Annotated in this window: 234 protein-coding genes, 5 tRNA genes, 1 rRNA gene, 1 other RNA gene and 3 pseudogenes (1 of these 244 cut by a window edge); 73 read left to right on the top strand and 171 right to left on the bottom strand. The window is 50.7% G+C overall.

Annotated elements, in window-relative coordinates; translation table 11 throughout:
• From E1H14_RS01220 to E1H14_RS01200, 5 genes are all read right to left on the bottom strand, one after another.
• Window positions 1-668: the 5' portion of an NAD(P)/FAD-dependent oxidoreductase gene (locus tag E1H14_RS01220; RefSeq protein WP_149389625.1), read on the bottom strand. It extends 565 nt beyond the left edge of the window; 668 of the gene's 1,233 nt are visible here — the first part of the coding sequence; its start codon is at window positions 666-668; its stop codon lies off the left edge, out of view.
• 4 nt (window positions 669-672) lie between these two features.
• Window positions 673-1,500: an ABC transporter ATP-binding protein gene (locus E1H14_RS01215; protein WP_149389624.1), complete on the bottom strand. Its 828-nt coding sequence runs from the start codon at window positions 1,498-1,500 to the stop codon at window positions 673-675.
• A gap of 20 nt (window positions 1,501-1,520) precedes the next feature.
• On the bottom strand, window positions 1,521-2,435 hold the full coding sequence (gene ntrB, locus E1H14_RS01210) for a nitrate ABC transporter permease (RefSeq protein ID WP_235017353.1): 915 nt from the start codon (window positions 2,433-2,435) through the stop codon (window positions 1,521-1,523).
• An 11-nt stretch (window positions 2,436-2,446) separates the two neighbouring features.
• Window positions 2,447-3,700 (bottom strand): CmpA/NrtA family ABC transporter substrate-binding protein, encoded by a 1,254-nt coding sequence (locus E1H14_RS01205; protein WP_149389623.1) that lies wholly within the window; start codon window positions 3,698-3,700, stop codon window positions 2,447-2,449.
• A 410-nt stretch (window positions 3,701-4,110) separates the two neighbouring features.
• The gene (locus E1H14_RS01200; RefSeq protein WP_149389622.1) at window positions 4,111-5,373 is read right to left on the bottom strand and encodes a nitrate- and nitrite sensing domain-containing protein; all 1,263 of its coding nucleotides are present in this window, start codon (window positions 5,371-5,373) and stop codon (window positions 4,111-4,113) included.
• A 255-nt stretch (window positions 5,374-5,628) separates the two neighbouring features.
• Between E1H14_RS01200 and E1H14_RS01195 the strand changes: the two genes are divergently transcribed.
• The 4 genes from E1H14_RS01195 (at window position 5,629) to cobA (ending at window position 11,114) form a co-directional block, all read left to right on the top strand.
• Complete coding sequence (locus tag E1H14_RS01195) at window positions 5,629-6,555, top strand: methyl-accepting chemotaxis protein (RefSeq protein WP_149389621.1); 927 nt, start codon at window positions 5,629-5,631, stop codon at window positions 6,553-6,555.
• Complete coding sequence (locus E1H14_RS01190; RefSeq protein ID WP_149389620.1) at window positions 6,548-7,435, top strand: nitrate- and nitrite sensing domain-containing protein; 888 nt, start codon at window positions 6,548-6,550, stop codon at window positions 7,433-7,435. Before E1H14_RS01195 ends, E1H14_RS01190 begins: the two co-directional genes overlap by 8 nt.
• Window positions 7,436-7,606: 171 nt before the next feature.
• Complete coding sequence (locus E1H14_RS01185; RefSeq protein ID WP_149389619.1) at window positions 7,607-10,252, top strand: nitrate reductase; 2,646 nt, start codon at window positions 7,607-7,609, stop codon at window positions 10,250-10,252.
• Window positions 10,245-11,114, top strand: coding sequence for a uroporphyrinogen-III C-methyltransferase (gene cobA, locus E1H14_RS01180; RefSeq protein WP_149389618.1), 870 nt, complete (start codon window positions 10,245-10,247; stop codon window positions 11,112-11,114). Before E1H14_RS01185 ends, cobA begins: the two co-directional genes overlap by 8 nt.
• Here the strand turns inward: cobA and E1H14_RS01175 are convergent.
• Complete coding sequence (locus E1H14_RS01175) at window positions 11,111-12,403, bottom strand: OmpP1/FadL family transporter (protein WP_200833999.1); 1,293 nt, start codon at window positions 12,401-12,403, stop codon at window positions 11,111-11,113. The genes cobA and E1H14_RS01175 overlap by 4 nt on opposite strands.
• A 129-nt stretch (window positions 12,404-12,532) precedes the next feature.
• A complete protein-coding gene (locus E1H14_RS01170) occupies window positions 12,533-13,261 on the bottom strand; it encodes a hypothetical protein (RefSeq protein WP_149389617.1) in 729 nt (242 codons plus the stop codon).
• Here E1H14_RS01170 and E1H14_RS01165 point away from each other — a divergent pair.
• On the top strand, window positions 13,260-13,970 hold the full coding sequence (locus E1H14_RS01165) for a lytic transglycosylase domain-containing protein (RefSeq protein ID WP_149389616.1): 711 nt from the start codon (window positions 13,260-13,262) through the stop codon (window positions 13,968-13,970). The genes E1H14_RS01170 and E1H14_RS01165 overlap by 2 nt on opposite strands.
• 36 nt (window positions 13,971-14,006) lie before the next feature.
• On the opposite strand, the gene E1H14_RS01160 is transcribed toward E1H14_RS01165, so the two are convergent.
• The 3 genes from E1H14_RS01160 to E1H14_RS01150 all read right to left on the bottom strand — a co-directional run bounded on the left by E1H14_RS01160 (window position 14,007) and on the right by E1H14_RS01150 (window position 17,060).
• Window positions 14,007-16,187, bottom strand: coding sequence for an OsmC domain/YcaO domain-containing protein (locus E1H14_RS01160; RefSeq protein ID WP_149389615.1), 2,181 nt, complete (start codon window positions 16,185-16,187; stop codon window positions 14,007-14,009).
• 118 nt (window positions 16,188-16,305) lie between these two features.
• Window positions 16,306-16,551 (bottom strand): TIGR03643 family protein, encoded by a 246-nt coding sequence (locus E1H14_RS01155; RefSeq protein ID WP_149389614.1) that lies wholly within the window; start codon window positions 16,549-16,551, stop codon window positions 16,306-16,308.
• Window positions 16,552-16,631: 80 nt separating this feature from the next.
• Window positions 16,632-17,060: a GNAT family N-acetyltransferase gene (locus E1H14_RS01150; RefSeq protein WP_235017352.1), complete on the bottom strand. Its 429-nt coding sequence runs from the start codon at window positions 17,058-17,060 to the stop codon at window positions 16,632-16,634.
• A gap of 82 nt (window positions 17,061-17,142) precedes the next feature.
• Between E1H14_RS01150 and E1H14_RS01145 the strand changes: the two genes are divergently transcribed.
• Window positions 17,143-17,388 (top strand): type II toxin-antitoxin system CcdA family antitoxin, encoded by a 246-nt coding sequence (locus E1H14_RS01145; RefSeq protein WP_149389613.1) that lies wholly within the window; start codon window positions 17,143-17,145, stop codon window positions 17,386-17,388.
• On the top strand, window positions 17,388-17,705 hold the full coding sequence (locus tag E1H14_RS01140) for a CcdB family protein (RefSeq protein WP_149389612.1): 318 nt from the start codon (window positions 17,388-17,390) through the stop codon (window positions 17,703-17,705). The genes E1H14_RS01145 and E1H14_RS01140 overlap by 1 nt, the downstream gene beginning before the upstream one ends.
• A 135-nt stretch (window positions 17,706-17,840) precedes the next feature.
• On the opposite strand, the gene E1H14_RS01135 is transcribed toward E1H14_RS01140, so the two are convergent.
• The 8 genes and pseudogenes from E1H14_RS01135 to E1H14_RS01095 form a co-directional block, all read right to left on the bottom strand.
• Window positions 17,841-18,104 (bottom strand): Txe/YoeB family addiction module toxin, encoded by a 264-nt coding sequence (locus E1H14_RS01135; protein ID WP_149389611.1) that lies wholly within the window; start codon window positions 18,102-18,104, stop codon window positions 17,841-17,843.
• Complete coding sequence (locus tag E1H14_RS01130) at window positions 18,097-18,351, bottom strand: type II toxin-antitoxin system Phd/YefM family antitoxin (protein WP_149389610.1); 255 nt, start codon at window positions 18,349-18,351, stop codon at window positions 18,097-18,099. The genes E1H14_RS01135 and E1H14_RS01130 overlap by 8 nt, the downstream gene beginning before the upstream one ends.
• A gap of 332 nt (window positions 18,352-18,683) precedes the next feature.
• The gene (locus E1H14_RS01120; RefSeq protein WP_235017351.1) at window positions 18,684-18,980 is read right to left on the bottom strand and encodes a type II toxin-antitoxin system RelE/ParE family toxin; all 297 of its coding nucleotides are present in this window, start codon (window positions 18,978-18,980) and stop codon (window positions 18,684-18,686) included.
• Between the two features lie 2 nt (window positions 18,981-18,982).
• A complete protein-coding gene (locus tag E1H14_RS01115) occupies window positions 18,983-19,264 on the bottom strand; it encodes a type II toxin-antitoxin system Phd/YefM family antitoxin (protein ID WP_149389608.1) in 282 nt (93 codons plus the stop codon).
• A 164-nt stretch (window positions 19,265-19,428) separates the two neighbouring features.
• Window positions 19,429-20,608 (bottom strand): annotated as a pseudogene (locus tag E1H14_RS01110) (IS3 family transposase).
• Between the two features lie 67 nt (window positions 20,609-20,675).
• On the bottom strand, window positions 20,676-21,155 hold the full coding sequence (locus E1H14_RS01105) for a hypothetical protein (protein WP_149389607.1): 480 nt from the start codon (window positions 21,153-21,155) through the stop codon (window positions 20,676-20,678).
• Between the two features lie 106 nt (window positions 21,156-21,261).
• On the bottom strand, window positions 21,262-22,134 hold the full coding sequence (locus tag E1H14_RS01100; RefSeq protein ID WP_149389606.1) for a hypothetical protein: 873 nt from the start codon (window positions 22,132-22,134) through the stop codon (window positions 21,262-21,264).
• A 130-nt stretch (window positions 22,135-22,264) separates the two neighbouring features.
• The gene (locus tag E1H14_RS01095) at window positions 22,265-22,906 is read right to left on the bottom strand and encodes a hypothetical protein (protein WP_149389605.1); all 642 of its coding nucleotides are present in this window, start codon (window positions 22,904-22,906) and stop codon (window positions 22,265-22,267) included.
• Window positions 22,907-23,080: 174 nt separating this feature from the next.
• On the opposite strand from E1H14_RS01095, the pseudogene E1H14_RS01090 reads away from it, so the two are divergent.
• Window positions 23,081-24,193, top strand: a pseudogene (locus E1H14_RS01090) (IS110 family RNA-guided transposase).
• Between the two features lie 723 nt (window positions 24,194-24,916).
• On the opposite strand, the gene E1H14_RS13195 reads toward E1H14_RS01090, so the two are convergent.
• A complete protein-coding gene (locus tag E1H14_RS13195; RefSeq protein WP_235017367.1) occupies window positions 24,917-24,973 on the bottom strand; it encodes a hypothetical protein in 57 nt (18 codons plus the stop codon).
• 407 nt (window positions 24,974-25,380) lie between these two features.
• Window positions 25,381-26,268: a DMT family transporter gene (locus E1H14_RS01080; RefSeq protein ID WP_149389604.1), complete on the bottom strand. Its 888-nt coding sequence runs from the start codon at window positions 26,266-26,268 to the stop codon at window positions 25,381-25,383.
• Window positions 26,269-26,407: 139 nt separating this feature from the next.
• Here E1H14_RS01080 and E1H14_RS01075 point away from each other — a divergent pair, with 139 nt between their 5' ends.
• Both E1H14_RS01075 and E1H14_RS01070 read left to right on the top strand, forming a co-directional pair.
• Window positions 26,408-27,331, top strand: a complete 924-nt coding sequence (locus E1H14_RS01075) for a LysR family transcriptional regulator (protein ID WP_149389603.1) — start codon at window positions 26,408-26,410, stop codon at window positions 27,329-27,331.
• Between the two features lie 218 nt (window positions 27,332-27,549).
• Window positions 27,550-27,681, top strand: a pseudogene (locus tag E1H14_RS01070) (IS110 family transposase); the annotation flags it as partial.
• Window positions 27,682-28,152: 471 nt separating this feature from the next.
• Here E1H14_RS01070 and E1H14_RS01065 read toward each other — a convergent pair.
• The 7 genes from E1H14_RS01065 to E1H14_RS01030 all read right to left on the bottom strand — a co-directional run bounded on the left by E1H14_RS01065 (window position 28,153) and on the right by E1H14_RS01030 (window position 36,684).
• A complete protein-coding gene (locus E1H14_RS01065) occupies window positions 28,153-29,865 on the bottom strand; it encodes an ATP-binding protein (RefSeq protein WP_149389602.1) in 1,713 nt (570 codons plus the stop codon).
• 14 nt (window positions 29,866-29,879) lie between these two features.
• On the bottom strand, window positions 29,880-30,920 hold the full coding sequence (locus tag E1H14_RS01060) for an SIR2 family protein (protein ID WP_149389601.1): 1,041 nt from the start codon (window positions 30,918-30,920) through the stop codon (window positions 29,880-29,882).
• Between the two features lie 151 nt (window positions 30,921-31,071).
• Window positions 31,072-31,548: a hypothetical protein gene (locus E1H14_RS01055; RefSeq protein WP_149389600.1), complete on the bottom strand. Its 477-nt coding sequence runs from the start codon at window positions 31,546-31,548 to the stop codon at window positions 31,072-31,074.
• 387 nt (window positions 31,549-31,935) lie between these two features.
• The gene (locus tag E1H14_RS01050; RefSeq protein ID WP_149389599.1) at window positions 31,936-32,313 is read right to left on the bottom strand and encodes a GNAT family N-acetyltransferase; all 378 of its coding nucleotides are present in this window, start codon (window positions 32,311-32,313) and stop codon (window positions 31,936-31,938) included.
• Window positions 32,314-32,399: 86 nt separating this feature from the next.
• Window positions 32,400-33,794 (bottom strand): transglycosylase domain-containing protein, encoded by a 1,395-nt coding sequence (locus tag E1H14_RS01045; protein WP_160141998.1) that lies wholly within the window; start codon window positions 33,792-33,794, stop codon window positions 32,400-32,402.
• A gap of 134 nt (window positions 33,795-33,928) precedes the next feature.
• Complete coding sequence (locus E1H14_RS01040; protein ID WP_149389597.1) at window positions 33,929-34,807, bottom strand: hypothetical protein; 879 nt, start codon at window positions 34,805-34,807, stop codon at window positions 33,929-33,931.
• A gap of 110 nt (window positions 34,808-34,917) precedes the next feature.
• Entirely contained in the window at window positions 34,918-36,684 is a 1,767-nt protein-coding gene (locus E1H14_RS01030) for a hypothetical protein (protein ID WP_149389596.1), read from the bottom strand.
• A gap of 234 nt (window positions 36,685-36,918) precedes the next feature.
• On the opposite strand from E1H14_RS01030, the gene E1H14_RS01025 reads away from it, so the two are divergent.
• Complete coding sequence (locus E1H14_RS01025) at window positions 36,919-37,734, top strand: integron integrase (protein WP_149389595.1); 816 nt, start codon at window positions 36,919-36,921, stop codon at window positions 37,732-37,734.
• Between the two features lie 13 nt (window positions 37,735-37,747).
• Here the strand turns inward: E1H14_RS01025 and clpB are convergent, their stop codons facing one another.
• The 3 genes from clpB to rluD all read right to left on the bottom strand — a co-directional run bounded on the left by clpB (window position 37,748) and on the right by rluD (window position 42,187).
• Window positions 37,748-40,324: an ATP-dependent chaperone ClpB gene (gene clpB, locus E1H14_RS01020; RefSeq protein WP_149389594.1), complete on the bottom strand. Its 2,577-nt coding sequence runs from the start codon at window positions 40,322-40,324 to the stop codon at window positions 37,748-37,750.
• A 121-nt stretch (window positions 40,325-40,445) separates the two neighbouring features.
• On the bottom strand, window positions 40,446-41,189 hold the full coding sequence (pgeF, locus tag E1H14_RS01015) for a peptidoglycan editing factor PgeF (protein ID WP_149389593.1): 744 nt from the start codon (window positions 41,187-41,189) through the stop codon (window positions 40,446-40,448).
• A gap of 29 nt (window positions 41,190-41,218) precedes the next feature.
• On the bottom strand, window positions 41,219-42,187 hold the full coding sequence (gene rluD / locus E1H14_RS01010; protein WP_149389592.1) for a 23S rRNA pseudouridine(1911/1915/1917) synthase RluD: 969 nt from the start codon (window positions 42,185-42,187) through the stop codon (window positions 41,219-41,221).
• A 134-nt stretch (window positions 42,188-42,321) separates the two neighbouring features.
• On the opposite strand from rluD, the gene E1H14_RS01005 reads away from it, so the two are divergent.
• The 7 genes from E1H14_RS01005 (at window position 42,322) to E1H14_RS13085 (ending at window position 48,319) form a co-directional block, all read left to right on the top strand.
• A complete protein-coding gene (locus E1H14_RS01005; RefSeq protein ID WP_149389591.1) occupies window positions 42,322-43,293 on the top strand; it encodes an outer membrane protein assembly factor BamD in 972 nt (323 codons plus the stop codon).
• A gap of 105 nt (window positions 43,294-43,398) precedes the next feature.
• A complete protein-coding gene (locus tag E1H14_RS01000; protein ID WP_149389590.1) occupies window positions 43,399-44,034 on the top strand; it encodes a DUF2796 domain-containing protein in 636 nt (211 codons plus the stop codon).
• A 4-nt stretch (window positions 44,035-44,038) separates the two neighbouring features.
• Window positions 44,039-44,749 (top strand): ABC transporter ATP-binding protein, encoded by a 711-nt coding sequence (locus tag E1H14_RS00995; RefSeq protein ID WP_149389589.1) that lies wholly within the window; start codon window positions 44,039-44,041, stop codon window positions 44,747-44,749.
• Entirely contained in the window at window positions 44,749-46,008 is a 1,260-nt protein-coding gene (locus tag E1H14_RS00990; RefSeq protein WP_149389588.1) for an ABC transporter permease, read from the top strand. The genes E1H14_RS00995 and E1H14_RS00990 overlap by 1 nt, the downstream gene beginning before the upstream one ends.
• Window positions 46,009-46,018: 10 nt before the next feature.
• Window positions 46,019-46,594 (top strand): DUF3299 domain-containing protein, encoded by a 576-nt coding sequence (locus tag E1H14_RS00985; RefSeq protein ID WP_149389587.1) that lies wholly within the window; start codon window positions 46,019-46,021, stop codon window positions 46,592-46,594.
• A 321-nt stretch (window positions 46,595-46,915) separates the two neighbouring features.
• Window positions 46,916-48,019, top strand: a complete 1,104-nt coding sequence (gene fic, locus E1H14_RS00980; protein WP_149389586.1) for a protein adenylyltransferase Fic — start codon at window positions 46,916-46,918, stop codon at window positions 48,017-48,019.
• Window positions 48,020-48,154: 135 nt separating this feature from the next.
• The gene (locus E1H14_RS13085) at window positions 48,155-48,319 is read left to right on the top strand and encodes a hypothetical protein (protein ID WP_160141997.1); all 165 of its coding nucleotides are present in this window, start codon (window positions 48,155-48,157) and stop codon (window positions 48,317-48,319) included.
• Window positions 48,320-48,322: 3 nt separating this feature from the next.
• Here the strand turns inward: E1H14_RS13085 and E1H14_RS00975 are convergent, their stop codons facing one another.
• The 11 genes from E1H14_RS00975 to murJ all read right to left on the bottom strand — a co-directional run bounded on the left by E1H14_RS00975 (window position 48,323) and on the right by murJ (window position 59,378).
• Window positions 48,323-49,951 carry an NAD+ synthase gene (locus E1H14_RS00975; RefSeq protein WP_149389585.1) on the bottom strand — a complete coding sequence of 543 codons (1,629 nt, stop codon included), beginning with the start codon at window positions 49,949-49,951 and terminating at the stop codon, window positions 48,323-48,325.
• A gap of 17 nt (window positions 49,952-49,968) precedes the next feature.
• A complete protein-coding gene (thiO, locus tag E1H14_RS00970; RefSeq protein ID WP_149389584.1) occupies window positions 49,969-51,069 on the bottom strand; it encodes a glycine oxidase ThiO in 1,101 nt (366 codons plus the stop codon).
• An 81-nt stretch (window positions 51,070-51,150) separates the two neighbouring features.
• A complete protein-coding gene (locus tag E1H14_RS00965; RefSeq protein ID WP_149389908.1) occupies window positions 51,151-51,666 on the bottom strand; it encodes a GspH/FimT family pseudopilin in 516 nt (171 codons plus the stop codon).
• Window positions 51,656-52,045, bottom strand: a complete 390-nt coding sequence (locus E1H14_RS00960) for a hypothetical protein (protein ID WP_149389583.1) — start codon at window positions 52,043-52,045, stop codon at window positions 51,656-51,658. The genes E1H14_RS00965 and E1H14_RS00960 overlap by 11 nt, the downstream gene beginning before the upstream one ends.
• 30 nt (window positions 52,046-52,075) lie before the next feature.
• The gene (locus tag E1H14_RS00955; RefSeq protein ID WP_149389582.1) at window positions 52,076-52,624 is read right to left on the bottom strand and encodes a prepilin-type N-terminal cleavage/methylation domain-containing protein; all 549 of its coding nucleotides are present in this window, start codon (window positions 52,622-52,624) and stop codon (window positions 52,076-52,078) included.
• 9 nt (window positions 52,625-52,633) lie between these two features.
• A complete protein-coding gene (locus tag E1H14_RS00950) occupies window positions 52,634-52,915 on the bottom strand; it encodes a prepilin-type N-terminal cleavage/methylation domain-containing protein (RefSeq protein ID WP_149389581.1) in 282 nt (93 codons plus the stop codon).
• Window positions 52,916-52,997: 82 nt separating this feature from the next.
• Entirely contained in the window at window positions 52,998-53,441 is a 444-nt protein-coding gene (locus E1H14_RS00945) for an FKBP-type peptidyl-prolyl cis-trans isomerase (protein ID WP_149389580.1), read from the bottom strand.
• Window positions 53,438-53,965: a signal peptidase II gene (gene lspA / locus E1H14_RS00940; RefSeq protein WP_149389907.1), complete on the bottom strand. Its 528-nt coding sequence runs from the start codon at window positions 53,963-53,965 to the stop codon at window positions 53,438-53,440. Before lspA ends, E1H14_RS00945 begins: the two co-directional genes overlap by 4 nt.
• A complete protein-coding gene (ileS, locus tag E1H14_RS00935; protein ID WP_149389579.1) occupies window positions 53,965-56,784 on the bottom strand; it encodes an isoleucine--tRNA ligase in 2,820 nt (939 codons plus the stop codon). Before ileS ends, lspA begins: the two co-directional genes overlap by 1 nt.
• 2 nt (window positions 56,785-56,786) lie before the next feature.
• Window positions 56,787-57,740, bottom strand: coding sequence for a bifunctional riboflavin kinase/FAD synthetase (gene ribF, locus E1H14_RS00930; protein WP_149389578.1), 954 nt, complete (start codon window positions 57,738-57,740; stop codon window positions 56,787-56,789).
• A 75-nt stretch (window positions 57,741-57,815) separates the two neighbouring features.
• A complete protein-coding gene (gene murJ, locus E1H14_RS00925) occupies window positions 57,816-59,378 on the bottom strand; it encodes a murein biosynthesis integral membrane protein MurJ (RefSeq protein WP_149389906.1) in 1,563 nt (520 codons plus the stop codon).
• A 182-nt stretch (window positions 59,379-59,560) separates the two neighbouring features.
• On the opposite strand from murJ, the gene rpsT reads away from it, so the two are divergent.
• Window positions 59,561-59,824 carry a 30S ribosomal protein S20 gene (gene rpsT, locus E1H14_RS00920; protein WP_149389577.1) on the top strand — a complete coding sequence of 88 codons (264 nt, stop codon included), beginning with the start codon at window positions 59,561-59,563 and terminating at the stop codon, window positions 59,822-59,824.
• A 73-nt stretch (window positions 59,825-59,897) separates the two neighbouring features.
• On the opposite strand, the gene proB is transcribed toward rpsT, so the two are convergent.
• From proB to rplU, 4 genes are all read right to left on the bottom strand, one after another.
• Window positions 59,898-61,022 carry a glutamate 5-kinase gene (gene proB, locus E1H14_RS00915; RefSeq protein ID WP_149389576.1) on the bottom strand — a complete coding sequence of 375 codons (1,125 nt, stop codon included), beginning with the start codon at window positions 61,020-61,022 and terminating at the stop codon, window positions 59,898-59,900.
• A gap of 22 nt (window positions 61,023-61,044) precedes the next feature.
• A complete protein-coding gene (gene cgtA / locus E1H14_RS00910; protein ID WP_149389575.1) occupies window positions 61,045-62,238 on the bottom strand; it encodes an Obg family GTPase CgtA in 1,194 nt (397 codons plus the stop codon).
• 123 nt (window positions 62,239-62,361) lie between these two features.
• Entirely contained in the window at window positions 62,362-62,619 is a 258-nt protein-coding gene (gene rpmA / locus E1H14_RS00905) for a 50S ribosomal protein L27 (protein WP_149389574.1), read from the bottom strand.
• Between the two features lie 35 nt (window positions 62,620-62,654).
• Window positions 62,655-62,966 carry a 50S ribosomal protein L21 gene (gene rplU / locus E1H14_RS00900; RefSeq protein WP_149389573.1) on the bottom strand — a complete coding sequence of 104 codons (312 nt, stop codon included), beginning with the start codon at window positions 62,964-62,966 and terminating at the stop codon, window positions 62,655-62,657.
• A 237-nt stretch (window positions 62,967-63,203) separates the two neighbouring features.
• Between rplU and ispB the strand changes: the two genes are divergently transcribed.
• From ispB to E1H14_RS00870, 6 genes are all read left to right on the top strand, one after another.
• Window positions 63,204-64,172: an octaprenyl diphosphate synthase gene (gene ispB / locus E1H14_RS00895; protein ID WP_149389572.1), complete on the top strand. Its 969-nt coding sequence runs from the start codon at window positions 63,204-63,206 to the stop codon at window positions 64,170-64,172.
• A 133-nt stretch (window positions 64,173-64,305) separates the two neighbouring features.
• A complete protein-coding gene (fabA, locus tag E1H14_RS00890) occupies window positions 64,306-64,821 on the top strand; it encodes a 3-hydroxyacyl-[acyl-carrier-protein] dehydratase FabA (RefSeq protein ID WP_149389571.1) in 516 nt (171 codons plus the stop codon).
• A gap of 49 nt (window positions 64,822-64,870) precedes the next feature.
• Window positions 64,871-66,088 carry a beta-ketoacyl-ACP synthase I gene (fabB, locus tag E1H14_RS00885; protein ID WP_149389570.1) on the top strand — a complete coding sequence of 406 codons (1,218 nt, stop codon included), beginning with the start codon at window positions 64,871-64,873 and terminating at the stop codon, window positions 66,086-66,088.
• A gap of 15 nt (window positions 66,089-66,103) precedes the next feature.
• Complete coding sequence (locus tag E1H14_RS00880) at window positions 66,104-66,883, top strand: 5-oxoprolinase subunit PxpA (RefSeq protein ID WP_149389569.1); 780 nt, start codon at window positions 66,104-66,106, stop codon at window positions 66,881-66,883.
• On the top strand, window positions 66,852-67,628 hold the full coding sequence (gene pxpB, locus E1H14_RS00875) for a 5-oxoprolinase subunit PxpB (protein WP_149389568.1): 777 nt from the start codon (window positions 66,852-66,854) through the stop codon (window positions 67,626-67,628). The genes E1H14_RS00880 and pxpB overlap by 32 nt, the downstream gene beginning before the upstream one ends.
• Entirely contained in the window at window positions 67,621-68,583 is a 963-nt protein-coding gene (locus tag E1H14_RS00870) for a 5-oxoprolinase subunit C family protein (protein WP_149389567.1), read from the top strand. The genes pxpB and E1H14_RS00870 overlap by 8 nt, the downstream gene beginning before the upstream one ends.
• A gap of 17 nt (window positions 68,584-68,600) precedes the next feature.
• Here the strand turns inward: E1H14_RS00870 and E1H14_RS00865 are convergent, their stop codons facing one another.
• From E1H14_RS00865 to E1H14_RS00855, 3 genes are all read right to left on the bottom strand, one after another.
• Entirely contained in the window at window positions 68,601-69,314 is a 714-nt protein-coding gene (locus E1H14_RS00865) for a lysophospholipid acyltransferase family protein (protein ID WP_149389566.1), read from the bottom strand.
• Window positions 69,307-70,485, bottom strand: coding sequence for a 1-acyl-sn-glycerol-3-phosphate acyltransferase (locus tag E1H14_RS00860; RefSeq protein WP_149389565.1), 1,179 nt, complete (start codon window positions 70,483-70,485; stop codon window positions 69,307-69,309). Before E1H14_RS00860 ends, E1H14_RS00865 begins: the two co-directional genes overlap by 8 nt.
• Window positions 70,486-70,557: 72 nt before the next feature.
• On the bottom strand, window positions 70,558-72,597 hold the full coding sequence (locus tag E1H14_RS00855) for a methyl-accepting chemotaxis protein (RefSeq protein WP_160141996.1): 2,040 nt from the start codon (window positions 72,595-72,597) through the stop codon (window positions 70,558-70,560).
• A 315-nt stretch (window positions 72,598-72,912) separates the two neighbouring features.
• Here E1H14_RS00855 and E1H14_RS00850 point away from each other — a divergent pair, with 315 nt between their 5' ends.
• The gene (locus E1H14_RS00850) at window positions 72,913-74,388 is read left to right on the top strand and encodes a SulP family inorganic anion transporter (RefSeq protein ID WP_200833998.1); all 1,476 of its coding nucleotides are present in this window, start codon (window positions 72,913-72,915) and stop codon (window positions 74,386-74,388) included.
• Between the two features lie 12 nt (window positions 74,389-74,400).
• Window positions 74,401-75,255, top strand: coding sequence for a universal stress protein (locus tag E1H14_RS00845; RefSeq protein WP_149389563.1), 855 nt, complete (start codon window positions 74,401-74,403; stop codon window positions 75,253-75,255).
• Window positions 75,256-75,261: 6 nt separating this feature from the next.
• Here the strand turns inward: E1H14_RS00845 and E1H14_RS00840 are convergent, their stop codons facing one another.
• The 8 genes from E1H14_RS00840 to pomA form a co-directional block, all read right to left on the bottom strand.
• On the bottom strand, window positions 75,262-75,447 hold the full coding sequence (locus tag E1H14_RS00840) for an anti-sigma factor family protein (RefSeq protein WP_235017350.1): 186 nt from the start codon (window positions 75,445-75,447) through the stop codon (window positions 75,262-75,264).
• Complete coding sequence (locus E1H14_RS00835; protein WP_149389562.1) at window positions 75,444-76,058, bottom strand: sigma-70 family RNA polymerase sigma factor; 615 nt, start codon at window positions 76,056-76,058, stop codon at window positions 75,444-75,446. Before E1H14_RS00835 ends, E1H14_RS00840 begins: the two co-directional genes overlap by 4 nt.
• A complete protein-coding gene (locus E1H14_RS00830) occupies window positions 76,055-76,873 on the bottom strand; it encodes an HvfC family RiPP maturation protein (RefSeq protein WP_149389561.1) in 819 nt (272 codons plus the stop codon). Before E1H14_RS00830 ends, E1H14_RS00835 begins: the two co-directional genes overlap by 4 nt.
• A complete protein-coding gene (locus E1H14_RS00825; RefSeq protein WP_149389560.1) occupies window positions 76,873-77,709 on the bottom strand; it encodes an HvfB family MNIO-type RiPP peptide maturase in 837 nt (278 codons plus the stop codon). Before E1H14_RS00825 ends, E1H14_RS00830 begins: the two co-directional genes overlap by 1 nt.
• Before the next feature lie 109 nt (window positions 77,710-77,818).
• Window positions 77,819-78,109: an HvfA family oxazolone/thioamide-modified RiPP metallophore gene (locus E1H14_RS00820; protein ID WP_149389559.1), complete on the bottom strand. Its 291-nt coding sequence runs from the start codon at window positions 78,107-78,109 to the stop codon at window positions 77,819-77,821.
• Between the two features lie 182 nt (window positions 78,110-78,291).
• A complete protein-coding gene (locus tag E1H14_RS00815; protein ID WP_149389558.1) occupies window positions 78,292-79,605 on the bottom strand; it encodes an ABC1 kinase family protein in 1,314 nt (437 codons plus the stop codon).
• A gap of 121 nt (window positions 79,606-79,726) precedes the next feature.
• Window positions 79,727-80,656, bottom strand: coding sequence for a flagellar motor protein MotB (locus E1H14_RS00810; protein ID WP_149389557.1), 930 nt, complete (start codon window positions 80,654-80,656; stop codon window positions 79,727-79,729).
• Between the two features lie 6 nt (window positions 80,657-80,662).
• Entirely contained in the window at window positions 80,663-81,433 is a 771-nt protein-coding gene (pomA, locus tag E1H14_RS00805; protein WP_149389903.1) for a flagellar motor protein PomA, read from the bottom strand.
• A 168-nt stretch (window positions 81,434-81,601) separates the two neighbouring features.
• Between pomA and E1H14_RS00800 the strand changes: the two genes are divergently transcribed.
• The 3 genes from E1H14_RS00800 to E1H14_RS00790 are packed head-to-tail and all read left to right on the top strand — an operon-like array spanning window position 81,602 to window position 84,613.
• The gene (locus E1H14_RS00800; RefSeq protein ID WP_149389556.1) at window positions 81,602-81,844 is read left to right on the top strand and encodes an exodeoxyribonuclease VII small subunit; all 243 of its coding nucleotides are present in this window, start codon (window positions 81,602-81,604) and stop codon (window positions 81,842-81,844) included.
• Window positions 81,845-81,857: 13 nt separating this feature from the next.
• A complete protein-coding gene (locus tag E1H14_RS00795; RefSeq protein WP_149389555.1) occupies window positions 81,858-82,745 on the top strand; it encodes a polyprenyl synthetase family protein in 888 nt (295 codons plus the stop codon).
• The gene (locus E1H14_RS00790) at window positions 82,745-84,613 is read left to right on the top strand and encodes a 1-deoxy-D-xylulose-5-phosphate synthase (protein ID WP_149389554.1); all 1,869 of its coding nucleotides are present in this window, start codon (window positions 82,745-82,747) and stop codon (window positions 84,611-84,613) included. The genes E1H14_RS00795 and E1H14_RS00790 overlap by 1 nt, the downstream gene beginning before the upstream one ends.
• Before the next feature lie 28 nt (window positions 84,614-84,641).
• Here E1H14_RS00790 and ribA read toward each other — a convergent pair whose 3' ends face one another.
• From ribA to glyA, 10 genes are all read right to left on the bottom strand, one after another.
• Window positions 84,642-85,250, bottom strand: coding sequence for a GTP cyclohydrolase II (gene ribA, locus E1H14_RS00785; protein ID WP_149389553.1), 609 nt, complete (start codon window positions 85,248-85,250; stop codon window positions 84,642-84,644).
• A gap of 14 nt (window positions 85,251-85,264) precedes the next feature.
• The gene (locus E1H14_RS00780) at window positions 85,265-85,741 is read right to left on the bottom strand and encodes a phosphatidylglycerophosphatase A family protein (protein ID WP_149389552.1); all 477 of its coding nucleotides are present in this window, start codon (window positions 85,739-85,741) and stop codon (window positions 85,265-85,267) included.
• Entirely contained in the window at window positions 85,734-86,705 is a 972-nt protein-coding gene (gene thiL / locus E1H14_RS00775) for a thiamine-phosphate kinase (RefSeq protein ID WP_149389551.1), read from the bottom strand. Before thiL ends, E1H14_RS00780 begins: the two co-directional genes overlap by 8 nt.
• Window positions 86,705-87,181 carry a transcription antitermination factor NusB gene (gene nusB / locus E1H14_RS00770; protein ID WP_149389550.1) on the bottom strand — a complete coding sequence of 159 codons (477 nt, stop codon included), beginning with the start codon at window positions 87,179-87,181 and terminating at the stop codon, window positions 86,705-86,707. The genes thiL and nusB overlap by 1 nt, the downstream gene beginning before the upstream one ends.
• Before the next feature lie 5 nt (window positions 87,182-87,186).
• On the bottom strand, window positions 87,187-87,660 hold the full coding sequence (ribH, locus tag E1H14_RS00765; RefSeq protein ID WP_149389549.1) for a 6,7-dimethyl-8-ribityllumazine synthase: 474 nt from the start codon (window positions 87,658-87,660) through the stop codon (window positions 87,187-87,189).
• 12 nt (window positions 87,661-87,672) lie between these two features.
• Window positions 87,673-88,791 (bottom strand): bifunctional 3,4-dihydroxy-2-butanone-4-phosphate synthase/GTP cyclohydrolase II, encoded by a 1,119-nt coding sequence (gene ribBA / locus E1H14_RS00760; RefSeq protein WP_149389548.1) that lies wholly within the window; start codon window positions 88,789-88,791, stop codon window positions 87,673-87,675.
• An 18-nt stretch (window positions 88,792-88,809) separates the two neighbouring features.
• Complete coding sequence (locus E1H14_RS00755) at window positions 88,810-89,481, bottom strand: riboflavin synthase (protein WP_149389547.1); 672 nt, start codon at window positions 89,479-89,481, stop codon at window positions 88,810-88,812.
• Window positions 89,481-90,599: a bifunctional diaminohydroxyphosphoribosylaminopyrimidine deaminase/5-amino-6-(5-phosphoribosylamino)uracil reductase RibD gene (gene ribD / locus E1H14_RS00750; protein ID WP_235017349.1), complete on the bottom strand. Its 1,119-nt coding sequence runs from the start codon at window positions 90,597-90,599 to the stop codon at window positions 89,481-89,483. The genes E1H14_RS00755 and ribD overlap by 1 nt, the downstream gene beginning before the upstream one ends.
• Window positions 90,600-90,616: 17 nt before the next feature.
• On the bottom strand, window positions 90,617-91,123 hold the full coding sequence (gene nrdR, locus E1H14_RS00745) for a transcriptional regulator NrdR (protein WP_149389546.1): 507 nt from the start codon (window positions 91,121-91,123) through the stop codon (window positions 90,617-90,619).
• A gap of 79 nt (window positions 91,124-91,202) precedes the next feature.
• Complete coding sequence (gene glyA, locus E1H14_RS00740) at window positions 91,203-92,459, bottom strand: serine hydroxymethyltransferase (protein ID WP_149389545.1); 1,257 nt, start codon at window positions 92,457-92,459, stop codon at window positions 91,203-91,205.
• A gap of 313 nt (window positions 92,460-92,772) precedes the next feature.
• Between glyA and E1H14_RS00735 the strand changes: the two genes are divergently transcribed.
• Both E1H14_RS00735 and ettA read left to right on the top strand, forming a co-directional pair.
• On the top strand, window positions 92,773-93,078 hold the full coding sequence (locus E1H14_RS00735) for a PepSY domain-containing protein (protein WP_160141995.1): 306 nt from the start codon (window positions 92,773-92,775) through the stop codon (window positions 93,076-93,078).
• A 93-nt stretch (window positions 93,079-93,171) separates the two neighbouring features.
• A complete protein-coding gene (gene ettA, locus E1H14_RS00730) occupies window positions 93,172-94,830 on the top strand; it encodes an energy-dependent translational throttle protein EttA (protein ID WP_149389543.1) in 1,659 nt (552 codons plus the stop codon).
• Between the two features lie 55 nt (window positions 94,831-94,885).
• Here ettA and E1H14_RS00725 read toward each other — a convergent pair whose 3' ends face one another.
• A complete protein-coding gene (locus E1H14_RS00725; RefSeq protein WP_149389542.1) occupies window positions 94,886-95,101 on the bottom strand; it encodes a hypothetical protein in 216 nt (71 codons plus the stop codon).
• A 100-nt stretch (window positions 95,102-95,201) separates the two neighbouring features.
• Entirely contained in the window at window positions 95,202-96,290 is a 1,089-nt protein-coding gene (locus E1H14_RS00720) for a GGDEF domain-containing protein (RefSeq protein ID WP_149389541.1), read from the bottom strand.
• 170 nt (window positions 96,291-96,460) lie between these two features.
• Between E1H14_RS00720 and E1H14_RS00715 the strand changes: the two genes are divergently transcribed.
• Window positions 96,461-96,835: a PilZ domain-containing protein gene (locus tag E1H14_RS00715; RefSeq protein ID WP_149389540.1), complete on the top strand. Its 375-nt coding sequence runs from the start codon at window positions 96,461-96,463 to the stop codon at window positions 96,833-96,835.
• On the opposite strand, the gene radA is transcribed toward E1H14_RS00715, so the two are convergent.
• Window positions 96,826-98,205: a DNA repair protein RadA gene (gene radA, locus E1H14_RS00710; RefSeq protein WP_149389539.1), complete on the bottom strand. Its 1,380-nt coding sequence runs from the start codon at window positions 98,203-98,205 to the stop codon at window positions 96,826-96,828. The genes E1H14_RS00715 and radA overlap by 10 nt on opposite strands.
• A 42-nt stretch (window positions 98,206-98,247) precedes the next feature.
• Between radA and E1H14_RS00705 the strand changes: the two genes are divergently transcribed.
• The 9 genes from E1H14_RS00705 to E1H14_RS00665 all read left to right on the top strand — a co-directional run bounded on the left by E1H14_RS00705 (window position 98,248) and on the right by E1H14_RS00665 (window position 107,044).
• Window positions 98,248-98,646 (top strand): ribonuclease domain-containing protein, encoded by a 399-nt coding sequence (locus tag E1H14_RS00705; RefSeq protein ID WP_149389538.1) that lies wholly within the window; start codon window positions 98,248-98,250, stop codon window positions 98,644-98,646.
• Window positions 98,643-98,978, top strand: coding sequence for a barstar family protein (locus tag E1H14_RS00700; RefSeq protein WP_149389537.1), 336 nt, complete (start codon window positions 98,643-98,645; stop codon window positions 98,976-98,978). The genes E1H14_RS00705 and E1H14_RS00700 overlap by 4 nt, the downstream gene beginning before the upstream one ends.
• A 48-nt stretch (window positions 98,979-99,026) precedes the next feature.
• Entirely contained in the window at window positions 99,027-100,298 is a 1,272-nt protein-coding gene (locus tag E1H14_RS00695) for an O-acetylhomoserine aminocarboxypropyltransferase/cysteine synthase family protein (RefSeq protein ID WP_149389536.1), read from the top strand.
• Between the two features lie 264 nt (window positions 100,299-100,562).
• The gene (locus tag E1H14_RS00690; protein WP_149389535.1) at window positions 100,563-100,967 is read left to right on the top strand and encodes an SH3 domain-containing protein; all 405 of its coding nucleotides are present in this window, start codon (window positions 100,563-100,565) and stop codon (window positions 100,965-100,967) included.
• Window positions 100,968-100,983: 16 nt separating this feature from the next.
• Complete coding sequence (locus E1H14_RS00685) at window positions 100,984-101,889, top strand: M48 family metalloprotease (RefSeq protein WP_149389534.1); 906 nt, start codon at window positions 100,984-100,986, stop codon at window positions 101,887-101,889.
• A 2-nt stretch (window positions 101,890-101,891) separates the two neighbouring features.
• Complete coding sequence (locus E1H14_RS00680; protein WP_149389533.1) at window positions 101,892-103,907, top strand: adenylate/guanylate cyclase domain-containing protein; 2,016 nt, start codon at window positions 101,892-101,894, stop codon at window positions 103,905-103,907.
• 18 nt (window positions 103,908-103,925) lie between these two features.
• Window positions 103,926-105,539, top strand: a complete 1,614-nt coding sequence (locus E1H14_RS00675; protein WP_149389532.1) for an HD family phosphohydrolase — start codon at window positions 103,926-103,928, stop codon at window positions 105,537-105,539.
• Between the two features lie 37 nt (window positions 105,540-105,576).
• The gene (locus tag E1H14_RS00670; protein WP_149389531.1) at window positions 105,577-106,344 is read left to right on the top strand and encodes a 3',5'-cyclic-nucleotide phosphodiesterase; all 768 of its coding nucleotides are present in this window, start codon (window positions 105,577-105,579) and stop codon (window positions 106,342-106,344) included.
• A gap of 139 nt (window positions 106,345-106,483) precedes the next feature.
• Complete coding sequence (locus E1H14_RS00665; protein WP_235017348.1) at window positions 106,484-107,044, top strand: peptidoglycan-binding domain-containing protein; 561 nt, start codon at window positions 106,484-106,486, stop codon at window positions 107,042-107,044.
• 93 nt (window positions 107,045-107,137) lie between these two features.
• Here the strand turns inward: E1H14_RS00665 and can are convergent, their stop codons facing one another.
• Window positions 107,138-107,800: a carbonate dehydratase gene (gene can, locus E1H14_RS00660; protein ID WP_149389530.1), complete on the bottom strand. Its 663-nt coding sequence runs from the start codon at window positions 107,798-107,800 to the stop codon at window positions 107,138-107,140.
• A 21-nt stretch (window positions 107,801-107,821) separates the two neighbouring features.
• Window positions 107,822-108,892: a uroporphyrinogen decarboxylase gene (gene hemE, locus E1H14_RS00655; RefSeq protein WP_149389529.1), complete on the bottom strand. Its 1,071-nt coding sequence runs from the start codon at window positions 108,890-108,892 to the stop codon at window positions 107,822-107,824.
• Between the two features lie 145 nt (window positions 108,893-109,037).
• On the opposite strand from hemE, the gene E1H14_RS00650 reads away from it, so the two are divergent.
• Together E1H14_RS00650 and E1H14_RS00645 are read left to right on the top strand one after the other, a co-directional pair.
• Window positions 109,038-110,072: a sensor histidine kinase gene (locus E1H14_RS00650; protein WP_149389900.1), complete on the top strand. Its 1,035-nt coding sequence runs from the start codon at window positions 109,038-109,040 to the stop codon at window positions 110,070-110,072.
• Window positions 110,053-110,766, top strand: a complete 714-nt coding sequence (locus E1H14_RS00645) for a LytR/AlgR family response regulator transcription factor (RefSeq protein ID WP_149389528.1) — start codon at window positions 110,053-110,055, stop codon at window positions 110,764-110,766. Before E1H14_RS00650 ends, E1H14_RS00645 begins: the two co-directional genes overlap by 20 nt.
• Before the next feature lie 3 nt (window positions 110,767-110,769).
• Here E1H14_RS00645 and E1H14_RS00640 read toward each other — a convergent pair whose 3' ends face one another.
• The 17 genes from E1H14_RS00640 to pilM form a co-directional block, all read right to left on the bottom strand.
• Entirely contained in the window at window positions 110,770-112,065 is a 1,296-nt protein-coding gene (locus tag E1H14_RS00640; RefSeq protein WP_149389527.1) for a PilX N-terminal domain-containing pilus assembly protein, read from the bottom strand.
• An 18-nt stretch (window positions 112,066-112,083) separates the two neighbouring features.
• On the bottom strand, window positions 112,084-113,079 hold the full coding sequence (locus E1H14_RS00635; protein ID WP_149389526.1) for a PilW family protein: 996 nt from the start codon (window positions 113,077-113,079) through the stop codon (window positions 112,084-112,086).
• Between the two features lie 39 nt (window positions 113,080-113,118).
• Window positions 113,119-113,565, bottom strand: a complete 447-nt coding sequence (gene pilV, locus E1H14_RS00630; RefSeq protein WP_268814348.1) for a type IV pilus modification protein PilV — start codon at window positions 113,563-113,565, stop codon at window positions 113,119-113,121.
• Entirely contained in the window at window positions 113,565-114,092 is a 528-nt protein-coding gene (locus E1H14_RS00625) for a GspH/FimT family pseudopilin (RefSeq protein WP_149389899.1), read from the bottom strand. Before E1H14_RS00625 ends, pilV begins: the two co-directional genes overlap by 1 nt.
• Window positions 114,093-114,097: 5 nt before the next feature.
• Entirely contained in the window at window positions 114,098-114,475 is a 378-nt protein-coding gene (locus tag E1H14_RS00620) for a type IV pilin protein (RefSeq protein ID WP_149389524.1), read from the bottom strand.
• Window positions 114,476-114,647: 172 nt separating this feature from the next.
• Window positions 114,648-116,078, bottom strand: coding sequence for a sulfatase-like hydrolase/transferase (locus E1H14_RS00615; protein ID WP_160141992.1), 1,431 nt, complete (start codon window positions 116,076-116,078; stop codon window positions 114,648-114,650).
• 70 nt (window positions 116,079-116,148) lie between these two features.
• The gene (locus E1H14_RS13385; RefSeq protein WP_149389522.1) at window positions 116,149-116,520 is read right to left on the bottom strand and encodes a pilin; all 372 of its coding nucleotides are present in this window, start codon (window positions 116,518-116,520) and stop codon (window positions 116,149-116,151) included.
• Between the two features lie 437 nt (window positions 116,521-116,957).
• On the bottom strand, window positions 116,958-118,391 hold the full coding sequence (locus tag E1H14_RS00605; RefSeq protein ID WP_149389521.1) for an FAD-dependent oxidoreductase: 1,434 nt from the start codon (window positions 118,389-118,391) through the stop codon (window positions 116,958-116,960).
• A 96-nt stretch (window positions 118,392-118,487) separates the two neighbouring features.
• Window positions 118,488-122,945, bottom strand: coding sequence for a glutamate synthase large subunit (gene gltB / locus E1H14_RS00600; protein WP_149389520.1), 4,458 nt, complete (start codon window positions 122,943-122,945; stop codon window positions 118,488-118,490).
• Between the two features lie 203 nt (window positions 122,946-123,148).
• Entirely contained in the window at window positions 123,149-124,687 is a 1,539-nt protein-coding gene (locus tag E1H14_RS00595) for an SPOR domain-containing protein (RefSeq protein ID WP_149389519.1), read from the bottom strand.
• Window positions 124,688-124,713: 26 nt separating this feature from the next.
• The gene (gene aroB, locus E1H14_RS00590) at window positions 124,714-125,802 is read right to left on the bottom strand and encodes a 3-dehydroquinate synthase (protein WP_149389518.1); all 1,089 of its coding nucleotides are present in this window, start codon (window positions 125,800-125,802) and stop codon (window positions 124,714-124,716) included.
• A gap of 15 nt (window positions 125,803-125,817) precedes the next feature.
• Window positions 125,818-126,360 (bottom strand): shikimate kinase AroK, encoded by a 543-nt coding sequence (aroK, locus tag E1H14_RS00585; protein ID WP_268814347.1) that lies wholly within the window; start codon window positions 126,358-126,360, stop codon window positions 125,818-125,820.
• Window positions 126,361-126,369: 9 nt separating this feature from the next.
• Window positions 126,370-128,424, bottom strand: a complete 2,055-nt coding sequence (locus tag E1H14_RS00580; protein WP_235017346.1) for a type IV pilus secretin PilQ — start codon at window positions 128,422-128,424, stop codon at window positions 126,370-126,372.
• Between the two features lie 61 nt (window positions 128,425-128,485).
• Window positions 128,486-129,004: a pilus assembly protein PilP gene (locus tag E1H14_RS00575; protein WP_235017345.1), complete on the bottom strand. Its 519-nt coding sequence runs from the start codon at window positions 129,002-129,004 to the stop codon at window positions 128,486-128,488.
• Between the two features lie 37 nt (window positions 129,005-129,041).
• Window positions 129,042-129,641, bottom strand: coding sequence for a type IV pilus inner membrane component PilO (locus E1H14_RS00570; protein WP_149389516.1), 600 nt, complete (start codon window positions 129,639-129,641; stop codon window positions 129,042-129,044).
• Entirely contained in the window at window positions 129,638-130,192 is a 555-nt protein-coding gene (locus E1H14_RS00565; RefSeq protein ID WP_149389515.1) for a PilN domain-containing protein, read from the bottom strand. The genes E1H14_RS00570 and E1H14_RS00565 overlap by 4 nt, the downstream gene beginning before the upstream one ends.
• A 9-nt stretch (window positions 130,193-130,201) precedes the next feature.
• The gene (gene pilM / locus E1H14_RS00560) at window positions 130,202-131,242 is read right to left on the bottom strand and encodes a type IV pilus assembly protein PilM (protein ID WP_235017344.1); all 1,041 of its coding nucleotides are present in this window, start codon (window positions 131,240-131,242) and stop codon (window positions 130,202-130,204) included.
• A 175-nt stretch (window positions 131,243-131,417) separates the two neighbouring features.
• Between pilM and E1H14_RS00555 the strand changes: the two genes are divergently transcribed.
• On the top strand, window positions 131,418-133,784 hold the full coding sequence (locus E1H14_RS00555; RefSeq protein WP_149389513.1) for a penicillin-binding protein 1A: 2,367 nt from the start codon (window positions 131,418-131,420) through the stop codon (window positions 133,782-133,784).
• A gap of 113 nt (window positions 133,785-133,897) precedes the next feature.
• Here the strand turns inward: E1H14_RS00555 and rplQ are convergent, their stop codons facing one another.
• The 54 genes from rplQ to E1H14_RS00285 form a co-directional block, all read right to left on the bottom strand.
• Window positions 133,898-134,293 carry a 50S ribosomal protein L17 gene (gene rplQ, locus E1H14_RS00550; protein ID WP_149389512.1) on the bottom strand — a complete coding sequence of 132 codons (396 nt, stop codon included), beginning with the start codon at window positions 134,291-134,293 and terminating at the stop codon, window positions 133,898-133,900.
• Window positions 134,294-134,330: 37 nt separating this feature from the next.
• The gene (locus E1H14_RS00545; RefSeq protein ID WP_149389511.1) at window positions 134,331-135,335 is read right to left on the bottom strand and encodes a DNA-directed RNA polymerase subunit alpha; all 1,005 of its coding nucleotides are present in this window, start codon (window positions 135,333-135,335) and stop codon (window positions 134,331-134,333) included.
• Window positions 135,336-135,361: 26 nt separating this feature from the next.
• Complete coding sequence (gene rpsD, locus E1H14_RS00540; RefSeq protein WP_149389510.1) at window positions 135,362-135,982, bottom strand: 30S ribosomal protein S4; 621 nt, start codon at window positions 135,980-135,982, stop codon at window positions 135,362-135,364.
• 15 nt (window positions 135,983-135,997) lie between these two features.
• On the bottom strand, window positions 135,998-136,387 hold the full coding sequence (gene rpsK, locus E1H14_RS00535) for a 30S ribosomal protein S11 (RefSeq protein WP_149389509.1): 390 nt from the start codon (window positions 136,385-136,387) through the stop codon (window positions 135,998-136,000).
• Window positions 136,388-136,406: 19 nt separating this feature from the next.
• A complete protein-coding gene (gene rpsM, locus E1H14_RS00530; protein WP_149389508.1) occupies window positions 136,407-136,763 on the bottom strand; it encodes a 30S ribosomal protein S13 in 357 nt (118 codons plus the stop codon).
• Between the two features lie 133 nt (window positions 136,764-136,896).
• The gene (gene rpmJ / locus E1H14_RS00525) at window positions 136,897-137,013 is read right to left on the bottom strand and encodes a 50S ribosomal protein L36 (protein ID WP_007021200.1); all 117 of its coding nucleotides are present in this window, start codon (window positions 137,011-137,013) and stop codon (window positions 136,897-136,899) included.
• Between the two features lie 17 nt (window positions 137,014-137,030).
• On the bottom strand, window positions 137,031-138,356 hold the full coding sequence (gene secY, locus E1H14_RS00520) for a preprotein translocase subunit SecY (protein ID WP_149389507.1): 1,326 nt from the start codon (window positions 138,354-138,356) through the stop codon (window positions 137,031-137,033).
• A complete protein-coding gene (rplO, locus tag E1H14_RS00515) occupies window positions 138,357-138,791 on the bottom strand; it encodes a 50S ribosomal protein L15 (protein ID WP_149389506.1) in 435 nt (144 codons plus the stop codon).
• 13 nt (window positions 138,792-138,804) lie between these two features.
• Window positions 138,805-138,987 carry a 50S ribosomal protein L30 gene (rpmD, locus tag E1H14_RS00510; protein ID WP_149389505.1) on the bottom strand — a complete coding sequence of 61 codons (183 nt, stop codon included), beginning with the start codon at window positions 138,985-138,987 and terminating at the stop codon, window positions 138,805-138,807.
• Window positions 138,988-138,990: 3 nt separating this feature from the next.
• Window positions 138,991-139,494, bottom strand: a complete 504-nt coding sequence (gene rpsE, locus E1H14_RS00505; protein WP_149389504.1) for a 30S ribosomal protein S5 — start codon at window positions 139,492-139,494, stop codon at window positions 138,991-138,993.
• A gap of 11 nt (window positions 139,495-139,505) precedes the next feature.
• Complete coding sequence (gene rplR, locus E1H14_RS00500) at window positions 139,506-139,856, bottom strand: 50S ribosomal protein L18 (RefSeq protein ID WP_149389503.1); 351 nt, start codon at window positions 139,854-139,856, stop codon at window positions 139,506-139,508.
• Window positions 139,857-139,865: 9 nt separating this feature from the next.
• Entirely contained in the window at window positions 139,866-140,399 is a 534-nt protein-coding gene (gene rplF, locus E1H14_RS00495; protein WP_149389502.1) for a 50S ribosomal protein L6, read from the bottom strand.
• A gap of 11 nt (window positions 140,400-140,410) precedes the next feature.
• A complete protein-coding gene (gene rpsH, locus E1H14_RS00490; RefSeq protein WP_149389501.1) occupies window positions 140,411-140,803 on the bottom strand; it encodes a 30S ribosomal protein S8 in 393 nt (130 codons plus the stop codon).
• Between the two features lie 90 nt (window positions 140,804-140,893).
• Window positions 140,894-141,199, bottom strand: a complete 306-nt coding sequence (gene rpsN / locus E1H14_RS00485; RefSeq protein WP_149389500.1) for a 30S ribosomal protein S14 — start codon at window positions 141,197-141,199, stop codon at window positions 140,894-140,896.
• Between the two features lie 14 nt (window positions 141,200-141,213).
• A complete protein-coding gene (rplE, locus tag E1H14_RS00480) occupies window positions 141,214-141,753 on the bottom strand; it encodes a 50S ribosomal protein L5 (protein WP_149389499.1) in 540 nt (179 codons plus the stop codon).
• A 14-nt stretch (window positions 141,754-141,767) separates the two neighbouring features.
• On the bottom strand, window positions 141,768-142,091 hold the full coding sequence (rplX, locus tag E1H14_RS00475; RefSeq protein WP_149389498.1) for a 50S ribosomal protein L24: 324 nt from the start codon (window positions 142,089-142,091) through the stop codon (window positions 141,768-141,770).
• Window positions 142,092-142,190: 99 nt separating this feature from the next.
• Window positions 142,191-142,559, bottom strand: a complete 369-nt coding sequence (gene rplN / locus E1H14_RS00470; RefSeq protein WP_149389497.1) for a 50S ribosomal protein L14 — start codon at window positions 142,557-142,559, stop codon at window positions 142,191-142,193.
• Between the two features lie 78 nt (window positions 142,560-142,637).
• Window positions 142,638-142,901, bottom strand: coding sequence for a 30S ribosomal protein S17 (rpsQ, locus tag E1H14_RS00465; RefSeq protein WP_149389496.1), 264 nt, complete (start codon window positions 142,899-142,901; stop codon window positions 142,638-142,640).
• Window positions 142,902-143,093, bottom strand: a complete 192-nt coding sequence (gene rpmC / locus E1H14_RS00460) for a 50S ribosomal protein L29 (protein ID WP_149389495.1) — start codon at window positions 143,091-143,093, stop codon at window positions 142,902-142,904. It lies immediately after the preceding gene.
• Window positions 143,093-143,506: a 50S ribosomal protein L16 gene (gene rplP, locus E1H14_RS00455; protein ID WP_149389494.1), complete on the bottom strand. Its 414-nt coding sequence runs from the start codon at window positions 143,504-143,506 to the stop codon at window positions 143,093-143,095. The genes rpmC and rplP overlap by 1 nt, the downstream gene beginning before the upstream one ends.
• Before the next feature lie 11 nt (window positions 143,507-143,517).
• Window positions 143,518-144,201, bottom strand: a complete 684-nt coding sequence (rpsC, locus tag E1H14_RS00450; RefSeq protein ID WP_149389493.1) for a 30S ribosomal protein S3 — start codon at window positions 144,199-144,201, stop codon at window positions 143,518-143,520.
• 25 nt (window positions 144,202-144,226) lie between these two features.
• Window positions 144,227-144,559 carry a 50S ribosomal protein L22 gene (gene rplV, locus E1H14_RS00445; protein WP_456093773.1) on the bottom strand — a complete coding sequence of 111 codons (333 nt, stop codon included), beginning with the start codon at window positions 144,557-144,559 and terminating at the stop codon, window positions 144,227-144,229.
• A 10-nt stretch (window positions 144,560-144,569) separates the two neighbouring features.
• Complete coding sequence (gene rpsS, locus E1H14_RS00440) at window positions 144,570-144,848, bottom strand: 30S ribosomal protein S19 (RefSeq protein ID WP_036511974.1); 279 nt, start codon at window positions 144,846-144,848, stop codon at window positions 144,570-144,572.
• 12 nt (window positions 144,849-144,860) lie between these two features.
• Window positions 144,861-145,688 (bottom strand): 50S ribosomal protein L2, encoded by an 828-nt coding sequence (gene rplB / locus E1H14_RS00435; RefSeq protein ID WP_149389492.1) that lies wholly within the window; start codon window positions 145,686-145,688, stop codon window positions 144,861-144,863.
• A gap of 13 nt (window positions 145,689-145,701) precedes the next feature.
• Complete coding sequence (gene rplW / locus E1H14_RS00430; protein WP_149389491.1) at window positions 145,702-145,998, bottom strand: 50S ribosomal protein L23; 297 nt, start codon at window positions 145,996-145,998, stop codon at window positions 145,702-145,704.
• Window positions 145,995-146,600 carry a 50S ribosomal protein L4 gene (gene rplD / locus E1H14_RS00425; RefSeq protein ID WP_149389490.1) on the bottom strand — a complete coding sequence of 202 codons (606 nt, stop codon included), beginning with the start codon at window positions 146,598-146,600 and terminating at the stop codon, window positions 145,995-145,997. Before rplD ends, rplW begins: the two co-directional genes overlap by 4 nt.
• Before the next feature lie 10 nt (window positions 146,601-146,610).
• The gene (rplC, locus tag E1H14_RS00420; RefSeq protein WP_149389489.1) at window positions 146,611-147,249 is read right to left on the bottom strand and encodes a 50S ribosomal protein L3; all 639 of its coding nucleotides are present in this window, start codon (window positions 147,247-147,249) and stop codon (window positions 146,611-146,613) included.
• Window positions 147,250-147,360: 111 nt separating this feature from the next.
• Window positions 147,361-147,672, bottom strand: coding sequence for a 30S ribosomal protein S10 (gene rpsJ, locus E1H14_RS00415; RefSeq protein WP_036511965.1), 312 nt, complete (start codon window positions 147,670-147,672; stop codon window positions 147,361-147,363).
• Window positions 147,673-147,852: 180 nt separating this feature from the next.
• Window positions 147,853-149,046, bottom strand: coding sequence for an elongation factor Tu (tuf, locus tag E1H14_RS00410; RefSeq protein ID WP_149389477.1), 1,194 nt, complete (start codon window positions 149,044-149,046; stop codon window positions 147,853-147,855).
• A gap of 32 nt (window positions 149,047-149,078) precedes the next feature.
• Complete coding sequence (fusA, locus tag E1H14_RS00405; RefSeq protein WP_149389488.1) at window positions 149,079-151,172, bottom strand: elongation factor G; 2,094 nt, start codon at window positions 151,170-151,172, stop codon at window positions 149,079-149,081.
• A gap of 18 nt (window positions 151,173-151,190) precedes the next feature.
• Entirely contained in the window at window positions 151,191-151,661 is a 471-nt protein-coding gene (gene rpsG, locus E1H14_RS00400; RefSeq protein ID WP_149389487.1) for a 30S ribosomal protein S7, read from the bottom strand.
• Between the two features lie 145 nt (window positions 151,662-151,806).
• Complete coding sequence (gene rpsL / locus E1H14_RS00395; RefSeq protein WP_149389486.1) at window positions 151,807-152,181, bottom strand: 30S ribosomal protein S12; 375 nt, start codon at window positions 152,179-152,181, stop codon at window positions 151,807-151,809.
• A 116-nt stretch (window positions 152,182-152,297) separates the two neighbouring features.
• Entirely contained in the window at window positions 152,298-156,521 is a 4,224-nt protein-coding gene (gene rpoC, locus E1H14_RS00390) for a DNA-directed RNA polymerase subunit beta' (RefSeq protein ID WP_149389485.1), read from the bottom strand.
• 75 nt (window positions 156,522-156,596) lie between these two features.
• Complete coding sequence (rpoB, locus tag E1H14_RS00385; RefSeq protein WP_149389484.1) at window positions 156,597-160,697, bottom strand: DNA-directed RNA polymerase subunit beta; 4,101 nt, start codon at window positions 160,695-160,697, stop codon at window positions 156,597-156,599.
• A 175-nt stretch (window positions 160,698-160,872) separates the two neighbouring features.
• The gene (rplL, locus tag E1H14_RS00380; protein ID WP_149389483.1) at window positions 160,873-161,238 is read right to left on the bottom strand and encodes a 50S ribosomal protein L7/L12; all 366 of its coding nucleotides are present in this window, start codon (window positions 161,236-161,238) and stop codon (window positions 160,873-160,875) included.
• Window positions 161,239-161,310: 72 nt separating this feature from the next.
• On the bottom strand, window positions 161,311-161,802 hold the full coding sequence (rplJ, locus tag E1H14_RS00375) for a 50S ribosomal protein L10 (protein WP_149389482.1): 492 nt from the start codon (window positions 161,800-161,802) through the stop codon (window positions 161,311-161,313).
• Window positions 161,803-162,016: 214 nt separating this feature from the next.
• Window positions 162,017-162,712 (bottom strand): 50S ribosomal protein L1, encoded by a 696-nt coding sequence (gene rplA, locus E1H14_RS00370; RefSeq protein WP_149389481.1) that lies wholly within the window; start codon window positions 162,710-162,712, stop codon window positions 162,017-162,019.
• Window positions 162,712-163,146, bottom strand: a complete 435-nt coding sequence (gene rplK / locus E1H14_RS00365) for a 50S ribosomal protein L11 (RefSeq protein ID WP_149389480.1) — start codon at window positions 163,144-163,146, stop codon at window positions 162,712-162,714. The genes rplA and rplK overlap by 1 nt, the downstream gene beginning before the upstream one ends.
• 88 nt (window positions 163,147-163,234) lie before the next feature.
• Window positions 163,235-163,777 carry a transcription termination/antitermination protein NusG gene (gene nusG, locus E1H14_RS00360; RefSeq protein WP_149389479.1) on the bottom strand — a complete coding sequence of 181 codons (543 nt, stop codon included), beginning with the start codon at window positions 163,775-163,777 and terminating at the stop codon, window positions 163,235-163,237.
• Window positions 163,778-163,784: 7 nt separating this feature from the next.
• Window positions 163,785-164,153 (bottom strand): preprotein translocase subunit SecE, encoded by a 369-nt coding sequence (gene secE / locus E1H14_RS00355; RefSeq protein WP_149389478.1) that lies wholly within the window; start codon window positions 164,151-164,153, stop codon window positions 163,785-163,787.
• A 61-nt stretch (window positions 164,154-164,214) separates the two neighbouring features.
• Window positions 164,215-164,290, bottom strand: a tRNA-Trp gene (locus E1H14_RS00350).
• 65 nt (window positions 164,291-164,355) lie between these two features.
• Window positions 164,356-165,549, bottom strand: coding sequence for an elongation factor Tu (gene tuf, locus E1H14_RS00345; RefSeq protein WP_149389477.1), 1,194 nt, complete (start codon window positions 165,547-165,549; stop codon window positions 164,356-164,358).
• A gap of 87 nt (window positions 165,550-165,636) precedes the next feature.
• Window positions 165,637-165,711, bottom strand: a tRNA-Thr gene (locus tag E1H14_RS00340).
• A 10-nt stretch (window positions 165,712-165,721) separates the two neighbouring features.
• Window positions 165,722-165,796, bottom strand: a tRNA-Gly gene (locus tag E1H14_RS00335).
• Between the two features lie 21 nt (window positions 165,797-165,817).
• Window positions 165,818-165,901, bottom strand: a tRNA-Tyr gene (locus E1H14_RS00330).
• Between the two features lie 19 nt (window positions 165,902-165,920).
• Window positions 165,921-165,996 (bottom strand) — tRNA-Thr (locus tag E1H14_RS00325).
• A 214-nt stretch (window positions 165,997-166,210) separates the two neighbouring features.
• Window positions 166,211-166,927, bottom strand: coding sequence for a type III pantothenate kinase (locus E1H14_RS00320; protein ID WP_149389476.1), 717 nt, complete (start codon window positions 166,925-166,927; stop codon window positions 166,211-166,213).
• Window positions 166,924-167,886 (bottom strand): bifunctional biotin--[acetyl-CoA-carboxylase] ligase/biotin operon repressor BirA, encoded by a 963-nt coding sequence (birA, locus tag E1H14_RS00315; RefSeq protein ID WP_235017343.1) that lies wholly within the window; start codon window positions 167,884-167,886, stop codon window positions 166,924-166,926. The genes E1H14_RS00320 and birA overlap by 4 nt, the downstream gene beginning before the upstream one ends.
• Complete coding sequence (locus E1H14_RS00310) at window positions 167,879-168,439, bottom strand: dihydrofolate reductase (protein WP_149389474.1); 561 nt, start codon at window positions 168,437-168,439, stop codon at window positions 167,879-167,881. The genes birA and E1H14_RS00310 overlap by 8 nt, the downstream gene beginning before the upstream one ends.
• 56 nt (window positions 168,440-168,495) lie before the next feature.
• Entirely contained in the window at window positions 168,496-169,338 is an 843-nt protein-coding gene (locus E1H14_RS00305) for a thymidylate synthase (protein WP_149389473.1), read from the bottom strand.
• 101 nt (window positions 169,339-169,439) lie between these two features.
• Entirely contained in the window at window positions 169,440-170,222 is a 783-nt protein-coding gene (lgt, locus tag E1H14_RS00300; protein WP_149389472.1) for a prolipoprotein diacylglyceryl transferase, read from the bottom strand.
• Between the two features lie 10 nt (window positions 170,223-170,232).
• Entirely contained in the window at window positions 170,233-171,033 is an 801-nt protein-coding gene (locus tag E1H14_RS00295; RefSeq protein WP_149389471.1) for a sulfite exporter TauE/SafE family protein, read from the bottom strand.
• Window positions 171,034-171,085: 52 nt separating this feature from the next.
• On the bottom strand, window positions 171,086-173,380 hold the full coding sequence (gene ptsP / locus E1H14_RS00290; protein ID WP_235017342.1) for a phosphoenolpyruvate--protein phosphotransferase: 2,295 nt from the start codon (window positions 173,378-173,380) through the stop codon (window positions 171,086-171,088).
• Between the two features lie 18 nt (window positions 173,381-173,398).
• Entirely contained in the window at window positions 173,399-173,902 is a 504-nt protein-coding gene (locus tag E1H14_RS00285; protein WP_149389894.1) for an RNA pyrophosphohydrolase, read from the bottom strand.
• Window positions 173,903-174,035: 133 nt separating this feature from the next.
• Between E1H14_RS00285 and E1H14_RS00280 the strand changes: the two genes are divergently transcribed.
• Complete coding sequence (locus E1H14_RS00280) at window positions 174,036-174,698, top strand: histidinol-phosphatase (RefSeq protein WP_149389470.1); 663 nt, start codon at window positions 174,036-174,038, stop codon at window positions 174,696-174,698.
• Here E1H14_RS00280 and E1H14_RS00275 read toward each other — a convergent pair.
• The 7 genes from E1H14_RS00275 to E1H14_RS00245 all read right to left on the bottom strand — a co-directional run bounded on the left by E1H14_RS00275 (window position 174,695) and on the right by E1H14_RS00245 (window position 182,107).
• Window positions 174,695-175,891, bottom strand: a complete 1,197-nt coding sequence (locus E1H14_RS00275; RefSeq protein ID WP_149389469.1) for a class I SAM-dependent rRNA methyltransferase — start codon at window positions 175,889-175,891, stop codon at window positions 174,695-174,697. The genes E1H14_RS00280 and E1H14_RS00275 overlap by 4 nt on opposite strands.
• Window positions 175,892-175,973: 82 nt before the next feature.
• Window positions 175,974-176,366, bottom strand: a complete 393-nt coding sequence (gcvH, locus tag E1H14_RS00270; protein ID WP_149389468.1) for a glycine cleavage system protein GcvH — start codon at window positions 176,364-176,366, stop codon at window positions 175,974-175,976.
• 17 nt (window positions 176,367-176,383) lie between these two features.
• Window positions 176,384-177,487: a glycine cleavage system aminomethyltransferase GcvT gene (gene gcvT / locus E1H14_RS00265; protein ID WP_149389467.1), complete on the bottom strand. Its 1,104-nt coding sequence runs from the start codon at window positions 177,485-177,487 to the stop codon at window positions 176,384-176,386.
• A 135-nt stretch (window positions 177,488-177,622) separates the two neighbouring features.
• Window positions 177,623-178,900 (bottom strand): FAD-dependent monooxygenase, encoded by a 1,278-nt coding sequence (locus E1H14_RS00260; RefSeq protein WP_235017341.1) that lies wholly within the window; start codon window positions 178,898-178,900, stop codon window positions 177,623-177,625.
• 12 nt (window positions 178,901-178,912) lie between these two features.
• Window positions 178,913-180,166 (bottom strand): 2-octaprenyl-6-methoxyphenyl hydroxylase, encoded by a 1,254-nt coding sequence (gene ubiH, locus E1H14_RS00255; protein ID WP_200833996.1) that lies wholly within the window; start codon window positions 180,164-180,166, stop codon window positions 178,913-178,915.
• Window positions 180,150-181,493 carry a Xaa-Pro aminopeptidase gene (gene pepP, locus E1H14_RS00250; protein ID WP_149389466.1) on the bottom strand — a complete coding sequence of 448 codons (1,344 nt, stop codon included), beginning with the start codon at window positions 181,491-181,493 and terminating at the stop codon, window positions 180,150-180,152. Before pepP ends, ubiH begins: the two co-directional genes overlap by 17 nt.
• A gap of 20 nt (window positions 181,494-181,513) precedes the next feature.
• Window positions 181,514-182,107, bottom strand: coding sequence for a UPF0149 family protein (locus tag E1H14_RS00245; protein WP_149389465.1), 594 nt, complete (start codon window positions 182,105-182,107; stop codon window positions 181,514-181,516).
• A 229-nt stretch (window positions 182,108-182,336) separates the two neighbouring features.
• Between E1H14_RS00245 and E1H14_RS00240 the strand changes: the two genes are divergently transcribed.
• The 4 genes from E1H14_RS00240 (at window position 182,337) to E1H14_RS00225 (ending at window position 183,675) form a co-directional block, all read left to right on the top strand.
• Window positions 182,337-182,546, top strand: a complete 210-nt coding sequence (locus tag E1H14_RS00240; RefSeq protein WP_149389464.1) for a TIGR02449 family protein — start codon at window positions 182,337-182,339, stop codon at window positions 182,544-182,546.
• Window positions 182,543-182,842, top strand: coding sequence for a cell division protein ZapA (locus E1H14_RS00235; protein ID WP_149389463.1), 300 nt, complete (start codon window positions 182,543-182,545; stop codon window positions 182,840-182,842). The genes E1H14_RS00240 and E1H14_RS00235 overlap by 4 nt, the downstream gene beginning before the upstream one ends.
• Before the next feature lie 29 nt (window positions 182,843-182,871).
• Window positions 182,872-183,051, top strand: a non-coding RNA gene (ssrS, locus tag E1H14_RS00230) — 6S RNA.
• Between the two features lie 24 nt (window positions 183,052-183,075).
• Window positions 183,076-183,675: a 5-formyltetrahydrofolate cyclo-ligase gene (locus E1H14_RS00225; RefSeq protein WP_149389462.1), complete on the top strand. Its 600-nt coding sequence runs from the start codon at window positions 183,076-183,078 to the stop codon at window positions 183,673-183,675.
• Here the strand turns inward: E1H14_RS00225 and E1H14_RS13315 are convergent.
• Both E1H14_RS13315 and argH read right to left on the bottom strand, forming a co-directional pair.
• On the bottom strand, window positions 183,665-183,790 hold the full coding sequence (locus tag E1H14_RS13315; protein WP_268814346.1) for a hypothetical protein: 126 nt from the start codon (window positions 183,788-183,790) through the stop codon (window positions 183,665-183,667). The genes E1H14_RS00225 and E1H14_RS13315 overlap by 11 nt on opposite strands.
• 193 nt (window positions 183,791-183,983) lie before the next feature.
• Entirely contained in the window at window positions 183,984-185,381 is a 1,398-nt protein-coding gene (gene argH / locus E1H14_RS00220) for an argininosuccinate lyase (protein WP_149389461.1), read from the bottom strand.
• Window positions 185,382-185,529: 148 nt separating this feature from the next.
• Between argH and hemC the strand changes: the two genes are divergently transcribed.
• Genes hemC through E1H14_RS00200 form a run of 4 tightly spaced genes read left to right on the top strand, consistent with a single transcriptional unit; the run spans window position 185,530 to window position 189,743 of the window.
• On the top strand, window positions 185,530-186,468 hold the full coding sequence (gene hemC / locus E1H14_RS00215; RefSeq protein WP_149389460.1) for a hydroxymethylbilane synthase: 939 nt from the start codon (window positions 185,530-185,532) through the stop codon (window positions 186,466-186,468).
• Complete coding sequence (locus E1H14_RS00210; protein ID WP_235017340.1) at window positions 186,455-187,261, top strand: uroporphyrinogen-III synthase; 807 nt, start codon at window positions 186,455-186,457, stop codon at window positions 187,259-187,261. The genes hemC and E1H14_RS00210 overlap by 14 nt, the downstream gene beginning before the upstream one ends.
• Entirely contained in the window at window positions 187,258-188,493 is a 1,236-nt protein-coding gene (locus E1H14_RS00205) for a uroporphyrinogen-III C-methyltransferase (protein ID WP_149389458.1), read from the top strand. Before E1H14_RS00210 ends, E1H14_RS00205 begins: the two co-directional genes overlap by 4 nt.
• Entirely contained in the window at window positions 188,490-189,743 is a 1,254-nt protein-coding gene (locus E1H14_RS00200; RefSeq protein WP_149389457.1) for a heme biosynthesis HemY N-terminal domain-containing protein, read from the top strand. Before E1H14_RS00205 ends, E1H14_RS00200 begins: the two co-directional genes overlap by 4 nt.
• Window positions 189,744-189,808: 65 nt before the next feature.
• On the opposite strand, the gene E1H14_RS00195 is transcribed toward E1H14_RS00200, so the two are convergent.
• The 4 genes from E1H14_RS00195 to trxA form a co-directional block, all read right to left on the bottom strand.
• The gene (locus tag E1H14_RS00195; protein ID WP_149389456.1) at window positions 189,809-190,543 is read right to left on the bottom strand and encodes an NAD(P)H-flavin reductase; all 735 of its coding nucleotides are present in this window, start codon (window positions 190,541-190,543) and stop codon (window positions 189,809-189,811) included.
• Window positions 190,540-192,027, bottom strand: coding sequence for a 4-hydroxy-3-polyprenylbenzoate decarboxylase (ubiD, locus tag E1H14_RS00190; protein WP_149389455.1), 1,488 nt, complete (start codon window positions 192,025-192,027; stop codon window positions 190,540-190,542). The genes E1H14_RS00195 and ubiD overlap by 4 nt, the downstream gene beginning before the upstream one ends.
• Window positions 192,028-192,120: 93 nt before the next feature.
• Window positions 192,121-193,380, bottom strand: a complete 1,260-nt coding sequence (rho, locus tag E1H14_RS00185) for a transcription termination factor Rho (RefSeq protein WP_149389454.1) — start codon at window positions 193,378-193,380, stop codon at window positions 192,121-192,123.
• Window positions 193,381-193,624: 244 nt separating this feature from the next.
• Complete coding sequence (trxA, locus tag E1H14_RS00180; RefSeq protein ID WP_149389453.1) at window positions 193,625-193,951, bottom strand: thioredoxin TrxA; 327 nt, start codon at window positions 193,949-193,951, stop codon at window positions 193,625-193,627.
• A 187-nt stretch (window positions 193,952-194,138) separates the two neighbouring features.
• On the opposite strand from trxA, the gene ppx reads away from it, so the two are divergent.
• Window positions 194,139-195,659 carry an exopolyphosphatase gene (gene ppx / locus E1H14_RS00175; protein ID WP_149389452.1) on the top strand — a complete coding sequence of 507 codons (1,521 nt, stop codon included), beginning with the start codon at window positions 194,139-194,141 and terminating at the stop codon, window positions 195,657-195,659.
• Window positions 195,660-195,679: 20 nt separating this feature from the next.
• Complete coding sequence (gene elbB, locus E1H14_RS00170; protein WP_149389451.1) at window positions 195,680-196,336, top strand: isoprenoid biosynthesis glyoxalase ElbB; 657 nt, start codon at window positions 195,680-195,682, stop codon at window positions 196,334-196,336.
• A 114-nt stretch (window positions 196,337-196,450) separates the two neighbouring features.
• Here the strand turns inward: elbB and E1H14_RS00165 are convergent, their stop codons facing one another.
• Both E1H14_RS00165 and hslO read right to left on the bottom strand, forming a co-directional pair.
• Window positions 196,451-197,998, bottom strand: coding sequence for a phosphoenolpyruvate carboxykinase (locus E1H14_RS00165; RefSeq protein ID WP_149389450.1), 1,548 nt, complete (start codon window positions 197,996-197,998; stop codon window positions 196,451-196,453).
• A 260-nt stretch (window positions 197,999-198,258) separates the two neighbouring features.
• The gene (gene hslO, locus E1H14_RS00160; RefSeq protein ID WP_149389449.1) at window positions 198,259-199,134 is read right to left on the bottom strand and encodes an Hsp33 family molecular chaperone HslO; all 876 of its coding nucleotides are present in this window, start codon (window positions 199,132-199,134) and stop codon (window positions 198,259-198,261) included.
• 122 nt (window positions 199,135-199,256) lie between these two features.
• On the opposite strand from hslO, the gene E1H14_RS00155 reads away from it, so the two are divergent.
• The gene (locus E1H14_RS00155; protein ID WP_149389448.1) at window positions 199,257-200,048 is read left to right on the top strand and encodes a phosphatase PAP2 family protein; all 792 of its coding nucleotides are present in this window, start codon (window positions 199,257-199,259) and stop codon (window positions 200,046-200,048) included.
• Here the strand turns inward: E1H14_RS00155 and hslR are convergent.
• Window positions 200,045-200,443, bottom strand: coding sequence for a ribosome-associated heat shock protein Hsp15 (gene hslR / locus E1H14_RS00150; RefSeq protein WP_149389447.1), 399 nt, complete (start codon window positions 200,441-200,443; stop codon window positions 200,045-200,047). The genes E1H14_RS00155 and hslR overlap by 4 nt on opposite strands.
• Window positions 200,440-201,099, bottom strand: coding sequence for a GMP/IMP nucleotidase (gene yrfG, locus E1H14_RS00145; RefSeq protein ID WP_149389446.1), 660 nt, complete (start codon window positions 201,097-201,099; stop codon window positions 200,440-200,442). The genes hslR and yrfG overlap by 4 nt, the downstream gene beginning before the upstream one ends.
• Before the next feature lie 79 nt (window positions 201,100-201,178).
• Between yrfG and cysQ the strand changes: the two genes are divergently transcribed.
• The 3 genes from cysQ to trmB all read left to right on the top strand — a co-directional run bounded on the left by cysQ (window position 201,179) and on the right by trmB (window position 203,539).
• Window positions 201,179-202,003 carry a 3'(2'),5'-bisphosphate nucleotidase CysQ gene (gene cysQ, locus E1H14_RS00140; protein ID WP_149389445.1) on the top strand — a complete coding sequence of 275 codons (825 nt, stop codon included), beginning with the start codon at window positions 201,179-201,181 and terminating at the stop codon, window positions 202,001-202,003.
• 176 nt (window positions 202,004-202,179) lie between these two features.
• Complete coding sequence (gene sodB, locus E1H14_RS00135; protein WP_149389444.1) at window positions 202,180-202,764, top strand: superoxide dismutase [Fe]; 585 nt, start codon at window positions 202,180-202,182, stop codon at window positions 202,762-202,764.
• A 64-nt stretch (window positions 202,765-202,828) separates the two neighbouring features.
• Window positions 202,829-203,539 carry a tRNA (guanine(46)-N(7))-methyltransferase TrmB gene (gene trmB / locus E1H14_RS00130; protein ID WP_149389443.1) on the top strand — a complete coding sequence of 237 codons (711 nt, stop codon included), beginning with the start codon at window positions 202,829-202,831 and terminating at the stop codon, window positions 203,537-203,539.
• On the opposite strand, the gene E1H14_RS00125 is transcribed toward trmB, so the two are convergent.
• Together E1H14_RS00125 and E1H14_RS00120 are read right to left on the bottom strand one after the other, a co-directional pair.
• Window positions 203,472-203,978 carry a hypothetical protein gene (locus E1H14_RS00125; RefSeq protein WP_149389442.1) on the bottom strand — a complete coding sequence of 169 codons (507 nt, stop codon included), beginning with the start codon at window positions 203,976-203,978 and terminating at the stop codon, window positions 203,472-203,474. The genes trmB and E1H14_RS00125 overlap by 68 nt on opposite strands.
• A gap of 16 nt (window positions 203,979-203,994) precedes the next feature.
• Window positions 203,995-204,624 carry an arylesterase gene (locus E1H14_RS00120; RefSeq protein WP_149389441.1) on the bottom strand — a complete coding sequence of 210 codons (630 nt, stop codon included), beginning with the start codon at window positions 204,622-204,624 and terminating at the stop codon, window positions 203,995-203,997.
• Here E1H14_RS00120 and E1H14_RS00115 point away from each other — a divergent pair.
• Complete coding sequence (locus E1H14_RS00115) at window positions 204,623-205,318, top strand: ABC transporter ATP-binding protein (protein WP_149389440.1); 696 nt, start codon at window positions 204,623-204,625, stop codon at window positions 205,316-205,318. The two genes, E1H14_RS00120 and E1H14_RS00115, sit on opposite strands and share 2 nt — an antisense overlap.
• Entirely contained in the window at window positions 205,315-207,789 is a 2,475-nt protein-coding gene (locus E1H14_RS00110) for an ABC transporter permease (protein WP_149389439.1), read from the top strand. Before E1H14_RS00115 ends, E1H14_RS00110 begins: the two co-directional genes overlap by 4 nt.
• Before the next feature lie 31 nt (window positions 207,790-207,820).
• On the opposite strand, the gene rpiA is transcribed toward E1H14_RS00110, so the two are convergent.
• On the bottom strand, window positions 207,821-208,492 hold the full coding sequence (gene rpiA, locus E1H14_RS00105; RefSeq protein WP_149389438.1) for a ribose-5-phosphate isomerase RpiA: 672 nt from the start codon (window positions 208,490-208,492) through the stop codon (window positions 207,821-207,823).
• A gap of 132 nt (window positions 208,493-208,624) precedes the next feature.
• Between rpiA and ilvA the strand changes: the two genes are divergently transcribed.
• From ilvA to gshA, 5 genes are all read left to right on the top strand, one after another.
• Window positions 208,625-210,142, top strand: a complete 1,518-nt coding sequence (gene ilvA / locus E1H14_RS00100) for a threonine ammonia-lyase, biosynthetic (RefSeq protein WP_149389437.1) — start codon at window positions 208,625-208,627, stop codon at window positions 210,140-210,142.
• Between the two features lie 108 nt (window positions 210,143-210,250).
• Window positions 210,251-211,846, top strand: a complete 1,596-nt coding sequence (locus E1H14_RS00095) for a methyl-accepting chemotaxis protein (RefSeq protein ID WP_149389436.1) — start codon at window positions 210,251-210,253, stop codon at window positions 211,844-211,846.
• Window positions 211,847-211,933: 87 nt separating this feature from the next.
• The gene (gene pyk, locus E1H14_RS00090) at window positions 211,934-213,370 is read left to right on the top strand and encodes a pyruvate kinase (RefSeq protein ID WP_149389435.1); all 1,437 of its coding nucleotides are present in this window, start codon (window positions 211,934-211,936) and stop codon (window positions 213,368-213,370) included.
• Window positions 213,371-213,445: 75 nt separating this feature from the next.
• Window positions 213,446-215,575 (top strand): Tex family protein, encoded by a 2,130-nt coding sequence (locus E1H14_RS00085; RefSeq protein WP_149389434.1) that lies wholly within the window; start codon window positions 213,446-213,448, stop codon window positions 215,573-215,575.
• A gap of 125 nt (window positions 215,576-215,700) precedes the next feature.
• The gene (gene gshA, locus E1H14_RS00080) at window positions 215,701-217,269 is read left to right on the top strand and encodes a glutamate--cysteine ligase (RefSeq protein WP_149389433.1); all 1,569 of its coding nucleotides are present in this window, start codon (window positions 215,701-215,703) and stop codon (window positions 217,267-217,269) included.
• Window positions 217,270-217,351: 82 nt separating this feature from the next.
• On the opposite strand, the gene E1H14_RS00075 is transcribed toward gshA, so the two are convergent.
• Window positions 217,352-217,747 carry a flagellar basal body-associated FliL family protein gene (locus E1H14_RS00075; RefSeq protein WP_149389432.1) on the bottom strand — a complete coding sequence of 132 codons (396 nt, stop codon included), beginning with the start codon at window positions 217,745-217,747 and terminating at the stop codon, window positions 217,352-217,354.
• 187 nt (window positions 217,748-217,934) lie between these two features.
• Here E1H14_RS00075 and rsd point away from each other — a divergent pair, with 187 nt between their 5' ends.
• Together rsd and E1H14_RS00065 are read left to right on the top strand one after the other, a co-directional pair.
• Window positions 217,935-218,414, top strand: a complete 480-nt coding sequence (gene rsd / locus E1H14_RS00070; RefSeq protein ID WP_149389431.1) for a sigma D regulator — start codon at window positions 217,935-217,937, stop codon at window positions 218,412-218,414.
• Window positions 218,411-219,382: a WD40 repeat domain-containing protein gene (locus tag E1H14_RS00065; RefSeq protein ID WP_149389430.1), complete on the top strand. Its 972-nt coding sequence runs from the start codon at window positions 218,411-218,413 to the stop codon at window positions 219,380-219,382. The genes rsd and E1H14_RS00065 overlap by 4 nt, the downstream gene beginning before the upstream one ends.
• A gap of 22 nt (window positions 219,383-219,404) precedes the next feature.
• On the opposite strand, the gene E1H14_RS00060 is transcribed toward E1H14_RS00065, so the two are convergent.
• Window positions 219,405-220,106, bottom strand: coding sequence for an FKBP-type peptidyl-prolyl cis-trans isomerase (locus E1H14_RS00060; RefSeq protein WP_149389429.1), 702 nt, complete (start codon window positions 220,104-220,106; stop codon window positions 219,405-219,407).
• A 91-nt stretch (window positions 220,107-220,197) separates the two neighbouring features.
• A complete protein-coding gene (locus tag E1H14_RS00055; RefSeq protein ID WP_149389428.1) occupies window positions 220,198-220,692 on the bottom strand; it encodes a TIGR02444 family protein in 495 nt (164 codons plus the stop codon).
• 20 nt (window positions 220,693-220,712) lie between these two features.
• Here E1H14_RS00055 and E1H14_RS00050 point away from each other — a divergent pair, with 20 nt between their 5' ends.
• Complete coding sequence (locus tag E1H14_RS00050) at window positions 220,713-222,638, top strand: ATP-binding cassette domain-containing protein (protein ID WP_149389427.1); 1,926 nt, start codon at window positions 220,713-220,715, stop codon at window positions 222,636-222,638.
• 48 nt (window positions 222,639-222,686) lie between these two features.
• On the opposite strand, the gene E1H14_RS00045 is transcribed toward E1H14_RS00050, so the two are convergent.
• Complete coding sequence (locus E1H14_RS00045; RefSeq protein ID WP_160141991.1) at window positions 222,687-223,988, bottom strand: HDOD domain-containing protein; 1,302 nt, start codon at window positions 223,986-223,988, stop codon at window positions 222,687-222,689.
• A 97-nt stretch (window positions 223,989-224,085) separates the two neighbouring features.
• Between E1H14_RS00045 and E1H14_RS00040 the strand changes: the two genes are divergently transcribed.
• A complete protein-coding gene (locus E1H14_RS00040; RefSeq protein WP_149389425.1) occupies window positions 224,086-224,568 on the top strand; it encodes an asparaginase domain-containing protein in 483 nt (160 codons plus the stop codon).
• A gap of 24 nt (window positions 224,569-224,592) precedes the next feature.
• Here the strand turns inward: E1H14_RS00040 and E1H14_RS00035 are convergent, their stop codons facing one another.
• The 3 genes from E1H14_RS00035 to gmk form a co-directional block, all read right to left on the bottom strand.
• Window positions 224,593-226,719: a RelA/SpoT family protein gene (locus E1H14_RS00035; protein ID WP_149389424.1), complete on the bottom strand. Its 2,127-nt coding sequence runs from the start codon at window positions 226,717-226,719 to the stop codon at window positions 224,593-224,595.
• An 80-nt stretch (window positions 226,720-226,799) separates the two neighbouring features.
• Window positions 226,800-227,012 (bottom strand): DNA-directed RNA polymerase subunit omega, encoded by a 213-nt coding sequence (rpoZ, locus tag E1H14_RS00030; RefSeq protein WP_149389423.1) that lies wholly within the window; start codon window positions 227,010-227,012, stop codon window positions 226,800-226,802.
• Between the two features lie 54 nt (window positions 227,013-227,066).
• Window positions 227,067-227,687 (bottom strand): guanylate kinase, encoded by a 621-nt coding sequence (gmk, locus tag E1H14_RS00025; protein ID WP_149389422.1) that lies wholly within the window; start codon window positions 227,685-227,687, stop codon window positions 227,067-227,069.
• Between the two features lie 225 nt (window positions 227,688-227,912).
• On the opposite strand from gmk, the gene rph reads away from it, so the two are divergent.
• Complete coding sequence (gene rph, locus E1H14_RS00020; RefSeq protein ID WP_149389421.1) at window positions 227,913-228,683, top strand: ribonuclease PH; 771 nt, start codon at window positions 227,913-227,915, stop codon at window positions 228,681-228,683.
• A gap of 102 nt (window positions 228,684-228,785) precedes the next feature.
• Here rph and E1H14_RS00015 read toward each other — a convergent pair whose 3' ends face one another.
• Window positions 228,786-229,559: an exodeoxyribonuclease III gene (locus E1H14_RS00015; protein ID WP_149389420.1), complete on the bottom strand. Its 774-nt coding sequence runs from the start codon at window positions 229,557-229,559 to the stop codon at window positions 228,786-228,788.
• Between the two features lie 162 nt (window positions 229,560-229,721).
• Between E1H14_RS00015 and pyrE the strand changes: the two genes are divergently transcribed.
• Window positions 229,722-230,366, top strand: a complete 645-nt coding sequence (gene pyrE / locus E1H14_RS00010) for an orotate phosphoribosyltransferase (protein ID WP_149389419.1) — start codon at window positions 229,722-229,724, stop codon at window positions 230,364-230,366.
• Window positions 230,367-230,580: 214 nt separating this feature from the next.
• Here the strand turns inward: pyrE and rrf are convergent.
• A 5S ribosomal RNA gene (rrf, locus tag E1H14_RS00005) occupies window positions 230,581-230,686 on the bottom strand; the annotation flags it as partial.

The raw sequence follows: 230,686 nt of genomic DNA, 5'->3' as shown, positions 1-230,686 counted from the left end.
ACCCCACGTACCTGACCTTGTGCATCCGCACAGATTTCAGCCACCGAGCTATGAGTCAGGATATTCAAGCCACGCGCGCTCAGATTACTTTGCAGGAGTTGAGCCGCCGACTTGTCCAGCTGTCGATTCAACAAGCGATCACCACGCTGCAACAGGGTGACCTCCATACCCAGATGCCGCAGCCCTTCTGCAGCCTCCAGCCCGAGAAACCCGCCACCGATCACCACCGCGGCCTGCCCTTCCTGTGCCGCTTGGCGCAAGGAATGGAGGTCTGCCTGAGTGCGAAAACACAACACGCCTTTAAGGTTTTCGCCGACACAACCCGGCAAAACAGGCGAGGAGCCCGTCGCCAAGACTAAGCGACGGTAGAACCACTGCCGCCCATCCTCAGCGCTCACGCATTTCTGCTGCGGCTGCAACTGGGAAACTTTTACCGCCGTCAGCAGCTCAATCCCCTGCTCCTGATACCACTGTGCACTGGCCAATTCTGCCGCAGCATCCTCCACCTCATTCGCTAACATCGAAGAGAGCAGAACGCGGTTATAGGGTAGGCAGGGTTCTTCACCCAGCATCAAGATACGTTGCGGACGTTGCGGCTGCGCCACTAACTCCTGCACCAGACGATGCGCAGCCATGCCATTGCCGAGGATGATCAGGTCATACATCATGGTGTTAGCCCTGCACAGCCTGACGCTGACGGCGCTGACTGAGGTCCTCAACCTTACGCTGTTTCTCGTAGAGGAAACTCAGCACCGCCTGACGGCAATGGTTGTATTGCGGATCATCTGCAAGCGCGATGCGATCACGTGGCCGTGCCAGTGGCACTTCAAGAATTTCACCGATGGTCGCCGCCGGGCCATTGGTCATCATCACGATGCGATCCGACAGCAGCACCGCCTCATCCACATCGTGCGTCACCATCACCATGGTGGCACCGGTCGCGGCCAGAATGCGCATCAACTCATCCTGCAGGTTGGCTCGCGTGAGCGCATCCAGGGCACCGAAGGGTTCATCCATCAACAGAATTTGGGGTTCCATCGACAACGCACGGGCGATACCAACTCGCTGCTTCATGCCGCCGGAAATCTCATGCGGATATTTAGTTTCAGCATGCGACAGACCGACCAGATCCAATGCCGCCAGGGTGCGCTCACGCAGCTGTGGCTTTTTCTCACGTCGACCAAAGACCTTTTCCACCGCCAGATAGATGTTGTCAAAACAGGTCAACCAGGGCAGCAAAGAGTGGTTCTGGAACACTACGGCGCGTTCTGGACCCGGGCCCGCAATCTCACGGTCATTGCAGAGCAACACCCCTTGAGTCGGCAGCGTCAGCCCGGCGATCAAGTTCAGCAAGGTCGATTTCCCACAACCCGAGTGGCCGATCAGACTGATCGACTCACCCGGTGCCAGGTTCAGATTGACATCGCGCAGTGCGACAAAAGGGCCTTTCTGCGTTTGAAAGGTTTGTCCGGCATTTTCGATTTGAATCAACTTTTTCATGGCAAACTCCTTATTCCGACTCAGCTGCGCTGCTCATAAGAGAAACGACGCGCCAGCAACATCAGACACTGTTCTAGCAACAGACCCACAATGCCGATGACAAAGATCGCGATAATGATGTGTTCGACCTTGAGGTTGTTCCACTCATCCCACACCCAGAAACCGATTCCCACGCCGCCGGTGAGCATCTCCGCCGCGACAATGACCAACCAAGCCGTACCGATCGAAAGGCGAATACCTGTCAGCATGTAAGGCAACACAGCAGGGAACAGAATCTTGGTGAAAATTTTCCATTCCGAGAGTTGCAGGACACGCGCCACGTTCAGGTAATCCTGGGGAACACGTGTTACGCCCTGTGCGGTGTTCATAATCATCGGCCAGATGGAGCAGATAAAAATAGTCCAGACCGCTGCCGGATCAGCACGTTGAAACACCAACAATCCGATCGGCAACCAGGCCAAAGGACTGACTGGACGCAACAAACTGATGATGGGATTCAACATCTGCGACAGGAGCGCAAAGCGTCCGAGCATAAAGCCCGCCGGAATGCCAACCAACGCGGCGATACCAAAGCCTAAAGCGACACGCTCTAGGGAGGCCAGAACATTCCAGCCGATACCTTGATCATTCGGCCCGTCGATATAGAAGGGTTCTGAAAATAAGATAACGGCGGCCTCCCAGGTTTGGCCGGGAGTGGGAATGGAGCCACCATTAAACGTGGCCAGATGCCAGATCCCAATCAAAATCAACAAGCCCAACACGGGCGGCAAGGTATGACGCAACACCGGCGCGATCCAAGCATTCATGGAGTCTGGCCAAGGACGTACCTGTCCTGTGCGCAGACGGTGTAGCATTGAGTTTTGCGGTTTAGCCTGAGCTTTTGCCGGTGGCGGTGACTCAGGCACAGAGGTTTTTTTCATGGATAAACTACTCATCACTTCACTCCTTAGACTTTCACCGCAAAACCTGCTGCGTAGGCTGCTGGATCACTGCCATCCCACACCACACCATCCATCAGCACGGAGCGACGCATCAACTGTTCAGGGGCTTTGATATTCAGTGCTGAAGCCGCTTGCGTGTAGAGATCGGTGCGGTTGATTTTGGCTGCGATGCCTAAATAATCAGGATCGGTATCGATCAGACCCCAGCGTTTGTGCTGAGTCAGGAACCACATACCATCGGAGAGATAGGGGAAGTTGACTGCACCATCATCAAAGAACTTCATGCTGTGTGCATCTTTCCAACGCTTACCTAAGCCATTTTCATACTCACCCAACATGCGCCCTTCAATGACATCTACACTGGTGTTGATGTAGGAACGCGCCGCCACCACACGAGCCGTTTCACGGCGATTATCGTCACTCGCATCGATCCAGCGCGACGCTTCAAGAACTGCAGAAATCAACGCCCGAGCAGAATTCGGATGACGTGCGACCCAAGCATCGGTTGTACCCAGAATTTTTTCTGGATGATCCTGCCAGATCTCTTGTGTAGTGGCGGCTGTGAAACCAACCTTATCGGCAATCGCACGCTGCCCCCAAGGCTCACCGACACAGAAACCATGCATATTCCCAACTCGTGCATTGGCCACCATTTGTGGAGGCGGCACCACAATCGAACGTACATCTTCAAATGGATGAATATCGTGCGCCGCCAACCAGTAATACAACTCCATCGCATGGGTGCCGGTTGGGAAGGTTTGTGCGAAGGTATAGGTGCCCTTGGCGCTGGCATCCACGACCTTCTTCAAGGATTCACCATCGGTTGCCCCCAACTCTTTCATCTGTGTGGAAAGGCTGATTGCCTGACCGTTCTGGTTCAAAGTCATTAAGCAGGCCATGTCGGTTTTTGGGCCACCCACCCCCATCTGCAGGCCATAGACCAGGCCATAGAGTACATGGGCAGCATCCAACTCCCCTGACACCAGCTTGTCACGGACTGCCGCCCAGCTAGCTTCTTTACTTGGGATGATTTTGATGCCGTATTTCTCATCAAATTTCTTAACCGCCGCCATCACGACAGAAGAGCAATCCGTCAGTGGAATAAATCCCACTCGAATCTCTTTTTTCTCAGGGGCATCGGAACCCGCAGCCCAGATGGCAGAGGGCGCCAAGCTTGTGCACAGCGCCCCCCCGAAGGCCGCACTGCCCTGTAGAAAACGGCGACGCGACAAAGACGGTTGAGAGAGTTTGTTTTTCATGGGCTTCACCTCATAAATTGCTCAAAAAAAAACGGCGTCATCTCATGCAACCTGTTAATCCGACAGGGATGAGATGGACGCCGTTGTCCGTTGTGATTCTGTGCTACACGACTCGATTAGACCGAGCCACCTGGCACTGCCTAGATCGGCTAGCGAGCACGATCATGGCCTTTGATTTAGTTAGAGCAGAAACTGTGCCAAGTTTTAAAAACCCAATCATTTCTATGGAAAAGCCTTGGCCAAGGATCAAATCGGGGCAAAGCCCTGCGCAATATGAATCAAATTTGCACTTTTGCAGTGCACAATGATCCTAAAGCGAACAAAAAAAGCGCAACCCTTTCCTTTAAATCAAAAAAACCGTCTGAATAGGCTCTAAAACTTTTTGCTAAACGTAACGTTTATTTGGCCAATTAAACTTTTAATAGATCCAGCAAAGACACCACTGACTGTGCTACATCGGCCAAACGCCGATTTTGCTCCATCGCTGCTTTACGTAACTGGCGATAAGCTGCTTCTTCACTCAGATGTTGATGCTGCATCAACAAGCCTTTTGCCTTCTCAATCAACTTGCGTTCGCGTAAAGCTTCACGGGCTTCATTCAGCTCATCACTGATACTTTGTAAGCGTTGCGCTTGGCTGTGCAAAAGATCCATGATCGAACGCTCCATCTCACGACTCACCCCGGCACTAGGGGTCGGCGTTGCCAGGGCCAAGAGTGGATCCAATACAGGCTCTGCATAGTCCCCCAGCGCGTTGACACGCGCCAATACACGATGATGATTCTGCAGATCCTCCTGAGCGGCCTGAAGTTTTTCTTCACACACCTGCAGAAGTTCACAACTGAGTGACTCTTCAATTTCACGCAGGGCATCGATACGCTGCGTCGCCAGTTCGTACCAAACCTCACTGAATGCACTGGGCACAGGATCTTGCTCCTGAGCGCGGCTGACCACCTGGCGCAAACGCACAAACTCGGCCTGCACCTCGCTTTGCCATTGTGTTTGCCACAAGGCTTTTGCCTGGCTGGGTGCAAACTGCAGAAACACCTCAAAGCAACGCTCTTGCCCTTCAATTAAGTGTTGCAGGGTTTGTTGCTGTGTGAGTTCAAAATGCCCCGCCGCAAAACCACTGGCGGCCCAAGCACGCTCTTGCCCAGCCCACTCTTTACCCTGCATAAAATTAAAGAGCGCGACCAGCAAGCGAGTGATCTCGGGATCGGAAGCGGCATCGGCCGCCTCAAACACCACCGCTAACAAACCCGCTACCAAGCGGCTAAAGGCCTGAGTCGCTGCCGCTGGAGTGAGTTGCTGGGCACTAATGGCACAGCGCAAATCTGGCAAACCATCTAATGCCTGCAAGACACAGGCAATACGGGTATACAAACGCACGCCACCTGTCACCGGACACTCCACACGCTCGGGACAGAGCAAACGAGCACGTAAGCGCTGCTCTTCGGTCTGGCACACCTGTTGCTGCTGTTCTCGCTGTACCTGAAAGCGTGTCCCAGCCGAGGCCAAAAACACATTGCTGAGCCCGCGTTCACGTTGTAACTGATGCACCAACCGGCTAATCGCTTCGACCAGCGAACACGTCTCAGCCAGATGTTCAAGACTCACACGCTCGCAACGCTTAGCGGCTAACAAAAAGGCTTCAGCCGAACTGGATTTGGGCATCACAGGTCTCCTGTGCCAGATAAATGAACAATTCCTAGTCCTTCTCTAGCAAGGAGCATTCCATTCGGCCTGAAAAAAGGCCTTATTTAAAGAATTGGTATTCTTTTTGCTTTGACTTAAGACAATCTAGGCCCTTACTCAACGGATGCCTGGTACAGCTTAATTTTTCATACTCAGGCAAAGACGCCTGCTCCTTTACAGCCAAACCGCCTGTGAAGTGGCAGGCGTTTTTTTTGGCCAAGATGGAGGCTCTCGATGCATAGCATTTTTCAATCCTTAACTGGACGCCAGGCCAAGCAGCCACCACTTCCCCAAAAGCAGATGGAGGCCGAACGTCAAATTTTGCAATTGCAGCAGCAGTTACAGGAAATTTCACATTCGACCCAAGAATTGGATCAACAGGCCACACGAGTGTTGGAATCGGCTCAGATACAAACGCAAGCAGCGACTACCGCCGCCGCAGCCATTGAAGAGATGAGCGCGAGCATTACCGAAATCGCGGAATTAGCTGAAACATCGCGCGGAGCTTGCATCGAAGTCGATGATGCGGTGCATCAAGGACAGGCTCACCTCAACGCCCTGGTCGAGCATTTACACTGGATGAATCAACGCGCGTTAGACAGCCATCAAGAGATGGCACAACTGGATGCCAGCTCACAGATTATTACCCAGATGTCGGGTGTTATTCGCACCCTGGCCGATCAAACCAATTTACTGGCCTTAAATGCGGCGATTGAAGCCGCCCGTGCGGGGGAGGCAGGCCGAGGCTTTGCGGTGGTCGCGGATGAGGTGCGCTCCTTGGCGTTAAACAGTAATGCCTCGGCGATTGAGATCGCTGAAAAGATCGACTCGGTTCAGCGCGGCATACGGGGCAGCGCACAGGCCATGGCTGAACTCTCGGATCTTTCCAGCCAAAGTTTAAAAAGTGTCCAGGCCATCTCCGAGCGCTTGCAGCATATTAGTGATCGCAGCGCCGCCTTAAGCTTACAAGTGTCTCAAGTTGCGGTCAGCACCACCCAACAAACACAAGCGGCAGCCGATATCGCCCAGTTAGCCGACAGTGTCCAGCAGCATACACAGCATACGATGCAAGCTGCGGAAGAATCCCGTGCCATCTCGCAGCACCTTTCCGATCTCAGCGACGCCGCGCGTCGTGTCACCCGGAGTTCCGACCATGCCTGATCTACCTCTATGGCTGTACCTATGTTTGGCCTTGATTGCCTCGACTCTTTACGTCTTCATCTATTTGCGTGTTCAACGTCTGGAGCGTCAACAACACACGCGTCGCATTCATCTACTACACCGTTTACGACAACTTTTATCCTTGCTCCAAAAACATCGTGGTCTCAGTGCCGGCATTCTCAGTGGTGACAAGAGCCTCAGTGCCGATCGCGCGGTGATTCAGCAGGAGATTCAATCTCTACTGAAAGGCGCTCAAACCGAGCAAGTGTTACTGGCACCCTTTGAACGCTGGCACACACTGACAGAACACTGGGGACGATTACAGGCTAATCAGCAGCTCGATGTGCGCGCCTGTCTGCTGCAGCATCATCAATTGATTCGCACCCTACTTTTTTTGATTGAAGATCTGGCCGAAGCCTCACACTTGGCGGCATCACATCCCGAATTGGAATATCTGCCCTGGGTATGGAAAGGTCTATTACCCAGCGCAGAATGGGCAGGACAAGCACGCGCCCTCGGCACCGCGGTCAGTGCCAAGGGATGCAGCACTCCGGCTGAACGCATTCGCTTACGCTTCCTATGCCAGCAACTGCGGGAAGAATCCAGCCATACTTTACAAAGGCTCAAGGCTCAACCCGATCTGCAAAAATCGCTCTTGCCCGCTCAAGCCGCTTTACAGCAGTTTCTTTGGACACTGGAAACCCAAATTCTTCAGGAGAATGGCCCCCCACTGAATGCCAAGGAATTTTTTGCTCTGGCCACTCAGGCGATCGAATCCCTCTTAGCCATCGCCGATGATGCCCTGACGCATGCCTTGAGAGTGCACCAAGAAATCAATCCGCACCTTTTAGGTGCAACAACACTTGTATCAAGAGGCTAAGTGCCTTAAGTCACTCAAAACTCAGACTGGCATTTTTTTTGCTTTAACTATTGAGCGTCCTTGACGTTTAACAATTTAATTGACGGGGAACAGGCTCCCCCGGGCAATGCCGCCCACATCACTGAACTCGCAAGGGTTCGGGGATGTGGGCTTTTTTTATGGGTCAATGAAATGAAAACACTCACCAGTAGCTGCCCTTATTGTGGTGTCGGATGTGGCGTCCTGCCCCAAGTCGAAGCGGGACGCTTAATTGCGATTTCCGGCGATCCCCAGCACCCCGCCAATTTCGGCAAACTCTGCATTAAAGGCAGCAGTCTGCATGAAACCACTGGCCCAGAACTACGCCTGTTACAACCCAAGGTAGATGGCAAAACCAGCTCTTGGGATGAAGCGATGCAGAGTTTCAGTACCCGTTTAAAAGCGATTCGTGACGAGCATGGCCCCGGCAGCATCGCCATGTACCTTTCCGGCCAACTCCTCACCGAAGACTATTACGTCGCCAACAAGCTGATGAAAGGCTTCCTCGCCTCCAGTCATGTCGACACCAACTCTCGCCTCTGTATGGCCTCAGCCGTGGCAGGACATAAACGCGCCTTTGGTGCCGATGTGGTACCGGGTTGTTATGAAGATTTTGAATTGGCCGACCTCGTAGTCTTGGTCGGCTCAAATGCCGCCTGGAACCACCCTGTTCTATTTCAACGCCTACTCGCCGCCAAACACGCACGACCTAACATGCGTCTTGTGGTGATCGATCCCAGACGCACCGCCAGCTGTGAAGCGGCAGATCTGCATCTTCCGATCCGCCCGGGAACAGATGCGCAATTGTTTAATGGCTTGCTCTTGCAGTTGGTTGAGCGCGGCGCATTGGATCTTGAGTTTATTCAAAACCATTGTGAAGGCTTCGACAGCGCCTTTACCGCCGCCTTGCAAACTCCCAGTGATCTGCACCAACTCGCTTTTGAGCTGGACGTGAATCCCTCCAGCCTGACGCGATTTGTAGAATGGTTTACCGGCACAGAACGCACCCTGACGCTCTTTTCTCAAGGCGTGAATCAATCCAGCAGTGGCACAGATAAGGTGAATGCCATTCTTAATTGTCATCTCGCCACGGGCCGTCTTGGCAAACCGGGCAGCAGTGCGTTTTCTCTGACCGGCCAACCCAATGCCATGGGGGGACGCGAAGTGGGTGGGCTGGCCAATCAACTCGCGGCTCATATGGATTTTAATCGACCTGAAGATATCGACCGAGTCGCCCGCTTTTGGCAGGCACCGGCCATGAGTCAGAGTGAGGGTTATAAAGCGATCGAACTGTTTCGTGCGATTGATCGGGGTGAAATTAAAGCCCTGTGGATCATGGCAACCAATCCACTGGTCAGCATGCCCGATTGCGAGTTTGTGCGCAGAGCTTTGAGTAAATGTGAACTCCTGGTCGTATCCGAATCCATGGCACACACCGACACGCTTGAACTGGCACACATTCAACTCCCAGCCACGACTTGGGGTGAAAAGAATGGCACCGTGACCAATTCGGAAAGACGTATTTCGCGGCAACGTCCTTTCCTAGCGCCGCCGGGTGAAGCCCGACACGATTGGCAAATTATTTGCCATCTGGCACAAGCGCTGGGTTTTGACCAAGCTTTTTCTTATCAACACCCGCATGAGATTTTTCTTGAACATGCTCGATTGTCCGCCTTTGAAAATGATGGGCGTCGAGCGTTTGATCTGTCGGGCCTGTGCCACCTCGATCAGACGGCCTACGATGCCCTAGAACCGATTCAATGGCCAGTCAATGCCGCGCACCCGAAAGGGCGTGCACGCCTGTTTGCCGAGGGCGATTTTTTTACGCCCAACCGCCGCGCGCGTTTTATTCCCGTCACCCCACGGGCACCCCAACAAACACTCGACCCAGAACATCCTTGGCGTCTGAACACTGGACGGATTCGTGATCAGTGGCACACCATGACACGTACCGGACGCGCCGCGCGTCTGTTGCAACATCGCCCAGAGCCCTTTATCGAGATTCACCCCTTGGACGCGCAAGCTCAAGGCTTAGACAATGAAAGCCTCGCTCAACTGAGGAATCCACAGGGTGAATACATAGGCCGTGTACGTCTTAATGAAGGACAACGCCCTGGCGAATTGTTTGTACCCATGCACTGGACACGTCAGTTTAGTGCTCAAGCCTGTTGTGATGCGCTGATTCAACCAGTCTGTGATCCCATCTCCGGCCAGCCTGAATCCAAGCAAGGATGTGTCGCACTGCAACCCTTAGCGACCACTTGGCAAGCTCGCGTATTGATGCCCGCACACCAACAAAAACGCTGGTCGAGTCGCTACTGGTCATGCATTCCACTGGAACACTGTCAGAGCTGGATCTTGGCCGATCAACAAAGGGTCGAGAACTGGTCGGATTGGTGTTTAGAACATTTGGGCTGCGCACCGGATCTCTGGTACCAGGACCCCACTTCCGGCACCTACCGTGCGGCGGCCCTGGTCGATGGGGCGCTCATCTGGGTACTACTGGTCAGCCCAGAGGGCGACTTTCCCGATCTCAGCTGGCTAGCGCAAGCCTTTACGCGCCCGCTAAGCCCTGAAGATCGCCGCGCGCTGCTGTTTGCAGGTCCTGGACACAAACAGGATCTGGGGGCACTTATTTGCAGTTGCTTCCAGGTACGCGAAGCCTCGATCACCGCCGCTATTCAAGCCGGCCTCCACAGCCCTCAAGCCCTTGGACAAGCCCTCTCTTGCGGCACCAACTGCGGCTCCTGTCTTCCCGAAATTAACGCGCTGTTAGCGCAGGAGATCTGTCATGCTTAACCTACTGCGTCGTCCAGATGTGTACCGCGAGGGTTGGCCAAAATCTGCCTTCAACAGGCTGACCCAACTCCACACGCCACAGACAACAGACACCTCCACCAAGCCTGGCCAGGTCGCCCTCATCGGTGCCGGACCCGGTGATCCTGAACTGATTACACGTAAAGCCTGGCGACTCATTCAGAGTGCGGATGTCCTTCTTTATGATGCGTTGGTCAGTGAAGCCTTAATGCAGGAGATTCCACCGCACATACGTCGTATCTACGTCGGCAAGCAAAAAGGTGCACACTCGATGAGCCAGGAAGCGATCGGTAAAACACTCGTGGGACTAGCACAACAGGGCTTGCAGGTGGTGAGGTTAAAAGGGGGGGACGCTCTCATTTTCGGTCGCCTGGGAGAGGAGTTGGACGCTTTAAAAGCCGCAGGCATCCCTTATCAAATCGTACCCGGCATTACCGCCGCAGCCGGTTGTGCCGCCAGTGCCGGTTTTGCCTTAACAGAGCGCGGCCAAGCCAGCCGTTTACGTCTGATTACGGCTCACCATTGTGACGGTCGTAGCCTACCTTGGGCCGATCTGGCGCAGACCGATGAAACGCTGGTGTTTTATATGGGGCTGAGTCAGGCACATGAGATCAGCCGTGGTTTGCGCGAAGCCGGTTTGCCCGATGATTGGCCAGTCTTGCTGGTCGAACGCGGCACTCAAGCAAATGAGCGCCGTGTGAAAACCGACCTACTCGACTTACCCCAAGCGATTATTCGCCATCAACTGGAATCCCCAACCTTAATTTTTGTCGGTCAGGTCGTCCAACAGGTGGAAAGCGAGCAAGCACACGCTCTTGGCGTGCATAAACTCTGGCCCTTTTAGAAGCGATATTGCCAAGCCAGGCCGAGAATATCCTGGCTCATCGTTAAATCCGCTTCTCCACCCCCAAAGTTTGTGGGGATGGACTGGTTTCCTGAGCGTGTAGTTTTGAAGGCACGGGTATAAGCCAGGGTCAGTGCGTGTTGCTCGGTGGGTGACCAACTAGCGCCTAAGCTGAGATGCTCTTGAATCACGCCGGGCGCCAAAATGTTAAAAAAGGTCTCACTGGCTGGGATAGGTTGGTCGGCATAGCTATAACCGGCACGAAGCGTCCACTCTGGTGAAAGGGTGTGGATGACCCCAAGCTTATACACATTCACATCTTGCCAACCAAAGCCAGGGCTATTACTGGCTCCCAAAGGCGCTTGTACGGCCAAAGGATTGGCAATCGATTTAATTTGACTGTATTCAATAAACTGCCAATCGCCAGCCAAAATCCAGTTAGGTTGAAGTTGCCAAGCAAATCCTAAACCATAGGTTTGTGGAATATCAAAACCACCGGCTTGCGCGAAGAGTCCACGATACTCCTCAAAGTTATCCATTTTGATTTTCGATGACCAACTGGCAGCCAGCGTCAGCTGATCCGTCAACTGGCCTTGCCAACCGAGCTTGATCCCCCAGCCATCCGAGGAGTCATGGCCACGATTGGTTAACGCATCGGGAGCCGAAGAGATCCCAGCAAAACCAGCCAGGCCCGTGGCCTCAAACATCTGATAGCTATAGGTCACCCCTAAACCGAGGGCATGTGCTTCCGTCAGCTGATAGGCCACCGCACCGGTGACAAACAACTGCGCCAGATCCACACCCGCCTGACCACTGTTTCCGGAAGGATCAAACGGATTTTGTGTATAACCGGTATTCATCCCCCCATTCGCATGCATAACTAGACCGTAAGAGAGACGCTCATTGGCCTGGTAACTCAAACCCAGTTCAGGAATCCAGAAATAACGATCGCTGTTTGCATCAAACTCACCCGAAAGCATAGGATTGCCCCGAATCACAGCGGAGCGTTTAGGCTGGAACCAGGTCACCCCAAGATCCAGCTGGTCGCCGAGTTGCGTCAAGGCTGCCGGATTGGTTGCCGCGGCCAAGCTGTCTTGTGCCAAGGCATAGCCGACTCCCGCCATCCCCTGACTGCGCACACCCACGCCATGCGTAAAATAACCATTCGTCGCCTGCGCCGTCAGTGGCAGCAGTAGTGCGGCCAAGGTGCTGATATTCTTAAAAGCACTAGGAATTTTAAGCGCACTGATGTTCTTAAGAGCACCGAAATTCTTAAGATTTGAATTCACCTTCACACTCCGCTTTTTAATACAAAATGATATATATAAGCGGAATGATATATTTGTAAGCTATATAAGAGAAATAACCAAATCTAATTAAGATATAGTTAAATTAGTACAGCCTTAGATGTGCCCTGACTAAGTGCTAGGACAAGCCCAGTTGCGCACTTCAGGAAATAAGGCGCGTAATTTTTGCACTAAAGGATCGCGTGAATCGATACGCTCACGTGCATAGGTTTTTTCCTGCGGGAAATCACGCATCAGCAGTGCCAAGAGCAAAGGCGCTCGGACAAAGATCTGATCACAATCACTGATCTCATTGATACTGCCTTGCCAGATAAGCTCTTGATCGAGGGTACGCTCTAGCCGCAGCCAAAGCTCATGACGATACTGAGTACGCGTACGCAACTCTGGAAAGTCCTCCAGGAAGCTAGGCTCCCAAAAAAGACCCTGCCCGAACCCCTGGCGACTGCGCAGGCCCGAGTAGAAAAAAGGCGGCTGGCTTTCCAGACGCGTACCTGCCGCTTGCGTCGCAAAACCCAGATGCCAACTATACTCGGCCTCTTCTGGACTCAGCACCGGCTGCCAGCTTCGTAGCCTTAAGCTTTCCTCTAGCATACGGCTGATTTTTGCGGCCAAAGCGCCATCCACAGAGGCCGTATGAATCACAAAGCGCGCCGAAACCGGTACCTCGGCCTGGCGCTCTGTGTAACTCACCCCTTGAAGACTACTGCAAGCGCTGAGGAACACACCGCCGCAGAAGAGGAGGAAAGTTCGCAGAAAATTGGCTGGCAAACGCCGCCGACTCAGCACAAATGTTGTATATTTCAATTCAGAAGATAAAAAGCGCTTAAGAGACGGATTCATGTGTTTACTCCAGCCTAAATTCATTACAGGCCTGTTGCTGAGCTTAAGCATCATCACATCAGTACAGGCGGATAACGGCATCCGGCGCATTGTGCATCCGGATGGTCGTGTTGAATTTACCAACCTAGGCTCAGGGACTCCCCAACCCGTCACCCAACAAGTGCGACAAACTGTTTTCACCTACCGCACTGCCAGCGGCAATCTCGCCTTTAGTGATCAACGCCCTCCTGAAGGGGTGCGCTACGATGTGATGCGTTTTGACTGCTTTGCCTGTAAACCCAATTCTAGCGTTAATTGGCAAACTACGCGCTTGCATACACAATCTTATCGCCAAGAGATCGAGCAGATGGCCAAGCGTTATCAAGTAGATCCTGCGCTGATTCGGGCCGTGATTCATGCCGAATCCGCGTTTAACCCGAACGCCATTTCACCCAAGGGTGCACAGGGATTGATGCAACTCATGCCCCCCACCGCAGCCGATATGGGGGTGAGTAACGCGATGGATCACCGTGAAAATATCCGCGGAGGGGTACAGTATTTAGCCTGGTTGCTGAAGCAGTATAACGGCAATACGCGCCTCGCCACGGCCGCCTACAACGCAGGTCCCGGCGCCGTTCGCCAGTATGGGGGCGTGCCGCCTTTTGCCGAAACCCAAGCCTATGTTGAGCGTGTTGCCATCCTGCATGAGCGTTATCGACAGGCCCAATAACCCTCATGCAAGAGGCCGGTTACGCTCTCTGCTGAATTAAGCCTGAGCCGCGCGCGCAGCATGCAGCTTTTTATAACTTTCAATTAAGCGTAAATGGCGATCCAAACCTTCCAGACGCATGCTGGTTGGCTCCAGTCCATAAAAACGCACACGACCTTCGGCAGAACCCACAACCGCATCCATCACCTCAGCCCCAAACATCCGCTTCAGGTTGTGGATAAAGTCATCCAAGCGCAGTTCTTCATCCAACAGGATCTCTAATACGGCCTGTAGCGCACGGTAGAAAAGACCACGCTCAACGGTGTTGGTGTTAAATTGTAAAAACTGCTCCACTCGCTCCAACGCGGCGTCCTGTTGGCCTAGCGCCAGATGAATCAACAGCTTTAACTCCAAAATTGTCAGCTGTCCCCAGGGGGTGTTCTCATCAAATTCAATACCGATCAGGGTTCTGATATCGGTATAGTCATCTAACTGGCTGTCTTCCAAACGCTCCAGCAGGTCGGCCAGCGCGAGATTCCCCAAGCGCTGAAGATTCAGAATATCTTCACGGAAATCCAAGGCTTTATTGGTGTTATCCCAGATTAAATCCTCGATGGGATAGATCTCTGAATAACCCGGCACCAGAATACGGCACACCGGTGCGCCCAAATCTTCATGCACCGCCATGTACACCTCTTTCCCCATCTCTTCGAGAATGCCAAATAACTTGGCCGCTTCCTCCTCATTCGTACCGGAGAAATCCCACTCACAGAACTCATAATCGGCTTGCGCGCTAAAGAAACGCCAAGAGATCACCCCTGAAGAATCAATAAAGTGCTCAACAAAGTTATTCGGCTCAGTCACCGCCAGGGTGCTAAAAGTCGGTGGCTGGAAATCATTCAAGCCCTCAAAACTACGGCCTTGCAGCAACTCGGTCAGGCTGCGCTCTAAAGCCACATGCAAACTTGGATGCGCGCCAAAAGAGGCAAACACACCGCCATTACGTGGATTCATCAAGGTGACACAGGCAACCGGGAATTGACCACCTAAGGAAGCATCCTTGACCAACACCGGGAACCCCTGTGCCTCTAAAGCTTGAATGCCTTCGAGCAGCTCAGGGTATTTTGCTAACACCTGCGGCGGCACATCGGGTAAGGCGATCTCTTCCTCGATGATCTGCTTTTTGACCGCCCGTTCAAAAATCTCAGATAAGCATTGAACCTGAGCCTCGCACAGAGTGTTGCCCGCACTCATGCCATTACTCAGATAAAGATTCTCAATAAGATTAGAAGGGAAATAGACGACTTCTCCATCAGACTGACGCACAAAGGGTAAAGAACAGATACCACGATCCGCTCGGCCAGAGTTGGTATCTATCAGATTTGAGCCACAGAGCTCAGCATCTGGGTTATAGATTTCCAGACAATACGCATCCAGCAGCCCTTCTGGCAGCTCATCCCCTGCCCCCGGCAAAAACCATTTTTCATTCGGGTAATGTACAAACTCGCTGTTGGCAATCTCTTCACCAAAAAACTGGTCGTTATAGAAGAAATTACAACTCAAACGCTCAATAAATTCGCCCAGTGCTGAACACAGCGCACTCTCCTTCGTCGCCCCCTTGCCATTGGTAAAGCACATAGGTGAGGCCGCATCACGAATATGCAAAGACCAGACATGCGGCACCAGATTGCGCCAAGAAGCGATCTCGATCTTCATACCGAGCTTGGCCAGAATAGCGGTCATGTTCGCAATGGTGGTTTCGAGCGGAAGATCCTTACCTTCGATCCAGGTCTGAGCTTGAGCCGAAGCGGGTGCCATCAAGAGCGCCTGAGCATCGGCATCCAGATTTTCGACCACTTCGATCTGAAACTCCGGCCCCTCTTGCACCACCTTTTTCACGGTACAACGCTCGATCGAGCGCAGAATACCTAAGCGATCCTTGTCCGAAATATCCTCCGGCAATTCAACTTGAATCTTAAAGATCTGCTTATAACGGTTTTCGGGGTCGACAATATTATTTTGTGCCAAGCGGATATTATCCGTCGAAATATTGCGCGTATTGCAATACACCTTAACGAAATAAGCGGCACACAACGCCGAGGACGCCAGGAAATAGTCAAACGGGCCGGGTGCCGAGCCATCTCCTTTATAGCGGATTGGCTGGTCGGCAATAACGGTGAAATCATCAAACTTGGCTTCAAGTCGAAGATTATCGAGGTAGTTGACTTGGATTTCCATGAGCAGGTACCGAATAATGAATGCTGTGCGCGGGGGCAATTAGCCCCGTATTATCCGGTTTTTAAACGCAATAGTCAGTGCCAACACGGAAAAAGCCGCCAAGGATTCAATCGATCGATTAACGTGGCTTGTACTGTCTGGAGCAATAGGCCCGGCTGACATCAGGATGGCGCAATTTCAAGTGTTTGGTCTGTCGCCCCGACACGCGAGCGCGCCACAAGCGAAAACTACTCGGCTTCAACTGCCGACGCATCAAGCGAATCACCTGAGCTTCGGCTAAGCCATAAAGCTGCTCTATCGCCTCAAACGGTGTGCGATCCTCCCAGGCCATTTCAATAATTCGTGATTCATCCACCGGGTTCATAACCGTTTTGCACTCTCACTGGCTTGTTAATAGCCAGCATTACGTGAGAGCAACAAGAATGGTTTGATCAAAGAGGATGCCTAAGCCTCGGTGGGTGAAATCGATACTCCAGGTTCCAGCACCCAGCAACGTGGATTCGCGCTATATCCCAAGTGCCCATAATAGGATTGAGCGGCGGGCGCGGCGATCAAGATCAACTTGGCTCTTGGGCCCAACTGCGCTTGGGTGAGGCTCTGCAAATGTTTACCAATTCCTTGGCATTGGTAGGCTTGATCAACCGCCAAATCAGATAGATAACAAGCATAGTGAAAATCAGTCAGGCTGCGAGCCACCCCCACCAAGCGCTCGCCCTGCCAAGCCGTCACCAGCAAATTAGAGTGCGCCAACATACCTTCAATGCAGTCAAGATCCTGAATGGGGCGCCGCTCACCTAGGCTTGATCTTTTTAAAAGCTCGATAAACTCGGCACTGCTTATGGGATGATTGACCTTGTATTCGATATTTAGCACGTTAAAAGCCCCTCTAGATATGCCTTGCCTGACAGCCCGCATGCGCATAAGCTATACGCATAGCGCATATGGAGCAACCAAGATGAACTATACATACAATACTCAAGCCCCAAAAAAACCAGCTAATGTCAGCATAAACAGTGACCTACTTCAGAAAGCAAAAGATCTGAAAATAAACCTGTCTGCAACTTTGGAGCATGCCCTGGCTGAGCAACTGCGCAATGAACAGCGTGCCGCATGGTTACGCGAAAATGCCAGCGCGATTCAAGCTTACAATCAGTTTGTTGAAACACATGGCACATTCGGCGACAGCGTCAGGAAGTTTTGATGAGCCAATTTTATGCTTATAAAAATCCAAACCCTGCCACTCATGCCCAGTACCCTTACTTGCTAGACGTGCAAAGCGATTTACTAAGTGAGCTGCGTACAACTGTTGTTATTCCACTGACACCGTCCAACCTTGCTGCCTCAAGGAGTTTGACCCGGCTAAACCCTACTATCACTTTTGAAGGCAAAAGTTTTACGCTCATGACACAAGAGATAGCCGGCGTAGATCGCAACCAAATCGGCGCTCAAGCATATGATTTGTCGCCATATCGCTCAGAAATAGTCGCGGCTATCGATTTTGTACTCTCTGGCATATAACGAACCTGTCGGATTAGAAATACCCTTGGCGTCATGACGATAGCCTCAACGCTTTACTCAACGGACAATAATGAGCACCAGCGAGTTATTTTTCCGGTGCAGTAAGCTGTTAGCTGCGCTGTGTAAGGCCCTAACCTAATAGTGATAACGACAAGAAATGATCGTAATCGCATTATCATCCACTGCGTACACCAATCTATTCGTATCATCTATACGCCGGGACCAAAAACCAGCTAAGTTTTCCTTTAACGGCTCTGGCTTACCCATACCTTCAAACGCTGAGCGTCTAACGTCGTTAATAAGCTTGTTTATGCGTTTGAGCGTTTTTTTGTCCTGAGTTTGCCAGTAAAGGTAATCATTCCAGGATTCGTCAGTCCATAACAGTAAACGACTACTCATCAATCAAGTCTCTACAGGTTACCTTACCTGCTTTGAATTGTTCAATTGAGCGATTCAAGTGCTCAGCATTTGCGGGGGAGCGCAGTAAGTGCACCGTTTCCATCAGACTGTTGTAATAATCTAGCGACATAACAACAGCATCTTCCGAATCACGGCGAGTAATAATTGCGGTATCTGCGTCATTCACAACGGAATCTAAAACCGCTTTCAGACTATTTCTTGCTTCTGTAAAAGACACAATTTTCATACAATCTCCACATGTACGCTTTACAGGACAAGTATAGATCCAAACCCGAACATGTACAATGTTATGGACATGTTAGTTATGTCAGCTAAGGCTGCTTTCGGCTTGATCAAGGTTTGTAAGAATAAGCCTTAGCCGCTTGGTGTGTTTCGCCTGAACCCCAGAGGTTTAACCGGATTTGTAGAACCTCTCAAGACCTTTGTGTATGAAACTTATAATCATAGACTGATTGCAACCCTAAGGGTTACGTCTAGCAAGTGCTGATTTTTAAGCTTAACGGGCAAATGTAGCGTAACGGAATTTGCTCCGTTGCAGCTGATTGTTATGTGCTTTATTTAATAGAGCTCATCAGCCCGAATTAATTCGCTGCCACGCAGGACCGTAAGCACTGAAATTTTTTGTGCTTGAGTATCAACGCGATAAATAACACGATACGCACCATAAATGACTTCGCGAATTCGCTCGATGTTGACTTCAGGGACAATGCGACCGCTCATGGGGTCCAACTCCAAGCGCTCTACCGATTCGAACAATCCGTCTAGCCATGACTCTGCAACGGAGGGCTTATCCAGCGCGATATAGCCAGCAATTTCACCCGCTCTTTCCAATGCGAGCGGCGACCATTCAATCATCATCACTGGCGTAGCTGCCTCAGTAACTGATTTTTTGCCTCTACATGGGGAACGCCTTCTCCCGCTTCGATTTGCGCTTCTGCCCGATAGATGTCCTCAAGCAACTCCAGACGTTGCTGCATCTTTTGATATTCATGCACGCCAACCAGAACAGCAACGCCGCGGCCACGCTGAGTAAGGACCATGGGGCGATGAGTTTCGTTGATTTGCTTTATAAAGGATGCAATTCCCGCTCTGAAATCGGACAGAGGGCGAATATCTTCATCTACTCTTAACTTAGTCATAGCACTTCAACCGTACTTTTGAATGTACTGCTGAGTGTACGCCCAGATGGTTAGGTGCGCAACTGCGGAGAGACCAAGGGCACATAACGCCTGTATTTGCGGTTGGTTTGTAGCGCAGCGGAAAACCAGTGATCTTCCCCCGATAAATCGGACACCTACGCTGCTCATACCGTCACTGCTTCATATTCAACTGGACTTAGGTAATTTAAGCTTGAGTGCAGTCGAACTCGATTATAAAAGTGCTGGATGTATCCAACCAGCTTGTCCCTCAGATGCATCTCGCCATAAAAGACGTTTTCCTTGATCAGCTCACCTTTCAAGGTATGAAAGAAGGACTCCATTTCCGCATTGTCTGTACACATGCCTGGACGGTTGGCATTGGCTAGAATGCCGTGTTGCTTTAGAAGCGACTGGATCTCGTGGGCACGGTATTCAACCCCACGATCCGTATGAAAAATCAAACCAGAATCAGGTCGTCGGTTACGCAGCGCCATCTGTAGTGAGGCCTTCGTCAGTGATACCGTCTTCTGCTTACCCAAAGACCACCCCACAATACGACGGGAATATAGGTCGATTACCGCAGCCAGATACAGCCAGCGTTTACCAACACGGATATAGGTGAGGTCAGCGGCCCAATGCTGGTTGGGTGCTGTTGGTTTAGGCAGATCTTTAGCAAGTTCGGCGCACGCTGGTAGAAACGGTGTAACCCCGCAAGCTTGCGGTAAACGCGGCTGACACGGGCCTTCAAGCCCGCTTCTCTCATCAACCGTTCGACTCGTTTTCTACCCACATGGACTCCTTGTCGCTTCAGGGCCTGATGTACTCTTGGACTGCCGTATGTTTCTCGGCTTGCCTTAAAAATCCGAATGATGCGTTCGGTCAGCACAGTATCGCTGTGCTGACGCCGGCTCACTTTGCGTTTCAACCAAGCATAGAAGCCACTGGCTGATACGTTCAGAAACCTGCACAAGCGGCGCACACTGTACTGCTCACGATGCTGCGCTACGAACCGGAACCTTTCTTTCGTTCCTCCGCGAGAAACCGTTGCCACTTTTTTAGCAGGTCATTTTCCTCTTTCAAGTCAGCAACCTGTTTCTCAAGCTTGCGTATCCGCTCGTTCTCACTCAAAGCCTTCGGCTTCTTAGACACCATTTTACGTTTATCAGCCACGATCTTGCCTTCCCGGTACTCCTTGCGCCAGCGGGACAACATGAAGGGATGGATATCCAGCGCTTCCGCAACTCCCTTCACACTCGCCCCACTCAGATGGGTCAGCTTAACAGCTTTGGCCTTGAACTCGTTCGTGTACTGTCGTGTCTTTTTTTGGTTCTTGTACGCTGGCATTTCTCACCTCGTCTGAATTAGATCGAGGTGTCCACTGAACCGGGGGAACTACAGCGTCGGATTGCCTTTACTTGTTAGGTTTTTTATCATTGGGCTTTAGCAACCTATAGTCTTTTGACTTGAGATCACTTCTTTCTATAAGCTTATGGGATAGCGTGTCATTTCTTAAGGCTGCGACAAATTCCGCGAACAGATGCTCCTTCTGTGCTTTAATCTGCTCACTAGAGTCTGTATGAACCGAATCAATGAACGCGTATATTTTTTTGATTACGTCATCCGAGGCGTGTAGCCAACACAATTGTAGTTCATCCAGAAAGGCTAATTTCAACAATTCGGCATCTTCTTGCCCTTCACTGAAACCCTTACTGCTCTTTAACAAAATTCTATAGCTTTCCTCTTTCTTTTTCCGTTGTTCAAATATCCTTTTGTCCAACTCAGCCTGCCGTCTAGCCTTTTCATTCAAAAGCCAGCCCACCACAACAGTCAGCACTGGGGCCATAATTTTCCAAAATTCGATATCGCTGGCTATTTTACAAATTGATTCCATTTTATTTCCTCAAGAAGCACGTCGCGACCTCGATAAACCTAACGCCACCGCTCACAGGCAAAATTGCGAGCGCCAGCGAGTAATTTTGTCCTTGTGTAGCGGATTGTTAGCCTTGGTCATGTGGATGCACTAAAAATGCGACTCTTGAACCTACCTCAACAACATGAAATCCCTTTTCATCAACAAGCAGTTGGAAGTGCGGCTTGTTTTCTGGTTCCAGTCCGTGCTCTCTAATCTTTTCGATAAACATGTCTGTGTTTTCCTTTACGTGTTTTTCAATATCTCGCACCAGACGATGATAGCGATCAGCCAGCATTTGTGACTGAACCGAGGTGCCTGCCGTACTATAGCCGCCTCCAATCGGCCCATATACTACACCTTCATCAACCTGAACCATGGTTTGAACTCCTGCCTTACGAAGTTTGGCAATGTCTTCATTGGTTGGTTGATGCGCTAGCCCCAAAACACCATTAATACGATAGTTTGCAATTACTTCCGGCCACTCCTCATGAAGTGTACGTATAAGCTCTTGTTCACTCCAAGCGCCGTGTGCCTTCACGTCAATACAGTAGACGTCCGAATTGGCTACCAACGCAAACAATAGGGGGCCAGTTCGCCCTGCGAATCCATTACTTATATTTTCACCTAAATGAAAGTGATGTATCCCCCAGTCGTTTAAAAGATAATCCTCATAATTATCGCTCAGTATCGTTTTACTTAGGTGTGGGGTAACGTCCTCGCCATTGTTAAATTTAGATTTTAATGCTGCATAACCCGACTGATGTTCTTGCGGACATGAAATCCTGCTCGACTCGTGTACGGAGCGACGTAATGGATGGACTCTTCGCTTACGAATGTTAAAAAACTTATACGATAGATCGTCTGGCGAATCGGTTGCACCAACAGAATATCCTGCTGTGGTTATCTCGCTGCGAAGGTACTCGATCCAGTCGCCAGATAAATCAATTTCAATTTCCATCCGCGCTCCTTTGAAAGGCTAACGCCGCCATTTGAGGCACAAACTGGAGCTAGCTTTTGCAAATATAATTGCGCAGCAATTTGCAAAAGATGGCGGAAGTTTGTGTCCGTTCAACATGGCCTTGTTAGAATTAGACAAGTGCACCACCAGCAGCACCTAGAATACTAATTAAGCTAGCTTTCTCGCTAATTTCTTCACCGAGTTTATTCAGCTTCTGGCGGAAAGTTAGAGCGTTGTTAATAATGTTGTTTTGCTTATCTTGATCAGTAATTTGAGCTTGGATAATGTTTTCGAACTCTTGCTCTGGGTTTTCTAGATTTGATACCACAAGCTCAAACAAGGCAATTGGTGATATTTTCAGAAGCTCTTTGTTTAGGCCATACTCGATATTACGACCTACACTTTTTATTGCGTGTTCTAGCTCGCGTTGCTCAACCGGATTTTCTATGGTGATCGTAACTTTACCCCCTTCAAACTCCGGCTTAGCCATCTCATCCGTGACTCGTGTGACAATGTTCGCCAATACGGCCTTGTGATTTGCCTGCTTATATTTCAAAGCAGCATTAAGCCTCATTGACTTTACTTTTGATTCGCTAATCTGAAGTTTATTGGCAACGTGATAGTTTGACTTATCTTTGATTTCAGAGGACTCTGACAAAAGGTGGAATACCAGAATGTCAATTTCTGTCTTTGTCATTGCGCCAAAGCCGTGAGCCAAAAATCGTGCTACAAATTGCTCACCAAATTCTTTGTATTGATCTTCCGTCAGCATGATTTATCTGCTACTCCTTGAAATTCTTACGCTCGGCTCACGCGCCGGTTTGGAGCCGCGAAGCGGCGGAAAATCGGACGCTGTGCAGCTGATTGATACTCATTGAACCTTCTCCCTCAGCCTAGCCAGATTGGCTAAGCTGAAAGGCGCCGAAACCAAAAAGGAGAAGACCCAATGAGATTTTATACTACACAACATCCGTACTATTGTGGAATAGATTTACATGCACGGTCTTTATACGTGTGCATTCTGGATGAAACCGGTGAAACCATCCTGCACCGCGAAATAAAAGCACGACCAGAACCCTTACTGGATTTATTAACGCCCTATATCGGCAACATTGTTGTCGGTGTTGAATGCATGCACTGCTGGTACTGGGTTAGCGATTTCTGTACTCAACATGGCATCGACTTTATTCTGGGCCATGCGCTTTACATGACAAATTCTTCAGGAAAGAATTTGGACAGCTTTAGCTGGCCCGAAGGGAAAAGTACAGGACGTACTTTTCAATACTATCCATGGCGGCAAAGCCAAAAATGATCGCATCGATTCCTATAAAATCGCTCACCTTATTCGTGGTGGCAACTTTCCATTGGCCTATGTCTATCCACCTGAGATGCGTGCTGCTCGTGACTTACTCCGTCGTCGTACCCGTATCGTTCGTCATGGTGCTGATTAAAAGCACATGTAAAAAACACCACCAGCCGGTACAATTTACCACCGAATAACCTAGATCTAAAATACCCTTGCGCTCGGGAAGCGATGCGGAACTGTTTTGATGATGCGTTCGTGCAACGCAATATTGATCTGGACTTAAACATCATCGCGTTTTACCGTCATGAACTCAGCTCAATCGAGTGTTTTATTGAAAAGCATGCCAAGCATCACAACGGCCGAGATTACCACATACTCACCAGCTTCCCTGGTATTGGTCGCATTCTGGCACTGACGATTCTGTACGAAGTCGGTGATATTGGTCGTTTTAACACGGTACAGGATTTTGCTTCGTATAGCCGACTTATAAAGTGTAAAGCCGAATCAGCGGGTAAAAGCTACGGCACTCAGGGCAATAAAATCGGCAATGCGCATCTGAAGTGGGCCTTTGGCGAAATTGCTGTGCTGTACCTGCGTGGTAACGACAAGGCAAAAGCCTACTTGTTAAAACTACAAAAACGTATGAGTAAAGCCAAAGCGCTCTCGGCTCTAGCGCACAAAATTGGTCGCTGCGTGTACTACATGCTGAAAAATCAAAAGGTGTTCGATGAAAAACGTTTCCTGACCGGTTAAGTCGCGGGGCAAGGTGAGCTGAACGTCTAACTGGAACACCTTGGCTGATGCTCAAATGAAGATTGGGTTACCCTTAGCCATAGCTGAACCACCCATCTTCTAGCACAAGACCGTAGCCTGTACGACTTGATTAGACACCTTGCCGCCGCGCACTACCATCAGCAAGATGGTTTGCACCTGTACTGAGCCTGAAACTAACTGGCTTTGAGCCCGTCACTTTGAATAGTGCCAGCAACAGGTAACCGATGAATGTCTCGGCTTTGGCTTCCTGCGTCGCTCTATCGCCTACATCCTTGTAGGCGTGGTGCCCCTGCTATCAGAACGGAAGCTGAAATCAGCAGGCGCTCATTGAGCATGAGATAAGAGAGCCCCGATATGTGTTTGTTGCAGGCTATCGCCTGGCAACCATGATGACAGATGAAGCAGTCTATCTTGCTGATGGATAACAAACTGGCCGCTAACGCGGCCAGAAGAGCTGGTTTACCTATTGACGCCGGAGAGGTTCATATGTGTTATATACTTTTAAGCTTAATTGTCAGGTCCCGCTTGATTAACCTAAACGTCTGATTTTATTAAAACCATAGCAACCCACAGCTATATATCCAAGATTCGCGTGCCGTCTCCTTTTTCTATTTTAATAATACTGGGGATTGCTCTATGCATTGATCACACAACCAGCAACGTCAAGTCTTCATCGCCAAACGCCACCCTACCCGCTTTTTCCTACATCCCGTCAATCGGCTGCTCGTAGCTCCAGTCAATATCTTTATAGTCACCCAGCGAGAAATACGCCGAACTGCCTTTAAACGGGCAGTGGGTTGTCTTTCAGAAAGGGCAAGCAAATCCATGCTCACATCGTCACGTGGGAAGTAACGGCGAGGCGGGTTGTGGTTTTCGCGCAGTTCGAGGAATTAAGCAGCTTGCCATCCACATGCACGTGCACGCGCTGGTTAACGGGATGAAGCGTTATGCGAGGTGCCTGTGACATTCGGTTGTCCCCTGCGGCTTTTAGCTCTAGTAAAATTAGCCTAGCAGCAAAGTTCGTTGAATCCCACGCTTGCCTCATCAAAATTTAGGTTACGGATATGACTTAGGTCATATTTATGCCGCATCAATTTCACTGCGACCGACCCACCATTGCCTTTGACTGGCGTGATGGAGCACAGCGCGGGATTCGTTGTTGGCAATTAACTTTGCCTTACCCTCCAGCCTGCCTGGGTAGTGAGAAGCAGGCCGAATACAATCAACGCTGCCCCAATGAAATCCGCCATCCGCAACGACTCGCCTAGTATTAGATAAGCGAGTATTACGCCGAAGAACGGATTAAGAAGGTGATAGCTCGATGCCGTCGAGGCGCCGCTGATGCGGATCAACACAAGCCAGAGGCTCATTCCACCGATGGTGACGACAAGTACCAGATGCGTAATCGCTATTATCGTAGCGGTAGAAGGCGCGGTAAGAGGCTGTCCAAACGCGATTGCCATCGGTAGAAGGGCGATAGCGCCAGCAATGGATTGCCAGAAATTGGCCTGTAATACAGGTAGGCCTGCACCTTGACTCCGGAACAAAACAGTGCCACTAGCAAAGGCGAACATGCCACCGGTTGCCATCATTAAGCCCCAGATATCCACCGGCATGCCGCTAGTAACACCAGAGATGACTATCACCCCCACTAAACCCAGCGCGGCACCGAGCAGTTTCATTGGGGAATAGGGTTCTACACCCCACCATGCCGATAGCAAACTTGTGACCAGAGGTGCGCAGCTGACAATCACAATAACAATCTTGGGGGAAACCGTCTGCAAGGCGGCAAAACTCAGCCCCAAGTAAAATGCATTGTTAAGAATGCCTAGCACCAACCCGCGCTGGATTGCGATGCGGTCCTCACGGGCTGACCACCGAAATCCGCCACAGCTAATGCAAATGGGTAGCATCAGTAACGCACTCAACATGAACCGGAGTGTGAGCAGCGTAAAGGGATCAAAATCAGTCAGCGCTATGGCACCTGCGATAAACGCCGAACTCCAAACGATGCTGAAAATGACCACCAAACCAGTCAATACAAAATGATTCATCCCCCTCCCCCCTTAAAAGCGCTTACGTGCGTTTGCGCCATTACCTTGAAACTGATGGTACATGGGAGGTAAAAGCATTGGAAATTAATTATACATTAGCCATAATTAGATGAATTAATATGGAATATGGAGATAAAGAATGTTTGATTGCCAACCATCCCCTTTGGGAGATAGGCGTGTCACCCTTGAGCACCTGCGCGCTTTCGTGCTGTTGGCCGAAGGCAATGGTTTTCAGCAGGCAGGGCTTCAGCTATTTCGTAGCCAGTCTGCAGTCACGCAAAGCTTGAAGCGGCTGGAGGAAATACTGGGCTGTAAATTACTTGAACGTCGCCAAGGACATATACTTGGCTTGACAACAGATGGGGAACGCTTTCTTCCTGCTGTGAATGAGATTCTTGCACGTACGTCTGAGGCGGTTAGCGCCATGCAGCAACCTGAAATTGCCGGACGATTGCTGATTGGCGTACCCGATGATTTCAAGGTAGTGGATTTGCATGGTGCTATTTCCCGGTGCACAGAATTAAACCGCAATCTGCGCCTAGAAATCGTATCTACGCTCTCCTCGCAACTGCTCCACCAGCTCAACAACAACGGCCTTGATCTCGCTATCTTTAAATGTGTGGAAAACTTCACGCCAAGCGATCCACGCTGGCAGTGTCATCTGCTACGGCGAGAGCCTCTCCGTTGGGTGGCCGCGCAACGGCATGATTTTGACCGCATGTCTGATATACCGCTTGTTATCTTTCCTGATGGCTGTTGCTACCGTAGTGCGGCGCTCGCCGCATTGGATAAGCTCGGAAAGTGCGGCTACAACGCCTATGTCAGTGCCTCTTATGACAATATTCGTGCCGCTGTGTCGGCAGGCCTAGGGATTGGTGTGCTGCCCGCCAGTGCGCTTGCTGAAGATCACATTATTCTTGGCAACAAAGATGGGTTTCCAGAACTCCCAATGGTGGAACTCGTGATGGTACAGGCATCACAAAAGGGTGCCACCAAACAGCTGGCAGACTTCCTTACGCTTTCGTCGGCGATGAAGTCTCAACAGGTTAGCGAATATCGCTAACCTGGAACCTCAAACAAAGTGTAATTCCCCTCTGTCAGCCTATTTGTTCAATTGGCGAGATCCGCATTACCCTCGCCGTGCCGGTTCCGTGCACACCGGATAAATAATTACCACGAGTTGCATGCCAGACAAGCGACCCGGAAAAACACATCAACTGGGTGCTGCCATCTCGTCTGCACCAGGGAACGGTAGTTTTCAACCCCGGTGCCCAAAAGCTGTTGCAACGCTTCCAGAAACGTATGAGTAAGGCCAAGGCCTTGTCAGCGCTGGCCCACAAGCTAGGGCGTGCCGTCTACTTCATGTTAAAGAACGAAAAGGTGTTCGATGAACAACGCTTTTTAATGAGTTAGTCACGCAGCAGGATGATGATCAACGTCTAACTAGATCATTACGGAGTGTGCTGAAACCGGGTGTCTGCTGACTGGTCAATCAGGCCTGAAACCCGACTTCTACACCCAACTCGAAGCCCGTCGCTTTGATTATCCATCCTGCTGGCGTGCACCAATACCCTGAGCGAGTGGGCTTACGCCGGCGCTGAACCTGAAACTAACTGGGACTGTAAAGTAACCCGCTTTTTGAATAGGACAGATGCTGGTTAACCGATGAATGTCTAGTACCCCAGACCGACCTGCAAAGAGCAACCTGGTCTGGCAGTGGTGAACCATCACGTTAAGAGAGCCTCAATAGGTGTTTGCTGTAACCCACCAACAGCCAACGATGACAGATGAAGTAGGATCACTGGCTCAGGGACTTGATGTTGGCCGCTCACGCGGCCAATAAAAAACCCTGCGGCCTATTGACAGGTAGAAGGCTCATAGGTGTTATGCGCCTGTAACCGCTTGTCGTCGCCACGCATCAAGGACGCCAGCAACATCTATTTCCTCAGGATCTTCATTCCACGTAGCGTAGAACGAAGTATCCTCGCTGTGAGGAGTTGGGTTCGGAGGATCGATTCGTATCCTAGTCGGCATCATCACCGAGTCGCCGAGCAAGATTCCTTCTCCCCTTCTAAGAGTGGAAAACATGCTTGTGATTCCTCTCACCGAATCGGGCAAAAGGTTTCTCACATAACTTTGATCGTCTGGATTCGAAAGTCGCAGGCACAAGAACGAATTACATTGTGAAAGGATTGTTGCCGACACCTCGCGCGGCCTCTGACTTATGACTGTGAGGCTAATTCCATATTTCCGACCTTCCTTTGCGATACGTTCGGCTGACTCCCGCGACGATCTCGCGTCTGAGTCACTATCGTTAAGGTAGATGTGGGCCTCGTCCGCAAAGACTGCGATTGGGTATGAAGTCCCATTTACCCTCCGATACCAGTAAGCAAAATCGAAAAGGCACCTAAGAATTAGTGAGATTACTGAATTTCGAACATCGAAAGGCACTGGGCTCAAATCAATAATTACAACCTTTTTTCTCGCGGCAGAAGTTGCCCCAAGAAGTCGACGGAAAAGATCTTCCATGGATGCACTTGTCGCATAAGTCTGTGGGTGGAAAATTAGATCGTAACGTCGGTCATTTAATCTCGAATCGACTCGCATCAATAGGCGAGTGAACTGGCCGAAAAGCGGCCCTTGGCGCTCGCCGCGTTGTCCTGCAACCATTTGGGTGTCCAATCTACGGAACTCATTAAGGATTTTCGCAAAATCAAAATACACAGGCGTGTCGATCGTAATTCGATCAAGCCCGAGTGTCTGATTTTCTGGATGCCTGTCCTTCGCCCCTTGAAGTAGCTCCTTGAACTTCGCGATTTGGTTGGGAGCTGCTGATTCGCTACGATCAACCATCAACCCGAGGAGCTCCTCACTGTTCATCAGCCAATAAGGCAACTCAATATCAGCTCCAGAGATCACGTCTGCTTCGTCTCCGAATGCCGAGCCATATTCCCCATGCAAGTCGAACAGCACAACAGTAGATTGAGGGAATGCAGCGATCTTTTGCAGGAACGAAGCCACCGTCCAAGATTTACCACCACCAGTCTGCCCAAGTATCGCTCCGTGCCGTGACAAGAAAGCATCCAAGTTGATGTTGGCCTGTTGATCAGGGATCAGCGACAAATGGCCAAGGAAAAAATTCCCATCCGCGTATTGCCGATAAATACTGTCGATAGTCGCCGGTGGCACTGCGAATGCCGACGAATTCACTGTCGGCAACACATCGGCGCCTCGTTCGAAAGTCCCGGCTACATCAAGTGTTCCCACCGGTACGGCTGAGACCACCCTCTTTTGCTCTTCGATTATTGCATCCCCTTCGGCCTCAGCATTTCTGATCTCTGCTTGAAGTGGAGCGCTTTCCTTCATGTCGATTGTCGTGATCATCGCTAGGAGTCGACCCGATGGCAGACCGACAGAAACAAAAGTGCCGGGTTGACCAATTAGCAAAGGAGTTGGGCCTGTGTCACCTGGCAGATTTACGATCATGGTCGGAGGGACGCCCTCTTCAATGTCTCCCCCATCTGAGTGGTCCATGAGAGTAATGAAAATGCGCTCGCCGGAAACTCCGACGACTCGTCCAATTTTGTAATCATTCATATATTGCCTGCTCCTTACGGTTCCAACAATTGGGCTAGGGCGCTGAATTTCCAAAGGTCTGTCCCTGCTCCTGTGTCCTTTTGGTCGATGAAACAGTTAGTGGGAAAACCTGCGTGAAATGGTGGAAATCTTTTCAACTCCCCAATACAGTCCGGCTCTTCACCGCACAACGCAGTCAATCGAATCTTTCCAGCTCTAAGTTTCGGTAAGATCAGCTGATCGTTGATGTGCTTGTCGCCAAAGCTGAATCCGCACGCTACGACAAACTGACAATTCGAGCCGAGTGTCCGAGAAGCGCGAGTAAAAAGCTGATCGAATGGCTCTGAGAGAGTGTCCATAACCTTTCTTCGGCGCGGCAAAACAAGTGCTCTTTCTGGTGTAGCGCTTTGCAGGTCAAGACCGCTTTCAAAAACACGGTCTCCATCCTTCAACCAAGAAACCGAACCGTGAAGTTTGATTATGTTTACGTGGAGCTCGCTACGGTGTGTGAAACGCGTTTTATCAATGGTCCCCCTTGCCAGATCAAAGACAGCTGGGTCGAACTGCCTTTTCAAAGGGCCATCAAATCCTGTCTCAACGCGGACGCCAACCTCTCCAGCCGCTAATTCGAAGAGAACATCGTAGTTGGTTGTCAGGATCGTGACTGTTGAAGAGGTTCCATGTGCCCTTCGTTTCAGAGCTTCGAGAAAGCGAACGTGATGAGTGAGGTCTGGAGAGGTGACCGACAAAATCGCGTCAACAATTAATTTACGGATCTCCGACTCTAGGTCTCCATATTTTGACTCCTGAGTCGTAACGAAATACTCGGTGACCAAATCGGAAAGGATTTCGATATTGGGAGTGCCTGTTGCAGGGCTATAGGTAAGTGCCTTTGCAGCCAATATTTCATCGAGGGTTGTCTTTAGGGCTGGGCTAAGATTCGAAACGACTGTCTTTGTGAGGTCGCCCATCAAAGGGTAACCCGCTTCCTTAGAAGTCCCGGCACCAAAGAGAAATCCAATCCGGTTTAGACCAGTTTCGATTCCAGGGAATAGCTGCGAGAGGGTAAGACTCATGCGTTACGTATTCTTCTCATCGTCAGAGCCATTGGCCGTTCGTGAATTATTATCCTCAAGCACCACATCATATTTTCCTGCATAACGCTCGCATTTGCGGCTGGTTTGTAGCGCAGCGGAAACCCAGTCCGATAACATGCGCTTGTTAAGCCTACAACGCTGCATATGTCTCTTCCGAAACCTCGACGCCATCCGGATTAACCCATGAAAGCACAGCATTGTATGCCGTAGGGCTCCCGAAGTGGATCGCTGCAATCAAAGTAACTGTGCCTCCCGGCTGAAGTATTGGCACGGGAAATTTAGCCTCATAATCATTCGTTACGAGAGGGCTATCTTCGGGTTTCACCAACAGCCGTAGATCAACATTTTTCGCGGCAACATCGCTGATGTTTGTTATGCGAAAGCGGTAAGTCTTACCATCTTTAAGAATGTCGAAGGACAGTCGAGCAGCATTCTTTCCCCTCTCTTCCCTGAGCAGAATCTCCAACTGCTTTTTGGCAAGTTCCGATGTTGCACGCTGAAGATCATTGGCTTCTCTCTGAATTTTTCGCTGTCCACCCCAAACAACCAGGCTAACAATAGTCGCGATACAGGCTAAAATGACACTCAAAATTTCATACTGTGACATCTCGTCTGACTCACTTTGGGCTTAACGCTGATGCACTATTGCGAATACATCCGCAGAATGATATTGGTGCGAGGGAGAGGACTCGAACCTCTCTACGTTTCTCCTGGCCGGGCAAATATTCGGTAACTGATAATCTCTCGTCTGGATTGGAAGTGTCCCACCATGGCCTCGCAGAAACGCCACCCCGCACCATACGCATGATTTCACGAATGAATTTTCCATAAGAACCCCCTTAACAAATTGAAGTGTCACGAAGACCCAGATTTCCAATCCAAACAAGATACTCACAGTTACTTCTATATTTACCCCTACTGCCAAGCCTTTGATCCGCCTCTTGGCTCCTGCCGAAAGCGGCTTGTCCGCTGCAATGCATTGTTAGCCATCGACTTACAATTGAAAAACAGAGCCAACACGCTTACAGCCGAGCTTGCCATAATACAAATCTTCGTCAGAAAGTACGTAAACGTCCTGTTCGAGATGAGCCTGCCTTACTTTCCCGAGAAGCTCTTTTCCGTAGCCATTATTTCTGTATTGTGGGGCGACATAAAGCTCACTCACGTACACGCCGAATCCATCAACCAAAGCACGAACATACCCACAGATCGCGCCATGACTTTCACATATATATGATTCACTGTTTAACAGAGATTCCCTAAACTTTCCAATCGCGACATCACTGGTGAACGAGTTCCAGTCTGGCTCATTTTTCAGAAGTGCAAGCAACTCATCTTCATGCCTTTTTTCGTATCTCAAAATATTGCACATACTGACTCACTTACTTGGCTAACGCTTGAGTTCAGGGGCGTTTGAGACGGCGGCTTTTTTTGCAGCAGCAGAAAATGGGCAACGGATCAAACGTCCCCTGCAACGCTTTGTTGGGCGGCGAGCCACTCAATCTCCAGTTCTGGTAGATATTTGCTCTGATCATTTATTAAACCTTGATCAATCACCCTGCGATAGATAGCAACAGTATTAACTGCATCTTCCGCAGTTAGTACCCCATCGTAAACAGCCCGTCGTAGTGTTTGGGCAACCCTTGGCCCAAGTAGCAGCGACCTGACGTTCGATAGCCTCTCTATTAGGAAGAACGCCTCAGCAATCCCAATAGCGGACTCTCTTGGTCCCTTCAGAAAACGTGAGCATGCTGCTGCTATCCCCATTACACCATAATCGAAGCGAACGGACGCAAGGTACATTTCTAACACACGATCCTTTGAAATGACCTTTGAAAGCCAAAGTGCCAGAAGTATTTCAACCAGCTTACGCCGTATTAGTTTACTTTGATCAACGATAAAGAGTGTTCGCGCCAACTGCTGTGTGATGGTTGAACCTCCCGATCTTGGCCCAAGTCTCATGACTGAAAGAAGCAGCCTTGCAATACCCTTCCAACTTACACCACGATGTGAGAAAAATTCCTTGTCCTCAATCTGGACAGCCATTTTCTTTAGCGAAGTGAGGTCGATCCCTAGGCGATGAACTTCGTGTGTAGCAAGATTTGCTCGATAAATCAGGTACTCAGCACGATCATCGATCCTGACACCAAGAATATTCGCGATAGTCCGTGCCACCAAGAAGGAAGTGCGCTCATGAGTATCCAGCAGAGCCTTACGATAGAGCCAGCAGAGATATACGAACCAAGCCACTGATAGGAAGATTGCTAGAAAAAGAGGATGCAGGGACGCTGAAATATGGTTTGCGCCAAAAACCTTGGAAAGGATAGTGGCACCAACGAAGAAAACCACGACTGACGATATACCCGCGAGCGCATAGCAAGGATATGCGACATATGTGTTCCAACCCGGGAACAAGCGTAATGCGAAAGGTTCATCTGCGCCTTCGACACGCCAATTTGGAAGAACGAGTTGCAATCTTCCGTAGGACATTCCCAGCATGCGACGAAGTACGATTAGCTTTCTACCAGCAAAAACGATGGCCTTTTGACGGTCTGCAAAGTACCGCAAGAAGATGACTCCGGCCGCAACTGAAACCAATAGAACAACGAAAAGCGTCGCAAGCTCAGGAACGTACGGCGCAAGGGATGATGTAAGAGCATTGAGGTTTCCGAGAGCAAGCGAGCCGAATGCAGCACCTATTACGATGGATATATTTGCTGCATTTAGGAACACCCGTTCATCTGCTTCCAGGGTTTTTGCAGTTAGGCGATATTCCTCTAGCGCAACGTCCCGATCTTCAAAGTGGTAGGTCGGAAAATGTTGCCGCCAAGCTGGTTCGTCATCACTATACATAGACATTACGCTTTGGTTTACCCCTTAGCCACTTCAAGCCGCCCAACGCTCGCCATCAGTTGCGCGAGGCACGAGCGTCAACTGGATGGCTTGGTTATGTGGATTTACTGATTGCATCAGAATAACCCCTCCGTTCAATCCCACCCGGTTTCTGAGGTGTCGATACTACCTGTAAGATGCCTCTCAATAACCAGATCGACATCCTCTCGATTATTAGCTCTCATGAACTCATAGGGTTTTATCGCCGCAATCCGACGCGCTTTCCGCAAGCGGAGCCCGCCACTCAACAGGATCCGCCTTCTGATGTACGACGCCATTTCTGAGGGCTGCCTAAAGGTAGAGATTCGAAGAATCCTGTCGTATGCAGAATACAGCGCTATAAAATACATATACGGAATTACCATCGTGGCCAGAACTACCGGAAGGAACAACCCCTTAGCCGTGGCTATAGACGCTAAATTCGCGTAATCGTTGTACGCATTCATGCCGGCGAACAAGAGTATGACAAAGCCAATGAATGCCTGAACGCTTAAAAATAGATTCGCAATGGGCTCGCCTTTATGATGAAACTCTGTATAGGCGACAAGCATTGATATAAAAGCCACCACCGGCACTAAAACTATTTCTGCATACAATGAAAACGTGTATGAATTCACTATAAAGGCGAGAATGACAATAATAGAAGCCTGCTCTCTAAGCGTTCCCCGCCAATCCTCAATCGGCTTCGAAGAAGTAACCGCCTTCCCGAATAAGGCTAAACCAGACAGCACAAACCAATATATTGTCGCCTTTAGCATCTCAAACTGCCAAAAGCCAATTGCCGTTAAGAGCCCTACAACCAGAGCAAGGTGCCCAGCGAACACTGAGACCGAGAGAACTAGCCGTTTGTTGAGCGCTGCCGCAACAACGCGAAACAGACTCACCCTAAGCTCTTTTCTTGTCAAAGCCCATATCAGGAGGACCGATACCCATATGCCAATGGAGATCTCACGAGTGTTAAATAGCTCCTCCATATCTTGGCCCTCTCACCTACCCAACCACATAACGCCCGCAGCACGCGCGGCTTTGTAGTGAAGGCGAAGCCGCAACGAAAAAGACGTCGCCGTGCCTGCGATTGTTAGGGCTATGGCTTGCAGAGAATATGAGCTTGGACTCCGAAATCCTTGCATGAACTTATAAAGGTATTAATCAACCAAATCAACTGCACATAATGGGGCTTACACTTCTGCCCATTAGACAGCTTTTGCAACTCACCCCGCAGCTTTGCTTTCTTTAAGAAAGGAGTTGCCAGAACTATTTTCTTTATTGAATTAGGGTTCTGCTCAATAACATCTAGAGCTTGCTCTAGCTCTGACCAATTTTTGGCACCATTAACCCTCTTAATTTTGGTGCCCTCATAGTTTTTAGACCACTCATTGTCATATTTAATCTTATATAAACCCTTTTCGGCCTGAGTTCGCCCTATATTCTTTAACGCTTGTGCGACCACCTCATGGAACGCGCTTGCGCCATAAGTATCTTTTTTAGTAAATTTGGAGTGAACAAAGGTTATCGAGGGCGTAGTGCTAGACTTGTCAATAGCAATATGATCAGCCCACTCATCGTTCATATCGTCGCATATTATAATATCATGCCCATTACAATAGTTGTCCTCCACAGCTCTGAATAGAGATTTATCCGGGAATCTAGTTAAACTTGCATCGTGCGGTTTTTCTTTTTCACTTTCCACATTACTAAAGTCATAATTTTCGTCAAATACATTAAGAATAGATTGAATATTATCCAAAAGTTTTTTATCTTCGAAACATGATTTTGAGAAATAGGAATAATTTGGAGAATCGAACACTGCAGAGAAAGGTTTTTTCTTATTTATAAAAGACCCAACGGTGTAATCTGGCAGTCCACTTTCAATAACCGAAACCTGATCAAGAATTCTGTTTCTAACAGTAATTACATTTTTTGAATAGCTAATTTTTCCCGTCAAAGCTATACCTTTGGCTTTCAGAACTTCCCCATCCACCAACATCGGAGCCTTTAACTGGTTGAAAAATCTGTTAATCTCTTTCGCACTAAATTGTGTACCGTCATTTTTCTGCAAGACTGCAACGCCAGAAGCTACTTTGTCTTCAATCTCACTCAAATCAAATAGGATAGCTACAACTTTACACCCCCTACCCATAACATCCTTAAGTTGAACAGGCGAGGCAAAGTTACTTATAAACTCACTTGAATTTTTTGTCGATTTTATTTCCTCTTTTACCTCAAACGCCCAGTCAATCCACTCGTTAATCTTAGACTTTTTATCTCGATGACTAACTCTTGAAGTGCTCGGAGTCAAAGTATACGACTCTTGGCCAATATTCATTCTAAAATTACTAGGAATTGACCTGCTCGATGATGTAGAAGGCAGAATACCATTTAAACTTTTCGCTTCCAACGAACGGGACCTAATAACAGCATTGGATATGCTCATGTTTTTCATTGTTACCCGCTCGTATTCTGGGTTTTTATTGCCATGAAAATGACAAAATTTCTCATAGTCATATTCATCAATGAATCTAGAAAAATACTTCTCTGGTGAATCCACGTACTTTTTCAGGATTGCCAATGCGTCATCAAATTCAATTAACATCAAATACGCATACTTGTGTTCTTTTATGGATGTCCCATCCAAAAAGGAGGGTTCAGCCTCAATTTTATATGAGATCATAGAGTAAGTAGCTTTATTCCCGGAGTTTGTTATATGGCTTTCTTTTACCTCATTTATCAAATAATTTCCGATACGGTTTTTGGAAATGTCTTTAAATGCTTCAGCCACTGATTTTTTGCTTAACTGTTTTTTCAAACTATAAAACTGTGCATTTTTGCTTAAGCTCAAATTTCCTATCATTTTGAAAAAACCTTTTGTTGAGTGCGCTGATTGCCCTAACAGTCTGTTAATGAGGTCTTCGACCTCATAATAATTATTAGCGGGTATACCTTATAATTCTCGCTATCAATTTGTAACTTATTGAAGTACATAACGTCATCATAAAGACACACAGGCAATAAAGTACTTTTCTCGACTTCTCGTCACCCAGCAGGTATAAAGATGTGCATACATTTCACGGATGAGGTGTGGTACATGTCGAACTCTCCCTTTCTCAAGTCCGTTGAGGACTTTATGTGTGTCCAGCGGTACAGCCGACGGACAATCAAGACATATCTGTACTGGATCAAGTACTTCATACTGTACAGCGGTAAGCGTCATCCGAGCCAACTGCATGATGAAGACATAATCCGCTTTCTGACTTTTCTTGCTGTTCAGCGTAATGTTGCAGCCGGTACTCAGGCACTTGCCCTGAACGCTATCGTATTCTTGAAAACAAAGTTTCTGGGCCAAACTGTAGGTGATTTGTCGGGGTTCAGTCCTGCTCGAAAGCCGCGCAAGCTGCCTATCGTACTGACACCAAAAGAAGTCGCCGCACTTCTGAACCAACTGCACGGTGTTCAATATCTGATGGCTGCCATATTGTACGGCTCCGGATTGCGTCGTATCGAACTGGTACGACTGAGGGTCAAGGATATTGATTTTGACTACAAGCAGATTCGGGTGATTAACGGCAAGGGTGGAAAACATCGGCTGGTGACGCTTGCGGAGGAGCTTGTACCACTTCTCGACCAACAGGTAGAGCGCGTAGAAAACTATCTGAAACAGGACAGAATATGCCAAGGTTACGCGGGTGTTTGGCTGCCTGATGGGCTTGCTCGCAAGTATCCCAATGCTCCGTTTGAGTCTGGCTGGCATTTCCTCTTCCCTGCTTCTCGCCTCAGTATTGATCCTGCCAGCAACTTACTCCGCCGACATCATTATGATGAGAGTAACCTGAACAAGCTGATAAAAAAAGCTGCACTGAAACAGGGTGCCCAAGGCGTTCGAAGTCCTTTAAGCACCCTTTAGGAGGTTGAGTCTCTCAGCTGAAGCTGAACTCACCCTCCTGCACATCGACACGGATGTTGCTGCCCGGCAGGTATTCTCCGGCCAGAATTTTCTGTGCCAACGGGTTTTCGATCCACTGCTGAATGGCACGTTTAAGCGGGCGGGCGCCGTAGATGGGTTCAAAGCCAACATCGACCAGTTTTTCCATCGCACTCTGGCTGAGGCTGATTGTCAGTTCGCGCTCCGCTAGGCGTTTACGCAAACGCTCCAATTGGATATTCGCAATACCGGCCACCTGTTCTTTACGCAAGCTGTGGAAAACTACCACTTCATCAATACGGTTGATCACTTCAGGACGGAAGTGCAAACCCACCACCTCCATCACTGCTTTTTTCATTAAGACGTAGTCATCATCGTCTGTGTAACCTTGAATCAGGTCGGAACCTAGGTTGGAGGTCATCACCACGATGGTGTTGCGGAAGTCCACGGTGCGCCCCTGTCCATCGGTCAGGCGGCCATCCTCCAGTACCTGCAGCAGGATGTTAAATACATCGGGATGGGCTTTTTCCACCTCATCGAGCAGCAAAACAGAATAGGGCTTACGGCGCACAGCCTCGGTCAGGTAGCCACCTTCTTCATAGCCCACATAGCCCGGAGGTGCACCGATTAAGCGTGCTACGGAGTGCTTCTCCATAAACTCGGACATATCGATACGCACCATCGCTTCTTCAGTATCAAACAGGAAGCTCGCTAGGGCTTTACACAGCTCGGTTTTACCCACACCGGTGGGGCCTAAAAACAGGAAGCTACCGCTGGGGCGGGCAGGATCGGCGAGACCTGCTCGGGAACGGCGTACTGCATTTGACACTGCAATCACGGCTTCATCCTGGCCGACGACACGGCCATGTAGTGCAGCTTCCATGCGTAGAAGTTTTTCACGCTCACCTTCGAGCATTTTGTTTACTGGAATACCGGTCCAACGTGATACCACTTCCGCCACTTCTTCTTCCGTCACTTTATTGCGGAGAAGTTTGCTCTGCTGGCCACCCTGTTCGGCGGAGTCTGCGGCTTGCAGCTGCTTTTCCAACTCAGGAATGCGGCCATACTGCAGCTCGGCCATTTTGGTCAGATCTCCGGCACGGCGTGCTTGCTCCATTTCCACACGCGCTTGATCCAGCTGTTCTTTTACCTGAGCAGAGCCTTGCAGGGTGGCTTTTTCTGCTTTCCAGATCTCTTCCAGGTCAGAAAATTCTTTTTCCAGTTTGCTGATATTTTGCTGGAGTTCGTTTAAACGTTTTTGCGAAGCCTCATCCTTCTCTTTTTTCAGCGCTTCACGCTCCATTTTCAACTGGATTAAGCGTCGCTCTAAACGATCCATCTCTTCCGGTTTGGAGTCCATTTCCATACGAATACGGGATGCAGCTTCGTCGACCAGATCGATGGCTTTGTCCGGCAGCTGACGGTCGGTGATGTAGCGCTGGCTGAGCTTGGCGGCGGCGATGATGGCCGAGTCGGTGATATCCACACCATGATGCACTTCGTAGCGCTCTTTCAGGCCACGCAGTATGGCAATGGTGTCTTCTTCACTGGGTTCATCCACGATCACCTTCTGGAAACGGCGCTCTAAAGCCGCGTCTTTCTCCACATATTGGCGGTATTCATCCAGCGTGGTTGCCCCCACACAATGCAACTCGCCACGCGCTAAGGCCGGTTTTAGCATATTGCCCGCGTCCATAGCGCCTTCACCCTTACCGGCACCGACCATGGTGTGTAGCTCGTCGATAAACAGAATGATTTGACCTTCCTGTTTAGAAAGTTCATTCAAGACGGCTTTCAGACGCTCTTCAAATTCACCGCGGAATTTAGCCCCCGCAATCAGCGAGCCCATATCCAATGCCAAGACACGTTTATGCTTTAACCCTTCGGGGACCTCACCATTGACGATACGCTGCGCCAGCCCTTCAACGATGGCTGTTTTACCCACACCCGGTTCACCGATCAGGACTGGGTTGTTTTTGGTGCGGCGTTGCAACACCTGGATGGTGCGACGTATCTCTTCATCTCGACCGATCACCGGATCGAGCTTGCCATTTTCCGCGCGCTCGGTGAGGTCAACACAGTATTTATCCAAAGCTTGGCGTGCTTGTTCAACATTCGGATCGGTCACGGCAGCACCTCCACGCATATTGTTGATGGCTTCAACCAATTTCTCACGGGTGACACCTGCGTCTTTGAGTACCTTACCGGCATCGGTTTTATCTTCCAGCATCGCCAGCAGGATCAGCTCGCTCGCGATGTACTCATCCCCGCGCTGCTGCGCCAGTTTGTCGGTGAGGTTGAAAATGCGCGCCATATTCTGAGATAGGCGGATTTCCCCATCTGGATTTTGTACCTGAGGCAAACGCTCTAAGGCTTCTGAAATTTTGCGGCTCAACTGCGGCAGCTGAGCACCGGCTTGTGATAAAAGCGGACGAATCGAACCGTCGCGCTGTTCAATAAACGCGGCCAATAGGTGGATGGGTTCGATAAAATTGTGATCTTTGCCTATGGCTAGAGATTGTGCTTCAGCCAGAGCATCTTGGAGTTTTGAGGTAAATTTATCGGGTCGCATGCCCTGTCTCCTTTTAATTCAGCAGCGGCTTATCCTTAACTCAAGTATGGACAAGCCTTTCATTTGCTCAATTAAATGGGGCTAATATTGGGGCAATTCAAGTGGTCATTTTTTAATCAAGTCAATTTTCTGCGATCCAGATCAAACTGGCCATGCGTCCAGTCTGGGCGGCGCGTCGGTAGGAGTAGAAATGCGTCTGATCGGTGAAGGTGCAGTAATCCCCGCCATAGACCTGATCCACACCGGCACGGCTTAAGCGCAGACGTGCCAGTTGATAGAGATCCGCTAACCAGCGATGCGCATCGGTGGGTGAGGTACGAAAAGCGAGGATCGCTTCGGGCTGCTCATCGCAAAACGCTTGATACACTTCCGGCCCCACTTCAAAGGCTAAAGGCCCAATGGCAGGCCCCATCCAGACCAGAACATCATTGGGATCGGGAAAGACTGACAAGGTTTTTTCCAGCATCCCTGCCGCTAAACCACGCCAGCCTGCATGAGCCGCCGCCACACGCGAACCCTGGCGGTCGGTAAACAGAACCGGCAAGCAGTCGGCGGTCATCACCGCACAGACTTGGCCGGGGGTATCACTCCAGCAGGCATCGGCTTGCGGGCTGGGTTGACAAGGCGCGGCCTTTACCAGATCCGTACCGTGCACCTGCTCTAACCATTGGATAGGCTGTGTAATGCCCAGCATCTGCATCAAGGCTTGGCGGTTTTGCTCAACGGCGGCAGGCGCATCTCCGACGTGCAAGGCCAGATTCATTTCATCATAAGGCGCTTGGCTACATCCCCCTAAGCGCGTGGTCGTCAGGGCATGAATCTGCTTGGGGGCCGGCCAGTTGGCTCGGAGTAGGCTCACCGCCATCTTAAAAGCTCCTAAAGAATCAGGTCGCGTTACAGCTCATAATCAAAATGTTCGGCATCAGATTTGAGCACCGTCAGCAGCTGCTGCATATCCTGAGGCAAGTCGATCTCCCAGCTCATCTGCTGTCCGGTTTCGGGATGCCAGAGTTCCAGTTTTTTGGCATGCAGTGCCTGACGACGAAAGTTCCTCAACACCCGCTCCATCCGTTCACTACATCCTTTGGGCAAACGGAAACGCCCACCATAGAGAGGATCACCGACAAGGGGATAGTGAATATGTGCCATATGGACACGTATTTGATGAGTACGCCCCGTTTCTAGTTTTAGGCGGATATGGGTATGGGCACGAAACTTCTCTAATACACGATAGTGTGTCACCGCTTCTTTGCCTGCGCCCACCACCGCCATCTTTTGACGATGAACCGGATGACGACCCATCGGCTCTTCGACACAACCGCCGCCGGTCATCACACCATTGACGACCGCTTCGTATTCACGCCCCATGCTACGATCCTGCAGCTGTGCGACCAGATCCGTTTGCGCCAGAATGGTTTTGGCCACCACCATTAAACCGGTCGTTTCACGATCCAAACGGTGGACAATACCCGCACGGGGAACATGACCGATATCCGGGCAGTGGTGTAGGAGTGCGTTCAGGAGTGTGCCATCTGCATGACCGGCGGCCGGATGCACCACTAAGCCAGAGGGCTTGTTCAGTATGAGGATGTGCTCATCTTCATAGACGATATCCAGCGGTATAGATTGGGCGGCATGGCGTTCTTGTGATTCGATCTGGGTCTGAACCTGAATCTGCTCGCCACCCATCAACTTATCGCGTGGCCGTTTTGCTTCACCATCGACTGTCAGAACACCGTCTTTGATCCAGCCTTGTAAACGTGAACGAGAATATTCCGGAAACAGCTGCGCCACGGCCTGATCGAGGCGCATTCCGTACATTTCTACTGGGACTTGGGTATTCAATTCGACCTGTTCTGACATCAGATTCTATTCTTTGCATGAGGAGGTTTTAGGTTCTCTTCCGGTTGTGTTTTAATAGGCCGGAATTTTCATCTATCAGTATACCTGAAAGCGGCTACTTCGCCGAATCAGGATCTTTCTTCAGGATTCACGTTATGTCTTTTGTGAAAGTGATCTGCATGCTGCTGCTTCTCAGTCTGGTATCAGCCTGCTCCTGGTTTGGTGGCGATAAGTCCATCCCCGATATCCCCGAGCAGGTGATTTATGATGATGCCATGAGCGCCCTGGATTCTCAGAACTTTGCGCTGGCCATCGAGAAATTCCAACTGCTGGAAGCCCGCTATCCTTTTGGCCGTTTCTCCGAGCAGGCTCAGTTAGAACTGATCTACGCCTACTTCCGCAACAATGAACCGGCTGCGGCACGTGCCGCTGCGGATCGCTTCATTCGTTTGCATACGAATCATGACAACATCGATTACGCCTACTACCTCAAAGGACTCACCTCATTTGAGGAGGATCGCTCTTTCTTAGCTCGCTTCCTGCCCTTGGATGAAACCCAGCGTGATCCAGGCGCAGCACTGGATTCCTTTGAAAGCTTCTCGATCCTGCTGAACCGTTATCCGGACAGTGAGTATGCACCCGATGCTCAGCGTCGTATGCAGTATTTGAAAAACCGTTTAGCCATTTATGAGATCCATGTTGCCAGCTATTACATGAAGCGCGAGGCTTGGATTGCTGCCGCGAACCGCGGCCGTTATGTGGTCGAGAATCTGCAGGAAACCCCTGCGGTACCGGATGCGCTGGCGATTATGGCGGAAGCCTACTCTAAGATCGGCATGCATGATCTAGCGGAAAATGCTTTGGATGTTTTGCGTCTTAACTTCCCTGATTATGTGATTCGTCCTTTCTCACCACAGCGTTTTGATCTGCTCTACACCGCAACCTTTGGCTTGCTCGGCAACATTGAACCGGCCGTACCGGCACGCCCTGTGAGTCCCAATCGCACCACGCTCGATCAGCCACCAGCTGAAGAAGCGGCTCCGCGTCGTTCTTTGCTGAACCGCATGACATTTGGCACTCTCGGCAGTGATGGCCGTGAAGAGGCTGAAGCCCAACCGGCACAATAAACGAGCAAAGTCGCGAAGAAGCCACCTCAGGGTGGCTTTTTCATGGAACTTTTTTAAAGAGTTATGTTATAACAAAATTAAATTCGATGGCTTAAGGAGATTTTCATGCGCCTCTCACCTCTACCTTTAACTGCGGCACTTCTTCTCACCAGTACGCCTTTATTTGCACATAGCCAAGCACATCACTCACACTCTGATCACTCGCACTCTGCCCATGAACACGCATCACTCGATAGTCATGTGCACGGCTTAGCGCAAATGGATCTCGTGTTGCACGATCAACAACTATTGATCAGTCTTTTGGCACCTGCTGCAGATATTGTGGGCTTTGAACATGCCGCCCAGCAGGATGAAGACCAAGCACGTGTGCACCAAGCGGTTGCGATGCTAGAAAATCCGGAAAGCCTGTGGAATTGGCCGAATGCCGCTGCCTGCGAACTGAAACAGGTGTCGGTAGAACAATCGCTGCTCGGCTCAAAATCCGCTTCCAAGCCTGAGCACGATCATAAACACGATCACGATCACGATCACGATCACGATCACGATCACGGCCAGCATAGTGATTTTGCGGTAGAGTATGCGTTTCAGTGCCAAGCACCGGAACAATTAGGTGCGGTCGAGGTCAAGTTGTTTGAGCTTTTCCCTTCACTGACCGAAATTGAAGTGCAGTTGATTAACAGTCAGGGCCAAAATGCCATGACGCTCACACCAACCCATAACACGCTGAAACTGATACCCTGAGATCATGAGCCTAAGTCGACCAGTCATAGAGATAGAGCAACTGATTTTTGCCTGGCCGAAACATCCCCCGGTTCTGGATCTGCCAAACCTCAGTATCCAGGCCGGTGAGCAAGTATTTTTACGCGGTCCCTCTGGCATTGGCAAAAGCACTCTGCTCAATCTCTTAGGTGGATTAATCACTCCCCAGCAAGGGCAAATACGCTTGCTGGGGCAGCCTATTTCAACCTGGCGACAGAGTCGGCGCGACCGCTTTCGCGCCGACCATCTGGGCATTCTGTTTCAACAATTTAATCTTTTGCCCTATCTCAGCTTGCTGGAAAATACGCTGCTACCCTGTCAGTTTTCGGCGCTACGCAAACAGCGCGCGCTTAATGAGCACGCCAGTCTCGCCGCCAGCGCTCAAGCACTATTAGAGCCGCTACAACTAGGCGAACTGCTGCACACCACCCGCCCGGTAACGACCCTCTCGATTGGCCAACAACAACGTGTCGCCGCAGCACGTGCCCTGATCGGACAACCTGAAATTCTGCTGGCTGATGAGCCCACTTCGGCTCTAGATGCCGATACTCGTGATCTATTTATTGAGCTTCTTCTTTCTCTCTGTCGTTTACACCAAACTACCTTAGTTTTTGTGAGCCACGATCTCAGCCTCAGCACACACTTTGATCGTGTTCTGGATCTCAACCAAATGAATCGCTGTTCAGGAGTCACTTGATGTTTTTTCAACTGGCCTGGCGCAGCCTGCTGAATCGTCGCAGCAGTGCCCTCTTAACACTGATCACCATTGCCATCAGCGTGATGTTGTTATTGAGTGTGGATAAGTTACGTGAAGATACCCGCGCCAGCTTTTTTAACACCCTGTCTGGTACCGATCTGGTGGTTGGTGCACGCACAGGCTCTCTTCCTCTTCTGCTCTATTCTGTGTTTAACATCGGCCAGCCAACACGCAATCTGCGCTGGAGCAGTTATCAAGAGATCAGCCAGATGGAGGCTGTAGACTGGAGCATCCCCATCACGCTCGGTGACTCGCATCGTGGTTTTCGTGTGATCGGCACCGATCACAACTACTTTGCTCATTATCGTTTCGGGCGCAACAAACAACTCTTGAGCTTTCGCGCTGGACACGCATTTGAGGATCTTTACGATCTGGTCATAGGTGCCGAAGCTGCTCGTGCCCTGGGTTATGAGTTAGGGGATCCTGTAGTGGTCGCTCATGGGTTGGGACGAGGTAGTTTCACCCAACATAGCGATAAGCCTTTCCGTATCGTGGGTATCCTTCAGCCAACCGGCACACCGGTAGATCGTAGCCTCTTGATATCACTAGAAGCCTGGCAAGCCATCCATCTCGATTGGCGCGCCGGTACACGTTTGCCCGGCGTGAGTATCAGCGCGGATGAGGCGCGCAATTATGATTTAACCCCGCGTGAAATTACCGCATTTATGCTCGGTTTAAATAGCCCGCTCGCGACCTTCCACTTACAACGCAGTATCAATCAATATCGTGCCGAACCTTTACAGGCGATTCTACCCGGTGTCGCGCTGCAGGAACTTTGGCAAGTGCTTTCAGTCGCCGAAAAAACCCTGTTACTCATGTCTGCCTGTGTTGTCTTAGCCGGCTTAACCGGCATGCTCGCGGTCTTGCTCAGCAGTCTGAAAGAGCGGCGGCGTGAGCTGGCGGTTCTGCGTGCCGTCGGAGCCAGCCCCGGGCGCATTCTGCTTTGGGTGGTAGGAGAGGCGGCTTTGCTCACCTTGGGAGGTTTGCTGCTGGGCAGCCTGCTTTGGTATTTACTGCTCTGGAGTGTGCAAGACACCCTAGCTTTAGATTATGGTATTTTTCTGCAACTCGGTTGGCCTTCTGTGAACCAACTTCTGCTCCTTGCTGCGGTCCAAACCTCGGGAATTTTAGTCGGTCTGATACCCGCTCTGGGCGCGTATCGGTATACTCTGACCGATGGTTTGACTCCACGCATTTAGCAGGTATGGGATGACATCTTTATTCAGATCTATTTTCTTTGCACTGGTCTTTCTGAGCTTGACCCCCAGCGTGGGGGCCGCAGGCGCTTCTGCAAAGTTTGAAACGCTAGAGTGGGATGATCTGATGCCAGAGGATTACACTCTGACGCTTGAGGATCTATTCGGGGTGGGTATGGAGATCGATTTAATCGATGATTTCAGCCCTGAGGCCGAGCGTTATATGGAGAATATGCTGCGAGTACTTGCTTCAGCTCCGGTCCGTGAAGATATGGATCAGCGCATGATCCGCATACCCGGTTTTGTGGTGCCCTTAGAGGGCGAAGGGAATCGTATCTACCGCTTTTTCCTTGTGCCCTATTTCGGCGCCTGCATCCATGTACCACCGCCGCCCTCTAATCAGATTATTGATGTAAAATTTGAGCCGGGGACGCAGGTAGAAAGTCTCTATGATGCGGTCTGGATCAGCGGGCGCTTAACCACACAAACCTTTCAACACGATCTGGGCACTTCAGGCTATCATCTCGAAGCTTTCGTGATTGAACCCTATATATTTGAAGATGATGATTGGGATGAGTCGCTCTACTGAGCAGATCCAAAACATCGAATCGTTTTTTACCCACCTTAAGGCGGCGCCTGACAGACCAGAGGCCCGCCAGTCTGTCATCTACTGTTGCCAGTATTGCTAGTTGAACTGCGCCTTTATCCAGTTTTGGCTTGTTAGGAGTTTGCCGGTACTAGACGGACACAATCGTATGGATTGGGTCTTGATATGTCGACTGTATCGACACAGAAAAATGTCATGTCGAAAAAACAGCAAAAAATCGACACATGAAATTGATATGTCGATCGGATCGACATAAACTAATCCAATAGTTCATTTATGTCGATTTAGATTGGAAATTTAAACATGACCTGGCAAGCAGAGCAGCCTTACAACCAATTACCCGCATTGCCACCAAATCTAGATTCCATAGAAACTAGGGCTGTGCTGAAAGCCTGTATTTCTGCACGCGCCGCTGTAGCAGAGTTAAAAAAGGCTGGGGAACTTATACCTAACCAAAGCATGCTAATTAACTTACTGCCTTTGCTGGAAGCAAAAGATAGTTCAGAAATTGAAAATATTGTCACCACTACTGATAAGCTTTTCCAGTATGCTCTAGAAGATAAAGGCGCCGATCATGCAACAAAGGAAGCTTTACGTTACAGGACGGCGTTATACCAAGGCTATATACAGCTTGAAAAAAAGCCGCTTTGCACAGCGACTGCCATTGAGGTATGCAGTACGTTAAAGCACGCTGAAATGGAAATTCGTAAAGTGCCGGGAACTTTTATAGGCAACCAGACGACTGGAGAAATTATCTATACTCCGCCTGCTGGAGAACACGTTATCCGCGACTTGTTAACTAACTGGGAACGATTTCTTCATGATGAAGATGATTTAGATCCATTGATAAAGATGGCCGTTAGTCATTATCAATTTGAAGCCATACACCCATTTTATGACGGAAATGGTCGAACTGGTCGTATTTTAAACGTTTTGTACCTTATTGAATGCGGTCTTTTAACGCTACCTATTTTGTACTTAAGTCGTTTCATCGTGCATAACAAACAAGACTATTATCGCCTGTTGAACCAAGTAACCAAAGATCAGAATTGGGAAGAGTGGCTGTTATTTATGCTAAAAGGCGTCGAGCAAACTGCAATATGGACCTGTGAAAAAATCACAGCGATTAGAGCACTGATGGAAAGTACAACGGATTACATAAGGGCACAGCTACCCAAAATATATAGCTACGAGCTGGTTCAGCTTGTTTTTGAACAACCCTATTGCCGTATCAGTAATCTAGTTGAACGTGATATCGCAAAGCGCCAAACGGCTTCAACCTATTTAAAGCAGTTAGCGGATATTGGTGTGCTGAAAGAAATCGATTCCGGAAAGGAAAAAATATTTGTCCACCCACGATTGATGACGTTAATGACAAAAGACAGTAATAGTATCAATGCTTTTTGAGGTAAAAAATATTCCTACCGGTCCTCCAAAAAGTGGAGCAGATGACGAAAGGAGTAGGTATTAGTCAGGCTGAGTCTCTGATCAAGCCACCGCAAGTTCGTGCCTCATAACGCTGAGTACCAAGATCCATTTGTTATGAATGACGCTCGCTACCCGAACATTTCTGCTATTGATAACAAGCTAACTGAGCTTGAAAACGAAAAGCAGCAGCCTCTCGCATTAAGAGAGGCTTTACGTAGCGAGCGTTTAATTTGTCCAAGCCGCTACTCAATCAGCATTTTCCTCTTTGACCTCATCTAAGTTTTAATCGCCAGGCCGCCAGCCTGAAGTGATCGGATAGCGGCGATCACGACCAAAACCTCGCTCTGTAATACGTGGCCCGATGGCCGCCTGCCGACGCTTATATTCGTTGATATCCACTAGACGAATCACACGCTGCACATCCTCTTCCTGAAAACCTTCCGCGAGGATCGCCTTAGCGCTGAAATCGCGCTCGATATAAAGGGCGAGAATTTGATCGAGGATCTCATAATCGGGTAAGGAGTCTTGATCCTTCTGATCCGGCGCCAGCTCTGCAGAGGGGGGGCGCACGATGACACGCTCAGGGATTACCTCAGTGATCTCATTACGATAACGTGCCAAACGATACACACGCGTTTTTAAGACATCTTTTAAGACATCAAACCCTCCGGCCATATCACCATACAGCGTCGAATAACCCACCGCGACTTCGCTCTTATTGCCCGTCGTCAGCACTAGGGTACCTTGCTTATTGGATAAAGCCATCAACACGACTCCACGACAACGCGCCTGAATATTCTGCTCCGTGGTATCCACCGAGGTGCCTGCGAACAGATCGGCAAGTTGCTGCATAAAGGCATCATACATAGGTTCAATCGAGATAGAGTGATACTCCACACCCATACGTCGAGCCTGCTCCGCTGCATCTTCACAGCTGATATCGGCTGTATACCGGAACGGCATCATCACCAACTGCACCCGCTCAGGTCCGAGTGCGTCCACCGCGATAGCGGCAGTCACTGCAGAATCTATGCCTCCCGACAGCCCCAGCACGACGCCTTTAAACCCATTTTTGTTGACATAATCTCGTACCCCCAACACCAACGCCTGCCAGATGGAAGCATCTTCCTCGGGAAAGGCTGTGCTTGCGACCTGACTGACGAAACGCTTCTGAGCAGGATCAAATTCAAAAATCGATTGCACTTCAATAAAGTGCTCGGCACAGAAGTCATCCGCCGCATCGGGCATCACCGCTTGCGAACCGCCATCAAACACCAACTCATCTTGCCCACCCACCAGATTGACATAAAGGATCGGTGCCTGGATCTGCTGCGCACGCTGCTTTAATACGGCATGACGTTGACGAGATTTACCAACATGAAAAGGTGAGGCGTTGAGGCTCAGCACCAGATCCACTTCTGCGGCGGCTAGATCCGCCATCGGGGCGGTATGCCAAAGATCTTCACAAATCGCCAAACCCATGCGCACACCTAGGTGCTCAAATACACCAGGCTGCTCACCCGCGACAAAATAGCGCTTCTCATCAAACACCTGATAATTCGGCAAACAGCGTTTGGCGTATTCGGCCAGCCACTCACCATCACGAATGACACCGGCCATGTTATAAAGCACACCCTGGCGGTAGCGCGGATAACCCAACACTAAGGTGATATCACGAACTTCTGTCAGGAGTCGGTTCAGCCCTCGCGCCACACGTGTCTCCAGGCTCGGGCGCAATAAAAGATCTTCCGGCGGATAGCCGGTTAAGGCCAGCTCTGGAAAAACAATTATATCGGCCTGATCATCATCCCGAGCCTTCTGCGCGGCCGCTAGAATCAGCTCGGTATTACCGGGAATATCACCCACTAAAAAATTGAGTTGCGCCGCAACTATACGCAAGGGCTTAGACATCTTGAGTAGTTTTTCCTTTAAACAGCCAACAAACGCCCAGCAGGCGCATAAGGATCTGGATCAATAATAGGACGACGCTGTAAGAGCAGATCCGCATGCAATCGGGTCGAAGCCGGTGCCAGAACCAAGCCATTACGAAAGTGTCCGGTGTTTAACTCTAACCCAGCCCAGCCCGGCACCTGACCAATAAAGGGCAAGCCTGAAGGGGAACCTGGGCGCAAACCGGCCCAGTGGTGGACGACCGGATACTGACTTAACTCGGGCAGCATACTCAGAGCACTCGCATATAGACTGTCATAAGCGTCTTGCGTCGTCTGTTTATCAAAGCCGACATGCTCTAGCGTACTGCCAACTAAAATCTGGCCATCATTGCGTGGAATCAGATAACGCCCATTCAACATGACCACACGATCAATCAGCCCAGTGGGCGCAGCAAAGACCATCATCTGTCCTTTCACTGGTTCAACCGGCAAGGCCAGATCCAATTTTGCCAAGAGCTCACCACTCCAAGCACCGCCCGCAATTACCGTACGCTGTGCTTGCCAGTCACCCTGTGTGGTGCGCAAGCCCAAGACTTGCTGGCCTTGAGTCAGAAACCCGGTTACCTCACAGTCTTCCAGCACACGGATATTGGGTTGCGCCTGCACCCAAGCACGCAAGGATTGACCGAGGCGAGGGTTACGGATGCTGCCCACCTCTGGCATCCAGAGTGCCGTCTCAAAACCGGGTTGTAGATGGGGTTCCAACTGATAAATCTGACGCTGCGCAATCTGGGTGAGGGGGCGGTGATAACGCTCCGCCCAAGCCAAAGCCTCGTGCTCATCCTCTACCGCCAGAATCAGCATCCCTTTCTGCCGTAACTCGGGATCGATATCGGTTTGGCTCTGCAATTCTGCCGCCAGATGAACATAGCTGGATTGTGACCAGCTCGCCAAAGCGGTAATCGCGGGAGGGTAACGCCAAGGATAGAGAGGAGACACGATACCGCCGCCTGCCCAGGAGGACTCTTGAGCGCAGCGCCCGCGTTCAATGAGAGTGACTTGAGCCCCGCCCAGTGCTAGCTCACGCGCTAGCATCAAACCTATCACACCGCCGCCGGCAATCAGTAGATCTGTCATTGTCTATCACTTTGCTGATGAGAGGGCTTATTGTGCTACGTTTAAGGGCACAGAACCAGCATTGGCCTGCGCCGACAGTCGCTAAGGTAAGCTTTCGATACGAACACGTCCAGACAGGGCGATCACCAAACGGTGCTGCACCTGCCCTCGGACATCGGCTAAGGCGAGTGTGCCATTTGAGTTACCCGTGACTGTGCCATCGGGCTGATAGGTGATCCACCCCTGCCGGTTCCAACGCATCTGCACCAAGGGATGCAGGCTATGGACACGTAAGAGCAAATCGTCTTCTGGCTGAAAAACACGATCCTGATTGCGATCCAGAAACAGCAGCACACCTGGCCAAGGTGATGCGCCCTGCTCGGCCGCCACTAGGCAATTTTCCAATGTTTGCGAGGCACAGATCACCACATCCTGTTCACGCATCAAGGCTTCCGTACGCGCCAAGCTCAGCAAACCTTGCATACTGACTCTGTCCGTTCGTAACGCCTGGCGTTGTGCGGCTTCCTGGCCAGAGGGCAAGGCTAAACTGGCCAGCAGCGCCAACAGGGCTAAGACAAAAACCAGCTCTAAGAGCGTCACACCGGACTCATGGCGCATCGCGATCGCCTTCCTGCCAGTGCAGGATCCGAATCACACCCGAGAGCTCATCCGCTTCGATCGCAAGGTGTAAATTCGCCGCCATCGCCAGCTCCCTATCCTGCCCCTCATCAAAATCCCTGTTCAGATCAGTACCCGGTGCATCAAACGCTGTATGGCTTATCGAATAGCTTAATGAAGGACTCTGCAAATGGGTCTGCGCCATCCAGTTGAGGCTACGCTCTTCACTCTGAGCTAAGGCCTGTTGCTTTTGCAACACTAGGCTGGTCATGCGCAACTGCAGCAGTGTCTGGGTCACGCCCTCCATGGCTAATAAACTGATCAAACTCAGTGTGATCATCAGCATCAATAAAGTTTGGCCGCATTCAGATTTTGGCATCCTTGCCTCCTTAGAATGATTCTTTCCTTGCTAGAATTGGCTCCTGCGCAGACTGGCAATAAAGCGCTGGGGCTGCTCTGCCCGATCCATCCATTCAATGCTGACAGCTAACACCGGCAAACAGCAGGGTGCATCAGGTAACCACTCCGCATCACTCAGCTGGCCATCGGCATTCAGATCCACCCCATAATAAAATGCCAACGCGGAGATGCCGGCAATTAAGGGCTGGTTATTGCAGTAAAGCTGCTGCTGACGCAGCTCAAATACTTCTTGAAACTGACTCCCTGAACTTTGCAGCTGGCCTAGGCAGTTACGGCGAGCATGCAGCGCACTATGATTCAAGACCAAACGCTGAGCCTGACTGCTGGCATCCACCGCTTGTGCTTGGCGAATCCGGCTGCGCAGGAAGGGGACACTAAAACGCAGCACCTCCTGCTCTTGGTGCCATATCACCTGCTGCAACCATAGACGTTGAGAAGTCAGCAGCTGCAAACTCAGAGCCAGCATCAAAATACTGCTGATCGCCAAACCCACTAACAATTCCAGCAGTGTGTGCCCGGCTCGCTGTGAAGTGACCATCTGCACCACTCAACAGCTAATGACACGTTCAGCATCGTTTAGCAAACTCGAAGCCGAGACAAACTCACAGCGCTGCGCCCAACGCAGCTCTTGCGCATTCTGCGCCTGTAAATGCTGGTAGATTTCTTGGTAACTCTGAATGCTGGCGTGCAGGCTATTCAGCTGCAGCTGGGTCAAAGCTAAGCTTAGACTGCTGAAAATCAGCAAGCTGATCATAATTTCGATCAGATTAAAGCCTGCTTGCGCGTGTTGAAGGGGAAGGGTCGATAAGATGGGGGTATAAACTGACATGCTGTCCTCCTTGAAGCACTGACTGAGATGTCATCCATGACATCTGCTCACTCTCTGAGACTAGTCAGTGTCGAGACGCAGGTCAAGCCACCGCTTCTAAGGCGAGAATCTGTACTTCAAACAGCAGGGTTTTACCCGCGAGCGGATGGTTAAAATCCACTTTGACTTTTTCATCCGTGAACTCCGTAATCACCCCCGGAATTTCACCGCCTGGCTCCTGAAAAGAGACGACCAAGCCCGGCTCCAACTCCATCTGACTGAATTGACTGCGCGGCATGACTTGAATGTTACTAGGGTTGTGCATACCAAAACCACGCTCCGGCGCAATAGTCAGCTGCAGATGATCGCCCAGCTTTAAGCCGACTAAGGCTTGTTCAAATCCTTCGGGAAGATTGCCATCACCAAATTCAAACTCGGCGGCTTTGCCTGCAAAGGTAGAATCTACAATCTGACCGTCTTCCAACTTGATCGCAAAGTGCATACGCACACGGGTCCCTGGACCCAGAGTCAAAGACTGTTCAGTCATTTGCTATCCTCAATCGTTTTTTCAGATGCTGCGCGGCGCTCCGCGAAAAACAGCATGTCCAGTATCAAAATGGCGGCCCCAAGGGTAATAGCGGTGTCGGCCAAGTTAAAGGCTGGAAAATACCAACCGCCATAATGCAGGGAGATAAAATCCACAACATAACCGTGCATGATACGGTCATAGAGGTTGCCTAGAGCTCCTCCGAGTATCGAAGCCAAGGCCAAGGCCAGCCACCACTCCTGGCGCGGCGTGCGCTTTAGCCAAACCAATAGCACCGCGCTGACACCCAAGGCGATCAAGGCAAAAAACCAGCGCTGCCAGCCCCCGGCATCCGCTAAGAAACTGAAGGCCGCACCGTAGTTATACAAGAGCGTCAGATCAAAGATCGGCAAGATCGGCACCGGCTGCGCATACTGCAGATGCTCCAGCGCTAACCACTTGGTACCTAAATCTGCCAGGATAATCACCAGGCTCAACCACAACCAATGCAGTGAGCCCCAGGAGGTTTGGGCCTGAGTTTTCATCACGCGAACAAGCGCTCCTCACCTTCTCCTTCCACATTATCCACACAGCGGCCACACAGCTCAGGATGCGCTTCATGCTGCCCTACATCCTCACGATGATGCCAGCAACGCGAACATTTAGCTTGCGCAGATGAGGCCACCACGACTTTCAAGCCGTTGAGTTCGGTTGGACGTGCCGCTTCTGCGGCTTGCTCAAGCGGTAAAAGATCGGCACGCGATGTAATCAAAACAAAGCGTAACTCATCGCCTAGACGCTGAAGATCAGCACTGAGATCCGCATCGGCATACAGGGTAATCTCAGCTGCTAAAGACGCCTTCACCAGTTTTTCACTGCGTGCATCTTCCAAACACTTATTCACAGCATCCTTGACCGCCATAATCCGGCGCCAATAGGCATCACCAAAAGTATCCTCTTCCGCCAGGGTAAAGAGACCTTCATACCAGGTGCTTAGAAGTACACTTTCGCGACGCTCACCCGGTAGCACTTCATAGATCTCATCCGCCGTGAAACTCAGAATCGGCGCGATCCAGCGCGTTAAGGCTTCGGCAATATGGTAGAGGGCGGTCTGACAAGAGCGGCGTGGCAAGCTATCTGCTTGCGTGGTGTACTGGCGATCTTTGATGATATCCAGATAAAACCCGCCTAACTCCTGAACACAGAAGTTATGCACCTGCTGATAAACTTCCAGGAAACGATACTGCTCATAGGCCGCACACACCTTCTGCTGTAAACGCCAAGTGGCATCCACCGCCCAGCGATCCAAGGCCAGCATCTGCTCGGGATCCACCAGATCGGTGGCCGGATCAAAACCATTTAAGTTCGCCAACAAAAAGCGCGCTGTATTACGAATACGGCGATAGGAATCGGCTGTGCGCTGAAGAATCTGTTGTGACACCGCCATCTCACCCGAATAATCGGTTGATGCGACCCATAAACGTAAGATGTCTGCACCCAGCTTATCCGTCACCTCTTGCGGTGCAATGACGTTGCCCAGCGATTTCGACATCTTGTAGCCTTTTTCATCGACCACAAAACCGTGTGTCAGCACCTGCTTGTAAGGCGCAACCGCATTGATCGCAATCGAAGTTTTGAGTGAAGACTGGAACCAACCACGGTGCTGATCGGAGCCTTCCAGATAAAGATCTGCAGGGAACGCAAGACCTTCACGGTTACGCAATACCGCATCATGGGTCACACCTGAATCAAACCAAACGTCGAGTGTATCTGTGACCTTATCATACTCAGCAGCCTCAACACCCAGCAGCTCACTGGCCTCCAGTTCGAACCAGGCGTCGATCCCGTCTTGCTCAATACGCTGCGCAATCTGCTCGATGAGATCCAGGCTGCGCGGATGCAGTTCTCCCGTTTGCTTGTGGGTAAAGACCGTGATCGGCACCCCCCAAGTACGCTGACGCGACACACACCAGTCTGGGCTCTGTTCAACCATCGCTTCGATACGTGCCTGTCCCCAATCCGGGAACCACTGCACCTGCTTAATGGCATCCAACGCGGCGCGGCGCAGCCCCTTATCTTCCATCGAAATAAACCACTGTGGGGTGGCACGATAGATCAGAGGGGTTTTGGTACGCCAGCAGTGTGGATAACTGTGCTGGAATTTCTTCAGATGCACCAACTTGCTTTCGCGCACCAAGGCATCACAAACAGGCTCATCAGCTTTATACACATGCAACCCGGCAAACTCGCCAGCCGCGTCGGTATAGGTTCCATTGGCTTGGACAAGATTCAGCGTTCCCAGGCCATACACCTGTCCAACGATAAAGTCTTCCATACCATGATCCGGCGCCGTATGAACGGCACCAGTACCGGCATCCGTCGTCACATGATCACCCAGAATAACGGGCACCTGGCGAGCGAACAGGGGATGCTGCAAGAGTTGGCCTTCTAATGCCTGACCTGAGCAACGCCCCAAAACCTGATACTGTTGAATGCCCCAACGCGCCATGACGTCATCCACCATATCGGCGGCCAGCACAACGCGCTCAGCCCCTTGGTTGATCGCAGTTTGCACCAGAGCATAGTCGAGCTCAGCATTGAGGGAAACCGCCTGGTTAGCCGGAAGCGTCCAGGGCGTTGTGGTCCAGATCACCACGGAAACAGGGCCTTCTCCCGCCTCACTGGCAAAGAGGGCTAGGGCGGCACTTTGATCCACAAAACTAAAGCGCACATCTATGGCAGTAGAGGTTTTTTCCTGATACTCCACTTCCGCTTCCGCCAAAGCCGATTGCCCAACCACACTCCAATACACGGGCTTATAACCCTTAACCAGGTGTCCTTGTTGGATAATTTTACCCAGGGCACGCACGATATTGGCTTCGGTGGAAAAGTCCATGGTCAGATAAGGCTGCTCCCAGTCACCGAGCACCCCCAAACGAATAAAATCCGCCTTCTGTCCAGCCACCTGCTCAGCTGCATACTCACGACACTTCTCACGGAACTCACGGTAAGGCACGGCATCACCGGCACGCCCGATCAGCGTTTCAACCTTGTGCTCAATCGGCAAACCATGACAATCCCAACCCGGTACATAGGGCGCATCATAACCACTAAGGGTTTTTGATTTGATGATCATATCCTTGATCACCTTGTTGACCGCATGGCCGATATGAATGCTGCCGTTGGCATAAGGTGGGCCATCATGCAGCACAAAAGGTGTGCGGCCTTCACCCTCTTCACGCAGCTTGCGATACAGGTCCATCTCTGCCCAACGCGCTAAACGCGCAGGTTCACGCTCGGGTAGGTTTCCTCGCATGGGAAAAGCGGTATCCGGCAAGTTCAGAGTGTTCTTGTAATCGCTCATAATCAATTTCCAGAAATGGGTTGGGCTGGCTGGTTTTCACTAAACCAAGCACGAGCCAGTTCAATATCTTGATGGATCTGGCTTTTCAGTGCATCCAGATCGCTAAAACGTTTTTCCGGCCGCAAAAAATGCAGGAATTCAACCTGCATAAGGCGTCCATACAGGGACTGATTGACATCAAACAAATGGACTTCCAATACCGGCAAACGCCCATTAACAGTCGGGCGTATGCCTACATTACAGATAGAAGGTACCTGCTGACCGGCCACTCGCGCCCAAACACAATACACCCCCTGCAAGGGGCAACGAAAACGGTGCATACGGACATTGGCCGTCGGCACACCGAGCTGACGCCCTAACTTTTGTCCATGCAACACACGCCCAGTAACGGTGTAGGGACGTCCGAGCAAGCGCTCAGCCAGATCAAAATCACCCCGCATGAGCGTTTCACGCACCCAGGTGCTGCTCACACGCTGCTGATCGATCAGAAAGGTGTGTGTGTGCTCAACACTAAAGCCGTGCTGACGTCCGGCCAGCTCAAGCATGGTGTAATCCCCAGCACGATCACAACCAAAGCGAAAATCATCCCCGACCACAAAATGACGTACATGCAGGCCTTTAAGCAGTAATTCATCCACAAAGGCCTGTGCCGACATGCGGCGCAAACGTGCATTAAACGTCAGACAGAGAATACGGTCGATCCCCTGCTCACGCAGCAAACGGACTTTCTCATCAAACCGCGTCACTCTTGGCGGTGCTTCGCTACCGGCAAAAAACTCGCGTGGTTGGGGTTCAAAAATAATGACGGTTGAGGGCAAGCCCAACTCAAGGGCTTTGCGTTTCACCTGATCCAGCACCTTCTGATGCCCGCGATGCACACCATCAAAATTACCGATGGTGGCCACACAGCCACGGTGCTTGTCGCGCAGATTATGCAATCCCCGAATCAGTTCCATGCCAGCCCAAACAGCCTAGTGAGAAAAGGCGGCATTGTAGCGCATTTACCCTGCCGGATCAGCCCTTCTAGGGCCTTAAGCACGTAAATGGCGCAGGCGCAAACCACTGATCAGCAAGGTTAAGAGATACGCCCCAATGCCACCGAGCACCAGAAACAGCATCTGCCCCGAACGCTCCAGCACACTGGCCGTATACCAGGCCTCCGCAGACAAATTGGCCCAAACCAAGAAAAGCACCAGTGCCGCACAGGCTAAGCCCGTGCGCCCCAAGGATAGCCACCAGCCGGGCTGCCAGACCCAGACGCCTTGACGCAGCAACCCACGCAACAGCAAACCGGCATTCAAAAATGCTGAGAGGGACGTCGCCAAAGCCAAACCGGCATGCGCAAACGGCCAAACCAATATCAAGTTAAATACCATATTCGCCACCATCGCCCAGACCGCAATGCGCACAGGCGTTTTCATATCTTGGCGCGAGAAATAGCCCGTGGCCAATACTTTGATCAACATAAATGCGAGTAAGCCCAGCGCATAGGCACGCAAACTCCAGGCCGCCTGCTCCACATCAAAGGGTGTCATTTCTCCATAGAGAAACAAAGTGGCGATTAACCCCTCAGCCAACAAGGCTAGAGCCAGCGCAGCCGGCATGCCAATTAACAGAATCATCCGCACAGCCCAATCGAGTGTGCGCGCAAAAGCCGCAGAGGATTGGCTCGCATGATTACGTGACAACGCAGGCAAGATCACCGTAGCAATGGCAATACCAAATACACCAAGGGGCAATTCCACCAAACGATCAGAGTAATAGAGCCAGGACACACTTCCGGCTTGCAGGAATGAAGCCAGCACCGTATCCAGAAGAAGATTAATCTGCGCCACCGACACTCCAAACAGCGCAGGCAACATCAACTTAAGGATGCGTTGCACACCTTCATCTTTCCACGCGGGCGTCGGCCGCGGCAAGAGGCGCAAACGCGCCAGAAAAGGCAACTGAAACAGTAACTGCATCACCCCCGCTAAAAACACCCCCCAAGCCAAGGCAAGGACAGGCGGATCAAACAGCGGACTTAACCACAAAGCGGCACCGATCAAACACAGATTCAACAGCACTGGGGTAAAGGCTGGAATCGCAAAACGCTCGTAACTATTGAGTATTGCGCCGCAAAAAGCCGTAAGGGAGATGAGCATCAGATAGGGAAAGGTGATACGCAACATCTCTGCTGCTAAGGCAAAGCGCTCATCCCCGGCCAGGTAAAAACCGGGCGCGAACACCGCCGCTAACACAGGTGCCGCCATCACCGCCACCAGGGTTAACATAAACAGGGTGATGCCTAAGGTTCCCGCTACACGGTTAACTAAATACTGCACCGCCGTGTGATCACGCTGAGTACGATACTCCGACAACACAGGAACAAACGCCTGCGCAAAGGCACCTTCGGCAAACAGTCGGCGCAGAAAGTTGGGGATTTTAAAGGCCACAAAAAATGCATCGGCCTGGCCACCGGCACCAAAATAATTGGCCACCACCACATCCCGCACCAAACCCAACACACGAGACAGCAAGGTCATCAACCCCACCACCCCACTTGAACGCAAGAGTCCTTTTTTACCACTCACCGCTGTGCCGCCCTCTTGCATGCCCACTTCATCACCCCTGAATAAAAATGCTTGGCATTAAAATGCTATTTTCGCTTAAGCAAGGCGCGAAAGCCACTCAAGGCAGTTGACATCCTTAGCCAATACATGAATAATTTCGCGTCTGATTTTCGGCACTTTTCCGCCGTACTTTGATCAACCTAATGTTTTAAAGGAGCCAGACTGTGGCAAATTCCGCAGGATCCCGTAAACGTGCTCGCCAGGCGGAGAAGCGTCGTCAGCATAACGCTAGCCTGCGCTCCATGGCGCGTACTTACTTGAAAAAAGTCATCAAAGCTATCGAAGGCGGCGACAAAGCTGCAGCTGAAGAAGCATTTAAAACTGCTCAGCCTATCCTCGACAGCTCAGTTACTAAAGGCATCTTCCACGCCAATAAAATTGCGCGTAACAAGAGCCGCCTGTCTGCAAAAATCAAAGCAATGGCTTAATTGATGCAGAAAACAAAAAAACCGGCCTAGCCGGTTTTTTTGTGCCTAAAAGGCGCCCTAGGACGCCTCAGAATTAAGCCACCACCATATTATCGCGGTGCACCAACTCCGCCTCCCCAACAAAGCCTAACAGGCTTTCAATTTCACGTGTCGGACGCCCCAACAATTTCTGCGCATCCTCTAAACCATAATTCACCAGGCCCCGCGCAACAATACGCCCCGCCCGATCTGCGATGATCACCATCTCACCACGCGAAAAATCACCACTGACCGACAACACACCGGCAGGCAACAGACTCTTACCCATCGCGGTTAGCGCCTTGACCGCACCTTCATCAATGATCAGGGTACCGCGCGCCTGTAGATGCCCCGCAATCCACTGTTTACGCGCCGCCATTGGTTCGCGATCAGGCACCAAAACCGTTCCCACCCGATCACCACGATGTAGCTTCAATAATACATCCACCTCACGCCCACTGGCGATCGCTGTGACCGCACCGGAGCGCGCCGCCAAACGAGCTGCACGCACCTTAGTCGCCATACCTCCACGACCCAAGCGCCCACCATCACCGGCCACCTCTTGCAACCAATCATCCTCCGCTCGCGCATCTGAGATCAACTGCGCCTGTGGATTGCTACGCGGATCTGCATCATACAGACCCGACTGATCGGTCAGCAAAATCAAGGCATCTGCCTCTACCGCATTGGCCACCAAAGCACCCAGCGTATCGTTATCACCAAAACGAATTTCACTGGTAACAACCGTATCATTTTCATTCACCACCGCGACCACACCCAACTCAATCAGGGTGCGCAAGGTCGCACGCGCATTCAGGTAACGCTTACGATTCGATAGATCATCATGCGTCAGCAGCACCTGGGCAGTATGTATCGCATGGCGCTGAAACTGCGCCTCCCAGGCCTGCACCAAGCCCATCTGCCCAACGGCAGCAGCGGCTTGCAAACGATAGATCTCATCCGGCCGCTGCGTCCAACCCAGTCGAGTCATACCCTCAGCCACTGCGCCCGAGGAAACCAGAATAATTTCGACGCCGGATTGACGCAGAGCCACCAACTGATCCACCCAACGCCCTATCGCCGCCTCATCCAGACCACGACCATCATCGGTCAGTAAGGCGCTGCCGATTTTGACTACCCAACGACCTGCCTGCTGCAGCTGCTCACGCCCTGATGCCACTCTTCACGCTCCTCATACACCGTCAGCGCACATATTCCACTTCGACATCATAATCATCGTCATCGAAGTCATCATCCCAATCCGCCTCTTCGCGTTTTGCCCGCATCTCTGCACGCAGACGCGCCAGATTTTCACGCGCCTCATGATCAATAATGGCGCGCGTTTGTTTTTCCTGCTCAAGAATCTCTGGATCTTCTGCAATCGCAAGCAAACGCGCATCCAGATAATCCTGCAGATCACGTACTAAGGGCGTTAATCCGGTTTTATTCAAGGCCGAAACACGGTACACCGGTCCCTGCCAATCCAAGGCATCCAAGACCGACTGACAAGCCGCCTCTTGCTCATCTTCTGGCAAGAGATCCAACTTATTTAACACCAACCAACGCGGCTGCTGCGCCAAGGTCGCGCTAAACTTGGTTAACTCCTGCACAGCGGTTTGTGCCGCTTGCGCCGGGGTGGTTTCATCCCAAGGCGCCATATCCACCAGATGCAAAAGCACTCGGTTACGCGCCAGATGCTTAAGGAAACGTATCCCCAACCCCGCACCTTGCGCCGCACCTTCGATAATGCCGGGAATATCAGCGACCACAAAGCTTCGATGCGCTTCGGTTCTCACCACACCCAAATTCGGCACGAGCGTGGTAAAAGGGTAATCCGCGACCTTCGGACGTGCAGCCGAGATCGAACGAATCAGTGTGGATTTACCCGCATTTGGCAAACCCAACAACCCCACATCCGCCAACACCTTTAGCTCCAGGCGTAGATTACGCAACTCACCCGGTGAACCCTTGGTATGTTGACGCGGCGCACGGTTAACACTGCTTTTATAGCGCGTATTGCCCAAGCCATGAAAACCACCCTGAGCCACCTTTTCGATCTGCCCCACCCGAGTCAGATCTGCTAACACCTCATCCGTATCGATATCCACAACCGTTGTACCAACAGGCACTTTTAGAATCAGATCTTCGCCTTTAGCACCGGTGCAATTCGCACCTCGTCCAGGCTGGCCATTCTGGGCGTTGTAACGCCGCGTAAATCGATAATCGATTAAGGTGTTCAGGCTTTCATCCGCTTCAACAAAGATGGACCCCCCATCTCCGCCATCCCCTCCGTCCGGCCCTCCTTTAGGAATGAACTTCTCGCGCCTGAAACTCATACAGCCGTTTCCGCCTTTTCCTGCTTCTACGGTAATGACCGCTTCATCGACAAACTTCATTGCTTACTCTCCCAAAGGATTTGCCTTCCGTACTCGGAGGACTTATGCGCCCGCATTGTATACCGGCCCGATATAAAAAAAGCCCCGCTAAGCGGAGCTTTTTTTGATCGATCAGCAAGCCGCTTAGGCTGGCACAACAGTCACGTATTTACGCTTCTGTGGACCTTTAACAACAAACTGAACCACGCCATCTGCTGTTGCAAACAGAGTGTGATCCTTACCTAGGCCTACGTTTTCACCTGCGTGGAACTTAGTACCACGCTGACGAACTAGGATGTTGCCCGCCAGAACTGCCTGACCACCAAAACGCTTAACGCCTAGACGTTTCGCTTGTGAGTCGCGGCCGTTACGCGTGGAGCCACCCGCCTTCTTATGAGCCATTGTTTCTCTCCTATCCGGTTAGGGTACAGCGCCTTTTAGGCGTTGATACCGGTAATCTTAACTTCGGTGAACCACTGACGGTGGCCCTGACGCTTCATGTGGTGCTTACGACGACGGAATTTGATGATAGTCACCTTGTCACCGCGGCCATGGCCAACCACTTCAGCAGATACTTTAGCGCCTTCAACGACCGGAGCACCGACTTTAACGTCGTCACCGTTGCTGACCAGCAGCACACGATCAAATTCAACTTTTGCGCCCTGATCAACCGCCAGCTTTTCCAGCTTCAGCGTCTGACCTTCCTGCACACGGTACTGCTTACCGCCGCTAACAATCACTGCAAACATTATCTTTCTCCAGATTTAGACCTACCCGGCTACTAAAACGAAACCTACGTCTAAGGGCATAAAACCCTATAATAGGGAGCGGTTATTGGGCAGGCTCAGGGGGCGAGATTTTACAGATAAGCCGCCTTATACACAAGCGCTTTCACTGGGAAAAGCATGCAAAACCACCTACTTTCTTGACATCCCCGCCCCTTCTCCCTAGCATTCGGGCATCTCAATTTCTAGCCTGATGATCTCATGCAGCCACACCAACTGAATCCATTGATCGAGCCGCAATTTGATGCGGTGACTGACTACATCCTGAATCACTTGGGTTCAAATGTTCCCCTGGTGGAAAAGATGGGTCATTACATCGTGGAAAGCGGTGGCAAGCGCTTACGACCTTTATTAGTACTACTCAGCGCCAATGCCTGCGGGTATACAGGCGAGAAACATATTCCACTCGCTGCCGTCATTGAGTTCATCCATACCGCGACGCTCTTGCATGATGACGTCGTAGATAACTCTGATCTACGACGCGGCAAATCGACTGCCAATGCCAAATGGGGTAACGCCCCCAGCGTCCTGGTAGGAGATTTTTTATACTCCCGCGCTTTCCAGATCCTGGTCGAGATCGGTCGCATGGAGATCATGCAGGTGATTTCACACGCCACCACAGTGATTGCTGAAGGCGAAGTCCTCCAGCTTTTAAATCAGCGCAACCCTGACACCAGCGAAGAGTCTTACATGCAGGTGATTTTAGGGAAAACCGCCATGCTGTTTGAAGCCGCCACCGAAGCCGGTGCCATTCTGGCAAACACCAGCCCGGATGCGCGTCAAGCCATGCAAGCCTATGGCCGCCATCTTGGCATTGCCTTTCAACTGATTGATGATGTCATGGACTATCTCTCTAGCGCCGAAGAGATGGGCAAAAACGTGGGAGATGATCTGGCCGAAGGCAAAGCGACTCTCCCTCTGATCTACGCCATGCGTCAGGGAGATGAAACACAGCGACAATTGATTCGCCAAGCCATTCGCAAAGGCGGTTTGGAGGATCTTTCACCCATCCTGACCATTGTCCAAGAAACCGGCGCAATAGATTACGCGCACAGCAAAGCACAGGAGCAAGTGGATCTGGCTATCGCCGCACTCGAACACCTACCGGATACCAGCTTCCGCGATACTTTGCGCAGTCTGGCCCAGATGGCTGTGGCACGCAAAGCCTAAACAAACCACCCCAATCCGCCGACTTGACCTCAGAAAAACAAAATCTGAGCGACAAATCGTGCCTCAGCGCCTGCGAATCGGTATAATCCCGAGATTGTTTTGATTTTTTCGCCTTTGGACAGACTGAAACCTAATGACTAGACCTTCCTCTTTTGAACGCGACGATCTTCTGAAATGCGGCTACGGCGAGATGTTCGGCCCCGGCAATGCCCGCCTTCCTGTGGGTAACATGCTGATGATGGATCGCATCATCACCATTAACGATGACGGCGGTGAATTCGGCAAGGGAGAGATTATCGCTGAACTCGATATCCATCCGGATCTTTGGTTTTTTGAATGTCACTTCCCAACCGACCCTGTCATGCCCGGCTGCCTGGGCTTAGACGCCATGTGGCAGATCGTTGGCTTTTTCCTCGGCTGGAAGGGCAACAAGGGTCGTGGCCGTGCGCTCGGCGCAGGTGAAGTCAAGTTTACGGGCCAGGTTTTACCCACTGCCAAAAAAGTCACCTATCACGTGCAACTCAAGCGAGTGATTGAGCGCAAATTGGTGATGGGTATTGCAGATGCCACCATGTCAGTGGACGGACGTGTCATCTATACTGCTAAGGATCTGCGTGTTGGGCTCTTTACGTCCACCGACAGTTTCTAAGCTAGATTACAATAATATTCGTTAAGTCTTCAGCAGAGAGAGTCAACACATGCGACGCGTTGTGGTCACTGGTATGGGTATTGTGTCCTGTCTGGGCAATGATATCAAAACGGTTCTGGAATCCTTAAAAGAAGGTCGCTCCGGCATCCGTTTTCAGCCTGAATACGAAGCCCTCGGTTTTCGCAGCCAGGTAGCAGGGAGCTTGGACATCGATCTCGACAGCCTGATTGATCGCAAGCTGCGTCGCTTCATGGGCAACGCCTCGGCTTATGCGTACTTAGCGATGGATCAAGCGATTAAGGATTCCGGTCTGAGCGAAGATCAGGTCTCCAATGTTCGCACCGGTTTGATTGCGGGATCAGGTGGCGCTTCTTCTGCAGATATCGTGGAAACAGCCGATATCCTGCGTGACAAGGGCGTGCGCCGAGTGGGCCCCTACCGGGTGACCCGCACCATGGGCTCAACCGTCTCAGCATGTCTGGCCACACCCTTCAAAATCAAGGGCGTAAATTATTCGATCACTTCGGCTTGCGCAACCAGTGCACACTGTATTGGTAACGCGATGGAAATGATCCAACTCGGCAAACAAGATGTGGTGTTTGCCGGGGGCGGCGAAGAATTGCACTGGTCTTTAAGCGTAATGTTTGATGCCATGGGCGCGCTGTCCAGCAAATACAACGACACCCCCGAAAAAGCTTCTCGTGCTTATGATGCTCATCGTGATGGTTTTGTCATCAGTGGTGGTGCCGGGATGCTGGTACTGGAAGAGTTAGAGCATGCTCAAGCACGCGGTGCCAAAATCTATGCTGAACTGGTCGGTTATGGGGCCACCTCGGACGGTTACGACATGGTCGCACCTTCTGGCGAAGGCGCTGTACGCTGTATGCAGCAGGCCATGAGCACAGTGGATGGCAAGATCGACTACATCAACGCACACGGCACTTCGACACCGGCGGGTGACATCCAAGAACTCAAGGCAATGAAGGCGCTGTTTGGCGACCAGTTGCCACCGGTCAGTTCGACGAAATCTTTGTCTGGCCACTCCTTAGGTGCGACCGGCGTGCAGGAAGCGATCTACTGTCTGCTCATGCAAGAACACAACTTTATCTGCGCCTCCGCGAACATCGAAGAGCTGGATCCTGAAGCAGAAGGCCTCCCAATTGTGCGCCAGCGTATGGATAACGTTGACCTGGAGCGTGTCATGTCTAACAGCTTCGGCTTCGGCGGCACCAACGCTACCCTGGTGTTCCAGAAGTTCTCCGCTTAATCCTCTTCTCTCACCATGCTGCGTCTTAATGCAGATGTCGGAGAAAGCTTCGGTATCTGGTCCATGGGGCTGGATACCGAGCTAATTCCCTGGCTAGACCAAGCCAACATTGCCTGCGGTTTTCACGCGTCTGATCCGCTCATTATGCAAAAAACCGTGCAGCTGACGTTAACACATAGCGTCAGCATCGGTGCCCACCCCTCCTACCCAGATCTGCAGGGTTTTGGTCGTCGTTCACTCTCGATCACAAACGCTGAACTGATTGCACTGCTGCGCTATCAGATCGGTGCACTTCAGGCGATCGCCCAGGCGGAAGGGGCAAAAGTAGACTATGTGAAACCACATGGCGCGCTCTACAACGATATGATGAAAAACCCCGAATTACTTTTAGCGGTAATGCAGGCACTGGATGGCTTGAACCAACAGCAAGATTCGCCTCTAGCCCTGATGCTGCTCTGTCAAGCCGACAATCAGAGCGTAGCCACCTTAGCGGCACCTTACCAACTGCCACTCATCTTTGAAGCTTTTGCGGATCGACGCTATCTTGCGAATGGTCAACTGTCTCCGCGCAGTCAACCCGATGCGGTCTTTCACCAACCCGAACAGATTCTGCAACAAGGATTGAGTCTCGCGCAGTTTCAGCAGGTGGAGACGGCTGAAGGGCCTTTAACCCTGGCCGCAGATAGCCTTTGTGTACATGGCGACAATGCCAGCTCAGTGGCTGTCGTCGCTGAACTAAAACAGGCGCTATTGGCCCTGAAAGATGCAGCACCCAACGCCTCCCGTGTCCGCTGAAGCTAACTCGCCCATCTGGCAAATCGAATACGCCGGTTTAGATGCATTGCTGCTACGCTTTGCTGAAACCCCTAGCCACCTCCTCAGTCAACGTATTACAGCCGCCAGTCGCTATTGCTTACAACACCCTGCCATCACACAAGTCACACCCGCTTATGCCAGCTTACTGATCGAGTTTGATCTGCTGCAAACGCAAGCTGAAACCCTCTTGCAAGCGCTACGCCCAGCACTTGAACAGGTGTTCCAGGCGCCCACAGACCGACTCACGCAAGGCTCACTGCTGGAAATTCCCGTCAGTTATACGGGCGAAGATTTGGCCTGGGTCGCGCAGGCGTGCGGCCTTTCGGTCACAGACGTGATTGAATATCACAGCCAGACGACCTATCTAGTGTATGCATTGGGTTTTGCACCGGGTTTTGCGTATCTCGGTGAAGTGGATGCGCGCCTCTGCCTGCCACGACGTCGACATCCACGTACTCAAGTGCCTGCCGGCAGCCTCGCCTTAGCCGACCGGCAAACGGCGATTTATCCACAAACCTCACCTGGCGGTTGGCATCTGATTGGTCACACCCCAGTGAAGCTCTACGATCCCCAACGCCAAGCCCCCAGTCTGCTGCAACCCGGCGATCAAGTTCGTTTTCACGCTCTAGCCACGGATGCACTCCAACAAGCCTGTTTAGATTTACGCAACCGCTATCCCGAGCGCTTTGCACTACGCAGCACTGAGGCACAGGCCGATGCTTGAGTCAGGACAGTTTTTGCTTCTCAAGGGTGGCATTCTCAGCAGTGTGCAAGATGCAGGCCGCCAAGGTACGAGTCATTTGGGCTTAGCGCGCTCAGGCGCAATGGATCGCCACGCCTGGGCTTGGAACAATCGTCTTTTAAACAATCCTTGGGGTGAAGCCACACTGGAAATCTATATTGGCGGCTTAGAAGGTGTATTTTCTCAGGAGACCTCCGTGGTGATCACAGGGGCTGAGTTACCCATTTGGCTGAATGACCAACCACAAGCGCCCTGGACCGTGTTCCGCTGTCGTGCCGGTGATCGTTTACGCCTGGGTTATGCCCATGCAGGACAGATTGCTTACTTAGGTGTGAAAGGTGGCTGGCAACTGCCCCGAGAAATCGGTGAAAGCCGCAGCAGCGTGCTGCGCGAAGGCTTGGGCGGGCCCGGCAATCAAGGCCAACCCCTGGCCGCTGGAGAGCAGCTCAGCTATCGGATTGATGCAAGCCCCCTCTGGCATAGAACTCTGGCGACAAAGTTCCGACCGCAATACCACACTCCTGTATTGGACCTGGCGTTTCTTCCCGCACAGTATCTGAGTGATTGGGAAGTCCAACAACTCAAGCACCTCTTTGCAACAGGCTGGAGAGTGTCCAGCGCCAGCAACCGCATGGCTTGTCTGCTGGAGCCTGCCAGCCCCGAAACAAATCGATCCAATGCGGAACCGGCACCTACGCGCCTCTCTGAAGGATTGGCTTTAGGCAGCTTACAACTGCCTCCTTCAGGCCAACCCATGATTTTGATGAATGAACATCAAACCATTGGCGGTTATCCGATGCTTGGCTGGGTCTGTCGTCGCAGTCTAGATCGGCTCGCCCAGTGTCGTCCAGGCCAAGCTCTGGCTCTGGTTTTGGCGGATCGAGCGGAGCAGCTCAAAGCCGAAATAGAGTTTCAGGCCTTTTTCCGGCAAGGCTAAAGCCTGTTACGCTGGGATTAAGCCCCTAATGCCTGCATCTGCGCTTGCATCCAGGCCACCACTTCGGCCTGTACTTCATCCGCACTGCGCCCAGCCGTCGCGATCGGCGCACCGATACGCAGCTGAACCTTACCGGGATATTTGATGAAGGATTTACCCGGCCAAAAACGCCCGGCGTTGTGCACCATAGGAATAATTGGCACCCCAGAGGCCTGTGCCAACAGCGTACCCCCTTTATTAAAGCGCCCAGTTTCACCCGCTTTCACCCGCGTGCCCTGAGGGAAAATCAAAACCGGAATCCCCTGCTCCAACTTATCGCGTCCCTGCTCCAAGAGCTGGCGTAAGGCTTCACGTCGTTGTGAACGATCCAAGGCAATCGGCTCAAGCAAGCGTAATGCCCAACCAAAAAAGGGTATTTTTAACAACTCTTGCTTCAACACCACGGCTTGTGGACGAATCAATAATTGAAAATACAGGGTTTCCCATTCACTTTGGTGATTAGCCAGGACTACATAGGCGCCGGTCTGCGGCAGATGCTCACGTCCCTCGATCTCCACACCTAAACCACAGGTCCAGCGCAACCAAGCGATGTAAAAATAATTAATCGCCGTGAGAAAGCGAAAACGCGCTTTAAACGGCAAAAGAGGGCCGATCAACAAACAAGGAATGGCATACAGCAGCGTGGCCGGATAAAACCCCAATGCAAACAGAAAACCACGAAGTTTAAGCATCCTGAGACTCCTGTTCTGGAGCGCTCGGATCTTGCGTGCTTGAAACACGTGCCTGCTCCGCCTGGAAGGCTTTCTGATTTAATACCGGATTCGCATACATCTTGCGCAAAAAGCCCTGTGCCGATTCATCCAGGTTTTGCAGGCGCTGCTCAAAAGCCGCTAAATCGGCAGGTGCCACCTCTTCACCCGCCGCCGCGAGATTGGAAGGATGCAAGTGGTAGGTTTGTAGGATTTGACGATCGATCTCGGCCGCCAAGGCTTCAGGCGTATCAAATGCTCCACGAATCGGGCTGCCAAAAGAGACATGTACATGCCCCTTCTCACCCGTAATGCCTTTGACAATACTGTCGATATCTTCGTACTGGCCCTTTTCATAATGCCCGCTTGCGGCTTTCGCAGCTAACTCACGCGCCTTCATCGCATCACAAGGATCAAACTCATAGGAGATACACACCGGCACAATATTCAGACGCTCGACCATTTCACTGAAGCTGCGCTGTTTACGATGCGCCATGTAAAACATTTTCAACAAGGTTGGATCGGTACGATCGTTGCCATCTTTTGAGCGCCCTTCCCGCTGCGCAATCCAGACAGAATGACCGCTAACGATACTGTGGTCGATATACTCGGACAACTGCGTCATGGCCGCCATCATTTCACGAGGCGCCTTGATCGAACGCTTCACAATAAAACTCTTGTTCAAGCGCATCAAATCCGAGACATAGGGTTTACGCAGCAGGTTATCGCCAATCGCAATACGTACTGTTTGCATACCATATTGATAGAGCGACCAATTCACAAAAGCGGGGTCCATAGCAATATCACGATGATTCGACACAAACAGATAGGATTCATTCGGATCTAGCTGCTCAATACCACTGCAGGTCATACGCCGTGTGGTCCGCGAGATCATCTTACTCATATAACCGGCGATGATCTGTTGAAAGCTATCCACCGAATCGATATCACCAAAGCGTGCAGCTAAGGCAATACGCACAAAAGGGCGCAGCAAGCGCAACGCCCAGCGTGGTAAACGCGGAAACTGATAATGGCTGATGACATCAACAAACTCATTGTCCCTGAGCATGGTATTGAGGACATCTTGTACCTCGGTATCACGATAGGGACGGATTGCCTGAAATGGATCCGTCATCTGGGTGGTTTCACTCATAGCCTTGCTACCCTAAGTCGCAGCGAAAAGGCGTTATTTTATCCTGTTTAAGTGAATTTTGCAGAAGAATCCTTAATAACGAAAACGACTGACCCTCTGCCCCAACTCTTGTGCCAAGCCTTGCAAAGACTCACTGCCACGAGCCGTGGCTTCTGCACCCTGAGCGCTGGCTTCAGTAATTTGACTAATCGTCACCAAGTTGCGCGACAGTTCTTGTGTGGTTGCGGATTGCTCTTCAGTCGCCGACGCCACCTGGAGATTCATATTTTCGACGCGGCCTATCTGTAATTCGATCTGCTGCAACGCCTGCATCCCCGCTTCGGCCAGTTCCACACTGCGGATCGACTTATCTTTATTCTGGCTCATGGCACGCACCACTTCTGCAGTTAACTGCTGCAAACGATCAATGGTCTGGGCAATTTCTTCAGTCGCACTGTGCGTACGAGTCGCGAGGGTACGCACCTCATCCGCGACGACAGCAAACCCCCGTCCCTGCTCACCGGCACGTGCCGCTTCAATCGCAGCATTCAAGGCCAAAAGGTTGGTCTGCTCTGCAATGCCTTGAATCACCCCGATCACCTGACCGATCGCTTGGCTGCCTTCATCCAGTTCCGCAATCTGTACGGCTGTAGCCTCTGTATCCTGCGCTTGAGCACGAATATTGTTGACGATGGCATCAATCACACTGCAGCCACCCGCCACTTCTTGACTGCCTGCACGCGTCGCATCGGCGGCACGCTGAGCGTTATCCGCCACCTCATTCACCGAAGCGGTCAGCTCATCCATCGCGGCAGCCACCATCTCTATTTCAGCGCGCTGCTTTTCAATCCCATGTAGCGAAGTGGAGCTGAGATCACGCAGTTCCGCCGAGGCTGAGTTTAGGGTCGCACTATGGCCCGCTAGTTCACTGATCAGATGCCGAATCTGTTCCGCAAACGCATTAAAAGAACGACTGATTTCTGCCACTTCGTCTTTGCCCTTGACCGGCAAGCGGCGCGTTAAGTCGCCCTGACCCGATGCAATCGATTGCATCGCATCCACCACCGTTTGTAGTGGACGTGAAAGGGCACGACTCAAAATCAGAATCGTCAGAATCAAGAGCACCAAACCAGCAAGACCGGCGAAGAGCACTTTTTGCGTAAGCGCACCCACATCCTCGAGGACTGCGCTCATGGGCATAGCCAACAAGAGCGTCCAGTGTGTTTGCGTCTCTCCCAATTCGACCGGCTGGCTCACCAACAAAGCCTCGCCGCCACCAATTAAAGCCGTCGGCATCTGTATTTCGAAGGTCTGCCCCTGGCGTAGGGCTTGCTGGAAATTGGGCAAAGCCGCACCCAGATTTTGTGCTTCTGTGTCTTGCAACAAGCGCCCTAAACGTCCTTCATCTGGATGCGCAATAATCGTTCCTTCCGCACCAAATAAAGCGGCCACCCCGCCAAAAGGTTGGAGCGCCGCCATAGCGTTTTGCAGGCTCGACACCGACAGATCCACACCCACAACACCTTTAAAGACCCCTTCTTCAAGGATAGGAACCACGATGGAGGTTAACAACACCTCTTGATCACCCACGGGATACAAATACGGATCAAGAATGACGGGCTTTAGGTTTTGTTTGGCTAACAGGTAATAATCGCCCTCTCCCGGGACTTCATAATCCACCAGAGGGTCCATAGCGATCACCTGCCCATCACGATACCAATAAGGGATGTAACGACCGCTGGCATCGTGACCTGAGGTATTTTGATAGAGGCTGTCCAATCCATCAAAAGCATTCGCTTCCCAGAGCGTCCAGGCACCGAGCAGCGTAGGGCGATCCGATAAAAACTGCTGTAAGAATTGATTGCTGTAATCGCGACGCTCGATGTCCAAAATCGCATGCCGCGTCTTCATCACACTGGCCAGGGCTTCTACGCTATCGAGGTGTGTCAGCAACTGTGACGCCAATGCCTGGCCTTCCGCCTGTGCCAACTCCAAGCTACGTTCGCGCGCCTCTTGCGTCACCGTATCCGTGACCAGGCTGTAGACAAAGAACACCATACCCAGAGTAATCAGGATCACGATGGGAACCAGCGTGACCAGCCATTTTTGCGTCATGGTTAAACGATTTAACATGCCAGCATCCTCGTCAATTTTACAAACACTAGGCTGATCCCTATAATTCCAAGCTATTTTTTGCATGCGCAATGTCAGGACACCAGAATGCGGACACGAGTCACTCCACCCTAGCGTTTGATCCCTCCGAACGCCTTTAAGGTTTTCATTCACTTTAAAGCGTCGCGCCTGATTCTCAATGTCGATGGTCAAAGCAAATGCGCGTCGAAGCCTTGAGACACTTACTACTTTTATACTAAATCCTATTCACTAAGCAATTGCTTTTCCGATCTCTTTTGAGCGCGGACACCTTTGCCATTATCTCAGGATACTGAAATGATTTTATCCTCTACCCGCCAGGACTGGTTCGGGAATATTCGTGGTGATCTATTAGCCGGTTTGGTTGTGGCTTTAGCGCTGATCCCCGAAGCCATCGCCTTTTCGATTATTGCCGGTGTGGATCCGCGTGTGGGTCTCTATGCCTCTTTCTGTATCGCTGTGATTATTGCGATCGTCGGCGGTCGGCCCGGTATGATCTCGGCGGCAACCGGTGCTATGGCTCTGCTGATGGTCACACTTGTACGTGAGCATGGCTTAGAATATCTCCTTGCCGCCACGCTACTCACCGGTGTTCTGCAGATCGCAGCCGGTTATTTGAAACTGGGCAGCTTGATGCGTTTTGTTTCACGCTCGGTGGTCACCGGTTTTGTGAATGCCCTGGCGATTCTGATTTTTATGGCGCAACTGCCCGAACTCACCCAGGTGACTTGGCATGTTTATGCCATGACAGCAGGGGGACTCGCCATCATTTATCTGTTTCCTTACTTAAATAAAACGATCCCCTCTCCTCTCGTCTGTATTCTTGTCCTGACTGGCTTGGCGATCTGGCTGGATTTGGATATTCGCACCGTCAGTGATATGGGGGATCTACCTGATACTCTCCCTGTTTTTCTCTGGCCTGAGGTGCCCCTGACACTGGAAACTCTGTGGATCATTTTGCCTTACTCCGCCGCACTCGCTGTGGTCGGCATGCTGGAATCCTTGATGACCGCGACCATTGTCGATGATTTAACCGATACTTCCAGTGATAAGAATCGTGAATGCAAAGGCCAGGGGATTGCCAACATCGGTGCAGGTTTGATGGGAGGCATGGCCGGTTGTGCGATGATCGGACAATCCATTATCAATATTAAATCCGGTGGCCGTGGTCGTCTTTCCACCCTCACCGCAGGCATTTTACTTTTGATCATGGTTGTTTTTTTAAGTGATTGGATTGGTCAAATTCCTATGGCCGCTCTGGTTGCGGTGATGATCATGGTGTCGATTGGCACCTTCAGCTGGGACTCTATTCGGAATTTGAAGCATTACCCCCTATCCACCAATGTCGTTATGCTGGCCACGGTTGCCGTTGTGGTCGCTACACATAACCTAGCCTATGGTGTCTTTGTGGGTGTGTTGCTGGCTTCCCTATTCTTTGCTAACAAAGTGGGTCGTTTCTTACTGATCCAATCGGTTAAAGACGCTAAGACGCGTCACTACACCGTGGTAGGCCAGGTGTTTTTCAGCTCGGCAGATCAATTTATTAATTCCTTTGATTTTAAAGAAGATCTCGATAGGGTTATCATCGATTTGCAGCGTGCCCATTTCTGGGATATCACAGCGGTGGCCGCCTTAGATAAAGCCGTCATCAAGTTCCGCCGCGAGGGTGTTGAAGTCGACATTACAGGTCTAAACGAGGCCAGTGCCACCATTGTTGATCGCTTCGGCGTTCACGATAAACCTGATGCTGTTGAAAAGCTGATGGGTCACTAAAAGGAGCCGTTTATGAGCAAAGTCATCGCCTGTATTGATACCTTCAACCACATGGCCGAAACGGTGTGTGATTACGCCGCTTGGGCCAGCCAAAAAATGAAGGCCCCTCTGACACTCTTACATGCATTAGAAAAACCTAACACACTCCCTGCCACCAATTTAAGTGGCAGCATTGGCTTAGGTACACGTGAACACCTGCTGGAAGAGCTGGCTGAATTGGATCAACAACGCTCGCGTTTACTTCGGGAGCAAGGCCGCTTGATGCTGGAAGAGGCTCAACAGCGCGTGCTGCAGCAAGGTATCAGCGAGAGCGAAACCCTGCAGCGTCATGGCACACTGCAAGAATCCCTAACGACCCTGGAAGCGGAGATAGGCTTATTGGTGATGGGCCGCGAAGGCTGCCATGAACAACCGGGACAGCAGCATGTTGGCACGCACCTAGAAAGCGTGATACGCACACTGCATCACCCTATCCTAGTTACGGTCGGGGATTTTGTGCCACCCAAACGCTTTATGGTTGCTTATGACGCCAGCCAAACCTCTCGCAGCATTCTTGAGCGCATCGCAGCCAGCCCACTTCTCCGTGGCATTCCTTGCACCTTGCTGCTGATCGGTGCGAACACCGAGATCGAACAATCCTTGTTGGATGAAGCCGCCGCTCAACTGGCCGCTCAAGGCTTTGAAGTCAATTGTGAAATTCGTGCCGGTGAGGTGGCTCCTTGTATTCAGCAAGCCATCTCCGATTTGAGTGTGGATCTTTTGGTCATGGGGGCCTATGGCCACTCACGCATCCGCCAGTTTTTAGTCGGTAGCACCACCACTAAGCTCTTGCAGAAAAGTCAGATACCCCTGCTCATTTTACGTTGAGTCGCCTTAACTGCTGCGACGTCGTGTTTCACACGCTTTATGCAACTGCCGGAATTGGCGATAACAACGCCGACAGTTTGCGCACATCATCAAATGTGTGTAGAGCCAGAGCCATTCGCGCCAATTCAGACGCCCATCCAACTGTTTCGACATCAGGGCTGTCGCATGTTTACAGGAGTACATGGACTTCATGACGAACGCCCTCCTTCGGATAAGAACCAACTGCGCTCTAAGCACGCCCGCAACTTTAAACGTGCTCGGTGCAAGATGACCCAGCAATTATCTTCTGAAATTTCCAAACATTTACAGATCTCGTCGGTTTCCATGCCGATCAGCTCGCGCAAGGTGAAAACACGCGCTGTTTGATCGGGAAGGTGATAGACACAAATATCAAAGACCTGCCAAAAGTGATCTTTTTCCAGACTCTTCTCCGGCTCACTCCATTCTGCCGGTGCACTCACTTGCGTCCATTGCTCATTTTCTTTAAAGAGTTCGTCTGTTTCCGCAACCAACTCCTCTTGATAAATAAAAGGCGCAAGCGCCATACGCGCACGAATGGCGTCTAACAATTTATGGCGCAAAATACCAAACACCCAGGTTTCAAACCGCGACTCCCCGCGAAAGCTGTCTAACTTCTGCCAGGCCAAAGTGAGAGTCTCTTGCACCAGATCTTCAGCATCCTGTGCATGGGACAGCTGCATGCGTGCAAAAGCGAGAAGCCTTGGACGCAACGCCCAAAGCCGCTGCTGCTTTTCCTCTGTCGACGCCGCAAGATCAGCTGCAAAGCAGGGATCTAATGTCATACGTACAGCTCCTGCTTAGGCCGAGATCCCAGGACGATCCCCTCTTGCTGCCAACCGTGAATCAACTCCCAAGCCCCTTGCACAAAAGGGGTTTGCTTCCATTCATCGGCCTGATCTTCAGACAGCTCTCGACCCGGCGGCAAGTTCCCTGCTTCTTCTGCCAACGTCTGTAAAATACGGATTAAAGGCTCAGATGCAGAGGCAAGCGCCTGGAAAAGACGCGCGCTAAATAGATTTAAATGACTAAAACGCACCTTATCCTCAAGATTACGGTAAGCCAAAATCCAGGTCGGTTGTTCTGGAGGCTCTTGCGGTTGATATTCAGCACACAGCTGATGCACGGGAAACTGGTACGCCAAGAGCCAAGCCAGGGGTGAGATCTCCAACACTTCATCCCAGCCTATTGCATGCGCTTGCGGCGTGATATCCGCTGGATCGATAGAAAGCGCCAGCTCAATCCACTCATAATGCAAGAGTTCCAGCAGAAAAGGAGGATCATCGGCCGGCACTGGGCGCAAATCAGACTGCACATACGCAATATATTCCGCGGAGATGTCGTAAAACAGGGGTGATCTGCAGTGGTAATGCTGCATAAAACCACGCACCTCTTGCTGCCAACGTACGGCTGACAGAAGCTGTTTATAGATCGGAAAACACTGACTCAGAAAACGGCTGATATTATTAAAAAATAAACGCTGATACACACTCATCGCCGGCTTCGGCAAAGCATCGGGCAAAGGCCTTTGCGGATCACGGATCTGTGCTGAAAACTCTAGGAGTGTTTGGCGATACGCCTCGGGGACTGAGTGAGTCATCAACACGCCTCCGCTGACAGGGGGTGGGACTGCTGCAAATAATGACGAATGGTTTCAGTTTCTTGTAGCAATTGCGCAAGCGGCGGTAGATTAAAATCGCGCTCCAATAACGTGGGCAGGGGCCCATGGGTTCGATAGGTGTGTGCCAGCAAAGCCCAAACCGGCTCATCCACCTCAGCACCATGCGTATCCACAATCAAATGTTCGGTTTCACGATGATGCCCCGCTATATGAATATAACGCACCCGCTCAGTGGGCATCGCCTCAATAAACGCCTGTGCATCAAAACCATGGTTGATGCTGTTGACGTAAACATTGTTCACATCCAAGAGCAGATCGCAATCGGCTTCCGCAAGAACCGCACAGGTGAACTCGGCTTCACTCATCGTATGGCCGTGGGCGAGATAAGTAGAGACGTTCTCGATAGCAATCCGACGATCCAAACGCTCCATAGTTTCTCGGATTCGTCCTGCCACATAGAACACAGCCTCATCCGTAAAAGGAATCGGCATCAAATCATAGAGATGCCCTGCATCACTGCAGGCGCAAAGATGTTCAGAAAACCATTCAATCTGATGTAGATCGAGAAAGGCTTTAATCTGTTTTAAGAAATCTTGATCTAAAGGTGTAATGCCACCTAAGGAGAGAGATAAACCATGCGCAATAAATCGATGTGCTTCGGTGTAGGCTCGAAAAGCCTTACCTAGCCGCCCACCCAGCGTCATCCAGTTTTCCGGTGCCACCTCGAAAAAATCGACTTGCGGCAGCTGTCCTGGTTGGAACTGGTCTAGGTGCTCACGCCGAAAACCTAAACCGACCTGAGACGAAGTCTTCATCGACTCAACAGAAACCTTTACAGGATGCATTATTTACCTCATGTCTTAATCGGGCGGCCACTCAATCTAAAACACCACCCGCTCACGGCGAACGGGTGGTGGATTCAGCTTAGCCGCCGCACTTACCTTCGCCGCACTTCGCTTCTCCGGCTTTTTCTTCGCCACATTTGGCTTCACCGCATTTGGCTTCACCACACTTCGCTTCTTCACCTTTAGCTTCACCACACTTGGCTTCACCGCATTTCGCCTCACCATATTTGGCTTCTGCAAGCTGAGCATAGCCCTGTGGCAACATCTGAGCGGAGAAAGGGTTTTGTGTGCTGGTCGCATTCGCGGTCAGGCTTAAAGAGAGCATCAGGGCTGCGCCAGTTGCGGTCAGAGTTTTGTTTTTTGCGTTCATGCTAAGTGCCTCGTTTAATCACGCTGTAGGTGTCTAAGCTTAGATGCTGTTGCCTACGCAGTCGTGGATTTAAAGATTAAAATTCAGAGTTGAATCGGCGGGATTCCTTATAGAGTCGAAACATCTGCGTATTCCTTACAGCTCTTTTTTTATTTTTTTATCAAAAAAGTCTGCGCTGGCGATCAGTCTGCCAACCAAGGCTCTACGAGTGCTCGACAGGGTAAGCTAACCCCCAAGCGGGCAAACAGCAGATACAAACCTGCCAATTTTCGATGCAAAAATAGAGCATCTATTGGGGGTGAGTGCCAGTAGCCCTGGCGTAGGCTCAACTCCATACCCTGATCACGCAGACGTCTGGCTAGGTCGGTTGCGGCAAAATCATAGGTCTCGGCACGCAGCGGCTCCATCGCCAACTCGAACAAGCTCAGCACCTGCGTCTGCTGAGCAGACGTGATTTCACGTTTGAAATAACCGATCTGTGTCGCGGCCTCAAGTAGCGCGTCTCGATCCTGGGCAATACCGGCACGGAAGATGGCTCGATAGGCTTGCGTCCAGTGCGGGCTATACAGACGCGTGGCACCAAAATCCAGTAAGACCAAATCTCGACTCGCGGGGTCATACAGGAAGTTGGCAAAGTTCGGGTCGGTTTGCACGCGTCCAAACACAAACAACTCCTGCATAAGCAGCTCTAACAGCAGGGCGGCGATACGCTGACGTTCCGGCCTAGCTTGATAGATGAGTTGATCGAGCGCCGCGCCCGACTCATAACTCATACACAATAAGGTTTCGCCCGAAAGCGCCGGGTAAAACTGCGGTACACGAATCTCTTCACGATGATTAAGGTGCTGGTGATAGGCCTGCAGATGCTCAGCTTCCAAACGATAGTCTGCTTCGGCATGAAGTTGACGTTTTGCTTCTTCGATCAACTCTTGCAGAGGTAACTCAGGTGGTAATAAGCGTGAAAGCTTTAACAAACTGACCACATTATCAACATCAGAATCGATGCTCTGACGCACACCTGGATACTGAATTTTGAGTGCGAGCTGATTGCCCTGACGATCGATTGCCTGATGTACTTGACCGATCGAGGCGGCCGCTAGAGGGGAAAAAGAAAATTGTTGGAAGTGTGTTTGCCAATCTGAGCCAAGATTCTGTTCCATCACCGCAGCAAGCTGCAGCATCGGCATGGGTGTGGCCCCTGAGCGTAAGCCTGCCAGCAACTCGGCCAGCTCAACCGGCATGAGATCCCCAGCATCCATCGACAACAGCTGACCCAACTTCATCGCGGCACCGCGTAGATGAGCCAATTTATCGGCCACACGCCGCAGGTTGGCCGGTGTTAAGAGTAGATCCTTCGCTTCCGGGCGCTGCCCCTTAGCCAGCTGACGTACGCCCTCGGCCACCACACCTCCAGCCACCCGTGTCGCGAGACCTCCTAGATGCGCTAGACGTGAAAGACGATGGGCAGGCACCGAGCGGGCAGATTTATCGGTCATAACAGGCTCCCAGTTAAGCAAATGGACTTAACCTTTACGCAACGACCGCCCCGACAGCTCACCTTAACCAGCAGGCTGCAACAGGCATCGACCTACTCCGCCTCGGCAAGAAGCCTGCCGCCTAGAAAATTTCTCGTGGTGTTAAGGGTAAACCTTCGGTATCCCCATCTGGACGAGACTGAATGCGTTCCAGCAACTCCTCATCATCCCCCTTCTGCACGATGATCTCCACACGACGGTTACGGGCACGATTCGCGGGCGTGTCATTCGGCACTAAAGGCCGGCTGGCGGCATAACCGGACACCGTAAAGCGTGACTGATTCATGCGTGGATCGGCAAAGAGCTCATGTGCTACGGCCAAAGAGCGGGCCGCCGAAAGATCCCAGTTGGATTCAAAGCGGCGACCGGTATAGGGAATACTGTCAGTATGACCCTCCACCGCCACCTTACCCGTGACATTCAGCAACACATCACGAATCTTGGCAATCACGGGAATATACTCAGAACGCAGCTCAGCCGAGCCGGACTCAAACGAACCCTGCTCACGCACGCGAATGATAATCTTAGTGCCATCGGTTTCGACCTCCACGGCACCATCACCTATCTCTGCAGACAAGGCCATAGCAAACTGCACCGCTTCACGACGTGCTTGTTCCTCCTGCATCTCACGCAGCTCTTCCAGCGCCGCCTGCTGGTCACGAATCATGGACTCACCTTCCAGCGAGCGCACATCCAGTGTATGCAGCTCAACATCGGTGGTCATCTGCCGTACTTCGTTGAGCGGTGTCGGCTCTGGCCGCCCTGGACTAAACTCCTGAGCAATGATTGAAGTCCCTTTGGGGATATCTTCCACCTTGATCTGCGCTTGCACACCAAAAGCTTCACGCATCGAACCAGCCAGCTGCTTAAAGCGCAAGACATCCATTTCCGAGAAGGAAAGTAGGAGGACAAAGAAACACATCAGCAGTGACATCAAATCACCAAAGGTGGCCAGCCAAGCTGGCAACCCTTTCTTACAGGGAGGGCAGTCGCATTCGTCTTCGGCACTCATCCCTGCTTAACCTCCCGCCTCAGCTGCCTTAGCCAGACGTTTTTTCTCAGGTAAATAATTACGCAGCATCTGATCGATAACACGAGGGTTTTGCCCGGCCTGAATTGCCAGCAGACCATCGATGATCAGCGCATTATTCAGCGCCTCTTCATCACGACGCAGATTCAACTTATCGGCAACGGGCAAAGCAAACATATTCGCCAGCATCGCACCATAGAGCGTTGTCAGCAGTGCCACCGCCATCGCCGGGCCGATCGCTTTCGGGTCACTCATGTTGGACAGCATCTGTACCAGACCCACAAGGGTACCGATCATGCCCATAGCAGGGCCCACATCTCCTATCGCTGCAAAAATTTTCGAGCCAAAATCATGGCGCTGATAGGTCAAACGTGCCTCTTTATTCAACAGCGTGCGCACCACCTCTGGATCATGACCATCCACCAAGAGCTGGATACCACGCTGCATAAAGTCACTGGAAACCTGCTTATCTTCCAAAGACAGCAGCCCGCCTTTACGCGCTGCATCCGCCAACTCCACAGTCTCCGCTATGATGTCTTCAGGGTTCACCGACTTAAACATAAAGGCTTTAGCGGCCACCTTGCCTGCCGCTAAAAACTGACCCAGCGTGAACTTCATCAACACGACAAACAAAGACCCCCCGATCACGATTAACAGTGATGGTGGGTTAACAAATATCCCTAGATCACCTCCTAACACCATCGCCGCAATAATAATTGCGAAGGATCCTAAAAGGCCGACTAACGTTGCTATATCCACAGCAGCTCCCTCAAAACTTTCAACCGTGATACGGGCGTTTAAGGGTGAAATCATAACAGATTTACCTAGGGGTTCACCTGCTATATCGAGGGTTTCTCTGATAGATTTCGTTGACCCCTCCTCTGCTGTTGGGTAACGTGCAAAGCTTATTTTGAAAGGGCCAAAAAGATGAGTGAATCCCACCCAATCCAAGACTTTGAAAGCTCACTAACCCGCTTGGAAACCTTGGTTGAACAGATGGAACAAGGTGATCTCACCCTGGATGATGCGCTAAAAGCCTTTGAAGAGGGTGTACGCCTAACCCGACAGTGCCAGGAAGTTCTCAGCCAAGCCGAACAAAAAGTGCAGATCTTAGTGGAACAGCAAGGACAACTTCAACGCCAAGCCTTTACTGAGTCGGGCAGCGAATAAGGAGCGCAATAAGTTGGATCTAAAATCTCGGCTGCAACACTACATCCAGCGCACCGAAACGCTGCTCGCACAGAGTGTCACGGAGGCCCCAAGCCTGCACCCTCGTTTACAGGCGGCTATGCGTTATTCACTGCTCAACGGTGGCAAACGTATTCGACCGGCACTGGTGTATCTGGCCTGTGATTTTTGCGGCGGTTCCGAAGCCGCTGCGGATTGGCCGGCGGCGGCGATTGAAGCGCTGCACAGCTACTCCTTGGTGCACGACGACCTCCCGGCCATGGACAATGATGCGCTACGGCGTGGTGTACCGACCTGTCATATCGCGTTTGATGAAGCCACCGCGATTCTCGCTGGGGATGCGCTTTTGAATCTCGCCTTTGAGCTGTTGAGTGAAGCCCGCCCAGAGCTCTACACGCCTGCCCAGCAGTTACAATTACTGGCGACCCTGGCTCAGGCCAGCGGACATCGTGGCATGGTGGTTGGGCAAGCCTTTGATCTGGCGCATGTCGGCCAGGCCTTGACCCTTGAGCAGTTGGAACAGATGCATGCCCATAAAACCGGTGCGCTCATTCTCGCCGCCTTACAGCTCGGTGCTCAAGCGGCGGCGGCATCTGAGCAAGAGTTAGCGGCGTTAACTGCATTTGGTCGAGCCATAGGTCTGGCCTTCCAGGTCAAGGATGATCTCCTTGATATTGAAGGCTGCACAGAAGTTCTAGGTAAACCCAGCGGTTCTGATCTCGCGCAGAACAAACCGACCTATCCGGCACTGCTTGGCTTACAGGGCGCTAAGGAAAAACTGCAAACGCTGCATCAGCAAGCAAACGCAGCACTCAGCCCCTTTGGCAGCCGAGCGGAGCCTCTCCTCGCCTTGGCTCAGTATATCGTGGAGCGTGATCATTAATGAGTAACGAGTTGCGTGATCAGTTCTTAACGACCCCACCCGCGATTCCCTTACTGGAAACCCTAGACAGCCCAGAGGCTCTGCGCCAGCTCCTGCCCGCACAACTGCCTCAGGTGGCTGAGGAGATCCGGCAATGGTTGCTCTATTGCGTGCCCAAAACCGGCGGTCATTTTGGTGCTGGATTGGGCGTCGTCGAACTGACCATTGCACTTCATTATTTATTAAATACCCCAGACGATGCCATCGTTTGGGATGTAGGGCATCAATGTTATCCCCATAAGATTCTGACAGGCCGTCGCCAAGCGATGCTGAGTATGCGTCAGAAACAGGGTCTGGCGCCTTTCCCAAGTCGCAGCGAAAGCCCCTATGATGCCTTTGGGACTGGACACTCTAGCACCTCTATCAGTGCCGCACTCGGTATGGCTTTGGCCGCTGGATTACAGCAACAAGAGAAACGCTGCGTAGCGGTAATTGGGGATGGTGCCATGACCGCAGGCATGGCCTTTGAGGCTTTAAATCACGCTGGCCACACGCAAGCAAATCTGCTGGTGATTCTGAATGATAATGACATGTCCATCTCTCCAAATGAGGGAGGACTGGCGACCTATCTGGCGACAAATCACCGCGCCACAACCGAACCTCAGTTAGATGGTCGCACCACCGCCAGCCTGTTTGAAGCCTTGAACTTTACCTACACAGGGCCGATCGATGGACATGATTTTGCGCAACTTCTGCCTGCGCTGAAACAGGTGCTGAATCAACCTGGCCCACAATTTTTGCACCTGATCACACAAAAAGGGCGTGGCTTCGCACCGGCTGAAGCCGATCCCGTAGGCTTCCATGCGCTGAATAAATTGGAATCCCCCAGCCAAACAGACGCGAGCGTCTCGACTCAGGCCAGCACTCAAGCCAGTACTCAGCCCAGCGCTCGGCGTTTGCGCTTCTGTAATCACTTTGCACGTTGGGTGTGCCAACAGGCGCAGGAGGATCTGCGTCTCGTTGCGATCACACCGGCGATGCGTGAAGGCTCAGATCTGGTGGCCTTTTCACAAAAATTCCCAGAGCGCTATTTTGATGTCGCCATCGCTGAGCAGCACGCTGCCACGCTCGCGGCCGGTTTTGCCGTGGCCGGTTGCAAACCCGTGTTGGCGATCTATTCCACCTTTTTGCAACGCGCCTATGATCAATGGATTCATGATATCGCTCTGCAGAAGTTGGATGTATTGATCGCAGTGGATCGTGCCGGGCTCGTCGGTGAAGACGGTGCGACTCATGCCGGCTGTTATGATTTGGCTTTTTTACGCTGCCTACCGGAGATGCTGCTGCTGACACCTGCAGATGGACAAGAAACTGAGCGGATGCTCGCGTTTGCTTACCAGCATCCAGGGCCGGCAGCCGTACGCTATCCGCGCGGGACTGCTGGCGAACTGCCGCAACTCCAACAAGCACCACCTTTACCTCAAGCACATCTGTTGCGCCAGGGCAGTCAGGCGGCACTCCTTAACTTCGGCCCCCTGCTACCCCAAGCGCTCATTGTCGCGGAAGCGCTGGACTTAACCCTGGTCGATATGCGCCTAGTCAAACCGCTAGATCACTCGATGCTGAAAAGACTCCAAGCCCAACATTCTTTATGGATTAGCCTGGAAGATCATGCTCAGGTAGGAGGGGCAGGTTCCGCTTTAGCGGAATATCTGCAGCAAGAACATGCAGACAATGCACTGTTAATTTTGGGCATTCCGGATCGCTGGATAGAACATGCCAGCCGCGAAGAGCAGCTGGCCGAATGTGGGCTGGATGCCGCAGGGATCGAAGCACAGATTCGCGCTTGGTGGGCTTCATCCCCCTGTCAACACAAACGTGAAAAATGAAGTTAAGCCGAGATTAGATAAGCGCTGATTAGGTTTTCGGAAAATGGCTATCGGTCATCATATGGCCGAGCTTATCCATCTTCGTCTCTAAATACTGCTCATTATGACGATTCTTACCTACCTGCAAGGGCACACGCTCAACCACCTGTACACCTGCCGCTTCCAAAGCCTTAACCTTGCGCGGGTTGTTCGTCATCAAGCGCACCTGCTCGACACCCAGATATCTCAGCATAGGTAAGCATAGGCTGTAATCACGCATATCGGCGGCAAAACCCAAACGCTCATTGGCTTCCACTGTATCGGCACCCTCATCTTGCAGATGATAGGCACGAATTTTATTCAGCAGACCGATGCCACGCCCCTCTTGGCGCAGATACAAAAGTACCCCAGCCCCCTCTTCCGTAATACGCCGCAAAGCCTCCTGCAATTGAAACCCACAATCGCAACGCAAACTAAATAGGGCATCCCCGGTCAGGCACTCCGAATGCAAACGCGCCAACACAGGTTGACCATCGGCAATCTCACCATAGACCAAGGCCACATGCTCTTTACCCGTGGCAGTATCTTCAAATCCCACCATACGAAACACGCCCCAGGGCATAGGCAACTTAGATTCAGCAACAAATTGCACAGACACGCGTTGACTTCCTGCTAGTTAAAAAAGAACAACAACAGCTGCAAAATAACAGCGGCATACACCCCGGCAATCACATCATCGATCATGATGCCAAAGCCACCCCCGACACGAGCATCCAACTGACGAATCGGCCAGAGCTTCCAGATATCAAAAAGACGAAACAGCACAAAACCCAGCAACACCCAGTGCCACTGCATCGGCACCGCCATTAAGGTGATCCACAGGCCGACAAACTCATCCCAGACAATACCCCCATGATCATGCACGCCAATATCATCTGAGGTGCGCTGACACAACCAAACCCCGATGGCAAAACTCAAGAGCAATACCCAGGCATAAGCCCAAAGGGGCAAGCTGGCCAGGAAAAACCAAGGCAAGAGCGCAGCCAAAGTGCCAAAGGTACCGGGCGCTTTCGGGACAGCTCCACTGCCAAAACCAAACGCCACAAAATGAATGGGATTACGCCAGACTGAAGCGGGTGTTTTAGCCATCTTGCCTCCGAAAATGATCATAGCCCTGCTGCTCAGGTTGGAAGAGATGATCTCCCTGCCAGACCCGAATCCCCGGCTGTGCCGACACCTGGCCAATACACTGAACCTCAATCCCCTGTGCTTGCCACTGAGACTGCTGCTGCGACCAGAGTGCCGCTGGCAGTGTCAGACACAATTCAAAATCTTCGCCACCTGTTAAGGCCCATTGATAGCGTTGATGAGAATCAGATTGGTAAAGGCACAGCGCCGCAGAGACAGGCACCTGCTCCAGGTAGATCTCTGCACCGAGATGACCAGGTGCCAAGAGATGATTTAAATCGGCCAAGAGCCCATCTGAAATATCCAAACCCGCACTCACCCAAGGCGCAAGATGCTGTGCCCAGGCCAAGCGCGGTTCAGGTCGATAAAATTTCTGGCGTAGATAGGCAATCTCAGGGGTTTCCGCTGCCTGTTCCAGCAAGGTTTGCAAACCCGCTCGACTGTCGCCGAGTTGGCCGGTCACCAGGATCAGATCCCCAGGTTGGGCACCCTGACGACGAATCACCTGATTCGGTTTCACCCAGCCCATGACCTGAGCAGTCAGGCTGAGCGGGCCACGTGTCGTGTCACCGCCAATCAAATCAATCCCCAGCTCAGTCGCCCGCTGGGACAGGGACTGAGCAAAAGCCGCCAGCCAATCTGGATTCGCCTCAGGCAAGGTCAGCGCCAAGGTAAACCAGGCAGGGCGCGCGCCCATTGCCGCCAAATCACTCACCGCAGCTCCAAGCAAACGTGTCGCCAGATCAGCCGGTGCGATCTCCGGTAGAAAATGTGTCCCTTCCACCAGACTGTCCACAGAGACCACAAGCAGCTCAGCAGCCTCAGGCTGCAGCAGCGCCGCATCATCCCCTATGCCCAGCAGGACTGAGGTGTGCGTTGGAGTCTGCGTCGCAAAATAACGACGGATCAGCTCAAACTCGCCCATTAACGTCCGCGTTTTGCTATCACTTCAGCAGCACGCGCCGTCTGTGCCAGCTTATCTAAAATGCCATTGACATAACGATGGCTCTCGGTGGCACCAAAGATCTTCGCGAGTTCAACACTTTCGTTGATCGCTACACGGTAAGGCACTTCAAGACGATGCAGAAGCTCATAACTGCCAATACGCAGAACGGCCAGCTCCACTGGATCCAGATCTTCGACCGAGCGATCCAGGTAAAGAGAGTAAGCTTGATCGAGATCACGGCAATGCGCTGTCACGCCACGCAGCAACTGACTAAACAGGCTGACATCGGTATCGCCCATGTCATTATTGACACGGAACTGAGCTTCGATTTCATTGACCGGCTGTTTTGCCATTTGCCACTGATACAGCGCCTGCAGGGTGTACTGACGTGCATTACGACGTTTATCCGTCAAGGACACCTTGGTTTTTTTCGGGGTGTTTTCAGAATCGCTCATGCAAATCAGGCCTCAAGACGGCGCATCAGGCTGACCATTTCCAGAGCGGACATGGCGGCTTCTGCCCCCTTGTTACCGGCTTTGGTACCTGAACGCTCCACCGCCTGCTCAATCGAGTTCACGGTCAAGATACCGTTCGCGATGGGCAGATCAAAATCCATCATCACCTGCGCAATCCCTTTCGAGCTTTCCGCCGACACATACTCAAAATGAGGGGTGCCGCCACGGATCACCGCACCCAAAGCGATGATGGCATCATCACGCTTCTGTTGAGCGATTTTCTTTACCGCCAGAGGAATTTCAAAGGCACCCGGTACACGGATGATGCGGATCTGCTCATCACTCACACCATGGCGCTTCAGCGTATCCAACGCGCCCTGCAACAGACTTTCCACCACAAAAGCGTTAAAACGACCCACAACGATCGCATAACGACCTTCACCACTGACAAAATCCCCTTCAAACACTTCAACAGACATGGCTTAACCCCGTTAGTCTTCCTGGTAAGGAATATATTCTTCGATCTCTAGATTAAAACCAGAGATCGCATTAAATTTCATCGGTGCACTGAGTAGGCGCATTTTGCCCACACCCAGATCACGCAACATTTGTGACCCTGTCCCCACCGTCAAATAGGCGCCGGAAGCACTGACATTAACTTTTGAGGGGCTGCGGCTTTGTAAAATCTGATCCAAGGCACTCCCCAGATCAACACGATTACCGGTATCCAACAGCAGAACAACGCCTTTGCCTTCTGTCGCCACACGTTTAAGCGCACGTCGCATGGTCCACTTTTTTTCTTCCGCTGAACTGACACCGACCACATCACGCAAGACTTCAGAACGTGTATGCACACGTACCAAGGTCGCTTCCTCTGGATGAATATCCCCCAAAGTCAGAGCTAAATGCGTACAGTCTTTAATCTCATCACGGTAGGTGATGTAGTTAAAATCACCGTATTCGGTCGGTAAAATGCCCGAAGATTCGCGTGTAATGGTGTGTTCGTTCAAAGTACGGTAATGAATCAGATCGGCAATTGTGCCAATTTTCAAACCGTGTTTCGCTGCAAACTTTTCTAAATCAGGACGCCGTGCCATGGTGCCATCGTCGTTCATCACTTCAACGATCACAGAAGCTGGAGTGAGACCGGCTAAGCGCGCCAAATCACAACCGGCTTCGGTATGACCTGCCCGACTCAACACACCCCCTGGCTGTGCCATCAAAGGGAAGATGTGTCCGGGCTGCACGATATCTTCGGGGCGTGCATCCGCCTTCACCGCGGTGCGCACTGTGTGGGCACGATCCGCGGCAGAAATACCTGTGGTCACACCCGCAGCCGCTTCAATTGACAGCGTGAAGTTGGTCGAGAACTGGGCACCGTTGCTGCGCACCATCAACGGCAGCTGCAACTGCTCACAACGCTCTTGTGTCAGGGTGAGACAGATCAAACCGCGCGCGTGAATCGCCATAAAGTTGATATCTTCAGCACGCACTTTTTCAGCAGCCAGCACTAGATCCCCTTCGTTCTCACGATCCTCATCATCCATCAGGATGACCATTTTGCCCTGGCGTATATCTTCAATCAGTTCTTCTGGGCTATTCAGCTCCATAGTCTTTACTCCGACAGGTTAACGGCCTTGGGTAAACCCATTTTCAGCCAGGGTTTGCCAACTGAGCCCTGAATCCGCAGCAGGCTGTTCGGTTGTATGGGGTGTTTGGATCAAACGTTCAAGATAACGTGCGATCAAATCGACTTCCAGGTGCACCTGGCGACCACTTTGATACGAGTCGATAATGGTTTCCTGAGCCGTGTGCGGCACAATATTCAAACCAAAACAATCGCCTTCCACACTATTCACAGTCAGGCTGACACCATCCACCGTGATCGATCCTTTGGCGGCAATATAACGCTGCAAACTGGCCGGTGCACGGAGCGTAAAACGCACGGAACGCGCATCCTCCTCACGCTCGACCACCTCACCGACACCATCCACATGGCCACTGACCAGATGCCCACCTAAACGACTGGTAGGCATCAGGGCTTTTTCCAGATTCACCGCCTCACCAAGCTTCAAGGCTTCAAAGCGGGTATGCGCCAAAGTTTCACGCGAAACATCGGCAATAAAGCCATCACCGGGCAGCTCGACGGCGGTCAAACACACACCGTTCACGGCAATACTATCGCCCAGTTTAACATCACTCAGATCCAGCTTGCCGGTGCGCAGATACAAACGCATATCGCCATCACGCATCTGAATGTCGGCCACCTGACCTACGGCTTCAATGATTCCGGTAAACATCACTCTTTCCTCGTAATAGGCTGGTAGATCAAACGTATATCTTGATCAAAAAAACGTTGATCCAAAAGCTGTAAACGGCGTGCCTGAGCCATAGACTGCAAAGGCCATTGCAACAAAGGACGTGCTTCACTACCCAACAACACAGGCGCCAGGTAGACGATGAGTTCATCCACCTGCTCAGCGGCCATACAGGCGCCGGCCAATTCCGCCCCCGCCTCGACCAGCACTTCATTGACCTGATAAGCCTCGACCAAAAAAGACCAAAGCGCAGCAAGTTCAATCCGCCCGGCCTGTCCCGGTAAGACCTCTACACGCACCCCTAGGGCTTCCAACTGTGCACGCTTAACGGCATCAGCCTGCTGACACACCACTAAACGCTCACCCTGAGCATGTAACCAGAGCGCATCCAGGGGCACACGCAGGTTAGAATCCAGCAAGACCCGCAGCGGTTGAGGTAAGAAACCCTCTTCTGCTAGAGCGCTATCGCGCACGGTCATTTGTGGATTGTCTTGGAGCAGTGAGCCTATCCCTGTGATCACAGCAGAACTGCGGGCGCGCCAGCGTTGTACATCGGCACGCGCGGCGCTGCCAGTAATCCATTGTGACTCTCCGCTGTGCATCGCGGTTCGTCCATCCAGGCTCATCGCCAGCTTCACTCGTACATAGGGCTGTCCCGTTTCCATGCGGCGAATAAATCCAGGGTTGAGCGCACGTGCTTGCGCCTCCAACACCCCCACATCGACCTGCACCCCCTGAGCTTCCAGGCGTTGAATACCCCGCCCCGACACTAAAGGATTGGGATCACGCATCGCCACCACAACACGCTTAACGCCCGCTGCAACCAAGGCATCGGCACAGGGCGGCGTGCGCCCAAAATGACTGCAGGGCTCCAGCGTGACATAAGCGGTCGCCCCTTGGGCCGCTTGACCCGCCTGACGCAAAGCATAAACCTCTGCATGCGCCTCACCGGCGCGCAGATGAGCGCCTTCACCGACCACTTGACCCGCTTGCACCACCACACAGCCAACACGTGGATTGGGATGTGTCGTGTAGAGGCCGCGCTCTGCCAGCTGCAGTGCTCGGCTCATAAAACGCAGATCATCAGAGGTCAAGGTCACAAAGGCTCTCTTTTAATTTACGACTTGGAGACATTTTCCTGAGTTTCATCTGGGAAGCTCTCAGCACTCTCTTCCGGCTCGGCTAAACGATCAATTTCAGCGCGAAACTCATGGATATCTTGAAAACTGCGATACACCGATGCAAAACGCACATAGGCGACCTGATCCAATTTACGCAGCTCCGCCATCACCGCTTCACCTACCTCACGTGAAGGCAGCTCGCGCTCACCGGACGCACGTAGACGGTGTTTAATCCGTGTTAAGCAGGCTTCAAACTCTTCTACCCCAACCGGACGCTTTTCCAAAGCACGCTGAATGCCCGCACGCAGTTTATCTTCATCAAAGGGTTGGCGTGTGCCATCGGTTTTCACCACTTTCGGCATCAGCAATTCAGCGGCTTCAAAGGTGGTGAAACGTTCGTGACATTGCACACATTCGCGCCGACGACGAATCTGCTGCCCTTCCGCCACCAGACGCGAATCCACCACCTTGGTTTCATTAGCTCCACAGAAAGGACAGTACATTGCGCCACTCACTCATGCCGGATCAATATAAACACGAATGCCGGGACAAGCCCGGCACCGAAATATCAGAGGATCTTGCTCAGCGATAAACCGGGAAACGTGCACAGATCGCTTTGACCTGCTGCTTAACACGTGCAATGGTTTCCTCGTTGTTGATGTCATCGAGGATATCGCAGATCCAACCCGCCAACTCCGTCACTTCCGCTTCTTTGAAGCCACGACGTGTCACCGCAGGCGTACCGATACGCAGACCAGAGGTCACAAAAGGTGAACGTGGATCATTCGGTACAGAGTTTTTGTTCACGGTAATGTTGGCACGACCCAAGGCCGCATCAGCATCTTTACCCGTAATATCTTTCTTGATCAGATCCACTAAGAAGAGGTGGTCTTCTGTACCGCCAGAAACGATATCGATACCCCGCTCTAGGAATACCTTGACCATCGCCTGAGCATTTTTCACGACCTGGGCTTGATAAGCTTTCCACTCAGGCTCCATCGCTTCTTTGAAGCACACGGCCTTAGCGGCGATCACATGCATCAAAGGCCCACCCTGAGACTCAGGGAAGACCGCGAAGTTAAGCTTTTTCTGCAGCTCTTCATCTGCGCGTGCAGAAAGAATCAAACCACCACGTGGGCCACCCAGTGTTTTATGAGTGGTCGTAGTCACCACGTCTGCCAGCTGCACAGGTGAAGGATAAACCCCTGCTGCCACCAAGCCGGCGATATGTGCCATATCCACAAACAGATAAGCACCCACCTTGTCGGCGATATCACGGAAACGCTGCCAATCCACCACACGCGAGTAAGCCGAGAAGCCCGCGATAATCATGCGAGGCTTATGTTCCAGCGCCAGCGCTTCAACCTGATCGTAATCGATCTCGCCCGTCTGTTCATTCAAACCATACTGAACCGCTTTATAAATACGGCCTGAAAAAGATACCGCCGCACCATGCGTCAAATGCCCACCATGCGCCAAACTCATCCCCAGAATAGTATCGCCTGGCTGGCAAAGCGCCATGAAAACCGCCGCATTCGCCTGAGAACCGGAATGTGGCTGAACGTTAGCATAGGTTGCGCCAAAGAGTTCTTTTGCACGCTCAATGGCCAGAGTCTCCACCACATCAACATATTCGCAGCCACCGTAGTAGCGCTTGCCTGGGTAACCTTCAGCATACTTGTTGGTCAGCTCAGAGCCTTGTGCTTGCATCACACGTGGGCTGGTGTAGTTTTCAGATGCGATCAGTTCAATGTGCTCTTCTTGACGAGTCGCTTCAGACTGCATAGCAGCCCACAGATCGGGATCGAAGCTGGCGATGGACATCTCTTTGCTGAACATGGTTTTCCTCTGCATTGATCTGGGTGCATGAGAGTCGTTACACCCTTTGAAAGGCCAGTATTATAGTACAAGTTCTTTCTTTAGCGCACTTGAAAGCGCATCAAGCCCAAGTGAATTTCCCTCGCGATCGGAAAAGTCGTTGCGCCCGCCCGATGCAAGCTCCGAAGCGTGTCGATTCAAGCTTACAAAACCCGCTCTTGCACAACCTGTATTCACTTTTAAGGTACGGCAACTCAATTGATATTGATCATGTGTTTTCTGCGACCTGTTATACTCTGACGACCCCGCCCTGCTCAGTTGAGGAGAGATGATGATGTTAAAAAAATTAACCCTACCCGCGGCTTTTGTTCTATCCACGCTTGCCCTGACCTGGAGCAACGTCACGCTTGCCGACTATGAGGATACACGCGCCCTAGAGAAAGCCAAAATCAGTTTAGTCGAAGCCATACAGCTGGCTGAACGTGAAACCCAGGGACGTGCCTTCGAGGCTCAGATTGACCATGAACGCTTCGGCCCTGAATTTGAAGTCTCTGTCTTAGTCGAACAGACGATTTATGAAGTCAAAATCGATGCCCAAACCGGCGCCATTTTCTCTGTACGCGAAGATCACGATGACTAGAGCCGGGTAAAGGGTGAAAAGCCTGCGCTCATCCTCTAAAATCCCCAGCATTTATACTCGCGCTTCTTTTTAAACGTTGATACGGATCTCCAAATGGCTCAGTACGTTTACAGCATGAATCGCGTCGGCAAGGTCGTCCCGCCGAAGCGAGAAATACTCAAAGATATCTCTCTATCGTTTTTCCCAGGTGCCAAAATTGGCGTTCTGGGCCTCAACGGTGCCGGTAAATCCACGCTACTGCGCATCATGGCAGGCATAGATAAAGACTATATTGGTGAAGCCCGTCCTATGCCCGGCATCCAGGTTGGCTACCTGCCTCAGGAGCCACAACTGGATGAAAGCAAAACCGTTCGTGAGATCATCGAGGAAGCCGTTGCCGATGTGAAAGGCGCACTCGCAGAGCTGGATGCGGTCTATGCCGCCTATGCCGACCCGGATGCCGATTTTGATGCCTTGGCCAAAAAACAGGCCGAGCTGGAAAACCTGATCACCGCCAAAGATGGCCACAACCTGGATCAAGCTCTGGAACGCGCGGCCGATGCCATGCGCCTCCCACCCTGGGATGCTCAGGTGAAGAATCTCTCGGGGGGTGAGCGTCGCCGTGTCGCACTCTGCCGCTTACTGCTCGACAAGCCTGACATGTTGTTGTTGGACGAGCCCACCAACCATCTTGATGCCGAATCCATCGCCTGGATCGAGCGCTTCCTGCAGGAATATCCGGGTACTGTCGTCGCGATCACCCACGATCGTTACTTCCTCGACAACGCTGCCGGCTGGATTCTGGAGCTGGATCGTGGCCGTGGCATTCCTTATGAAGGCAACTACTCTTCCTGGTTGGAGCAAAAAGAAGCCCGCCTGGAGCAGGAAGCCAAATCCGAAGCCGCGCATCGCAAAGCCATGAAGGCGGAACTGGAGTGGGTGCGCCAGGGTGCAAAAGGCCGTCAGACTAAATCCAAAGCGCGTTTAAAAGCCTTTGAAGAGATGAACTCACGCGAATTCCAGCAGCGTAACGAAACTCAAGAGATCTACATTCCACCGGGACCTCGCCTAGGTGACAAGGTCATCGAGCTGCACAATGTCACCAAATCCTTTGGCGACAAGCTGCTGTTTGAGAACCTCAACCTCTCCATTCCACCGGGGGCGATTGTGGGCATCATCGGCCCGAACGGTGCCGGTAAATCCACGCTTTTCCGCATGATTACCGGAGAGGAGACACCGGATTCCGGTGAGATCGAATTAGGTGCAACGGTGAAACTGGCGTATGTGAACCAGTCACGCGAGCTCGACGGCAACAAAACTGTCTTCGCGGAGATTTCCGATGGTCAGGATATGATCACAGTTGGCACCTACCAGACACCTTCACGTGCTTATTGCGGCCGCTTTAACTTTAAAGGCTCAGATCAGCAGAAGTTTGTTAAAGATCTGTCCGGCGGTGAGCGCAACCGCCTGCACATGGCCAAACTCTTAAAAGAAGGCGGAAACGTTCTCCTCCTCGACGAGCCGACCAACGATCTGGATGTGGAAACTCTGCGTGCGTTGGAAGAAGCGCTGCTGGCCTTCCCAGGTTCCGCCGTGGTGATTTCGCACGACCGCTGGTTCCTGGATCGTGTGTGTACTCATATGATTGCTTATGAAGGCGACTCTAACGTGGTCTTCTTTGAAGGCAACTACAGCGAGTATGCTGAAGACTACCGCAAGCGTTACGGCAAAGACCATCAGCCCGAACGCATCAAGTACCGCCGCATCAACTGATCCGGCGCGACACAGGGAAGGGGCCACCCCTTCCCTTCTTCTTATACTTCATCCCTCATGCTTTGCCATCACGCTCATTCAGCATCGCATCAGCCCACTCATACGCACGTTTCGCCACCATTTCCGGCGTCATGCGCGAATGCAAACTGGCCGCTGCCAAGCCCTGCATCGCCTGAGCGGCGAAATAATCGCGCATGGTCATGCCGTGATAATATTTCTTGGTCAGTTCATAAGGAAAAGCCGAACCACCCGAATTCTTTCTTTCAACCATTTTTTCTATCCGTTTCAGACTGGGAGCAAACCACAACACTATTATTCAAGGCTTCCATGAAGATAGGCAGCATGCGTTTTTCTTTTCAGAGTATCAAGCCCTATTGCGCAACCACCCATCCATCCCTGCCTGCTGCTTTTGCAGCATAAAGCGCTTCATCCGCCCGACGAATCAGATCTGAACTGTTTTCCCCAAGGCGTAATCCGGCAATACCTATACTGGTCGTAAACGAGACCTGCAAATTGCCCGGTATCCAGACTAAAGAATCTCGACATGCCTGGCCTATCTGCTGCGCCATCTCGATTGCCGCTTGCTCATCCTGCCCCGGCAGGATCAACAAAAACTCCTCACCGCCAAAACGTCCGGGAAGATCAAGTTTCTTACGTGCTTGCTGCTTTAAGATCGCCGCAAACTCCTTTAAAACGATGTCACCGGCTGCATGGCCGTACTTATCGTTAAACCCTTTGAACTTATCCAAATCAAATAGCAGCACCGATAAAGGCTGCGACTCTTCACGACAGGACTGAATATCCGCATCGAGCTGCTCTAACACCAAACGACGGTTAGCCAATCCGGTCAGCGCATCACGTGTCGCCTGGCGGTATAAGCCCAACAACATATTCATCTGGTTGACTGCCGCCCAACCTGCGATCAAGGCTAAGACCCCCAACAACCATAAATTGTTGAGCGCCGTTAACTCTCCCCACTGGCCGCGTAACAACTGACTTCCCAGCTCAATCGTTAGCATCAATAAAGTGATCCCCGCCACTTCAAGCAGCGTCAGCGGGAAGATCGCCAGCATCGTGATGATCATGAAAGGGAAAAACTCATATCCTGCAACCGCTTGATCAACTTGATGCAGGATCAGAAAAGCCGTGCTGGTGGCATGAAAGCAGGAGAGAAACAGAAACAGCAGCAACAAGCGCAGCAGCGCCAGATCCGTGTTGTAAGGTCGCTGCGCCCAAAAGAATAAGCCTAAAAATGCGGCACTGCTGATCATGCGTGTTACCGCCACCGCCCACCAGACCTCCTCAGGTAGCAGCAGATGATCCACAAAAATCCAGGCTGTCTGCAATAACGCCAGAATCAGAGACAACAGGCGCACACGACGATAGATAAAATGGCTACGGGTTTGTTTGAAATAGCGACTATGACGCTGTGAGCTGATCAGCTCCAAGATGGGAAACATGCACGCCCCTTACGGATACTGCGTTGAAAGCAAGGCTTTGAACGGCGATTATTGTTTTTTAGCGAGCATACTGAATAACCATTCATTTCACCATGTTAATACCCCATCCCTTCCATAAAAAAGTCCCTCTGTACTAGAATGGAAAGCATCTAGTGAAAGGAACCCATGCCATGACCACAGTTGATGACCGCCGCCGCTTTACTCGCATCCATTTTGATGCCGAGTGTGAAGTGCGTACTGCCCGTGCCACCTGTATCATGCAATTAGAGGATGTCTCGATGCGGGGCGTTCTGCTACAGACCTCATCCGAGACCGGCCTAATCCTCGGCGATGAAGTGGAAATCAACATCTACCTAGCCAACGACGTTTTGATCCGCATTCGTGCAGAACTACGCCATATCGATGCGCAGCGCTATGGCTTTTTTGCACGAGAGATGGACCTGGAAAGCGCCAGCCATCTGCGCCGCTTACTGGAGCTGAATTTAGGCGAAGAAGCCCTGATTGAACGCGAACTTGAGCATCTGTTTGAGCCAGATCAGATTTGATCCAGCGCTTCCGACAAACGCGTGACCCCCACCACCTCTAAACCGGCAATCGGCTCTTTGGGTACATTGGCCTTCGGGACAATGGCTTTGCGAAAACCATGCTTGGCCGCTTCACGGATACGCTCCTGACCATTCTGCACCGGGCGGATCTCACCGGATAAACCCACTTCACCAAAGACCATTAACTCTTGTGATAAAGGTCGATCACGGAAGCTGGAAACGATCGCCAAGAGCACAGCCAGATCCGCACTCGTTTCCAAAACCTTCACGCCCCCGACAACATTCACGAACACATCCTGATCCCCCGTCATCAAACCACCATGGCGATTCAAAACGGCCAGGAGCATTGCCAAACGATTCTGCTCCAACCCCACCGTCACTCGGCGTGGATTCGAGAGGTGCGAAGTATCCACCAAGGCCTGCAACTCCACCAGTAAAGGTCGCGTGCCTTCCCACACCACCATCACCACACTGCCAGCGGCAGCTTCCTCACCTCGGCTTAGAAAAATCGAGCTGGGATTACGCACCTCTTTTAAGCCCGTTTCCAGCATGGCAAACACCCCCAGCTCATTCACCGCACCAAAACGATTCTTATGGCTGCGTAAGGTTCGAAAACGGCTGTCGGACGAACCTTCCAGCTGCAAAGAACAGTCGATCATATGCTCCAATACCTTGGGCCCTGCTAGCGTACCGTCTTTGGTGACATGCCCGACTAGAAACAATACGGTGCCGGTTTGTTTTGCAAAACGAGTTAGATAGGCCGCAGATTCACGCACCTGTGCCACGGAACCCGGTGCGGATTGCACATCCGCCACATGCATCACCTGAATGGAATCAATGACCAGAATACGCGGCTGCAGTTGCTGCGCTACATCCGTCACAGTTTCCACCGAGGTTTCCGACAACATCTTCAGCGCATCGGCCTTTAATCCCAAACGCGCCGCACGCATCGCCACCTGCTGCAAAGACTCCTCTCCGGTGACATAAAGTACCGGCAGTGTTTGTGCCAAATGACATAGGGTTTGCAGCAACAACGTGCTTTTGCCAGCACCCGGATGCCCACCAATCAACACCGCCGATCCAGGCACCAAGCCCCCCCCCAAGACGCGATCCAACTCACCGATAGAGGTCGAGATACGCGGCATCTCTTGCAGATCGACTTCACTCAAACTGACCACGCGCTTTTGCGCCGAACTGGCCACACCGGCATAACCATCAAAACGTGCGGTACGAGTCGCCGGCGCTGCGCTGGAAGTCATACGCACCTCACTCAGCGTATTCCACTCACCACAGGCCGTACACTGGCCCTGCCACTTGCTATAGTCAGCGCCACACCCATTGCACACATACGCGGTTTTGGCTTTAGCCATCGTTTTGTTATCCTGTTTAGTCCAGATGCGGAATCCAGTTTGATGAAAAAGATTCTACCGATTTTAGCCCTGCTCTTCGCCGTCTTTGCTCTGCAAAACGGCCATTTCAATCACTTTTTCAATTCAGAATCGAGTGTTCAGAGCGCCCAAACATCACTCTCGGCACAAGAGCAAGAGCTGCTCAAAACCCTAGAACGCATTCAACGTGGCGGGCCCTTTCCTTATGATCGTGACGGCATTACTTTCGAAAATCGTGAAAAACGCCTGCCACTCAAAGCGCCTTTTTACTATCGTGAATACACGGTGGATACACCAGGCTTATCGCACCGTGGGCCCAGGCGAGTGGTGACCGGCGGCAATCCACCCGAAGTGTTTTATTACACCGAAGATCATTATCGCAGTTTTACCCGCATTAACGGCCACACAGGACAACCCGAATGAATGCCGTCCAACACACCCAAGCACCCGCTCCTGAGCAGGCCATCGACCTCAGTCAGGCAGGCCGCGTGGATCGCCAAACAATTTTGCAGCAACTCAATCAGGCTTTTGCATTTCCCGAGTATTTTGGCGACAACTGGGATGCCGCCTACGATCTTCTGATGGACAAAATTGATCTGAGCCCCCCTCAGATCACTTGGCATTTTTATCTTCCCAACGCAAGTGACTTAAATCTCGAAGACTTACAGACTTTCCAACAACTCCTAGAAGACCTAGTGCGCTATGCCACGCAACGGCAGAAAAGGCTCAAGGTGTGGCTGCATACCCCAACCTGAACCCCCTCAAACCCTTGTTCTCATCACAAATAAAAAACAGGATAAAACATGAAACTGGAAACCCTCGCCCTTCACGCCGGTTACAGCCCCGATCCCACCACCAAAGCGGTGGCCGTACCCATTTACCAAACCACCTCCTACGCCTTTGACGATGCCCAGCACGGTGCCGATCTCTTTGATCTCAAGGTGGCGGGGAATATCTACACACGTATCATGAATCCCACCACCGATGTCCTCGAGAAACGTGTTGCAGCGATGGAAGGCGGCATCGCTGCTCTGGCCGTCGCCTCAGGTATGGCCGCGATTACCTACACGATCCAGACACTGGCCGAAGTCGGGGATAACATCGTCTCCACCAGCGAACTCTACGGCGGCACCTACAATTTATTTGCCCACACCCTGCCGCGCCAGGGCATTAACGTGCGCTTTGTACAGAAGCATGACCTGGCCGCCCTTGAGCAACAGATCGATGCCCGCACCAAACTGCTCTACTGTGAATCGGTCGGCAACCCCTCTGGCGGTATTGCCGATATTGAAAAACTGGCTGAAATTGCCCATCGCCACGGCATCCCTTTGGTGGTCGATAACACCGTCCCCAGCCCAGCGCTCTGGCGTCCTATCGAACAGGGAGCAGATATCATAGTTACCGCCGCCACCAAGTATATCGGCGGGCATGGCAACTCCATCGGCGGTCTGATTATTGATTCCGGCAACTTCCCCTGGGCTGAGCATGCCGAGCGCTTCCCACTGTTAAACACCCCCGATGTCTCTTATCACGGCGTGGTCTATACCGAAGCCTTTGGCTCAGCCGCCTTTATCGGTCGTGCCCGCGTCGTGCCTTTACGCAATATGGGGGCGGCACTCTCGCCCATGAATGCCTTTTTACTCCTGCAAGGATTGGAAACCCTGAGCCTGCGGATGGAGCGCATCTGCGCTAATACTCGCAAAATCGCCCACTTCTTGGAAAATCACGACAAGGTTTCTTGGGTAAAGTATGCCGGTTTACCCAGTCATCCCGATCATGCCTTGGCGCAAAAGTATATGCAGGGTGAAGCCTCCGGCATTCTCAGCTTTGGCTTAAAGAGTGGTCGTGAAGGCACGCGCCGTTTCTACGATGCGCTGCAGATCTTCTTACGCCTGGTGAATATTGGTGACTGCAAATCTCTAGCCTCGATTCCGGCTGAAACCACACATCGTCAGCTAAATGATGCCGAGCTGAAGTCTGCAGGCGTGCTGCCCGAGATGGTGCGTCTCTCCATCGGAATAGAGCATATTGATGATTTGATTGCAGATTTAGAACAGGCGTTAGCTCAGGCGTAATCCACTCTTCTCTCGCAGCGAGTCACCTCTGATTCAACAGGCTGCGAGAGATTCTTCTCGTCTCTAATATCACAAACTTCTTGACTACTAACACTTTTGTGTTAATTATCTTAGAAGCATTTGATAACTATAGCTTTTTAAACAATCGTTTAAAAAGTAACTCTAAAGAACACTGACTTCATAACATGCAGACCAGCTTAGGAAAAGTGCGAAAGGATGCTGCCATGTTCGTCAGGACTGCATTACAGGGAAAAGGAATCGATAGTGAAACCGGTCAGTATTAGTGTTAAATCTACTCAGCTTAGACGCGAACCCTCATTTCTCTCCCCCATCATACGTCACCTCGAATACGCTAATCTTTGCGATCTTCAAGAAACACGCGGAGATTGGGCACTTATTCGTTTTAGTAACCTTGAAGGCTGGGTACATCAATCTGCTTTAACCTCAGGGCAAATTGTCCTAAGTGCCGGTGCCAGCGATGTTCAGAGACTGGCCTCCAACAAGGAAATCGCACTGGCCGGGAAAGGATTCAACGCAGAGGTTGAGAAACGTTACCGCAGAATGCATAGAGGCACCAATTATGCTGCGGTTGATCTTATGCAACGCCGAAGTATCAGCATCCAAGCCTTAAGCCACTTCATTCAAAGCGGTGACTTGAACCGCGTCTAAGCAAGGAAGCAAGAAAATGGACAGAAGAAATTTCCTGAAATCGGGTGCTTACCTTGCACTCGCAGGCACAGCCACTCAGCTGTTATCAGGCTGCCAAACACTCGGTGAACTCGCTTCTATTGCTGACCCCTATCTCACCGATGATGGCCGTACAATTTTAAATATTTTGGTCAGCGCGGGAGATGCCTTCACGACATTAGATCCAGAGCAAGAGTATTATTTAGGGCGAAGTGTCGCGGCCAATCTATTTTCACAATACAAGCCCTGGAATAACGCAGCAGCCAACGAATACATCAATCTGGTCGGTAAATGTGTAGCCTCCGCATCCATACGTCCTGAGACTTTTGGCGGTTACCATTTCCAAATTCTCGACTCCAACGAGCTCAATGCTTTTTCAGCGCCGGGCGGGCTGATTCTCATCACACGCGGAATGCTGCGTTGTTGCAAAAATGAAGATGAAGTCGCCGCCGTCTTGGCACACGAAGTTGGCCACACCTCACATCAACACGGTGTGCGCTCCATCCAAAACTCGCGCATTACCTCTCTCGCCACTTTGATTGGAACCGAAGCGCTAAAAAGAGAAGGTAATGAGAATATTTTGAAGCTGGTAAACGTATTTGAAGACTCCTTACAAGATGTGACCAACACACTCGTCAGCAATGGTTACTCACGTTCTAATGAGAAAGAAGCAGACCTTGCTGCAAGTGAAATCCTGGTCAAAGTGGGTTATGACCCTCACGCTTTAATCTCTCTGTTGGAAACGATGGATACGCGCCTCAGGCCAGGTGCTAGCGACTTTGCTAAAACACACCCTTCACCGAGCTCACGCATTGAAGACTTAGCTTCCGTTATAACAACAAAAAGCACACACATCTCTGCTGCTCGACAAAGAAGGTTTAGTCAGGCAATGCGGTCTGTTTGAAGATGATCCTGGTACAGCGCACAAAATGGATGCGAGCTTGGATAATAGCCACGCTGGCTTTTTTGTTTGTCCTACTGAATTACTCAGCAAAAAACCTTGATGCACTGGAAAACTTCACCTGGGATCTGCGAGTTAAGCTTCTAGCGACAAATGATTTTGCTCAAAACGATATCGCTATTTTTATGATTGACCAGAGCAGTCTGGACTGGGCTCAAGAGGTTAATGGCCTTGGATGGCCTTGGCCGCGTGAGCTTTACTCAATCTTAAATGCTTTTGCGCAACGTGCTGGGGCTACCGCCATCGTCTATGATCTTCTCTTTCTAGAAGATTCAATATATGGCGTCAGTGATGATCAAAGATTTGCGCAATCTATGGGTGTCATACCGACCTATTTAGCTGCTTATCCAGAACACTTACCCATTCAGGCGCTTCGACAGGCAAGTAAAATGCTTGGAAATGTCGGGCATCAACCCGATCTTGATGGCATCTACAGACAAACCCAGCCCTATGTATTTAGAAACAATCAAGCCCTAGCAACTTTGGGTTTAACACCATGGTTGAATCAGGAAGACCCTCTAGAAATTTCTTCCAGCTCTCTATTCGCAGAGTTAAATGAAAACAGTTTAAAAATACCACTCAACAGCACTGGACATGCCATCTTAAACTTCCGCAGAAACATCGAGGCCTATCCAACCTTTAGTACGGCACAAATTATACAGTCGGAGTTAAGATTTCGTGATAACGAAAGTCATTCAAACCCGACACTGGATCCATCGATACTCAAAAATAAATTTATCTTCGTAGGCTCTGATGCACCTGGATTATTCGATCTGAGACCAACGCCTATCAGCAAAATTTATCCAGGTGTCGGCTTACATGCCACCTTTCTAGACAATCTGATCAATGAAAACTTTATTCGAAAACAATCCACATTCAGTATTCTTGTATTTACAGCTATCTTAACCATCACGAGCACTTTGGTTTTTACCTTTATCAGCTCAATCTTTAAATTTATCTTAACCCTAACACTTCTCGTCTCATCACTCATCCTCTTGAGTGCTTTAACATACCTGCAGGGCATATGGTGGAATCTCACAACACCAAGCACTGCAACACTACTCGCCATCTCAAGTGTGTTTCTGAGTAACTATCAACTTGAAGGTCGAGAAAAGCGCTTTATTAGAAATGCATTCCAACAATATCTAAGTCCTGAAGTGATTCAAGAGCTCGTCAAAAATCCTGATACGCTCCAGCTAGGCGGCCAAAGACAAGAAATCAGCATATTTTTCTCAGATCTTGAAGGCTTCAGTAAATTAGCTGAACAACTGGATCCTAAAGAGCTTTCAGACTTTTTAAATGATTACCTAAGCGAAATGAGTGATATCGTCTTAGAACTCGGTGGTACGATCGATAAATATGAAGGTGATGCCATAATTGCCTTTTGGAATGCCCCTGTTATTTATCACGACCACGCTGCACGTGCCATTCAGGCTGGGAAAGATTGCCTCGCCCGACTCGCACAACTTCAACCCAAATATCAGCAATGGCTAAACTGCCAAGTCAACATGCGGATTGGAATTCATACGGGTCTGGCAGTCGTAGGGAATATGGGATCAAGTAAGCGTTTTGATTACACCATGATTGGTGATGCGGTTAATTTAGCCTCTCGACTTGAAGGTGCGAATAAAGTGTTTTCTTCACATATCTTGGTTTCAGAAGAAACTTATCATCAAGCAGGCAAACCTGAGTACCTGTATAGAATTGGTCAGATCAGGGTCGTGGGGCGATCTGAGCCTGTAAAAGTATATACATTAAAGCCGAAAAGCTCTAATGATGAGCATCGAATTTTCGAAAAAGCCTTAGATTTATTTGAGCGTGGAAGCTTCCCTGAATCAAGGTCAATGTTTAGTGAAATCATGCATAAAAACTCCATTGCACAGAACTATGTGCATCTGATCAATGAACTAGGCCAAGTATCAGATGATTGGAATGGTGTTATTGAGCTAACAAAAAAATAGTTCAAAAAGGAGTTTAATATGGGCGAGCATTTGAATATCACCACACATTTAGAATATCTCAATAAAATTGGCATAGAGCTTTCAGCACAAACCGATATCAATCGGTTACTCGAAATGATCCTGCTGACTGCAAAAAAAATAACCAATGCCGATGGTGGAACTCTTTACCTAACGAATGATGATGCTAGATCTCTAAAATTTGTCATCGTGAGAACCGACTCCCTAGGCATCGCCTTTGGCGGCAGTCATGAAAATGAAATACCTTTTCAAGACTTGCAGTTGTTTAACCCAGATGGATCTGAAAACCACTCTATGGTCGTTGCACATGCCGCACATACAGGCCAAAGCATTAATATAGAGGATGCTTATCACGCTGAAGGCTTTGATTTTTCAGGCACACAGGCTTTCGATAAACAAACAGGCTACAGATCAAAATCGTTTCTGACTGTTCCCATGAAAAACCATGAAGGCGAATTGATCGGAGTCTTGCAACTACTCAATGCACTTGATCCCTTAACAGATCAAGTGATCGGCTTTCCTGAAACATCCGAACGCCTGGTGAACTCTCTAGCTTCACAAGCCGCTGTTGCATTAAGCAATAGACAACTCATCCAGCAGTTATCAGATCTATTCGAAGCCTTTATTAATTTAATCAACGTCGCCATAGATGAGAAATCACCTCATACAAGTGGTCACTGCCAACGCGTCCCTGAAATCACGATGATGATTGCAGATGCTTTACACGCCAGCAATGAGCCTGAATGGAATCATTTCTCACTTTCTGAAAAAGATCGACATGAACTTAGAATTGCTAGCCTGCTACATGACTGTGGAAAGATCACGACTCCAACGCATATCGTAGATAAATCCACACGATTAGAAACGATCTTTGACCGAATTCATCTACTCAATGCCCGTTTTGAAATTATTAAACGTGATTTAGAAATAACGTTTTTACGCCAGTGCTTAGAAGGCGGCCACAGATCTAATCTGGAAGCAGAATTCAATGCTAAAAAAAACCAGTTGGATAAAGATATACGATTTATTCAACACATCAATCAGGGCTCTACCTATTTGACAGATGAACACCTGTCAAATCTCGAAGAGATTCGACACCGATATGATTTTCAGATTGATGAGGTCACATATCCCATCTTAAATGAACATGAATATGAAAATTTAAGTGTTCGTGGCGGTACCCTCACCCAGGCCGAAAGAGAGATCATGAACCAGCATATTGTGACCACAATCAAAATGCTGGAAGCCCTACCCTGGCCAAAACGCTTAGCTCGAGTGCCAGAGTTTGCCGGTGGCCATCATGAACGTATGGATGGCAAAGGCTATCCGAAAGGCCTAAAAGGCCAAGATATGAGTGTACAAGCACGGGTCATGGCAATCGCGGATATATTTGAAGCGCTAACGGCCTCAGACCGGCCCTATAAAAAACCCAACACCGTTTCGGAATCCCTCTCTATACTTGTCGCCTTCGCCAACAATGGGCATATAGACCCCGATATTTTTAAAGTTTTTCTGACCTCCAAGGTATGGGGCAGCTATGCAGCAGATTACCTTATTCCTGAACAGCGCGATGATGTTGATATTAACGCTCTCTTATCTAAGCTGAACAGTTGATTACTTTAATGATCATCCACAATATGGGAATTAAAATGTGAAGATTGAAGTTCTTGGTTGTAGTGGCGGAATAGGGCCAACACACTATACAACCTGCTTGCGGATCAACGAGTCCATTTTGATTGATGCCGGTAGCGGCCTAAGCAATCTATTGCCCGAGCAATACACTTCAATTAAAAATATTTTTCTAACCCATTCACATCTAGATCATATTTGCTGTTTACCCATGTTTCTGGACGGTCTGCTTGACTACCATACCCCCCCCATTCAAATACATGGATTACCTGAAACACTAAACAGCCTGAAACAACACATATTTAACTGGCAAATCTGGCCGGATTTCAGTGTGATTCCTAGCCAACAGAAACCTCTGATGCGCTATCAAGCACTTCAATTGGGTGATCGTTATGAAATCGACAACCTCTTTATCACACCTGTTCTCGCTAAACATACTGTCGATGCTTGTGGATACCTGCTTGAAGAGAAGGGGAAAAGAGTCCTTTTTACTGGCGATACCCTTTATGATCAACACTATATTGACATGTTAAACAGCAACCTGCCGCTAGATCTTCTTATCATCGAGTGCGCCTTTCCAAACTCAATGGATGACATCGCCACTCAAGCGGGGCACTTAACCCCAAAAACACTGCATCAACTTATTGCCCAACTCAGTTTACCGCCTAAGGAAGTTAGAATTTCGCATATTAAACCCTCAGCTTCGAAAATCATTCTTTCAGAGCTTAAGGCTCAGAAACACGAATCTGAATTTAGAATTCTAGAAACACATGAGAAGATTTCCCTATAAGGAAAATAAAACATATCACTTTGACTAAAGGAGCTCTAAAAATAATTTTACATTTACAGACTCAAGAGTATAGCAGTTGCTATGCTTGATGAACTGGAGTTCATGGAACCATTAATATCAAGGAATAAGGAATAGGATTGTGAAATCAAAATTAATCAAAAAACATATTAAGCCCCTTATCATCACCGCTGCATCAGCTTTCGCCTTAGCCGGCTGTAATGCAGATGGTGTTTCTAGCGTATTAAATGCAGCTCAACAGATGCAAGCCGCTCAAGCCAATAATCTGGCCCCCAGTCAACAACAAATAGTGAATGCCAGCGCTATGCTTGATGGGATGGATGAGCGCAGCAAAACGCGTTTACTGCAAACACAAATGAACACGATGGGATATAGTGTTGGCACTGCTGATGGTGTGGCGGGTCCGGCAACGCGTCGCGCCCTGCAAAACTTCCAACGTGATTATGGTTTAAATGTCAGTGGTCGCTTTGATGCGGATACCATCGATGTTTTGATGCTGAACATGCTGGCAGATCAGCAAACTACCGCAGCCCCGACCACGACTCAGCAACCCTCTAATACGGCTCTTTTGCTGTTACAACAGCAATTACAGCAAAGAACCGGCGGCACAGTAAATAACCAGCCAGGTGTCAGCAATGAGGCGCAAACTCTTCTCAATCTGATGAATAGCTTGCCTAAGTAAATCCATCATCCTTGTGTTAAAACTGAGCACCTCCAGGGTCAAGCACACATGTGCTGCCTTGTAGGTGCTCAATTTAGCGCAATACCGATTCCATTAGTCAGTCTCGACCAAACGCTCCACACGCTGCAACGCCCGCTCATATTCCAGATCGGTTTCATCCGCTGAACTGGAGCAGAAACTCAGATCCGTCAACAAGCCATTATTCAGACTATAAATCCAAGCATGTACCGTCACATCCTGGCCACGCGCCCAGGCCTCACGCACAAAGGTGGTGTTGCAGACATTTTCCGCCTGCTCAATCACATTCAACTCGCATAAACGATCAAACTGCTGGGGCGTTTCCTGCCAATCCCCGAGTAGCTGCTTATGCTTGAAGTAGACATCACGAATATGGCCAAGCCAGTTGTCGATCAAGCCATGCGAGCGCGTATCCAGCGCCGCCTTCACCCCGCCACAACCATAATGACCGACGACCATGACATGCTTCACCTTCAACACCTGCACCGCATACTGCAGCACCGACAAGCAATTCATATCGGTATGCACCACCAGGTTAGAGACATTGCGATGAACAAACACCTCACCTGGCAGAAGATCGACGATCTCATTCGCGGGCACACGACTGTCTGAACAACCGATCCAGAGATACTCCGGGGCTTGCTGCGCCGCAAGGGTCGGAAAAAAATCCGGATTCATGCGGCGAATACGGTCTGACCATCCCTGGTTATTCTGAAAAAGTTGATTCAGTTTTTTCATTTTGATTCTCTTGAAACCGGCTTAAGACTGAGCATGATAAGGTGCGCTCAACTCATGCACCGCCTCAACAAAGACACCGGCATGCTCCGGCTTCACAAACTGATGAATACCATGGCCCAGGTTAAACACATGGCCGGGGCCGGTGCCAAAACGCTGCAGAATATCCGCTACTTCAGCACGAATCCGTGCCGGAGGCGCATAGAGTACCGACGGGTCCATATTACCCTGTAACGCCACACGATCACCGACACGACGCCGCGCCTCATCAATATTAGTCGTCCAATCCAAGCCCAAGGCATCGGCACCGGCTTCCGCCATCACCTCCAACCACTGGCCACCATTCTTGGTAAACATAATCACCGGCACGGCACGGCCTTCATGTTCACGGATCAAACCCGAGACAATCTTGCGCATATAAGCCAAGGAGAACTCTTGATACATCTGCGGATTCAACACACCGCCCCAGGTATCAAAAATCTGTACCGCCTGGGCACCACTTAAAATCTGTTGATTCAGATAATCCGTCACAGACTGCGCCAGCTTATCCAACAGCGCATGCAGCACCTCCGGGGTCGCATACATCATCTCTTTGATATGACGGAAATCTTTACTGGAGCCACCCTCGACCATATAGGTCGCCAGCGTCCAAGGGCTGCCGGAAAAACCGATCAAAGGCACACGGCCATTCAGCGCAGAACGGATGGTTTTCACCGCCCGCATCACATAATCCAGATCCGCTTCCGCTTTCGGCACCGGCAAAGCGGCCACATCGGCTTCACTACGGATGATCTTTTTAAAGCGTGGGCCTTCACCGGCTTCAAAATACAAGCCTAAGCCCATCGCATCCGGAATAGTGAGAATATCGGAGAAGAGAATCGCCGCATCCAGGTCATAACGCTCCAGCGGCTGCAGAGTCACCTCACAGGCCAGCTCCGCATTTTTACACAGGCTCATAAAATCCCCAGCCTGGGCACGCGTCGCCTTGTACTCAGGAAGATAACGCCCGGCCTGACGCATCATCCATACCGGAGTCACATCCACGGGCTGGCGCATCAGCGCCCTTAGAAAGCGATCATTTTTCAGCTCGGCCATAGCTAGGAAATCCTGTTATCTACATAATAGTTGGGCGCTATTGTAGCCCTAATCGATGGAAATTTCTGGCTTGATTTTATCTCTTAATCAAGCCTTTTTTGACTTGTGCTAAGCTAAAGACTCATTTGAAAGAAAATAAAACTTGATGGTCAAAGCCGGCTTGAAACCCAATACAACGACACCCCAGCTTTGCCAAAGCAAACTGGTTTTTCGCGCTCTTGTACTCGCACAGGCCGTCGCTATCCTGCTGGCTTTAGCGCCCGGTGTTCAGGAGGATCGCTGGTTACGTCTAGGCTTCACCACCCTGTTTGTTCAATGGGTCACTTTGCTGACACTTTTTTTGCTCTGCGGATTACAAAAAAAACTGCAACACCTATCACCGGCCTATTTCGCGAGCATCGCCTGTCTACTGCTACTCAGTTGCACCACTTTAGTCAGCCTAGTCGCCTATTTTATCCTGACCCAGAAAGGCTGGGAGGCGGGAACAAATCTAGAACTCTTTTTGATACACAATCTGTTGGTGGCGCTGATTCTTGGCATCATCGGTTTTCAGTTCTACCTCATGCATGAAGAACGTAATGCACTGATCAGCGCACAATCCCGCTCAGAACTCGATGCTCTGCAAGCACGTATTCGCCCCCACTTTTTATTTAACAGCTTAAACACAGCCGCTGAATTAACCCACTCCAACGCCCCAGCTGCGGAATCTCTCTTGCTTAATCTCGCCACGCTGTTTCGAGCAGCACTCAAGGCTGGTGAAGAGTCTACACTCAAGAGCGAAATCACGCTCGCTCAAGCCTATCTAGACCTGGAGCAATGGCGCCTCGGTGAAAGATTAAACATCGACTGGCAACAACCCGAACCGCTACTCGATATCCCCTTACCGACCCTAACCTTGCAACCTCTCCTCGAAAACGCCATCAATCATGGTATCGAACGCCTACCCAAAGGGGGTTATATCAAGATTCAAATCTTAAGCAGTCAAAAAAGCACGAGCATTGTGATCACCAACCCTCTCCCCAACTGCACAGACGATTCTCCTGGCAACGGAGTCGCACTGGATAACATACGCAAACGCCTTGAGCTAAACCTGGGTGCGCAGGCTAAACTCATTACAGGCCACAATGATCAAATTTATCGTGTCAAACTGGTGATCCCCCATGCGAACACTGATCGTTGATGATGAACCCCTAGCACGTTCGCGCTTAAAGCGATTGCTGCAAGCACATCGTCATTTCACTCTTATCGGGGAGGCTACAAACGGTGAAGAGGCGCTCACATTAACCGCAAAGCTGAAGCCGGATCTCATTCTTCTCGATATCGAAATGCCAGGAGAAAACGGCCTAGAGGTTGCAGCTAAAATCAATCAACTGCCCATCCCCCCTGCGATCATTTTTGTGACAGCACATGCTGAACATGCTCTAGATGCCTACCGCGTCAAACCTGAAGACTATCTACTCAAGCCAGTTGATGCCGCCAGGCTCGCCCAAGCCCTCAAGCAATTAGGCACACAAACACGCGCGCATCTTGAGAAAAAAGAAGAAGAAAACCCCTGGATCACTTATCAAATTGGCACGAGCCTAAGGCGCATTCGCTTCGATCAAGTTCAATATTTTATTGCAGAGGATAAACTTGTGAGAATGGTGTTTGATGGGGGAGAAGCCATTTTAGACAAAAGCTTAAAACAACTAGAAAAAGAACTCCAAGGGAAAGTCCTCAGAGTACATAGAAATACATTAATTAACAGATGCAGATTGGAACGCTTAACACTTCTACCTAATGGACAACATCTAGTTTCTATTCTTGGATGCACAAAAAAAATCGAAGCAAGCAGAAGGCTTGCCTCAATCATCAAACATACTCTATTCACTTAAACGCTAATTCAAAACTTCAGACCAAGTGACAACATCATAACGCCACTCTCCCGGTGTACCTGGATCCGTGATAATTGTTTCTGTTTCTGAGCCACCAGTACCACCACCTGATTGATTGTTTGAACAAGAGTCTGCATTGGCCCATAGAGTTCTTGCTGTTTCATTCAACAAACCTAATGCCTGATTAATTTGCTGACAATTATGATTAAAAAGAGCGGTGCCACCACCTTTACTATCAAAAGTCACCCCAGTTGAACGATAGCTCCATTCACCACTAGAAGGTGTATTCATATTCAAGACATACATGGAGCCTTCCAATCCACCATTACCACCACCACCTATGCTAAATGTACCCCCCAATACAATAACTAAACCATTCCATGAAGGAGTGCCTTTTGTGGTCAAATTTCCTTCGACTATTAGAATCCCTGAGCCGGTATCGTTGCCTTTAAATTCAATCGCAGCATCCCCTCTCACGACCGTAATTTTATGCTGCTGGCTTGCCGCATTATTTTTATTGACGACCGTATCATTTGGAACAGTATTCCCACATCGTGCACCCGAACTTGAACACACAGCATCAACAAAGCTTTTAACTTGGGCAGGATCACCCCATAAACCTGCGTTATAATCTATCTCTTGTACACCGCCTATATAGTTATGATCCCTGCCTTCCTTGATCAACTCAGCGAGAATATCATCTCGATCCCCCCCTCTACCTGTACCCAAGGCCGGTCCACCTTGACCGTTAACTTGGAAGGAATTAGAGTTGGGCACTTTAAACTCCGCAACATTACCCACTAGATTAATAGCACCTCCTGATCCACCCCCTGGAGTTCCGGTAGGAACCTCTTCTGTGGTTGGTGGCGTTCCTGGAATAAACTCCCTTCTTAAAGAAATTCGTAACTGTGTCAACGCGAGATTATCAATATCCTCACCTTCTCTGATGGCACCAAACACATTCATCTCGACTGTAATTGGCGACACATTAACCACATCTATCCAATACACTCCATTGCCATCAGGCACTGGAGTTGGGTTTATTCCGCTCGTTGCGATACCCATATCTTCAGCCCAGGTCGCTGCGTTAAAACCATTTTCTCGCAACTCAGCCAAAAAATGAGAAGCACCATATTCAGCCGCCATGGCTGATAAAGCCTTATTGTTTTGATTGGAGCTCATTCGCTCCTGCATACGACTCCCCTGCATCCCTAAGACTGTGACGAGAGTAGCGACCAACAAAAGAATCAAACTGATGACCAGAGCAACCCCTTTTTGTTGCTGTATATTCGTGTTCATTGCATACCTCCCAACGACTCAGCGACAAACTGTCATTTTAAAAGTAAATTCATTGTTATTTTTTAGACCTGCAGGTGCATTACTCGCACACATAGAAACCTGACACCCTGGATCTGATTTGTTTGTCACGATTGAATACTTATTTCCTAAATAACGACACGTACAATCCACCTCAACATTAGAGCAGGAACTACCACCATTACCACCGCCTAGAGTTGGCTCATCTGATTCATTTGATCCACCATTTTCGCCACCTTCCCCAGGATCATTAGGATTGACTTCCTCCTCCTCTTCGACAGGTGGATTTTCATTTCCAGTAGGTGGCGGCGCAGGAACTCCATTGGGATCTGGATGTACAATGATAAAATCTTCAGCGACCTTCGCACGCATGCTGGTTACAAACTGAATGGATAAATCACTGGATGTTGTGCTTTCCATAGAGAGCTGCACTAAAACGGTCCTTACATCTACAGCCCAATCATCTACTTCATTTGCTAAAACGTACTCATCATTACTCACACGTCCATCATCATCTGAATCCACCCCATACCATAGGTTTAAATCACTGACGCGTCGTACCAAGGTTACAGGTGCCCCTCCATCAACACTACACTGCAAGTTGCCACCAGAAACACTAAAACTATTTAACTGAGTGGTGCCCAAAGCAACTGGAGCACCCAAACAGTTCCTAACCCCATCCCCACCCGCAATATTCATAGCTAGCTCCGTATTCGATGAGGCACTATCGAAATTGGCAGCAGATTTAGTTAAGCGAGTAAGCGTATAGGACATATAGCGAAAAGCTTCTTGCGCGTTATCTAATTCAACTTTTGTACGATATGAAATTTGATTGGATTGAAAAACCGCCAAGGCCCCTCCAATCAAAAATACACCAATCACCAAAGCGACAAGGAGCTCAACCAGCGTAAAACCAGCCTGTGCACTTTTTACAACGTTAGTGGATGCCAATATCCGACTTGCAACTTTTGGGCTACTTTCTGACATGCTAAACATAAAACACCTCCATTGACTGGATAAACAATGCACACTCGGCTAATTACAATCCAGAACAGGTATTCGGGCTAAATATCGAAATGTCCGATTGCTATCCTCTTCATCTCCAGTAGCCAATCGATCAAGCCAGCTAATCGTGATTTCATACGTTGAGGTCGCTTCATCAAAATCCATTTCACCCGTCCAATTCGGCATCCAAGGATGCTCTTCGTGGGAGCCTCTCCAATCACCTAATACCTCATCACGCCTAACCTCATCATTTAACACACAGGCGTTGGCCCACAAGCGTTCAACTAAATCTGTAGCTTGCACTGCAGCGATAGATTGCTGGAAACTCGATTGACTAGACTGCATAGAACGCAATTGCAGCATAACAATTGAAGAGAAACCGATTGCAATAACAACCATAGCAATCAAGGACTCTAACAAAGTGATACCACGTTGCTTAAAACCTCTTCTATTCGCTCTAAATCGATCCCTACACATCATCCACACCCCCCAACTTGGGCTGCACCGCTAAGCGTTAACAGCACACAGCGTGACGACTCACCCGACACAACATTAATATTGGAAATGGGGCCGGTTATTTGGCCTGCCGAACCAAACTCAACTAAAATAGGCCCCGTTATAGTAACCGTCTCAACAACATTCCCAACTCGCATCAATTGAGCAGGCAATACATTCATCGGATCATCAGGGTCGGCAGGGATGCGCAACACTATCCAATTACCCCCTGTGGCCGGCCAATTTGCTGCACAAGTTACAGCATCACTTGACGGACAAAACTGCGCTGTGGAATTCGAGCGAACGGCCTCATTACGTGCATACTGCAATGCACCCAATATTTCATTGGCGGTAGCCGTGGTTCGATTGCGCTCCAATAGACTGATATAGTTCGGGATGCCAATGCTGAGAATTATCGCAAGCAATACTGTCACCACCATCAATTCAATCAAGGTGAAGCCGCTTTCGAGTGGCTTGGGAAGGATGATTGGACGCGATTGCCTATACATTTTAATCACCAACAATTTGCTCCCACCGCAATGCGATTTCCAGTATGAGTGAGTGTCATCACACCACAGGGATCATTCACCTGAGTACCGACTGGCGTAGCGGTTAAAGAAAAGGACTGAGCAGGATAACCAGAAGTAGGCGCAATCGTATAACGCTCTGGCTGCTGGACGTTAGGCGTACACTCAGCGTAACTATTGTTTAAGGTGTAACAGCGTTCTAATTGCTGCGCCACATCCATTAAAATCGTTTGAGCATCCACACGATGAGATCTCAAAACATATTGGGTATAGCTCGGATAGGCAATGGCCGCCAGAATACCGATGATGGCGACTACGATCATCAGCTCTATGAGGGTAAAGCCACGGACAATTGAAGCTTGCATAATAATTTTTCACCTTCAGCATTTACACTGCTTAGTTCTGATTTAATTTTAATGGAGCTTCACAAAAGCACCCAATCTATTAGGATAAACGGTTCCTACAGCAGGATAAGTGGATCCTCTTTAGGATCAAGCCAGATACCACCAGAACACCAAAAACCTGCATATATGAAATTTAATTTAGCATAGAAGTGTAAGCCCCTACCGTGGATGAGTCTTTCTTACTAATCCTGATCCAAGGAATAACATCTCTCTCAAAATAATTATCAAATTCCTCCCTATCAAAAATAATAGGGTGATGATCACTAACCACATAAACCTCAACTTCGTGCATATCTTCACGATCAAGCAGCTCTGAAAGGTTATCAAAAAACTGCTTATGCAACTTGAGATTTCGGCAAGTTTCAATACCACTAGGGATACCATACAAGACACAATCAAATGTATCGACATGCAAATCTCTTAAATCATAAATACTATGACTATTTAATGTAAGCCAATATAGAAACCCTTTATTATCAGAACGAAAAAAATCTTCGACGATAGGTAAAAAATCCCTATCACAAACCCCTGGCCAAGAATAACAGCGACGTGACCAAACTTGACTATTAAAAAATAAAGACGCATCAAACCCTACTCTTGGATACCAATGGCGTCGGTCATACATAGAACTCACTGCACCATGCAAACTCTTAGTTCTATAACCTAATTGATTTAATTTACTAGGGAGGCAATCATCTAGCCCTTCTTCAATTTTTTTAAAATTATAATGCAAAGGTTTTAATCCACAAAGCTCACGAAACTCCCCTGCAACTGTTGCGCTAGAAGCAAATCTAAAAGATCCCATCTCAACAGATCTTGACTGCAGCTGTTCAATCGAAGAAATTACATCTTTATTAATAAAAGGATTTTTTGTCGCCCCCCAAGACTCCGCAACAATAAACAAAATTTTGTCAGAAAGTACCCCTTCATCAATGGCTTGATACACCCTATCACTTAATGCATCATCTGTGTATTCATCAAATATCTGACCATCTCCCCTGACCATATCGAAAAATCTTGTAAACCTATAGCGGATAAAAAAATCTGCCTGACTATACAGATAAATATCACTATCCATCCTCCAATGCATAATTCTTTTCTCAGGGCTTGCCACAAGTAACACCGCATACAAATTCATAAATATCAAACAATTGGCAACCACAAGCACAAATAACTTATGAGACCTCTTACCAAAAAAAATTGACAAAAAAGCCAATATCAGAACCAATAAAGATCCTAAGAAAACAATTACCTTGTAAACAAAAGGGGCAGAAGGCAAAAAACTCATCCAGATAAAAATGTCTGAAATTCGAAAAAATACAAATACCTGACCGATGATTGCGAACAAATCAATCAAAAATACAGAGAAAAATAAAATAACCGATGTTTTACAGTATCCCAAAACCAGCAATATTGCGGGATATGCATAGTCAATATTCACATAAGGCCTTTGTACCGAAACATAGTCGGATACAGCCCAAGCGATGATATTTGGAATCAAGAAATATAGCGCTGAAAAAGTAACGTTACGAAGAGATACTGATTCATCCACTAACACTTTCATACCCACTTCTTGCAATATTCGCATTAAATATAAAAAAAGCCCTAAAAAGGGCTTTTTAAAGAAGAACTAATTAACTGCTAGTCCCAGGGGCACCGCCACCAAAAGTACAGGTAGATGATGCAGCTCGCGCATCACTCACTGTACATGTCCACTGATTTCCATTAACGTCAGGTGTCAAGGTTGCCGTTACATTACCAACAGTATTTGAGATTGTTCCATCTACACATGTCGAGGACGTTACACCGGCACATACGTCTGCGGCTCCTTCTTGGAGATTCAGAGATACTTGTAACTTATCAGCAGACATCTCAGCAACAGCACTAGCGCCTTCTGCTCTAAGAATATAATTCTGGTAGGCTGGAATAGCAATCGCCGCCAGGATACCGATGATCGCAACCACGATCATTAACTCAATCAGGGTAAAACCCGCTTGCTTTTTCATTTTGTTTCTCCTCAGGGAGTCTAAAAACAAATTAAGTAGATCATCACTAAACTTTGCTCTGCCACGCTTCCCTGCAGGGCAGGTGGATTCGCTAAGCAGAATCAAGCATAGCCTATGCCAACTCATCAACAAAGTATTAATCTGATTTAAATATTAAAAACCCTTTAGGAAAGAGAGAGTTAGATCAAAACCCTGCACTCTATCGGGTTTTTACTCACAAACACTCATCTAAAACACCGAGAAAGTGACCATTTATGTCAATTTCAGCAAATTAGGTCACTCAACAAACCTAAAGATTGAAAAAATACGAAAAAAATAGACTTAGCAGAAAAGCAGATCTACCGGCCTGAAAAGCAAAAAACCGGTGAGGCGTTTAACCCTCACCGGTTTCGTTGACTCAGAAGGCGCGAGCCTTTTTAAGGCTAGGGAGCGCGTTCTTAAACCTCTAAGAAGTCCAAAATTCCTTCAGCGGCTTTGCGCCCTTCATCGATCGCGGTTACGACCAGATCCGAGCCGCGCACCATATCACCGCCAGCAAACACCTTGGCATTAGTGGTTTGGAAGGCGAAGCGCCCTGCTGCTTTAGGTTGAGCGCTGGCATCAACACGACCATCCTGGTGTAAACCGATATTAAAATCGGCAAACCAAGGCGCGGGGCTGGGGCGGAAACCAAAGGCAATGAGTACGGCATCGGCAGGCAGGATCTCTTCCGACCCTTCAACCACTTCGGCACTTTGGCGGCCATTGGCATCCGGTGCACCCATGCGCGTAGTGACCACTTTTACGCCGGTGACCTTGCCCTGTTCACCGACCACTTCAACCGGTTGACGGTTAAAGACGAAGTTCACGCCCTCTTCACGCGCGTTAACCACTTCGTTTTTCGAGCCTGGCATATTGGCTTCATCACGGCGGTAAGCACAGGTCACGCTCGCGGCCCCCTGGCGGATGGAGGTACGGTTACAGTCCATAGCCGTGTCTCCGCCGCCGAGTACCACGACTTTTTTACCCTGCATGCTGATGAATTCAGACGGATCTTTTTCATAACCCAGGCAGTGGTTAACGTTGGAGATCAGGAAAGGCAAGGCATCATACACCCCTTCAAGCTCTTCGCCAGGGAAACCGCCTTTCATGTAGGTGTAAGTCCCCATACCTAAGAAGACCGCATCATAGTCATCCAACAACTGCTGGAAGGTGATGTCCTTGCCAATCTCGGTATTCAGGCGGAATTCAATGCCCATGCCTTCAAAAATCTGGCGACGACGTGTCATCACCGATTTTTCTAATTTAAATTCAGGAATCCCAAAGGTCAGCAGGCCGCCAATTTCTGGATAACGATCAAACACCACAGGCTTAACGCCGTTGCGGATCAGGATATCGGCACAGCCTAAGCCCGCAGGGCCAGCACCGATCACGGCTACGCGCTTGTCTGTCCAAACCACATTGGACATATCCGGCTTCCAGCCCATGGCAAAGGCGGTATCGGTGATGTATTTCTCAACCGAACCGATGGTCACCGCGCCAAATCCATCATTCAGCGTACACGCGCCCTCACATAAACGATCCTGTGGGCAGACACGGCCACACACTTCCGGCAGGGTATTGGTTTGGTGGCTGAGCTCCACCGCTTCCATGATGTTGCCTTCAGAAACCAGCTTCAGCCAGTTGGGGATAAAGTTATGTACTGGGCATTTCCACTCACAATAAGGGTTGCCACACTCCAGGCATCGATGTGCCTGAGTTGAGGCTTCCTTCGGACGGAAAGGCTCGTAGATCTCTGCAAACTGCTGTTTACGGACACCGGCTGCAATTTTTTCCGGGCCTTTGCGGCTGACTTCCATGAATTGGAAATCGTTACTTAGACGTTCACCCATTTTTCACCTCACTCGATGCCAGGGTAGCGACCCTGGCATCTGATTCTATCTCTACTTTTACCCGTAAGATTTCCCGATTGAATCTGCGCAGGGCGCTTATTCAGGGCGTTTGCGAATGCTGTTCAGCAGATCGTTGATGCCGGTGGCATAAGGCTTCACCAGCCAGAACTTGCCAATCAGATCATCGAAGTTGTCTAGGATCTCCTGACCCCAGGCACTGCGTGTTTCGCGGGTAAATTCGATAATGGTTGAGCGCAGGTGGTTCTTATGTGCCTCCATCTGCTCAGTTGCAATGCGGTGGATATCCACCAGTTCATGGTTGTACTTATCCACAAAGCTGTTGTCTAGATCGAGTACATAGGCAAAACCGCCGGTCATCCCCGCTCCGAAGTTGTAGCCCGTCTCACCCAGCACAGTCACCATGCCGCCCGTCATATACTCACAGCAGTGGTCACCGGCACCTTCGATCACGGCGTGGCAACCGGAGTTACGCACCGCAAAACGCTCACCGGCCTGACCAGCAGCGAACAATTTGCCGCCCGTCGCACCGTAGAGGCAGGTGTTGCCCATGATGGAAGCTTCGTTGGTTTTGTAATCCACTTCCTGGAAAGGACGCAGCACAATCTTACCGCCGGCCATCCCTTTACCGACATAGTCATTGGCATCGCCTTCCAGATACAGGTGCTGACCACCGGCATTCCAGACGCCGAAGGACTGGCCCGCATGGCCACGGAAGTTAAAGATTGCCGGCGCATCACACATGCCGAGGTTGCCGTGATGCTTGGCGATCAAACCGGAGGTGCGCGCACCGACCGAACGATCGCAGTTGGTGATCTTCAGCGCCCACTCGCCGCCGAGTTTATCGGCAATCGCCTGGCCAGCCATTTCAGCCATCTGACTGTTCAACGCACCGGAATCATAGGGTTCGTTGCGCGGCTGCTGGCAGGTTTGTGGATAGTGTGCCGGCACACCGGCATCACTGATGATGGGCGACAGATCGAGCTTGCTCTGCTTGTCGGTTTCACCTGCCAAGACTTCCAACAGATCGACACGACCGATCAGCTCTTCCAGAGTGCGTACACCCAATTGCGCCATCCACTGACGGGTTTCTTCTGCAACAAAACGGAAGAAGTTTTTCACCATCTCCACCGTGCCACGGAAATGATCTTCACGCAGATCAGCACGCTGAGTGGCCACACCGGTTGCACAGTTATTCAGATGGCAAATACGCAGGTATTTACAGCCTAAGGCCACCATCGGCATGGTGCCAAAACCGAAGCTTTCCGCACCCAGAATCGCGGCCTTCACCACATCCAGACCGGTTTTCAAACCACCGTCTGTCTGCAGGCGAATTTTGCCGCGCAGGTGGTTAGCACGCAGTGACTGATGCGCATCGGCCAGCCCCAACTCCCAAGGTGAACCGGCATAGTGGATCGACGTCAGCGGTGAGGCCGCTGTGCCGCCGTCATAACCGGAAATGGTGATGAGATCGGCATAGGCTTTGGCCACACCACAAGCAATCGTGCCAACACCTGGACGCGATACCAGTTTGACCGATACCAGACCTTCAGGATTGATCTGCTTGAGGTCGAAGATCAGCTGTGCCAAATCTTCGATCGAATAGATGTCATGGTGCGGCGGTGGTGAAATCAGGGTCACACCCGGCACGGAATAACGTAGACGTGCGATCAAGGCATTAACCTTACCGCCCGGCAACTGCCCCCCTTCACCCGGCTTAGCGCCCTGCGCGACTTTGATCTGCATCACGTCGGCGCTCATCAGATATTCGGGTGTCACACCAAAACGGCCTGAAGCGATCTGTTTGATTTTAGAGCGCTTCATGGTGCCATGACGCGCTGGATCTTCACCGCCCTCACCCGAGTTGGAACGACCGCCCAACTCATTCATCGCCACCGCTAAGGCTTCATGCGCTTCCGGTGACAAGGCTCCCAGCGACATAGCGGCGCTGTCAAAGCGTGGGAAGAGGGCCTCAACAGGTTCCACTTCAGACAGTGGGATAGGCTGAATATCTTTGCGTAGGCCTAAAAGGTCACGCAGTGTTGCTACACCACGCTGGTTCACCAGCTCGGCGTAACGCTGGTAATCACGCGGATCACCACTGGTCACGGCCTTGTGAATACTGGTCACAACATCCGGGTTGTAGGCGTGATATTCCGCGCCGTGTACATACTTGAGCAAACCACCCTGTTGCAGCGGTTTACGTGGGCTCCAAGCTTCCTTAGCCAATAAAGACTGTTCAAACTGGAAGTGCTCAAAACGCGCCCCTTCGATACGGCTGGCCACGCCTTTGAAGCAAAGTTTCACCACTTCGCTAGACAGCCCCACGGCTTCAAACAGCTGCGCACCACGATAGGAAGCAATGGTCGAAATCCCCATTTTTGAGAGGATTTTCAACAAACCTTTGTTGATCCCTTTACGATAGTTTTCGTGGGTTTGCAGAGGCTCAGCGGTGATTTCACCGGTGCGGCACAGATCATTCAGCACACGGTAGGCCAAATATGGATACACCGCCGTCGCACCAAAACCGAAGAGTACAGCAAAATGATGCGGATCACGCGCAGTGCCGGTTTCGATGACTAGGTTAGCGTTGGAGCGCAAACCCTTCTCAACCAGATAATGGTGAACTGCACCGGTCGCCATTGCCGCATGAATCGGCAATTTACCCTGCTTCAGGTAGGCATCACTCAACACCAGGATGACCTTACCATTACGCGCCGCTTGTTCCGCACGCTGGCAAAGATCGTGGATCGCAGCTTCCAGCGTCATCTCCGTCGGATCATATTGCAGATCCAGCGTTTCCGGCTCAAAGCCTTCGACCGTGTTATCACGCAGACGACGGAATTTGCTCGCAGACAGAATCGGAGTATTGAGAATAACACGGCGTGCATGCTCAGGCGTTTCTTCAAAGACGTTACGCTCTGTGCCGATGCAGGTTTCCAATGACATCACGATCGCTTCACGCAGGGGGTCGATCGGCGGGTTGGTTACCTGGGCGAACTGCTGACGGAAATAGTCGTAAACGGAACGAATGCGCTGCGACAGAACCGCCATCGGCTTGTCGTCACCCATCGATCCGACCGCTTCCATACCGGACTCACCCAGCGGACGCAGCACCTGATCACGCTCTTCAAACGTGACCTGGAACATCTTCATATGAATCTTGGTTTCTTCCGGTGACATATCACGGAAGGAGGTGGATTCCTCAACAAAACTCATGGTCTGCTCAAGGGGCAGAGAGTTCTCACGTAGCCATTTGCGGTAAGGCTGACGCGCTTTGAGTTTATTATCCACATCTTCGGTATGCAGCACTTCACCGGTGGCCGTGTCGATCACCAGCATCTGGCCTGGGCCGACACGCCCCTGGGCCTGGATCTGGGAAGGCTCATAATCAAACACCCCGATTTCAGAGGCGGTACAGAGCAAGCCATCTTTTAGCATGACCCAGCGTGAAGGACGCAGACCATTACGATCGAGCATACACACGGCGTAACGACCATCGGTCATCACCATACCCGCTGGGCCATCCCAAGGCTCCATATGCATGGAGTTGTATTCATAGAAGGCACGCAGATTGGAATCCATGGTTTCCACATTCTGCCAAGCCGGTGGCACGATCATGCGCACGGCACGGTAGATATCCATACCGCCGACCAGCAGGAATTCCAGCATGTTATCCATACTGGAGGAGTCGGAACCGGTGGTGTTCACGATCGGCTGCAGGGACTCAATATCCGGCAGCAGCGGCGTAGCAAACTTGCTGCTCCGTGCACGCGCCCAGTTACGGTTACCATCGATGGTATTGATTTCGCCGTTGTGCGCCAAAAAGCGGAAAGGCTGTGCCAGCGGCCAACGTGGCGCGGTATTGGTCGAGAAACGCTGGTGATAGGTACAGATGGCTGTTTCCAGGCGCGGATCACTCAGATCGCGATAGAAAACCGGCAGGTCCACCGGCATCATCAAGCCTTTATAGGAGATGACCTTGTCAGACAGGCTACAGATGTAGAAGTCTTTATCTTCAGTCAAAGCAATTTCAGCACGACGGCGTGCCACAAACAGCGCTGTCGCAAAGGAGGTTTCATCCTTGCCTTGCGGATTGACAAAAATCTGCTCGATCTGCGGCAGAGTGTCCTTGGCAATTGGGCCTAGGCAGCTGTCATCCGTTGGCACTACGCGCCAGCCGTATACACCTAACCCCTGAGCCTGAAGTTCAGTATTGAGGATTTCACGTGCCTGCTGTGCACGCTCTGTGTCCTGTGACAAAAAAACCATACCGACGGCATACTGGTCGGACAATTCGGTTTGCAATGTCTCTTTGGCGACTGCACGCATAAACGCGTCGGGCTTTTGCATTAACAGACCGCAACCGTCACCGGTTTTACCATCTGCTGCAATGCCTCCGCGGTGAGTCATGCAGGCAAGTGCCTGAATAGCTTTCTGCAGGAGAGCGTGACTCGCTTCTCCTTGCATCTGTGCCATCAGGCCAAAGCCACAGTTGTCTTTAAATTCACCTGGGCGATATAGACCATTGCTCATAAGCCAATCTCACTAAAAAATCTAATAAAACAAGAAATTACAAAAACTTCCTGACCAAACCCGCGTCGCAGAGACAAAAAAGGGGTGTCGATCCTACACCCCGCTCGGGTTTACAACAATTTTTTAGCAGTCGAGGGGCAACTGAAGTATTTTCAGTCAAAAAGGCCCTCATACTTAGTGAAGGCCTTAATTTTATTACCAGTTTACTGGTTTATTTTTTGTATGTCGGTTTTCACACCGGCGATCGATCTGGGCCAAGGGTTGCGATCTCGCAACTCTTTCGGCAGTTGATTCACCGCCGCCACCGCAGCCGACCTGCTATTATACTGCCCATAGACCACAACATGCCAGGGTTCATCGCGCAGCAGCGTTTTGAAGTAATAAAAACGCTGGGGTTGAGCTTGGGCTTGAATGAACCTAACGACATTTTCTTCGGAGCGCGCACCGAGTATTTGCAGGGTATAACCGGAATCCGGCCAGCCCATCAATTCATCCGCACGTAGATACGAACCTGAAGGCCCAGCCGATCTCTGCGCACTCGCTACAGGCGGAGCTGAAGGTGTAGCGGCCGGTGCCACACTGGGCGCAGGCGGTGCGGGCGGAGGTGCAACAGGCGTGGGTGCTGGCGCCGCGACGACTGGTGCAGGTGCAGATGCAGGTGCAGGTGCAGGAGTTTGTTCGACTTCAGCCACGGGCGCAACCGGCGCGGGCAGAGGTGCCTCGGGCTGGAGCTGGGGCTGCGGTTGCGGTGCAACCAGAGTTGGATCAGGCTGATCGAGCAGCGGGTCTTGCTCAAGACTCGGCTGTGCGGCTAGGAGCGCTTCTTGCTCCGCTAAACGACGCTCCAGCTCACTCATCACCTGAATCTCAACGACCTCCTCCTCAACCTGAGCAAAAGGCACTTGATCCAGTGGCAAAACAATTTGTGTGGTGGTTTCTTCAACAGTCTGGCTCGGCAGATAGTGCCAAACCGCAAAACTAGTGATCAGCAACAAGACTGCGCCAATGCCTGCCAAATGCGCAGGCGGAATCGGCATGGCTCCACTGCGTGAGGAGACCCGCCCTTCGCGCAGCAGATCAATGACGCCCAGTTTTAACGCAGAGAGATTGCCCTCTGCTTGCAACACCAAGCGCTTGACCTGATTCGGATCAGGATCGGCATCAGCGGGCAAGAGCGCCGCGATAAAGGCTTCAGATTCTTGAGCATCCAGCGGATTTAAGCGCTGAAGATGCACCTTACCCTCCAAACGACGATAAAGCCCTCGCTCTTCCGCGCGCATTTGAAACTCAGGTAAACCACTGAGCAACAAACGCGGGGTGGCCGCACCCAGTTGACGCAGCCCAATCAACAACTCCAGTGCGTTATCACTGAGCAGATCGGCATTATCAATGAGAATAACCAAAGCCATCCCCACTTCGGCCAGCCCTTTCGCCAGACGATGGATTTCCGTCAAACGTGCCCGATTATCTGCATCGGCAGGCAACTCCGCACCCAAGCCCACCACTAGATGCGTTAACAAGGCGGTCACATCCGTTGCCTGTTGCAAAGAGATGAGCGCCAGACGCTGGGAGTTCTCAGCCGATAGATTGGCGACCTGTTCCAGCATCCGTGTACGACCGCTACCCGATTCGCCGAGCAGCAAAATCAAATAATCCGAGTAACGAACAAGATGCTGCAGCTTGTCGACCAACTGACGGCGAGAGTTGGGCTCAATAAAATGATGATGCGCCGATTCGATCATACTCACCTCCTAACCCCACAGCCGCTTTATAGCTTACCTAAGGCCTGACCGGCCTCCAGGGTTTGCATCAACAACGCCTGAGGGAAGTCACTGGTTACCGTAGCTTCACCGATTTTTTTCAGCAAAACCAGGCGCAACTGACCATCTAACACTTTTTTGTCCACCGCCATTAGTTCCAGGAAACGCTGGGGAGGCATCTCTAAAGGTGGGCAGATTGGTAAACCTGCGCGCTGTAACAAGGTGCGAATACGCTCAACATCCTGCGCATTCAACCAACCTAATCGTGCGGACAAATCCGCCGCCATCATCGTACCGGCTCCCACCGCCTCACCGTGCAACCAAGCACCATACCCAGCATCGGTTTCAATCGCATGACCAAAGGTATGCCCCAGATTCAGCCAGGCACGAATTCCCGATTCCCGCTCATCCTGCGCGACAACTTCCGCTTTAATTTCACAGGAACGATAGATAGCTTGCGCCAACAAGGCACTATCACCCTGATACAGGCCATCCATATGCGCTTCCAGCCAAGCAAAGAAATCGGCATCGTAGATCAAGCCATACTTGATCACTTCCGCCAGGCCTGCGGAAAGCTCAGCTTTAGGCAGCGTTTTCAGCACCTGAGTATCGGCGATCACCGCACGCGGCTGATGAAACGCACCGATCATATTTTTTCCCAACGGATGATTAACGCCGGTTTTACCTCCAACGGAAGAATCCACCTGAGACAGGAGCGTCGTCGGCACCTGAATAAAATCAACGCCGCGCTGATAACACGCTGCGGCGAATCCGGTCATATCCCCAATAACACCGCCCCCTAAGGCGATCAGCGTAGTGGTACGGTTATGGCGAGCCTGTAATAGGGCATCAAAAATCTGATTCACCTGCGCCAGGGTTTTATAGGCTTCACCATCCGGCAAAATCACTTCACTGACCTGGAAATGGCTTAACTGGGCTTTGAGGCGCTGCAGATATAAAGGCGCAACTCTGTCGTTGGTGACAATCATCACCTGGCGGCCTGCGATATGCGGCTGAAAGTGTTCTGGTGTAAAAAGCTCTGAACCTATGTAAATCGGGTAACTACGCTCACCTAGGTCAACCGTTAACGTCTGCATGTGTATCTCGCGAGTTTAAAAATGAGAAGCATCAAGAAAATGAAGATCCGGGTGTTTTTGTTTGATCTGCTTCAGAATTTCTTGAACCACCGCACGCGGGTGGCGCTTGTCGGTACGAATAATCAGATCACAACAACTGCGATACAGAGGGTCACGCTGATTAAATAAGCGTTTGAGTACCGCTTCAGGATCGGCGGTTTGCAACAAAGGACGATTACGATCTTTTGAAGTTCGCTCTAACTGCTGCTCTATAGAGGTCAACAGGTAAATTACGATACCACGATTTTTGAGGTGCTGACGATTCTCTTCACGCAGAACCACACCGCCACCTGTGGCAAGGATAATGTCATTAAGCTGGGTCAACTCGTCGATCGCTGCCGTTTCACGATCCCGAAACCCCTCTTCACCTTCAACATCAAAGATCCAAGGAATATTTGCGCCTGAGCGTTCTTCGATGACCTTATCCGAGTCAATGAACTCTCGATCCAGCTCTTGAGAAAGAAGACGCCCTATGGTGCTTTTTCCAGCACCCATAGGGCCGATTAGAAATATGTTCAACCAGAAACCTTACTGCAATGTCAGCGATTCCCGAATCATAGTGGGTGTGATGAAGATCAGCAACTCACGTTTTTCTAAACGATTCACCGTTTTCTTGAACAGATTCCCAAGAACTGGCAGATCACCTAAGACTGGAGTTTTATCCACCGCACTTAAATCACGGTCGATGAACACGCCCCCTAAGACTACGGTTTCGCCGTTATTAACGGTGACAGTTGTTTCCACCACATTACGATCGATAATCAAATCACCGTTACGAGTTTCACCACCGATCGCGTCTTTATTGATCTGCAGCACCAGGCTTAAGCGATCACCCGGGTTGATTTGCGGCGTCACATCCAACCTCAAATCCACCTCTTCAAACTTGATGGTGGTCGTTCCATCCTCGACGACCTGATAAGGGATCTTCTGACCTGAGGCTATAACGGCCTTCTGTCCATTTGCTGTTACAACCTTGGGCTGGGATATAACATTTAAGCGCCCAACGCTTTCTAAAGCGGAAATCTCAGCCGCTAAGATTGCACTGCTGCCCACCACACCAAAGGTAAATGCATTTGGCACTCCCGCTACACCTAAGTCGATAGCGGGGGCTGTAAAAGGTATCCCGGTATTAGCTTCATTCTCAGAGGTCAAAAGCCCACCCGCCCCTAATACCACTGTACGTGAATCATTCGATCTTGAACCTAACCCCCAGCGCACTCCAAGCTCTTTCGCGTCATTCGCGGTGGTTTCAACAATACGCGCTTCTACCAGAATCTGTGACACCTCAACATCAAAACGACGCAGCGTTCTGCGGATATCCTCTAAGGCTCTGGCTGTTTCACGCACCATCAAAACATTTGTTTGATCATCGGCCACAACAAATCCACGCTCAGAAATCATTTGCGCGGCTTCTAAGCGCTCTTTCAAATCAGATGCACGACGGAAGTCAATTTGAATGAAGTCCGTCAAGAGCGGCGAAACGTCTTCTACCTGCTTGATGCTTTCCAGTTCTAGCATCTCCCGGTTTTTAATCTCTTCAATGGTGCCTACCATGATGACATTACCGGCTTCACGCTTATCTAAGTTTTTGTTTTTAAGAATAATATCCAAGGCTTGATCCCAAGGTACATTCTTTAGGCGCAGTGTGATGCCACCTTGGACATTATCGCTCACAACCAAATTCTTTTCGGCCACTTCCGCAATGATCTGCAAGACCGCTCGCACTTCCACATTTTGGAAGTTCAAATCAATCTTCTGGCCCGAGAAAGGAAAGCGATTAGCATCCAACTCTGCCTGTTCACGACGACTCAGAGGTTTAAAGTCAACCACCAACTGATTGCCCGTTTGATAAGCCATATAATCAAAAGGTTCAGCGGATGGCTTTAACAGAAGCGTTGTATTTTCACCCATCACCATCGTGTCGATGAACATCAAAGGGGTCGCAAAGTCTTGCACGTCTAGGCGACGCTCTAAACCATCCGATAAACCCGCACCGGTTAGGTTAACGATGACATTGCCTCCTTCCTGGAAAATATCCATACCGGCACGCTCATCTGTGAGTGTCACGGTGACTCGGCCCTGATTTCCTTCAATTCTTTGAAAATCAATTCCTTGAACCCGGGTCCGGCCATCATTCAAAACAGGCATTCGCGGCCCTGCTGAGACAGGTGCTGAGACAGGCGCGGAAGCCCCCTGAGCGGCATCTTCAAGGGTAATAAAAATACTGTTATTTTCCGTGACCACTTTATAGCCCGCAGGTGCATAGAGATTCGTGACTAAACGTAAGCGGCCATCGACCTGGGCAAAGCTCAGAGTATCCACGAGACCCGTCTTAACATCCAAACCCCTCTGACCGGTTTCATTACTCACACCCCAAAAGTCCATAACTAAACGCGGCGGATTTTCAATCATATAGCTATTGGGCACAGGTGGAGTCGAGTCAAAATCCAACTTAACCTCAACGCCTTGACCCGGCAATGCCACAAAGGCGCTACGCTTAAGCTGAACATCTTGAGCCAGCGCTAACGAGGCGGTACTCAGCAACAACAGGGTACACACCACTGAAACCATACGACCGAACATAGCGGACGACCCTTTTCTATAATTCTTCATATTTAAAGTATCCACGGTATACATCCCTTTCTTACTGTTCGGGAAGAATGATTGTACGAGGCCGCTTCATCCAGCCACCGCGTCCGTTTGAAATAATTTCCGACAGTTCCAGCCTGCGCTCATCCAAAGCCAGTACCTGGCCATGATCCAACCCCAGATAATCACCCACTGTGACGCGATGGATTTCTCCACGAGGATCCTTCACAAGCGCCCACAGCATTTCTGCTGAGCCAGGTGCGGTGATGGTTCCAACCATAGCCAGATTATCCAACGCAAAGGTTTCCAAATAATCCTTCAACCGCTCAAAATCGGGGGCGACATCTGAGATATCTTCCGCTAGAGGAGCCGCCTCAGCAACGATCGCCGTAAAAGGATTGCGTAGACTGGAGCCTTCATAGACAAAGGCTTCATAGGGTTTAAATTCAGGTAGAGGCGCGATTTGCCCAACCGGTCTAGAGGAGCGCTCAGCCACAAAAGCCCGCAGATCCTGAGTATCCTCGACCCAAATACAACCGGATAAGGCCAATACAACACCTAAGCCTACCAGCATCCTTGTTACGTACCAGGCACATGCTGCCTGCTGTGCTTTAATTCTCATCATAACGATAGGTCTTGGCATTAATGGTCATGGACAGCGCATCACTCGAAGGTCGAATCGTATAGTCATGCAGAGTCACGATACGCTCAATCGCGGATACACCACTGACAAACTCACCCATCTGATGATAGGTGCCTGTGACTTGTATGTTGATCGGCAGTTCGACATAAAACTGAGCCTTTACCTCAGGCTGCAGCGCAATTAACTCAATTTTCAAACCCGCCTGACGCCCGATATCGGAGATATCCTCTAACAGACCCGGCACTTCTTTATCTGTAGGCAGTTGTTTGAGAATTTCAGAAAAACGATCTTCAATATCTGCCATTTGACGGCGTAGTGCATCTAGATTGGCAACCTGAAAAGATTTCGACTCATACTGGCGCTTGAGGTCTGCTTCACGTGAAATTTCACGCTCAACCGCTTTATGCTTATCTGCGATCAGAAAATGAATTCCAGCACCTAGGGCTAATGCAAACACCAATAAATAGGTGATCAATTTAACGCCGACTGGCCAGTTACCCGCCGTATTCACATCTAGGTTATTGATATCAAAGCCTGAGAAGGCGTTGCGTAGCGTATCCTTGTTCATTGAACAGCCCCCTCTTGTTGATCAGGGCGCAACATCGGCACGGTCATGTTGTACTGGCGTCGACTGTCGACCGCACTCACTCGGGAAAGATTCGGCTCACCAAACCATATTGAGCGCTGCAGATTGCGCATCAATGCTGATACATGATGATTTTGCTCTGCCATCCCATCAATGGTGAGGTTGTTGTTGACGCGAACTAAGGAGGTGTAAAACACCTCTTCGGGCAAGACTCTTACCAGCTCGTCAAAGTTACGCACGATCAGCGGGCGAGTTCCTTGTAGATCTTCGATCGATTGCAATCGCTCCAGAATTTGATCCCGAATTCTGTTGAGTTCACGAATTTCTGCGATTTGCTGGTCTAATTTGACATTTTCCACTCGCAAAAATTCATTACGCGCTTTCTGACGATCCATTTGCATATCGTAGTAGTAACTGATCGCAAATAAAGCCAGGCCGGCAAGAATTGCCGTACCTACAAGATTAGAAATAAAACGCTTTTGTAGCGCTTGATTCCGCTCTTCCCGCCAGGGTCTTAAGTTTATTCTGGCCATATTCAGATCCTACTGATCAAAGCTACGAAGGGCGAGTCCACATGCCTTCGCTAATAAAGGGGCATCACGTAAAAGCCGCGCTTGGTTCAAACGTGGATTGACTCTCATCTGTACGAAGGGGTTAATCAGTAGTGTGTTGACCTCTGTCTCCAACCCCACTCTCTCAACAAGACCCGAGATCGAAGCCAAGCCTCCGCTTAGATAAAGCCGATCAAGTTGACCATGCACGCCCGATGAGTAGTAAAACTGTAAGGCGCGTGAAACCTGTTGAATGACGGTGTCCGCAAAAGGCTGAACAATGGTTTGATGAATATCTTGTGCTAAACCCTGTTCACGTAAAGCCAGCTCGACCTCATCAAGAGTCATGCCATACTGCTGCTGGATCGAGTAAGACAGCTCATTCCCTGTAAAAGCTTGTTCGCGGTTGTACACCACCTGACCCTGGTGAAAAACATTTAGGCTGAGTGTAGCCGATCCTACATCTGCAACAGCAACATAGCCTTTGTAATCCGGCTCAAGTAGATTGATTAGCCTTTCCATCGCATAGGTGTCTACATCGATCACACCACATTTGATACCTGAATCATTGACGGCCTCTTCGCGCGCTTCGGCACTTTCCTTACGACAGGCGACAAGCAGTATGTCATTCAGGTTACGATCACGTTCAGATGGTCCCAAGACCTCAAAATCCAGGGCAACTTCTTCTAAAGGATAGGGAATAAACTGATCTGCTTCGACTTTAACCTGATCTTCAAGATCAAGCCCCGTAAACAGATTGCTGATTTGTAGCCGTTTGGTGATGACCGCTGAGGAAGGAACGGCAACAATGGCATCGGAATATTTGCCGCCACAGATTTTTAATCCGCGCTCTATCGCCACGGCTACTTCTGAGACAACGGCAACAGAGCCGTCTACGACGGCTGTAGTGGGCAGAGGGACGATTGCGTAAGCGTCTACTTGCAACTCCCGACCCTGCCTGGACAAAGACAATAACTTGACGGAAGATGCGCCAATATCGATGCCTATCCAACCCGCCGATCTTCGATTCATCAAGCTGAGCACTGTTAATTCCTTTTCCGTGAGTAGTCGGAAGTCCTATGTGACGGAGAAGATCTATCATTTCTAGACCAACCCAATCACAATTAAAGCTGTAGTCAGATATACTGTAAAGACCTAGCGTCGATATAATCAATACTTTACGACTAAATATGTTATTCAGGTGATCATGCGCATTACTTTAGTTCTTTTAAAGCTCGTTTTAGGGCTTTTTTTGCTTGGCCTACTCACCGCCGTGGGTGCAGGGGCAGCCGCTTGGTTCTATTTCAGCCCCAAATTACCTAATGTACAGCAGTTAAAAGAGGTGCGCTTTCAAACCCCACTGCGCATCTATTCTGCCGATGGCAAGCTCATAGCTGAATACGGTGAGCAACGCCGCGTACCCATACGTTATGAAGAGATTCCAGAAGGCATGATACAAGCGATTTTGGCCGCTGAAGACAGTCGTTTCTATGAACATTTTGGTATTGATATTAAAGGTTTGTCACGCGCCGCCTTACAACTGGTTTCATCCGGCGAAATCCAAACCGGCGGTTCGACCATTACGATGCAGGTGGCTAAAAACTTTTTCTTAACCCGCGATCGAACCTTTGAGCGTAAATTTAATGAAATCCTGCTGTCTTTTATTATCGAGCGCGAACTCACTAAACAGGAGATCATGGAGCTCTATGTCAATAAGATTTACCTAGGGCAGCGCGCTTACGGCGTACAGGCTGCTGCGCAAGTCTATTATGGCAAAGATATCCATGAACTGAGCATCGCCCAGATGGCGATGATCGCAGGCCTACCGAAAGCCCCCTCAGCCTCGAACCCGGTTTCCAATCCCCGCCGTTCGCTGGAACGACGCAACTGGATCCTCGGCCGCATGCACAGCCTTGGCTATATAGATGAGAGCACCTATCAAAGTGCTTTAAATGAACCAGAGGTCGCACGCTACCACACCAGCGACATTGAGCTTTCAGCTTTTTATGTTGCCGAAATGGTACGCCAGGAGATGTTCCGACTTTATGGCGAAAATGCCTATATTGACGGTTATCGTGTGACTACCAGTATCGAAAGCCGCCACCAACAAGCCTCAGATGAAGCGTTGCGCGCGGCACTGATCGCGTACAACGAACGTCATGGTTATTATGGCCCCGAAGATCGCATCGAAGGTCAGGAGCACACGCTGGAAAGCTTGTTGGCCCAACTGAATCGTGTCCCAGTGTTTGCCAACATGCAACCGGCGGTGGTCACGCGTACAGATGAGCGGATAGCCAAAGCCTTACTGCGCTCAGGTGAAGAAATTGAAATCAGCTGGGAGAATATGCGCTGGGCACGACGCTTTATCAACGTTAACTCCATGGGCCCTGTTCCTAACCGCGCTGCTGAGATTATGAGCGCCGGTGACATCATTCGCGTTTATCCTACTGCCAATAACAACTGGCGCCTGGGCCAAATTCCGCGTGTACAAGGCGCCCTAGTCGCACTCGATCCGCACACTGGGGCAATTCAGGCTCTATCCGGTGGGTTTAGTTTTGCTCACAACAACTTCAACCGCGCCACCCAAGCCTATCGGCAACCCGGCTCAACACTCAAACCCTTCTTATATGCCGCCGCACTCGAGCAAGGCTATACCGCCGCGAGCATCGTGAATGACTCTCCCATTGTCATACACGATGTGAGCCTACAGGGCGAGTGGCGCCCAGAAAATCACAGCCGTGATTTTGAAGGCCCGATGCGCCTTCGTGAAGCTCTGTATAAATCGAAAAACTTAGTTTCCATTCGTTTATTACGTGATCTTGGTGTCCAACAAGGGCAGCAAGCGATTATCAATTTTGGTTTTGAACCTAATCGAACGCCCGCTAATCTTTCCCTAGCCTTGGGCGCGTCTGAAGCCACACCCTTACAACTGACCAGTGGATATGCTGTGTTTGCTAACGGCGGCTATCGAATCGATCCTTATTTCATCCTCAAAGTTGAAAATGATAACGAGGAAGTGACGCTTCCCGAAGAGGCAGGGCTGGCTTTTATTGAACAAAACCCAAGCGCGCTGATGCCTAAAGATGAAGCTCGGCGTGTGATTAGCACCGAAACGGCTTTTATCATCAACAGCATACTCGAAGATGTGATCAAGCGAGGCACTGGCCGTCGAGCGCTGGAGCTTAATCGCCAACATCTGGCTGGTAAGACCGGCACCACGAATGAACAAAAAGATGCCTGGTTCTCAGGCTATAGCCAACAAAGCGTTGCTACAGCTTGGATAGGCTACGATCAACCCGCGCCTTTGGGCCGTAGCGAATACGGCGGCACGGCCGCTTTACCCGCATGGATCACGCTGATGCGCAGTGGACTGGAAGGCCAAGAGGATCTGGCCTACCCCATGCCGGAATCGATCAAGACCGCTATGATTGATCCAGCTTCGGGGCAATTAGCCTACAACGGACAAGACAATGCGATTCGCGAGTTCTTCACCGCAGACACTCTGCCACAAACACAAGCCATCAGCCCAGAAGTCCGCCGCCAAGGTTCAGTGATTGACTCTCTGTTTGATTAAAGAAGCTATTCACTTCTCCTAAGCCGGAACCCAGTGGTTCGTCCTGATCGTTGTGATCGGTCAATTTTAAGGCAAAAAAACCCCGGTTTCCCGGGGTTTTCTGTTCCAGAAGATTAATCTTCTGAGGTATCTTCGGCTGCAACTGCATTGACCGGACGATCAATCAGCTCAACATAAGCCATAGGAGCGTTATCACCTTTGCGGAAGCCACATTTCAGAATGCGAACATATCCACCAGGACGATCAGCATAACGCTTGCCCAGCTCATCAAAGAGTTTACCGACAGCTGCATCGCTACGAGTGCGAGCGAAAGCCAGACGACGGTTAGCCACTGAATCAGTTTTTGCCAAAGTGATCAGAGGCTCAGCCACACGGCGCAGTTCTTTAGCTTTTGGCAGAGTCGTTTTGATCAGTTCGTGTTCGAACAGAGACACTGCCATATTTTTGAACATCGCCTTGCGGTGTGCACTTGTACGATTTAAGTGACGACCAGATTTACGATGACGCATTTTCTAAATCCTTAGTAACTTAGCGACACTAAGTCGGTTAGGAAGCAGCCTTGTCATCATTCTTGAGACTAGCAGGTGGCCAGTTCTCAAGACGCATGCCAAGGGACAGACCTTTAGATGCCAAAACATCTTTGATTTCTGTCAACGACTTCTTGCCCAAGTTAGGAGTCTTCAGCAGTTCTACTTCAGTGCGCTGAATCAGGTCACCGATGTAATAGATCTGCTCTGCTTTAAGACAGTTAGCCGAGCGCACTGTCAGTTCAAGATCATCAACCGGACGCAACAACACAGGATCAATTTCTGGATCATCTGCTTCTGCACGTGATTGCTGACCGGCATCTTCCAGATCAACAAATACGAGCAGCTGCTGTTGCAGAATGGTTGCAGCACGACGGATACACTCTTCAGGATCAATCGTACCGTTGGATTCAATGTCGATAATCAGTTTGTCCAGGTCAGTACGCTGTTCAACACGCGCACTTTCAACCTGATAAGACACACGAAGTACCGGACTATAGCTGGCATCTAGCAGCAATCTGCCGATTGTACGAGCTTCGTCCTCATCATGCATCCGAGTATCAGCTGGAACGTAACCGCGACCGCGCGTTACTTTCAACTGCATATTCAGGCTGTGCTTACCATTCAAATGCGCAATGACATGATCTGGATTCGCAATTTCAACATCCTGAGTCAGCTGAATATCCGCTGCGGTGACTACACCAGGCTCAGATTTGCTCAGAGTCAGGGTTGCTTCTTCTCCATGGAAAAGATTCACAGCAACACCTTTCAGGTTCAGGAGGATCTCAATGACATCTTCCTGAACACCCTCTATGCTGCTGTATTCATGCAACACACCGTCGATTTCCACTTCGGTGATTGCACAACCAGGCATAGAGGACAGCAAGATCCGGCGCAGCGCGTTACCCAGAGTATGACCAAAACCACGCTCAAGCGGCTCAAGAGTCACTTTTGCGCGAGTTTTGCTGATTTCCTGTACGTCGATATGACGTGGACTAAGAAACTCGTTTACTGAACGCTGCATAATTCCACCAGTCAAGAGTTCAAGAATTACTTCGAGTAAAGCTCGACAATCAGGTTTTCGTTGATGTCTGAAGCCAGATCGCTACGCTCTGGAAGTGCTTTAAACTCACCTTCCATCTTCGCAGAATCAACCACAATCCACTCAACAGGAGCACGCTGACCAGCCAATTCCAGTGCGTGTTTGATACGCAACTGATTTTTGGACTTTTCACGTACTGCGATCTTGTCACCGGCCTGCACCTGGTAGGATGGAATATTCACAACCTGACCATTTACAGTAATTTGACGGTGAGAAACCACCTGACGCGCTTCTGCGCGGGTAGAACCGAAGCCCATACGATAGACAACATTGTCCAGACGACCTTCGAGAAGCTGCAACAGGTTTTCACCGGTTGCACCTTTACGACGAGCAGCTTCTTTGTAGTAACCACGGAACTGACGTTCCAGCACGCCGTAGATACGACGAACTTTTTGTTTTTCACGTAACTGCAGACCGTACTCAGACAAACGGCCACGACGAGCGCCGTGTACGCCTGGTACGACTTCAGCTTTGCACTTGCTGTCTAACGCACGAACACCACTCTTCAAAAAGAGGTCGGTGCCTTCGCGACGAGACAGCTTGCACTTTGGTCCAAGATAACGAGCCATTATACCGTCTCCTGATTAAACGCGACGTTTCTTCGGCGGACGGCATCCGTTGTGCGGAATAGGCGTCACGTCAGTGATATTTGTAATTTTGTAGCCACAAGAGTTCAGAGCGCGAACCGCTGATTCGCGTCCTGGTCCAGGACCTTTTACAAACACGTCGAGGTTTTTAAGTCCATACTCCAGAGCCGCCTGACCCGCACGTTCTGCAGCTACCTGAGCAGCGAACGGGGTGCTTTTACGCGAACCACGGAAGCCGGACCCACCAGAAGTCGCCCAGGAAAGAGCATTTCCCTGACGATCGGTAATGGTGATGATAGTGTTGTTAAAAGACGCATGGATGTGGGCGAGACCATCAGCCACTTGTTTTTTAACTTTTTTACGAGTGCGATTACCTGGCTTAGCCATATTCGGAAATTCCTATCGCTTACTTACGGATCGGCTTACGTGGCCCTTTACGGGTACGTGCGTTTGTCTTACTACGCTGTCCGCGAACCGGCAGGTTACGACGGTGACGCAGACCGCGGAAGCAGCCCAGATCCATAAGACGCTTGATGTTCATGTTGACTTCACGACGGAGGTCACCCTCAACAGTCAACTTGGCAATTTCACCACGAACATTATCGAGCTGCTCTTCAGACAGATCGCCGATCTTTACGGTCGGCTCAATGCCCACTGCTACACAAATCTGCTTAGCAGTTGTGCGGCCAATCCCGTAAATGTAAGTCAGAGAAATTACCGCATGCTTATTGTCAGGAATATTGACGCCAGCTATACGGGCCATTCAATGTACTCCATATTAATGTTCTGCTCAGCAGAACGAATCATTCATAGTTCGTGGAAGGCGCGCAATAATATACCTTGATCAAAAATAAATCAAGTCGGCGCGCCCCCACGCCTTTTATTGGGTCTGTGGATTAACCCTGACGCTGTTTATGGCGGGGTTCCACTTTGCAGATCACGCGAACGGAACCGTTACGACGTACAATCTTGCAGTTACGGCAAATCTTTTTTACAGACGCGCGTACTTTCATGATCCACCTCATTCGGCTTAACGGAGCAAACCCGCGCCGCCTTTAAGATTCGATTTTTTCATCAGGGATTCGTACTGATGAGACATCAGATGTGATTGCACCTGAGCCATAAAGTCCATCACCACAACTACAACGATCAACAGAGACGTACCGCCGAAGTAGAAAGGAATATTCCAAGCTACAACTAAAAACTGCGGCATCAGAGACACAGCGGTGATGTACAAAGCACCAAAGAGTGTCAAACGTGTGAGAACCGTATCGATGTAACGTGCAGACTGCTCACCAGGGCGAATACCCGGGATAAATGCACCTGATTTTTTCAGGTTATCTGCAACTTCTTTAGGATTAAACATAATCGCCGTATAGAAGTAGCAGAAGAACACGATAGCAATACCGAACAACAGTATATGCAGCGGCTGACCTGGGCCAAGTGCCAGAGCCATATCCTGCAGCCAATCCATTCCTTCACTCTGCCCAAACCACTGCCCCATAGAAGCAGGGAAAAGCAGAATACTGGAAGCGAATATCGGGGGAATTACACCCGCCATATTCACCTTTAAAGGTAAGTGGCTGCTCTGTGCGGCATAAATGCGACGACCCTGCTGACGTTTAGCGTAGTTGATGGTGATACGGCGTTGACCGCGCTCCATAAACACAACAAAACCTACAGTCGCCATCGCAAGCACTGCGATCAGCAGCAAAGCAAGGATGTTAAGATCTCCCTGACGAGCAGCTTCAAAAGACTGCCCTATCGCACTTGGAAGACCTGCCACAATACCGGCAAATATCAGAATTGAGATACCGTTGCCGATACCACGCTCTGTAATTTGCTCACCCAACCACATCAGGAAGACAGCACCTGCAACAAAGGTTACAACTGCTACGAAATAGAAACTGAAATCCGCCGCAAACGCTACACCCTGGCTGGCCAGGCCTACAGACATACCCAAACCTTGGATAGTTGCAAGCACGACGGTACCGTAACGTGTGTATTGATTGATTTTACGACGACCCGCTTCACCTTCCTTTTTCAGCTGCTCAAGATGCGGACTGACAACCGTCATCAACTGCATAATGATCGATGCAGAGATGTAAGGCATCACGCCCAGAGCGAGAATACTCATACGCTCTAGAGCACCACCTGAAAACATATTGAACAGACTTAGGATGGTACCTTGGTTCTGTTCAAACAATGCGGCCAAACGATCAGGGTTAATACCCGGCACAGGAATATGTGCACCGATACGGTAAACGATGATCGCGAGGAGCACAAAGCGCAGACGAGCCCAAAGCTCACCTAATCCACTTTGCTTTCCTGCCGGTAGGGTTCCTTGCTTAGCCATTTATGCCTCGACTTTACCGCCAGCCGCTTCAATCGCAGCCTGTGCACCTTTAGTCACTTTAAGACCTTTAACGGTAACAGGCTTAGAGAGTTCGCCAGACAGAATCACTTTAGCAGTTTTGATTTCCTGCTTGATGATGTCAGCCGCTTTCAAAGCAGCGAGATCGACCACTTCAACACCTGCCAGATTCAGCTCAGCCAGACGAATTTCAGCGACATAACGTGATTTACGTGATGTAAAACCGAATTTCGGCAGACGGCGGTGAATTGGCATCTGGCCGCCTTCGAAACCTGGATTAACGCTGCCACCAGAACGGGATTTCAGACCCTTGTGACCGCGACCACAGGTTTTACCCAGACCGGAACCGATACCACGACCTACACGCTTAGGGGCATGCTTGGCACCAGCACCCGGGCGTAATGTATTTAAACGCATTGGGTGACTCCTATCACTCACCAACTACACGAACCATGTAGTTGACTTTGTTAATCATACCGCGCACTGCTGGAGTATCTTCTACTTCAACAACGTGACCGATGCGGCGCAGACCCAAACCTTTCACACACAGCTTGTGATTGGGCAAAGTGCCAATCATGCTGCGGAACAGGGTGACTTTGATTTTGTTAGCCATCGATTAGTTCCCCAGGATCTCAGCAACGCTTTTACCACGCTTAGCAGCGATATCGTCTGGTGACTTCATAGAAGACAGACCGTTCACTGTTGCACGTACAACGTTAACTGGGTTGGTAGAGCCATAGCACTTAGCCAAAACGTTCTGAACGCCTGCCAACTCGAGCACAGCACGCATCGCACCACCAGCAATAATACCGGTACCTTCAGAGGCGGGCTGCATGTATACACGAGATGCACCGTGACGGGCTCTCACTGGATACTGCAGAGTGTGACCATTCAGAGAAACATTGACCATGTTACGGCGAGCCTGTTCCATCGCTTTCTGAATCGCGACAGGTACTTCACGTGCCTTACCGCGACCAAAACCGATGCGACCATTACCATCACCGACGACAGTCAGAGCTGTGAAGCCGAAAATACGACCGCCTTTCACAACTTTAGCGACACGGTTAACCTGGACCAGTCTCTCCTGGAGTTCACCGTCTTTCTGTTCGTGATTTGCCATAATAGAAACCTTTAGAATTCCAGGCCGCCTTCGCGAGCCGCTTCAGCCAGGGCCTGAACCCGGCCGTGATATTTGTAACCGGAACGGTCAAAAGCGACCTTAGTGATACCAGCCGCTTTAGCACGATCAGCAATCAGAGTGCCGATCTTACGCGCTGCTTCAACATTACCGGTTGCATCGTTACGCAGATCTTTTTCAACAGTCGAAGCTGCTGCCAGAACGGTTGAACCGTCAGCAGAGATGACCTGTGCATAGATGTGACGTGGAGTGCGGTTAACGCACAGACGCACAGCGCCCAGCTCACGCATTTTCAGGCGAGACCGACGCGCACGACGAATTCGAGCTTGATTTTTTTCGTTCATGACCCAGCCTTACTTCTTCTTAGCCTCTTTACGGCGTACAAATTCATCCACATAACGAACACCTTTACCTTTATAAGGCTCTGGCGGACGGAATGCGCGAATTTCTGCTGCAACCTGACCTACACGCTGCTTATCAGCACCGCTTAAAATGATGGTCGTGTTGTTTGGAGTTTCAGCAGTTACGCCTTCAGGCAGTTCATAATCAATCGGGTGTGAGAAACCAAGGGTCAGGTTAACAACATTACCCTTAGCAGCGGCACGATAACCGACACCAATCAATTGCATGGTTTTCTGGAAACCTTCGTTAACACCGACAACCATGTTGTTGATCAGTGCACGAGTAGTTCCAGACAGAGCTACGGCTTGCTTGCTGCCATCACGAGCAGCAAAGGTCACTTTACCTTCAGCAACTTCAACCGCTACAGAAGGATGAACGTCCAGGCTCAACTGGCCATTTTTACCCTTTGCAGTAACGCTCTGACCGTTAACGGTCAACTCAACACCAGCCGGTAGGACTACGGGATTCTTAGCTATACGTGACATCAGAACACCCCTTAGAATACCGTGCAGATGACTTCACCACCTACACCTGCAGCGCGAGCTGCACGATCGGTCATGATGCCTTTACTGGTAGAAACAATCGCAATACCTAAGCCGTCAGAAACTTTTGGCAGCTTGTCAGCGTGACGATAGATACGCAGACTTGGACGGCTTACGCGCTTGATATTCTCGATGACAGGCTTGCCTTCGAAGTACTTCAGTTCAATAGTCAGAACTGGCTTAACATCGCCTTCAACCTGGTAGTCAGCGATATAACCCTCTTCTTTCAGAACCTTTGCCAGAGCAACTTTCTGCTTGGAAGAAGGCATAGAGACAGCAGACTTTTCAGCCATGTTCCCGTTACGAATACGTGTAAACATATCCGCGAGGGTATCTTGCATACTCATGCTTTAATTTCCTCAAATGTGCAGCGCGGTGCGGTAGCAGGAACCTTGAAGAACCTGCCCAGACCACCGTGCTTACCGTTTACGAGCGGATTACCAGCTCGCTTTCTTCAGGCCAGGTACATCACCGCGCATTGCGGCTTCACGCAGCTTGTTACGACACAGACCGAACTTACGGTAAACACCGTGTGGACGACCTGTCAGCTGACAACGACGTTGCTGACGCACTGGACTCGCATCACGCGGCATTTTCTGCAGCGCAACCTGTGCATCCCAACGCTCATCTTCAGAACTGTTTGGGTTGGCAATTACTGCCTTGAGCTCAGCACGCTTAGCTGCAAATTTTGCAACAGCCTGTTCGCGCTTCAACTCACGGTTTTTCATAGATGACTTAGCCATGACCTTACCTTTGATTATTTGCGGAACGGGAACTGCAGAGCAGTCAGAAGTGCGCGACCTTCATCATTGGTCTGAGCAGTCGTGGTGATCGTAATATCTAAACCACGGATCTTATCCACTTTATCGTAATCGATTTCAGGGAAAATGATCTGCTCTTTAACGCCCATGCTGTAGTTTCCACGTCCATCAAAAGACTTAGGATTCAAGCCACGGAAGTCACGAATACGTGGAATAGACACGTCAACCAGACGATCCAGGAATTCCCACATACGCGCGCCACGCAGAGTAACTTTACAACCGATCGGCCAACCTTCACGAACCTTGAAGCCCGCGATAGATTTGCGTGCGTTAGTCACGATAGGCTTCTGACCTGCGATCGCGGTCATATCTGCTACAGCGTTTTCCAGCTGTTTTTTGTCGCCCAGAGCTTCACCCACACCCATGTTCAGAGTGACTTTGGTGACGCGAGGAACAGCCATGATGTTCGGGCTATTCAACTCTTCTTTGAGCTGTTTTTTCAATTCGTTATCGTAAAGCGCTTTTAATCTAGACATTGCACCCACCTCTCTTACTTATCACCAACGACGACTTCGCCGTTAGACTTGTAGAAGCGAACCTTGGTGCCGTCTTCAAGGTGTTTGAAGCCTACACGATCACCTTTACCGGTCGCGGGATTAAAAATAGCGACGTTAGAAGTAGCGATAGCTGCTTCTTTCTCAACGATGCCACCCTGCTGACCCAGCATAGGATTCGGCTTAACGTGCTTCTTAATCATGTTGATACCAGAAACGATCAGACGATCGTCCTGCAGAACACGCATGACCTTGCCACGCTTACCTTTGTCTTTACCTGCGATTACGATGACTTCATCGTCACGACGAATTTTACGCATTATATTACCTTGTCCTTTCCTGCTACCCTCTCATGCTCAAAAACGCCAAACCCTTGCGAGCATGGCGTTTTAAAAGATCTACTTACAAAAAAGCAGGTCTTAGAGCACTTCAGGCGCCAGGGAAATGATCTTCATGAACTTCTCAGTACGAAGCTCACGCGTTACTGGGCCGAAGATACGAGTTCCGATCGGTGCGTCGTTGTTATTCAGCAGAACAGCTGAGTTCACATCAAAACGGATGATAGATCCGTCTGGACGACGTACACCTTTACGGGTGCGTACTACGACAGCTTTAAGTACCTGACCTTTTTTCACCTTGCCACGTGGAATTGCTTCCTTGACAGTGACTTTAATGATGTCACCGACACTTGCGTAGCGACGGTGAGAACCGCCCAGGACCTTAATGCACATCACACGCTTAGCGCCGCTGTTGTCAGCAACATCAAGCATTGATTCTGTCTGAATCATGGTCTACTCCACAAACTGTTTATCCTGCTGCCAAAGCGAGCTCTGACAGCGGGGCTATAGGAGCAAAGGTGCGTTATCTTACACCTTCGCTGCGCGCTCTTCAATGCGTACCAGCGTCCAAGTCTTAGATTTAGACAAAGGACGTGATTCAGCGATCGTTACCAGATCACCGGCCTGGCACTCATTCTTTTCATCATGAGCGTGCAGCTTGGTGGAGCGGCGAACAAACTTCCCGTAGATAGGGTGTTTTTCTTTACGCTCAACCAGCACTGTAATGGTTTTATCCATTTTGTCGCTGACGACCTTACCGGTCACAGTACGAGTACGTTTTTCTGCGCTCATTTATGCACCTGCCTTCTGCTTCAGTACAGTTTTGACGCGAGCGATGTCACGGCGGACCTGGCCCAGCAGATGATTCTGAGCCAGCTGACCCGTCGCTCTCTGCATGCGCAGATTGAACTGGTCCTTCAACAGACCCAGCAGCGCCTGCTGAAGTTCTTCAGCGGACTTTTCGCGCAGTTCAGTAGCTTTCATTACATCACCGTCCGTTTAACAATGGTTGTAGTTACAGGCAACTTAGCAGCCGCCAGATTAAAGGCTTCTGTCACCAGCTCTTCGCTTACGCCGCTGATTTCAAACAGAACTTTACCTGGCTGGATCTGAGCAACCCAGTATTCTACGTTACCCTTACCTTTACCCATACGGACTTCAAGGGGCTTAGTCGTGATCGGCTTGTCCGGGAAGACACGGATCCAGATCTTACCGCCACGCTTAACGTGACGTGTCATGGTACGACGAGCCGCTTCGATCTGACGCGCTGTAATACGACCACGACCGGTCGCTTTCAACGCGTACTCGCCAAAGCTCACCTTGCTGCCGCGCTGTGCCAGACCGCGGTTGCGGCCTTTCATCACCTTGCGGTATTTCAGACGTTTAGGTTGCAGCATTGACGTTTACCTCACTTAGTTCCTTTCTTCTTAGGCGCATTCTTCTCAGCACGTACCTGTTCGATACCGCCGAGAATCTCACCCTTGAAGACCCAGACTTTAACGCCAATCACACCATAAGTTGTGTGCGCTTCGTAAGTTGCGTAGTCAATGTCAGCACGCAGTGTGTGAAGCGGTACGCGACCTTCACGGTACCATTCAGTACGCGCGATTTCAGCACCACCCAAACGACCACCTACCTGAATCTTGATACCCTTCGCACCGATGCGCATAGCGTTCTGTACCGCGCGCTTCATCGCACGACGGAACATCACACGACGCTCGAGCTGGCTGGCTACGCTCTGAGCGACCAGTTTGGCATCCAGATCTGGCTTACGGACTTCTTCGATATTGATGTGAACAGGCACACCCATCATCTCAGAAATACCGGCACGCAGAACTTCTACGTCTTCGCCTTTCTTACCAATCACAATACCCGGACGAGCAGTGTGGATGGTGATCTTGGCGTTTTGAGCAGGACGCTCAATATCAATGCGACTTACAGACGCATTCTTCAGCTTCTGCTCCAAGTACTCGCGTACACGGAGATCATTCAGCAGCTGGGCGGCATAGCTGGACTTGTCAGCGTACCACACGGAAGTGTGGTCCTTGACGATGCCGAGGCGTATACCGGTTGGGTTAACTTTTTGACCCATATCGAAATCTCCTAGCCGTCAGCCTTCAGTCAGCCACTTTTACAGTGATGTGTGAGGTGCGCTTCATAATACGATCTGCGCGACCTTTAGCACGTGGACGAATGCGTTTCATGGTCATACCTTCATCAACGAATACTGCGGATACACGCAGCTCATCAACGTCAGCGCCTTCATTGTGCTCAGCGTTAGCAATTGCAGAATTCAGCACCTTCTTGACCAGATCAGCACCTTTCTTGCTGCTGAACGTCAGGATATCTAGAGCATCTGCCACAGACTTACCACGGATCTGATCAGCGACCAGACGGGCCTTCTGGGCGGAGATGCGGGCGCCGATATGCTTGGCGACTACTTCCATCATCTATCCTCCCTTACTTCTTCTTGGCCTTCTTGTCGGCTGCATGACCGCGGAATGTACGTGTTGCAGCAAACTCACCTAATTTATGACCGACCATGTCTTCAGTGATAAACACTGGAACATGCTGACGACCGTTATGGACTGCAATTGTCAAACCCACAAAGTTTGGAAACACTGTGGAGCGGCGCGACCAGGTTTTGATCGGACGCTTTTCATTTGCTTCAATTGCAGCTTCTACCTTCTTCAACAGGTGAAGGTCGATAAATGGACCTTTCTTCAGTGAACGTGGCACAGCTGTATCCCCTTATTTAGCGCTACGACGGCGTACGATAAGTTTATTAGTACGCTTGTTCTTGCGAGTTTTGTGACCTTTGGTCGGAACGCCCCAAGGTGTCACTGGGTGACGACCACCAGAGGTACGACCTTCACCACCACCATGCGGGTGATCAACCGGGTTCATCGCAACACCACGCACGGTCGGACGAACGCCTCTCCAACGCTTGGCACCGGCTTTACCCAACTGACGCAGGGAATGCTCGGAGTTGCTAACTTCACCCAGAGTCGCACGACACTCTGCCAGAACTTTACGCACTTCACCTGAACGCAGACGCAGAGTGGCATAAGCCCCTTCACGCGCTACCAGCTGCGCAGATGCACCCGCAGAACGAGCCATCTGAGCACCCTTACCAGGCTTCAGTTCGATACAGTGTACTGTGCTACCCAGCGGAACATTACGCAGTGGCATGGTGTTGCCCACTTTGATGTCCGCAGTTTCACCAGAAATGATTTTTGCACCGGCCACCAAGCCCTTAGGAGCAATGATGTAACGACGCTCACCATCCAGGTACTTGATCAGCGCGATGTGCGCTGTGCGGTTTGGATCATATTCCAAACGCTCAACAATACCAGGGATGCCATCTTTATTACGGCGGAAATCGATAACACGGTAGTGATGCTTGTGACCACCACCGATATGACGTGTCGTAATACGACCGTTATTGTTACGACCACCGCTCTTGCCCTGCTTCTCAACCAGACCGGCAAAAGGTTTACCCTTATGCAGATCCTTGTTGACCACTTTGACAAGGTGACGACGTCCGGCAGAGGTCGGCTTAGATTTAACAATTGCCATGATTCAACCCCTCTTATTCGCCAGCCAAGAAATCGATTTCAGAGCCGTCAGCTAGGCAAACATAAGCCTTACGTACATCAGAGCGCTTACCCATACCGCGAGCGGTACGCTTGGTTTTGCCTTTGACGTTCAGGACATTTACGCCTGCAACTTTAACGTTGAACAACTCTTCAACGGCCTTCTTGATTTCCGGCTTAGTAGCATCACTCGCTACACGGAAAACGACCTGCTGTGATCCATCAGCAACAATTGTTGCTTTCTCAGAGATGTGAGGACCCAGCAACACTTTATAAATGCGCTCCGGATTCATGCCAGCACCTCATTGATTTTGTTCAGAGCAGATACAGTCACAACTACCTTATCAAAGCCGACCAGACTAACTGGATCGATTGCGGCAACGTCACGTACATCAACGTGCGGTACGTTACGTGCAGCTAGATACAGGTTTGCTTCCACTTCTTCAGTGATGAACAGCGCATTGCTGAGCTCAAGCTCTTTCATCTTGGCAATGAACTGCTTAGTTTTTGGCGCTTCCATCTGGAAACCATCAACCACCAGCAGACGGTCCTGGCGCACCAACTCAGAGAAAATGCAACGCATCGCAGCGCGATACATCTTTTTGTTCACTTTCTGAGAATAGTTACGTGGGCTCGCTGCGAAGGTCACACCACCGGAACGCCACAAAGGTGAACGGCTAGTACCCGCACGAGCACGACCCGATCCTTTCTGACGGAATGGCTTAGCGCCACCACCGGAAACAGCAGAACGATTCTTCTGCGCTTTGCTACCCTGACGACCACCGGACAGATACGCGGTGACGACCTGGTGAACCAGCGCCTCATTAAACTCTTTGCCAAATACCAGTTCGGATACTTCGACCGAACCGTTGGCTCCTGTCAGATTCAAATTCATGTCAACCCCTTCAGCCGCGTGCTTTAACAGCAGGTTTAACGATGACGTCACCACCAGTCGCGCCTGGAATGGCGCCCTTGACCAGCAGCAGGTTGCGCTCAGCGTCTACACGCACAACTTCCAGAGTCTGGATAGTGCAACGCTCGTCACCCATGTGACCTGCCATCTTTTTGCCCTTGAAAACACGGCCTGGTGTTTGACACTGACCAATGGAACCCGGAGCACGATGAGAAAGCGAGTTACCGTGAGTCGCGTCCTGAGTACGGAAATTCCAGCGCTTAACACCACCCTGGAAACCTTTACCCTTGCTACGACCGGTTACGTCGATTTTCTGACCTGCTTCGAAGCGCTCAACTGTCAGCAGATCGCCAACGTTGATTTCTTCGTCACCCGAGAGACGGAACTCCCACAAACCACGACCTGCTTCCACACCTGCTTTCGCAAAGATACCGGCTTCAGGCTTAGTCAGGCGGTTAGCCTTCTTCACCCCAGTCGTTACCTGGATAGCAGCGTAACCGTCAGTTTCAACGGTCTTCACGCAAGTCACGCGGTTCGGATCCACCTCGATGACAGTGACTGGCACGGACACGCCATCTTCTGTGAAGACGCGGGTCATACCCGCTTTACGTCCGATAAGTCCTACAGACATTTTATTACCTCTTGCCAGTTGAGTACGGGGCTGTCACCCACTATGGCTGCCCATTACAGAGCATTCCTCAAATAGCGCTTCATTAAAATTGATTAATTCTGCGCAGCTTGATTAGCCCAGGCTGATCTGCACTTCTACACCCGCAGCGAGATCCAGCTTCATCAAAGCATCAACAGTTTTTTCTGTTGGCTCGACGATGTCCAGAACACGTTTGTGCGTACGGATTTCATACTGATCACGTGCATCTTTGTTCACGTGAGGAGAAATCAGAACGGTAAAACGCTCTTTGCGAGTAGGAAGTGGGATCGGACCATGCACCTGTGCACCCGTACGCTTAGCAGTTTCTACAATTTCCTGCGCGGACGAGTCGATCAGGCGATGATCAAAAGCCTTCAGACGAATTCTGATTTTTTGGTTCTGCATTCTGATCACGCAATTCCTGTTGATTTCATTACGGCAATAGCCGACCTCCCCTTTTGACAGGGGACGCAAATTTTACTCAGAGCAACTCAAAGGGTCAAGCTATTGCGGCTATTTTTTAACCACCCTTTATTGCAGACACAAAAAAACCCTCCGTAGAGGGCTTTTTATGTTTAATCGATATTACTCGATAATTTTCGCAACAACGCCCGCACCCACTGTACGACCGCCTTCACGGATCGCAAAGCGCAGACCTTCTTCCATCGCGATTGGGTTGATCAGGGTAACGGTCATCTGAACGTTATCACCCGGCATCACCATCTCAACACCTTCTGGCAGCTCGCACGCGCCCGTGATGTCAGTTGTACGGAAGTAGAACTGTGGACGGTAGCCTTTGAAGAATGGAGTGTGACGACCACCTTCTTCTTTGCTCAACACGTACACTTCGCCTTCGAACTTAGTGTGCGGCTTGATTGAACCGGGTTTGCACAAAACCTGACCACGCTCAACGTCGTCACGCTTAGTACCACGCAGCAGCGCACCCACGTTCTCACCTGCACGACCTTCGTCCAGCAGCTTACGGAACATCTCAACACCGGTACAAGTCGTTTTCGTGGTGTCACGTACACCGACGATCTCGATCTCGTCACCCACTTTCAGGATACCACGCTCGATACGGCCTGTTACTACGGTACCACGACCGGAGATAGAGAAAACGTCTTCGATTGGCATCAGGAATGGACGGTCAACAGCACGCTCTGGCTCAGGGATGTAAGCATCCAGAGTTTCAACCAGTTTCTTAACCGCAGACGTACCCATTTCGTTGTCGTCTTCGCCGTTCAGTGCCATCAGCGCTGAACCTACAACGATCGGAGTGTCGTCGCCTGGGAAGTCGTACTGGTCGAGAAGCTCACGCACTTCCATTTCAACCAGTTCCAACAGCTCAGCATCGTCAACCATGTCCGCTTTGTTCAGGAACACAACAATGTAAGGTACGCCGACCTGACGTGACAGCAGGATGTGCTCACGCGTCTGTGGCATGGGGCCGTCAGCCGCTGAACACACCAGGATCGCGCCGTCCATCTGCGCCGCACCGGTGATCATGTTTTTAACATAGTCAGCGTGACCTGGGCAGTCTACGTGCGCATAGTGGCGAACAGGTGACTCATACTCTACGTGTGAAGTAGAGATGGTGATACCACGCTCACGCTCTTCGGGTGCATTGTCGATACCGTCAAACGCTACCGCTGTACCGCCCCACACTTCCGCACATACGCGCGTCAGGGCTGCAGTCAGGGTGGTTTTACCATGGTCAACGTGGCCAATGGTTCCTACGTTGACGTGAGGCTTGTTACGTTCAAAAGCTTTCTTAGCCACAGCTAAATCCTCTTAATCAAAAATCAGCTAAATTAGTTCTGTTTAATCACAGCTTCAGCAATGTTATTCGGTGCTTCGTTGTAGCAATCAAACTCCATAGAGTAGGTTGCACGACCCTGCGAAGCTGAACGCAAGTCAGTTGCGTAACCGAACATCTCACCCAGCGGAACCTGAGCATTGATGACCTTGCCAGAAACAGTGTCTTCCATACCCTGAACCAGACCACGACGACGGTTCAAGTCACCCATTACGTCACCCATGTATTCTTCAGGAGTGACCACTTCAACCTTCATCATCGGCTCAAGCAGACATGGGCTCGCTTCCTGGGCATACTTCTTCAGTGCCTGGGATGCTGCGATTTTAAACGCCATCTCGTTGGAGTCAACTTCGTGGAAAGATCCATCGTACAGACGCGCCTTCAGGCCGATCAGCGGATAGCCGGCGATGACGCCGTTCTTCATCTGCTCTTCGATACCCTTCTGGATAGCTGGGATGTATTCCTTAGGAATCACACCACCCACGATCTCGTTGATGAACTCCAGTCCTTCTTCATCAGATGGGCTGAATTCAACAACAACGTGACCATACTGACCGCGACCACCTGACTGACGTGCAAACTTGTGGTTAGCCACAACCGACTTGCGGATCTTCTCACGGTAAGCCACCTGTGGTTTACCGATGTTCGCTTCAACCTTGAACTCACGCTTCATACGATCAACGATGATGTCCAGGTGCAACTCACCCATACCGGAGATAATGGTCTGGCCACTCTCTGGATCGGTCGCAACGCGGAAAGAAGGATCTTCCTGGGCAAGTTTGCCCAGAGCAATACCCATTTTTTCCTGATCTGCTTTAGACTTAGGCTCTACCGCAACCGAGATAACCGGCTCAGGGAATTCCATACGCTCAAGGATGATCTTGTTGTCGATATCACACAGAGTATCCCCTGTGGTAACGTCTTTCAGACCAATCACGGCAGCGATGTCACCGGCACGGACTTCTTTGATCTCTTCACGTGAGTTCGCGTGCATCTGCACCATACGTCCCACACGCTCTTTACGGTCTTTAACCGAGTTATAAACGCTGTCACCAGAGCTCAGAACACCGGAATAAACACGGATAAAGGTCAGAGTACCCACGAATGGGTCCGTTGCGATTTTGAACGCCAGTGCAGAGAAAGGCTCATCATCATCCGCTTTACGCGATGCAACGGTTTCATCTTTATCATCCAGTGTACCTTCGATCGCTTTGATCTCAGTTGGGGACGGCAGGTATTCAACCACCGCATCCAATACAGCCTGGACACCTTTGTTCTTGAATGCAGAACCACACAACATCAACACGATTTCGTTATTGATTGTGCGCTTACGCAGACCGGCTTTGATCTCTTCCAGGGTCAACTCTTCGCCGCCCAGGTATTTTTCCATCAACTCTTCGTCTGCTTCTGCAGCCGCTTCGATCACGTTTTCACGCAACTCTTCAGCTTTTGCCTGCAAATCAGCTGGAATATCACCTAACTCAAAGGTCATACCCTGATCAGCTTCATTCCATAGAATGGCTTTCATACGCAAAACGTCTACAACACCTGAGAAGGTGTCTTCTGAACCGATTGGGAAGTTGATCGGCACAGTCGTTACGTTCAGACGTTTCTTCAACTGATCTTCAACGCGGAAGAAATCTGCACCGGCGCGGTCCATTTTGTTGACGAAGACCATGCGAGGTACTTCGTACTTGTTCGCCTGACGCCATACAGTTTCAGTCTGTGGCTGCACGCCTGAAGACGCACATAACACAACAACCGCACCGTCAAGAACACGCAAAGAACGCTCAACTTCAACGGTGAAGTCAACGTGGCCCGGTGTGTCGATAACGTTGATGCGATGCTCATCAAACTGCTTGTCCATACCGCTCCAGAAAGCGGTGATGGCAGCGGAGGTGATAGTAATACCACGCTCCTGTTCCTGCTCCATCCAGTCGGTGGTAGCAGCACCGTCATGTACTTCACCCAGCTTGTGTGACAAACCGGTATAGAAAAGTACACGCTCGGTAGTGGTCGTTTTACCTGCGTCTACGTGCGCACAGATACCGATGTTACGGTATCTAGAAAGCGGTGTTTTACGTGCCACGGGTTAGTCCTCTGATGTTTAGAAGCGGTAGTGAGCAAAGGCTTTGTTGGCTTCAGCCATACGGTGCACGTCTTCACGTTTCTTAACAGCGGCACCACGACCTTCTGCAGCATCGATCAATTCGCCTGCCAGACGCAGAGCCATTGATTTCTCACCACGCTTACGGGATGCATCCACCAACCAACGCATAGCCAATGCCATACGACGAGAAGGGCGCACTTCAACAGGCACCTGGTAGGTAGCACCACCGACACGGCGTGATTTTACTTCGACGACGGGTTGAACGGTTTCCAGCGCCTTGTCAAACAGCTCCAATGGATCCTGCTTGGTACGCTCTTGAATTTTGTCCATTGCGCCGTACACAATACTTTCCGCAACGGATTTTTTACCACTGATCATCAGATGGTTGATGAATTTTGCCAGGGTAGTGTTACCGAACTTAGGATCCGGCAGAATTTCACGCTTTGCAGCTATACGTCTTCTAGGCATGATAAGCCCTCAAATCTGTTAAAAAGGTCTTCAGGTTTCTCAGGATGCAGGGCACCTGTCCTTACTCTTATCGTCTTCGGTTAAGCGCACAGCGTAAAATCCAAAAGAATTCTGACTGCAATCACTTCGCCGTTACTTTGACGAATTAAGATTTAGGACGCTTGGTACCGTACTTAGAGCGAGCCTGTTTACGATCGTTTACGCCTGAGCAATCCAGTGCGCCACGAACTGTGTGATAACGTACACCTGGCAAATCCTTCACACGGCCGCCACGGATCAGAACTACAGAGTGCTCCTGCAGGTTATGACCTTCACCACCGATGTAAGAAGAAACTTCGAAACCATTGGTCAAACGCACACGGCATACTTTACGCAGCGCAGAGTTTGGCTTCTTAGGAGTAGTGGTATACACACGGGTACAAACACCACGACGCTGAGGGCAGGCTTCAAGTGCACGAACGTCACTTGCTTCTACCTTGCGCTTACGTGGCTTACGTACCAACTGGTTAATTGTTGCCATTCAGCAAACTCCAACTTGGTTGTCACCATAAAAAAACCGGGCATTTCTACCCAGTCACATAAGAGGGCGGGAATTTTAACCAATTCCCGCCCAAAGCGTCAATTATTGTCTGTTTTTTAATCAGAGCTAGACATTGACGCATTTAACGCCGCGGTCAGTGCCTGCTGAACTTCTTCAGCACTCACACCCGCGCCATCCTGTGCCAAACGGCGTTTACGTTTGCGCTCGCTGTGATACGCCAGACCGGTACCGGCAGGAATCAAACGACCCACGACCACGTTTTCTTTCAAGCCGCGCAACGAGTCACTCTTACCATTCACCGCACCCTCGGTCAGAACACGTGTAGTTTCCTGGAAGGAAGCCGCCGAAATGAAGGATTCCGTTGCCAAGGACGCCTTCGTAATACCCAAGAGGACACGTTCGAACTTAGCGGGGAACTTGCCTTCAGCCGTCAGGCGCTCATTCTCCAAACGTACTGCCGTAAACTCAACCTGCTCACCTGGGATGAAGCTTGAATCACCCGATTCGGTGATTTCAACTTTACGCACCATCTGACGTACGATGACTTCAATGTGCTTATCGTTGATGCCTACACCCTGGAGACGGTAAACGTCTTGGATTTCGCTGACGATATATTTCGCCAGTTCGGTCACGCCCAGAATTCGCAGAATATCGTGCGGGTTAGATGGACCATCGGAGATCACCTCACCCTTCTCTACGGACTCACCTTCAAAGACGTTAAGGTTACGCCATTTCTGAATCATGATCTCAAAAGGATCTGAACCATCGTGTGGTGTGATCAGAATACGACGCTTGCCTTTGGTTTCCTTACCAAAAGAGATCACACCGGATACTTCGGCCAGGATTGCATACTCTTTTGGCTTACGCGCTTCAAACAAGTCAGCCACGCGTGGCAGACCCCCGGTAATATCCTTGTTGACCGTACCTTCTTGAGGAATACGTGCCAGAACATCACCGATTTCAACCGTTGCACCATCATGCAGGTTCACAATCGCTTTAGGCGGCAAGAGGTACTGCGCCGGCATCTCAGTGCCTGGGTAGCACAACTCATTGTCGTTGAGGTCAACAAGCTTGATCATCGGACGGATATCTTTACCCGCTTGTGGACGATCTTTTGCTTCCAGAACTTCAATGGTCGACAAGCCCGTTAATTCGTCGGTCTGACGCTTAACGGTAATACCGTCTTCCATCCCGACAAACACCACCTTACCCTTCACCTCAGAGATGATTGGGTGAGTATGTGGATCCCAGTTTGCGACGATAGCACCGGCATCAACCTTACTACCGTCTTTAACCTTGATCATGGCACCGTAAGGCAGCTTATAACGCTCACGCTCACGACCGTGCTCATCTGTCACACCCAGTTCACCTGAACGCGAAGTGGCGACCAAACTGCCATCTGTACGCTCTACGAACTTCAGGTTGTGCAGACGGATTTCACCGCCATTTTTCACTTGAATGCTATCAACCGCAGCGGCTCGTGATGCCGCTCCCCCAATGTGGAAGGTACGCATGGTTAACTGTGTGCCCGGCTCACCGATAGACTGAGCGGCAATAACCCCGATAGCTTCACCACGGTTCACCAAATGTCCACGGCCTAGATCACGGCCATAACACTTAGAACAGATACCGTGTACCGATTCGCAAGAGATCGCTGAACGTACACGCACTTCATCAATACTGCTGAAGCGCTCGTCATTCTGCAGGCGGTGCACCCAGGACTCGTCAATCAGCGTGCCCTTCTCGATCAAGACATCCTGACCTGTTGGATCGAGTACATCCTGCGCCACCACACGCCCAAGGATCAATTCACCCAGGCTGACAATGATGTCGCCACCTTCGATCAGTGGCTGCACCAGAAGACCATTTTCCGTACCGCAATCTGGCTCGGTAATCACCAGATCCTGTGCCACGTCAACGAGACGACGCGTCAAGTAACCGGAGTTCGCTGTTTTCAGAGCGGTATCCGCCAGACCCTTACGCGCACCGTGCGTAGAAATAAAGTACTGAAGAACGTTCAGACCTTCACGGAAGTTTGCAATGATCGGTGTTTCGATGATCGAGCCATCTGGCTTGGCCATCAGGCCACGCATACCCGCCAGCTGACGGATCTGTGCCGCGCTACCACGCGCACCGGAGTCGGCCATGATATAAACCGAGTTAAAGGATTCCTGCTCAACGTCGTTGCCTTCAGAATCTTTAACCAGATCGACCTTAAGGTTGTCCATCATGCGCTTCGCCAACACTTCGTTAGCACGCGACCAGATATCGACTACCTTGTTGTATTTCTCACCATGTGTCACCAGACCGTCTGCAAACTGACGCTCAATCTCGGTCACTTCAGCTTCCGCCGCTGCAACGATCTGAGCTTTTTCATCTGGAATCACAAAGTCATTCACACCAATCGATGCACCAGACAGAGTCGCTTGACGGAAGCCCATGTACATCAGCTGATCGGCAAAAATGACTGTATCTTTCAAACCACAGCGGCGATAAGCTTCGTTCAACAGCTTGGAGATGGCTTTTTTCTTCATCGCCTGGTCAACCAATGCAAACGGCAAACCTTCTGGAACGATATCAAACAGCATGGCACGACCTACGGTGGTATCACGGATCGCAGTGATCTCTTCGACATTGCCTTCGATGTCACGAATCACTTCACGAATACGTACCTTGATACGTGCTTGCAGGTGAACCTGGCCAGCGCCATGTGCACGCTGTACTTCTTTAATATTGGTGAAGGACATGCCTTCACCCTTCGCTGCGATACGCTCACGGGTCATATAGTACAGACCCAAAACCACGTCCTGTGAAGGCACAATGATCGGCTCGCCGTTTGCGGGTGACAGGATGTTGTTAGTCGACATCATCAAAGCACGCGCTTCCAACTGCGCTTCGATGGTCAGCGGTACGTGCACCGCCATCTGGTCACCGTCAAAGTCGGCGTTATAGGCCGCACATACTAGCGGGTGCAGCTGAATCGCTTTACCTTCAATCAGTACCGGTTCAAACGCCTGGATACCCAAACGGTGCAGAGTCGGCGCACGGTTCAGCAGTACTGGATGCTCACGGATGACTTCGTCGAGTATATCCCATACCAGCGCTTCTTCACGCTCAACCATCTTCTTCGCAGCCTTGATGGTGGTGGCATGACCACGCAGCTCAAGCTTGGAGAAAATAAACGGCTTGAACAGCTCCAGCGCCATCTTCTTCGGCAGACCACACTGATGCAGACGCAGAGAAGGACCGACTACGATTACGGAACGGCCAGAGTAATCGACACGCTTACCAAGCAGGTTCTGACGGAAACGACCCTGTTTACCCTTGATCATATCGGCCAAGGATTTCAGCGGACGCTTGTTGGAGCCGGTGATGGCACGACCGCGACGGCCGTTATCCAACAGTGCATCGACAGACTCCTGCAGCATACGCTTCTCGTTGCGCACGATGATATCCGGCGCATTCAGATCCAGCAGACGCTTAAGACGGTTGTTGCGGTTGATCACACGACGGTAAAGATCGTTCAGATCGGAAGTCGCAAAACGGCCACCATCCAGCGGTACCAATGGACGTAGATCCGGTGGTAAGACGGGCAGGACATTCAGGATCATCCATTCTGGACGGTTACCAGATTTGTTGAAGGCTTCCATCAGCTTCAAACGCTTCGACAGCTTCTTCAGCTTGGTCTCAGAGTTAGTCTGTGGAATCTCTTCACGCATGCTTTGGCATTCGCCTTCCAGATCGATCGAAGCCAACAGCTCCTGAATCGCTTCGGCGCCCATGCGTGCATCAAACTCGTCGCCGTATTCTTCTAGGGCTTCAAAGTACTGCTCATCGTTCAGTAGCTGACCACGCTCCAGCGTCGTCATGCCCGGATCGATCACTACAAAAGATTCGAAATAAAGCACGCGTTCGATATCACGCAGTGTCATATCGAGAATCAAGCCAATACGGGAGGGCAGTGACTTAAGGAACCAGATGTGGGCAACAGGCGAAGCCAGTTCAATATGACCCATGCGCTCACGACGCACCTTAGTCATAGTCACTTCAACACCACACTTCTCGCAGATCACACCACGGTGCTTCATGCGCTTGTATTTACCACACAAGCACTCATAGTCCTTAATCGGACCAAAGATCTTGGCACAGAACAGACCATCACGCTCCGGTTTGAAGGTGCGATAGTTGATGGTTTCCGGCTTTTTGACTTCACCGTAAGACCAAGAACGGATCATGTCCGGTGATGCCAGAGTAATGCGAATCGAGTCAAACTCTTCGCTTTTACCCTGGGTTTTGAGCAGATTCAGCAAATCTTTCATTGTCGTATGCTCCTCACGGAGTTCTCTGTGGCAGCGCCGCTTAATGCCGCGCTGCCCGGGTGATCAGTTAAGGTCTTACTCGCTTTCCAGTTCGATATCGATACCGAGAGAGCGGATTTCCTTGATAAGAACGTTGAAGGATTCAGGCATGCCTGGCTCCATGCGGTGGTCGCCATCCACGATGTTTTTGTACATCTTGGTACGACCATTCACATCGTCCGACTTCACGGTCAACATCTCCTGCAGAGTATAAGCGGCACCATAGGCTTCCAGCGCCCAGACCTCCATCTCACCGAAGCGCTGACCACCGAACTGAGCTTTACCCCCCAGCGGCTGCTGAGTGACTAGGCTGTAAGAACCGGTTGAACGCGCATGCATCTTGTCATCCACCAAGTGGTTCAACTTCAGCATGTACATGTAACCGACGGTCACGGGACGATCAAATTTATCCCCAGTGCGGCCATCATAGAGGCTGACCTGACCGGTATCGTTCATATCCGCCAAGCGCAACAGTGCTTTGATTTCCGCTTCTTTTGCACCATCGAATACCGGTGTTGCCAGAGGTACACCGCCACGCAGGTTTTTCGCCAGCTCCAGAATCTCAGCATCAGACAGGCTATCGAGATCTTCACGACGTGCGACCTTCAGACCCGCATGTTCACCGTTGTAAACTTCGTTGAGGAAGCCGCGCAGCTGCTTGACTGTCTCCGCTTGCGCACGCTGCTCTTCGAGCATAGCATTGATCTTACGACCCAAGCCTTTAGCCGCCGCACCCATATGGGTCTCGAGGATCTGACCCACGTTCATACGAGACGGTACACCCAGAGGGTTAAGAACGATATCCACCGGCTCACCGTTCTCATCGTACGGCATATCTTCAACCGGCATGATAACGGAGATAACACCCTTGTTACCGTGACGACCGGCCATCTTATCACCTGGCTGGATGCGGCGTTTAGTGGCGACATACACCTTAACGATTTTGAGTACGCCCGGTGCCAGATCGTCGCCGGTCTGCAACTTACGCTTCTTATCTTCAAAACGCTTGTCGAGGTTTTCGCGACGCTCTTCTAACTGCTTCTGTGCGTGCTCCAGCATATCCTGAACATCATTGTCCGCGATGCGGATCTTGAACCATTCAGAACGCTTCAACTGCGCTAAGAACTCTGCCGTGATGGTTTCACCTTTCTTCAGGCCAGCACCGCCCTCAGCTTGCAAGCCAACCAAAACCTTGGCCATACGCTCATAGGTCGCATCTTCAACAATACGGAACTCGTCATTCAAGTCTTTACGAATGGCATCCAGTTCCGACTTTTCGATGGCGCGAGCACGTGAATCCTTCTCCACTCCATCACGGGTGAAGACCTGAACATCGATCACTTTACCGATGGTGCCGCCCTTCACACGCAAAGAGGTGTCTTTAACGTCAGAGGCTTTTTCACCAAAGATCGCACGCAGCAACTTTTCTTCTGGCGTCAGCTGAGTCTCACCCTTAGGTGTGACTTTACCGACTAGGATATCGCCGGGACCCACTTCAGCACCGATGTGTACGATACCCGTCTCATCCAATTTCGACAGAGCCGCTTCACCCACGTTCGGGATATCCGCAGTAATCTCTTCAGCACCGAGCTTGGTATCACGCGCCACACAGGTCAGTTCCTGGATGTGGATCGTAGTAAAACGCTCATCCTGAACAACGCGCTCAGACACCAGAATGGAGTCTTCGAAGTTGTAACCGTTCCAAGGCATGAAGGCGATACGCATGTTCTGACCCAAAGCCAGTTCACCCATATCCACGGAAGGACCATCGGCCAGGATATCACCACGGCTGACCAGCTCACCGGGGCGCACGATTGCACGCTGGTTAATACAGGTGTTCTGGTTAGAGCGCACGTATTTAGTCAGGTTGTAGATATCTACACCCGCATCACCGGCTTCCGTCTCTTCATCATTAGCACGTACGACGATACGGCTGGCATCAACCGATTCAATCACCCCCCCACGACGCGCGACGACACAGACACCTGAGTCCTGCGCTACGCTGCGCTCAATTCCTGTGCCCACCAGCGGCTTCTCAGCACGCAAGGTCGGAACGGCTTGACGCTGCATGTTCGAACCCATCAAGGCACGGTTGGCATCGTCATGCTCGAGGAAGGGGATCAATGCGGCCGCTACCGATACGATCTGACGCGCAGACACGTCCATATACTGAACACGGTCACGCGGCATAACAGTAAATTCGTTGGCATGACGCACTTCAACCAGGTCTTCAACGAGCTGGTTGTTGTTATCCAACTTCGCCGACGCCTGAGCGATGACAAAGTTGTTTTCTTCGATGGCCGACAGATAGTCGATCTCATCGGTTACCTTACCTTCCACAACACGGCGGTAAGGGGTTTCCAAGAAACCAAAATCGTTGGTGCGTGCAAACACAGCCAAGGAGTTAATCAGACCGATGTTTGGACCTTCAGGCGTTTCGATCGGACATACACGACCGTAGTGCGTAGGATGTACGTCACGCACCTCAAAGCCTGCACGCTCACGGGTCAGACCGCCTGGGCCTAAGGCCGAGACACGACGCTTATGTGTCACTTCAGAAAGCGGATTGTTCTGATCCATAAACTGAGAGAGCTGACTGGAACCAAAGAACTCTTTCACCGCCGCCGCAACTGGCTTAGCGTTGATTAGATCCTGTGGCATCAGGTTGTCCGATTCCGCCATCGACAAACGCTCACGTACCGCACGCTCAACACGCACCAAACCGACACGGAATTGGTTTTCGGCCATCTCGCCCACGGAACGGATACGACGGTTACCCAAGTGATCGATATCATCCACGATGCCTTTACCGTTACGGATGTCGATCAGGGTTTTCATGACATCAAGAATGTCATCTTTATCCAGAATACCCGCACCGACTTCGATCTCACGACCTAAGCGACGGTTGAATTTCATACGGCCCACAGCCGACAGGTCATAACGCTCTTCAGAGAAGAAGAGGTTCTCAAACAGACCTTCAGCAGACTCTTTTGTTGGCGGCTCGCCAGGGCGCATCATCCGATAGATTTCAACCAGCGCTTCGAGCTGGTTACGCGTGGTATCGATACGTAGGGTATCGGAGATGTAAGGGCCACAATCCAAATCGTTGGTGTAGAGTGTTTCAAAGCGCTGAATACCGGCAGCCTGCAAACGCAGAATCAGATCTTCCGTCATCTCGGTGTTGGCAACGGCCATCACCTCACCGGTGTTCGGATCTGCAATATCACGCGCGAGAACTTTACCTGCCAGATACTCAGAAGGCACCAACAGCTGCTTCATGCCCGCCTGAGTCATTTGACGTGTATGACGCGGTGTAATACGACGACCGGCTTCAACAATCACATTGCCTTCAGGATCTTTGATCTCGAAGGACATGGTTTCACCACGCAGACGCTCAGGCACCAGATCCATCCAGATCTGACCGTCTTCAAAGTTCCAACCAGTGTTGTCGAAGAAGATCTCAAGCACTTCTTCAGTATTAAAACCGAGTGCGCGCAGCAATACAGACGCCGGCAATTTACGGCGACGGTCGATACGTACGAACAGCGCATCTTTTGGATCAAATTCGAAATCCAACCAAGAACCACGGTAAGGAATGATACGTGCAGAATACAGCAACTTACCTGATGAATGGGTTTTACCCTTATCATGATCGAAGAAGACACCCGGTGAACGATGCAACTGAGACACGATGACTCGTTCAGTGCCGTTCACAACAAAAGTACCGTTTTCAGTCATCAAAGGCATTTCGCCCATGTAGACTTCTTGTTCTTTAATATCTTTGATCGCCTTAGTCGATGAGTCGCGATCATAGATCACTAGACGCACTTTGACGCGCAAAGGCGCTGCGTAGGTAACACCACGCAACTGACACTCTTTGACATCAAAAACGGGTTCACCGAGGCGGTAACCGACGTACTCCAGCGCTGCATTTCCGGAGTAAGAAACGATTGGAAAAACGGAATTAAAGGCAGCCTGAAGACCAAGATCTTCGCGCTGTGCAGCCTCAGTTCCCTGTTGCAGAAACTTGCGGTAAGAATCAAGCTGTGTGGCCAGCAGGTATGGAACCTCCATTACCTGGTTCAGCTTGCTGAAATCCTTACGAATACGTTTCTTCTCAGTATATGAATAAGCCATCAGTGTTCCCCAGCATGTGCACCTAGTTGAGAAGCCAGTCCAGAAGGGGATCTTCCAGTCTGCAATACCGTTATCTATTTGCTGTCACTTAATAACGGAAAAAGGCCGGTGGCTCTTTGGCCACCAGCCATACGCTTTTAGAGCAGATTACGCTGCCTGCAGCGCATTGAAGCGATTACTTAAGCTCGACTTTAGCGCCGGCTTCTTCCAGCTCTTTCTTGAGAGCTTCAGCTTCTTCTTTAGAAACGCCTTCTTTAACAGTAGAAGGAGCGCCGTCAACCAGTTCTTTAGCTTCTTTCAAGCCCAGACCGGTTGCACCACGAACAGCTTTGATAACGTTAACTTTCTTCTCGCCAGCATCAGCCAGGATAACGTTGAATTCAGTCTGCTCTTCAACTGCTGCTGCAGCTGGGCCAGCGGCTACAACTGCAGCTGCAGCGGTAACACCGAATTTTTCTTCCATAGCTTCAATCAGAGCAACAACGTCCTTTACAGACATTTCAGCAACTGCATTGATGATATCTTCGTGAGTCAGAGACATGTTAAATTTCCTGAATTTTTGTGTGAGCGACTGCTCATTAAACTCTGTATACAGGGCTTGTGCCTAAGGCAATCAAGCAGCCTGCTCTTTCTGATCGCGAACAGCGGCCAGTGTACGAACCAGCTTGCCAGCTGAAGCTTCTTTCAGAACGCTCATCAGCTTCGCAATCGCTTCGTCGTATGTCGGCAGGCTTGCCAGCATCGCGATGTCAACTTTTTCGCCTTCGAAAGCAGCTGCTTTCAACTCAAACTTGTCATTGCCTTTAGCGAATTCCTGAAGAATACGCGCACCCGCACCTGGGTGCTCGTTTGAGAAGGCAATGATCGACGGGCCCACAAAGCTGTCTTTCAGACACTCGTACTGGGTTCCATCGACTGCACGGCGCGCCAAGGTATTACGTACGACACGCAGCCATACACCATTTTCGCGCGCAACTTTACGCAGTTGAGTCATATCTGTCACAGTAACGCCGCGAGAATCGGCAACTACGGCGGACAGAGCGGATGCAGCAGCTTCCTGGACTTCAGCGACGATCGCTTTTTTGTCTTCGAGTCCTAATGCCACGATTTACTCCTGGATTGAGTCTTACGACTATTTACCAACCACTCGTGCAGACATTGCAACGAGTATGAGTACGGTGGTTTTGATTCGGTTGAATCTCACCGTCTGCGCAGGCTGGTAGCCCATTAAGACACAGGATACCTGTGTCACCTGCGGTCTTTGACGGCCTTCGTCTCTGTGAAGAGGTCACGAAGACCCTCAAATCCCATTAGCAGAATCAGACGCTCAGAGAGGACTGATCAACTGCCAGACCCGGTCCCATAGTGGTGGACAGAGTCACTTTCTTCAGATAAACACCTTTAGATGAAGAAGGCTTCAGCTTCTTCAGATCCGCTACCAGAGCTTCGATGTTTTCTTTAATTGCGTCTTGGCTAAAGCCAACTTTACCCACTGAACAGTGGATGATGCCGTTTTTGTCTGTACGGAAACGTACCTGACCGGCTTTAGCATTCTGAACAGCCGTCGCTACGTCTGGAGTCACAGTACCAACTTTAGGGTTTGGCATCAGACCACGTGGACCCAGAACCTGACCCAACTGACCCACGATACGCATCGCGTCAGGCGTAGCAATCACTACGTCAAAGTTCAGGTTGCCGCCTTTGATCTGTTCAGCTAGATCTTCAAAACCTACGATATCTGCACCCGCTGCTTTAGCTTTCTCAGCATTGTCGCCCTGAGCAAAGACAGCAACACGTACATCTTTACCTGTACCGTGTGGCAGAACGGTTGAACCGCGCACAACCTGATCAGATTTACGTGGATCAACACCCAGGTTAACCGCAACATCAACAGATTCGGTGAACTTAACGGCAGAGACTTCTGCCAGCAGAGCCACAGCATCCTGTACGTTGTACAGTTTGCCGGCTTCTACCTTCTCGCGAATCGCCTTCTGGCGCTTAGTCAGCTTAGCCATTATTCTTCACCTTCTACAACCAGACCCATGGAACGCGCGCTACCAGCGATGGTACGAACTGCTGCTTCCATATCAGAAGCGGTCAGATCTGGCATCTTAGTGGTGGCAATCTCTTCCAACTGCGCACGAGTAACTGTACCCACCTTCTGAGTGTTCGGACGTGGAGATCCGCTTTTCAGACCTGCTGCTTTTTTCAACAGAATGGCAGCCGGTGGTGTTTTAGTGATGAAGGTAAAACTACGATCGCTGTAAACAGTGATCACAACAGGTGTTGGCAGACCTGGCTCCATACCCTGAGTCGCAGCGTTAAACGCCTTACAGAACTCCATGATATTGACACCGTGCTGACCCAGAGCAGGACCTACCGGCGGACTTGGGTTCGCCTGACCTGCTTTTACCTGCAGCTTGATATAAGCATTAATTTTCTTAGCCATTTAAGCTACTCCTAATGGGTACAAACGCCGCAAGGCTCCCCGTTATTGCATAAAAACCCGAGAGACCAAGCCTCTCAGGTTACAAAAATCACGCTTTTTCGACTTGACGGAACTCAAGTTCGACTGGTGTTGAACGCCCAAAGATCAAGACCGCAACCTGGAGACGATTCTTCTCATAATTTACTTCTTCGACAACGCCGTTAAAGTCAGCAAATGGGCCATCAACAACACGCACCATTTCGCCCGGCTCAAACACCGTTTTTGGCTTAGGCTTATCAGCACCACTCTCTACGCGCTGCAAAATCTCATTTGCTTCACGCTCAGTAATTGGAGCAGGCTTGTCAGCCGTTCCACCAATAAATCCTAGAACACGCGGCGTGCTTTTAACCAGATGCCAGGTCTCATCATTCATGACCATATTAACCAGCACATAGCCAGGATAAAACTTACGCTCCGACTTGCGCTTCTTACCATCACGAATCTCGATGACCTCTTCAGTAGGCACCAACACCTCACCAAAAAGATCCTGCATCCCATGCAATTCGATACGCTCTTTCAGGCCGTTCATTACACGCTTTTCAAAACCCGAGTAAGCATGCACAACATACCAGCGTTTTTTCTCAGTACTCATGCCAACCTCAGCCTATCACCCCAGAAACAATCCACCCCAGCAGCGTATCTAGACCCCACAACATAAGAGCCACTAACAACACCGCCACCAGAACCATCAGGGTAGTTTGCAAGGTTTCCTGGCGCGTTGGCCAAACCACTCTGCGCATTTCGCCCTTGGCATCTTTAAATAAGCGAAACCAGGTTTTACCCTTTTCAGTTTGCAGAGCAATAAAACCTGCGATTCCCGCCAAGACCAGCAGTGCAAGGACACGATAAAGGAGAGACTCACCGGAAAAGATCGAGTTTCCCACTACACCTATCACCACAATAGCAACGACAACAGCCCATTTCAGGCCATCAAGCTTAGATCCTTCGGAATTTACTTTTGTATTCACGCTAGAAGCCTCGGCTTATATAGGTAAGCTTACGCTATGTGACGCCAACCCCGAATGGGATTGGCAGGCCAGGAGGGACTCGAACCCCCAACCTGCGGTTTTGGAGACCGCTGCTCTGCCAGTTGAGCTACTAGCCTACTGCATAATAGGGAGGCACATTATAGTCACCCCCCCATCTCTTGGCAAGGATTATTGAGAAGAATTACTCAATAATTTTCGCAACAACGCCCGCACCCACTGTACGACCGCCTTCACGGATCGCAAAGCGCAGACCTTCTTCCATCGCGATTGGGTTGATCAGGGTAACGGTCATCTGAACGTTATCACCTGGCATCACCATCTCAACACCTTCTGGCAGTTCGCACGCGCCCGTGATGTCAGTCGTACGGAAGTAGAACTGTGGACGGTAGCCTTTGAAGAATGGAGTATGACGACCACCTTCTTCTTTGCTCAACACGTACACTTCGCCTTCGAACTTAGTGTGCGGCTTGATTGAACCGGGTTTGCACAGAACCTGACCACGCTCAACGTCGTCACGCTTAGTACCACGCAGCAGCGCACCCACGTTCTCACCTGCACGACCTTCGTCCAGCAGCTTACGGAACATCTCAACACCGGTACAAGTCGTTTTCGTGGTGTCACGTACACCGACGATCTCGATCTCGTCACCCACTTTCAGGATACCACGCTCGATACGGCCTGTTACTACGGTACCACGACCGGAGATAGAGAAAACGTCTTCGATTGGCATCAGGAATGGACGGTCAACAGCACGCTCTGGCTCAGGGATGTAAGCATCCAGAGTTTCAACCAGTTTCTTAACCGCAGACGTACCCATTTCGTTGTCGTCTTCGCCATTCAGTGCCATCAGCGCTGAACCTACAACGATCGGAGTGTCGTCGCCTGGGAAGTCGTACTGGTCGAGAAGCTCACGCACTTCCATTTCAACCAGTTCCAACAGCTCAGCATCGTCAACCATGTCCGCTTTGTTCAGGAACACAACGATGTAAGGTACGCCGACCTGACGTGACAGCAGAATGTGCTCACGCGTCTGTGGCATGGGGCCGTCAGCCGCTGAACACACCAGGATCGCGCCGTCCATCTGCGCCGCACCGGTGATCATGTTTTTAACATAGTCAGCGTGACCTGGGCAGTCTACGTGCGCATAGTGGCGAACAGGTGACTCATACTCTACGTGTGAAGTAGAGATGGTGATACCACGCTCACGCTCTTCGGGTGCATTGTCGATACCGTCAAACGCTACCGCTGTACCGCCCCACACTTCCGCACATACGCGCGTCAGAGCTGCAGTCAGGGTGGTTTTACCATGGTCAACGTGGCCAATGGTTCCTACGTTGACGTGAGGCTTGTTACGTTCAAAAGCTTTCTTAGCCATCTTAAGTTCCCAATCTATTCCAGTTGACCAGCGGCCATTAAATACAACAAAGGGCAGACATATTACTATATCTACCCTTTTAACATCTGGAGCTCATGGGCGGATTTGAACCGCCGACCTCACCCTTACCAAGGGTGTGCTCTACCCCTGAGCTACATGAGCGAATACATTTTGGAGCGGGTAGCGGGAATCGAACCCGCCTCTTCAGCTTGGAAGGCTGAGGTAATAGCCACTATACCATACCCGCCGAGTTACAGCTGATTGAGGATGGTGGTGGGAGGTGGATTCGAACCACCGAAGCTCTCGCGTCAGATTTACAGTCTGATCCCTTTGGCCACTCGGGAATCCCACCACGAGCTTCACTTACTTAATGGTGCCGGCACCAGGAGTCGAACCCGGGACCTACTGATTACAAGTCAGTTGCTCTACCAACTGAGCTATACCGGCATGTCAGCGAAGTGGTGCGTATCTTACTGATCTGGCTGGGGACTGGCAAGCCCTGTTTGCATTTTTTTTGAAAAAAATCACTTTTTAGAAAATTGCAGCGTTGAATCCTGAATCAAGCCAAGTTGCCTGTTCTGTAGAGACTGTTCTTTCTGTGCAAACCAAAAGAATAAAAGCGCATTCAACAACAGCAAAATGATGAAAATCCAGCGCCACATTACTCAAACATCCACTGCAAACCATCGAGCACCAGGTCCGCCTGATACTCAGCATTCGGCAGCCAGGGTTTAAATAGCTCACCATCACCACCCGTCAATATCCAACGCTTAATCTGAAACCCTGCTGCCTCTTCTTGCACACTTTGCACAAAGCCCTTCAACAGATGCAAACGTCCATTATCAACACATGCATCTGTTGTTCGGCCCGGACTGAGCACCGCCGCTCGCGTTTCCGCTCCCGCCATCACGCGAGCGGTATTATTCAGTAAGCTTTGTCGCAAAATGGATACACCCGGCAGAATATACCCCCCCAGATGCTGCCCATCCGCTGCGATATAGTCCAGAGTAATGGCACTCCCCGCATCCAGAATGGCACAAGCACTCGGCTGCGCCTTCCAGGCAGCTAGCATCACCAACCAACGATCCACTCCTAAACGCTCAGGCTCGGCATAGGCATTTTTTAACCCCGCGCAAACGGCTTGCGTCTGCGCCAACTCAACCTGAACGCCCATCTGTTGAAAACGCTGGATCAGTGCACTTTGCAGAGCCTGCTGCGCCACGGCAGCCAGATAGACACGCTGGATACCTGACCATTCTAATGGCCAATCTAGGCTAAGGTCCGTAATCAAAATACGCTGCACAGCCCCCACCCAAGCACCATCGCGCAAACGCCATTTCAAAAAACTATTGCCTAAATCCAACTCAAGTATTTTCATAACGCACGCAAGCTTAACTCGCCACCATGCAAACTTAATCGACCCTGTTCCGTTTCCAGTTGCAACGCGCCCATCTCATTCACCCCTAAGCAGATCCCTTCCACGACCTGCTCACCGGATATCACACAGCTGCGCTGACCGTAAAAAGCATCAGCATTTTGCCAATCAGACTGGAAAGCAACAAAACCTTCCCGCTCAAACTTTTCTAAGGCCAAAATGAGGTGATTAAGCACACAGGCCAACAGATGCGTGCGTGAAACCTGAACACCCGAGCGCTGCAAAGAGGTCCAAGCCTGATCAATCGCTCCATCAGGCGCCTGCATCATGGTGACGTTAATACCGATACCGATCACGAGCTGCGCTTCCGTCGTTGTATCACCACTGACCTCGATCAAAATTCCGGCTAATTTTGCTTGTTCAATCAGCAGGTCATTCGGCCACTTCACCTTAACGGCGTCACAGCCCAGCTCGATGAGGGCATTACGCAGCGCTAAGGCCACCGCAAGACTTAACCCCTCTAGGGAAGCTAAGCCTAAGGGCATACGCCAAGCTAAAGACATATAGAGATTCGCGGCAAAGGGGCTAAACCATCGCCGCCCACGCCGTCCACGCCCCTCAGTTTGCTGTTCAGCGACATAGACTCCATGATGCACACCCTCTCTTAAGGCCTGAGCAGCCAAAAGATTGGTCGAAGCGGTGTTTAGATGTTTTTGCAGAGCTTCAAGGCGTAGCGAAACCTGAGGCAGCAAAGCGGCACGACAAGCATCTAAATCGAGCAGATCTAAACCACCGGGTATACGATACCCACGGCCACGCACACTAAAGATCTCAACGCCCAAGCTTTCCAAGGTGCGGATGTGTTTCCAGATAGCACTTCGGCTCATCCCCAGCGCCCGACCCAATTCACTTCCTGAATGAAAACGGCCGTCCGCTAAGCACTGCAATAAACGCTCAAGCACCAAAATCCGCCCCCAGCTCTTCTGTACCCTCGCGCTCGGAAAACCCTGCTGCTTGGCGCTCATAGATCATAAAACGATAGGGGTAGGGGTTGGGCTCAATCGCGGCAAACTCTTGGCGCCCGACTTCAATCCACTCTTGCTTAGAAAACTCAGGGAACCATGCATCACCTTCAATCTCTGCATCGACTTGTGTCAGATACAACCGATCGGCTTGCGCAAGTGCTTGTGCATAGATTTCCGCCCCACCGATGACCAGGGCCTCATCACCTGCATCAATCAGCAACTGCTGCTCAGCACGCTCAATGGCCGCTTGCAACGAATTTACACACACAACACCCGCTGCCTGAAAATCTGGATTACGTGTAATGACAATATTGGTGCGTCCTGGCAAAGGCCTGCCGATCGATTCAAAGGTTTTACGCCCCATGATGATAGGCTTGCCTTGGGTGACTCGTTTGAAATAGCGCAAATCTTCTGGCAAATACCAGGGCAGCTTGTTGCCTACCCCAATCACGCGGTTGTTTGCTTGGGCGACAATAATCGATAGACGCATACGTACCTTGTCTCTAGTGGGTGAAACTGTATCTCTGCAGCGCTGCACTCAGCCAGTTACACAGAGATGGGCGCTCGAATGGCCGGATAGGGGTCATAGCCCTCTATTACAAAATCTGCAAACTCATAGTCAAAAATAGACGCAGGACGCCGCAGGATTTTTAACCTAGGCAAGGCACCTGGTATACGCGACAACTGTTCCTGCACGATAGACGGATCATCAATATGATTAAGGTAAAGATGGGCATCACCGAAGGTGTGCACAAACTCTCCTACCTCTAAATCACACTGCTGCGCCACCATATGCGTAAGCAGCGCATAGGACGCGATGTTAAAAGGTACGCCAAGAAAATAATCAGCACTACGTTGATAGAGCTGACAGCTCAAACGCCCTTGCGCAACATAGAATTGGAAAAGCGTGTGACAAGGTGGCAAAGCGGCCTTATGCAAACGCACGTTTTCTTGTGGGGATAGGCTTTCATCGGGCAGATCTGCTGGATTCCAACCACTCACAATTAAACGACGGGAATTAGGGTTACGCTTAATCTGCTCGATCACCTGACTGATTTGATCGATCGTCGAACCATCTGGGCAGGCCCAAGAGCGCCATTGTTTCCCGTAGATAGGACCAAGATCTCCATCTGCTAAGGCCCATTCATTCCAAATGGTCACGCCCCGTTCCTGCAACCAGCGATTGTCTGTGCTGCCTGAGAGAAACCAAAGCAGCTCATAGATAATCGACTTCAGATGCACTTTTTTTGTCGTCAACAAAGGAAAGCCTTGTTGCAGATCAAAACGCAACTGACGCCCAAAAACCGAGCGGGTACCCGTACCGGTTCTATCTCCTTTATCCACTCCATGGTCAAGGATATCTTGCATCAAATCGAGATACTGGCGCATACAGACACCTGCAAAAAAATGAAGTCATTATGCCTCAAATGACCGCTCATCTCATCCTGCTTATATTCAACATCAAACCATCCGAAGCAGGCAGCAGCCAATCAGTTTTTGGGCTTAGCGTAAGCCAGCAACAGCATGGTGGCACCGGCCAAAAGCATCGGCAGAGATAACCACTGCCCCATTGTTAGCCCGAAAGCCAAAACTCCCAACTGCGCATCCGGTTCACGGAAAAGTTCCACCAATGCACGAAACACCGCATAACTCAGTAGAAACAAACCCGAAGCCGCCATCCGCGGACGTGGGCGTGCCGTGAACCACCAAAGAATCACAAACAGCACCAAGCCTTCTAGCAGCATCTGATAGAGCTGGGAAGGATGGCGCGCCAAATGATCTCCAGCCGCTGGAAATATGACGGCCCAAGGCAGATCAGTGGGACGCCCCCATAACTCCCCACCGATAAAATTACCCAGTCGGCCCGCACCTAGGCCTATCGGAATCAAAGGCGCTACAAAATCACCCATCTCAAACAGACTTTTCTGATAACGTCGACCCAGAAGCGCCAGCGCGAGGACTACGCCGATTAAACCGCCATGAAAAGACATCCCCCCCTGCCAAATCGCAAACAACCAAAGCGGGTCTTGCAGGAAATAGTCAAAATGATAAAACAACACATAGCCCGCACGCCCCCCTAGGATGACACCCATGGCGCCCCAAAAGACCAAATCAGACACCTGCTGCTCAGTCCAGCCCGAACCTGGCTGACGCGCACGATACAAACCCAGCCACCAAGCTGCTGCAAACCCTATGACATACATCAATCCGTACCAGTGAATCTGTACTCGTCCCAGATCTAAGGCCACCGGATTAATTTCATGCACCCACATCACCGACTCCTTAAAATAAATTACTACCTAAAAAGCGCAGGGCCACTAAAAACAGAAAAATGGCAAAGCAGCGTTTGAGTACCGCTTGCGGTAGTGTATGCGCCCAACGTGCGCCCAGTTTGGCTGTGAACGAACTGGCCAGAACAATGCCCAAGAATGCCGGTAAGTAGACGTAGCCCAAACTCCACTCGGGCAAACCCTCACGCCCCCACCCCACCCAAATATTGGTGGTCGCGCCCATCATTGCAATCGGCAAACCACAGGCCGCCGAGGTGGCTACTGCAACACGCATCGCTTGATTACGCCAATTTAAGTAAGGTACCGAAAGGGTGCCACCGCCAATACCAAAAATACTGGAGGCCCAACCTATGACACCTCCTGCCGCCACCAACTCTGCCGATTTCGGTGCCTGAGCACCCTGTTTAGGCTGCAGATTAAACAACATCTGCACAGCCACTAAGAGCACAAAGCTGCCCAACAACACCTGCAACACTGGGCCGGGTAATAAAACGGCTGTATTCACACCCAACACCGCACCCAAAACCAGCCCAGCGGCCATAGGACGAAACAGCCCCCAGTCGACGGCCCCCCGTTTATGATGGGCCAGAATGGAGCTGGTCGAGGTCACCACAATGGTCGCCAAAGAGGTGGCAACGGCCATATGGGTGAGCACAGCGGTCGATAATCCTTGCAACTCAAAACTAAAAATAAGGACAGGCACGATCAGCAGCCCGCCACCTATCCCAAACAAGCCGGCCACAATTCCAGCCAATGCACCCAAAATCAAATAGAGTGCCAAGGTCATCAACATAATCACCTTCCAGAGGAGAGTTAAATGTTCGTTATTAAAAAGTGAGCGTCGGTTATTCCCGCTCGGGGATCGCCGGACGCGTCAATTGATTTAAGCCAAAGGCTCGAAGTGCTTGACGCAGGGTCTGATGGATCTCTTCCGCATCGTGCATCATTCTCACCTTTAACAGTAAGTGCCTGGCCTCTTCTAGACTGACGCCACGAATGGCGCACTTGACCCTGGGAAGATTGTTCGCATTCACGGACAGGACATCATACCCCATGGCCATTAAGAGCAGCGCCCCTCCGGGGTCGGCCGCGATCTCGCCACAGATAGAGACATGCTTACGCTCCTTATGGGCCTCATGTGCGATAAAATCCAACGCTTTGAGCACCGCAGGATGATAAGGCGCATAAAGGCCCGCCACACGCGGATTGTTGCGATCAACCGCCAAGAGGTATTGAGTCAGATCATTGGAGCCAACCGAAATAAAATCCACCATGCGCGCGAAACGACGCGCCTGATAGACAGCGGCCGGCACTTCGATCATGACACCCACGGGTGGAGCATGGACATCATATCCCTCTTCACGCAACTCAGCACAGGCGCGATCGATTTGACGCTTGGCCTCCTCGACCTCGTGCACACTCGTGACCATCGGCAACATAATGCGTAAATTGTTCAGGCCGACACTGGCACGCAGCATCGCCCGCACTTGCACCATAAAGATTTCAGGATGGTCTAGGGTAATACGGATACCACGCCAGCCCAAAGAAGGGTTCTCTTCATCAATGGGAAAATAGGGCAAAGCCTTATCCCCACCAATATCCAGTGTTCGCATCGTCACCGGCAGAGGCGCAAAGGCTTCAAGCTGCTTACGATAACTCTCTAGCTGCTCTTGCTCACTGGGAAAACTTTCCCGAATCATGAAAGGAATTTCGGTACGATACAGACCTATGCCTTCCGCTCCACGCTCAAGAGAGCGCGCAACGTCAGCCGCTAATCCTGTATTCACCCAAAGCGGCAAACGATAACCATCTGTAGTGATGGCGGGGAGATCATGCAGCGCTTGCAGCTCGGTGGCCATCGCCTTCTCATCATTGAGAATACGCCCATACGCCTGAAGCAATTCATCCGAAGGGTTCACATACAAACGGCCGTTATAACCATCCACCACCACTTCACGGCCATTCAAACGCCGATAGGGCAGATCCACGACACCCATGACCGTTGGAATACCCATTGAACGTGCCAAGATCGCCGCATGTGAATTGCCAGATCCAGATACCGACACCAAACCTGCTAATTTATTTTCCGGTGCCAAACCCAGCATGGCGGGCGTCAACTCGTCGGCGAGAAGAATTGCATGATCGGGAAAGTCTGTAATTTGTGCAGGGCCTGCTTCCTGCAGGTGACTGAGTATGCGACTACCCAAATCTCGAATATCGGTTGCGCGCTCACTCAGGTAGGGATCTTCCATCGCGGTGAAAGCACGCACATGCTCATCAATTACTTCCCGCAGAGAACCCTGCGCCCAGTTCCCGGCGTGTATCCGGGCGATGACTTCTTGCGCCAGCGCCTGATCATCCAGCATCCGTAGATACACATCAAACAGCGCCTGCTCATCCTTACTCAAACGGCTCGCCAGATTGTCGGCAACCTGGCGCACCTCTTCTCTTACCGCTTCCAAAGCTTTGGCAAAGCTCTCCAGCTCGGCCGCCAGGTCTTTCACCTCTTTATCCGGCACCGTATCCAGATCGGCCGGCAAGGACATCACCACAACACGCCCAATTGCCACACCCGGTGCTGCCGCCACACCCTCGTAGCGCAAATCCTGCTGAACTGGGCGCTGATTCGCATCCAACTGAGTTTGCACAGAACCCGTTGCATGGGCGTGGGCGATAATGCCCGCTAACTGCGCCGAGAGGGTGACTAGAAACGCTTCTTCACTTTCATCAAAACGACGCTTCTCTTGTTGCTGCACCACCAGCACACCCAGCACACGGCGCTGATGAATGATGGGCACACCCAAAAAGGAGTGAAACTGCTCTTCACCTGTCGTATCAAGAAAATAAAAAGCCGGGTGCGAGGAGGCATCCTGCAGGTTAATTGGCTCTGCGCGCTTGGCCACTAAACCGACAACCCCCTCATTTTCTGCCAAGCTCACCTGCCCAACCGCTTGAGGATTCAAACCCTGAGTCGCGCGCAAGACATAACGTTGCGTAACGGCATCAAATAAAAAAACAGAACAGACATGAGTCGCCATAGCACGCTGTACACGCGAGACAATAATCGTCAGAACGGCATCGAGATCCGCAGCCGTGCTGACCTCCTGTACAATCTTGCGCAGTATCTTGAGTATGCTCATGCCCTGCTCCCATCAAGCCTAGCGATTATTGTTATTCTGTTGTGATACAAGACGCGCCAACTTAGGCGAGAGTTCCTTCATTGCACGACGATACACCTCGCGTTTGAAAGACACCACCTGCCCCAGAGGGTACCAATAACTGACCCATTGCCATCCATCAAATTCGGGGGAATCCGTATGGTCGATACGCACCGCATTATCTTGGCTTAACATACGCAACAGAAACCATTTCTGCTTCTGACCCACACATACGGGTTGTGTATGACGTCGAATCATGCGTTTGGGTAACCGATAACGCAACCAGCCCCGAGTCACTGCGAGGATTTCAACATCCTTCGCATGCAAACCTATCTCCTCACGCAGCTCACGAAACATCGCCTGCTCAGGTGTTTCATTGCTTTGGATTCCACCCTGAGGGAATTGCCAAGCGTCCTGCCCGATACGTCGGGCCCAGAGCACCTGGCCCTGGGAGTTCACCAGAATGATGCCTACGTTGGGACGAAAACCCTCTGAATCAATCACTTTCACTTACCCAGTATCATCATTATTTACACCTATTGTTCCACAGATATGAGTCATGGCAAATAGCGTTGATTGCACAGAGAAACGCCTCGGACTAAGCTAGTGACTTTTTACGTGCGAGGAGACCCCAGCTTTGAGACTGGCGATTTTTGACCTAGACAATACCCTACTCGGGGGTGATAGTGATCACGCTTGGGGAGAATTTTTATGCCGTAAAGGCGTGGTGGACCCTGAAGAGTATAAAGCGGCAAATGATCGCTTTTTTGTCCACTACCAACAAGGCACCCTGGATATTCATGAGTTTCTAGGCTTTGCGCTCCACCCGCTCACACGCTTTGCCTTGGCGGATCTGCAACGCTGGCATCAGGAATTTATGCAGGAATGTATCGAGCCCATGATGTTACCTGCCGCAGCTAAGCTGTTGGCGGAGCACCGTGCCGCAGGCGATCATCTATTGATTATCACAGCAACCAACGCATTTATTACTGCTCCGATTGCCGAGCGCTTAGGCGTGGATTCACTCCTGGCCACGGAACCCGAAATGAAAGATGGGCGCTACACTGGTGCCATTCAGGGCACTCCTTGTTTCCAAGCAGGCAAGGTCACACGTCTAAATGAATGGTTAAATAAGACTGGATATAGTCTTGAGGGCAGCTATTTTTACAGCGATTCCTGCAATGATCTGCCTCTGTTAGAAGTGGTGGACCATCCCGTGGCAGTCAACCCAGATGCCAAACTGGCCAAACATGCACAAGAGCATGGCTGGCCAATTTTAGATCTGCGTGTCAAACCCTAAGCGCCGGGTAGCACTCGCATAAAGCAGGCTTTCAGGTATTCCGTTTCCGGAATCGCCGGATGTATCGGGTGATCGGCACCCTGATGGCCATGCGCAAACACCTGTGCGGTACGGTCCAATTCGCGACTGTTGCCGCGCAGGATATCCACCAGACTCTCGCGAGTTAAGTGCATGGAGCAGGAACCGGATACCAACACGCCATCCCGTGCCAGCAAACGCATCGCAAAGTTATTGATACGTGCATACGCACGCTCACCATTTTTAATATCTTTACGACGCTGAATAAAGGCCGGTGGATCAACAATGACCAGATCAAAACGCTCCTGATCCGCCGTTAAAGCTTTGCACAGATCAAAGGCATCGCCTTTTAAGCCTTTAAAGCGTGTTTCTCCACCATTGATACGCGCATTTTCAGCCGCCACATCTAAAGCCGTCTGGGAGGCATCCACACAGATCACTTCCGAAGCGCCTGCGGCCAGCGCTTGCGCACCCCACCCCCCCACATAGCTAAACAAATCCAGTACCCGCTTGCCTTTTACCAAAGACATCATGCGTGCCCGATTCTCACGATGATCATAAAACCAACCCGTCTTTTGACCATCTAAAATGGGTGCCACCAAAGACACACCATTTTCGGACAAGGGTGCCCATTCTGGCACTTCACCCTGAGCGACCTCAACATAGGTATCCAGACCTTCTAGACCACGCATCTTACCGTCATTACGGAATACTATGGCTTGCGGCGTAAAGACCTTGTTCAGCGCATCCAGAATCGCATCCTTATGCAGCTCCATACCCGCAGTGGAGATCTGCACCACAAAAATGTCGTAAAAACGATCTATGACCAATCCGGGTAAGCTATCAGACTCCCCATACACCAATCGATAGCAGGGTTGGTCAAAACACATTTCACGCAGAGCCAAGGCGACATTCAACCGATGTACAAGCAGTGAGCGATCCAGCGGATAACGCAGATCACGACTCACCAGGCGGGCACAAATGAGATTATTGGGATTCACATAAGCTAAGCCTAAGCTTTTGCCTCGTGCATCCTCGACCACCACCTGTTCACCGGCCTGAAAAGCCTTCAAAGGTGATGCCTGATTATTCACTTCGTTGCTGTAGATCCAGAGATGACCTGCGCGTAAGCGTCGTTCAGCACCGGCATTTAATATCAGAGTTTGGAAATTCATAAGCCACGCTTGATGAGGGGTCTGCCTAACCCAGTCGCGAAGCAACTAGGTTAGGCGGGCCAGAGAAGATAGGAATTCGATCTTAGCTTTCTGCTTCACAGTGTTCAGCATAACCTTCTGCATCCAGAAGATCTTCCAGCTCAGCCGGATCCGTTAAGCGTAAACGGAAAAACCAGCCATCTCCATAAGGATCGGAATTGACCAACTCAGGGGCGTCTTCTAGATCCTCATTGACGGCCACGACTTCGCCACTCAAAGGCGCATACACATCGGAGGCGGCTTTCACTGATTCGACAACACCCGTATCGTCACCGGCTGACACCTGATCACCCACTTCGGGTAACTCAACAAACACCACATCTCCAAGCAGATCCTGGGCATGATCGGTGATACCGATCGTCACCGTGCCATCTCCCTCATCACGAATCCATTCATGACTGGCTACATATTTCAATTCTTTTGGCGTATTGCTCATTTTTTGCCCTACCTGATTTAGGAATATACTTTGACGCCGTTACGTACAAAAGGAGGTTTTACCACCTTTACGCTCACCCATTTACCGCGCATATCTACTTGCGCCGCCTCAGCGGTCGCGAGTGGAACCCGTGCCAACGCCACGGAATACCCCAGTGTAGGTGAAAAACTGCCACTGGTAATTTCACCCTCACCCAAACCTTCTACCTTGACCTTTTGATGCGCCCGCAATACCCCTTTCGCTTCGAGCACCAAACCCACGAGCTTTGCAGTCAAACCCTGGGTACGCTGAGCTTCTAAAGCACTACGTCCAATAAACTGCCGTTCTGCTGGCTCCCAAGCAACCGTCCAGCCCATCGCGGAAACCAGAGGGGACTGGGTTTCATCCATATCCTGGCCATAAAGATTCATACCGGCTTCTAAACGCAGTGTATCACGCGCACCCAAGCCACAAGGCTTCACACCCGCCGCGGCGAGGGCATCCCAGAAGCTTGACGCTTCCTCTTCGGGCAGCATGATCTCCAAGCCCTCTTCACCGGTATAACCCGTGCGGGCGATAAACCAACCTTCAGATTCTGCACCCTGGAAAGGTTGCAGCTGATCGATCAATTTTTGTCGATAATCGGAGAGCACACTTTGTGTCATGACGACCGCCTGCGGCCCCTGAATGGCGATCATCGCTAACTCTGGCTGTTCGGTCAGGGCAACATCCATTTTTGCCGCTTGCTCGGCCATCCAACGCAAATCCTTTTCACGTGTAGCGCAGTTGACCACGACACGATACCACTCACCAGACACGGCAGGATCTGTCATCAAATAAACGATTAAATCATCGATCACACCGCCTTGCTCATTCAGCATAGCGGAATAAAGCGCCTTGCCCTTAACCTTCAAGCGCTCAACATCATTCGCCAGAAGGCGGCGCAAATAATCACGCGCATCAGAGCCGGTAACATCGACCACCGTCATATGCGATACATCAAACATGCCAGCCTGCTGGCGAACCTGATGATGCTCTTCTATTTGTGAACCATAGTGGATTGGCATATCCCAGCCCCCAAAGTCGACCATTTTGGCGCCCTGGGCCAGGTGATTGGCATAAAGTGCTGTTTTGTTTCCCATCGGCAGGCTCATCTCGGCAGAGCCATGCCCCACACAACCGCATGTTACGCGAGACACGACCTATAAAAGTGGGGTTAATTTAACCACAAAGACAACTCAGTTCAATTCTTAAGAGAGAGGCCAAGGCAGGACACGCTAATCCCGCACAAGTGGGCGGCGTGCTAGGCTAGGCAGATCCCCAGATAAACCCATTGCTCTGAGCACTAGATGGTTTTTGAGTGCCGGTAAACGATTAAAACAGTTCATGCCTGCACTGCGTAGTAAACCCAAAGGCGCAGGCAAGGGCACAAACAAACGACGGAATGCCTCCATTGAGGCACTCATGGTCAGGTTGTCACTGCGTCTTTGCCGTTCATAACGACGCAGGACCCGTGTGCTGCCTAATACTTCACCACGCTGATGCGCCTGGATCAGAATTTCTGCCAGAGCCGCCACATCAAGAAAACCTAGATTCACACCCTGGCCTGCTAAGGGATGAATCGTGTGCGCAGCATCGCCCAACAATGCTAGTCCTGGCAGGATGTAATGCTGAGCATGGCGCTGACGCAGTGCTAGGGTTTGCCGAGGCGCGACACAGCTCACCTGACCTAAACGACCGTCAAAAGCCCGCGTTAAGGCCTGATTAAATTCAGCCGTCTCCAGCGCCATTAACTCTTGGGCGTGGGCCGGTGAGGTCGACCAAACGATCGAAGCGGTATGACCGGCGGTCTCAGCCAAGGGTAAAAATGCCAGAGGGCCGGTTTCTGTAAACCTTTGCCAGCATTGCCAAGCATGGCTTTTTTCAGTTTCAACCGTGGTCACCAGCGCATGATGGCCATAGTCCCATTGCGTCGTCGCAAAACCCGCGAGCTGCCGAGAAGGTGAGTCACCGCCCTCTGCTATCAAAGTGAGCGGACTCGTCAGTTGACGCCCATCTTTTAGGGTTAAGACACGCCGAGACGATCCCGTCTCAGGGGCTGAAATACCCTGTAACTCAGCACCTGGTTCAAAACGTACATTCTCAAATGCCAGCAAACGCTCTAGCAAGGCGGCCAAGATCACACGGTTTTCAACGATGTAACCCAAACACGACTCATGCAGCGCATCGGCTGAAAAGGAAACTTCTCCCTGTCCCATTCCATCCCAAACTTGCATCCCACGATAAGGCGCTAAACGCCGTGCTTCAACACCCGACCAGGCACCCAGATGCTCCAGCAGCGTCTGACTGGCACAACTCAGCGCACTGACACGGGTATCAAATTCCGCTGGCGGTTGGCTGTCTAAAGCGGTTAAACGCTGATGTAAACTGCCCGGTAAGCGCTCTAACAAACGCAGCTTTACACCACTGGGCGCTAATGCCAAGGCCAATGCAGCGCCGACCATACCCGCCCCTAAAATGACGATCTCTGGCTGATGTTTGCCTAGAGCTTTCACACCACCTCTCCTTTAATCCTGACCTAGATGCAAAGCGGAATGATGTAACCCCATGGCACGCCGAGCAAAAAGTGTTTTGGCGCTGGGACAAAAATCTAACGCTTGCAAAGCCAAACCCCGAGCACAAGGCAACCCAGGGAATTGCGAAGTAAAAAGTTTAAGGGCTTGATCACTCATACCAATGGTCAGTTTCTGATCTTCTAAACGTTTATCTAAAAAGATTTGTAAGCGCGACAAGCTACCGGCGGGTAGACCCAAGCGCCAGGAAGCGACGAGGTTTTCAGCTAGATCGATCACGCCACGCAAAGCTAGATTGTAGCCCTGCCCAGCAATAGGATGCAGCGCATGGGCCGCATTACCCAGCACCACCAAACCCGAACGTATCTGCTCTTTTGCTTGGATACGTTGCAAAGGGTAACTGAAACGCTGCCCCACACGCAGAAAACGTCCGGCACGATAACCAAAGGCATCCTGTAGGTCGGTTAAAAAGGCGCGATCGGCTTGTTCCTGACGATAGGGCAACAGAGCTTGCGGCTGAGTCCAGACGACTCCACAGCGTGCTTCACCCTGATGATTCGCAATGGGCAGCAGTGCCAGCGGGCCATCGGCGGTGAAACGCTCGTAAGCGATATGTTGATGAGGACGGTCCAGGCTGAGGTTAAACACCAAGGCCGACTGTTGATAATCCTCAACCTGATACTCAATACCCAACTGCTCACGTAACGCCGAGCGGCCACCATCTGCCATCACAACCAAATCGGCTTCCAACCACTCTTGACCATCACCCTGCTCAACACATAGACGATACCCACGCTCGATCGGTTGCAAAGCCGTCACTTCCGAGGCGCTCATGATCTCCAAACCCTGACCTTGTGCTGAAAAAAGCTGTTGCATCAAGACCTGGCCTAAACCCTGATTTTCGACCACATACCCCAAGGCCGGAACTCTTTCTTCTTCGGCCTGGATGCGTGTGACCCCAAATTGGCCACGATCAGAAACATGTATCTGACGTATCGGGGTGAGATGCGTCTGTAGCGCCTGCCAAACACCGGTGCGTTGATAAAAAGAACGTGCGCCATACGCCAGCGCCGTGGAGCGACTGTCATAACTTGGGGAGCGTATTTGAGAGGAGTTCTGCAGGAGATCCGCACTGTCGAGCAAGGCCACACGCAAACCGCGTGCGGCCACCTCAGGCAAAATCGCCAGCGCTAAACTGGCACCCACCATTCCGGCACCAACGATGACTAGATCATATTGCCGAATCATGCTGATCCTCCCGGCCTGATGCCATCAAGGCCTCAATCTCATCAACCTGCTTCGGTACTGTCTGAGTCAGGATGTGATGTCCATCTGTGGTCACGAGTACATCATCTTCTATACGTATGCCTATCCCACGCCAACGCGGTTCGACATCGAGATTATCCGGTGCGATGTACAGCCCTGGCTCAACGGTCATCACCATACCCGGCTCTAACGCTCGCCACTGGCCCTGTAACTTATAACGCCCCACATCATGCACATCCATGCCCAGCCAATGGCCGATACGATGCATATAAAAGGGTTTGTAAGCCTCAGCTTCAATCAAGGCGTCCACCTCACCCTGCAAAAGCCCCAGATCAACTAACCCCTCGGTCAAATGCTGTACCGATAGATCATGAATCACATTCCAAGGCACACCCGGTGCCATCGCCGCAATACAGGCTTCCTGGGTCTTTAATACCAGCTGATACAAAGCCTTCTGTTCAGGTGAGAAGCGGCCATTGACCGGAAAAGTACGCGTGATATCACTGGCATAATTGTCCAACTCACAACCGGCGTCGATCAGCACTAGATCGCCGTCTAGCAGTGGCGCCTGGTTCTCAATGTAATGCAGGATACACGCATTCGCGCCCCCGCCTACAATGGCAGAATAAGCTTGAAAACGTGCACCCTGGCGCTGACATTGATAATGTATTTCAGCTTCGAGATGATATTCATACAGGCCTGGCCGACAGACTCGCATCGCCTGACAATGCGCCTGTGCCGAGATGTCCGCCGCACGCTGCATCAAAGCCACCTCTTCCGAAGACTTAAACAGGCGCATCTCATGCACTAGACTGGATAGGGTGACCAGCTGCTCTGGAGCCTGCCACCCTTGACGCGCACCAGCTCGCACCTGGCCTAACCAAACCTGGATACGGCTGTCCAATTGTGCACTTTCACCCATGGGGTAATAGAGTGCCATCTTGCCCGACAAGAGCTCAGGTAAACGCGCATCGAGCTCAGTAAGATTAAACGCCTGATCCAGTGCAAAGTGCTGGACACAGCCTTCGGGGCCGGCACGCAAACCGGTCCAGATCTCCATCGCCGCATCACGAGGTGGACAAAAGAGGATGGCTTCTCCTTCGCTGCGCCCGGGAATCAGTAATAAAATTGCGTCCGGTTCATTAAAGCCGGTTAGGTAATAAAAATCGCTATTCTGCCGAAACGCATATTCAGTATCTCGGTTGCGATTTTGTAAGCTCGCGGCTGCCACCAAAGCGATCGTGTTGGCCGGTAAAGCCTGCAAGAGCTGACGACGACGATTCGCATAAACAGAGATAGGCAGGCGCATCTTATTGAAACCTCAAACACTTAGTGAAGAACAGGAGACTGAGCCGCTTGCGTCGGTGGCTCAACCGAATTAAATTCTGAAAACAACAGCATGAACGCCATGCGCACATATTCATAAACTTCGATGAGGCTATTCTCATCCTCTTCGGTTTCTTCTTCCGCCGACTCCAGTGCGATCTGAGCAATTTCAGCAATATCCTTCAGGCCCTCTTGCGCCTGCTCAGATAAGCTCTGAGCCGACACACAGAGTCCGAACCCCGAAAGAAAACCACTACACCATTCACCTAAGGCATCCACTCGCTGACTGAGCGCCTGTTCATCTTCAGGGACTAAGAGCTGTACCGAAAAATCATCACCTTCTAATTGCGCAAGTGTGGTGGCATACAGATCCGCCAATCCTTTACGTGCGGTATCACGCCCCTGGAGCTCAGCGCCGGTCAAATCAGCAATAACCTTAACTAGAGTGTCCTCATCGTAACGCGCACCTGCTGCCAGTTGCCCAGCAATCAAACCATGGAGTTCCGAGGGAGAAAGGGTCAACACACCCTCTTCAATCAAAAAATTGGCCAGCAGATCAAAATCTGGCAAGGTGGCCACGGCGGTGTCAGCATTCATAGATATTGAGAAACCTGTTCACTAATTCAGACCTAGGTAACCTATGCTAGCATTTAGTGATGCGACTATGAACTGAAGAAGGCAGAGCGGATTAGGGTCTATATCAAGGTTTAAGCATATAACCTGCGCTTTTTATCTACCGCAGCGCAACATGAATTGACCCTGCCAGATACGCTGTTTATATTGAAAGTATTAGCTAGCGAAGCTAAAGGACTGGAATTAGGCGACTATGAGCGAACACTATTTTAATGCCCTAGAACACAAGATCGATCTGCTGATTGCACGTAGTGAAGCGCTGGAGTTAGAAAATCAACGCTTACGTGATCAAGAGCAACGCCTGCGCGAAGAGCGCAATCAACTGCTACAGATCACCGATCAGACACAAGCTAAAGTCGAAGCCATGATCCAGCGCCTAAAATCTCTGGAGCAAAAAGCATGAATAACGCACGCAGCGTGACGGTCAAACTGCTGGACAAGGAATACACCATCAGCTGTCCGGACGGTGCTGAGGCAGAGTTGCTCGCTTCCGCCGATTATCTGAATCAAAAGATGCGTGAGATACGTAACAGCGGCAAGATCGTTGGCCTGGAGCGTATCGCCGTCATGGCCGCTCTCAACATGTCGCATGATTTATTGAAAAATAAGGAAGAACAGCGCCAGAACGTAGAGTCTCATCTACGCCGTATCACGCACAAAATTGACCGCGCGCTATCTGATCTGGACAAAGACACCTGACAAATATTCTCACTCTGGTATACTAAACTTGTCTCCTGAGGTGTTTGTGAGCCAGTTACGTCCCTCGAGCCTATATTCACACCTCTGGCAGTGCTGCTTTGATGTTGTGTGCATGTCCGTTGATCGGAAAGCCTAATACATCGAATAGTGCTTCCACTCTGAACCTTAGGGTTCAGGGCCAGAATTGGTAGCGGCATCTTGGGAGACCTTGTCAAATCCTGTTTGATGAAATCATGGATAAAAAATCTCTTCGCCAAGCCATGCGACAAGCACGTCGTGCCCTCAAGCCTGATGTACAAGCCGAAAGAGCCTTATCTCTTGCCTCTCAGCTCAAACAGCAACTCGACATTCAACGCAGCCAGCGCCTTGCACTCTATTTAGCCAATGACGGCGAATTGGATCTAACCCCCACGCTAAAGTACTTCTGGGAACAAGGCAAAGAACTCTACCTTCCTGTCCTACATCCTCTCGCGCACAACCGTCTTTTATTTGTGCACTATCATCCGAAAACAGCCATGCAGAAAAACCAATATGGTATTTGGGAACCGAAATGGACGGGGAAGAATGCTGTACCTACCTGGACGTTGGATCATGTCCTGCTGCCATTGGTCGCTTTTGATCGACAAGGGGGACGTCTGGGTATGGGCGGGGGGTATTACGATCGCAGCTTTGCTTTCTTAAGGCAAAAGGGTCGGATGCCAGGCCCCAAACTGATCGGTATTGCGCATGACTTCCAAGAAGTAGAGCGTCTTGACCTCGAGCCCTGGGATATTCCCTTACATGCGATTGCCACCAACAACGGCTACCACCTGAGTAAAACGCTTAACTGTTGAATACCTGCTGTACCAGCGTTGCGATCTCCAGACCACTTTGTGAGACACCGGTCATTAGGGTACCTATCACGAATGAAATAATGACCAAAACAAGTAAATCTGGGCTTTTTTTCATCAGTTGAGCGCTCCGCTTTGCAGGGTTGAACATGTGACCTAAACGCTCGTTTAGATCGCCTCATAGCGCCCCCAGTTTTCCATAAAAAAATATTATTGCAAGCCGATGACATAAAAAAACGCGAACTTTGTGATCCAAAATTCGCGTTTATTTTTTCTTCAGGCAAAAAAGCGGATTTCACCTTAAGAAAGCATTAATGCTCACGTATTAAGAGCGCATCACGCCCACGCTGCACCGCCGCACGTACCTGATTCGGAGCCGTGCCACCGATATGATCACGTGCCGCAACAGAGCCCTCGAGCGTCAGCACTTCCGCCACATCCGCTTCAATTACATCGGAGAACTGACGCAGCTCATCCAAGCTCATCTCACCCAGATCCTGGCCGCTTTGAATACCATAAGCGACTGACAAACCGACAATCTCATGCGCATCACGGAAAGCGACACCCTTACGCACCAAATAATCGGCAAGATCCGTTGCTGTTGAAAAACCGCGTAACGCGGCTTCACGCATCACCGGCTTACGCGCTTCCAATGCGGGAATCATGTCCGCAAAAGCACGCAAACAACCCTGTACCGTGTCCACAGTATCAAACAAAGGCTCTTTGTCTTCTTGATTGTCTTTGTTATAAGCCAGAGGCTGAGATTTCATCAGCGTCAGCAACGCCATCAAATGACCAAACACTCGGCCACTCTTACCGCGCACCAACTCTGGCACATCCGGATTTTTCTTCTGCGGCATGATAGAAGAGCCCGTACAGAAACGATCCGGAAGATTGATAAAGTTAAACTGCGCAGAAGTCCAAAGAATGAGCTCTTCGGCCATACGCGTCATGTGCATCAACAACAGACTGGAAGCCGCACAAAATTCTATCGCAAAATCACGATCCGATACGGCATCTAAAGAATTACCGGCAGGCTGGCTGAAGTTCAACAACTCAGCTGTATAAAAACGATCGATCGGATAGGTGGTCCCCGCAAGCGCCGCCGCCCCTAAAGGCATCACATTAATACGCTTACGACAATCCACAAAACGCTCATAATCCCGGCTGAGCATTTCAAACCAAGCCAAGAGATGATGACCAAAGGTCACAGGCTGGGCCGTTTGTAAATGTGTAAAGCCTGGCATAATGGTGTCTGCTTCACGTTCTGCCAGATCCAATAAGCCCTGCTGTAAGCGCGTGATCTCCTGCAAAACCAGATCCGTTTCATCGCGTAAATAAAGGCGAATATCGGTGGCAACCTGATCATTACGCGAACGCCCAGTGTGCAGCTTTTTCCCAGTAATGCCGATTTTCTGCGTCAAAGCCGCTTCGATGTTCATATGGACATCTTCCAGCTCAACCGACCAAGTGAACTCGCCGCGTTCAATCTCCATACGGATCTCACTCAAGCCGCGGATAATATCGTCACGCTCAGCCTCGCTCAGCACACCTACTTTCGCCAACATGCGAGCATGCGCAATTGAACCCTGAATATCTTGACGATAAAGACGCCTATCAAACTCTACAGAGGCGGTAAAGCGCGCCACAAAGGCGTCTGTAGCCTCAGAAAAACGTCCACCCCACTGCTGATTGGTTTTGCTGCTCATCCGACTCTCCACTGGCTCGCACTGTCATGGCAAATGGCGCTAATTATACCAGTTTCCTTGAAAAAAGGGCGGCGTTTAACCTGAGCTCAAGAGTTCTGCTACAATCCCTGACAATCTTTACAAGCCTTATTGCACAACAGGATCTTTCATGACAAACAAGCCCATACGTATCGCTACACGACGCAGCCTCCTGGCTCTCTGGCAAGCGGAATATGTCAAAGCCGAATTGCAAAAACACCATCCGGGCTTGGAAGTTGAACTCGTTACACTCGTCACTCAAGGCGACAAAATCCTAGATACTCCATTGGCCAAAATTGGTGGTAAGGGACTGTTTGTCAAAGAACTTGAAAGCGCCATGTTGGAAAATCGTGCGGACATCGCCGTACATTCGATGAAAGATGTCCCAATGGAATTTCCTCAAGGTTTAGGGCTGGCTGTGATTTGTCCGCGTGAAAACCCTACGGATGCCTTTGTCAGCAATCACTTTGCCAACCTTGATGCCCTACCCCAGGGAGCACGCGTAGGCACCTCCTCGTTACGTCGTGAAGTTCAACTGCGGGAGCGCCGTCCTGATCTTCAAGTCAGCAGCCTGCGCGGAAATGTACAAACACGCTTAAGCAAACTGGATCAAGGCGAGTTTGACGCGATTATTCTAGCCACTGCAGGATTGCTCCGCTTGCAGCTACACGACCGTATAACGAGCATTATGACTCCGGAAGAGAGTCTCCCCGCCGGAGGCCAGGGCGCGGTCGGCATCGAGTGCCGCATGGATGATGAGCAACTGATTCAACTCTTACAACCTTTACACGACCGACCCACGGCCATACGTGTTCTAGCGGAAAGAGCGATGAACCGACGTTTAGAAGGGGGGTGCCAGGTGCCCATCGGTTGTTACGCCGAACTGGATACCAATGAAGACATGCTCTGGTTACGTGGCTTAGTTGGACGACCCGATGGCTCCAAAGTGTTACGTGATGAAATACATGGCCCCGCCCAGGAAGCCGAACAACTGGGGATTAAGCTGGCAGAACGTTTGTTAGCCGCCGGCGCCGGTGAAATTTTAGCGGATGTTTATGCCCAGAAGTGATGCTTTACACGGCCAAGTCTGTCTGGTCACACGACCTGCACACCAAAACCAGGGGCAAATCGCTCAATTGAGCGCCCTGGGTGCTGAAGCGCTGACACTGCCATTGATCAGCATTGAGCCCGTGAGTGATCAGTCTGAATTTGGGCTGATCTTAAAAGAGGCCATCTTAAACCTGGATCGGTATCAAGCGGTGATTTTTGTCAGCCCAAACGCCGCTCGCTTAGGCGCAGACTGGATAGATCGTTACTGGCCGCAGTTACCGATTGGAGTTGAATGGATCGGTATAGGTGAGCAAACCACACAGGCTCTGCAAGCAGCCGGTTTCCCTGCTTGGCACGCAGCAGGTTATGACTCAGAAGCCTTGTTAGCCGATGCCCGCACTCAAGCGGTCGCCGGACAGCGTATTTTGATTCTGCGCGGCAACGGTGGACGTGAGCTGCTCAGCGAGACGCTGACTGAGCGTGGTGCTCAAGTAGACCGCTGCTGTGTTTATCAACGTCTTTGCCCTGAATACCCTCAAGCGCTTATCGAAAGTACTATTTATCATCCTTTTTTATCCGCTATCCTCATTACCAGTGGTGAAGGACTGAAAAATCTGATGTATCTGGCACAACGCGTAAAACACGCCAGTATCGACACACTACTCAGTCGCCTTATCCTTGTTCCCAGCCGGCGCCTCTATGATCAGGCGCGCTCTTTGGGATTTACTCAGATACGGGTTGCATCGGGAGCTGACGACCGCTCCATGATTGCTGCCCTGCTCCCAGCCAATGATTTGGAAGAACAGGCATGAAAGAGACCCCAGAAGAACAACGCACAGACGCGAATGACATCGCAAACGCAGAGCAGCCATCCACTACCTCGGCTGACGCTACGCATGACCCCTCTAAAGAGCCTGAAATCCAGCCAGATAGCGCACAAGCGTCGGATGCTAACCCTCAAACCTCACAGCAAAAATCTGAACCGAACTCTTCTGCAGCCATAGCCGCCACTCAAGGCCATTGGTCGGGCAAAACGGCTCTTGTACTATCATTGGCGGCTCTCGGTCTAAGCGGATATCTGTTCTGGCAAGCGCAGCAGGTCTCACAGCAACAAGCCCTGGTTGCTGCACAGATCGAAGCTCGACTCGCCGAGGCACAAGCCGAAGTGGCTAACACCGTGTCGGGCGTTAACCAACAGCTCGGACAATTGCAAGAGCGTGCCAGCAGTGGCCAGCGTAATCTGGATGAGTTGCATGAACGTCTGACCCGCAGCATCCAGCAAGTGACCGCTCAGCAACAGATTTCTGAGAAGGACTGGCTGTTAGCAGAATCGGAATATCTGCTGCGCCTCGCGAACCAGCGCGTTCTGATGGAACAGACCAGTGCCGGTGCACTGAGTCTATTAAAAGCAACCGATGAGCTTCTTCTGGAAGCAGACGATGTTGCGCTCTATCCCGTCCGTCAAGCGTTGGCTCAGGATATCGCGGCGCTCGAAGCCGTCCCACAAGTGGATGTGGAGGGCCTCTTCCTGCGTATCAGCGCTTTACGCCAACAGGTACCGAATCTGCGTATGACACCCGTGACGGATCGCCGCCAGCTCCCTGATTTGCTGGAGTCCATCACGCCTGAGGATCTGAAAGAAACCTGGGGCGCCGGTGCGAAGGCCGCGATGAACCGTGCTTTAGACACGCTGGGCCAGCTGATCATCATTCAACATCGTGATGAGCCGGTCGAACCCTTATTATCTCCTGAACAAAGCTACTACCTGCAGCAGAACCTGTTCTTAATGCTAGAGCAAGCTCAACAAGCTCTGTTGCAACGTCAACAGGGCGCTTTCCGCGACACCCTCGGCAAAGCCTCCGAGTGGATCGCGATCTACTACGAGAGTACGGACAGCACCACGCAAGCATTACTACGCAGTCTGGATGAATTAAAAGCCCTGGAAATTGCCCCGGAGCTACCATCCATCGCTGGCTCACTCGAAGCACTAAAGAGCCACATGAATGAACTGCGTCGACTGAAGCGTGAAGGAGGCTCGCAATGAAGCGTCTCTTTTTACTTCTACTCTTAATCTTAGTGGTGGGTGCCTGGACCGGTCAGCTCATGGTACGTGACCCTGGCTATGTACTACTGGCATTCGAGCAGACCACAGTCGAAACCAGCCTCTGGGTCTTTATTGTAGCCACGCTGCTGCTTTTCCTTATCCTGCATGGTGTGATTAATCTGCTTTCTGGCATCCGCCTGCCTGAACTGGGCTGGGGACAGTGGCGTCTGAAACGCAAACGCAAAGCCGCTGAACGTTCAACATTGCGTGGCCTGCTTGCCCTGTCTGAAGGGAACTGGCAAAAAGCGCAAAAAGATTTGATCGCTTCAACTCAGCATGCCGCCATCCCTTTTATCAACCAAACTGCCGCGACAAAAGCCGCAATGGAGCAGGGTGATTTTGACACGGCGGAAAAACTGATTCAGCAAGCACGCCGACAAACCCCTCACGCCAAACTGGCTCTGGATATTCTTGCCATTGAGTTAGATATCGCACGAGGTGAATTACGCTCGGCACTTTCTACACTAGTGGCACTGCGACGCCAACACTCGCAGCATAAAACACTCCTCAGCCTACAACTGGGCATCTATGAGCGCTTGCAAGATTGGCAAGGTATCTTGGATCTATTACCTGAATTAAAGCGCCAAAACCTCCTGGATAATGCGCGCTGGGAAGCCTTAGCCGAGCAAGCCACGATTACACAACTGCATCAACAGATCGACCCTAAAGCGGGACTGACTGCGGAAGTGCAACGCAAACAGCTACAAAGCTTCTGGCAAAGCCTGCCGGAAGCTGCGCGCGATCTCGATCCAGTGGTCGCCGCGTATGTCGAACAGCTGCTCAACCAAGCGGGAGATAAACTGGCCGAATCTCTGCTGAAAGAGCGCCTGAATCGACGCTGGAGTGATTTGTTAGCGGGGCTTTATGGACGCATTCAAGGCGACAAGGCGCAGAGGCGTTATGAGCAAGCACAGGCCTGGCTGGTTGAACAAGAGCAGAGTCCCGAGTTGCATCTCACTCTGGCGCGTTTGGCTCAACAGTTACAGAACTGGGATCAGGCCTGTCTGCACTTTGAAGCCGCTTTAACGCTGAAAGCTGAACTGGCCTGGATGGCCGAATATGCACGCTTGTTACAGCACCTCGGCCAACAGGACAAAGCGAATCTTTGGCTGAATCGCGGCTTTGAACAGGTGGCCATTTTGGCACCGAAACTGCCAATGCCTGAACCTGCTCTTAGTTCACCCAGTTAAGGGGGCTCTCAGATAAGGCAACTCTGTCTCCCTTAAAACCTTAATCTTTAAAGGAGACAGATGTTTTAAGGACGCGGCGCGTAGGCAAACACGTCAGAGTGAATACGCTCCTCGGCAACGCCGAGGGGTGCTAAAGCATCTACCAAGGCGTAGACCATAGCCGGTGAGCCACTGGCATAAATTTGCACTTGTTGGGTATGCCAGCCGGGAAAATCTTCGACCAGCGCTTCCGAAATCAAGCCTCTACGCCCTAACCAACCCGCGTGGGGTTCACTTAAGACGGGAATAAACTCTAGTTGCGGATAATCACGTGCCCAACGTAAGCAGAGGTCTTCCATATAGATATCTTCTTCTTGGCGAGCCGCCCAATAGAGATGTATTGGATTAGGTAAATTTGCCGCCAAAAGATGCTCTACCATACTTTTAATCTGAGCAAAGCCAGTGCTCGCCGCAACCAAAACCAGATGTGTCGATGAGCTCAATTGCGTTGCCTGGACACAAGCCTTACCTTCGGCCAACCCCACAGAAAAAGTCTGCCCCGTATGTAGGTACTGCAGTATATCGGCATTTAAATCACTGCCTGGCATCTGCCGGATATGTAACTCTAACTCTTGAGTCTGCTCCGGTGCAGACGCAATCGAAAAATACGCGCTGCGTCCATCGGGCAAGCTCAAGCTCAGATATTGCCCCGCCACAAACGCAAAAGATGAATTGGCAGCATCTTCCAGACGCAAACGTGCACGAAATACATCGTGATTTAAACGCGTAAACTCAGTGCAACGTGTAGTGTAGATTTTCACGACTTCCCTCCGAAAATATTCAGCTCATCCCACAAGCTGTCGATTTTCGCTTTAATCTCTTGATCCATTTGAATAGGCTCGCCCCACTCGCGCTGGGTTTCACCTGGCCATTTATTGGTTGCATCCAATCCCATTTTTGAGCCTAAACCCGACACAGGCGATGCAAAGTCGAGATAATCAATCGGCGTGTTTTCAATCATCACCGTATCTCTTTGTGGATCCATCCGCGTGGTGATCGCCCAGATCACATCCTGCCAATCGCGCGCATTCACATCGTCATCACAGACAATCACAAACTTGGTGTACATAAACTGACGCAGGAAAGACCAAACACCCAACATCACACGCTTAGCATGCCCTGGGTACTGTTTTTTCATGGTGACAACCGCCATGCGATAAGAACAGCCTTCCGGTGGCAAATAAAAATCCACAATCTCCGGAAACTGTTTCTGCAAAATCGGTACGAACACCTCATTTAACGCAACCCCTAAAATCGCCGGCTCATCCGGTGGACGCCCAGTATAGGTGCTGTGGTAAATCGGTTGATGACGCTGGGTGATGCGTTCAACCGTAAAGACGGGAAAGTTATCCACTTCATTGTAATAACCGGTATGATCGCCAAAGGGCCCTTCTGCAGCCAGATCATCCGGATAGATATAACCTTCCAAGACGATTTCTGCACTGGCTGGAACCTGAAGATCACTCCCCAAACATTTAACCAGCTCAGTTTTACCGCCGCGCAATAATCCCGCAAACGCATATTCTGAAAGCGTATCCGGCACAGGTGTCACAGCCCCTAGAATGGTAGCCGGATCGGCGCCTAAAGCCACGGCAACAGGAAAAGGCTGGCCGGGATGTGCTTTTTGCCATTCCCGGAAGTCCAATGCACCACCACGATGCGCTAACCAGCGCATAATCAAGCGGTTACGCCCGATCAATTGTTGGCGATAAATACCCAGGTTCTGCCGCGTTTTATTCGGGCCTCGTGTAATAACCAAAGGCCAAGTCACTAAGGGCCCAGCATCTCCAGGCCAGCAGGTTTGGATCGGCAAACGATAAAGATCGACCTCATCCCCTTCAAAAACACGTTCCTGGCAGGGAGCCGATTTCACCAGTTTTGGCCCCATATTCAAAACCTGTTTAAAGATCGGCAGCTTATCCCAAGCATCTTTAAACCCCTTAGGGGGTTCGGGCTCTTTTAACTGGGCAAGCAACTGACCGACTTCTCGCAAAGCCGCTACGGAGTCAGCACCCATGCCCAAAGCCACACGCTCAGGAGTACCAAACAGATTCGTCAGAACGGGGTAATCAAAACCCACAGGATTTTCAAACAATAAAGCCGGACCTCCGGCTTTAAGTGTTCGATCACTGATTTCCGTCATTTCCAATACTGGACTGACCGGTTGCTGAATACGCTTAAGCTCACCACGCGCTTCTAACATCTGCAGAAAATCGCGTAGGTCTTTATATTTAGGAGTGGACATAATCTCGGTCTTGGTTGGGGTCGCCGCTCAATTTATTGAGGTAAAGTCGACATTAAAGGACTGAGAATACGCGCATCCTTGCGCGACAGATCCTTATTTACGCTTCATCGATAAGAAGAACTCATCATTGGTTTTGAAGTCTTTTAACTTATCAATGACAAATTCAGTGGCAGCGGAATCATCCATCGGATCGAGCAGCTTACGCAGTATCCACATACGCTGTAACTCATCTTCTGTGGTCAACAGATCTTCACGACGGGTACCTGAACGACGAATATTAATCGCTGGGAAAACTCGCTTCTCCGCGATCTTACGATCAAGATGTACTTCCGCGTTACCGGTACCTTTGAACTCCTCAAAGATGACCTCATCCATTTTAGAACCCGTGTCGACCAAGGCCGTCGCGATGATGGTCAAGCTGCCGCCTTCTTCGATGTTACGTGCCGCACCAAAGAAACGCTTAGGACGCTCCAAAGCATGCGCATCCACACCACCCGTTAAGACCTTACCAGAAGAAGGAATCACGGTGTTGTAAGCACGTGCCAAACGCGTAATCGAATCGAGAAGAATCACGACATCCTTCTTATGCTCGGTTAAACGCTTAGCCTTTTCCAGCACCATCTCTGCCACCTGGACATGACGTGAAGGAGGTTCGTCAAAGGTAGAGGCTACCACTTCACCGCGCACGGTGCGCTGCATGTCAGTCACTTCCTCTGGGCGCTCATCGATCAGCAACACGATCAAATAACACTCCGGGCAATTACGCGTGATGCTGTTGGCAATATTCTGCAGCATCAAGGTTTTACCCGCTTTCGGAGGTGATACGATAAGTGCTCGCTGGCCTTTACCCATCGGTGAAACCAGATCAATCACCCGCGCCGTAATATCTTCAGTACTGCCATTCCCGACTTCCATACGAATGCGTGATTGGGCAAAGAGAGGCGTGAGGTTTTCGAAAAGGATTTTGTTTTTAGCGTTTTCAGGGCGATCAAAGTTAATTTCATTAACCTTGAGAAGCGCAAAATAACGCTCCCCATCCTTCGGCGGACGAATCTTACCGGAGATGGTGTCACCCGTACGCAGGTTAAAGCGGCGTATTTGGCTAGGTGATACATAAATATCATCAGGACCGGCTAAATAAGAGGAATCGGCCGATCGCAGAAATCCGAATCCGTCCTGCAGTATCTCCAGCACACCATCGCCATAGATATCTTCACCGCTGACGGCATGTTTCTTCAGAATGGCAAAAATCACATCCTGTTTACGGGAACGGGCCATATTCTGCAGGCCCATGCTATTGGCAATATCCAGTAGGTCTGGAACACTTTTAAGTTTTAATTCGGTAAGATTCATAGTTCAGGTCGGATGTAGCCAGAGAAGGCTGATATTGAAGGATGCTGGAGAGTTGAGGAATACGTGTTAACGACTGAGAGAGGTAACGCAGACCGCCACACGGCACCCCGGACATTGGGGATCAAGTAAACGTGTTCAGAATATAATCGCTTTACTGGCGCCTGTCCAGTCATGACGGGAAAAACTCCTCGAAACAAAAGGCGCTGCTCAGCATATTGTGGCAGCGCACTTTCGAGAAGGAGGCTTAAAGATTAGCGTCAATAAAGGCTGATAACTGAGACTTGGACAAAGCACCGACTTTCGTTGCTTCGACATTACCGCCTTTAAACAGCATCAGGGTAGGAATACCGCGGATACCAAATTTTGGAGGTGTCTCGTTGTTTTCATCGATATTTAATTTACAGACTTTCAGCTGACCTGCGTACTCTTTGGCAATCTCTTCCAATACAGGTGCAATCATTTTACATGGGCCACACCACTCAGCCCAGTAATCAACCAGCACAGGACCATCGGCCTTGACTACTTCCTCTTCGAAGGTAGCATCGGTGACGTTCACAATGTTTTCGCTCATGAGACCCTCTCTCTATTGCACTGGGTGCTAAAATCGTTATTCGATCATAACACCCGGCTTTGGCTTAGTGAACGTATGATAACAGGTTTAAGTTTTTGTGAAATGCTTCGCGCCGCTTCTTATGGCCTCCCGCCTCTGGCAGAATACCAAGAACTGCTTTTTAGCTTGAGAAGGATACTTGCCGCCGATGCTCGTTGATGAAGCCACGACCACAGCCCCGCAAAATGGTGAAATACTTGCTGCTATAGATATAGGATCCAACAGTTTCCACCTGGTGATTGCACGCGTCTTTGAAGGCGAGTTGAAAACGCTCGATGTCATGTCCGAAAAGGTTCAGCTTGCAGCCGGCTTAGATGACAACAAACTGCTTTCAGAAGAATCCCAGCAACGCGGTTTGGATTGCTTAAGCCGCTTCGCACAACGCCTCAGTGACATTCCACGCCGCGCCATCCGTGCCGTTGCAACCAACGCTCTACGCGAAGCGCAAAATCGTGATGAGTTTGCCGCCAAAGCTGAACGTCTACTCGGCCTGCCTTTACAAATCGTCTCGGGCCATGAGGAAGCTCGCCTAATTTATCTGGGTGTTTCCCACACTCAAGCGGACGACACAGGCCAGCGCCTAGTCGTTGATATTGGGGGTGGTAGCACTGAATTTATTATTGGTGAGCGTTTTGAAACACGCCTCTTAGAAAGCTTACAGATGGGCTGCGTCAGCTTCTCTGAAGAGTTTTTCCCGCAAGGCAACATCACCAAGCAGGGCTTTAATCAGGCGTATACCGCAGCGATGCAGGAACTGCTCTCCATACGCCGCAACTATCGTCGTCTCGGCTGGGATAGTTGTGTTGGTTCTTCAGGCACCATCAAAGCGGTGAATCAGGCCTGCACCGAGATGGGTTATAGCCAAAATCGTATTACTCGCGATGCGCTGAATCAGCTTGAGCAAGATCTGCTTCGCCTCAAACATGTTCAAGATATTCAGTACAACAACGTCAAACCTGAACGCCGTGCCGTTTTACCCGCAGGGGTCGCGATTCTACGCGCTGTGTTTGACTCGCTCGATATTCGCGAAATGGCCTTTTCCGATGGCGCCCTGAGAGAAGGGGTTTTATATGACATGGCCGGACGCCTACGCCATGAGGATGTCCGTGAACGTACCATTCGTGCTCTTATGAAACGCTATCAAGTGGATATGCGCCACGCCAGCAACATTGAAGCAACCGCCTTAATTCTCTTCGCTCAGGCACGTGATACCTGGCAACTCACAGCTTCAGAAATGCATGACATGCTCTGCTGGTCTGCACGCACGCATGAAATTGGCCTCACCATTTCGCACAACCGCTTTCATCGTCACAGCGCTTATCTGCTGCAACATTCCGATTTAGCGGGGTTTAGCCATCCAGAACAGCAGATGCTGGCCTTTCTCGTACGCAGTCACCGCCGTAAGCTCCCAAAAGAAGAGCTCAAACTTCTACCGAATGAGGTTCAGACGCCCTGTTTGCAACTGGCGCTTCTCTTGCGTTTAGCCGTGATTCTGCATCGCAGTCGCAGCAAAGCGCGCTTACCGGCGCTAAGATTGCAGGTTGAAGAACAGAAATTGCATCTTACTTTTCCACCCGGCTGGCTTAAACACCATCCATTAACTCAAGCCGATTTAGAAGAAGAGATCGAGCATCTACGCCAAATTGATTACAAACTAAAAGTAGACTAAAGCTGTTTTTGAGGTGATTTATGCAGAATAAGAAAGTTGCGGTCATTTTATCCGGATGCGGTGTGTTTGACGGGGCAGAAATTTATGAATCCACACTCGTACTCCTCGCACTCGACCAAGCACAAGTGGAATACGAGTGCTTGGCACCGAATATTGATCAGATGCATGTGATCAATCATCTGACGGGCGAAGAGATGCCGGAGAAGCGCAATGTCTTGATCGAAGCGGCCCGTCTGGCACGCGGACAGATCAAAGATTTGGCCGAAGCCAATCCTGCCGAGTATTCCGCTCTTATTTTCCCAGGGGGGTTTGGTGCCGCCAAGAATCTATCCAACTTTGCCACCCAGGGCGCTGATCTTAGCATTCAGCCCGATGTTCTGAACTTCACCCAAGCCATTCATCAGGCAGGCAAACCGATCGGTTTAATCTGTATTGCACCGGCTATGGCACCGAAGCTGATTGGACCGGGTACCCAGTGCACTATCGGGACAGATGCCGGAGTAGCGCAAGCCATAGAACAAATGGGTGGACAACATGTTGCCTGTGAAGTGGGCAGTTTCCATATAGATGAGGCACGTAAAGTCGTGTCAACGCCAGCCTATATGTTAGCAGGTCGTATCAGTGAAGCCGCTGAAGGTATTCAGAAGCTGGTGCAAGCTGTCATCAAAATGATGTAAGGCTCGCCCCCCCAATTTGTTGACTTGCTTGCTGATTGATTTGGTGAGTTAAAGGATACCGCAAAAAAACCGCCCTAAGGCGGTTTTTTTCGGTTTTGGCTAAGGCCCGAATAATTAGAGCTGTGGACCTGCGTTCACGATCTCTTCAGACACACCGGTGAATTTAGTGAAGTTTTTCACAAACTGACCAATAAGATCAGCTGCTGCCGCATCATACGCAGCCTTGTCTGCCCAAGTTTCACGAGGATTGAGTAGACCCGCATCCACACCCGGTACTGCAGTCGGCACCGCTAGATTGATACCTGGCAGATGTACTGTCTCACAATCCTTCAATGCACCGCTCTGAATAGCACTGATGATCGCACGGGTTGTCGGGATGCTGAAGCGCTCGCCAACACCGTAAGAACCACCGGTCCAGCCCGTGTTCACCAGATATACACGTGAACCATACTCATTAATACGCTTCATCAGCAGATCAGCATACACATGCGCGGGACGTGGGAAGAAAGGTGCGCCAAAGCAAGTTGAGAAGGTAGATTTGATACCACCCCCGGAACCCATTTCGGTTGACCCCACCAGCGCGGTGTAGCCAGACAGGAAGTGGTAGGCTGCAGCTTCTTTTGTTAACACAGAAACGGGTGGCAGAACGCCGGTCAGATCACAGGTCAGGAAGACGATAGAATCCGGCTCCTCACCCATATTGGTTGCAGAGCGTTTCTCAACATGCTCCAGTGGGTAAGCGCAACGACCATTCTCAGTCAAGGAAGTGTCATTGTAATCGGCCTTACGATGGCCATCCAAAGTCACGTTTTCAACGATGGCACCAAAACGAATCGCATCCCAAATAATCGGTTCGTTTTTCTTGCTCAGGTTGATCGTTTTCGCATAGCAGCCGCCTTCAATGTTGAAGACCACGCCCTTACCCCAACCATGCTCATCGTCACCAATCAGGTAACGCTCTGGATCTGCAGATAAAGTCGTTTTACCCGTGCCAGACAAACCAAAGAACAGGGTCGTGGAACCGTCTTCACCGATGTTTGCAGAACAATGCATAGGCAGAACATCCTGCTCAGGCAGCAGGAAGTTCTGTACAGAGAACATGGCTTTTTTCATTTCACCGGCATAACGCATACCGGCAATCAATACTTTACGCTCAGCGAAGTTCAGAATGACACAACCATCGCTATTGGTACCATCACGCTCCGGCTCACAAACAAAGCCCGCCGCGTTGATAATCTGCCACTCATCCTTGCCCTTAGGGTTGTACTCATGTGGACGAATAAATAGATTCAAGCCGAACAGATTCTGCCAAGCAGTCTGGGTTGTCATTTTAACCGGCAGGTAATGATGATGATCCGCACCCACGTGAACATGCGATACATAACGCTCTTCGCCTTCCAGCCAAGCTTCAACGCGCTGCCAGAGGGCATCAAATTTAACTGGGTCGAAAGGACGATTTACATTGCCCCAGTCGATTGCCTCAGCAGTAGTTGGCTCTTTGACAATGAAGCGGTCCATCGGCGAACGACCTGTACGCTTTCCGGTTGTGACGACCAGCGCACCGGTATCGGCCAGCACACCCTCATTACGCTGCAAGGCCCGCTCGACCAATTCTGCGGGGCTCAGATTCAGATGTGCAATATTGATGGTATCTTTAGTCATTACGGATTCCCTTGGCTTGCTGCCAACAAGTTACTTAAGAGCAATTACGACCCCTACCTGAAAGCCCGGTTAAACGCCCGGTAAACTAGGCTAGACCTCAGTCAACGCTGTTCAGTGTGCCGAGTATCGGAGCTCAAATTCTTATTAATATGCGGGGAGCGCGAATTATGCCATAAAATTTTGACTATGGGCATAATAGATAGGCATTCGCATTCACTGTTAGAGAGAAATTTTACCGCCGAGTTTAGCCGCCACGCCGCTTAGTGCAGCGCGGCATCTGAACCCAAGTGCCCACCTTCTGTAAAGAGGGCCTGCAGGTCGGCGGGATCAAAACGATACTGGGTATTGCAGAACTGACAAGAAACCTGAATCGCCCCCCCCTGCTCCACTGCAGCTTGCTGCAGATCTTCCTGCTCCATCACCCTTAAGGCATTGGCACAACGCTCACGCGAACAATCACAACCAAAGGCTAAAGGGCTGGGCTCAAACAACCGGCAATGCTCCTGATGAAATAAACGATAGAGCATCGCTTCGTTTTCCAACTGCAGCAACTCATCTGTCTTGAGCGTGTCAGCCAGCAGTGTAATATGCTCCCAATCTGAGGTCCCCGTACCCGCAGCGGGCATCACTTGCAACAAAAGACCCGCCGCACGCTCTTGATCGGCTGCCAAGTATAAGCGTGTCGGCAACTGCTCAGACTGACGAAAGTAAGCTTCCAAACAACCGGCAAGGCTCGATTCCTCAAGTGGCACAACGCCTTGATAGCGCTGTCCCTGCGCCGGCTCTAGAGTTAAGGCTAAACGCCCTTGCTCTAAAAGCTTAGAAAAATCGGTGGTATCCGGTAACTCACCATCTACACGCGCAATGGCGCGCACCTGTGCGTTATAGCTACATTCCGCCATCAGCAAACGCACCGAGCCTTCGCCCTGAGCCTGCAAACTCAAACGCCCCTCAAACTTCAAGGTTGAGCTGAGCAGCGTGACCGCCGCCAACATCTCGCCCAATAAGGTCTGAATCACCTCTGGATAATCGTTGCGCTGCAAGACCGCCTGATAGCTATCACCCAGACCCGTGACGACTCCACGAACATCGACTTCATCAAATAAAATACGCTGGATACTATCGGGGCTGCTCATATTTATGTCTCAAAAAAGAATCCTTTTGGACTCAAGGCCAGAACCAAGATTCGCGCTTGGACACCCTGAGATGCACTGTTACCATAGTGCCAATTTTATCATAACAGGTCGTTCGATTCGCTATGACACCTCATACGCCCGTTTTCTCCAATCAATGGCAGATCAAACCTCTGCTAACACTACATCTCATCGCACTGGTGTTGATGCTGAGCTTTATCTGGCCAAGTGGGCAAGATCTCTGGCGCAGTCTGGATGAACGCATTTTTTTGATCCTTAACGGCAGTCTGGCTGAAGGGGGTACCTGGGCTTGGTTCTGGGCTTGGGCCAACACTCGTTATAAAGACTTGGCTCTGGCAGTGGTCATGCTGGCCTTTTTGGTCTTTCCTGGCCCGAGCTTTCGAGCACCGCAGCTCCAGCAAGCTTTAGTCGGATTTTTAGCCTTAATACTGCTACTACTGCCCTTTCGTTATGTCATTTATGAAATCGCAAAGCTTCTGGAGCTGAGTGGTCCCAGCCCCTCTCTAGTGCTGCAACCCGCTTACATGCTCACTGAACTTTTCCCCAATATTTCGGCAAAAGATGCATCGGGCCGCAGCTTTCCAGGAGATCATGCGACGGTGATGGTGATTTGGGCGGGGTATTTATTATGGAATAGCCCCTTAATAGGACGCCTCCTAGCCTTGGCACTCACTTTATTTGCCATTCTGCCGCGCATGGTGGGCGGCGCACATTGGTTCAGCGATGTTGCAGTGGGCGGGTTAGCGATTGCGCTACCGGTACTGGCCTGGGGTTTTTATTCACCACTGCTCTTGAGCTTTACTTTAGGCTTACAGCGCGTCTTCACACCGGTATTTCAGATTTTCGGCAAACTGCCCTTACTAAAGCGTTTGGCTTTTTTCCGCGCGAGATCTTAGTCCCAGCTGCCCTTCACCCGTAAGAGCTCACGTCGACTCTTTTTATTGGGCCGTTGATCGGGCGCACTGCCCAAGAGTTTACGCTCCTGAGCTTTAGCTTCACGCGCTTGAAGACTGTCTTGGGTTTCCTCATACAGCGTCTGTGCTTCAGGCGCTCCACGACGTTGATCGGACAGCGCCAAAACACGCACCGTTTTTTCATCAAATCCCTGGCGCAAAGTAATCAGGGCTCCAACCTCAACCATTTTACTGCTTTTGGCACGTTCACCATCATAATGCACCTTACCGCCTTCGATCATCGCTTTGGCGAGCGCACGCGTTTTATAAAAGCGGGCCGCCCATAGCCACTTATCTAAACGCACCTTATGATCGGTATGAAAATAATGCTGAGTCATTTTTTGGGCATGACCTCATCAAAATGGTGAATGGCTGCAAACTCGTCAATCTCTCGGCTCGGTGCCTGACTGTCTGGCTGTAGAATTGAAAGAAGGTAGCGAATGCCGTAGTCTCGCGCAGAACGCAAGACGGCTAAACTGTCATCCACTAAGAGCGTGCGCTGAGGATTGAACGGCTCAACCTGCTGTAAAAATTGCCAAAAAGCCTGATCTTCTTTAGGTGCTTTAAAATCATGCGAACAGATCACCAAATCAACCAAACGATCCAGGCCGGTTTGCTCCATTTTCAGACTCAAGCTATCACGGTGAGCATTGGTCACGATCACTGTCCGTATATTTTCAGCGCGCACGGCCTCTAGAAAATCCTCAACGTGGGGACGAAAACCAATTTTATCGGCGACTTCCCGCTTGAGTTGCGCAATCGGCAGGTGCAACACCTCACTCCAATAGTCCAGACAATACCAATTTAACGTACCCTGCTCTTGCTGAATTCGCTGATGTAACCAACGCCGCGCTTCGTCTTGAGGCAAGGCGTGTGCCTGCGCATAACGCTCGGGCAAAAACTCCAGCCAGAAGTAAGAATCAAAATGCAGATCGAGCAGAGTGCCATCCATATCTAGGAGTAGCGTATCGATTTTGTGCCAGTCCAAATTCATGCGATAAGGTCGTAGTATGTTGTTTTTTACAGTATGAACGCAGCTTTGGTGCTTTTAAAGTCTGCTTAGGAGAAACCTCATGATCAAAATAACGGACCAAGATCTGCAAGCACTTAAAGCTCTGGTACGTGAAGCCGGGCAGATCATCATGCAAGTCTATGCCAGTGATGACTGGGCCACTGCGGAAAAGGCCGATGCATCACCGGTCACTCGCGCCGATTTATTGGCCAATCAACATCTGCGCCAAGGCCTGCAGCAACTCTTTCCCGACATTCCTTATATGAGTGAAGAGGAGCGTTTACCCGCTTGGCATGAGCGCCAGCATTGGAGCCAATACTGGTTGGTTGATCCTTTGGATGGAACCCGTGAGTTTTTGCAGCGTAACGGTGAGTTTACCGTCAATCTTGCTCTTATCTATCAGCAGCGCAGTCGGCTCGGTTTTGTCTATGCACCGGCTCAGGATCTATTTTATTGGGGTAATGCCGAAGGTGCCTGGCTGGAGCACCAAGGGCAGATCGTGTCTCTGCATTGCCGCGCTCCAGGTTCGGAGCTTTTATTATTGACCAGTCGACGCCACTCACAGCATGAGTCCGAAGCCTTAGCCAAGATGCTGGTTCAGCATCCAGAATATCAACTGCGTACTGAAGTACTGGGCAGCTCATTAAAAATCTGCCAAATTGCAGCAGGTCAAGCCGATCTGTATCTGCGCCTAGCCCCCACCAGCGAGTGGGATACCGCCGCAGCCCAACCTATCTTAGAAGCTGCCGGTGGGCGCTTATTGGCCTTACCCAGTGCACAGCCCCATGCTTACAACCAGCAGGAAAGTCCTGAGAACCCAAGCTTTATTGCCTTAGGCTTATTGGACTGGGAGCAGGATCTCCTGAAAGCGCTCACTTCCACTTGATGTTTCGGCAATATGACCCCATTAACGATGGATCTGCGCATACCAAGACGCAGAAAGTCACACTTTTTGTGCCATGATAGATCGCAGATTCAATGCTATGATGATGCGACTCAGAGTCTATTAGACATCTGCTAACGCTTTACAGAACCAACCTGTCAATTAACAAGGGTGAAACTATGAGTTTTGAACTGCCTGCTCTGCCATACGCAAAAGATGCACTGGAACCTCACATTTCTGCAGAAACTCTGGAATACCATCACGGCAAACATCACAACACCTATGTTGTGAAGCTGAATGGTCTGATCCCAGGCACGGAGTTTGAAGGCAAATCTCTGGAAGAGATCATCCTCTCTGCACCGGCCGGTGGTGTGTTCAACAACGCAGCTCAGGTTTGGAACCACACCTTTTACTGGCACTGCCTGTCTCCAAATGGTGGCGGCGAGCCAACAGGCGCAATTGCCGATGCAATTAATGCTAAATGGGGTTCTTTTGAGAAGTTCCAGGAAGAGTTCAATGACAAAGCGGTAAACAACTTTGGTTCGAGCTGGACTTGGTTGGTTAAGACCGCAGAAGGTGCTCTGGAAATCGTCAACACCAGCAATGCCGGCACACCTATGACCAGCGGCCAGACAGCACTTCTGACGGTGGATCTGTGGGAACACGCCTACTACATCGACTATCGTAACCTGCGTCCAGACTACCTGAAACACTTCTGGGCTCTGGTAAACTGGGAATTCGTAAACGAAAACCTGGCTAAATAAGATCGCTTAGATCAAGAAGGGTCGCTGCGTGCGACCCTTTGCATTTTTGGCGGCATGATAATTTATGACTGGAAACTCTCGGCCAGTAATCTCAAAACAAACCGGCCCTCATCCCGATCTGCTCGCACGCGTAAAACGCTATCAACAGCTCTCTTTTCTAAAACCTATTGCGGCGTTCAATCAACATGCGTTTGCGCAAGCAGAACAACTCTGGCAAACACAGGGTGGTCCATTAATTCTTGACTCTGGATGCGGCGTCGGTGACAGCACGCGCTTTCTCGCTGAAGCCTTTCCCGATCACTTTGTTCTGGGATTGGATCGCTCCGAGGATCGTTTAGCCCGCAAGCGCCCTCCCTTGCCGGATAACGCGCAGTTAATCCGCACTGATCTTCTAGACTTCTGGCGTCTAGTGGCCGCCGCACACTGGCCTGTTGCACGCCATTATCTGCTCTACCCCAATCCCTACCCAAAACCGGCTCAACTGGGCTATCGTTTTCATGCGCATCCGGCGTTTCCTGCCTTGATGGCCATTAGCGGGGACTATTTTGAAGCACGCAGCAACTGGTCGATCTACTTGCAGGAGTTGCAGCTTGCCCTCGATGCCTATGGCCGAACCAGCCAATTAGTCCCTTTAGCCCAGGCAACCAACCCTATTTCTGCGTTTGAAGCCAAATATCGAGATAGTGGGCAAACGTTATGGCAATTGGTTAGCGAATGCGCACTCGGCTCAACCGCTGCACCAACTCAACCTGACGCTCTTTTGTCATGCGAATAAACGCTTCGGCGGCCTGATAGGGCGCTTGCGGGTCACCCTCATAGCGCTTGAAGGCCGCTGTTATGGCATCCTGGCGCTGATCTAACCAACGATTTTGCTGCTCAACTTCGCGTGGGCGGGCGGACTCATGCAGATAATCCAGCCACTCGTGAAAGGCCATATAAAGTTGCGCATCGTGCAGATAGGCCAAATTAGAGATCGTCTGATTTCGCTCTTGAAGATCCGTTTGACTGGCCAACAACGCCTCAAGCTGGCGAATCGGTTGATCATAGGTGGGAGTCCACTGCAAGCTGGTGATCAACGGAGGTTCTAGTTCACTGCTGACGACCACCTTCTCCGCGCTGTTTGCTCGATCAAACGGTGCCAAGGCGGACACCTGACTGCAGGCACTCAGCCCCACCCAGAACAACGCCAATACACCCAGCTTTAATCCCGTCATACCTCTGTCCCTTAACTCAAAGTTTTTCAGAGTCTAACAGGGGCTGTAGAAATGGCCAAACAGTGTCCAATATCAGAGGCTGTGCCTGAGCGTTGGGGTGCAAGCCATCGGGCAACATCATCGACCAATCCAAAGCCACCCTCTCCAGAAGGAAGGGAACTCTTACCAGGTTGTACTGGTCTGCCAATTCAGCATAGAGTGCAAAGAAACCTTCGGCATACTGAGCACCGTAATTCGGTGGGATGCGTATGCCAATTAAGATAACTTGTACTGAAGCGGCTTGTGCGGTTTCGATCAGACTTTGTAGTTGCTGACGAATCACCGGAAGAGGCGTACCGCGCAGCGCATCGTTCGCACCCAATTGCAATAACAGCCAACGCGGTTGATGCTGGCTGAGCAGGTCAGGCAAGCGCGCCAACCCTCCGGCGGTGGTTTCACCACTGATACTGGCATTTACAAGATCAACCGCCGGTCTCTCGAGTGCAGCCATCTCCTGATCGAGGCGCTTCTCTAGCAGGCTGACCCAGCCCTCTTCGGCTGCGAGGCCATAACCCGCAGAAAGGCTGTCACCCAAGACCAACAGCGTTTGTGCTTGCAGTGGCCAAGCGAGCGTTAAACCCAACAACCAGGATAGTAAGATTCTCATGTCTTTCCTCGAACCAGGTAGCGATCTTCTAATCGCCGAAAACCTTAGCAAATCTTTCCAGGCTCAAGGCCAAGATTTGCACCTTTTTTCCAACTTGCAATTAAAAATACAAGCGGGCGACAGCCTCGCAATCATCGGGCGCTCAGGCGCCGGAAAATCCACCCTGTTAAGCCTGCTCGCCGGACTCGATCAGCCTACTTCAGGTCGGATTCTACTTAATGGCCAGGATTTAACCTCACTCGATGACACGACACGTGCCGAACTGCGTTCACGACACCTTAGCTTTATCTTTCAATCCTTTCATCTTTTGCCTGAATTAACCGCACTCGACAACGTGCGCTTGCCCTTGGAGATACGTGGAGATGCCCAAGCCGATCAATTGGCACGTCTCTGGCTGAAAAATGTCGGGCTCGCGTCCCGAATGCAACATCTACCCTCGCAACTTTCTGGGGGGGAACAACAGCGCGTTGCGATTGCCCGTGCTTTTGTGACCTCACCCGCCTTACTGTTTGCCGATGAACCCACCGGCAATTTGGATGAGAACACCGGCCGCGAAATTACCGATCAACTCTTCCGTCTCAACCAGGAAACCGGCACCACACTGGTGTTAATTACGCATGATAAAGAGCTGGCACAACGCTGCCAGCGCTGTTTGACCCTACACCAAGGGCAGCTGCTTGAGGGTGTGATATGACGCTTCTGACTCGACTCAGCTGGCAACAATTCCGACGCCAACTGCGCACAACCGAGTGGCGAGCCTTACTTCTCGCGACTTGGATCGCCATTACCCTGACCACACTTCTGGCTTTACTTGGCGATCGTTTAGAACGCGGCTTGTTACGTGAAAGTGCCGCCTTATTAGGTGCCGATCTTGTCCTCAGCAGTCAACGACCCCTGGATCCACAACGTCTGACCGCGCTGTTAGAGTCTACGCCGGTTGAGTTCGCAGAGGTGGTGCAGTTCCCCACAATGCTGAGCAAAGACGAGGAGATGATGCTGGCTTCCCTGCGTGCCGCACAGCCTCCCTACCCCTTGCGCGGGCAACTGCAAACTCAACCACAACTTGGGCATTCATTTCCACAGCCAGGTGAGCTGTGGGTGGAGCGACGCATTCTGGAACAACTAGGCTTAAATTTGGGCGACCTGGTGGATGTGGGTTATCAAAGCTTGAAGGTTACGGCCGAACTGGTGCAATCTCCCGATCGAGGCAGCGGCTTTCGTAGCTTTAGCCCACAGGCCATCATGCATGCTGAAGATTTAGCCGCGAGTGGCGTGTTAGCGCCGGGAAGTCGAGCCGAATTTCGTTGGTTATTCGCAGGCGATGCCGAACCGATCCGCGAACTGACGCAAGCGCTGCAAGCCAGCCTGCTTGAATCTGAGCGTCTATTCAGCCTCACCGATGATCAACCTATGACCGGCAATGCCCTCGGCAGTGCACTCAACTACTTGAAATTAGCCGCTTTGATCGCCCTGCTGCTATCCGCTTTAACCATCTACCTCAGCCTCAAACGTTTTAGTCAGGAGCAACATAGCCGTTGTGCGCTGTTACTCAGCCTAGGCATGACACCTCGGCAACTAAGCCAAGTCTACGCCTACCAATTTGTTTATGCCTGGATCGGCTTATCCTGCCTTGGCCTCCTCAGTGGCGCCCTACTGGATCTTTGGATCAGCCAGTGGCTCAATCAGCTTCTACCCCAGGGCCTCCCTCAACCGAGCACCTGGCTGTATTTTAGCGGCTCGGCGCTAGGTGCCGTCATGCTGTTTTTACTCGGACTGCCTCCGACGTTACAGCTGGCAGGCGTCTCGGTCACCCGTTTATTCCGTGAGGAAGAACTGGTCAACAGCAATTGGCTCGGCCGCTTACTACCTCTGCTTTGCTTAGGTTTACTGGCCCTGACGCTACTTGCCTTTTTGCGCACCCCGGTATTGAGTCTGGGTTTATTATTGATTTTATTAGTTGTGGGCAGTGTATTTGGCTGGGTTGCCCAACTGTTGCTGTTGGCTGCCAGCCGTGTGCTCAGCCAACCTTTGCGCCTAGGTCGCTTATTGCGTATGCGCATGCGTCAGCAACGAGCTTGGCATCGTTTGCAAGCGGGCGTAGTGGTGTTATTGCTCACCCTACTCAGCGTGATCTGGATCAGTCGCAATGATCTATTAGAAGATTGGCAAAATCAGATTCCAGCAGATACCCCCAACTATTTTTTAGTCAACATCCAACCCTTTCAAACTCAGCCTTTAAGCGATTTTTTGACCGACAGATCCATTCATAGCCAACTCTATCCGATGGTACGTGGACGCCTTTTGGAGCGTAACGGTGAACCGATTCGAGAGGGTTTAAGTGCTGAACAACAAGAACACAATACCTTAAATCGTGAACTCAACTTGAGCTGGAGTGATCAACTGCCTGCTCATAACCAGCTGGTTAGCGGGGATTGGTGGCCTGCTGCCAGCCAGGAGGCTGAAATCTCCATCGAACAAGAGATGGCGCAGGTGCTTGAGCTGAATCTGGGGGATCAACTACTCTTTGATCTGGGCGGGGTGCTGGTTGAAGCGCGTATTCGTAATATTCGACAGGTCGACTGGGGCTCCTTTCAACCAAACTTTTATGTCATCTTCAACGCTCAGGCACTGCAAACTCAACCTGCGACCTTTATCACCAGCTTCCGTTTGAGTACTGATGCCACCCCTCTATTACGCGAGCTACTGAGTGAGTTCCCAGCTTTAACCTTGATCGACATTGATCAACTCCTGCAGCAGATCAATCTTTGGCTTGGACGCCTGGCCGACAGTTCAGCGCTGATTTTATTACTCAGCTTAGTCAGCGGTGCCTTGCTCTTGATCGTCACCCTGAAGCAAGCCCTGGAGCAGCGCCGTTACGAAGGCGCCCTTCTACAAACCCTAGGCGCAAGCGCGACAGACACCCAGCGCCTGGATCTATTGGAATTTGTACTTTTAGGCTTGATTTGTGGGGCTTTGGCAGCGTTTACCGCTGAGCTGACACTGAGTTTAATCTATGTGTATCTGCTGAAAATCCCGGCCAGCTGGCACCCGGGATTATGGCTGACACTGCCACTACTCAGCGCCAGCTTTTTTAGTCTCTGCGGATTTTTGCTGAGACGTTCCCTGAGCCTAATGGAGTGCTTCAAGATTTTGCGCCGCCATTAACCCGGCTCTTAACCCAGCACATACCTTGGCATCACGCCCGCAGGGTTTGTACACCCTCGGGCGTTGCCATCAGAACCACATCGGCAGGACGCAAAGCAAAAAGGCCATTGGTGACGATCCCCACAAGGCCATTCAGATGTTTTTCGAAGGTTTTCGGATCCAGTATTTCCAGATCCTGCACATCCAGAATGACATTGCCATTGTCTGTCACAAAACCGCTGCGATAGACCGGTTGTCCACCGAGCTTGGCCAACTCACGCGCAATATAGGAACGCGCCATTGGAATCACTTCAATCGGTAAAGGGAAGTTGCCCAGTATCTCCACTTGCTTCGTCTGATCGACAATGCAGATAAACTGCTCAGCAACAGCCGCGACAATTTTTTCTCGCGTTAAGGCGCCGCCCCCGCCTTTAATCAGATTGAGGCGAGGGTCAAACTCATCCGCACCATCCACATACACTTCGATACGATCAACCTGGTTCAGGTCAAACACCTCAATACCCTGTTGACGCAAACGGACGGCCGTCGCTTCTGAACTCGCTACCGCACCACGAAAACGATCACTATACTTTGCCAGTTCATCGATAAAACAATTGGCTGTTGAGCCTGTGCCAACGCCTACGATCATCTCTTTATCCAAGCGCTTCGCGATCATCTCCACGGCGGCTTGCGCAACCGCTCGCTTCATTTCATCTTGTGTCATGCCCTATACCTATCGATTGTCAGCAATTGCACAGATTATACGCAACAGATCCCAAGCCTTATAGACGCTGGAAGTGCAAGCCGATACCATTTAGAGCATAAAATCTCTTTATCCAGACAGAATATTCCCAAGATGGCCCATCGCTATATCAAGAAAATCCTCGAAGCGCGTGTCTATGACGTCGCGATCGAAACACCTCTGCACGAAGCTCCAAGCCTCTCTACTCGCTTGGGCAACCGCATCCTGTTGAAGCGCGAAGATATGCAACCGGTGTTTTCCTTCAAACTGCGCGGTGCCTATAACCGAATGGCGCAGTTGAATGATGAGGAGAAAGCCACCGGCGTGATTACTGCTTCAGCGGGCAACCATGCTCAGGGTTTAGCCATGTCGGCGAAAGCGATGGGGGTAAAAGCCACAATTGTGATGCCCAAAACCACACCGGACATTAAGGTGAATAGTGTGAAAGCACGCGGTGGGCGTGTGGTGTTACATGGTGATACCTTTGATGAAGCCCAAGCTCATGCCAAAAAACTGGTCAAAGAGAAAGGCTATATCTATATCCCCCCTTTTGATGACCCCGATGTGATCGCCGGCCAAGGCACCATCGCTATGGAAATTCTGCGTCAGGAAAGCGGTCCGATCGATGCCATCTTTGTACCGGTCGGTGGTGGCGGTTTGATCGCGGGTATTGCGGTCTACATCAAATATCTTCGTCCAGATGTAAAGGTCATCGGTGTCGAGCCTGAGGATGCCGCCTGTTTAAAAGCCGCGTTAGACGCAGGTGAGCGCGTCATCCTGCCCCAGGTTGGGCTCTTTGCCGACGGTGTAGCGGTGGCTCAAATCGGTGAACATACGTTTGAGCTGGCACGCCAATTTGTTGATGAGGTGATCACCGTCACCACAGATGAAATCTGTGCCGCGATTAAAGATATTTTTGACGATACACGCTCCGTATGTGAACCAGCCGGTGCGCTAGGCGTCGCCGGTCTGAAAAAATATATTGAACGCGAACAGGCACAGAACCAAACTCTGGTTGCGATCGACTCAGGGGCTAATGTTAACTTTGACCGCCTGCGCCATATTGCCGAACGTTCTGAGCTGGGTGAAAAACGTGAAGCCATTATTGCGGCTCGTATTCCGGAACGGCCGGGTAGTTTCCGCCAATTCTGCGCGGCGTTAGGCAAGCGTAATATCACCGAATTTAATTACCGTTATGCCAGCGATCAAAGCGCCATGGTCTTTGCAGGCGTGCAGATCCGCCCAGGAGGGGATGGTCGTCGAGAATTACTAGACGCCTTGAGCCAGCAGGATTATGCCGTGACGGATCTGACCGATAACGAAATGGCAAAAATCCATGTGCGTTACATGGTCGGAGGACATGCGCCCGAAAGCGTGGATAACGAAGTGATTTATCGCTTTGAGTTTCCAGAGCGTCCAGGAGCCTTAATGCTCTTCCTGAGCAAACTTGGAGGACGTTGGAACATCTCTATGTTCCACTACCGCAATCATGGTGCCGCCTATGGTCGTGTACTCGTCGGCATGCAAGTACCTTTACATGAGCGAGATCAAGTTCCTATGTTTCTGGACGATATAGGCTATACCTATTGGGAAGAAACCGATAATGCGGCCTATACACTATTTTTAGGCTAGACTCGGCTTTTAAAAGGGACGCAAGCCTGATATCTATTGGGCTCTAGAAAATAACAAGAATCAGCGGGCCACTTGCCCCTTTTCAATGATGCTGAGAGAAGTCTGTCCATGTCGATCAAAACGAAAGTCAATCTATCCTTGTTAGTTGTTTTTCTTGTCGTCCTCATCAGCTCCCTAACGGTGATTTATCGCAGCGAATCGGCACTGGTCAGCAACGTGGCAAGAACCACCACCATCGATACGGCGGATTCCTACTTTGACAGCATCAATATTCTCATGCTCAGTGGCGCCATGGGCAACCGCGGAGCACTGCAGCAGAAAATTCTTAGTAATGAATCAATTATCGAAGCCCGTATCCTACGCAGTGAGCAACTCAACGCTATTTATGGCCAGGGTTCTGCTGATTCGGTGATGCGTGATGAGCTGGATCGTCGGGCCATGGCCGGTGAACGCGTGATTGAGGAGATTCGTGATCGTGAAGGGCATCGCCTCACGGTGATTCTTCCGATGCAAGCCATCCCCGACTATAAAGGCACCAACTGCCTGCTCTGTCATCAGCATCCTGAAGGCAGCGTGATTGGTGCAGTACGTGTTACCTATTCTTTAGATAAGATGAACGAAGCTATCCGAGCCAACATGTGGAATGTGGCACTGGTTGAATTGGTTCTGTTTATCTTAGGCATACTGATCATTGGCTGGATACTCAACCGTATCGTTATCCGCCCTTTGAACGACTTCTCTGACACGATTCATGACGTTGAGCGTAATAAAGATTTTAATCTGCGCCTGAATGTGACCTCAAAAGATGAAATTGGCCAGATGTCGACAGCGGTCAACTCCTTACTCAGCAACATGCACGATAGCTTACAAAAAGTCAGCCAGACAGTGCTGCGCTTATCCGCCTCCAGTTCACAAATCAGCTCGATTGCCGACCAGACCAGCAGTGCGGTGAGTCAGCAGCAGATGCAAACCTCGGCCGTCGCATCCGCCATCGAACAGATGGAAGCCTCTACGCACAGTGTCGCTCAGAGCGCTGAGCAAACGGTCAGCGCCTCCGACCTCGCCCTGCGCGAAAGTGATCAAGGCCGCCGTGTCACCCAGGATGCAATCCTCGCCATTGAAGAGCTGCGGGGCAACATAGATCAAGCCACACAAGTCATCTCCGCTCTGGATCAACAAAGTCAGAATGTGGGTACGGTGCTGGAAGTGATTCAAAAGATCGCCGAACAGACCAACCTTCTGGCGCTGAATGCCGCGATTGAAGCCGCCCGCGCCGGTGAACAGGGACGTGGATTTGCGGTGGTGGCCGATGAGGTCCGCACACTGGCCAGCCGCACACAAAGCTCGACTGAAGAGATCAACAGCATCATCAGCCGCTTACAACAAGATGCTCGCAATGCCGTCCAAGTCATGCAGCGCTCCTTACACAGTGCCCAGGAAGGGGTCAGCCAGGTACAAAATACCTCATCGGTCCTGAGCAATATCGCGACCGAGATTAGTCGCATTAACAGCATGAACCATCAAGTAGCCAGCGCAGTACGCGAGCAATCAAGCATGGCCAGCAGTGTTGAGCAGAGTATTTTGGCGATCAATGATCGCGCAAAGGATACCTCAGGACATGCACAACATCTTTCTCAGGTCTCACATGAATTGACCGAACTGGCCGGACAACTGGAGAACATGCTCTCGCGCTTTAAGCTCTAAGTTCGGCGTGCAGATCAAGCTGCCAAGACATTCGACTTTGGTATAGAATTGTGCACTCAATCGAGTGCACAGCGATCTGGAGACCCTATGCTGAAAAGAACCAAAATTGTCGCCACCTTGGGCCCCTCCACCGATCCGAAAGGGATTGCCGAGCAACTCCTGCGCTCTGGCGTGAATGTGGTGCGTTTAAACTTTTCACATGGGCTGGCGGCCGATCATCGTCGTCGAGTAGAGGCGATCCGAGAAGCCTCACGCAAAACAGGACTGCCGGTGGCACTTCTTGGTGATCTGCAAGGCCCTAAAATACGCATCGCTCGCTTTCAAAACGCTGCCATTGAGCTGGTCGGCGGACAAGCCTTCACTTTAGATGCCGCATTGGACCCCATGGCCGGCACTGCTGAGGCGGTCGGCATCGATTATAAAGCACTCCCTGAAGACTGCTCAGCCGGGGATATCTTGTTACTGGACGATGGCCGTATCCAACTCCTCGTGCGTGCTGTGCAAGGAATTCGTATTCATACCGAAGTTTTGATCGGTGGTCGCTTATCCAACAACAAAGGGATCAACCGCTTGGGCGGCGGCCTGTCGGCACAAGCCTTAACCGAAAAGGATCATTTTGATATTCGTCTGGCCGCAGAACTGGATCTCGATTACCTGGCCGTCTCCTTCCCACGCTATGCTGAAGATATTCATCAGGCTCGCCAGCTGTTAGTGGAGGCGGGAAGCCAGGCTGAAATTATTGCGAAAATTGAACGGGCTGAATCGGTAGCCAATCCCAGCGTCTTAGATGAACTGATTCTAGCGGCCGACGGTGTCATGGTGGCACGCGGGGATCTGGGCGTAGAAATCGGAGATGCTGAACTCATCGGCGTGCAAAAACACATCATTCGCCGTGCTCGAGCACTCGACCGTGTGGTCATCACTGCAACACAGATGATGGAAACCATGATTCAGAATCCGATGCCGACCCGTGCCGAGGTTTTTGATGTGGCCAATGCCATTCTTGATGGTACCGATGCCGTGATGCTTTCGGCTGAAACGGCAGCAGGGCATTATCCCGTTGAAGTCGTCCGATCCATGACCCGCATCTGCCAAGGGGCAGAAAAACATCAACTCGAGCGCCCAGCACCGACCACGCCCGATGCGCCTTGTACACGCACAGACCAAGCCATTGCGCGTAGCGCCATGTATACCGCCAACAGCTTAGCCGGTGTCAAAGCGATCATCTGCCTGACTGAATCCGGTTACACCCCATTATGGATGTCGCGTATTCGCTCCGGCCTGCCCATTTATGCACTCACGCGTAATACTCGCACCCTGAGACGCATGGCACTCTATCGCGGCGTTCAGCCCATCTTCTTTGATGCCACCGCGATTGCCGCCGAGCGCATCAATCATGCTATCCTCGCCGGTTTGAAAGCAGATGAGCGGATTCAATCCGGCGATCGTGTCCTACTCACACGTGGCTCAACCTTAGGTGAGCTGGGTCAAACGGATATGATGCAGGTGCTTCTCGTTCCTTGAGGCCTCTCTGCTCGTCCATTCGTGCTGCTCGTCCATTCTTGGATGATCTCGTGACTACTTTCTCGTGAGCGACAGATGAACCTAGATACCCAACTGGCGCAGGAACTTGGCGTCAAACCCAGCCAGGTGCAAGCCACCTTAAAACTACTGGATGATGGCGCGACCGTGCCGTTTATTGCACGCTATCGTAAGGAAGCCACGGGGGGATTGGATGATACTCAGTTGCGCCAGCTCGAGCAGCGCTTAGGGTATTTACGCGAACTCAATCAACGCCGTGAAGCGATTTTCCAGCAACTCCGTAGCCAAAACCAACTCAGCCCAGAGCTAGAGCAGGCTCTGCTCAGTGCCGACAGCAAAGCTCGCCTAGAAGATATCTACCTGCCATTTCGACCGAAGCGCCGCAACAAAGCTCAAGAAGCTCGCGAAGCCGGACTGGAACCCCTAGCCTTAGCCCTGCTGGCTTCGCCCTATACTGACGCCAAAAACCTCGCTGCAAAATGTCCCGATCCAGAAACGGCTCTGTTAGGGGCACGCGAAATCTTACTGGAAAAACTCAGTGAGCACGCCGATCTACTCAGCAATTTGCGTTTAGTTTTATGGAAACAGAGCCAGCTCTGCTCTCAGGTGGTACGCGGCAAAAAAGATCCTCAGAGTAAATTCCTCGACTATTTTGACTATCAGGAAACTCTCGCAAAAGTACCTTCACATCGTGCTCTCGCCGTGTTTCGTGGCCAAGCAGAAGGTGTGCTGAAAGTCAGCTTGGCTCCGCCTGCTCCTCCAGGCTTTGATCCTCTGCTGAGCTTAAAACGTGCCTGGAAACTGCCTACCTCACCTCTGAGCGCTTGGATGCAGGAAACTCTGTCCCTCTGCTGGAGCCGTCGCCTCTGGCCGATGCTGGAAAAAGATCTACTCAAGCAGCTACAAGAACAGGCGGAGAGTGAAGCGATTGAGGTCTTTGCACGCAATCTACGCGATCTTTTACTGGCTTCTCCGGCCGGTGCACGTATAACGCTTGGCTTGGATCCCGGTTTACGCACCGGCACCAAACTCGCCATCGTTGATGCAACGGGCAAACTCCTCGCCTGGGATACGCTTTATCCCCACGCGCCGCACCACCGCCGTGAAGAAGCCTTAAAGCGTTTGCGTCAGCTCATCGAGCACTATCGTGTGACCTTGATCGCCATCGGTAACGGGACGGCCTCTCGTGAAACCGAAACCCTTGTCCGCGAACTGTTACAAGATCCCAAGCTTAAAGGTGTTAGCAGCATGTTGGTGAGCGAGGCGGGGGCTTCAGTTTACTCCGCTTCAGCGCTGGCCGCGGCAGAGTTCCCCGATCTGGATGTCAGCCTGAGAGGTGCTGTATCGATTGCACGACGCTTACAAGACCCCTTAGCGGAGCTGGTTAAAATTGATCCAGAAGCGATCGGGGTCGGGCAGTATCAACATGACTTGCATCCGAAGCACTTAAGACAACGTCTTGATGCGGTCGTGGTCGATTGTGTGAACCACGTCGGTGTCGATCTGAACACCGCCTCCGTCGCACTCTTGCAGCGTGTTGCCGGGCTGAATGAAACCTTAGCGCTCAGCCTCGTCAATTGGCGCGACCAGCAGGGCGCTTTCCAAGATCGTAAGGCATTGTTAAAAGTTCCACGCCTTGGCCCAAAAACATTTGAGCAATGTGCGGGGTTTCTGCGTATTCGTGATGGCCGCGAACCTTTAGACAACACAGCCGTACATCCAGAATCCTATGCTTTAGTGAAAGCTCTGGCAAAACGCTTAGGGCGTCCTTTACCTGACATCCTCGGGCAAAATGAAATCCTCCAAAGCCTGAAGAGCGACCCTCAACTCCTACAAGAATGGGATGCTTACACCCTCCAAGATGTTTTACATGAATTGGCCAAACCCGGACGGGATCCCCGTCCTGAATTTCGTTCAGTGGAGTTTGACAGTCGAATTCAATCGCTTGAGGATGTGCAACCGGGACAACGCTTACAGGGAGTGATCACCAACGTCACGCCTTTTGGTGCCTTTGTGGATATAGGTGTGCATCAAGACGGCTTGATTCATATCTCACAATTAGCCGATCATTTTGTTAAAGATCCACACAGCCTCGTCAAGAGCGGACAAATTGTTCAGGTCTCGGTCTTGGAAGTGGATCTTGCACGTAGGCGCATTGCGCTCAGCATGAAAACATCGCAATCTTAAAATCTTACCTGCGGACTTTGGCAACTTAGGCCAAGAGAAAAGAGCTACGGGAAATTACTCTGCGGATTTATGCGTAGCGGGTTTATAATCCGGCATATCTGACCGCTTCTGAGAGGAACGCTATTTTGCTGGCAAAGCTAGAGCAACATCTGAATGAATTGGTGCAAACCGGTCAACACCGTTTACTAACCCAACTTCAGCATGGTTTGGAAAAGGAAGGCCTGCGTGTCGATCTCCAAGGACATCTATCACAGAAAGGCCACCCACGTGGACTCGGCTCTGCTTTAACGCATAGCGAAATCACCACGGATTATTCTGAAGCCTTATTGGAGTTTATCACCCCAGTCTTCCAGGATCCTGGAGCGATGTTGAACCATCTCGGCGATCTGCATCGCTTCAGTTATGAGATGATGCCTGATGAGCTGATCTGGGCCGGTAGCATGCCCTGCCACATCGCCAGTGAAGCCGAAATTCCTATCGCCTATTATGGTGAGTCGAATGTTGGCAAACTCAAACACATCTACCGTGTTGGCCTGCAGCATCGCTACGGCAAAATGATGCAAACGATTGCCGGCATTCATTATAACTTTTCATTACCCGAACAACTTTGGCCTGCCTATCAAACTCTTGTCGGGCAGGAGGGTGATCCGGTGGCCTTCCGCTCGGATTGTTACTTCCGCATGATCCGCAACTTCCGACGCTTTAGCTGGTTGTTACTCTATCTGTTTGGCGCTTCACCGGCGTTATGTCAGAGCTTTTTAAAGGGGCGTGAACACCGCTTAGAAAGTTTAAGCCCCGACACCCTTTACTTGCCTTATGCGACCTCTTTACGCATGAGTGATCTGGGCTACTCAAATCGAGTGCAGTCCTCATTAAATATCTGCTTCAATCATTTAAGCACCTACACCCAATCCCTAATGCAAGCGATACGCACTCCTCACCCCACCTATGAACAACTAGGGGTTAAGGTTGGCGAGGCGTACCGACAACTCAATACCAGCATTTTGCAGATTGAGAATGAGTACTACAGTGATATTCGCCCTAAACGTGTTGCCGAATCGGGCGAAAAGCCGATTCACGCACTAAGAACACGTGGCGTACAATATATTGAAGTGCGCAATACAGACATCAATCCTTTACTCCCCTTGGGCATCAGCAGTGAGCAGATGGACTTTATGGATGCCTTCCTGGTGACCTGTTTGCTCTGTGATGATCGTGAACTCAGCATGACCGAATGCAACATCATCGCCGAAAACCAGAAACGTGTCGTGAATCTTGGCCGTGCTCCGGGTTTGATTCTGTTAGACGAACGAGGTGGCGAGATTTCTCGGGATCAATTAGGTTTGGACATTCTGCGTCAGATCGAACTCACGGCTCAGGTAATGGATGAAGCACACGGCGCCGAGCGCTTCAGTCGCGCAGTAGCCGCACAATTTGAAAAGCTTAAACACCCCGCCCTGACACCTTCTGCACAGGTACTGGCGGACTTAAGTGCAGCCGGTGGCTCCTATCAGGAATGGATGCTCCGTTTGAGCCAGCAACATCGTCAGACCTTGCTGCGTGAACCTCTGTGTCCAAACCTTCGCGCTAACCTGATCTCAGAAGCGCAAGCTTCGCTGCAAGAACAAGCTAGCATCGAAGCCGCAGATACGCTGCCATTTGATGAGTTTCTGCAGCGTTACAATCAGCAGTAATCGCTAGCTATCATGGAAAACCTAGCTGAGCGCTGACAATCTGAGGTGTCAGCGCTCAGCTCAAGCAGCCAAAGCCGTATCTTTACTGAATGACCAAACTGGTGAAAAATAGATCATCCACCTGAGCTGAGCCGGTTTCCGCAATCAAAATATCCTGCACTACACGTAACGCCTTTTGTGCAAGCACAGCCTGAGCTTCCACACTCGCCAGATCCTCTTCCATCTGCTCATTCAACAAAAAATTCAGATCATTACGAATATGTGCCATATGCGCGTCCACATCATGACGCGAACCATTAGGCGCGATCTGTAAGGTGATTTCTGCTTTGACAAAACGTAAAGGTCCGCGCTGCACCTCACCAAAATTGGTCACAAATGATTTTAGTTCAACATAATTTGCATACTCGGTGATGCTCTGTGCTGAAACATTCATAGCCCAAACACACGCCAGAGCAAAAACAATACTACGCAACCTCATAAGCTTTCTCCGATGAAGCAAAATACATCTGCCGTGTTTAGCCCGACAGAGTGAAATCAGATTTAACCACCCCTGTGTTGCTGAGGACAAGGGGAGGGATTAGTATTGACTGGAAGCCTAGCTGAAACATCAGAATAAATCCTCCACCTAAAGTGGACACGGCAGGCCGAGGCGCGAGGAGCGAACCATGTTAGAAAAATGCAGAAACGCCAAAGAACGCTGGGGCGGTGTCAGCCGCATTATCGATCACTGGCTAGAACAAAGACAGAGCCTAATCTCTGCCTTCATCCGTTTGCCCGAACATAAGCTAGGGGATGAACTGAATCAGAAACTCGCCGAGTTTTGTGCCGAGTTGATCGATTATATGTCCTCTGGGCATTTTGAAGTCTACGAACAGCTGTTGCGTGAAGGCAATGATTTCCAAGATGGCAGCCTTGAGATCGCACAAGCTCTGTTGCCAGGGATTCAGCCCTCAACCGATGCCGGTTTAGACTTTAATGACCGCTATAACGGTTTTGAGCAACCCACTCTCCGTGAAATCCATGAGTTCGCGAATGATCTCTCGCGCCTAGGTGAGCACCTAGAAGAGCGCTTTGAAATTGAAGACCAGCTCATTGAACACCTGCATACGGCTCATCGTGATCTCGTCGCAGGAGTGGATGCGTGAAACGCCGCCACTTTTTATTGCTCTCTGCGGGCTTGCTCGCCGGTTGTCAGCCCGGGCGTTCAGCCAGCAGCCATTTTGCGATGACCTTGGGCGGCGCTTACTCTGCTGCCCTATCCGAAAACGGACGTTTAGGCCTGATCGGTTCCATTGAACATGGCGCGAGCCTCTGGGACCTGCGTCAAGCCGAGCGTCTATTTGATTGGAACCATCAGGCCAATCAAATCACCGAGGTCACACATGCAGGCTTCTCCCCCGATGGTGATTTTGCCGTCACCGCCACGCCTATCGAGCTGGCCTTATGGCAAACCAGTAATGGTCAAGGACTCAGTTTTTGGCGTGCTCCCTCAGAAATCCTGGATCTAGCGGTCTCGACAGCGGGTAATTTTGCTTTATTAGGACTGGCAAGCCACGAAGCTGTTCTATTTGATGTAAAGAACGGTGGGATACGCCGAACACTCGCTCACCCGGCACGGGTGCGCAGTGTGGCGCTCAGTCGAGATAACCGACTTGCGGTTACCGGCTGTGATGATTATCAAGCACGGATTTGGAATCTACAAACCGGCGAAATGATCGCCAACCAAGGCTTTGACAATCTCGTCAATTGTGTCGCAATCAGCCCAGATTCGAATAGCCTCTTCTGCTCCGCCACCCTAGCTCAAGCAAGAATTTTACGCAGCCGTGATGCCGAAACTCTACACGCCTTGAGTGGACAAGAGCGCTTTATTAAACGCCGCTTATCTTTCCTCTGCGCACGTTTTTCCAATGACAATCAGCAACTCTTGACGGGCACCGCCTCAGGGAGTGTTTTGCTTTGGGATGTCAGCTCGGGGGCTCTACTCAAGCAATGGCAGCTGACGCAACAGAAAAGTTATGGGCCGGTCAGTACGAGTGTGTATGACGTGGCTTTTGCCAGCGAAGGGGATTATCTTGCGATAGGTTCAAACGGGCTGCTCAATCGTTTTTCCTGAGCAACCCGTTCAAACAAACTGCTTACTGAGCCATATCTGGATTCACTTCCAGCAGCTCGACCTCAAATACGAGTGTTTCATTGGGTCCAATTGCGTTGCCCATTCCACCTGGACCATAAGCCAGATCCGATGGGATGACCAAGCGTGCTTTTTCACCCGCTTTCATCAACTGTAAACCTTCTGTCCAACCCGGAATCACGCCACTCAATGGGAAAGACACCGGCTCACCACGTGCATACGAACTATCAAACTCAGTACCATCTGTCAGCTGGCCACGATAATGCACCTTGACCACATCAGATGCTTTCGGTGACGCACCACGACCTGCGCTCAACTGCTCATACTGCAAACCCGAGGCGGTTGTTTTCACACCACGTTTTTTCGCATTGGCGGCCTGATAGTCTTTCCCCGCTTTTAGATTGTCATCGGCCATTTTCTGGAAGGCAGCACGCTGCTCTTCCATACGTTGCACCTGGAAGGCCTGCAAGGTTTCCCCTATCTCTTCACCACTCATCAGCTCTGCGTTTTGACCATAAACAGTCGCTACACCGGCACGAAAGGCATCCAGATTCAGCTTATCAAAATCCTGCTTGAGATTTTCACCGATCAAAACACCCAGGCTGTAACTGATTTTTTCCTCGTTGCTGGTCAACGTCTGCGCCTGAACTGAGGCGCTCGCAGCCAAGGCACCGGCAAGTGCCACGGCCAGCGTTAATTTTTTCATAACCTTTCCTTTTTGCTGTCTGATTGACATAAAGCTGTGGATATTAGTGTGCGATTTAACGTGAAAGTTCAGGGTCAGCACACAGCCCACACTAAACGCTTGGAAATATCCTGTCTACTAGCTGATGTACCTGATTTTCAGCCGGTGCCTGACCCTTAGGTAGAGACTGCTGGAAATAGACTTGCAGATTTTGCCGCGCTAAAGCGGCTGAGGAATCATGCGCGGGCTGAAAGGGGGCCTGATGCAGGCGGGATTGCCAAAGATAAGCGATCTCACGCTGCTCTGCCTGTAACTCAGCCTGTTGCAAAGTTTGGTATAAACGCTCTAGGCAGGGATCGGTCTGGAGAGATGACTTCACCTGATAACGCAACCGTCGTAAGGGCTCAAGGGTCTGCTGTTGCCAAAGATCCGCGCTCGGCATGCTGGGCCAGGCCTCAAGTTGCGTGGCTTCATCAGCCAACCAACAACAAAAAAGCACCCGATTCACACTGAGACCCAAAGATTGCCAATCTAAACAGAGTGACTGGACCTGCGGATCTTTATACACTTTCAAGGCAAACGTCCAGAATGGATTTTCCAAGCTCATACCGAGAACCCTACCCCACCATGATTCAGCTTCAAAACCTCAGTATACAACGTGGTGTCCAGCGCTTACTGGATCAAGCCAATTTAACCCTTCACAGTGGCTGGAAAGTCGGGGTGATCGGCAGTAACGGTGTGGGAAAGTCCACTTTGTTTCAATTGTTGTTGGGCGATCTCCAACCTGATGCCGGTGATCTCTTTGTGGCGGGGGATCTACGTATCTCCCATATGGCACAAGAAGTGGTTTCCAGTGAACGCTCAGCGCTCGACTATATACTGGATGGTGATCACGCTCTTCGCCAAGCCCAGGCACAGCTTGCCGCAGCAGAGGCCGCACATCAGGTCACTCAGATCGCACAGATTCATGCGGAACTGGAGCATCTTGATGCCTATCGTGCCGAGGCACGAGCCCATCAACTTTTATCTGGATTAGGTTTTTCTACAGGGGATGCTACACGTGCTGTCTCGGACTTTTCCGGTGGCTGGCGCATCCGACTCAATCTTGCACGTGCCTTAATGTGCCCTTGTGACCTCCTACTGCTCGATGAGCCCACTAACCACTTAGATTTAGATGCCTCGTTATGGCTAGAACAGTGGCTGAAAAACTATCCGGGCACCCTCCTGCTCATCTCGCATGATCGAGACTTCCTAGACAATGTCGTGAGTCATGTCGTCCATATGTATCAACAGCAGCTGACGCTCTATAAAGGCAATTACAGTGCTTTTGAACGCGCTCGTGCCGAACGCTTAGCTCAACAACAGCAGGCCTATACTAAGCAACAGGAACGCATCGCGGATATCGAGAACTTTGTCCGTCGCTTTCGCGCTAAAGCCAGCAAAGCCAAACAGGCACAGAGCCGTTTAAAAGAGCTGGAGCGAATGGAGCACATCGCTCCAGCACATATCGATAGCCCTTTCAGTTTCCAGTTTTTGAGTAGCAGCAAACTCTCCTCACCGCTACTGACACTCAAAGAAGCCGCTTTAGGTTATCATTCAGAAAGCCCGATTCTTCGTCAGGTTACTGTCACCTTAATTCCTGGACAGCGAATCGGTTTACTCGGCCCGAATGGCGCTGGCAAAAGTACACTGATCAAAACCCTAGTGGGCGATCTAGCCCCCTTACAGGGCCAAAGAGTCGCCGGTGAACATTTAAAAATCGGCTACTTTGCACAGCATCAACTTGAAGCGCTAGATCTAGAGGCCTCTGCCTTTTTGCATCTCGCCCGCCTTTCCCCCCAGGCCACGGATCAAGAAATACGCAACTTTTTAGGCAGCTTTGGTTTTGTCGGTGATGACGCCCTAGAGCCGGTCAAACGCTTTTCTGGGGGTGAAAAAGCACGCGTGGCTTTAGCCCTGATTGCTTGGCAAAAACCCAATCTCCTACTCATGGATGAACCGACCAACCATCTCGACCTCGAAGTCTGCCATGCGCTGACGCTAGCACTACAGTCCTTTGAGGGCACATTAATCCTGGTCTCGCATGATCGACATCTGTTACGCAACACGGTGGATAATTTTTGGCTAGTGGCCGAAAACCAAGTGACAGAGTTCGAGGGCGATCTAGAGGATTATCAACAATGGCTGAACCAACATCGGCGCAGCCAACAACAAGCACAAGACACGGATGCCAGCCCAAACGATCACCGCTCCTTAAGTGCCAGTGAACGCAAAGAACAGAAACGCTTGGAAGCCGAACTCAGAGCCAAACTGCGTCCATTAAAGCAGCAAGTGGCAAAACTGGATACGCGTATGCACACGCTGACTGAGCAGCTCGCACAGCTAGAAGCCCGTTTGGCCGATAGCCAACTCTATGCCATCGCACGGAAAGAAGAATTGAAGCAGCTGTTAAGTCAACAGGCTGAATTACGCCAGGCACTAGAGGAAGTGGAGATGGAGTGGTTGGAAGCGCTCGAAACCCTGGAGCAGACCGAACAACAACTGAGTGCATAGAACCACTCAATAAATCGATCAACCTAGCCCACTTTTATAGAGTGCCGGCTAGGCTTCGAACAATTCGGTCAGTGATTTTAATGCATCTTGGCTGGCACAAATCAACGCCGCCTCCTGCTGCACCCTTTCTAAACTTAACCCAAGCGCCTCCAGATCGGCAGGATTGGGCGACTCGACCGGGCCGTCAGATAAACCCTGCTCACGTAGTGCCAAACTCGTCACACGTAATAGACAGGGATAGAGAAAGTTTGTGCCCTTGAAGCCCGCGTCCTGTTGATAACGAATCGCGGTACAAACGCTATCCGGTAAGGACCAGTTTTCCAATAACCAAGCCCCGATCTGATCACGGGTGAGATTCAAGACCTGCTGCTCCACCACCGGAAAAGGCAGGTGTAGGTTGGCTTCAATATAACGGGAGAGGGTCGAAAATTGCGCCGGGAAGAGATGTGAAAGCAACAGATAGCCAAAATTGTGTAACAAGCCTGATAGATAAGCCAAACCCGGCTTAAGACGTTGCTCGGCTGGCATTTTTTTACACAAGCGTTCAGCTAGAGCCGCCATCGCAAGCGATTGTAGCCAGAAAGGCGTCGCACCTCGCACTTGTGAATCGGGCAGGTTCATAATTTTGCCCATAGCAACACCTAAAGCTAGGTTGACCACCAGATCAAAACCCAGGACACGAATTACTGCATCTTCAACCGAATCAACCCGACCCGGAGCCGCATAATAAGGAGAGGCCGCCCAGCTCATAATCTGAGCCGACAAAGAGGGATCTAACTTCACGATCTTCAGCAGATCTTCAACCTCCGCATCGGCATCAGAGCGCAGCATAATCATACGCTGCGTCGTTTGATTAAATGCCGGTAAACCTAAGGTTTCTTCCAATCTTTGCCGAACACGCAAAGCCGTAAAACGTTCCAGTGCTTGTGTAATCGCTTCCGTATCACTCGCGGTTTGGACGGATTCAATCAGCTCACAACTCAAGCCAAGCCCACCCGTTTGCAGGGATTCGGATAACCAACCCTCGCGTGCCATAAATCTCAGCCCAGTGATGGGTTCCCAGATATCATGACGTGCCGCTGGATCTAGGTTGGTATCGAGGATACAGGGCATATTAAACAGCTGCTTTTGCCCCCAAGTATTATTCAGAGCCTCTTGGCTAAAAAAACGCTGCGCATCCGCACAACTGACCGGCTGTAAGGTCCGCCCCGTCAGACGCCAAAGTGCTGAGAGATTGAGTAAGGAACTGGCCGGCAAAAGAACGAGAAGTTTTCCTTCTTTATCATGCACTAAGGTCATTCTCACGACGTGCTGACCGGAGCCACTGAGTGGTTTTGCGCCTACTGACAATTTACTCATCCTCGCTGAATAGAATACCCTTGGGTGCAAGCTGAAACTAGTTTAGCAGATGCGCTATCAAACCAAACCTTTTTGAACTGGAAAGACTATGGATCTTGAGATCTTTACCACGGGTGGAACCTTCGACAAAATTTATTTTGATGCATTAAGCGAATTTTGCATTGGGGATCCTGCCGCGACAGAGATACTGGAAACGGCTCGTGTCCAGCTAGACTACACCATCACGCCACTCCTGCGTAAAGACAGCTTGGAACTGAACGATGCAGACCGCCAACAGATCCGTGCTGCGGTGGAGACATCAACCGCGCGCCAAATCATCATCACCCATGGTACTGACACCATGATTCAGACCGCAAAGTGTCTAACCGGGATAGCGCACAAGACGATCATTCTCACCGGTGCGATGCAACCTGCAATTTGCCAAAAAAGTGATGCTGCTTTTAATCTGGGTGGAGCCTTAGCCGCCGTTCAACTCTGTCCAGAAGGCGTGTGGATTTTTATGAGTGGGCGCCTCTATGCTCCCGATCAAGTGCAGAAAAACCGTAGAGCACAGCGTTTCGAGGCTCTGTAGAAACACTGTTCAAATCGATATCCGTTAGGGGCGGGTGATTTTTAAAACTGAGCGCAATCCACGCAATTTACGGATCACTCGCGCCAAATGCACACGATTGGCAACGGCCACAACCATCTGTACTGAACACATCTGACCTTGGCGCTCGCCGCTGTCGATCTTCAGCAGATTGGCACCGGCCGCAGAAGCGGCTGTAGCGAGATTTGCGATAATCCCTCGTTGTGATTCCACCTCGATCATCAGCGTCACGGCATAGTCTTCCGACTGATTACTATCCGACCATTCAAGATAGATACACTTCTCAGGATCATCTCTTAAAGCACCAATGTTGCCACAGTCAGCACGGTGCACCACCAAGCCTTTACCCGTACTGATATGACCGATAATGGCGTCGCCTGGTATAGGTTGGCAGCATTTTGCATACTGCAATACCATGCCTTCAGCGCCTTTAATCGCTATAGGTTTGCCACTGGCTTCAACTGGCGCTTCTGCTGTTTCTTGGCTCGGGCCATCGGGTCGTAAACGCCGCGCAACCACATAGGCCATACGATGTCCCATGCCAATGTCTTCCAGCAGATCCTGCAAGGAGGCAAGTTCGGCTTCTTTAAGCAACTGAGCCAGCTTAGCTGAATCTATCTGCTCGATGCTGATACCATAGTTGCTCAAAAACTGATTGAGCAGACGACGACCCAACTCAACCGATTCATGGCGCTGCTGATTCTTCAAAAAATGGCGAATACTGGCACGCGCTTTACCGGTGACCACAAAGTTGAGCCAGGCCATATTCGGCTGTGCACGAGGGGTCGTGACAATTTCGACCGTCTGACCGCTTTCCAAAGGTTGGGATAAAGGCGCTAAACGTCGGTTAATACGACAAGAAACACAGGAGTTACCCACATCTGTATGCACCGCATAGGCAAAGTCGACAGGGGTCGCGCCACGCGGTAATTCTAAGATACGGCCTTTAGGTGTGAAGACATAGACTTCATCCGGGAAAAGATCTTTCTTAACGTGATCGATAAACTCCATAGAGTCACCGGCACGCTGTTGCATCTCCAACAAACCCTGAACCCATTTTCGGGCACGGTTATAAGAACCCACCGCACTGGCAGAGTCACCATACATTTTATAATGGCTGTGCTCTGCAATCCCCTGGCTGGCCACGGCATCCATTTCACGCGTACGAATCTGTACCTCAATGGTAATGTCTTTGGCGCCAAAAAGATCTGTGTGTAAAGATTGATAACCATTGGCCTTGGGAATAGCAATGTAATCTTTAAAGCGTCCAGGTACAGGTTTGTACAGATTATGTACCGCACCGAGGATACGATAACAATCATCGACGCTTTCTGTCACGATTCGAAAAGCAAAAACATCCATAATGTCGACGAAGGCTTTGCGCTGCGTCTTCATTTTCTTATAGATGCTATACAGGTGCTTTTCTCGCCCCGTCACCACTCCCGACAGACCTTCCATCTGTAATCGAGTCTGAATCGCTTGTTCGATCTGACTAATGATATCTCGGCGCTGACCACGTGCCTTGACCACTGCACGGCGGATATGGCGTGCTCGCATCGGGTGATACGCCTGAAACGCCAGATCCTCTAATTCGACCTGTAGATCACGCATCCCTAATCGGGCCGCCACCGGTGAATAGATATCAAGGGTTTCACGCGCAATGCGTCGCTGCTTGACGGGCGGCATGGCTCCCAGTGTCCGCATATTGTGTAAACGATCCGCCAACTTGACGATGATGACACGGATATCTTCTGCCATCGCCAGAACCATTTTCTGGAAGTTCTCAGCTTGAGCTTCTGCGCGTGTTTCAAACTCAAGATGCGTCAGCTTGGACACACCATCAACGATATCCGCAACCGGTTGACCAAACTGGCTAGAAATACCGTCATAGTTAATATCTGTATCTTCGATTACATCATGCAGCATGGCCGACATCAGGCTCTGATGATCCATGTGCATCCCTGCTAGGATAGAAGCAACAGCTAAAGGATGCGTCACATAGGGCTCGCCGCTTTTACGACGTTGGCCATCATGTGCTTGTTCCGCATAAAAATAGGCGCGACGTACCTGCTGAACCTGAGGCGGCTCAAGGTAGTCGGTTAAGCGTTGAGATAGGTCGTCAATCGTCGGCATCATTCCTCCAGACAGCTAACCCTATGAGGCTGACTTTAAGATGATGCCGCATAACGATAACGAGGGAAAGAGAAAGAAACTCAGTTATCTTCCATTACATCAAGAATGCTACGGCTGACATGACCTTCACTGATCTCACGCAAAGCCACAACCGTCGGCTTATCATTTTCCCACTCGACCTTAGGGTCTTTACCACCAGTTGCTAACTGACGTGCGCGCTTAGAGGCCACCATAACCAGTTCAAAGCGGTTTTCAACTTTATCCAAACAATCTTCAACGGTCACACGAGCCATAACCACCTCAAAACAGCGTTTAAAAAATGAACACGATAGTTTAAGGCTTCCTTATCACTCCGACAAGAGCTGAGCTAATAACTCAGCGTGACGTTGTTGCTGAGGATGCTGTTTCAGACGCTGTGCTCGGAAGATACACGCCAAATCGGCCAAAGCGTGGTCAAAGTCATCATTAATGACCAAATAATCAAATTCTGGGTAATGGCTCATTTCACTCACCGCTTCGGCCATACGTGCTGCAATCACACTGGAATCATCTTGGCCGCGCCCGGCTAAACGCTGCAATAAAGCTTCACGGCTCGGTGGCAAGATAAAAATTGAAACCGCTTGTTTAACCAGACGACGCACCTGTTGTGCACCCTGCCAATCAATTTCCAAAATCACGTCTAGGCCTTCTGCCAGACGCTGCTGCACCCAGTGTTGCGAAGTTCCATACCTATTGCCAAAGACTTCAGCATATTCAAGGAATTCACCACGGCCGACCATCTCATCAAAATGCTCAGGACTGACAAAATTATAATCCTGACCTTCTTGCTCACCTGGACGTGGTGCTCGCGTGGTATGAGAAACCGAGACCAGAACCGAAGGATCTAGCGCTAACAAGGCCTTGACTAGACTGGTTTTTCCTGCGCCAGAGGGGGCTGAGATGATATACAAACTGCCCAGAGTGTTCATGATTATTCTTGGGATCCTGTATGGGTTATGAAAAAATAGATCATAGCATTTTTTGTTTAAGGTTTAGCCTGTCTGCCTTGGCCTGGGCTGAATCCCGTGCACACGCGTATTATCTTCACGCAAACTGGATTAAAATTCTCATGACATCTTACAGCGAACTCCCACTCACAGGCTCTTTCAAGTGGGGCTACTGAACGCTTCGCTCTCCAAATATTAAGGCAGAACATGAGCTCAACTCTTTCAGAACAACTACAACATCTTGGATTGGATAAATTACGCTCAGGTGGGCGTCAAGCTGATCAGATGCGCCCAATACGCATTACTCGTCAATTCACTAAACACGCAGAAGGCTCCGTCTTGGTTGAGTTTGGTGACACCAAAGTGATTTGTACTGCAACGGTTGATCGGGGTGTACCACGCTTTCTACGCGGCTCAGGTTCTGGCTGGGTGACCGCCGAATATGGGATGCTACCACGCTCCACGCATACGCGTAATGATCGTGAAGCGACTAAGGGTAAACAGGGTGGGCGCACTATCGAAATTCAACGTTTGATTGGCCGCTCACTACGTCAAGCACTGGATTTGAAGAAACTTGGAGAAAACACCATCACGATTGATTGTGATGTGATTCAGGCAGACGGTGGTACACGCACAGCCGCGATCACCGGGGCTTGTGTTGCTTTAGTGGATGCCGTAAATGTGTTACGCCAGGACAAGAATGGTGCCGTTAAAGGCAATCCACTGAAACAGATGATCGCGGCGGTCTCGGTCGGTATGCATAAAGGGCAGGCCATCCTCGATCTGGACTATAGCGAAGACTCTAATGCTGAAACCGATATGAATGTCATTATGAATGACAAGGGCGGCTTTATTGAGGTGCAAGGCACTGCTGAGGCAGCACCCTATACACAAGATGAGTTAAACCAGATGCTTGCTCTGGCTCAGAAGGGTATCAGTGAAATCATCACCGCGCAAAAAGCCGCTTTAGAAGGCTAACACAGCATTGGCTTGAAATACTTGAAATAACCATTTCAAGATAAGCAGACGATAGATAGAGGTGTGTGGCTTTTGGCTTAACACCTCTACCTGTAAGCGAACTTAAAATCCTAGGTCGTAGTCGACAATCAACGGAGCGTGTTCAGAGAACTGCTGGTCTTTATAGATACTGGCAGACTTGATCGTTTTGCGCAGATTAGGAGTCGTGATCTGGTAATCCAGACGCGCACCCTCATTCAGCTTCCAGGCACGGTTATAGTCTGGCCACCAGGTATACTGACGCTCAGCTTTGTTCACTTGACGAAAAGCATCTACATAATCCAAGTCGCCAAACACTTCCTCTATCCAAGCACGCTCTTCAGCCAGAAAACCCGAAACACGCTGGTTAACATACCAATTACTCAGATCGACGGGCTTATGAGCAATATTCAGCGTGCCTGTAAAGATAAAATCACGACGCTTACGCAGCGTTTTCTTCAGATGTCCCATAAAGAGCTCTAGGTACTCTATTTTAGCGGCCTGGGCTTCGTCGGACTTTAACCCTGAAGGGATTGTAAAAGAGGAAATACTGAACTTATCAAAATCAGCCTGAATAAAGCGACCATTAAAATCACACTGTTCAAAGCCCAATCCGGTCATTACGGCTTTGGGAACATGGCGTGTATAGATGGCAACACCACTAAAACCGTCTTCAAAAGCATCAAAGAAATAAGCGTGATAGCCTTCTGGATGATAACGATCTCCATCTAGTTGATATTCTTTTGCACGTAAACTCTGCAAACAGACCACGTCGGCATCCTGCTTGGCCATCCAGTCAAAGAATCCTTTATCAGCGGCTTGTTCAATACCCTGCGTATTGAATGAGATCACGCGCATATACTCTTGGCCCCATTGAAGAATGAATGATGTGCAAATAACTAGAAAGAACGAATTGTATCGGGAAGTCACCTAAAAGGAAATTTATCGCGCAGCAATGGATGCAACTAGGCATCACCGCTATCATAGACAAGTCGATATTTAACTGGAGATTTACCGATCATGCTGGACTTTCAACGCGAATTTATTGAATTTGCCATCGCTCAGAAGGTATTACGCTTCGGCGAATTTACGCTCAAGTCTGGCCGTAAAAGCCCCTACTTTTTTAATGCTGGGCTATTTAATAATGGTGATGCCCTGTTAAAGCTCGGCCAAGCCTATGCTGCGGCCCTACACAACTCAGGTATCGAATATGATCTACTATTTGGACCGGCCTATAAGGGTATTCCTCTCGCCACAACAACAGCGGTAGCTTTAGCACGGGATTTTGGCCGCAGCCTACCCTATGTATTTAATCGCAAAGAAGTGAAAGATCATGGCGAAGGTGGACAGCTCGTCGGTGCGCCTTTAGAAGGCCGCGCTCTGATCGTAGATGATGTGATCACAGCAGGAACCGCCATCCGTGAGGTGATGCAACTGATACAAAGCTCACCTGGTGCCTCCGCTGCAGGGGTTTTAATCGCCTTAAACCGCGAAGAGCGAGGCCAGGGCGAACTTTCTGCCATTCAGGAAGTAGAGCGTGATTATGGCATTCCCGTCATCAGCATCATCTCTTTAAGTCAGGTTATTGAATATCTCGAAGAACAGGGCGATCAGCAGGCTGAGCTAGAAGCAATCCGTCACTATCGCCAAGCCTACGGTATCTAACTCGATCTTGACTAAGTAGAGGTTTGCTCTGGTAGACGTATTTTTGTTGAAAATCTCTTTTTAGCCCAAGCCCTAACACACCCGACCCTTCTGTCGGGTGCTTTTTATTTGCAGTAACACTTTCCCCTTTAGCGTCGTTTCTAGACTTCTCAGAATAACCTTCAAGCATAAAAAAACCCCCACCACGAAGTGATGAGGGTTTCTCGTATTAGGTGCCTGGCGATGACCTACTCTCACATGGGGAGACCCCACACTACCATCGGCGATGACGCGTTTCACGACTGAGTTCGGAATGGGATCAGGTGGTTCCACGTCTCTAT

Origin of the sequence: Nitrincola tapanii (genome assembly GCF_008368715.1) — a bacterium.
GTDB lineage: Bacteria > Pseudomonadota > Gammaproteobacteria > Pseudomonadales > Balneatricaceae > Nitrincola > Nitrincola tapanii.
Note: the sequence above shows the minus strand (reverse complement) of the source record. Positions and strands in the feature narration are given on the sequence as shown.

Coding starts and splice junctions, on each gene's coding strand:
- E1H14_RS01185 (WP_149389619.1), top strand. CDS start 7,607: ATGAAAACACTCACCAGTAGCTGCCCTTATTGTGGTGTCGGATGTGGC.
- E1H14_RS00570 (WP_149389516.1), bottom strand. CDS start 129,641: ATGAACAAGGATACGCTACGCAACGCCTTCTCAGGCTTTGATATCAAT.
- rpsQ (WP_149389496.1), bottom strand. CDS start 142,901: ATGAGCGCAGAAAAACGTACTCGTACTGTGACCGGTAAGGTCGTCAGC.
- aroB (WP_149389518.1), bottom strand. CDS start 125,802: ATGCAGACGTTAACGGTTGACCTAGGTGAGCGTAGTTACCCGATTTAC.
- hslR (WP_149389447.1), bottom strand. CDS start 200,443: ATGACTCAGCATTATTTTCATACCGATCATAAGGTGCGTTTAGATAAG.
- rpsH (WP_149389501.1), bottom strand. CDS start 140,803: ATGAGTATGCAAGATACCCTCGCGGATATGTTTACACGTATTCGTAAC.
- E1H14_RS00830 (WP_149389561.1), bottom strand. CDS start 76,873: ATGACTCACTCAGTCCCCGAGGCGTATCGCCAAACACTCCTAGAGTTT.
- E1H14_RS01165 (WP_149389616.1), top strand. CDS start 13,260: ATGTGTTTACTCCAGCCTAAATTCATTACAGGCCTGTTGCTGAGCTTA.
- E1H14_RS00720 (WP_149389541.1), bottom strand. CDS start 96,290: ATGTTTCCCATCTTGGAGCTGATCAGCTCACAGCGTCATAGTCGCTAT.
- E1H14_RS01160 (WP_149389615.1), bottom strand. CDS start 16,187: ATGGAAATCCAAGTCAACTACCTCGATAATCTTCGACTTGAAGCCAAG.
- rplL (WP_149389483.1), bottom strand. CDS start 161,238: ATGTCTCTGACTCACGAAGATATCATCAATGCAGTTGCTGAAATGTCT.
- rpsE (WP_149389504.1), bottom strand. CDS start 139,494: ATGGCAAATCACGAACAGAAAGACGGTGAACTCCAGGAGAGACTGGTC.
- radA (WP_149389539.1), bottom strand. CDS start 98,205: ATGGCTAAAGCCAAAACCGCGTATGTGTGCAATGGGTGTGGCGCTGAC.
- E1H14_RS00705 (WP_149389538.1), top strand. CDS start 98,248: ATGAAAAAGATTCTACCGATTTTAGCCCTGCTCTTCGCCGTCTTTGCT.
- rplK (WP_149389480.1), bottom strand. CDS start 163,146: ATGGCTAAGAAAATTAATGCTTATATCAAGCTGCAGGTAAAAGCAGGT.
- E1H14_RS00975 (WP_149389585.1), bottom strand. CDS start 49,951: ATGTCTAAGCCCTTGCGTATAGTTGCGGCGCAACTCAATTTTTTAGTG.
- E1H14_RS01105 (WP_149389607.1), bottom strand. CDS start 21,155: ATGGAATCAATTTGTAAAATAGCCAGCGATATCGAATTTTGGAAAATT.
- yrfG (WP_149389446.1), bottom strand. CDS start 201,099: ATGAATTTGGACTGGCACAAAATCGATACGCTACTCCTAGATATGGAT.
- E1H14_RS00965 (WP_149389908.1), bottom strand. CDS start 51,666: ATGCGCCATGAGTCCGGTGTGACGCTCTTAGAGCTGGTTTTTGTCTTA.
- E1H14_RS01025 (WP_149389595.1), top strand. CDS start 36,919: ATGTCGAACTCTCCCTTTCTCAAGTCCGTTGAGGACTTTATGTGTGTC.
- E1H14_RS00815 (WP_149389558.1), bottom strand. CDS start 79,605: ATGACCGATAAATCTGCCCGCTCGGTGCCTGCCCATCGTCTTTCACGT.
- pepP (WP_149389466.1), bottom strand. CDS start 181,493: ATGCGCCTGCCTATCTCTGTTTATGCGAATCGTCGTCGTCAGCTCTTG.
- E1H14_RS00075 (WP_149389432.1), bottom strand. CDS start 217,747: ATGAGGTTGCGTAGTATTGTTTTTGCTCTGGCGTGTGTTTGGGCTATG.
- E1H14_RS00050 (WP_149389427.1), top strand. CDS start 220,713: ATGATTCAGCTTCAAAACCTCAGTATACAACGTGGTGTCCAGCGCTTA.
- rpiA (WP_149389438.1), bottom strand. CDS start 208,492: ATGACACAAGATGAAATGAAGCGAGCGGTTGCGCAAGCCGCCGTGGAG.
- E1H14_RS01000 (WP_149389590.1), top strand. CDS start 43,399: ATGCGCCTCTCACCTCTACCTTTAACTGCGGCACTTCTTCTCACCAGT.
- E1H14_RS00675 (WP_149389532.1), top strand. CDS start 103,926: ATGGGCGAGCATTTGAATATCACCACACATTTAGAATATCTCAATAAA.
- rpmA (WP_149389574.1), bottom strand. CDS start 62,619: ATGGCTCATAAGAAGGCGGGTGGCTCCACGCGTAACGGCCGCGACTCA.
- rluD (WP_149389592.1), bottom strand. CDS start 42,187: ATGTCAGAACAGGTCGAATTGAATACCCAAGTCCCAGTAGAAATGTAC.
- E1H14_RS00205 (WP_149389458.1), top strand. CDS start 187,258: ATGAAAGAGACCCCAGAAGAACAACGCACAGACGCGAATGACATCGCA.
- E1H14_RS01135 (WP_149389611.1), bottom strand. CDS start 18,104: ATGAGTAGTCGTTTACTGTTATGGACTGACGAATCCTGGAATGATTAC.
- ribBA (WP_149389548.1), bottom strand. CDS start 88,791: ATGGAGCTGAATAGCCCAGAAGAACTGATTGAAGATATACGCCAGGGC.
- E1H14_RS00725 (WP_149389542.1), bottom strand. CDS start 95,101: ATGGTTGAAAGAAAGAATTCGGGTGGTTCGGCTTTTCCTTATGAACTG.
- E1H14_RS00790 (WP_149389554.1), top strand. CDS start 82,745: ATGAGTAACGAGTTGCGTGATCAGTTCTTAACGACCCCACCCGCGATT.
- E1H14_RS01155 (WP_149389614.1), bottom strand. CDS start 16,551: ATGAACCCGGTGGATGAATCACGAATTATTGAAATGGCCTGGGAGGAT.
- rplO (WP_149389506.1), bottom strand. CDS start 138,791: ATGCGTTTAAATACATTACGCCCGGGTGCTGGTGCCAAGCATGCCCCT.
- E1H14_RS00635 (WP_149389526.1), bottom strand. CDS start 113,079: ATGTTTAGCATGTCAGAAAGTAGCCCAAAAGTTGCAAGTCGGATATTG.
- E1H14_RS01190 (WP_149389620.1), top strand. CDS start 6,548: ATGCCTGATCTACCTCTATGGCTGTACCTATGTTTGGCCTTGATTGCC.
- E1H14_RS00995 (WP_149389589.1), top strand. CDS start 44,039: ATGAGCCTAAGTCGACCAGTCATAGAGATAGAGCAACTGATTTTTGCC.
- pxpB (WP_149389568.1), top strand. CDS start 66,852: ATGCAGCACCCAACGCCTCCCGTGTCCGCTGAAGCTAACTCGCCCATC.
- ilvA (WP_149389437.1), top strand. CDS start 208,625: ATGGCCCATCGCTATATCAAGAAAATCCTCGAAGCGCGTGTCTATGAC.
- E1H14_RS00640 (WP_149389527.1), bottom strand. CDS start 112,065: ATGAACACGAATATACAGCAACAAAAAGGGGTTGCTCTGGTCATCAGT.
- E1H14_RS00880 (WP_149389569.1), top strand. CDS start 66,104: ATGCTGCGTCTTAATGCAGATGTCGGAGAAAGCTTCGGTATCTGGTCC.
- E1H14_RS00645 (WP_149389528.1), top strand. CDS start 110,053: ATGCGAACACTGATCGTTGATGATGAACCCCTAGCACGTTCGCGCTTA.
- hemC (WP_149389460.1), top strand. CDS start 185,530: ATGACAAACAAGCCCATACGTATCGCTACACGACGCAGCCTCCTGGCT.
- thiL (WP_149389551.1), bottom strand. CDS start 86,705: ATGGGCGAGTTTGAGCTGATCCGTCGTTATTTTGCGACGCAGACTCCA.
- E1H14_RS01215 (WP_149389624.1), bottom strand. CDS start 1,500: ATGAAAAAGTTGATTCAAATCGAAAATGCCGGACAAACCTTTCAAACG.
- gcvT (WP_149389467.1), bottom strand. CDS start 177,487: ATGGGAAACAAAACAGCACTTTATGCCAATCACCTGGCCCAGGGCGCC.
- E1H14_RS00955 (WP_149389582.1), bottom strand. CDS start 52,624: ATGGTCACTTCACAGCGAGCCGGGCACACACTGCTGGAATTGTTAGTG.
- rplU (WP_149389573.1), bottom strand. CDS start 62,966: ATGTTTGCAGTGATTGTTAGCGGCGGTAAGCAGTACCGTGTGCAGGAA.
- E1H14_RS00125 (WP_149389442.1), bottom strand. CDS start 203,978: ATGACGGGATTAAAGCTGGGTGTATTGGCGTTGTTCTGGGTGGGGCTG.
- E1H14_RS00825 (WP_149389560.1), bottom strand. CDS start 77,709: ATGAAGACTTCGTCTCAGGTCGGTTTAGGTTTTCGGCGTGAGCACCTA.
- rpmJ (WP_007021200.1), bottom strand. CDS start 137,013: ATGAAAGTACGCGCGTCTGTAAAAAAGATTTGCCGTAACTGCAAGATT.
- rplQ (WP_149389512.1), bottom strand. CDS start 134,293: ATGCGTCATCGTAAATCTGGTCGTCACTTAAATCGTACAAGTGCACAC.
- nrdR (WP_149389546.1), bottom strand. CDS start 91,123: ATGTACTGTCCTTTCTGTGGAGCTAATGAAACCAAGGTGGTGGATTCG.
- fabA (WP_149389571.1), top strand. CDS start 64,306: ATGACTAGACCTTCCTCTTTTGAACGCGACGATCTTCTGAAATGCGGC.
- E1H14_RS00305 (WP_149389473.1), bottom strand. CDS start 169,338: ATGCGCCAGTATCTCGATTTGATGCAAGATATCCTTGACCATGGAGTG.
- ubiD (WP_149389455.1), bottom strand. CDS start 192,027: ATGTCCACTCCTAAATATAAAGACCTACGCGATTTTCTGCAGATGTTA.
- lspA (WP_149389907.1), bottom strand. CDS start 53,965: ATGAAAACTCAGGCCCAAACCTCCTGGGGCTCACTGCATTGGTTGTGG.
- ntrB (WP_235017353.1), bottom strand. CDS start 2,435: ATGAGTAGTTTATCCATGAAAAAAACCTCTGTGCCTGAGTCACCGCCA.
- E1H14_RS01195 (WP_149389621.1), top strand. CDS start 5,629: ATGCATAGCATTTTTCAATCCTTAACTGGACGCCAGGCCAAGCAGCCA.
- E1H14_RS00870 (WP_149389567.1), top strand. CDS start 67,621: ATGCTTGAGTCAGGACAGTTTTTGCTTCTCAAGGGTGGCATTCTCAGC.
- E1H14_RS00015 (WP_149389420.1), bottom strand. CDS start 229,559: ATGCGCGTGATCTCATTCAATACGCAGGGTATTGAACAAGCCGCTGAT.
- E1H14_RS00295 (WP_149389471.1), bottom strand. CDS start 171,033: ATGTTGATGACCTTGGCACTCTATTTGATTTTGGGTGCATTGGCTGGA.
- E1H14_RS00565 (WP_149389515.1), bottom strand. CDS start 130,192: ATGGCCAGAATAAACTTAAGACCCTGGCGGGAAGAGCGGAATCAAGCG.
- rpoB (WP_149389484.1), bottom strand. CDS start 160,697: ATGGCTTATTCATATACTGAGAAGAAACGTATTCGTAAGGATTTCAGC.
- cobA (WP_149389618.1), top strand. CDS start 10,245: ATGCTTAACCTACTGCGTCGTCCAGATGTGTACCGCGAGGGTTGGCCA.
- rho (WP_149389454.1), bottom strand. CDS start 193,380: ATGAATCTTACCGAATTAAAACTTAAAAGTGTTCCAGACCTACTGGAT.
- pyk (WP_149389435.1), top strand. CDS start 211,934: ATGCTGAAAAGAACCAAAATTGTCGCCACCTTGGGCCCCTCCACCGAT.
- E1H14_RS01200 (WP_149389622.1), bottom strand. CDS start 5,373: ATGCCCAAATCCAGTTCGGCTGAAGCCTTTTTGTTAGCCGCTAAGCGT.
- rpsC (WP_149389493.1), bottom strand. CDS start 144,201: ATGGGTCAAAAAGTTAACCCAACCGGTATACGCCTCGGCATCGTCAAG.
- can (WP_149389530.1), bottom strand. CDS start 107,800: ATGAAAAAACTGAATCAACTTTTTCAGAATAACCAGGGATGGTCAGAC.
- ileS (WP_149389579.1), bottom strand. CDS start 56,784: ATGAGCGATTACAAGAACACTCTGAACTTGCCGGATACCGCTTTTCCC.
- E1H14_RS00235 (WP_149389463.1), top strand. CDS start 182,543: ATGAATAACGCACGCAGCGTGACGGTCAAACTGCTGGACAAGGAATAC.
- E1H14_RS01130 (WP_149389610.1), bottom strand. CDS start 18,351: ATGAAAATTGTGTCTTTTACAGAAGCAAGAAATAGTCTGAAAGCGGTT.
- E1H14_RS00555 (WP_149389513.1), top strand. CDS start 131,418: ATGCGCATTACTTTAGTTCTTTTAAAGCTCGTTTTAGGGCTTTTTTTG.
- rplF (WP_149389502.1), bottom strand. CDS start 140,399: ATGTCACGTATAGCTAAGAATCCCGTAGTCCTACCGGCTGGTGTTGAG.
- E1H14_RS01170 (WP_149389617.1), bottom strand. CDS start 13,261: ATGAATCCGTCTCTTAAGCGCTTTTTATCTTCTGAATTGAAATATACA.
- E1H14_RS00320 (WP_149389476.1), bottom strand. CDS start 166,927: ATGAAAATACTTGAGTTGGATTTAGGCAATAGTTTTTTGAAATGGCGT.
- E1H14_RS00580 (WP_235017346.1), bottom strand. CDS start 128,424: ATGTTCGGTCGTATGGTTTCAGTGGTGTGTACCCTGTTGTTGCTGAGT.
- nusG (WP_149389479.1), bottom strand. CDS start 163,777: ATGAGTACTGAGAAAAAACGCTGGTATGTTGTGCATGCTTACTCGGGT.
- E1H14_RS13385 (WP_149389522.1), bottom strand. CDS start 116,520: ATGAAAAAGCAAGCGGGTTTTACCCTGATTGAGTTAATGATCGTGGTT.
- E1H14_RS01120 (WP_235017351.1), bottom strand. CDS start 18,980: ATGATTGAATGGTCGCCGCTCGCATTGGAAAGAGCGGGTGAAATTGCT.
- fic (WP_149389586.1), top strand. CDS start 46,916: ATGACCTGGCAAGCAGAGCAGCCTTACAACCAATTACCCGCATTGCCA.
- E1H14_RS00960 (WP_149389583.1), bottom strand. CDS start 52,045: ATGCCAAAATCTGAATGCGGCCAAACTTTATTGATGCTGATGATCACA.
- pilM (WP_235017344.1), bottom strand. CDS start 131,242: ATGAATCGAAGATCGGCGGGTTGGATAGGCATCGATATTGGCGCATCT.
- sodB (WP_149389444.1), top strand. CDS start 202,180: ATGAGTTTTGAACTGCCTGCTCTGCCATACGCAAAAGATGCACTGGAA.
- E1H14_RS00200 (WP_149389457.1), top strand. CDS start 188,490: ATGAAGCGTCTCTTTTTACTTCTACTCTTAATCTTAGTGGTGGGTGCC.
- E1H14_RS00055 (WP_149389428.1), bottom strand. CDS start 220,692: ATGAGCTTGGAAAATCCATTCTGGACGTTTGCCTTGAAAGTGTATAAA.
- E1H14_RS01115 (WP_149389608.1), bottom strand. CDS start 19,264: ATGACTAAGTTAAGAGTAGATGAAGATATTCGCCCTCTGTCCGATTTC.
- rsd (WP_149389431.1), top strand. CDS start 217,935: ATGTTAGAAAAATGCAGAAACGCCAAAGAACGCTGGGGCGGTGTCAGC.
- E1H14_RS00095 (WP_149389436.1), top strand. CDS start 210,251: ATGTCGATCAAAACGAAAGTCAATCTATCCTTGTTAGTTGTTTTTCTT.
- tuf (WP_149389477.1), bottom strand. CDS start 165,549: ATGGCTAAGAAAGCTTTTGAACGTAACAAGCCTCACGTCAACGTAGGA.
- rpsM (WP_149389508.1), bottom strand. CDS start 136,763: ATGGCCCGTATAGCTGGCGTCAATATTCCTGACAATAAGCATGCGGTA.
- rplN (WP_149389497.1), bottom strand. CDS start 142,559: ATGATTCAGACAGAATCAATGCTTGATGTTGCTGACAACAGCGGCGCT.
- elbB (WP_149389451.1), top strand. CDS start 195,680: ATGCAGAATAAGAAAGTTGCGGTCATTTTATCCGGATGCGGTGTGTTT.
- rplW (WP_149389491.1), bottom strand. CDS start 145,998: ATGAATCCGGAGCGCATTTATAAAGTGTTGCTGGGTCCTCACATCTCT.
- E1H14_RS00620 (WP_149389524.1), bottom strand. CDS start 114,475: ATGCAAGCTTCAATTGTCCGTGGCTTTACCCTCATAGAGCTGATGATC.
- E1H14_RS01055 (WP_149389600.1), bottom strand. CDS start 31,548: ATGTCACAGTATGAAATTTTGAGTGTCATTTTAGCCTGTATCGCGACT.
- E1H14_RS00820 (WP_149389559.1), bottom strand. CDS start 78,109: ATGAACGCAAAAAACAAAACTCTGACCGCAACTGGCGCAGCCCTGATG.
- E1H14_RS00755 (WP_149389547.1), bottom strand. CDS start 89,481: ATGTTTACCGGAATCATTGAAGCCGTAGGTCAGGTGGCCGACATTCAG.
- E1H14_RS00845 (WP_149389563.1), top strand. CDS start 74,401: ATGAGCAAAGTCATCGCCTGTATTGATACCTTCAACCACATGGCCGAA.
- argH (WP_149389461.1), bottom strand. CDS start 185,381: ATGAGCAGCAAAACCAATCAGCAGTGGGGTGGACGTTTTTCTGAGGCT.
- E1H14_RS00110 (WP_149389439.1), top strand. CDS start 205,315: ATGACGCTTCTGACTCGACTCAGCTGGCAACAATTCCGACGCCAACTG.
- rplP (WP_149389494.1), bottom strand. CDS start 143,506: ATGCTGCAACCTAAACGTCTGAAATACCGCAAGGTGATGAAAGGCCGC.
- rpsN (WP_149389500.1), bottom strand. CDS start 141,199: ATGGCTAAGTCATCTATGAAAAACCGTGAGTTGAAGCGCGAACAGGCT.
- hemE (WP_149389529.1), bottom strand. CDS start 108,892: ATGGCCGAGCTGAAAAATGATCGCTTTCTAAGGGCGCTGATGCGCCAG.
- E1H14_RS01145 (WP_149389613.1), top strand. CDS start 17,143: ATGAACTATACATACAATACTCAAGCCCCAAAAAAACCAGCTAATGTC.
- rpoC (WP_149389485.1), bottom strand. CDS start 156,521: ATGAAAGATTTGCTGAATCTGCTCAAAACCCAGGGTAAAAGCGAAGAG.
- E1H14_RS00990 (WP_149389588.1), top strand. CDS start 44,749: ATGTTTTTTCAACTGGCCTGGCGCAGCCTGCTGAATCGTCGCAGCAGT.
- E1H14_RS00625 (WP_149389899.1), bottom strand. CDS start 114,092: ATGTATAGGCAATCGCGTCCAATCATCCTTCCCAAGCCACTCGAAAGC.
- trmB (WP_149389443.1), top strand. CDS start 202,829: ATGACTGGAAACTCTCGGCCAGTAATCTCAAAACAAACCGGCCCTCAT.
- rph (WP_149389421.1), top strand. CDS start 227,913: ATGAGCTCAACTCTTTCAGAACAACTACAACATCTTGGATTGGATAAA.
- E1H14_RS00225 (WP_149389462.1), top strand. CDS start 183,076: ATGGATAAAAAATCTCTTCGCCAAGCCATGCGACAAGCACGTCGTGCC.
- rplD (WP_149389490.1), bottom strand. CDS start 146,600: ATGAATTTGAATCTGACAGGAGCCAACGGTTCGGTCGAAGTATCCGAA.
- E1H14_RS00685 (WP_149389534.1), top strand. CDS start 100,984: ATGGACAGAAGAAATTTCCTGAAATCGGGTGCTTACCTTGCACTCGCA.
- E1H14_RS00040 (WP_149389425.1), top strand. CDS start 224,086: ATGGATCTTGAGATCTTTACCACGGGTGGAACCTTCGACAAAATTTAT.
- ribH (WP_149389549.1), bottom strand. CDS start 87,660: ATGTCTGTTGAAGTGTTTGAAGGGGATTTTGTCAGTGGTGAAGGTCGT.
- rpsG (WP_149389487.1), bottom strand. CDS start 151,661: ATGCCTAGAAGACGTATAGCTGCAAAGCGTGAAATTCTGCCGGATCCT.
- E1H14_RS00680 (WP_149389533.1), top strand. CDS start 101,892: ATGATCCTGGTACAGCGCACAAAATGGATGCGAGCTTGGATAATAGCC.
- E1H14_RS00945 (WP_149389580.1), bottom strand. CDS start 53,441: ATGACTGAACAGTCTTTGACTCTGGGTCCAGGGACCCGTGTGCGTATG.
- ispB (WP_149389572.1), top strand. CDS start 63,204: ATGCAGCCACACCAACTGAATCCATTGATCGAGCCGCAATTTGATGCG.
- ubiH (WP_200833996.1), bottom strand. CDS start 180,166: ATGATTCGGCAATATGATCTAGTCATCGTTGGTGCCGGAATGGTGGGT.
- E1H14_RS00035 (WP_149389424.1), bottom strand. CDS start 226,719: ATGCCGACGATTGACGACCTATCTCAACGCTTAACCGACTACCTTGAG.
- gcvH (WP_149389468.1), bottom strand. CDS start 176,366: ATGAGCAATACGCCAAAAGAATTGAAATATGTAGCCAGTCATGAATGG.
- ptsP (WP_235017342.1), bottom strand. CDS start 173,380: ATGAGCATACTCAAGATACTGCGCAAGATTGTACAGGAGGTCAGCACG.
- E1H14_RS01080 (WP_149389604.1), bottom strand. CDS start 26,268: ATGAATCATTTTGTATTGACTGGTTTGGTGGTCATTTTCAGCATCGTT.
- E1H14_RS00860 (WP_149389565.1), bottom strand. CDS start 70,485: ATGAGTGAAACCACCCAGATGACGGATCCATTTCAGGCAATCCGTCCC.
- hslO (WP_149389449.1), bottom strand. CDS start 199,134: ATGAGCAGCCCCGATAGTATCCAGCGTATTTTATTTGATGAAGTCGAT.
- E1H14_RS01095 (WP_149389605.1), bottom strand. CDS start 22,906: ATGCTGACGGAAGATCAATACAAAGAATTTGGTGAGCAATTTGTAGCA.
- E1H14_RS00605 (WP_149389521.1), bottom strand. CDS start 118,391: ATGGGTGAACGTCTAAGTAACGATTTCCAATTCATGGAAGTCAGCCGC.
- E1H14_RS00700 (WP_149389537.1), top strand. CDS start 98,643: ATGAATGCCGTCCAACACACCCAAGCACCCGCTCCTGAGCAGGCCATC.
- E1H14_RS00810 (WP_149389557.1), bottom strand. CDS start 80,656: ATGAGTGCCGAAGACGAATGCGACTGCCCTCCCTGTAAGAAAGGGTTG.
- E1H14_RS01100 (WP_149389606.1), bottom strand. CDS start 22,134: ATGGAAATTGAAATTGATTTATCTGGCGACTGGATCGAGTACCTTCGC.
- E1H14_RS00155 (WP_149389448.1), top strand. CDS start 199,257: ATGACACCTCATACGCCCGTTTTCTCCAATCAATGGCAGATCAAACCT.
- E1H14_RS00085 (WP_149389434.1), top strand. CDS start 213,446: ATGAACCTAGATACCCAACTGGCGCAGGAACTTGGCGTCAAACCCAGC.
- E1H14_RS00715 (WP_149389540.1), top strand. CDS start 96,461: ATGACCACAGTTGATGACCGCCGCCGCTTTACTCGCATCCATTTTGAT.
- E1H14_RS00835 (WP_149389562.1), bottom strand. CDS start 76,058: ATGACATTAGATCCCTGCTTTGCAGCTGATCTTGCGGCGTCGACAGAG.
- rpmC (WP_149389495.1), bottom strand. CDS start 143,093: ATGAAAGCTACTGAACTGCGCGAAAAGTCCGCTGAAGAACTTCAGCAG.
- rpsL (WP_149389486.1), bottom strand. CDS start 152,181: ATGGCAACAATTAACCAGTTGGTACGTAAGCCACGTAAGCGCAAGGTA.
- pyrE (WP_149389419.1), top strand. CDS start 229,722: ATGCTGGACTTTCAACGCGAATTTATTGAATTTGCCATCGCTCAGAAG.
- E1H14_RS13085 (WP_160141997.1), top strand. CDS start 48,155: ATGAATGACGCTCGCTACCCGAACATTTCTGCTATTGATAACAAGCTA.
- rplA (WP_149389481.1), bottom strand. CDS start 162,712: ATGGCTAAGCTGACTAAGCGCCAGAAGGCGATTCGCGAGAAGGTAGAA.
- cysQ (WP_149389445.1), top strand. CDS start 201,179: ATGATCAAAATAACGGACCAAGATCTGCAAGCACTTAAAGCTCTGGTA.
- E1H14_RS00865 (WP_149389566.1), bottom strand. CDS start 69,314: ATGCTTAAACTTCGTGGTTTTCTGTTTGCATTGGGGTTTTATCCGGCC.
- E1H14_RS01060 (WP_149389601.1), bottom strand. CDS start 30,920: ATGAGTCTTACCCTCTCGCAGCTATTCCCTGGAATCGAAACTGGTCTA.
- E1H14_RS00615 (WP_160141992.1), bottom strand. CDS start 116,078: ATGAAAGTGTTAGTGGATGAATCAGTATCTCTTCGTAACGTTACTTTT.
- clpB (WP_149389594.1), bottom strand. CDS start 40,324: ATGCGACCCGATAAATTTACCTCAAAACTCCAAGATGCTCTGGCTGAA.
- rplB (WP_149389492.1), bottom strand. CDS start 145,688: ATGGCAATTGTTAAATCTAAGCCGACCTCTGCCGGACGTCGTCACCTT.
- E1H14_RS00115 (WP_149389440.1), top strand. CDS start 204,623: ATGTCTTTCCTCGAACCAGGTAGCGATCTTCTAATCGCCGAAAACCTT.
- E1H14_RS00575 (WP_235017345.1), bottom strand. CDS start 129,004: ATGCTGGTAGGCTTAGGTGTTGTATTGGCCTTATCCGGTTGTATTTGG.
- trxA (WP_149389453.1), bottom strand. CDS start 193,951: ATGAGCGAAAACATTGTGAACGTCACCGATGCTACCTTCGAAGAGGAA.
- nusB (WP_149389550.1), bottom strand. CDS start 87,181: ATGAGCGATTCTGAAAACACCCCGAAAAAAACCAAGGTGTCCTTGACG.
- ribF (WP_149389578.1), bottom strand. CDS start 57,740: ATGGAACTGATTCGGGGATTGCATAATCTGCGCGACAAGCACCGTGGC.
- rpmD (WP_149389505.1), bottom strand. CDS start 138,987: ATGGCTAACAAAATCAAAGTCACCCTGTTCCGCAGCATGATTGGCACT.
- E1H14_RS00780 (WP_149389552.1), bottom strand. CDS start 85,741: ATGGCTAAAACACCCGCTTCAGTCTGGCGTAATCCCATTCATTTTGTG.
- rplR (WP_149389503.1), bottom strand. CDS start 139,856: ATGAACGAAAAAAATCAAGCTCGAATTCGTCGTGCGCGTCGGTCTCGC.
- ppx (WP_149389452.1), top strand. CDS start 194,139: ATGCTCGTTGATGAAGCCACGACCACAGCCCCGCAAAATGGTGAAATA.
- E1H14_RS01030 (WP_149389596.1), bottom strand. CDS start 36,684: ATGATAGGAAATTTGAGCTTAAGCAAAAATGCACAGTTTTATAGTTTG.
- rplV (WP_456093773.1), bottom strand. CDS start 144,559: ATGATGGAAGTAGTCGCCAAGCATATCGGCGCCCGCATCTCCGCCCAG.
- pgeF (WP_149389593.1), bottom strand. CDS start 41,189: ATGGCGGTGAGCCTACTCCGAGCCAACTGGCCGGCCCCCAAGCAGATT.
- rpsJ (WP_036511965.1), bottom strand. CDS start 147,672: ATGCAGAACCAAAAAATCAGAATTCGTCTGAAGGCTTTTGATCATCGC.
- lgt (WP_149389472.1), bottom strand. CDS start 170,222: ATGTGGGTGCATGAAATTAATCCGGTGGCCTTAGATCTGGGACGAGTA.
- E1H14_RS00165 (WP_149389450.1), bottom strand. CDS start 197,998: ATGACTAAAGATACCATCAATATTGCACATCTGAATCTGAGCCCCGCA.
- E1H14_RS01045 (WP_160141998.1), bottom strand. CDS start 33,794: ATGTATAGTGATGACGAACCAGCTTGGCGGCAACATTTTCCGACCTAC.
- pilV (WP_268814348.1), bottom strand. CDS start 113,565: ATGTGTAGGGATCGATTTAGAGCGAATAGAAGAGGTTTTAAGCAACGT.
- rplC (WP_149389489.1), bottom strand. CDS start 147,249: ATGTCTGTAGGACTTATCGGACGTAAAGCGGGTATGACCCGCGTCTTC.
- thiO (WP_149389584.1), bottom strand. CDS start 51,069: ATGACAGATCTACTGATTGCCGGCGGCGGTGTGATAGGTTTGATGCTA.
- E1H14_RS00210 (WP_235017340.1), top strand. CDS start 186,455: ATGCCCAGAAGTGATGCTTTACACGGCCAAGTCTGTCTGGTCACACGA.
- cgtA (WP_149389575.1), bottom strand. CDS start 62,238: ATGAAGTTTGTCGATGAAGCGGTCATTACCGTAGAAGCAGGAAAAGGC.
- E1H14_RS00650 (WP_149389900.1), top strand. CDS start 109,038: ATGGTCAAAGCCGGCTTGAAACCCAATACAACGACACCCCAGCTTTGC.
- gmk (WP_149389422.1), bottom strand. CDS start 227,687: ATGAACACTCTGGGCAGTTTGTATATCATCTCAGCCCCCTCTGGCGCA.
- E1H14_RS01075 (WP_149389603.1), top strand. CDS start 26,408: ATGTTTGATTGCCAACCATCCCCTTTGGGAGATAGGCGTGTCACCCTT.
- E1H14_RS00245 (WP_149389465.1), bottom strand. CDS start 182,107: ATGAATGCTGACACCGCCGTGGCCACCTTGCCAGATTTTGATCTGCTG.
- E1H14_RS00695 (WP_149389536.1), top strand. CDS start 99,027: ATGAAACTGGAAACCCTCGCCCTTCACGCCGGTTACAGCCCCGATCCC.
- E1H14_RS00840 (WP_235017350.1), bottom strand. CDS start 75,447: ATGAAGTCCATGTACTCCTGTAAACATGCGACAGCCCTGATGTCGAAA.
- E1H14_RS01205 (WP_149389623.1), bottom strand. CDS start 3,700: ATGAAAAACAAACTCTCTCAACCGTCTTTGTCGCGTCGCCGTTTTCTA.
- E1H14_RS00735 (WP_160141995.1), top strand. CDS start 92,773: ATGTTAAAAAAATTAACCCTACCCGCGGCTTTTGTTCTATCCACGCTT.
- E1H14_RS01050 (WP_149389599.1), bottom strand. CDS start 32,313: ATGTGCAATATTTTGAGATACGAAAAAAGGCATGAAGATGAGTTGCTT.
- E1H14_RS00120 (WP_149389441.1), bottom strand. CDS start 204,624: ATGAGAATCTTACTATCCTGGTTGTTGGGTTTAACGCTCGCTTGGCCA.
- E1H14_RS00800 (WP_149389556.1), top strand. CDS start 81,602: ATGAGTGAATCCCACCCAATCCAAGACTTTGAAAGCTCACTAACCCGC.
- rpsK (WP_149389509.1), bottom strand. CDS start 136,387: ATGGCTAAGCCAGGTAATCGCACTCGTAAAAAAGTTAAAAAACAAGTG.
- fabB (WP_149389570.1), top strand. CDS start 64,871: ATGCGACGCGTTGTGGTCACTGGTATGGGTATTGTGTCCTGTCTGGGC.
- E1H14_RS00595 (WP_149389519.1), bottom strand. CDS start 124,687: ATGATCGAATCGGCGCATCATCATTTTATTGAGCCCAACTCTCGCCGT.
- rpoZ (WP_149389423.1), bottom strand. CDS start 227,012: ATGGCTCGTGTGACCGTTGAAGATTGTTTGGATAAAGTTGAAAACCGC.
- E1H14_RS00275 (WP_149389469.1), bottom strand. CDS start 175,891: ATGAATTTCCAAACTCTGATATTAAATGCCGGTGCTGAACGACGCTTA.
- E1H14_RS01065 (WP_149389602.1), bottom strand. CDS start 29,865: ATGAATGATTACAAAATTGGACGAGTCGTCGGAGTTTCCGGCGAGCGC.
- E1H14_RS00855 (WP_160141996.1), bottom strand. CDS start 72,597: ATGTTAAATCGTTTAACCATGACGCAAAAATGGCTGGTCACGCTGGTT.
- E1H14_RS00060 (WP_149389429.1), bottom strand. CDS start 220,106: ATGAAAAAATTAACGCTGGCCGTGGCACTTGCCGGTGCCTTGGCTGCG.
- E1H14_RS01140 (WP_149389612.1), top strand. CDS start 17,388: ATGAGCCAATTTTATGCTTATAAAAATCCAAACCCTGCCACTCATGCC.
- rplE (WP_149389499.1), bottom strand. CDS start 141,753: ATGTCTAGATTAAAAGCGCTTTACGATAACGAATTGAAAAAACAGCTC.
- ettA (WP_149389543.1), top strand. CDS start 93,172: ATGGCTCAGTACGTTTACAGCATGAATCGCGTCGGCAAGGTCGTCCCG.
- secY (WP_149389507.1), bottom strand. CDS start 138,356: ATGGCTAAGCAAGGAACCCTACCGGCAGGAAAGCAAAGTGGATTAGGT.
- gltB (WP_149389520.1), bottom strand. CDS start 122,945: ATGAGCAATGGTCTATATCGCCCAGGTGAATTTAAAGACAACTGTGGC.
- E1H14_RS01040 (WP_149389597.1), bottom strand. CDS start 34,807: ATGGAGGAGCTATTTAACACTCGTGAGATCTCCATTGGCATATGGGTA.
- rplX (WP_149389498.1), bottom strand. CDS start 142,091: ATGCGTAAAATTCGTCGTGACGATGAAGTCATCGTAATCGCAGGTAAA.
- E1H14_RS00985 (WP_149389587.1), top strand. CDS start 46,019: ATGACATCTTTATTCAGATCTATTTTCTTTGCACTGGTCTTTCTGAGC.
- E1H14_RS00545 (WP_149389511.1), bottom strand. CDS start 135,335: ATGCAGCGTTCAGTAAACGAGTTTCTTAGTCCACGTCATATCGACGTA.
- glyA (WP_149389545.1), bottom strand. CDS start 92,459: ATGTTCAGCAAAGAGATGTCCATCGCCAGCTTCGATCCCGATCTGTGG.
- E1H14_RS13315 (WP_268814346.1), bottom strand. CDS start 183,790: ATGAAAAAAAGCCCAGATTTACTTGTTTTGGTCATTATTTCATTCGTG.
- rpsD (WP_149389510.1), bottom strand. CDS start 135,982: ATGGCTCGTTATCTTGGACCAAAGTGCAAGCTGTCTCGTCGCGAAGGC.
- E1H14_RS00850 (WP_200833998.1), top strand. CDS start 72,913: ATGATTTTATCCTCTACCCGCCAGGACTGGTTCGGGAATATTCGTGGT.
- murJ (WP_149389906.1), bottom strand. CDS start 59,378: ATGCAAGAGGGCGGCACAGCGGTGAGTGGTAAAAAAGGACTCTTGCGT.
- E1H14_RS00950 (WP_149389581.1), bottom strand. CDS start 52,915: ATGTCAGTTTATACCCCCATCTTATCGACCCTTCCCCTTCAACACGCG.
- E1H14_RS00240 (WP_149389464.1), top strand. CDS start 182,337: ATGAGCGAACACTATTTTAATGCCCTAGAACACAAGATCGATCTGCTG.
- E1H14_RS00310 (WP_149389474.1), bottom strand. CDS start 168,439: ATGCGTCTATCGATTATTGTCGCCCAAGCAAACAACCGCGTGATTGGG.
- E1H14_RS01005 (WP_149389591.1), top strand. CDS start 42,322: ATGTCTTTTGTGAAAGTGATCTGCATGCTGCTGCTTCTCAGTCTGGTA.